Raw genomic sequence first — 230,686 nt, 5'->3', positions numbered from 1 at the left:
GGCGGCACCGCCACGACGGCCGGCGACGCGGGCGAGGCGTCCGCACCGGACGCGGCCTGGCCCTTCGCCTCCGCGGAGGACGAGGAGGCAGCCGCCGAGGCCGCGGCGGACCCGCCCATCGTCCCCTCCGGCACCGACTGGCAGCGGAGCGCGGCGGCGGACACGGACAGGTCCGCCGGCTCCGGGTCCGCGTGGCCCGCCGCCGGGACCGACGGGTCCGGCGGCGCCGACGAGGCGCCGGAGGCCGGCGCCGTCTGGCCGCCCGTGCCCGGCACCGCGCCCGCCGCGGAGCAGGGCGGCGACGCGTCCGCGGCCGGCGCATCCGCGTTCCCCGCGCCGCAGTTCGCGCCGCCCCCGCGCCCGGACGCCGACGACGCGGGTACGCCCGCCCCGTACCGGGACGACGCCACCCGGACGCTGACCCCGCTCGTCGCCCACGCGCCGCCCGACGCGGCGCAGGACGGCCGGGACGAGAGCGACGGGGACGACGAGGTGCCGGACGACCCGGACAAGGGCGACGTGGTGAGCGGCGCGACCATGCGCTTCTCGCCCGCCTCGCTGCGGGCGCAGGCCGCGGAGATCGAGGACCGCAGGCCCGCGGACGACGAGCCGAACGACGCCGTGCCCGCCGCCGCCGAGGTGCAGGACCGGGTGCCGGCCGACGCCGCGCCCGCGCGCGCCAACGAGCCGCAGGACGCGCCGCCACAGGCGAACCCGTACGCGACGGACCGCGCGCCCGCCGGCGCGAACCCGTGGGCCCCCGCGCCCACCCCCGACGAGTCCGCCTCGCCCACGGCGCTGCCGCCGCTCCCCCCGCAGTTCCCCGCCGCCGAGCCGCAGCGGCCCCCGGCGGCGGACCTGCCGTCCGGCCCGCCGCCCGCCGCGGGCGCGCCCTGGCAGTCGCCCGCCGCGCAGCCCGCACCGGAGCAGTCCGCGCCGCGGCCCCCCGCGGCTCCCCCGGCGGCGCCCTCCGCCCCGCCGGCCGCCCCTCCGCCCCAGCAGCCGTACCCGGGCCAGCCCGCTCCGGGCGCCGTTCCGCCCGGCGCCCCGGCACCCGGCGCCGCGCCGGAGTCGGCCGGTGCCCCCGCCGCGCCCGCCGCCCCCGCGCCGTCCGCACCGCCGGCCGGCGCCCCCGGCGCGCACTCCGCGCCCGGCAGCCGGCTCCCGGTACCGCAGACCCCGCCCGCTCCGTCCGCCGGCGCCGAGGCACCCCGCTCCGGGCCCGCCGCGGAGCCGCCGCCCGGCTGGACCGTGGCGTCGCCGTCCGGTGTGCCCGTACCCCCGGCCGGCCAGCATCCCGACTCCCGCGCCCCGCAGGGCGGTTACGGCTGGCCCCAGCAGCCCGGCGCACAGCAGGGCCGGCCGGGTCAGCCGGGTCAGCCCGGACAGCAGGGGCAGCAGGCCCAGCAGGGGCAACTCGCCAGCCAGTCCGGACATCAGCCGGGCCAGCAGCCCGGCCAGCCCGGCGGCTACCCGGGCCTGCCCGCCCAGCCCCCGCAGCAGGCCCAGCCGGGCCACCCCGGCCAGCAGCCCGGACACCCGGGCCAGCACCCCGGCCAGCCCGGTCAGCCCGCCCCGCAGCAGCCCGGCCTCCCGCCCGCCGGCGGCGCCCAGCCCGGCGCCCCCGGCCAGGGCGCCCTGTCCCCGGCCACCTCCCCGGCGCCGCCCGCCCAGCCCGGCGGCGACCCGCGGTCCGGTGGCTGGCCGGAGGTCACGCCCGAGCAGCGCCGCCAGCCGGTGCACAACGCACCGCTCGGCTACACCGCCGCCGTCGAGCTGTCCTCCGAGCAACTGCTGCACGACAAGCACAAGCCGCAGCGCAAGTCGGAACGCGGCGGCCTGTCCCGGTTCAAGCTCGGCGGCAAGGCGGCCGAGGAGGAGCGGCAGCGCAAGATCGCCCTCGTCCGCACGCCGGTGCTGTCCTGCTACCGCATCGCGGTCATCTCCCTCAAGGGCGGTGTCGGCAAGACCACGACCACCACCGCGCTCGGCGCGACCCTCGCCGCCGAGCGGCAGGACAAGGTCATCGCGATCGACGCCAACCCGGACGCCGGCACGCTGGGCCGCCGGGTGCGCCGCGAGACCGGCGCGACGATCCGCGACCTGGTCACCGCGATCCCGTACCTGAACAGCTACATGGACATCCGCCGGTTCACCTCGCAGGCGCCGTCCGGCCTGGAGATCCTGGCCAACGACGTCGACCCGGCGGTCTCCACGACGTTCAACGACGAGGACTACCGCCGCGTCATCGACGTGCTCGGCAAGCAGTATCCGGTGATCCTCACCGACTCGGGCACCGGCCTGCTCTACAGCGCCATGCGCGGCGTGCTGGACCTGGCCGACCAGTTGATCGTCGTGGCCACGCCGTCCGTGGACGGCGCGTCCAGCGCCAGCACCACGCTGGACTGGCTGCACGCGCACGGCTACGCCGACCTGGTGTCGCGGAGCATCACGGTCATCTCCGGCGTCCGCGAGACCGCCAAGATGATCAAGATCGACGACATCGTCAACCACTTCAAGCAGCGCACCCGCGCGGTGCAGGTGATCCCGTTCGACGAGCACCTGTCGGCCGGCGCCGAGCTGGACCTGTCGATGATGCGGCCGAAGACCAAGGAGGCGTACTTCCAGCTCGCCGCGCTCGTCGCCGAGGACTTCACCCGCGCCCAGCAGGCGCAGGGCCTGTGGACCGGCGAGGGCGGCCAGCAGCCGCCGCACGCGATGCCGCCGCTGCCCGGCCAGTCCGGCGGCGCGGGCGGTGCCGGCGGCTACGGAACGGGCGGGGGGTACCCGGGCGGAGGCGGCTATCCGGGTGGCGCGCCCGGCACCGGCCCGTCGCAGGCGCAGTCCGGCCCGAGCCCGTACGGGTGACACCGCCGGCGACCCCGGCGGCCCGTCGCCCCGGGGTCCCACCGGCGGACCGGCCGGACCGGCCAGCGGAAACGCGCGCGCGACCGCCGGCCGCGCCGGCGGTCCCGGCCGGGGCGCCGTCCCGCCTGCCGCCATTGGGTTGAACCAATGAGGCCCGCAGCCTTTTTGAAGGCGCGGGCCTCATTCGCGTTTCAGCCGGGTATCGCCCTCGTACAGGCCGGTCACGGTCGTTGACATGTTTAGACCAACCTCGCTAGACAGACCCGACCCCAGGCCGGTCAGCCGGCATCCCGCCCCCCTTCAGACCGCGAGGTGTCATGCAGCCCACCGACGACAACGCCTTGACGCCCGGCCCACTCCCTCGACCGACCTCCGCCGGCCGCCGCGGCCGGCGGCTGCGCCGCGCGCTCTGCGCGGGCGCCGCGGCCCTCGCGCTGATCGGGGCCGCCGCCGTCGGCCCCGTGGGCCCGGCCGCGGCGAAGTCCGCCCAGGACGACGGCGGCGACGACGGCGACAACGGCGACAAGCAAGTACTGACCGCGGCCGTCGCGCAGAGCGTCGACTCGCTCAGCCCGTTCCTCGCGGTCACCCTCGTGGCCACGAGCCTGAACCGGCTGATGTACGACTCCCTCGTCAACTACGACGTCAAGACGCAGGAGCCCATCCCGGGGCTGGCCGAGAAGTGGGAGCCCTCGAACGCCGGCAAGACGTGGACGTACACCCTCCGCGAGGGCGTGAAGTGGTCCGACGGCAAGCCGCTGACCGCCGAGGACGCCCGCTGGACGTTCCACACGATGATGACGGACGACGCCGCGGGCGCCGCCAACGGCTCGTACGTCGCCAACTTCGCGAAGGTCTCGGCGCCCGACGCCCGCACGCTCGTCGTGGAGCTGAAGGAGCCGCAGGCCACGATGAACTCGATGGACCTGCCGATCGTGCCCAAGCACGTCTGGCAGGACGTCGACGACCTCGGGAAGTTCAACAACGACGGCGACTTCCCGGTCGTCGGCAGCGGCCCGTACGTGCTCACCGGCTTCAAGACCGACTCGCACGTGACCTTCGAGCCGAACGCGCACTTCTGGCGGGGCAAGCCGAAGTTCGACGAGCTGACGTTCAAGTACTACAAGGAGACCGACGCCGCCGTGGCCGCCCTGCGCAAGGGCGAGGTGTCCTTCGTGCCGGACCTGACGCCGGCGCACGCCGCGTCGCTGAAGGGCCAGCCCGACATCAAGGTCAACGACGGCCAGGGCCGGCGCTTCTGGGCCATCGCCACCAACCCCGGGGCGCGGGACGTCCAGGGCCGCAAGTTCGGCGACGGCCATCCGGCGCTGCTCGACCCGCGGGTGCGCGAGGCGCTCTTCCTCGCGGTGGACCGGGAGGCGATCGTGGACAAGGTCCTCCAGGGGCACGGCGTCGAGGGCGAGGGCTACATCCCGCCGCGCTTCGCCGACTACCACTGGAAGCCGTCGGCCGAGCAGAAGAGGGGCTACGACCCGAAGAAGGCGGCGCAACTGCTGGACCAAGCGGGCTACAAGCTCAAGGACGGCAAGCGCGTCGGCGAGGACGGCAAGCCGCTGGACTTCCGGATGCTGTGCCATTCCACCGACCCCAAGGACAAGGCGGCGGGCAAGTTCCTGGAGGAGTGGTGGGGCGAGCTGGGCATCGGCCTGGACCTCCAGTGCCTGGACAACGTCGGCGACCCGTGGGTGGCCGGTGAGTACGACCTCGCCTTCGACGGCTGGTCGGTCAACCCCGACCCGGACTTCGTCCTCGCCATCCACACCTGCGCCGCGCTGCCGGAGTCGGAGGACGTCGTGGGGCAGACGGACAACTTCATCTGCAACAAGGACTTCGACCGGCTCTACGCCGAGCAGTTGGCCGCGTACGACGACCCGGCCAAGCGCGCCGGGATAGTCCGTGAGATGCAGTCGGTGCTCTACGACACCGGGTACATGAACGTGCTGGCGTACCCGAACTCCGTGGAGGCGTACCGCACCGACCACATCGCGTCGATCACCGCCATGCCCGCGGGCGACGGCAACATCTGGGGCCAGGACGGCTCCTGGAGCTGGGCCACCGCGGTCCCGGCCGCGGAGGCGTCCGACGACGGCGGCTCGGCGATGGGCGTGGTGCTCGGCGGCGGTGCGGCGGTCGTCGTCGCGGTCGCGGCCGGCGTCGCCTTCGCGCTGCGCCGCCGGGCCACGTCGGCGGACCGCGAGTAGCCCGTACGCACCCTCGCCCCCGGGGTGTCCGGCGCCGCGGCGCCGGACACCCCGCCCGACCGACCCCGTCACCCGCCCGAGACGCACTCCGCACGCGCCTCACGCACCACCCCTGAAGCACCACGCACCCGGACGGCACCCCAGCAAAGCGAGGGCCATGTCTACGGCTGAAGCACCCGTCACCCCCGTCGCCGTGAAAACGGCGCCCGACGTCCGCGGCTCAGCGGGCAGTTCCCGCCGCGCCTACCTCGGTTACGTGGCGGGCAAGCTCGCCGGCGCCGCGGTCTCCCTCTTCGCCATCCTCGTCACCAGCTTCTTCCTCTTCCGGATCGTCCCCGGCGACCCGGTCAAGACGATGACGCACGGCCGCAAGGTCGACGCCGAGCAACTCGCCGCGCTGCGCCGGCAGTACGGGCTCGACCTGCCGCTGTGGGAGCAGTTCACGCATTACGTCGGCGACGCGCTGACCGGCAACCTCGGCGACTCGTACCAGTTCAACAAGCCGGTGCTGGACCTCATCTGGGAGCGGGTGCCGGCCACCCTGCTGCTCACCGGCACGGCCGTGGTGCTCTACAGCGCCCTCGGGCTGTGGCTGGGCACGCGCGCGGCCTGGCGGCACGGCGGCCTGGGCGACAAGGTCAACACCGGCGTCGCGCTCACCCTGTGGTCGGTGCCGCACTTCTGGCTCGGGATGCTCCTCATCATCGTCTTCTCCGTCGGCATCGGCCCCATCCCCGGGCTGTTCCCCACCGGCGGCATGGAGTCGGGCGGCGAGGAGGGCATCGCGTACGTCGTGGACGTGGTCCACCACATGTTCCTGCCGGTGCTCACCCTCGTGGCGGCGTGCTACGCGCAGACGCTGCTGGTCATGCGCTCCTCGCTGCTGGACGAGATGGGCAGCGACTACCTGACGGCCGCCCGCGCCAAGGGGCTGCGCGACGACCTCGTGCGCCGCCGGCACGCCGTGCCGAACGCGATGCTGCCGACGATCACGCTCGTCTTCGTCAACCTCGGCTTCATCGCGGCCGGCTCCATCCTGGTCGAGACGGTCTTCTCCTGGCCGGGCCTGGGCGGGCTGTTCTACCAGGCGCTGAGCGTCCCCGACCTGCCGCTGATCCAGGGCCTGTTCATCGTCTACGCGGGCTCGATGATCGTGATGAGCGTGGTCGCCGACCTGATCTATCCGCTGTTCGATCCCCGGGTGGGCCGATGAGCACAGAAGCACTGGGCAAGGAGCCGGGCGCCGGCTCCCCGGGCACGGATTCCCCGGGCACGGACTCCCCGGGTACGGACCCCGCCGGGCCGCCCGCCGCCAAACCCGCCGCCACCGACCCGCGGGCGCTGGCCCGCGCCCGCCGGCGCCGCTCGGCGGCCCGCTTCTGGCGCGCGTACCGCGGGCAGCGGGCGGGGCTCGTGGGCCTCGTCTCGCTCGCCGTCATCGCGTTCGTGGCCCTGGCCGCGCCGCTCCTGGTCGGCTCCGACGCCGACAGCGTCACCGACGCGCCGGGCACGGCGCTGGAGGACCCGAGCACGGAGTTCCCGCTGGGCACCGACCAGTTCGGCCGCTCGGTGCTCGACCTGCTGGTGTACGGGGCCCGCATCTCGCTCACCGTCGGGCTGCTGGCCGCCGCGCTGACCGTCGGCATCGGCACCTTCGTCGGCATGATCGCCGGCCACTACGGCGGCTGGCTGTCCGGCGTGCTCATGCGCGTCACGGACTTCTTCCTCGTCATGCCGACGCTGGTGCTGGCGATCGTGCTGGCCACGGTGATGTCCCGGTCGGTCACCACGGTCATCATCGCCATCGGCGTGGCCGCCTGGCCCAAGACCGCGCGCCTGGTACGGGCGCAGACGCTGGCCATCGAGGCCCGCCCGTACGTCGAACGCGCCCGTGCGCTCGGCGGCGGGCACACGCACATCATGCTCCGGCACGTGCTGCCGAACGTGATGCCGCTGGTCCTCGCCCAGACCACGCTGGTCATCTCCGAGGCCATCCTCACCGAGGCCACGCTCGCGTTCCTGGGCCTCGGCGACCCGCAGGTCATCTCCTGGGGCGGCATGCTCCAGGACGCCCGCGAAGCGGGCGCGATCAGCTCCGGGCACTGGTCGTTCCTGGTGCCGCCGGGCATCGCCATCGCGCTGGTCGCGCTCTGCTTCACGCTGTCCGGGCGGGCGCTGGAGTCCGTACTCAACCCGAAGCTGGGGGTGGCGAAGTGACGCTCCTCGACGTGCGGGACCTGCACGTGACGTACGGTACGGGCGCCGCCGCCGTCCCCGCGGTGCGGGGCGTGGACCTCACCGTGGCCGCCGGGCAGAAGCTCGGCCTCGCCGGGGAGTCGGGCTGCGGCAAGTCGACCCTGGCGCTGGCGCTGCTGCGGCTGCTGCCGCGCTCGGCGCGGCTCAGCGGCGAGATCCTGCTCGACGGCGAGGACGTGCTCACCATGTCGTGGGGGCGGCTGCGCGCGGTGCGCTGGGCGGGGGCGTCGATCGTCTTCCAGGGCGCGATGCACTCGCTCAACGCCGTCCACCGCATCCGCGACCAGATCGCCGAGCCGATCCTGCTGCACCGGCTGGAGACCTCGCAGGCCGCGGCCAGGCGACGGGCGGACGGGCTGCTGGAGCAGGTCGGGCTGCCGGCCGCGCGCGGCGGCGCGTACCCGCACGAGCTGTCCGGCGGCCAGCGGCAGCGGGTGATGATCGCGATGGCGCTGGCGTGCGACCCGCGGCTGATCGTCGCCGACGAGCCGACGACGGCGCTGGACGTGATGATCCAGGCGCAGATCCTGCGGCTCATCGAGCGGCTCGTCGCCGACCAGGGCATCAGCCTGCTGATGATCAGCCACGACCTGGCGGTGCTCTCCGACACCTGCGACCGGCTGGCCGTCATGTACGCGGGCCGGATCATCGAGGAGGGCCCGGCGCAGCGGGTGTTCACGGCGGCGGAGCACCCGTACAGCGGCGCGCTGGCGGCGGCGTTCCCGACCGTCGGCCGCACCGCGGACCGCCGCGCCCCGCAGGGCCTGCCCGGCGACCCGCCGGACCCGGCCCGCCTGCCGCCGGGCTGCGCGTTCCACCCGCGCTGCCCGGTGGCGCTGGAGACCTGCGCGGCGGACGACCCGCGGCTGCGGGAGTCGGGCCCGGGACGGCGGGCGGCGTGCGTACACGTGGGCAGCGTCAAGGAGGCACGGTGAGCGGGGAGTCGGCGGAGAAGGACGTACGGGCGGGCGGGCCGGTGAACGTTCGCAAGGACACCGCGGACGCGGGCGCCGCGCAGGGCGCGGCGGACACGGACGTACGGAGGGACGCGGGCGTCCGTACGGACACCGCGTCGGCGCCCGTACGCGGCCCGGACGGCGCCGGCGCCGGGGAGCCGCTGCTCGCCGCCGACGGACTCCGCGTCGTCTTCCCCGGCCGGCACGGCGCGCCCGCCGCACGGGCGGTCGACGGCGTCAACCTGTCCATCGGCCCCGGCGAGATCGTCGCGCTCGTCGGCGAGTCCGGCTGCGGCAAGACCACCCTGGCCCGCGCGCTCCTCGGCCTGGTCCGCCCCACCGCCGGCGCGGTCTCGTTCCGCGGCTCCCCGCTGGGGTACGGCAGCCGGGCGCTCAAGGCGTACCGCCGGCGGGTGCAGCTCGTGCTCCAGGACCCCAGCGGGTCGCTGAACCCGCGGCACACCGTCTACGACGCGGTCGCCGAGGGCCTGCGCATCCACGGCCACCGCGGCGACGAGCGCGCCGTCGTGGCCTCCGCGCTCGCGCGCGCCGGGCTGCGCCCGCCGGAGCGGTTCTTCCTGCGCTACCCGCACGAGCTGTCCGGCGGGCAGCGGCAGCGCGTCGTCATCGCGGGCGCGCTGGTGCTCGACCCGGAGCTGATCGTCGCCGACGAGCCGGTGGCCTCGCTCGACGCCTCGGTGCGCGGCGAGATTCTGGCGCTGCTGCTGCGGCTGCGCGACCAACTGGGCCTGTCCGCGCTGGTCGTCACGCACGACCTGGGGCTGGCGTGGAACATCGCGGACCGGGTGGCGGTGATGTACCTGGGCCGGATCGTGGAGGCGGGGCCGGTGGAGGAGGTGCTGACCGCGCCGCGGCACCCGTACACGAAGGCCCTGCTGTCGGTGCTGCCGGAGTCGGGGACGGAGCCGGTGGTGCTGGCGGGCGAGCCGCCGGACCCGGCGCGGATCCCGGGCGGCTGCCGGTTCCACGCCCGCTGCCAGTCGCTCGCCTCCGGCGCGGCGGCGTCGGCGGGTGTCGCCGACGCCTGCCGCGGCACGGACCTCCCGGTCCTGGACGGCACCGCCCCGGGGGTGGCCTGCCACCTGGCGGAAATCCAGGCGGCGACCCCGGCGACGTAGCACCCCCGAGGGGCGTCGGCGGCGCCGGGAGGCGAGGGGCCGGATTCAGTCGCAGCCGACGCCGTCGCCGTCCCGGTCGAGGTCGTGCGGGTCGCTGTCGCCCACCCACACGGGGCCCGGAAGATCCGGGCAGTCGACGTCGGGGCCGGGCGGCGGGCCGTCCGGGTAGCCGGAGGTGTTGCCGCCGTCCCCGGCGGGGTCCGAGTTCGGGTCGAAGCCGGAGTCGGCGCCGCTGTCCGGGGGCGGATCGGCGGTGACGGTCTCGGTCTCGGTCACTTCGACCTCGACGGTCCTGGTCTTGGTGACGGTCGGCGCGGGCTCCGGCGGCGCGGTGACGGTCTCGGTGGATTCAGCGGTGGCCGTGACCGTCGGCGCCGCACCCGCGGCGTCCGATCCGCCGGCGCCGTTGCCGACCGCGGCCCCGACACCGAAGACGGCGAGGACGCCGGCCGCGACGACGGCCGTCCGGATCCCGCGGTCCCGCGTCGCCGGGCCCGGGGGCGGGGCGGCTGGGTAGGGGCCGTCAGGCTGGTTCGCATATGGTGAATTGCTCATGATCCCCCCTGCAAACATGTACAGGCGGGGACAGTAGCGGCGTTCTACGCGCGTCGGGCAGGGGCCGGACGGCCCCTTGCCCTCACCGGCCGGTGGTCAGTTCGCGGCAGGTGTCGACGTCGCGGCGCATCTGGGACTTCAGGTCCTCGACCGTGTCGAAGCGCTCCTGGCCGCGGACGAAGGCGAGGAAGTCGACGGCCACGTGCAGCCCGTACAGGTCGAGGTCGTCGCGGTCGAGCGCGTACGCCTCGACCGTCCGCTCCGTGCCGTCGAACTGCGGGTTCGTGCCCACCGAGATCGCCGCCGGCATCCGCTCGCCCGCGGCGTCCAGCCAGCCCGCGTAGACCCCGTCCGCGGCGATCGCGGTGTGCGGCAGGGTCTCCAGGTTGGCGGTCGGGAAGCCCAGCTCCCGGCCGCGCTGCGCGCCCCGTACGACGACGCCCTCGACCCGGTGCGGCCGGCCCAGGACCTCCGCGGCCCCCGCGACGTCGCCCTCGGCGATCAGCCGGCGGGCGAGCGTGGAGGAGAACGGCTCGCCGTCGCCCGCGGCGCCGCTGACCTGGAGGTCGACGATGTCCACCGTGTAGTCGTACGTCTCGCCGAGCGAGGCGAGGAACGCGACGTCCCCGGCGGCCCTGTGGCCGAAGCGGAAGTTCGGCCCCTCCACGACCACCTGCGCGTGCAGCTTGTCGACCAGCACCTTGACCACGAAGTCCGCCGGCGACAGCTTCGAGAACTCCGCGGTGAACGGCAGGATCAGCAGCGCGTCCACGCCGAGGTCCGCCATCAGCTCCGCCCGCCGGTGGTGGGCGGCCAGCAGCGGGGGGTGGCTGCCGGGCCGGATGACCTCCATGGGGTGCGGGTCGAAGGTCACGACGACGGACTGCACGCCCAGCTCCCGGGCCCGCTCCACCGTCCGGCCGATGATGAGCTGGTGGCCGCGGTGCACGCCGTCGAACGAGCCGATGGTGACGACGCTGCGCCCCCACCCCTCGGGGATGTCCTCCAAGCCACGCCAGCGCTGCACTGTGCCCGCTCCTCGGTCCGCGTTGTCCGTGCCTGCCCGGTGCAGGGTTGTGGAACACAAGACTGCCATGCTCGCGGCCCGGTGCAGGACCCGGGCGGCGCTCCGGCCCGGCGGGACGGCCGGTTTCGCGCCGCGGCGCGCGCTCGGGTACGGCCCGGTGCGTACCGGCTCCGCGGTCCGCGGAACGCGCGCGCCCGCCTGCTCAGGACGCGCGCCGCGGGTGCGACGTGCCCACGGCGAGCTGCGCGCTCGGCCCCAGCAGCACCGCCCAGCCGTCCGGGTCCGCCGCCAGCCACCCGCGCAGTTGCTCCCCGAACGCGGGCAGCTCGCCGGCCAGCGCCACCAGCCGCCGGTCGAACACGGCCGCCCCCTCGGGCGTACGGGACAGCAGCGTCCCGATGTGCTGGACGAGGTCCCGCGTGCGGCACTCCGCGCGCCGGGCCGCGGTGCGGCCGACCGCGGCGAGCAGGGCGTCGAGCACGGCGGGTTCGCGCTCGCGGTCCAGCAGTACGGACAGCAACTCGCGGCGCAGCGCGCGGGAGGTGCGGGTGCCCGGCTCGGCGACGACGGCGGCCAGCGCGCGGCGTACCACCGGCGAGTGGGCGGTGAGCAGTTCCACGGCGAGCGGGAAGAGTACGGCGCGGTCGCCCTGCCCGTGCTCCAGCCGCCGGTCGACGAAGTCGGCGGCGGCCACGGCGCCTTCGGGGTGGTGGTCGACGTACTCGCGGACGAGGTCCGCGGCGCCGCGCGCCACCGCGGGGGCCGAGGCGCGTGCCCGGGCGAGGGTGCGCAGCACGTCGGCGGCGCCGCTGCCGGGGCGGTGGAGGCGGTCCCGGAAGGCGTCGAGTACGGGGCCCGGGTGGGTGGCGAGGGCGGGGGCGAGGTCGGCGGGGGCGAGGTGCGGGTCGTCGGCGTCGAGGAGCGACAGGGCGCGGTGGAGGTGTGCGGCGCGGCTGTCGGGGTCGCGGAGGAGGACGGCGAGGGCGGGGCCGTGGAGGGTGTCGTCGTCGGGCCGGGCGAGCAGGGCCTCGGCGGCGTGGCGGAGCAGCGCGCGGTCGGCGGCGCCGCGGGCGTGCCGGGCGGTCGCGGGCGCGTACGTGGCGGCGGCGGCCCGCCGCTCCGCGCGGGGGTCGCGCGCCCAGCGGTCCACGGCGCGGCACAGCGCGGACGGCTCGTCCTCGGCGAGCGCGGCGAGGAGTTCGCCGGCACGCGGGTGGGCGGCGGCGACGAGGGCGTCGGTGAGGTCGTCGACGGCGCGGGTGCGGTGGGTGTACAGGAGCGCCTGGGCGGCGTCGGCGACGGTGGCGCCCTCGGCGGGCAGCTCGCGTGCGTCGTCGAACCAGCCGACGAGCAGCGGCTGCACGGTGTCCGGGTCGGCGTGGAGCAGTTCCCCCGCGGCGGTCAGGTACGCGGACGGGCGGCCGGTGTCGGCGGGCACGAGGACGCGCAGCAGGTCGAGGCGGTCGGCGAGCGGGAGGGGGAGCCGGGTGCAGAACGAGGGGCCGAAGGGGGCGAGCACGTCGGGGAGTTGTGCGGTGCCGCCGAAGCGGGCGGCGTGGCCGGTGACGCGGGCGGCGAGGCGCCGGAGCACCTGCCGGTACGGGCGGGCGTCGGGCACCCGCAGCAGGGTCTCGGCCAGCAGGTGGGCGCCCCACCAGCCGCCGTCTGCGGGCGCTGCGGCCCCGTCCGCGCCGGGCGCGCGGCGTGGCTCGGGGAACGAGGAGCGGCGGGTGGCCGCGGCGTCGGCGGCGGCCAGCAGGTCCGTCAGCCGGTGGCCCAGCTCCGTACGCCCGTGGCGGCGCTCCAGCAGGAGCAGCGCCTCGACGCACGCCCCGATCCGGTGCGGCGGCACCGGCAGCGCGCGGCGCCCGGCGCCGCCGTCGGCGGAGGACGGCAGGTCGCCGGGGCGCCAGCGGTCGGAGGTCCGGTGGACGAGTACGGCGAGGGCGGCGTCGACGTCGAGGTGCGCACCCTGGAGCCAGTCGGCGAACGCCTCGTGCGCGAAGCGGTAGCCGGCGCCCGCGGGCACCAGCAGCCCTTCGGCGAGCACCGCGGAGGCCCACCCGGTGAGGCCGGCGAGGGGGTCCGGCACCCGCCAGGGGAACAGCTCCTCGAAGGCGGCCCGCTCCAACTCCCCCTGCCCGGGCCCCAGGCACCGCCGCGCCGCCTCGTGCGCCTGCCCGGCCACGTACGCCGCGAGCCGCCCGACGGCGGCCCCCCGCGGCCCGCCGGGGCCCGCCCCTTGTGCGAGCCGCCGGGCGATGCGCAGGCAGACGAGCGCGAGATACCCCTCGAACACCTCCCACCGCCGCGGCCCGCAGCCCTCGCCGGCCGCGGCCCTTGGGCCCGCACCCGGCGCCTTCGCCCCGGCCGGCGCGGGATCCCGTACGGCGGCGCCCCCCACCGAGGCCGGGGAGCCCTTACCGACGCCCCACGTCTCCACCCCGACCGCGCCCGGCACCGGCACCGGCACCGGCACCGGCACCGGCACCGCGGAGTCCAAGCCACCGCCCCCGCCCGACAGCTCCGCGCCGGACGGCCCGGGACCCCGTACCGCGGCACCGCCCACGCCACCCGCAGAACCCGGTCCGGCGCCCCGCGTCTCCATCCCGACCCCGCCCGGCACCGGCACCACCGCATGCGAGCCTCCGCCCCCGCCCGGCGGCTCCACCCCGGCCCGTAGCGAATCCTGCGCCCGCCCGGCCCCGCCCGGCGCACACGCGCCCTCCCCCGCCCCGCCGGCCCGCGGCAGTGCCGCGCGGACCTCCGCCAGCAGGCGGAGCGTGAGCGGGTGGCGGGCGTCGGCGGGGTGGAGTGCGGTGGCGGGGATGCCGTAGCGGGTACGGGCCGCTTCCGCCTCCGCCGGGGTGAAGTCGCCCAGCGGCACGCACGGCGGCAGCGTGCCCGGCCCCGACCGCCCCGCGTGCAGCGTCCCCGCCGGGAACAGCGCGCCGGCCCGCTCCCAGTACTCCGGCCGGCACGCCAGCACCAGCCGTACGCCGTGCGCGCCCAGCCACCGCGCCGTGTGCGCCGTCCAGTCCCCCAGCGCGTGCGCCAGCACCGGCGGCATCTCCTCCGGGGCGTCGAGCACGACGAGCAACGGCCGCCCGGCGACGTGCGCTTGCGCGGCCACCGCCTCCGGGGTGGCCGTCGCCGGGTCGCCCGCGCAGCCCGCGCCGCCCGCGGCGGCGGCCACCACCCGGGCGGCGTCGCCGAGCGCCCGGGCCACGGCGTCGCGTACGCCGGCGTCCGCGACCTTCAGGTCCGCGCCCCGCAGGCACACCGACGGCGCGGCGTCCGGGCCGGCCGCGCGACGGGCGGCGAGGCGGGCGAGTTCGGTGGACCGTCCGGTGCCGGGGTCGCCGACGAGCGCGAGGACGTGCGCGGTGCCGCCGAGGAACCGCCCGAACTCCGCCGCCACCGCCGGCCGTTCGACGGGCTCCGCCCACACCCCGCCCCGCACTCCCGCCGGACCCCGGGGAGCCGGGCCACCCCCGCACCCCGCGGCCCCGCCCACGGCAGCGGCAGCGGCACGGCCGCCGGCTCCCGCCCCGCCAACCGCGGCAGCCCCCACCTCCGCGACTCCCCCCGCGCACCCGCCGGCCCCGGCCGCCGCCGCACCCTCCGCAACCGCGACTCCCCCGGCCCCGAACCCACCGAGCCCCGCCGCCCCCAGCTCCAGCGCCCCCGCCAGGTTCAGGTCCCGCCCGTACGCCGCCACCTGCGCCCCGCCCCGGTCCAGCGCCGCCGACAGCGTCCCCGCCGCGTCGTCCGCCGCCCCGCGCAACGGCACCGCGTGGGACACCCCGCCGCGGTCCGCGTGCAGCGCGGTGCCGACCACCGCGACCACCGCCCCGCTCGCCGCGTCCAGCACCGGCGCGCCGCTCGCCTCACCGCCCGCGAGCAGCGACTCGTGCGGGGCCAGGGCGAGTTGCAGCACGCCCTCGACGAGGTGGTAGCGGTCGGTCGCCGTGTACGTGGCCGTGGCCGCGGCCACCACCCGCCCCGGCACCCGCGCCCGCGGCAGCGCGACGGCCACCTCCGTGCCGTCGTCGGGCACCGCGGCGGCGAGCGGGAACGGCCGGGCGCCGGCCAGCCCCCGGGCCCGTACGACCGCGAGGTCCGCGCCCGGCAGCGACGTGACGTCCGCGGACTCGATCAGCCACGTGTGCGTGCCGCCGGGGGCGTGCAGCACCAGCCGGGCGAGGCCGTCGACGGCCTCGTGGCTGGTGAGCACGGTGCCCGCGGCGTCCACGAGAAATCCGGTGCCCCGCGGCCGGCCGGCGAGGTCGCGGATGCGCACGACGGTGCCGGGAGCGCGCGGCGGCGGCGATGAATGCGGCAACGACCAGCCTCCCCGGGTGGGCCCCAGGGCATGGCTTGCCACCGGCTGATCACGGGAAACGAGGAATGGCACGATGCGCCCCCCGGGGCACCCGTTCGGCGCAATAGCGACGCAGGGCGGCCGGGGCCGGGGCCGGGGCAGCCGCGGACGGCCGTCACGTACCCCCGGGTGCGGCAACTCCCGCTAGACGAACACCGCCAGCGCCTTCGCGCGCCCCTCGGCCGGCTCCACCAGCGCCAGGAAGCGCCCGTCCGGCCCGAACACCGCGTTCGGCCCCTCCGCCAGCTCCGCCGGCACCGCCACCCGCACCCCGTGCGACAGCAGCCGCGCCTGCTCGGCGTCCACATCCCAGCGCGGGAAGGCCGCCGCCGCGGCGTCGCCGATCGGCAGCACGTCGAGCCGCTCCTCCAACTGCACCAGCGTCCGCGCGCCGTCCAGCCCGTACGGGCCGACGCGGGTGCGGCGCAGCGCGGTGAGGTGGCCGCCGACGCCGAGGCCGGCGCCGAGGTCGCGGGCCAGGGCGCGGATGTACGTGCCCGAGGAGCACTCCACCGTCACGTCCAGGTCCGTCACGCACGTGCCGTCCGCGGCCGTCGCCGCCCGCACGTCGTGCAGCACGAACGTGCTGACGGTCACCGGCCGGGCCGGCAGCTCCACGGCCTCGCCGTCGAGCACCCGCTTGTACGACCGCTTGCCGTCCACCTTGATGGCGCTGACCGCGGACGGCACCTGCATGATGTCGCCGGTCAGCCCGGCGATGCCGGCGTCGACCGCGCCGGGCGGCAGGTCACCGGCGTCGGCGGCGGCCGTGACGTCGCCCTCGGCGTCGTCGGTGACCGTCGTCTGGCCGAGCCGGATCGTGGCCCGGTACTCCTTGTCGGTGAGCGCGAGATGGCCGAGCAGCCGGGTCGCCTTCTCCACGCCGACGACGAGCACGCCCGTCGCCATCGGGTCCAGCGTCCCGGCGTGGCCCACGCGCCGGGTACGGGCCAGCCGGCGCAGCCGGCCGACCACGTCGTGCGAGGTCAGCCCGGCCGGCTTGTCGACGATGACAAGGCCGTCCGGGCCGGTCGACTTCCCGCTCATGCCCCCGCCGGGCCCCCGTCCGCGTCGCCGCGCGCCGCGCCGGAGTCCGCCGAGGCGTCGCCGGGGCCCGACTCGCCGTCGCCGGTGCCCGGTTCGCCGTCGTCGTCCGCGTCGTCCTCGTCCCGCTCCCGCCGGTACGGGTCCGCCCCGGCCGCGTACTCCGCGCCCGCGGCGACGCTGCGCACCTGCTCGTCCTGGAGCCGGGCGCGCTCCAGGACGTCGTCGATGTTCTTGGCGTTGTCGGGCAGCGCGTCCGGCACGAACGCGAGCGTGGGCGTGAACTTCACCCCGGCCGCGGCGCCGACCGCCGAGCGCAGCACGCCCTTGGCGCTCTCCAGCCCCTTCGCCGCCTGCTCCCGCTCCTCGTCGTCGCCGTACACCGTGTAGAAGACGGTCGCCTCCCGCAGGTCGCCGGTGACGCGCGTGTCGGTGATGGTCACCCGGGAGCCGAGCCGCGGGTCCTTGATGCCCCGCTGGAGCTTCTCGGCCACGACCTCACGGATGAGGTCCGCCAAGCGCTTCGCCCGTGCGTTGTCGGCCACTGGTCCGTCTCCTTGCCCACTTGTTCTACTCGTCGTCTTCGTGGTGGATCCGCCGGCGTACGGCCAGCAGTTCCACCTCCGGCCGGGCGGCGAGCATCCGCTCGCACCGGTCCAGCACATCGGTGAGGTGTCCGGTGTCCCCGGAGACCGTCGCCAGACCGATCACGGTCCGGCGGTGCAGATCCTGGTGTCCGACCTCCGCGGCGGTCACCGCGTACTTGCGGATCAGCTCCGCGACGATCGGGCGGACGACGGAGCGCTTCTCCTTCAGCGACCGTACGTCGCCGAGGAGGAAGTCGCAGGAAAGCGTCCCTACGTACACGTGTGTCCGGATCACCCGCCGGTACGGGATATACGGGATGGAGGGGCGGCGGGGGGCGGCCCTTCGTGAAGGGCCGCCCCCTGCCGACGGTGCTGCGGATCAGCCGCGCGGCTTCTCGCGCATCTCGTACGTCGCGATGACGTCGTCCACCTTGATGTCGTTGTAGTTTCCGAGGTTGATACCGCCCTCGAAGCCTTCACGGATCTCGGTGACGTCGTCCTTGAAGCGACGCAGGCCCTCGATGTTGAGGTTCTCCGCGACCACCTTGCCGTCGCGGATGACCCGGGCCTTGGTGTTGCGCTTGACCTCGCCGGAGCGGATGAGCACACCGGCGATGTTGCCCAGCTTGGAGGAGCGGAAGACCTCGCGGATCTCGGCGGTGCCGAGCTCCACCTCCTCGTACTCCGGCTTGAGCATGCCCTTCAGCGCGGCCTCGATCTCCTCGATGACCTGGTAGATCACCGAGTAGTACCGGACGTCGACGCCCTCGCGCTCGGCCATCTGCGTCGCCCGGCCCTCGGCGCGGACGTTGAAGCCGATGACGATCGCGTCCGAGCCCGTGGCCAGGTCGATGTCGGTCTCGGTGACCGCACCCACGCCGCGGTGCAGCACGCGCAGGTCGACCTCTTCACCGACGTCGAGCTGCATGAGCGAGGACTCCAGCGCCTCGACGGAACCCGCCGCGTCGCCCTTGATGATGAGGTTGAGCTGCTGCACCTCGCCGGCCTTGAGCACCTTGTCCAGGTCCTCCAGCGACACCCGGCGGGTGCGCTTGGCGAAGGCGGCGTTGCGCTCGCGCGCGGCGCGCTTCTCGGCGATCTGGCGGGCCGTACGGTCCTCCTCGACCACCAGGAAGTTGTCCCCGGCGCCGGGGACGCTGGTCAGACCGAGCACCTGGGCGGGGGTCGAAGGACCGACCTCGTCCAGGGGGTTGCCCAGGTCGTCGAGCATGGCGCGCACGCGGCCGTAGGCGTCGCCCACGACCATCGTGTCGCCGACGCGCAGCGTGCCGCGCTGGACCAGCACGGTCGCCAGGGCGCCGCGACCGCGGTCGAGGTGGGCCTCGATCGCGATGCCCTCGGCGTCCTGCCTCGGGTTCGCGCGCAGGTCCAGACTGGCGTCCGCGGTGAGGACGACGGCCTCCAGCAGGTTCTCGATGTGCAGGCCCTGCTTGGCGGAGATGTCGACGAACATCGTCTCGCCGCCGAACTCCTCGGCCACCAGCCCGTACTCGGTGAGCTGGCCGCGCACCTTCGTCGGGTCCGAACCCTCGACGTCGATCTTGTTGACCGCGACGACGATCGGCACGTCGGCCGCCTTGGCGTGGTTCAGCGCCTCGACCGTCTGCGGCATCACGCCGTCGTTGGCCGCGACCACGAGGATCGCGATGTCGGTCGCCTTCGCACCGCGGGCACGCATGGCGGTGAACGCCTCGTGGCCCGGGGTGTCGATGAAGGTGATCCGGCGCTCCTCGCCGTTGACGTCGGTCGCCACCTGGTACGCGCCGATGTGCTGGGTGATACCGCCGGCCTCGCCCTCCAGGACGTTGGTCTTGCGGATCGCGTCCAGCAGGCGCGTCTTGCCGTGGTCGACGTGACCCATGACGGTGACCACCGGGGGCCGCGCCACGAGCGCTTCCTCGCCGCCCTCGTCCTCGCCGAACTCGATGTCGAAGGACTCGAGCAGCTCGCGGTCCTCCTCCTCCGGGCTGACGACCTGGACGGTGTAGTTCATCTCCTCGCCCAGGAGGTGCAGCGTCTCGTCGGAGACGGACTGCGTCGCGGTGACCATCTCGCCCAGGTTGAACATCACCTGGACCAGGGACGCCGGGTTGGCGTTGATCTTCTCCGCGAAGTCGGTGAGCGACGCGCCGCGGGAGAGACGGACCGTCTCGCCCTTGCCGCGCGGAAGCATCACGCCGCCGATGGACGGCGCCTGCATCTGCTCGTACTCCTGGCGGCGCTGCCGCTTCGACTTGCGACCGCGGCGCGCGGGACCGCCGGGGCGGCCGAAGGCGCCCTGCGTGCCGCCGCGGCCACCGGGACCGCCGGGACGACCGCCGAAGCCGGGACGGCCACCGCCGCCACCGCCGCCGGGACGGCCGGCGAAGCCGCCGCCACCGCCGCCGCCACCGGGACGACCGCCGAAGCCGCCGCCACCGCCGGGACGACCGCCGCCGCCACCGCCGCCGCCCGGACGACCGCCGGGACCGCCGCCGCCGGGACGGCCACCGCCGCCACCGCCGGGACGACCGCCGGCCGGGGCGCCGGGGCGCCCGCCGGGGGCGGGCCGCTGCGGCATCATGCCGGGGTTCGGGCGCGGGCCGCCGGGACGGGCGCCGCCGCCCTGGCCGCCCTGCGGCCGGGGCATGCCGCCCGGGGTGGGCCGGGAGCCGCCCGGCGCCTGCGGGCGCGGGCCGCCGCCGCTCTGGGCGCCCTGGCCGCCGCCGGGGCGGGGGGCCTGCGGGCGCGGGGCCTGCGGCCGGGCCATGCCGGTGGAGCCACTGGACGTGAAGGGGTTGTTACCCGGGCGCGGGCCCGCCGGCCGGCCGCCGGGGCGCGGGCCGGGCGCGCCGGGGCGCGCACCGCCGGGACGGCCACCGCCGCCGCCGGTCTGGCCACCGCTCTGACCGCCACCCTGACCACCGCTCTGACCGCCGCCGCCACCCCGTGCGGGGGCGGGCGGACGCGGACCCGGCTTCACGCCGGGCTTCGGGGCACCGCCGCGGTCGGCGGCGGGGGGCGCGGTGAACTCCGGCGCCTCGGGCGCCGGGGCCGACGCCTTCTGCGCCGGCGGGGTCGGGCCCGGAGCCGGACGCGGCGCCGGGGTGGGGGCGGGCCTGCCTGCGTCGGCACCGGGGCGCGGCGCGGGCTTGCGCTCCGCGGCCTGCTCGGGCTGGACGGGGGCGGGCTTCGCCGCGGGTGCGCCGGGCACGCCGGGCTTGACGGCGGCCTGCTTCTTCGGCGCTGCGGGCTTGCCGGCGGGCTTGGCCGCAGCCGAACCGTTGCCGGACTGGAATGCGTCAGTCAGTTTGCGTACGACCGGCGCCTCGATGGTCGAGGACGCCGAGCGGACGAATTCGCCAAGTTCTTGGAGCTTGGCCATGACGACCTTGCTCTCGACTCCGAACTCCTTGGCGAGTTCGTATACCCGGACCTTAGCCACTTCGCTCCTTCTGGTCCGGGGGTGTCCGCCGGACCGTCGCTACTTCTGCATGGGCGTACTCATCGCGTACTCATCGAGTGCTCATCGCAATCTCGACCCACTTCCGACTCGCGAGGTACCTGGCTGCGCGGGGTTCCGCGCTGCGCTCGTGTTCTTCGTGCTCATGTCTGCCTCCACGGCCTGCTCCACGAACCTGTCCACGTCCGCGGTGCCGAGCGGGCCCCGGGCCCGCAGGGCCCGGACGAACGCCCGGCGGCGGACCGCCAGGTCGAGGCATGCCTTGACGGGGTGCAGATACGCGCCCCGGCCGGGCAGCGTACCGCGGGGATCGGGGACGCACGCGCCCCCGGCCTCCACCACACGCAGCAGATCGCCTTTGGTCGCACGCACCCGGCACCCCACGCAGGTGCGCTCGGGGCAGCCCCGGGCGCGCGTCCGGCCAGACACGCTCAAGTCTACCTCCACGGCCGACGGGCACCCGCTTCGGGGTGGCAATCGAACGGCTGTTTTTGCCCAGGGCAACGCGCAGCCCACGGCGGCCACGACCATACGTGATCTACGACCGGCGGGGCGACCGGGTTTTCGCCCGGCTCAGTCCGCCGGCTGCTCGGTGTCCGGGCGGATGTCGATGCGCCAGCCGGTCAGCCGCGCCGCCAGCCGCGCGTTCTGGCCTTCCTTGCCGATCGCCAGCGAGAGCTGGTAGTCCGGCACCGTCACCCGCGCCGAGCGGGCCGCCAGGTCCACGATGTCGACCTTGGTCACCCGCGCCGGGGAGAGCGCGTTGGCGACGAGGTCGCCCGGCTCGTCGGACCAGTCGACGATGTCGATCTTCTCGCCGCCCAGCTCGGCCATCACGTTGCGCACCCGTCCGCCCATCGGGCCGATGCAGGCGCCCTTCGCGTTCAGTCCGGAGCGCGTGGAGCGCACGGCGATCTTCGTGCGGTGCCCGGCCTCGCGGGCGATGGCCGCGATCTCCACCGAGCCGTCGGCGATCTCCGGGACCTCCAGCGCGAAGAGCTTCCTCACGAGGTTCGGATGTGTGCGCGACAGGGTCACGGACGGGCCGCGTACGCCCTTGGTCACCCGCACCACGTACGTACGCAGCCGGGTGCCGTGCTTGTACTCCTCGCCCGGCACCTGCTCCTGCACCGGCAGGATGGCCTCCAGCCGGCCGATGTCGACCAGCACGTTGTTCGGGTCCTTGCCCTGCTGGACGACGCCGGTGACGATGTCGCCCTCGCGGCCCGCGTACTCGCCGAAGGTGATCTCCTCCTCGGCGTCCCGCAGCCGCTGGAGGATGACCTGCTTCGCGGTGGTGGCGGCGATACGGCCGAAACCCGACGGGGTGTCGTCGAACTCCCGGGCCTCGCCGCCCTCCGGCACGTCGTCCGGGTCCTCCTTGGCCCACACCGTGACGTGCCCGGTCTCCCGGTCCAGCTCCACGCGGGCCTGCTGGCGGCTGCCCTCGGTGCGGTGGTACGCGATGAGAAGGGCCGACTCGATGGCCTCGACCAGCAGGTCGAAGGAGATCTCCTTCTCCCGCACCAAGCCGCGCAGGGCGCTCATGTCGATGTCCACGGCTACGAGCCCTCCTCGTCCTTCGTCACCTTGCGGTTGAACTCGATCTCGACCCGGGCCGCGGCGATCTCGCCGAAGTCCAGCCGCCGGGAGGTGGGTTTGCGGCCCTTCACCCCCGGCACCTCAAGGTCCACCCCCGCGTCGTCCGCCGCGGTGATCCGTCCCACGACCTCGCCGCCCTCCCGTAGCTGCACCTTGATCAAACGGTCCGCTGCACGACGGTAGTGGCGCGGCAGGGTCAGCGGGCGGTCGGCACCCGGAGACGTGACTTCCAGCACGTACGGGCGGTCGCCCATGGCGTCGGTCGCGTCCAGCTCCGCCGCGACGCGCCGGCTCAACTCCGCGCAGGTGTCGAGCCCGACGCCGCCGTCGGCATCGACCACGACCCGCAGGACACGCCGCTTGCCCGCCGGGGTGAGCGCGATCTCCTCCAGATCGAGGTCGCGTTCCTTGACGAGCGGCTCCAGCAGATCCCGCAGCCTCTCGTTCTGGGTGGTGCTCATCCGGGTGACTCCTCGGCCGCGTGTGCTGTTGTGTGACGTCACGTGTCCGGTCAAAGCGTATCCGCTCCACGACCCGTGCGTTGCCCACCGGTACGCTCGGCTCGTGCGGATCAAGGGACTCCCGGCGAGAAGGACCGTGCTGGCCGGTGCCGCCGTGCTGGCGGCGACAGGCACCACCGCAGGCTGTTCCGGAGACGGCGGCGGCGACGGGGACTCCGACCCCGCGCGCAGCGAACGGCTCCGGCGCCGGGCCGCGGACGAGTCACGCCTCCTGCTGGGCCGCTACGACGCGACGACCGCGGCGCACCCCGGCCTGGCCACGACGCTCGACCCGCTGCGCGCCGAGGTGGCGCGGCACGTGGCCGCCCTGGCCCGCGGCCTGCCCGCGGACGCCCGCGCCGCGTCCCCGGCCACCGGGGCGGACGGCCCGGGCGACCGCGCCGACGCCGCTCCCCCGCCGCCGAAGCAGCAGCGCGGCGGGCAGCCGGTGCCCGCGGACCCGGCCAAGGCGGTCGCGGAGCTGGCCGCCGCCGAGAAGCACACCGCCGACGCCCACACCACCGCCCTGGCCACCGCCCCGGGGGAGTTCGCCGGCCTGCTGGCCTCGGTCGCCGCGGCGGGCGCGGCCCACGTCTACCTCCTCGGGGCCACGGCGTGAGCGCTACGGGCCACCGCCCCCGGCGCCGCGCCGGCCACCGGCCGGCGGCCCGCACCCGTCCCGCAGCCCAGGAGGCACCGTGAGCGAACCGTCCGACGAGGCCCGCGCCGCGGCGCAGCGCGCGCTGGCCGCCGAGCACGCCGCCGTCTACGGCTACGGCGTCGTCGGCGCCCGTGCCCGCGGCGGCCGTGCCGCGGAGGCGCGCGCCGGGTACGACGCCCACCGCGCCCGCCGCGACGCCCTCAGCCGCGTCGTCCGCGACCTCGGCGACCCGCCGCAGCCCGCCGCCGCCGCGTACGCGCTGCCGTTCGCGGTGCCGGACGAGGCCGCCGCCGTGCGGCTGGCGACCGAACTGGAGGACCGGATCGCGGGCAGCTACGCCGACCTCGTGCGGGCCGCCGACGGCGATCTGCGCCGCGACGCGGCGGCCGCGCTGCGCGAGGCGGCGGTCCGGGCGGCGCGCTGGCGCGGGGGGAGCGTAGCCTTCCCTGGGCTGGCCGAACGCACGCCCGACACCGCACCCGCGGGCCGGCAGGACGGCGCCGGCCGCCAGGACTGACCCGCCCGCCCCGGCCCGAACCGGCCATCGCGGCCCGACCCAGCCACCCCGACCCCAGCCACCCCGACCCGGCAAGAGGACACCGCCCGTATGGCAACTGCACCGCAGTACCGGCTGGAGCCGCCGGAGCGCCTGCTGCGCCATGTCCGGGCCCACGGCGATCCGGGCCACGACTGGCTCGCGGGGCTGTCCGCGCTGGTGGACGGCCTGCTGCGGCGCTGGTCGCTGACCGCGGAGCGGGTGCACGCGCCAGGCGGCCGGACCAGCGTCCTCGTCCTCGTACGGCAGGAGGACGGCACTCCGGCCGCGCTCAAGGTCGCGTACGAGCCGGAGCGCATCGCGGCCGAACAGCGCGCGCTGGAGCACTGGAACGGCGTCGGCGCCGTGCGGCTGCTGCGCGCCGACACGGCTTCGGGGGCACTGCTGCTCGAACGGCTCCAGGCGGACGTCAGCCTCCGCTCGCTGGCGGAGGCCAAGGCCCAACTGGAGGCGGCGGCGACGCTCCAGCGGCTGTGGACCGCGCCGCCCGCCGGCCACGCGCTGCCGACGGTCGAGGACCACACCGGGCGGCTCGCGGAGCGGCTGCGCGAGCTGCGCGCCGAGCCGTACGCGGAGCTGGTCGACGCGGCGCTGGAGCGCCGCGAGGCGCTGCTCGGCGACCGGGCGGCGGCCGGGCCCGACGTGCTGCTGCACGGCGACTACCACCAGGGGCACGTACTGTCCGCCGAGCGGATGCCGTGGCTCGCGGTGGGGCCGCGCCCGCTGGTGGGCGAGCGGGCGTACGACCTTGCCTGGCCGGCCCGGGACCGCGTCGACACGCTCGTGGCCGCGCCGGGTGCGGCGGCGGCGACGCGGCGGCGGCTGACGAAGCTGGCGGACTCCCTGGAGGTGGACCGCGACCGGCTGCGGGACTGGACGCTCTTCCGCTGCGTCGCGACCGGCGTGACGGCCCTGGCAGGCGGCGACCGCAACGGCGGCGAACTCCATCTGGAGTACGCGGGCTGGCTCTGAGCGCGCACCGCGGCGCCCGCCGCCGACCGCCGTCCGCGGGCGGCCCGTTGGCGTCCACGGCCCCGCCGGTGCGACGGCCTAGGATGCCCGCATGGATCTGGCTCCGCCCTCGCGCGTACGGTCCCAGTGGGCACTGGTCGCCGGGGCGGTCGTGGTCGCCGCCGGGGTGCTGGCCGGGAGCATCGCGTACGTGATGGGCGACGACGACGCCGGCGACGCGCAGGAGGGGGTGCGGGCGTACGTGGCCGCCTGGGCGCGCGGCGCCCACGAAAAGGCCGCGAGCCACACCGACCGGCCCCGGGCCGCCGCCGACCTGCTGGACTCCGTACACCGCGGGCTGGACCCGCGGGACGTGCTCGTGTCCCTGGAGGACGCCGAGAAGGGCGAGGACGGCACCTACACCGTGCCGTTCTCCGTGCGCCTGCGGCTGCCCGGCTTCGGCACCTGGGAGTACGAGACCCGCGCGGTGGCCCTGCCCCCGGACCCGGACGGCGGCAACGGCGACGGCGACGGCGACGGCGCTGGGGGCGGGGACAGCGGCAAGGGCGGGGACTCTGCGGCGGAGAGCGGGCGCGACGACGGCTGGCGGGTGCGCTGGGAGCCCCGGCTCGTCCACCCCGCGCTGCGCCCGCACCAGACCCTCGTCACCACCACGCAGCGCGCCGGGCGCGCCCCGATACTCGCCGCCGACGGCTCCGAACTGGCCGGCGACGCCAAGGTGTGGGCCGTCTCCGTCTGGCCCGCGAAGCTGTCCGACCCCGACCGCGCGTACGCCGCCCTCGCCGACCCCGCGCTCGGCGCGGACCTCGACATCCGGGCGCTGAAGAAGCGCGTCGCCGCCGCGGAGCCCGACGAGTCCGTGCCGGTGGTGACCCTGCGCGACGAGGTCTACCGGCAGCACCGCGACCGGCTGCTGGCCGTCCCGGGGCTCCAGTTCGTCGACTCCGTGCAGCCCGTCGCGCATCTGGCCCGCTCCCTGGTCGGGGCCGTCTCACCGGACACCGGCAGGGGCGCCTCCGCGCTCCAGGCGCGCTACGACAAGCGGCTGTTCGCGGCGCCCGGCGGCGAGGTCGTGATCGCCGACCGGGCCACGGGCGCGCCGGTGCGCACCCTGGCGCGCAAGAAGCCGGGCGCGGGCAAGCCGGTGCGCACGACGATCGACCCCGGCGTGCAGCGCGCCGCGGAGGAGGCGCTCGGCGGGCTCGGCAAGAGCGCGTCGATCGTCGCGATCGACCCCCGTACGGGCCGGGTGCTGGCCGTCGCCGACAGCCCGGACTCCGGCGAGAGCCGCGCGCTGACCGGCCGCTTCCCGCCCGGCTCCACGTTCAAGACGGTCACCGCCGCCGCGCTCCTCGACGGCGGCCTGGCCGCCCGGGACCGCGTGGCCTGCCCGGCGGCGGCGAACGTGGCGGGGCAGCGCTTCGAGAACCAGGGCGAGTTCGACCTGCCGCCCGGCACCACCTTCGCCGAGGCGTTCGCGCAGTCCTGCAACACCGCCTTCGTCGGCCTGCGCGACGAACTGGACGAGCGGACCCTGACGGACACGGCCCGCGCCTTCGGCATCGGCGGCACCTGGCAGGTCGGCACGACCACCTTCGACGGCAGCGTGCCGGCCGCCGACGGCGACAACGACAAGGCGGCGGCGATGATCGGGCAGGGCCGGGTGGAGGCGAGCCCGCTGGTGATGGCGTCGGTGGCGGCGACGGTCAAGGACGGCCGGTTCCGGCAGCCGGTGCTGGTGCCGGACGCGGTGGACAAGCCGTACCGGGCGCCGGAGACGCTCGACAGGCACACCTACGAGCAGTTGCGCTCGCTGATGCGCGGCGTGGTCACCGACGGCTCGGGCTCGGCGCTCGCCGGTCTCCCGGGCCTGCCGCACGCCAAGACGGGCACCGCCGAGTTCGGCACGGAGAGCCCGCCGCGCACCCACGCCTGGATGATCGGCTACCTGGAGGGCGCCGACCTCGCCTTCAGCGTGCTCGTCGAGGACGGGGGCTCCGGCGGCAAGGATGCGGGTCCGGTCGCCGCCGACTTCCTGCGCGCCGCGGGCTAGCCCACCGCCGCCGTCAGCCGCGCCAGCGCCTCGTCCACCGGCAGTTCCTCGCGCTCCCCGCTGCGGCGGTCCTTCAGCTCCACCACGCCGTCGCCCGCGCGGCGCCCCGCGACCAGGATCTGCGGCACCCCGATCAGCTCGGCGTCGGTGAACTTCACGCCCGGCGACACCGAGGCCCGGTCGTCCACCAGCACCCGCACGCCCGCCGCGCCCAGCTTCTCCGCCAGCTCCAGGGCCAGCTCCGTCTGCTTGGCCTTGCCCGCCGCGACGATGTGCACGTCCGCCGGGGCCACCTCGCGCGGCCAGCACAGGCCCAGCTCGTCGTGCGTCTGCTCGGCGAGCGCGGCGACGGCCCGGGAGACCCCGATCCCGTACGAACCCATGGTCACCCGGACCGGCTTGCCGTTCTGGCCGAGGACGTCCAGCTCGAAGGCGTCGGCGTACTTGCGGCCGAGCTGGAAGATGTGGCCGATCTCGATGGCCCGGTCCAGCTCGATGCCGGTGCCGCAGCGCGGGCAGGGGTCGCCGGGCTCGACGACGACCACGTCCAGGTACCGGTCGACCTCGAAGTCGCGGCCGCAGACCACGTTGCGCGCGTGCGAGTCGGGCTTGTTGGAGCCGGTCACCCACGAGGTGCCGGGGGCGACGCGGGGGTCCGCCAGGTAGCGGAACGCCTTGCCGGCCATGCCCTGCGGGCCGACGTACCCGCGCACGAGGTCGGGGCGGCCGGCGAAGTCCTCGGCGGTGACGACCTCGACCTCGGCCGGTGCCAGTTGCTCGGCGAGCTTGCCGAGGTCCACCTCGCGGTCGCCGGGCACGCCGACGGCGGTGATCTCGCCGTCGATCTTCACCAGCAGGTTCTTCAGCGTCGCGGAGGCGGGGACGCCCAGGTGCGCGGCGAGGGTCTCGATCGTCGGGGTGCCGGGGGTGTCCAGCTCCTCGACCGGCGGGTGCCCGTCGAGCGGGGCGGGCGCCACCGTCGTCGTCAGCGCCTCGGTGTTCGCCGCGAAGCCGCAGGAGGGGCACTGCACGTAGGTGTCCTCGCCCGCCGCGGCCGGCGCGAGGAACTCCTCGCTGGCCGAGCCGCCCATGGCGCCGGAGACGGCGGAGACGATGCGGTAGTCGAAGCCGAGCCGGTCGAAGATCCGCTGGTACGCCTCGCGGTGCAGCCCGTAGGAGGCGGCGAGGCCGTCGTCGGAGGTGTCGAAGGAGTACGAGTCCTTCATGTGGAACTCGCGGCCGCGCAGCACGCCCGAGCGCGGCCGGGCCTCGTCCCGGTACTTGATCTGGATCTGGTAGAGGATCACGGGCATGTCCTTGTAGGACGAGCACTGGTCCTTGACCACCTGGGCGAACAGCTCCTCGTGCGTGGGACCGAGCACGTAGTCGACGCCCTTGCGGTCCCGGAGCGCGAACAGCAGGTCGCCGTACTCCTCGGCGCGGCCCGTCACCTCGTACAACTCGCGGGGCAGCAGGGCGGGGAGCAGCACCTCCTGGCCGCCGATCCCGTCCATCTCCTCGCGGACGACCCGCGCCACGTTCTCCAGGACCCGCTTGCCGAGCGGCAGCCACGTCCACACCCCGGCGGACGAGCGGCGGACGTAGCCCGCGCGGACGAGCAGCTTGTGGCTCGCGGTCTCGGCGTCGGCGGGGTCGTCGCGCAGCGTCTTGAGCATCATCCGGGACATGCGCTGAACGTGGCTGTGCTGGCTCATGCCCCGGACTCTAGCGCCGGACGCGCGCCCGCCGGAAATTCGTCCGCCGAAGCTGTGGACAACTCGCCGGTTGTGGACAACTCAGCGCAGCAGCGGCAGCTCGGCACCCATCACCACGTACGGGCTGGGGGCGCCGGGGAAGACCACGCGGCCGGCCAGGTCGCGGTAGCCGAGCTGCCGGTACAGGTGGCGCGCAGGGCTCTCCGCGTCGATCGCGGAGAGCAGGCTCCTGGGCTCCGCGGCGGTGTCGGTGATCCGGGTGATCAGCTCGCGGCCGATGCCGCGCTGCTGGAAGGCGGGGTGCACGTGCAGTTCGGTGATGACGAAGGTGTCGTCGAGCCAGCGGTCCTCGCCGACGGCGCGCAGGTACGGCTGGACGACCGTGGACCACCAGTAGACGCGGTTGTTCGGCATGCCGTAGACGAAGCCGGCGAGCCGGCCGGTGGCGGTGGTGGCGCCGAGCGCGCGGGCACCGGAGTTGGTGAGGTGCCGCAACACGACATGGCGGCGGACGGCGATCTCGTCGTCGGTGAGCCCGAAGGCGACGGCCTGTACGGCAAGCGCGTCGTCCACGCGGGCGGCGAGGTCGAGAGGGCCGACGACGACGTCATCCATGGCTGCGCACCCTACCGTGCGCTCGCGGGCCGTCCGCCCACCCCCGGGGCAATGCCCTCCGGGCGGGGCCGGAACGGCGCGCGCACGACGCCCGTACGGGCCCCGCGCCCTCCGCGGACCGGCCCGCGAACCGCCGCGCGCCTCAGAACAGCACGCTCATGAAGGCCCCGACCTCGCGGAAGCCCACCCTGCGGTACGCCGCCCGGGCGACGGTGTTGAAGTCGTTCACGTACAGGCTGACCACCGGCGCCACCTCGCGCAGCGCGTACTGGAGGACGGCCGCCAGGCCCGTCTCCGACAGCCCCCGCCCGCGGTGCTCGGGGGCCACCCACACGCCCTGGACCTGGCACGCGTGCGACGTCGCCGCGCCGATCTCCGCCTTGAAGACGACCTCGCCGTTCTCCACCCGCGCGAAGGACCGCCCGCCGCCGACCAGTTCGGCGACCCGCGCCTGGTACAGCAGCCCGCCGTCCCCGGCGAGCGGCGAGATGCCGACCTCCTCGGTGAACATCGCCACGCACGCGGGCATGATCAGGTCCATCTCGTCCTTGCGGATCCGGCGGACCAGCGGGTCGGGCGCCACGTCGGCGGGCACCGAGCTGGTGATCATCAGCGGCTGCCGGGCGCGCACCTCGCGCGCGGGGCCCCAGGCGGGCTCCAGCAGGGACCACAGCTCGGCGGTGGCCCCGGCGGGGCCGACGATGGAGGAGCAGCGCCGCCCGGCGCGCCGGGCGCGCTCGGCGAAGCCGCGTACGGCCTCGGGGGTGGCGCAGACGGGCACGAGGTTGGCACCGGCGTAGCAGAGGGACTCCAGCCGCCCGTCCGCGTACCAGCCCCACAGCTCACCGCCGAGCCGCCAGGGGTCGAGCCCTGCCACGGCGACACGGGAGGCGACGAACGCGTTGGCGACCGGTTCGCGGTCGAGCACGGCGCGAGCGGCGTCGAGTTCCGCGGGTTCGAGCAGCCGTGTGGTGGTGGTCGTCAACACAGCGGCACTGTACCCGTGCGCGCGTCCGCCCGCTTCCTGTGGGTACGCGCCGTGCCCGGCGGTCAGCCGACGGTGACCTCCGGCTCGCCGGCGGCGCGGCCGTCCGCCTCCATCCGCTCGGCGATCTTCATCGCCTCCTCGATCAGCGTCTCGACGATCTTCGACTCGGGGACGGTCTTGATGACCTCTCCCTTGACGAAGATCTGGCCCTTGCCGTTGCCGGAGGCGACCCCGAGGTCGGCCTCGCGGGCCTCGCCCGGGCCGTTGACGACGCAGCCCATGACGGCGACGCGCAGCGGCACCTCCATGCCGTCCAGGCCGGCGGTGACCTCGTCGGCCAGCTTGTAGACGTCGACCTGGGCCCGGCCGCAGGAGGGGCAGGAGACGATCTCCAGCCGGCGCTCGCGCAGGCCGAGGGACTCCAGGATCTGGATGCCGACCTTGACCTCCTCCACCGGCGGCGCGGAGAGGGAGACGCGGATGGTGTCGCCGATGCCCTCGCCGAGCAGCGCGCCGAAGGCGACGGCGGACTTGATGGTGCCCTGGAAGGCGGGCCCGGCCTCGGTGACGCCGAGGTGCAGCGGGTAGTCGCAGCGGGCGGCGAGCTGCCGGTAGGCGTTGACCATGACGACCGGGTCGTTGTGCTTCACCGAGATCTTGATGTCCGTGAAGCCGTGCTCCTCGAAGAGCGAGCACTCCCACAGCGCGGACTCGACCAGCGCCTCCGGGGTGGCCTTGCCGTACTTCGCGAGCAGCCGCCGGTCGAGCGAGCCGGCGTTGACCCCGATACGGATCGGGGTGCCGGCGGCGGAGGCGGCCCGGGCGATCTGCTTGACCTGGTCGTCGAACTTCTTGATGTTGCCGGGGTTCACCCGGACCGCGGCGCAGCCGGCGTCGATCGCGGCGTAGACGTACTTCGGCTGGAAGTGGATGTCGGCGATGACGGGGATCTGCGACTTCTTGGCGATCACGGGAAGCGCGTCGGCGTCGTCCTGCGTGGGGCAGGCCACCCGGACGATCTGGCAGCCGGAGGCGGTCAGCTCGGCGATCTGCTGGAGGGTGGCGCCGATGTCGGAGGTGCGGGTGGTGGTCATCGACTGGACGGAGACCGGCGCCTCGCCGCCGACGGCGACGGACCCGACCTGAAGCGTGCGACTCGCCCTGCGCTCGGCCATCTTCAGCGGAACGGACGGCATTCCCAGCGAAACGGCAGTCATCTGGCGGCAACCCCTGTTGTACGGACCATGGCCCCCGGCGGAAGAGGGCCCGGCTACCGAGATTACGGCACCTGGACGCCGCCCCGCGGCCGGTGCCGGGGTGGTCACCGGAAGTGTCGGTAAACCGGCACCGTACGTTTACCGCGCGGTGCGCCGGATCGCCGCCGGCGGCCCCGGCGCGCGGCCGTGGGCGGCGGGGCGGGCGGCGGGCGGGCGCGTACGCCGTGGCCCGCGCCCCGCTCCGCCGCCTCGCTCAGCCCGTGAGCTTCACCGGGTTCACCACGTCCGCGACGAGCACCAGCAGCGTGAAGCAGATGAACACCCCGGCGACCACGTACGCCACCGGCATCAGCTTCGCCACGTCGAACGGCCCCGGGTCGGGCCGCCGGAAGACCCGCGCGAACGCGCGCCGCACCGACTCCCACAGCGCCCCCGCGATGTGCCCGCCGTCCAGCGGCAGCAGCGGCAGCATGTTGAACAGGAACAGCGACAGGTTGAAGCCCGCCACCAGCAGCAGCATCGACGCCACCCGCTGCTCCGGCGGGATGTCGAGGTTCAGCACCTCGCCGCCCACCCGGGCCGCGCCGACGACGCCGACCGGCGAGTCCTCCTTGCGCTCCTCGCCCTGGAACGCCGCGTCCCACAGGTCGGGGATCTTCGTCGGCAGCGCGATGAGCGCGTCGAAGCCGTTGACCACCATGTCGCCCATGCGGTCCACGGACTGGCCGAAGTCCTGCCGGACCACGCCGCTGGCGGGCGTGAAGCCGAGGAAGCCGGCCTTGACGTACTCGCCGTCGACGTAGCCGCCGTCGCCGTCGCTCTTGCTCACCGTGTTCTCGGTGAGCGTGGGGTGCAGGTCGACGCGCTTGCCGTCGCGCTCGACGGTGACGGTGGCCGGGCCGATGGTGTCGCGGATGCTGGTCTGGAGCGTCTCCCAGTCGTCGATCGGGCGGCCGTTGAACGCCACGATCTCGTCGCCGCGCTTCAGCCCCGCCGCCTTCGCCGGCGCGGCGGGGTCGCCCTGCTCGCACTTGCGGTCCGGGTTCTGGGCGACCGCCTCGGCCTTGATCACGCAGTCGGAGACCGAGCCGACGGTGGTGGTCTGGGTGGCGATGCCGAACGTCATCATCACGCCGACGAACACCACGACGGCCAGCACCAGGTTCATGAACGGCCCGGCGAACATCACGATGACCCGCTTCCACGGGGCCCGCGTGTAGAACAGCCGGTTCTCGTCGCCGGGCTTCAGCTCCTCGTACGCCGCCGCCCGCGCGTCCTCGATCATGCCGCGGAACGGCGAGGTGGAGCGCTGCTGCACCCGCCCGTCCTCGCCGGGCGGGAACATCCCGATCATGCGGATGTAGCCGCCGAGCGGGATCCACTTGATGCCGTACTCCGTCTCGCCCTTCTTGCGGGACCACATCGTCGGGCCGAAGCCGACCATGTACTGCGGGACGCGGATGCCGAACATCTTGGCCGTGCTGAGGTGACCCAGTTCGTGCCAGGCGATGGAGACGAGGAGCCCGAGGGCGAAGACGACGATGCCGAGAATCGTCATGAGTGTCGTCATGGGCGCACCTTCGTCATCAGTTGTCGATCGTCAGTTGTCGTGCTGGTCGGCCGGCAGCCCGGCCAGCTCCCTGGCCCGGGCGCGCGCCCAGGTCTCGGCTTCGAGGACGTCCGCGACCGTCAGCCGGGTTCCCGGATCGTCCGTGCCGTGTTCCGCGACGACCTGGCTGACCGTGTCCATGATGCCAAGGAACGGGAGCTTGCCGGTGAGGAAGGCGTCGACACACTCCTCGTTCGCCGCGTTGAAGACCGCCGGGGCGGTGCCGCCGAGGGCGCCGACGTGGCAGGCGAGCGGCACGGACGGGAACGCCTTCTCGTCGAGCGGGAAGAACTCCCAGGTGGAGGCGGTGGTCCAGTCGAAGGCGGGGGCGGCGTCCGGCACCCGGTCCGGCCAGCCGAGCGCCAGCGCGATCGGCATCCGCATGTCGGGCGGGCTGGCCTGGGCGAGGGCGGAGCCGTCGGTGAACTCGACCATGGAGTGCACGTAGGACTGCGGGTGGACGACGACCTCGATGCGGTCGAAGGGCACGTCGTAGAGCAGGTGCGCCTCGATGACCTCCAGGCCCTTGTTGACCAGGGTGGAGGAGTTGATGGTGACGACCGGGCCCATGTCCCACGTGGGGTGGGCGAGCGCCTGCTCGGGGGTGACGTCCTTCAGCTCCTCGCGCGTCCTGCCGCGGAACGGGCCGCCGGAGGCGGTGACGAGCAGCTTGCGCACCTCGCCGCGGGTGCCGCCGAGCAGGGCCTGGTAGAGGGCGGAGTGCTCGGAGTCCACGGGGACGATCTGCCCGTGCCGGGCCACGTCCTTGACCAGGGGGCCGCCGACGATCAGGGATTCCTTGTTGGCCAGCGCCAGCATCCGGCCGGCCTTGAGGGCGGCGAGGGTGGGCGCGAGGCCGATGGAGCCGGTGATGCCGTTGAGCACGGTGTGGCAGTCGTCGGCGGCGACCTCGGTGGCGGCGTCCGGACCCGCCAGCACCTCGGGCAGCGGTTCGCCGGCCCCGTACCGGGCGGCGAGGGCCTCGCGCAGCTCGCCGGCCTTGTCGGCGCGGGCGACGGCGACGCGGCGTACCCGCAGCGTGTGCGCCTGCTCGGCCAGCAGGTCCACCCGGCCGCCCGCCGCGGACAGGGCGGTGACCCGGAACCGGTCGGGGTTGCGCCGCACGATGTCGATGGCCTGGGTGCCGATGGAGCCGGTCGAGCCGAGGATGACGATCTCGCGCGGGCCGTCGTCGGCGGTCGCGGGGCGCAGGTGCGGATCGGCGAGTGGAGCAGCAGAGGTCTCGGTCATCGACCCATTGTGACCGTTCAGACTTGGCGCGGAGCAGATGCCCTCTCGATGCCGTCGGCGGTCTGCTCGCCGGTCGGTTCGCCGTCCGCCGCCGGGGAGTCGGCGGGGGCGGACTTGCGGCGCGGGCGGCTGCTGATGACGGCGTACGCGGCGAGCACGACGCAGGCGGGGACGATGACGGTCTCGGGCACGTGGACCAGGGAGAGGCCGGTGGCCAGCAGGATGATCGCCAGCACCCAGCGCAGCACGGCGCCGGGGGCGCGGGTGGAGAGCACGGCGCCGACGAGCACGCCGGGGATGGCGCCGAGAAGCAGCACGGCGGCGAGCCCGAGGCTGGCGTCGCCGACGATGAAGTGCCCGGCCGCGGCGGCGGCGACGATCGGGATGGCCTGGACGAGGTCGGTGCCGACGAGGTGGTTGGCCTTGAGCCGGGGGTGCACGAGCATCAGCATGACGATGATCAGCGAGCCCGACCCGACCGACGTCATGCCGACGACGAGGCCGCCGACGAGCCCGATGAGCAGCGTGGGCCCGGGTCGTACGGGCACGTGGGCGTCCTCGGTCTCCTCGCCGTCCCGGGCGGCGCGCCGCCGGTCCAGCCACATCCGGGCGAGCATGCCGGTGACGGCGAGCAGCAGGGCCGCGCCGATGACGATCTTCACCCGGCTCTGGAGGTCCTCGCCCTCGCCGAGGAACTGGAGCAGGAAGGCGCCGCAGAACGCGGCCGGCACCCCGGTGGGCAGCAGCCAGCGCACCACGTCCCAGCGGACGGTGCCCGCCTTCTGGTGCACGGCGGCGCCGAACGGCTTCATGAAGACCGAGGTCGCCAGGTCGCTGCCGATGGCCTGGGTCGGGTTGACGCCGAAGACCGTCACCATGATGGGGGTCATGAGGGCGCCGCCGCCCATGCCCGTGAGACCGACCATGCAGCCGACGAGGGCTCCGGCCACGACCATCGACCACGAAAAGTCCATAGACATCGATACTAGGGATTTCCTATCGGGATGCTAGGGATGACCTTCGCTCAGTTTCACCCGCGGAGGGTGAGGTGCGCCACTCGACAGCCCCGCCTTGACAGGCAACCATCTGGTTGCCAATCTGAGGGGCAGAGGTGGTGACCATGGACGACGTCTTCAGGGCGCTCGCCGACGGCAGCCGCAGAGAGCTGCTGGACCGCCTCAACGAGCGGAACGGCCGCACCCTGCGGGAGCTGTGCGCGGGCCTGGAGATGAGCAGGCAGGCGGTGAGCAAGCACCTGGCGGTGCTGGAGGCCGCCGGTCTGGTCACCACCGTCCGGCACGGCCGGGAGAAGCTGCACTACCTCAACCCCGTGCCGATCCACGAGCTGGCCGACCGCTGGATCGGCCGGTACGAGCGCGGGCGCCTGACCGCCCTGTCCGCGCTCAGGCAAGCGTTGGAAGGAAATTCCTTGAACAAGCCCGCGTTCGTCTACACGATCTACATCGACACCACGGCCGAGAAGCTCTACGAGGCCCTGACGACGCCCGAGTTCCTCAGGCAGTACCACGGCGGCTGGGCGCCCCGCTCCGACTGGCAGGCCGGCTCCACCGTCTACTGGCCGGTCGAGGAGAACGGCGAGCCGCAGGACCTGGGCCAGCGCGTCCTGGTGGCCGAGCCCGGCAAGCGGCTCGTGTACACCTGGCACACGCTCCAGCCGATGCACCAGGAGATGCTGGGCATGTCCGACGAGGAGTTCGCGACCGCACGGCAGGAGCGCTCGCAGGTCGCCTTCGACATCGAGCCGGCGGAGATGCCGAAGCTGGGCGTGAAGCTGACGATCACGCACGACGGCTTCGACAGCCCGGAGAGCATGATGCTGGAGAGCGTCAGCGGAGGCTGGGTCATGCTCGCCTCGCAGCTCAAGTCCCTCCTGGAGCGGCAGCCGGCCTGACCGCCGCGCGGACGGCCGCACCGGCCCGGGGTGCGGCGCGGCCGTCCTGCGGTGGGCTAGCGGATGGGCCGGTGCAGGTTCGGCTTCTTCGTCGGACCCGGCTCGGCCTCCGCGATCCACGGGCCGTCGCCGGACGGGTCGACGATGCCCTCCTCCAGCCAGGTGTACGCGTCGTCCAGCACCCGCCTGACCACCGTGCGGTCCAGGTCGTCGGTGTTCGTCCAGAGCCGGCCGAAAAGCTCCTCGACCCGGATGCGGGCCTGCCGGCAGAAGGCGTCGGCCAGCTCGTACGCCTCCTTGCCGTGCCCGCCCCGGCCGGCGGCGGTGCGCAGCATCTCGGCCCGTACGCACGCGGCGCTCATCGCGAACAGCTCCGCGCCGATGTCCACCACCCGGCCGAGGAAGCCCTGCTTGGTCTCCATCCGCCCCTGCCAGCGCGACATCCCGTAGAACGTGGAGCGCGCCAGCCGGCGGGCGTTGCGCTCGACGAAGCGCAGGTGGGTGGAGAGGTCGCGGTGCCCGGGCGGGTGGAACTCGCCGTACGTCCGCGGCACCTGGCCCTTGCCCGCGACCAGCTTCGGCAGCCAGCGGGCGTAGAAGCCGCCGGCCCGCGCGCCGGCGCGCGCCTTCTCGGAGAGGTTCTTCTGCGGGTCGATGAGGTCACCGGCGACCTTGAGGTGGGCGTCCACCGCCTCGCGGGCGATGAGCAGGTGCATGATCTCGGTCGAGCCCTCGAAGATCCGGTTGATGCGCAGGTCCCGGACGATCTGCTCGGCCGGGATCGCCTTCTCGCCGCGGGCGGCGAGCGACTCGGCGGTCTCGTAGCCGCGCCCGCCGCGGATCTGGATCAGCTCGTCGGCGATGAGGCTGGCCATCTCCGAGCCGTAGAGCTTGGCGAGCGCCGCCTCGATGCGGATGTCGTTGCGGTCCTCGTCGGCCATCTGCGACGACAGGTCGAGCACGGCCTCCAGGGCGAAGGTCGTCGCCGCGATGAAGGAGATCTTCGAGCCGACGGCCTCGTGCTCGGCGACCGGCCGGCCCCACTGCTCGCGGGCGGCGCCCCAGCCGCGGGCGATCTTCAGGCACCACTTGCCCGCCCCCACGCACAGCGCGGGCAGCGAGAGCCGCCCGGTGTTGAGCGTGGTCAGCGCGATCTTCAGGCCCGCGCCCTCGGGGCCGATGCGGTTGGCGGCGGGGACGCGCACCTGGTGGAAGCGGGTGACGCCGTTCTCGATGCCGCGCAGGCCCATGAACCGGTTGCGGTTCTCCACGGTGACGCCCTCGGCGTCCGCCTCGACGACGAACGCCGTGATGCCGCCGCGGCGCCCCTCGGACTTCGGCACCCGCGCCATCACCACGAGCAGGTCGGCGACGACGCCGTTGGTGGTCCAGAGCTTGACGCCGTCGAGCAGGTAGTCGGCGTCGGGTCCGTCGCCGTCGGGGACGGCGGTGGTCGCCAGCCGGGCCGGGTCGGAGCCGACGTCGGGCTCGGTGAGCAGGAAGGCGGAGATGTCCGTACGGGCGCACCGCGGCAGGAACTCCTCCTTCTGCTCCTCGGTGCCGAAGATCTTCAGCGGCTGAGGCACGCCGATCGACTGGTGCGCCGAGAGCAGCGCGCCGATCGCGGGACTCGCGGTGCCCACGAGGGCGAGGGACTTGTTGTAGTAGACCTGCGTGAGGCCGAGACCGCCGTACTTCCGGTCGATCTTCATGCCGAAGGCGCCGATCTCCTTCAGCCCGCGCACGGTCTCGTCCGGGATCTGCGCGTCGCGCTCGATCCCGGCCCCGTCGATGTGCGTGTCGCAGAACTCGCGCAGCCGGGCGAGGAACTCCTCGCCGCGCTGCACGTCCGCGGCGGCGGGCTCGGGGTGGGGGTGGATGAGGTCGAGCCGGAAGCGGCCGAGGAACAGCTCCTTGGCGAAGCTGGGTTTGCGCCAGTCCTGCTCGCGTGCGGCCTCGGCGACCTCCCTGGCTTCCTTCTCGGAGACGGACGGCCGTGTGGATGGTGCGGTCATGAGGAACTCACCTCGCCGCTGAGTAGGGGTTACCAGCCGGTGCTACTTGTGCGTATGTACCCGATTCGGCCGGGCCGCACCACCCCGCGCGCGGCATTCGGGTGCACCGCCCCCCGTCCGCGCCCCCGTGCCGCCGCCTGCACGCGCCCTTCAGCGCCCTTCAGCGCCCTTCCACGCGCTCTCCGACGCGCCTGCCTCCCCGCACACCCGCCCAAGGATAGGCCGCTCCTACGACAAGATCATCCGGGCGCGGCCGGGCCCACCCTGCCGCCGCGTAGCGACGCACCCGCCGAGTGCTACGCGCCGGACAACGCACCCCACCCCGCCGACCGCCTACGGTGGGCAGCAGAGGTACGCAACTCTCCGGAGGGATCTGCCGTGACTTCCACACAAGCGTTCTGGCTCGCCGGCCGGCAGGCGACCGGCGAGGACACCCTAGACGTCACCTCGCCCTGGGACGGCCGCAAGGTCGGCACGGTGAGCATTCCCACCGACGCCCAGATCGAGGAGGCCGTCGCCGCCGCGCACGCGGTGAAGGAGGAGCTGGCCGCCACCCCCGCGCACGTCCGGGCCGCGGCGCTCGACCATGTGACCAAGCAGATCTCCGCGCGCGCCGAGGAGATCGCCCGGCTGATCTCGGCCGAGAACGGCAAGCCGCTGAAGTGGGCCCGCGGCGAGGTCGGCCGCGCCGTGTCCACGTTCCGCTTCGCCACCGAGGAGGCCCGCAGGTGGGGCAGCGGCGACGGGCAGCGCCTCGACACCGACCCGGGCGGCACCGGTCGGCTGGCCTTCACCCGCCGCTTCCCGTACGGGCCGGTCCTCGGCATCGCGCCGTTCAACTTCCCGCTGAACCTGTGCGCCCACAAGGTCGCCCCGGCCCTCGCCGTCGGTGCCCCGATCATCCTCAAGCCCGCCCCCGCCACGCCGCTGTCCGCCCTGCTGCTGGGCGAGCTGCTGGCGGAGACCGACCTGCCGGCCGGGAGCTGGAGTGTGCTGCCGGTGCCGAACGACCGGATGCCCGACCTCACCGAGGACGACCGGCTGCCGATCATCTCGTTCACCGGCTCCGACAAGGTCGGCTACGCGATCCTGGAGGCCGTCCCCGGCAAGCGCGTCACGCTGGAGCTGGGAGGAAACGGCGCCGCCGTCGTCCTGGCCGACTACTCCTCCGAGGCCGACCTCGACCACGCCGCGCAGCGGATCGGCGCGTTCGCCAACTACCAGGCGGGCCAGTCGTGCATCTCCGTCCAGCGGGTGATCGCCGACGCCTCGGTGTACGACCGGCTGCTGCCCAAGGTCGTCGCGGCCGTCGAGGCGCAGGTGACCGGCGATCCGTCGGACGACGCCACCGACGTCGGCCCGATGGTCAGCGAGGACGCGGCCAAGCGGCTGGAGTCGTGGGTCGACGAGGCCGTGGGCGCCGGCGCCCGGCTGCTGACGGGCGGCAAGCGCGACGGCGCGTCGTACGCGCCGACGGTGCTGACGGACGTGCCGGGCGGCGTGAAGATCTCCCGCGAGGAGGCGTTCGGCCCGGTGGTGACGCTTCAGCGGGCGGACGGCGAGGAGGCCGCGTTTGCCGCGGTCAACGACTCGAAGTACGGCCTCCAGGCGGGTGTGTTCACCCACGACGTGCAGAGCGCCTTCCGGGCGCAGCGCAAGCTGGAGGTCGGCGGCGTGATCGTCGGCGACGTCCCGTCGTACCGCGCGGACCAGATGCCGTACGGGGGCGTGAAGCGCTCCGGCGTGGGCCGCGAGGGCGTGAAGTACGCGATGGAGGACTACACGTACGAGAAGGTCATGGTCTTCACGGGCCTCGACGCTCTCTGACGGCACGCGCGCGCCGACGACCTGCCGAGTACCCCCGGGACGCCCCCGGGGGTACTCGCGTTTCCCGCGTGCCTCGCGTTTCGGCCAACCCGGAATAACTACGAATTAACCAATGACAGGCTCCTGACAATGCGGAGCCCGGCCCTCTAGGGTGCTCGGCGACCCGCCAACTCCCAGGCACCCAGGGGGATTCACCACATGCGACGCATACGCGCCTGGCGGCCCGCGGGGGTCGCCGCCGTCCTGCTCTCGCTCACCGCGACGCTCGTCTCCGGCGCCACCGCCGCCGGCTCCGCCGACGCCGCCGTCGCGAAGCCCGTCGTCAACGGCCCCGTCTTCAACGACCCGCTCGGCTCCACCGCCCAGCGCGCCGCCGTCTTCACCCAGCTCATCGCGCTCATCGACGCCACCCCCGCCGGCCAGACCATCCGCGCCTCGGTGTTCGAGCTGGAGGACGCGGCGGTCGCCGACGCCCTCATAGCCGCCCAGCGGCGCGGCGTCGCCGTCAAGCTGATCGTGGACGACAACACCCGCGACAAGGGCAGCGCCGCCTGGACCTCGCTGCGCGGCGCGCTCGGCACGGACGACACGAAGACGTCGTGGATCGTCGTCTGCGACGACCGGTTCGAGGACGCGGGCCAGGACAACGTCCAGCGCGGCTGCCTCCCGACGCCGCCGCCGGGTCCCGCCTACAACCACAACAAGTTCTTCGTCTTCACCAGGGTCGGCCCCTTCGACGACGGGACCAGCTACGACAAGGTCGTCTTCCAGTCGTCCTCCAACCTCAACGACTGGTACAAGAACGAGTCGTACAACGACGCGGTGACCTTCACCGACGCCACCGTCCACGACGGCTACGCGAAGTTCCACGAGGACCAGCGCCGCCTGCGCCACTCCGCGGCGGGCGACAACACGTACTACTGGTCCACGCCCACCGGCTCCGCCTACCGCGCGTTCTTCTTCCCGCGCGGCGACTCCAACTACGGCAACCCGAACAGCGACACCGTCGTCGGCGCCCTGGACGAGGTGGCGTGCGCGTACACGGGCACGGACGGCAAGCGGCACCAGACCGACATCCGCGTCGCCATGTTCCAGTTCCTCGGCTCCCGCAAGCAGGTGGCCCAGAAGCTGGCGCAGAAGCGGGCGCAGGGCTGCTGGGTCGACGTCGTCTACAGCGAGGGGGACTCGACGGTCGAGGGCATCCTCGACGGGGCGGGCATCCAGCGCCAGTACTGCAACTTCCCCAACGGCCCGGGCATCGACGTGCGTACGCACACGAAGTTCTGGCTGCTGGACGGCGACTACAACGGCAGCATCACGCCGCGCGTCTACACGGGCAGCCACAACTGGACCGGATCCGGGCTGCGTTCCGCGGACGAGGCGATGGTACGGATCACGAGCGCGGACTACCACGCGAAGTACCTGTCGTACTTCTACAAGATCCGCGACACCTGCAAGGCCCGTACGCCGTGAGCCGCCCGCGGCCGGGCCGGGGTGGTACGCACCCCGCCCGGCCGGCGGGAGCCGCGCCCCCGGGCCGCGCCCCGGCGGTGTCCCCGGCCGCGCCGCACCCCGCTACGCCTTGAGGGCCAGCCACAGTTCCATTCGTGTGTCCGGGTCGTCCAGGGACCGCCCGAGGATCTCCTCGACCCGCCGCATCCGGTAGCGCAGCGTGTGCCGGTGCACCCCGAGGTCGGCCGCCGCCGCGTCCCACTGCCCGTGCCGCGACAGCCACGCCCGCAGCGAGGCGACGAGATCGCCGCGCCCCCGCTCGTCGTGCTCCCGCAGCGCCCGCAGCGTGCCGTCCGCGAACGCCTGCACCGCGTCGTCGGCCAGCAGGTCCACCACCGACCCCGCCGTCACGTCCTCGTGCTCCACCAGCACCCGCCCGCGCCGCCGCGCCACCGACAGCGCCTGCTCGGCCTGCTTGTACGCCACCGTCACCACCGCCGGGCCCGCCGGCGCCGACACCCCGGCGACCAGCGGCAGCGTTCCCTGCCCCGTACCCGACCCGCGGGCCTGGCCCACCGCGCCCGGGTGCGCGGTCTCGACGCGCGCGGCGTGCTGCGCCGCGGCCTCCGCGACCGCGCCGCCGTCCGTCGCCAGCACGACCAGCCGCCCGGCGTCGGGCACCGCGAGGAACGTCTCGCCGGAGCCGGCCGCCGCGGCGTCGAGCGCGTCGGCCAGTTCCCCCAGCGCCTCCGGCAGCGGCTCCGGGTCCCCCTCCCCCACCGGCGCCACCGGCGAGGCGGCCTCGGCGACGAGGAGGCGTACGGGCGCGTCCAGCAGCCCCCCGTACAGCGGCCCGGCGACGGTCCGCGCGTGGTCGGGCTGCCCGGCGAGCAGCAGCCGCAGCACGGCGGTGCCGAGACGCTGCTCGGCGGCGGAGAAGGCGCTGGAGCGCTCGGTGACGAGGGTGAGGAGGGAGACGGCGGCGTGGACGGCGTAGCGCTCGGCCGGGGCGAGCTTGCCGCCGGTGCCCACGGCGAGCACGCCGCAGCAGCGGCGGCCGGAGCCGAGGGACTGAAGCTCGACGCGGTCCTCGGCGGGCTCGGCGGCGGGCTGCGCGGCGGGCTGCGCCGCGGTGCGGGCGGCGGTTTGGGCGGCGGTGCGGGCGGCGGGCTGCGCGGCGCGGCCGGCGGGTCCGGGGGCCGCGGTACGGGCGCTCCCGCCGCCGGCCCCGTTCGCCGCGGCACCGCCGGCGCCCGCGTCCTGGGACCCGGCCGCCGGCGCCTCCGGCCCGTCCGCCTCCCCGGTCCGTACGCCCGCCACCACCGCGCTCGCCGGCGCCGGCCGCCGCCGCAGCCGCGCCGCGTCGGCCTTCAGCGCCTCCGCCCGGTCCGCCGCCCCCTTTGGGGCCACCGCGAGCACCTCGCCCGCCGTGTCGTACAGCGCCGCCCAGCCGCGTACGTGCGCGGCGAGCCGGCTGACGACCGTCGCCTGGCCGTCCGCGCCCAGCGCCGCCCGCGTCAGGTCACGCTGCGCCTCGAAGCCGCGGGTCAGCGCCCGGTACTGGTCGGCGGCGATGGCCGCCGAGACCACCTTGGAGATGGCGATGAACGGCGTCGTCCGCGGCACCTCCAGCAGCGGCACCTGCGCCTCCCGGGCCGCGGTGAGCAGCGCCTCGGGCACGGTGTCGAAGTTCACGCCGACCCCGAAGCCCACCCCGACCACGCCGGCGTCCGCCAGCCGCCGCACGTAGCGGTGCATGGCGTCGGCGTCCTCGACGTCGAGCTTCAGGGCGGTGGTCAGGATCAGCTCGCCGCCTTCGAGGTACGGCACGGGGTCTATCAACTCGCTGGTCTGCGCCCAGCGCACGGTCACGCCCAGCTCGTCCGTGCCGTTGAGGACGGAGAGCTTGAGGGTGGGATGGCGGACGAGCGAGGCGAGCGTGGGCATGGCACCTTCTGGCTGCTTCAGCGGCCGGGGCCGCTGTGCTGTTCGTGACTGTCTGCGCGACCGCCTCGGCCGGGCCGGTTCGTACGCGACCGACCCTGACCGCCCCCGTCCGACCTCGATCGGCTGACTGCACATCCGAGGTCCGACGATCCACACCGCCCTCCGACGTCGCGGAGGTCTCCGACCGCTTTCAGACTGTCGCTCTCTGTCGTCCGTCGTGCCGGTGGTCCGGCGCTCCGGTGGTCGCGCGATTCCTTACGCCGCTCCGTATGAACGGCTCCGCCCATTGTGCCTCAGTGGTGCAAGTCGACGAGCACCGGAGGCGTCCGCTCGCCGTCCACGGTCGTCACGGAGAGGACCGCGTGCCCGGGCGGCAGCGTGTTCGCCAGCTCCGAGGCCGACCATCGCTCCCGCTCCACGGTGCGCACCGTCACCGAGCGGCTCATGGCTTTCGTACCCGTGAAGACCTGCCGTATCCACCGCAGCAGCCGCCGGATCGGCCCGCCCGAGACATCCGGGACGTGGGTGACGTCCTCGGCCTCGACCCACTCCGCGCCCCACGCCTCCGCGAAGTGCCGGCCGTCCCAGGTGCTGACGCCGGTCAGCGCCATCCGGCAGCCGACCGCCGCCAGCAGCGGCCCGCGCACCGGCTCCGCGACGTCGTCCAGCCCGCGCAGCCCCAGCACCACGCCCGCGTGCGCGGCGCGCAGCCGGCCGATGGCCCGTACCGACTCGGGGCTGGCGGTCCGCGCGGCGTCGTCGAGGACGAGGGCGGCGAAGAGGGAGCGGTCGGCGCGGGCCGGGGCGGCGGCGGTGAACTGGGCCAGGAGCAGCCGGGCCAGCACGCGGGACGCCTCGGCGTGCGTACGCTCCGGCAGCACGATCCGTACCCGCATGGGGTGCTCCAGCGCCCGCATGGAGAACTGCCGGCCCCGGCCGCGGGTGTCGAAGAACCGGGCGAAGGCGGGGCGGTCCAGCACGGCGAGCCGGCCGGCGAGGAGGGCACCGACGTCGCCCGGGCGGGCGAGCTGGCGCTCGCGGGCGTCCAGCTCACGCAGGGCGGCGGCGGCGCGGGCGGTGAGGTAGTGGTCGGCGGGGGCGCCGGGGGCAGGGCCGTCGGGGCCGCCTTCGGCGACGGCGGCACAGTCGCGCCGCAGCACGGCGAGGGCGGCGCGGTCGCCGTCGAGGAGGCCGCGCAGCTCGGCGACGCCGGGGAAGCGGTCGTACGCCGACTGGTAGGCGCCGATGAGCTGGCCGAGGGCGGTGACGGCCTCCCGGCCGTGCGGCCAGTCCGCCTCCTCGCCGCCGAGCAGGGCCTCGGCGAGCAGGGCGGCGGCCTCGTCGGGGTCGGCGGTGCCGCCGTACAGGTCGAGGTCGTGGGGGGAGGAGGGATCGGCGATGCGGATGACGACGTCGTACGCGTCGTCGTCGCCGAGCCGTGCGCCGACCGCCCCGACGGCGACGACGGCGGCCTTCCCGGCGAGCGCCTGGAGGCACAGCAGCTCCGCGACGGGGCCGGTGACGCGGTCGCTGACCACGTTGCCGGCGGGGCCGACGGCGAGTAATCCGGTGCCGAGGACGCCGGCCTCCAGGGCGATGCCGCCGCCGCGGTAGGCGTAGGGGTTCCGCTTGTCGTCGGGCGCGGCGCCGATGCGGACCTGGCCGGTGACGAGGTCGTGCAGGTACAGGCGTCGGGTGAGATCGCGCTTCCCGGAGGGGTGCGGGCAGGCGGCGGCGCCGTCGTAGCGCACGGAGTCGGCGAACGCCTTGAGCCGCTCGGGCCGGGCCCGTACGGACTCCCAGGCCCGGGCTATCCGCGCCAGGTCGACGTCGCTCATCGCGCCGCTCCGCGCGGCCCCACCCAGCGCCTCCGCCTCCCCCACCAACCCGGCAGCCCGCAACTCGGGCCACCCCACGGGATCGACGTCCTCGGCGTCCTCCTGGTCCGGGGCGGGCGTCGGGGAGGCGAGGACCGGCTCCAGGAAGCGGGTCCACACTTCGTGCCACCGTCCGACGCGGCCGAAAATGTACGCAAGCAGCAGGATGAACAGGCCGTAGTAGACGTAGCCCGCGACCACCATCGCGCCGGATCCCCGCCACGCGTCCAGGGTGATCCAGTCGAGGGGCCACAGCCAGATGCCGATGACCCCGTTCCAGCACAGCGACCACACGAGCAACCCACTGAGCAGCGCGAGCACGGCACCGCCGAGGAGCTGCCGGTCGGAGATCCGGTCCGCCCCGTCGGCCGGCCTGGGCACATGCTCGTACCGCCAGATCCCCGGCCCGGCCTCCGGCCGCGGCGCGCGCATCCACAGGACGAACGGATGCGCCCACGCCTCTGCCCCGCCGCTCGCCCCGGCTCCGGCGGCCGCTCCCGGCGCGCCTCTCCGGATCTGCGGCGGCACCGCGGGACCGATGGGCAGTTGCGGGGGCCGTACGGGTCGGCGGGGGCGATCCCCGTGCTCCGGTCCCGGCTTCCGCGGCCCCAGTCGGCCGTCCTCGCCCATGTTCTGCTCTTTCCTCCCGTGGGTCCCGACCCTGACCCCGGGTCCGGCCCTGACCTTGCGTCGCTGCGCCCAGCCCGCCGCCGACCGGCAACTGGGCGCCATCCCGCCCAACTTAGCGCGTGCCGCCCACCGACCCGGTGCCCGTCCGGGGCGGGCGTCAACCGCTTCCGCAGGCTCGCGGTTCCCCCGCCCCACGCGCCCCGCCCGCTCACCCCCGTACCGTCAAAGTCACACATCCGCCGTCCGCATCGTCCTGATGACATGAGAAACACCACCTCCGGGGGACCCCGCCCAGCGACCGCCCACGCCCGCTCCGCTCAAGGGGGGCGGTGAGCGTGCCGCACGACGACGATCTCGCCCGGGCCTTCGAGAACGAGCGCCCCCGCCTCCTGCGGGTCGCGTACAGCACCACCGGCTCGCTCGCCGAGGCCGAGGACTGCGTGCAGGAGTCCTGGCTGCGGCTGCGCCGGGTGCCCGATCCCGGCGCGATACGCGACCTGCGCGGCTGGCTCACCACCGTCGTCGGCCGGCTCGCGCTCGACGCGCTCGGCAGCGCCCGTTCCCGCCGCGAGCGGTACGTGGGCACCTGGCTGCCCGAGCCGCTGGTCGAGCCGGCCGGGGCGGCGGCCGTGGTACCCGACCCGGCCGAGCAGGTGACGCTCGACGAGTCGGTGAGCATGGCGCTGCTCGTCGTGCTGGACGAGCTGACGCCCGCGCAGCGCACCGCCTTCCTCCTCCACGACGTCTTCGGCCTGCCCTTCGACCAGGTCGCCGAGGTCGTCGGCCGCACCCCGGCCGCCGTGCGCCAACTCGCCTCCCGCGCCCGCCGGCACGTCGAGGCGAGCCGCCCGCACGCGCCCGCGCCGCGGGCGGAGCAGCGGCGGCTGGTGCACGCGTTCGCCGCCGCCTGCCGGGAGGGCGACCTGGAGGGGCTGGTGCGGCTGCTCGATCCGGAGGTGAGGTGGCGCGGGGACGGCGGCGGGCTGGTGGTGTCGCTGCCGGGCGTGGTGCGGGGCGCGGAGCAGGTGGCGCGGGGGCTGATCTCGTTCGGCCGCGGGCAGATGCCGCCGGGCGCCATGCGCGTGGTCACCGTCAACGGGGCCGCCGGGCTGCTGTTGTACGGGCCGGAGGGGGAGGTGTCGGTGGCGGCGTTCACGGTCGACGGGGGCCGGATCACGGCCATCGACGTGCAGCGCAACCCGGAGAAGCTGACGTCCGTCCGCTTCCCGGAGACGGACACGGACGCGGACACGGACGCGGAGACGGAGGCGTAGGGGGACACGGACGTCGGGGGCGGCGGCGCGGGCCGGGCGTCGTACGCCCGCGCCTCGACGGGTGCGCCCGTGCGCCGCCCAGCCCGCCCCCCTATTCCGCCGTACGTACCCGCCCCCACGTTTCCCCAGCTCACCCGCCCCCTGTCCAACGTGGACAAAGCGACACGGCACACCGCTCCCCCACGGAGCATGCCCCCACCCGGCGCCCGGCCCTAGCCTGCGAGGGAGAGCATCGTCGTCCGGACCCGGAGGAGATCCCCCATGACCAGCGCTTCCGCCACCGCAGGCGCCGCGCTCCCCCAGGAGCGGCGGCTTGTCACCCCCATCCCGGGGCCGAAGTCCCAGGAGCTGATGGCGCGCAAGAACGGCGCCGTGGCACAGGGCGTGGGCACCGTGATGCCCGTCTTCGCCGCCCGTGCCTCCGGCGGCGTCGTCGAGGACGTCGACGGCAACCGGCTCATCGACTTCGGCGCCGGCATCGCCGTCACGTCCGTCGGCAACAGCGCCGAGGCAGTCGTCCGCCGCGCGTCCGCGCAGTTGGCCGACTTCACGCACACCTGCATGATGGTCACCCCGTACGAGGGCTACGTGGAGGTCTGCGAGCAGCTCGCCGAGCTGACGCCCGGGGACCACGCCAAGAAGTCGGCGCTGTTCAACTCGGGCGCCGAGGCCGTGGAGAACGCCGTCAAGATCGCCCGTTCGTACACCGGCCGCCAGGCCATCGTGGTCTTCGACCACGGCTACCACGGGCGTACGAACCTCACCATGGCGCTCACCGCCAAGGACATGCCGTACAAGCACGGCTTCGGCCCCTTCGCGCCGGAGATCTACCGCGTGCCCGTCGCGTACCCCTACCGCTGGCTGACCGGCCCCGAGAACTGCGCCGAGGAGGCCGCGGCGCAGGCCGTCGACCTGATCAGCAAGCAGGTCGGGGCCGAGAACGTGGCGGCGATCGTCATCGAGCCCATCCTCGGCGAGGGCGGCTTCATCGTGCCGGCGCCGGGCTTCCTGCCGCGGATCGCGCAGTTCGCGAAGGACAACGGCATCGTCTTCGTCGCGGACGAGATCCAGTCCGGCTTCTGCCGTACGGGCGCTTGGTTCGCGTCCGAGGAGGAGGGCGTCGTACCCGACCTCATCACCACCGCCAAGGGCATCGCCGGCGGCCTGCCGCTGGCGGCGGTCACCGGCCGGGCGGAGATCATGGACGCGCCGCACGTCGGCGGCCTCGGCGGCACGTACGGCGGCAACCCGGTGGCGTGCGCCGCCGCGCTCGGCGCCATCGAGACGATGCGCGAGCTGGACCTGAACGCGAAGGCCCGGCGCATCGAGGAGATCATGAAGGGCCGGCTGACGGCGCTCAAGGAGAAGCACGACGCCATCGGCGACGTGCGCGGGCGCGGTGCGATGCTGGCCATCGAGCTGGTCAAGCCGGGGACGAAGGACCCGGACCCGCAGCTCACGGCGGCGGTGGCCAAGGCGTGCCACGCGGAGGGGCTGCTGCTGCTGACCACCGGGACGTACGGGAACGTGGTGCGTTTCCTGCCGCCGCTGGTGATCGGCGAGGATCTGCTCGCGGAGGGGCTGGACATCCTGGAAGGGGCGCTCTCGCGGAACGTGTGAGGCAGGCGGTACGGGCACGGCGTTCCCCGCGCCGGTCACCGGCGGGGGGAACGGAGTCGGCGCGAGGGCCCGCGCCTGCGCCCGCGCGGCGGCGGTGGTCCGTCGCGGCGCAGGCGCAGGCCGCCCTCGGCTGCGCCGTGCTGTACGGGCTGCTGGCCTGGCAGGTCGCGGTGGACGGGCCGGTGCGCGAGCTGGACGAGCGCACCGGCCCCGCGCTGTCGCGGCACGCCCCGCCGGGGGCGGAGCTGCTGGCCGACCTGGGCGGGGTGTGGGTGGCGCTGCCGGTGCTGGCGGCGGCGATGCTGTACGCGGTGTGGCGTACGCCGGTACGCGCCGGGGTCTCGGCGCCGCCCGGCGGGGCGGCACGTCCCGGGTCCGCGGCCGTCCCCGTACGCCGCGTCCCGGACGGCCGGCGCCGCGTGCGGAACCGCCTCCGCCGCGCCCCGGCCCGCCTCCCGGACCGTCTCCGGGACCGCCTCCCTGCCCGTCTCCTCGGCCGCCTGCCCGCCGCCGTCCGGGTCCCGCTGCTCGCCGGCGCCGCCGCGTTCGCCGTGCTGCCCGCCGTCGTCCTGCCGCTGAAGTCCGTGCAGGCCCGGCCGGGTCCCCGGGGCCCGCTCGCCGACGACTACGCCGGTTTCTTCCCCTCCGGCCACTCCACCACCGCCGCCGTCGCCTACGGCGCCGTCGTGCTGCTCCTGCTGCCGCTGCTCCGCTCCCGCGCCGCCCGACGGCTGCTGGTCGCCGCGGCGGGGCTGGTGGTGCTCGGGGTGGGGGCGGGGCTGGTGTGGCGGGAGTACCACTGGCCGCTGGACGTGGCGGCGGGGTGGTGTGTGGCCGGGGTGCTGCTCACGGGCTGCCGGTACGGAGCCGCCCGGCTCTCGTCGTACGCCACGGGCCGCGTCACCCCTCACCGGCCGGACCACCCGCCCCGTCCGCGCCGCCCGTAGCACCCGGCCCGCCCGGCGCACCCGCGTCGTCCGCGATGAGCGCCGCCGCCTCGTGCATCGCCATCTCCAGCACCACCGGATCCGTCAGCCGCCCGCTCCCGTCCGGCGGTACGAGCCACCGCACCCCGCCGGTCGAGCGCCCCGGGTAGGGCACCACGATCCACGTCCCGTGCCCCGCGCTGCGTACGCCCGTGCCGATCCACCGGGCGGCCGTCCCCGGCGGCACGAAGAACCCGAGCCGCGCGTCCGTCACGTCCGCGAGCACCGGACCGGTCCTGACCGTGATCCGGGCGACCACGTCGAGCGTGGACCGCCCCAGCTCCCCCGGCAGGATCAGCACGTCCCACAGGCGGCCGGCGGGCAGCAGCGACACCCCCAGCGGGTTGCGCTCCCACTCCCACCGGCATGCCTCGGGGTCGGGCGCCACCGAGACCAGCCACTCCACCGCGGATGTCGCCCCCGCATCAGTCATCACGCTCGTACCCTCGTCTCCCCTCGCGCCGGCCACTGGTAGACCGGCTGTCAGTTGGGGAGAGGGGGCGGACCCGCAGCTCTTATGCGGCTTTACGGTAAAGACCGGGTGGTGTGGATCACACCGGGCGGCCGGGGGGTACGCCCTGGCGCGCGGCGGGCGCGTCAGGCGGCCCGCTCGCCGGAGCGGCCGTCGAGGTCCGTCCACCAGTACGCGTACTCGTACGGGCCGCCCGGCGAGACCTCGAACTCGACCTCGTCCAGCCCCTCGTCCAGCACGAAGCGGTACGTACCGGTCGCGACGTGGTCCTCAGCGAGGGTGAACGGCAGCCCGTGGCCGCTCTCCTGCTCCAGATAGTCGGCGTCGGAGCCGATGGGGTAGGCGCTGACGTCGCTGTTCGCCAGGGTCGCCAGCTCGCCGGTGCCGTTCTCGACCCGGACCCGTACCTCCAGGAAGTCGCCCCGGATGCGCTCGGCCTCGACGGTCACCTCCAGTCCGTCGTCGAACCTGACGGTCTCGCCGGCCTCGACCGCGCTCTCCGTCTCGGGCGAGACCGGGGCGAAGAAGTCGACCGCGAGGACGACCAGCAGGATGCTCATGCCGACGCCCACGACGGCCGCGACGCCGCCCAGCCAGATCCCCCACAGCCCGGACGCCCTGTTGCGCGCCTCGCCGCGCCGCACGCGGCGGATCGTGACGATGCCGAAGCCGATGGCCAGGCCCCCGAGGATGACGGCCAGGGGGCTGAGGAGGAGCGTGAACGCCAGCACGGCGCCGATCACGCCGAGGATCAGCGCCGCGGTCCCGGAGCCGTTGCGCAGGCCGGGGGGCGGCACCCAGGCGTAGGGGGCGGGGAGGTAGGGCTTCGGGCCGTACGGGCCGGGCGCGGGCTCCGGGCGCAGCCAGCCGGGGGCGACGGGGACGGGCGGCCCGCCGTCGGGCGGGGTCAGCCGGGCAGCGACGTCGGTGCCGGCGGTCTCCCCGGTCTCCCGGGCCTCCCCGGTCTCCGGCAGGTCCCCCGGCTCCGGCAGGTCCCCGGTGCCGGAGGCCGGGCCACCGGCCGCCCCGGAGTCCTGGTCCACGGCCGCGCGGTCGCCAGCGCGCCCGTCCGCCGCCCCGTCCGGTTCCTCGTGGACCTCCGCTTGGAGCGCGCCTCGCCCCGCCGCGTCGTCCCGCCGGTCCGTGTCCATGGGCTCAACTGTACGAGCCGCCCGCGCCCCGTCGGACCTGCTCACCCCGCTCGGCCGCCCGCCCACGGCAGCGTCCCCGACCGGTCCTCCATGACCTGCACGCTCGGCCCCTCCCGGCGGTCCGCGGGCTTCTCCTCCTCGTCGTCCCCGGCGAAGACCACGCCCGTCAGCGCCAGCACGATGACCACCGCCGCGACCGCGAACGCCACGGCGCCCGTCGCGATGCCGATGACCGCGTTGCGCCCGGCGCCCGTCCCGTCATGCCGCGCGCGGCTGCGCGCCACCAGGCCGAGGACCAGCGCGACCGGGCCGAGGAGCACCGAGAGCACGATCCCGTAGACGGTGGGCAGGAGCGTGACGCCGACGATGCCGCACACCATGGCCTTCGTGCCCAGGCCGGCCGGTCCCTGCCGGGCTCCGGCCGCGGCCGGAGCCGGAGGACTGCTCGCCGCCATATCCGCTCCCCTCGCGTCCCCTCGCGCGGCAGGCACGCGCGTTCGCACATGCTACGGAGCCGGGGCGGACGCGTCAGTCCGTTGGCCTACGATAATGCGATGGCCGATCTCGACTCCTTCATCGCCGGTCTGCCCAAGGCCGAGCTTCACGTCCACCACGTCGGCTCCGCGTCTCCCCGCATCGTCGCCGAACTCGCCGCGCGGCACCCGGACTCCGCGGTGCCCGCGGACGCCGCCGCGCTCGCCGACTTCTTCACCTTCCGCGACTTCGCCCACTTCATCGAGATCTACCTCTCCGTCGTGGACCTCGTCCGCGACCCCGAAGACGTGCGCCTGCTGACGTACGAGATCGCCCGCGACATGGCCCGGCAGAACATCCGCTACGCGGAGCTGACCGTCACGCCGTACAGCTCCACCAGCCGCGGCATCCCCGACCGCGGCTTCCTCGACGCCCTGGAGGACGCCCGGCGCGGCGCCGAGGCCGAGCTGGGCGTCGTGCTGCGCTGGTGCTTCGACATCCCCGGCGAGGCGGGGCTCGCGGCGGCCGAGGAGACCGCGCGGATAGCCGTCGACATCGGCTGCGACGGCCTCGTGGCCTTCGGCCTCGGCGGGCCCGAGATCGGGGTGCCGCGCGGGCAGTTCAAGCCGTACTTCGAGCGCGCCGTCGCGGCCGGGCTGCGCAGCGTCCCGCACGCCGGCGAGACGACCGGGCCGCAGACAGTCTGGGACGCGGTCACCGAGCTGCGCGCCGAGCGCATCGGGCACGGCACGAGCGCGGCGCAGGACCCGAGGCTGCTGGCGCACCTGGCGGAGGCGGGCATCCCGCTGGAGGTCTGCCCCACGTCCAACGTCGCGACGAAGGCGGTCGCCTCGCTGGAGGAGCACCCGCTGCGGCAGATCACCGACGCGGGCGTGCTGGTGGCGCTGGGCAGCGACGACCCGCCGATGTTCGGTACGGACCTCAACACCGAGTACGGGGTGGCCGCCCGCCTCCTCGCGCTCGACGAGGCGGGCGTCGCGGCGCTGGCGAAGAACTCCGTGGCGGCGTCGTTCATGGAGCCGGCCGCGAAGTCGGCGCTGACGGCGGAGATCGACGCGTACCTGGCCGCCTGGCCGTCGGCGGCCTCGTGACGGGCGCCGCACCCGCCGTGCTGGCCGTCGCCCACCGCGGCGATCCGTACGTCGTCCGCGAAAACACGATCGGCTCGCTGCGCTCGGCGGTGGCGGCGGGCGCGGACGCGGTGGAGTTCGACGTCCGGCTCACCTCGGACGGCGTGCCGGTGCTGCTGCACGACCGCACGCTCCAGCGGCTGTGGGGGCTGGAAGCGACCCTGGCGGGGCTGTCGTACGCCGAGGTCGAGGAGCGCTCCGAGGGCGGCATCCCGACGCTGCGCGAGGCGCTGAAGGTGATGGGGGACAGCCCGGGCGTCCGCTCGTTCATCGACCTGCCCGACCCGGCGGCGGCGGAACCCACGATCGCGGAGGTGCTGGACAGCAACGCGGCGTCCCGCACGTACTACTGCGGCGGCACGGCGGCCCTGCTCACCATCCGCGCCGCGCACCCCGAGGCCGAGATAGCGCTGACCTGCTCCTCCCCCGTCCCGTACCGCACGGGCCTGCTCCGGCGCCTGCGCCCCCAGTGGCTCAACTACCGCTTCAGCCTCCTCGACGAGGCCACGGTCCGCGAGGACCACGAGGCGGGCTACCGGGTGTCGTGCTGGACGGTCGACTGGCCCCGCAACTGGCGCCGTCTGACGGCCATGGGCGTCGACGCCATCACCAGCAACCGGATCACGGGCCTCCGCCGCCACCTGGATTCCCGAGGAACCGCTGGCTGAAAACAGTGCGTCCTCCCCTTGAAGCTCATGAGGGGAGAACGGGGTGGGGAGTCGGCCGACGGACTGGCATGTGCTGGATCTGGACGAGGATCCGACGCCGGGGGATCCGGAGCGGGTCAGGCAGCTCGCGCGGGAGTTGCACGACTTCGCGGACGACGTGGCGGACGCGCTGCGGCAGATCAAGGGCATGGCCGGTGAGGATGCGCTGCTCCGCTGGGCGGGGAAGACGGCGAAGGCGTTCCAGGACGAGTTCGAAGAGGTCCCCAAGAACCTCAGGAAACTCCAGCGCTCCTACGACCTGGCGGGCGATGCCCTTGCCGCGTACTGGCCGAAGCTGGAGCGGGCGCAGTCCCTCGCCGACAAGGCCCTCGCCAAGGGGCGCGAAGCGCAGAGCGACCTGACCGCCGCCAACGGACGGCTGGATTCCGCCAGTTCCTGGGTCGAGCGGGCGACGGACAAGACCAAGGAGTACGACGAGAAGGAGGGCAAGGAGAAGCCCGACGAGTCCGAGGTGCGGGCCGCCACCCGCAACGCGACGGACGCCAAGTCCGCGCGGTCCTCCGCCCAGACCGCCGTCGACAACGCGCAGGGCGGGCTCGAAGCGGCGAAGAAGATGGCCGCCGACGCGAAGAAGATGCGCGAGGACGCCGCCTCCGAGGCCAAGGACAAGCTGGAGGACGCCTCCGACGCCGGGATCCAGAACCGCAAGTGGTGGGAGAAGGCGGTCGACTGGGTCAAGGACAACTGGGACACCATCGTCACCGTCTGCAAGGTCATCGTCGCCGTCCTCGGCATCGTCGTCCTCATCATCGGCGGCCCCCTCGCCTGGGTCGTCCTCGCCGCCGCCCTCGTCGTCCTCGCCGACACCCTCTACAAGTACGCCAACGGCGAAGCCTCCCTCTTCGACGTCGCCATGGCCGCCCTCGACTGCATCCCCGGCCTGAAGGGCCTGACGTCACTGGCCAAGCTGGGCAAGGGCCTCAAGAGCCTCAAGGGCGGCCTCGCCGGGCTGCGCAGCATGAAGAACGCCGTTCTGGGGCTGGCCAAACGCGGCCGCACGATGATCGACGACGCCGCGCAGGGCGCCACCACCCGGCTGAAGAACATCGTCTCGAAGTTCACCGACCCCGTGGACCTGGCCACCGGCCAGATGTACCTGCCCCTAAGCGACATCGAGCTGCCCGGTCTGCTGCCGCTGGCGTTCTCCCGCCGGCTGGGCTCGACCTACCGCACCGGCTGGTGGTTCGGCCCCACCTGGGCCTCCACCGTCGACCAGCGCCTGGAGACCGACGACCAGGGCGTGGTCTTCGTCACCGAAGACGGCCGCCTCCTCGCCTACCCCCACCCCGCCGGCACCGACACCGCTGTGCTCCCCGAACAGGGCCCGCGCTGGCCCCTGGTCCGCCTGGAGTCCGGCGGCTACGCGGTCACCGACCCCCTCACCGGCCACACCCGCACCTTCGCCCGGCCCGACGCCGAGGGCCTGGCCCCGATCGAGCGGATCGCCGACCGCAACGGCCACACCATCGACTTCGCCTACGACGAGGACGGCGCCCCCACCGACATCCGCCACTCGGGCGGCTACCACCTCAAGCTCACCAGCGACGACGGCCGCGTCACCGCGCTGTCCCTCGCCGGCGCCGCCGACGACGGCACCGACGTGGTCGTCAAGCGCTTCGGCTACGACGCCGCCGGCAACCTCACCGAGGACACCAACTCCTCCGGCCTGCCGCTGGTCTTCACCTACGACCACCGCCTCCGCGCGACCTCCTGGACCGACCGCAACGGCCACCGCTACGACTACACCTACGACGCGCAGGACCGCTGCACCGCCGAAGCCGGCGAAGCCGGCCACCTCGCGCTCACCCTCGACTACGACGGCACCGACCCCGCCTGGCCCGACGCCACCGTCACCACCCTCACCACCGCCGCGGGCGCCACCACCCGCTTCGTCGTCAACGACAACTGCCAGATCGTCGCCGAGATCGACGCCCTCGGCCACACCACCCGCGCCGCCTACGACGCCCACCACAACCTCACCGAAGAAACCGACGCGCTGGGCGGGCGGTTCGCGCACGAGTACGACGCCGAGGACAACCTGCGCACCCTCGTCCGCCCCGACGGCACCACCACGACCCTCGACTACGCCGCCCCCGGCCTGCCGACCCGTGTGACGGCGCCGGACGGAGCCACCTGGGTCCAGTCCTTCGACGAGGCCGGCAACCGCCTCTCCGTCGCCGACCCGTCGGGCGCCACGACCCGCTTCCACTACGACGCGCAGGGCCGCCTCCGGGCGGTCACCGACGCGCTGGACCACACGTTCCGGATCGAGAACAACGCGGCCGGCCTGCCCGTGGAGACGGTCGACCCGCTCGGCGGCACGACGCGCTACGAGTACGACGCCTTCGGCCGCGTCCGTACGGTGACCGACCCCCTCGGCCACGCCACCCGGGCGACATGGAACACGGAGGGCCTGCTCACCTCGTACACGCTGCCGGACGGCACGACCGAGTCCTGGACGTACGACGCCGAGGGCAACTGCGTCGGCCACACCGACGCCGGCGGCGCGGTCACCGCCTACGAGTACACGCACTTCGACCAGTTGAGCGCCTACACCACGCCCGACGGGGCGCGCTACGAGTTCGCCCACGACGCGAGCCTGCGGCTCACCGCCGTCACGGACCCGCTGGGACGCCGCTGGCAGTACGTGTACGACCTCGCGGGCCGCCTCGTCTCGGAGACCGACTTCGACGGCAGGACCACCGAGTACGTACGGGACGCGGCCGGGCGGGTCACGGCGTCCGTCACGCCGCTCGGGGAGCGCGTCGCCTACGAGTTCGACGCGCTGGGCAACGTCCTTGGCAAGGACGCGGCCGGTGCCCGGACGACGTACACATACGACGCGGCCGGGCGGCTGCTCTCCGCCGCCGGCCCGGACTCCGTCGTCACCTACGAGCGCAACGAGTCGGGCCTGGTCACGAAGGAGAGCGTGGACGGCCGCAGCCTGTCGTTCGGCTACGACGCGCTCGGCCGCCGGGTCCGCCGCGTCACCCCCTCCGGCGCGCTGACGTCGTACGGGTACGACGCCGCGGGCCGCCGCGAGGCGGTCACGGCGGCGGGGCACACGCTGCGCTTCGAGCGGGACGCGGGCGGCCGGGAACGCGCCTGTGTGCTGGACGGCTCGCTCAGCGTGGAGCAGCGGTGGGACCCGGTGGGCCGGCTGCACGCGCGCACGGTGTCCGCCGGGGAGCGCACGGTCCAGCAGCGCACGTACACCTACCGCGGTGACGGCAACCTCGTCGCCGTGCACGACCGGCTGGCCGGGGTGAGCCGGTTCGACGTCGACGCCGTCGGCCGGGTCACCGGTGTCGTCGCGGGCGACTGGCGGGAGTCGTACGGCTACGACGCCGTCGGCAACGTGACGCGGGCCGCCTGGCCCGACCACCACGCCGACGCGGCGGCCACCGGCGAGCGCACCTACGCGGGCACGCGCGTCCGGGGTGCGGGCGCCCTGCGCTACGAGCACGACGCCGCCGGCCGGCTGGTGGCCCGTACCCGCAAGCGGCTCTCCCACAAGCCGGACACCTGGCGCTTCACCTGGGACGCCGAGGACCGGCTCACGCAGGCGGCGACCCCGGACGGCACCGTGTGGCGCTACCGCTACGATCCGCTCGGCCGCCGGATCGCCAAGGAGCGCCTGTCGGGCGACGGGGAGGTCGCCGAGCGGATCGAGTTCACGTGGGACGGGGCGGTGCTCGTGGAGGAGACCGCGCGTACCGCCGGGCTGCCGCATCCGGTGACCCTGACCTGGGAGCACGACGGGTTCAGCCCGATCGCGCAGGCGGAGCGCATCACGGACGAGACCGACCAGCGGGAGGTCGACTCCCGGTTCTTCGCCATCGTCAGCGACCTGGTGGGCACGCCGCGGGAGCTGGTGGACGCGGACGGGCAGATCGCCTGGCGCGCCCGCAGCACCATCTGGGGCACCACCGCCTGGTCCGCCAAGAGCACGGCGTACACGCCGCTGCGGCTGCCCGGGCAGTACGCGGACCGGGAGACCGGGCTGCACTACAACCTGCACCGCTACTACGACCCCGCCCTCGCCCGCTACGCCACGCCGGACCCGCTCGGCCTGTCCCCCGCGCCCAACCCCGTCGCGTACGTGCACAACCCGCTGACGTGGTCGGACCCGCTGGGACTCTCTCCGTACAGCAGCCGCAAGCTGGGCCTGAGCGACTCGGCCCAGAACGCGATCCAGAAGCTGGAGAACATCAAGAAGGACCCCATCGGCAAGATCAACAGCATGCCGAACCACAACCACTACAGCGCGGCGCGCCGGGAGGCCGCCGGCGAGGTGGTGGCCGTGAAGCAGAACGGCGTGCCCTTCGACCACATCGCCGACCTGACGAACGCCAGGAACGGCCTGGAGAACGTACGCAAGGTGCTGGTGAAGGAGATGGACGTGCTGCCGGAGGGGCTGACGGAACGCGGCCTCGACGTGCTCATCAAGAAGCACGACGAGACGGTCTACCATCTCGACCGGCTGAACGGCTTCCTCGGCTCCATCGGCCACCGTTGAACGGCGCGCGACCCACCGGAGGAACATGGACGACGACCACGACGACGAGCGGATCGCCGCGGACCGGCGCCGCTGGGACACGCCGGAGGGGGCGGCCGCCGTGGCGCGCATCCTGGCGGCCCTGCGCGGCGGGGCCGACTGGCGGGGCGTCTCCGCCGAGTTCTCCGGGCTGGGCGACCGCAGGGACCTGCGGGGCATCCCGCTCGCCGGCGCGGACCTGAACGGGGCGGACCTGCGGGACGCCAACCTCGGCCACGCCGTGCTGCGCGAGGCCCGGCTGGAGGGGGCGGACCTGTCGGAGGCGCACCTCACGGGGGCCGACTTCGCCGGGGCGTCGCTGCGCGGGGCCGTGTTCGCCGAGGTGCACGCGGGCGCCACCACGTTCACCGGCTGCGACCTGTCGGAGGCCCGGATGGACGGGGTGCGGCTGATGCGGGCGGCGCTCGACGGGGCGAACCTGCGGGGGGCGTCGCTCCGGCGGGCCAACTTCGCCGGGGCGGACCTGCGGGGCGCGGACTTCGGCGGTGCGGATCTGGAGGGTGCGGTGCTGCTGAGCGCGAAGACGGAGGGCGCGACCTTCGAGGGCGCCAGGATGGCCGGCGTCCGCGGGGGTCGGCTGGCGCCGTAGAGCCGTAGAGCCGTGGAGACGGGGCCGGACCTCGGCGCTCCGCCGCCGGACCTGGGGAGAACCCGCGTCCGGCGGCGGCAGCGTAACGGCGGGTGCCGCGTGGCGGGGGCTCGACTCCCTCGCCACGCGGCTCTCTTCCGCTCCGTGCGCCGGCTGTCCAGGGCGGCGTACGGGCCTCAGCGACCGGCTTCCGCCGGCACCGGGGTCTCGTCCCGCGCGGGCGGGTCCTCCGCCTCGGACTCCGGCTCCGGCTCCGGCTCCGGTTGGGCGGTGCCGGCGGCGGGGACGCGGCGCAGGAGGGTGACGGACAGGACGGCCGCGGCCACCGCCAGGCCCGCCGCGATCGCCGCCGCGACGTTGAGCCCGCTCGCGAACGCCGCCTTCGCCGGCATCAGCATCGCGTCGCCCAGCGCCGCCGGCAGGTCCTCCGCGGCGCTCAGCGCGCCCGGCAGGGTGTCGCGGGCGGCGGCGTCCGCGCCGTCGGGTACGCCGGCGGGGACCGCGGCTGCCATGTCGCCGCGGTAGACCGCGGTGCCCACGCTGCCCAGCAGGGCGATGCCGAGGGCCACGCCGAGGTCGCTCGCGGTGCTGTTGACCGCGGACGCGGCGCCCGCCTTCTCCGGCGGGGCGGAGCCGATGACGAGGTTGGTGGCCAGGGCCATCACCGGCGCGATGCCCGGGTAGAGCAGGTAGAAGCCGGTGATCAGCATCGGCAGCCCGCCGACGCTGTCGACCTGGGTGAGGACCACGTACCCGGCCGCCGACAGCAGGCTGCCCGCCGCCACGACGTACCCCGGGCGCACCCTGCGGGCGATCACCGGCGACAGCATCGAGACGATCACCAGCAGCACCGCCGCGGGCAGGATCCACAGCCCGGCCTCCAGGGGCGTCAGTTCCTCGACGAGCTGGAGGTACTGGGTGAAGAGCAGGTACACGCCGCCGAGCGCGACCGCGCTGAGGAGGAAGACGGCGAGGGCGCCGCTGAAGGTGGGGTCGCCGAACAGCCGCATGTCGAGCAGGGGGTTGGCGAGCCGCAACTGCCGCCGTACGAACACGGTCGACAGCACGATGCCGAGCGCGAGGGCGACGATCGCGGTGGCGTTCACGCCGTGCGCGGCCATCTCCTTCACCCCGTAGACGACGGGCAGGACCGTGACCATCGACAGCGCCACGCTCGGCAGGTCGAGCCGCCCCGGCTGCGGGGCGCGGTACTCGGGCACCAGGAACGGCGCCGCGAGCAGCACCAGCGCCATCACCGGCGCGCCCGCCAGCAGGGCGGCGCCCCACCAGAAGTTCTCCAGCAGCAGCCCGCCGACCAGCGGGCCGACGGCCACGCCGACGGAGACGGACGCCGCCCACAGGCCGATGGCGGTGGCGCGCTGCTTGGCGTCCTGGAACATGTTGCTGATCAGCGACAGGGTCGACGGCATCACCGCCGCCGCGCCCACGCCCATCACGGCGCGCGCCGCGATCAGCGCCTCCGCGCCCGGCGCGAACGCGGCCGCCGCCGACGCCGCGCCGAAGGCGACGGCGCCGAAGAGCAGGATGCGGCGGCGGCCGATGCGGTCGCCGAGCGTGCCCATGGCGACGAGCAGGCCGGCCATCATGAAGCCGTAGATGTCGTTGATCCACAGCAGTTGGCCGCTGCTGGGTTCGAGGTCGGCGGCGATGTCGGGGGTGGCGAGGAACAGCACGGTCATCGTGACGAACAGCAGGATCGTCGGCGCGAGCAGCACCGCGAGACCGAGCCACTGCCTGGGGCCGGCGCGCAGCGCGGCGGGCTCCGGGGCGATTGCGGACATGATTCTTCCGTTTCGGTGGTTTGGGGACGGTCGGGATCAGAAGGGGTACGGGGTCTGGGCGCGGGCGGTGCGCAGGGCGCGGGCCCACCAGATGAGTTCGTCGAGCGCGTGGTCGGGGCAGTCGGTCTCCCGGACGGTCAGCGCGTGCGCCTCGGCGAGGTCGGCGCGCAGGGTGCGCAGCGCGCGCGGGGCTTCCTCGCCCGCCCGTACGTGCAGCGCCACCGGCCGGGCCTTGAACGCCTCCGCGCACCACACCAGCGCCCGCCGCAGCGGCCCGGCGGGGTGCGGCTGGGCGGCGGCCGGGGCCACGACGACGAACCCGTCGGCCGCGTCCAGCCACGGCCGCAGCTCCCGTACGGCGGGCGGCTCCGGCGCGTCGCAGGGCAGCACGCCGGGGCACGGCTCCGGCAGGCACGCCGCCGCGAGGTCGATCAGGTCCACCTCCAGGCAGGACCGCCGCCCCGCGAGCCCGGCGAGCCGCCGGGCCTCGGCGCCGGCCGCCCGGCCGGGCCCGAGGCCGCCGAGGACGGTCAGCCGCAGCGTGGCGTCCGTACTCATCCGGGGCCTCCTCCCGCTCGCCGTCGACGACGTGGACCACGGTCCGGCAGGGCCCTCCAGGTCTCCTTCGGATCCGCTTCAGGTCCGCTGCGGGTACGGGCCGCACGCGCGGCGCCAAGGGCTGTCTGCGCGCTGGGTTACCGTGAACGGATGCGCTTCGGGGTGCTCGGTCCGCTGGCGGTGTGGACGGCCGGCGGCCAGGCGGTCCGCGTACCGGAGGTGAAGGTCCGCAGCCTCCTCGCCGACCTGTTGATCCACGCCGGCCGCGCCGTGCCCGCCGACCGGCTCGTGGACGACCTGTGGGGCGACGCCCCGCCCGCGAACCCCGCAGGCGCCCTCCAGACCCGCGTCTCCCAACTGCGCCGCGCGCTTGAGGACGCCGAGCCCGGCGCCCGGGCGCTGGTCGTCTCCCGCCCGCCCGGCTATCTGCTGGACGTCGATCCCGAGGCCACCGACACCGGCCGCTTCGCGGCCCTGACCGCCGCCGCCCGCCGCGCCGACGGCCCCCGGGCGCGCGCCGCGCTGCTCGCGGACGCGCTGGCGCTGTGGCGGGGCGAGGTGCTGGCGGACTTCGCCGACGAGGAGTTCGCGCGCGCGGAGATCGCGCGGCTCGACGAACTGCGGCTGACGGCCCTCGAAGAGCAGGCCGAGGCCCGGCTCGAACTCGGCGAGCACGCGCTCCTCGCCGACGAGCTGGGCGACCTCGTCGCCCGCCACCCGCTGCGCGAGCGGCTGCGCGCCGCCCAGTTGCGCGCGCTGTACCGCGCGGGCCGGCAGAGCGAGGCGCTGGCGAGCTACGGCCGGCTGCGCGCGCAGCTCGCGGAGGAGCTGGGCCTGGACCCGGGCCGGGAGCTGGTCGCGCTGCATCAGTCGATCCTGGAGCAGGACCCGGCGCTCGGTGCACCGGAGCGGGAGCCGGCGGCGGTACGGGGCAACCTGCCGGCGCCGCACGGCGAGCTGATCGGCCGCGACGAGGCGGTCGCGGCGGTGCGGGCCCTGCTGGCGGCGGGCCGGCTGGTGACGCTGACCGGCCCCGGCGGGGTCGGCAAGACCCGGCTGGCGCTGGAGACGGCCCGGGGGCTGCCGGGATCGTTCCCGGACGGGGTGTGGCTGGTGGAGCTGTCGGCGCTGGCGCCGCCGCGGCCCGCGGCGGCGGCCGGGGACGCCGCCCCCGACGCCGACAAGGCGGCGGAGGTCGTGGCCGCCGCGCTGGGCGTACGGGACGAGACCGCCGGCGGCGGCCTGCTGACCGGCGCCGGCGGTGCGGCCCCGGCGGAGCGGCTGGCCGAGGCGCTGCGTACGAAGCGGGCGCTGCTGGTGCTCGACAACTGCGAGCACGTCGTGGACGCCGTCGCCGCGCTCTGCGCCCGGCTCCTCGCCGCGGCGCCCGGCGTGCACGTGCTGGCGACGGGGCAGGAGCCGCTGGGAGTCGGCGGCGAACGCCTGTGGCCGGTGGCCCCGTTGGACGTCCCGCCGGCGGAGGCGGCCACGCCACCGCCGAGCGCTCCCGCCGAGCAGGGCGCCGCCCCGGGAGGCACCGCCCCCACCGCACGCCCGCCCGCCGGCCCCGCCCCCGACGCGCACCCCGCACCCGGCCTCACCGCCCTCCGCGCCTCCGGCGCCGTCCGCCTCTTCGCCGAGCGGGCAGCGGCAGCCGCCCCCGGCTTCACCGTCGACGCGGCCAACGCCGCCGCCGTCGCGACCGTCTGCCGCCGCCTCGACGGCATCCCCCTCGCGCTGGAGCTGGCCGCCACCCGCGTCCGCGCCCTCGGGGTCCACGAGCTGGCCGCCCGCCTCGACGACCGGTTCCGGCTGCTGTCCGCGGGCCCGCGCGACGCGCCCGCCCGGCAGCGCACCCTGCGCGCGATGCTCGACTGGAGCTGGGAGCTGCTGACCGCCCCCGAGCAGGCCGTGCTCCGCCGCCTCGCCCTCCACGTGGACGGCTGCACGCTGCCCGCCGCCGAGGCGGTCTGCGCGGGCGACGGCATCGCCGGGGACGACGTGCTGGGCCTGCTCGCCCGCCTCGTCGACCGCTCCCTGGTCATGGCCGTCCCCGGCGACGGCGTCACCCCCGCGCGCTACCACCTGCTGGAGTCCGTCGCCGCCTACGGCCACGAACAGCTCTGCGAAGCCGGTGAGTTCGCCTCCGTACGCCGCCGCCACACCGCGTACTACGCGGCCCTCGCCGCCGAGGCCGAACCCCAGTTGCGCGGCCCCGCCCAGCGCCAGTGGCTGCTGCGCCTCGACGCCGAGTCCGCCAACATGCGCGCGGCGCTGGAGGACGCGGTACGCACCGGCGCCGCGGCGACGGCGCTGGCCCTGGCCTGCGACCTGGCGTGGTACTGGGTGCTGCGCGGCCGTCTCGGCGAGGGCCGCCGCTTCCTCACCACGGCGCTCACACCCGCACCGGGCACCACACCGCCCGCCGCCACCACACCGGCCCCCGCCACCGCGCCCCCCGACAGCGCGGCGCCCCCCACCGCGCCCTCCACCCCGGCCCGTACCGCCGCCCTCACCTGGCGCGCCGCGATGACCCTGCGCCTCGGTGAACCCCTCGCCCCCGACGCCCTGCCCGCCGTCCGCCCCGCGCCGCCCACCACCCTCCCCGAACTGGCCGCCGGCGCCCGCGCGGACGCCTTCCTCGGCCTCGCCCGGCTCGGCCTCGGCCCGCTGCCCGGCGGCGGCGACCCGCTGGCCCGCGCCGAGGAGGTCTTCCGCGCCCTCGGCGACCAGTGGGGCACCGCCGCGGTGTCCAGCACCGTCGCCCGCAACGCGGTGCTCCGCGGCGACCTGCCCGCGCTCGCGGAGTACGGCGAGCGCAGCATGGCGCTCTTCGCCGGACTCGGCGACCGCTGGGGCCAGTTGCACGCGACGTACGCGCTGGGCACGTACGCGGAGATCACCGGCGACTACGCGCAGGCCGCCCGGCTGCACCGCGAGGGCCTGCGGATGGCGGAGGACCTGGGGCTGTGGTCGGAGGTGTCGGACAAGCTGTCGATGCTGGGCCGGATCGCGCTGCTCACCGGTGATGTCGCGCAGGCCGACGAACTGCACGGCCGCGCCGCCCGGCTGGCCGCCGAGCAGGGGTACGTGGTGGGCGAGGAGTTCGCGGGCATCGGCCTGGCGATGGGCGCCCGCCGGCAGGGCCGGCTGGCGGAGGCGGAGGCGCATCTGCGGCGCTGGCTGGACTGGGACCGCAAGATCGAGTCGGACGTGGGCACGGCCCTGATCCTCGCCGAGCTGGGCTTCGTCGCGGAGCTGGCCGGCGACCCGGAGGCGGCGCGCGCCCACCACCGCGAGGGCCTGGCTTTCGCCCGCCCGACCGGCGACCCCCGCGCCGTAGCCCTGGCCCTGGAGGGCCTGGCCGGCGCGGAGTCCCTGGCCGGCAACGCCCCCTTGGCCGCCCGCCTGATCGCCAAGGCCACCGCCCTGCGCATCGCCGCGGGCGCCCCCCTCCCCGAAGCCGAGCGCACGGACACCGACCGCATCAGGACCCGTCTGGCCGCGGCCCTGGGCCGGGAGGAACTGGCGGTGGAGCTGGCGAAGGGCGAGGCGGCGGAGTGGGAGGACCTGGTGCGCAAGGAGGCGTGAGCGGCCGGGCCGCCGCGCGCCCGGGGGCGGTCGGGCGCGTACGAGGGCCGCGGGTCAGCCGTCCTCGCGGAGGGACCAGGGGGAGCCGTAGGCCGTCAGGAGGTCCAGGAACGGCCTCGGGGGCAGGGCTTCCGGGCCCACCACGCCGGTGGCCGTCCACTCGCCGGTGGCGAGGAGTTCCAGGGCGACCACCGGGTTGATGCCCGTCTGCCAGACGACGGCCTGGACGCCGTCGAGCGCCATCGTCTCCTCGTTGTCCGCCACGTGGTAGAGGTACACCTCCCGCGGCCGGCCGTCCTTCGTGCCGCTCACCCACGTCCCCGCGCACGTTCTGCCGCGCATCCGGTCGCCGAGGGTCGCCGGGTCGGGGAGGCACGCGGCGACCACGTCGCGGGGCGAGACCTTCGCGTCGCCGACCGCGACGGGGGCGATGCGGTCCAGGCCCAGCTTGTGCAGGGTCTTGAGGACGTCGATGAACTCCTCCCCCAGCCCGTACTTGAAGGTGACCCGCTTCGCGTCGATCCAGCGCGGCACGAGCAGCACCTCCTCGTGCTCGACGTTGACGCACTCCACCGGACCGATGCCGGCCGGGAAGTCGAAGACCTCCGGTTCGCTGAAGGGCTCGGTGGTGTGCCAGCCGCGGTCGGCGTCCCAGATCACGGGCGGGTTGAGGCACTCCTCGATGGTGGTCCAGATGGAGAACGAGGGCGCGAAGTCGTAGCCGTCCACGGTGAGGTTCGCGCCGTCGCGTACGCCGATCTCCTCGACGGTGTCGAAGAGTTCGTCGGCGGCGTAGCGGGCGAAGACGTCGGAGAGGCCGGGTTCGACGCCCATGCCGACGAGGGCGAGGCGGCCGGAGGTGGCCCAGCGGTCGGAGGCGGCGAACTGCTCGTCGCCGAGCTTGACGCCGCACTCCGCGTACGGGCGGACGGGGTGCGGGCGGGAGAGGGACATCGCCATGTCGACATAGGTGGCGGCCATCTCGTACGCGGCCTCGAAGAGGGGCATGACGAAGCGCGGGTCGGTGGCGTTCAGGAGCACGTCGCAGCGGTGCGCGCGCAGCAGCGCGGCGACCGCGGTACGGTCCGCCGCGTCCACCCGGGCGGCGGTGAACCGGGCGCCGGGCGGCCCCGGGTGGGTGGCCCGTACGAACGCGACCGCCGCTTCGGCGCGGCCGAGGTCGTAGTCGGCGACGACCATCGCCTCGAAGAAGTCGCGGCGCGCCGCGATGCGGGTGATCGCCGTGCCGACACCGCCCGCGCCCACCAGCAAGATGCGCATCTGCCCACTCCCTGTTCTCGTCAACTGTCGAAGCCCATGCCCATCCGGTCCAGCGCCCTGAGCCACATGTTCCGCCGGCCGCCGCCCGCGTCCGCCCGCGCCAGCGACCACCGCGTCAGCCCGATGCCCGCCCACGCCAGCGGCTCCGGCGGGAACGGCAGCGGCTTGCTGCGCACCATCCGCAGCTCCGTGCGCTCCGTGCGCTCGCCCGCGAGCAGGTCGAGCATCACCTCGGCGCCGAAGCGGCTGGCGCCGACGCCGAGGCCGGTGTAGCCGGCGGCGTACGCGACGCGGTCGGCGTGGGCCGTGCCGAAGAAGGCGGAGAAGCGGGAGCAGGTGTCGATGGCGCCGCCCCAGCGGTGGGTGAAGCGGACGTCGGCGAGCTGCGGGAAGCAGCGGTGGAAGTGGCCGGCGAGCTTGAGATGGGTCTCGGGGCGCTGGTCGTACTCGGCGCGCACCGCGCCGCCGAAGTGGTGCACGGCGTCGTAGCCGCCCCACAGGATGCGGTGGTCGGCGGTGATGCGGAAGTAGTGGAACTGGTTGGCGCTGTCGGCGAGTCCCTGGCGGTGGTGCCAGCGCACGGCGTCGCGCTGGGCGGCGGTCAGCGGCTCGGTCATCAGCGCGTAGTCGTAGACGGGGGTGAGGTAGGGGCGTACGCGGCGGACGAGGCTGGGGAAGGCGTTGGTGCCGAGGGCGACGTGCGGCGCGCGCACCCGCCCGTACGGGGTGCGCACCTCCATCGCGCCGCCGCGCCCGCCCCGGGCGGCCCCGGCGCCCGCGCCCCGGAACGCCCCGCCCCCGCCGCCTCCTCCGCCGGCGGGGGCGAGGGCGAGGCCCGGGGTGTGTTCGTAGATCCGTACGCCCGCCGCCAGGCAGGCCCGTTTCAGCCCCCAGGCGAGCCGCGCCGGGTGGACCATGGCGACGCCGTCGCGGTCCCACAGCCCGCCGAGGAACGTCGGCGAGTCGACCTCGGCGCGTACCGCGTCCCGGTCCATCAGCAGCAGCCCCGCGCCCAGGCCGCGGCGCGTCGCCTCCTCGGCGAACTCGCTCAGCTCGTCGAGCTGGTACGGCTCGGTGGCCACGGTGATCTCGCCGGTGCGCCGGAAGTCGCAGTCGATGCCGTACCGTTCGACCGCGGCGCCGATCGCGTCCAGGTTCCCGGCGCCGAGGCGCTCCAGCTTGGCGATCTCCTCGGGCCAGCGCTCCAGTCCGTTGCCGAGGCCGTGGGTGAGGGAGGCGGCGCAGAAGCCGCCGTTGCGGCCGGAGGCGGCCCAGCCGCACTCGGCGGCCTCGATGAGGACGACGTCGCGGCCGGGGCCGCGCTCCTTGGCGAGCAGCGCCGTCCACAGCCCGCTGTAGCCGCCGCCGACGACGAGCAGGTCGGCCTCCTCGGCGCCGGTGAGCGCGGGCAGCGCCGCGGGCCGGTCGGGGTCGTCGAGCCAGTACGGGCGCGGGGCTGCCGACGCCAGGGAACGCGCGGGGTCGGTCATGCCCGGGACCTCCGCCGCGACCCGGCGAGCTGCCCGGCCAGCACCAGCGCCAGCGCGGCGATGAACATCGCCGTGCCGATGACGTTCACCTGCACCGGGATCCCGCGCTGCGACGCGCCCCAGACGTACATCGGGAACGTGACCGTGGAGGGCCCGGCGTTGAACTGGGTGATGATGAAGTCGTCCAGCGAGATCGCGAAGCTCAGCATCGCCCCGGCCGCGATCCCGGGCGCGGCCAGCGGCAGCGTGACCCGCAGGAACGTCTGGAGCGGGCCCGCGTACAGGTCCCTGGCCGCCTCCTCCAGCTTCGGGTCCATGCTCGCCACCCGCGCCTTGACCGCGACGACGACGAAGCTGAGGCAGAACATGATGTGCGCGATGAGGATCGTCGTGACGCCGAACTCGACGCGCATGTTGAGGAAGAGGGTGCCCAGCGAGGCGGCCATGACGACCTCGGGCATCGCCATCGGCAGGAAGATCAGCGAGTTGCCGGCGGCCCGGCCGCGGAAGCGGTGGCGGGCGAGCGCGAAGGCGGCGAGGGTGCCGATGGCGGTGGCGGCGACGGTGGCGACGAGCGCGATCCGCAGGCTGAGGCCGACGGAGTCGCACATGCCGGCGACACCGCAGGGGTCGGTCCAGGCGTCGGTGGAGAAGGACTGCCAGGAGTAGTTGTAGCGGCCGGCGGGGTCGTTGAAGGAGAAGACCAGCACGACGACGTTGGGCAGCAGCAGGTAGACCAGCGCGAGGGTGCCGGCGATGACGACGAGGTGGCGGCGGATCCAGCGCATCACACCAGCTCCTCGGTGCCGGCCCGGCGCATGTACACCGTCACCATGATCAGGATCGCGGCCATCAGCAGGAACGACATCGCCGCCGCGGTCGGGTAGTCGAGCACGTTGAGGAACTGCTTCTGGATGGCGTTGCCGACCATCTGCTCCTTCGGCGAGCCGAGGAGCTGGGCGTTGATGTAGTCGCCGGAGGCGGGGATGAACGTCAGCAGCGTGCCGGCGACGACGCCGGGCATCGACAGCGGGAAGGTGACCCGGCGGAAGACGGTCAGCGGGCGGGCGTAGAGGTCCCGCGCGGCCTCGTGCAGGCCCGGGTCGACGCGCTCCAGCGAGGTGTACAGCGGCAGGATCATGAACGGCAGGAAGTTGTAGGTGAGCCCGCAGACGACCGCCAGCGGGGTGGCGAGGAGCCGGTCGTCGGTGGTCAGGCCCAGGGTCGCGGTGACGTCGAGGACGTGCAGGGTGTCCAGGGCACCGACGAGGGGGCCGTTGTCGGACAGGATCGTCTTCCACGCGAGCGTACGGATGAGGAAGCTGGTGAAGAACGGGGCGATGACCAGGACGAGGAGCACGCCCCGCCAGCGCCCGGCGCGGAAGGCGATCATGTACGCGAGCGGGTAGCCGATGGCGAGGCACAGGATCGTGGCCGCGGCGGCGTAGCCGAAGGAGCGGGCGAAGTGCTCGGCGTACTGGTCGAGCGCGTCGGTGTAGTTGGCCCACCGCCAGGTGACCTCGAAGCCCTCCTCGAAGGAGCCGGACTGCACGGAGGTCGACGCCTGGTAGACCAGCGGTGCGGCGAAGAAGACCAGCAGCCACAGCGCGGCGGGCAGCAGCAGCCAGTACGGGGTGAGTCTGCGCCGCCCGCGGCGCGGGGGCGGCGGCTCGGGCTGCTTCCCCGGAGCCTCCGGCGGGACGGCGAGCGCGGTCACAGCGCGTCCTCCCCCGTACCCGCGTCGATATCCTGGTCGCCGTCCAGGCCGAAGGTGTGCGCCGGGTTCCAGTGCAGGACGACCTCGGCGCCCGGTACGAGCCGGGGGTCGCGCTCGACGTTCTGCACGAACACCGACAGCTCGGGGCAGACGGGGCTGGCGACGACGTACTGGGTGGCGGCGCCGGTGAAGGAGGCGTCGACGACGGTGCCGGGTATCCGGTTGCGCCCGTCGGCGACGGAGCCGTCCGCGGCGGCGTCGCGGTGGGCGAGGGAGATCTTCTCCGGCCGCATCCCGGCGAGCACCCGCGTGCCGGCGGCGGTGGAGCGGGCCCGGCAGCGGGCCGCGGGCAGCGCCAGCCTGACGTCGCCGGCGGCGGACAGCAGCAGGTCCGCGCCGGCGGTGTCGGCTATCTCGGTCTCTATCAGGTTGGACTGGCCGAGGAAGTTGGCGACGAAGGAGCTGGCGGGGTCCTCGTACAGCTCGACGGGCGTGCCGAGCTGCTCGACCCGGCCGGCGTTCATCACGGCGATGGTGTCGGCCATGGTCATCGCCTCCTCCTGGTCGTGCGTGACGTGCACGAACGTGATGCCGACCTCCGTCTGGATCCGCTTCAGCTCCAGTTGCATCTGCCGGCGCAGCTTGAGGTCGAGGGCGCCCAGCGGCTCGTCGAGCAGCAGCACCTCGGGCCGGTTGACGACCGCGCGGGCGAGCGCGACGCGCTGCTGCTGGCCGCCGGAGAGCTGGTGCGGCCTGCGGCGCGCGAGGTGGCCCAGCTCGACCAGCTCCAGCGTCCGCTGGACGTCCTTGGTCACGGACCGGATGCCGCGGCGGCGCAGCCCGAAGGCGACGTTGTCGTGGACGTCGAGGTGGGGGAAGAGGGCGTAGCTCTGGAAGACGGTGTTGACCTTGCGCCGGTGCGGCGGCAGGGCGGTCACGTCGTCGTCGCCGAGGCGTACGGTGCCGGAGGTGGGCTGCTCCAGGCCGGCGATCATCCGCAGCGTGGTGGTCTTGCCGCAGCCCGAGGCGCCCAGGAGGGCGAAGAACGAGCCCCGCGGGACGGTGAGGTCCAGCGGGTGTACGGCGGTGACGTCGCCGAACTTCTTGCTGATCCCGGTGAGCGTGACGCCCGCCCCGTGTTCCGCCACCGCGCTCACGCCCCGATCACCTTGGACCACTTGTCCTGGTAGGCGGTCTCCTTGTCGTCGTTCATCGACATGAAGACCTGGCCTTTGTCGATCATCTGCCGGTCGGGGAAGATCAGCGGGTAGTCGGCGAGCGAGGCGTCGATCTTCCTCATCTCGGCGCGGGCGCCGACGACGGGGCAGATGTAGTTGACCCAGGCGGCCAGTTCGGCGGCGACGTCGGGCCGGTAGTAGAAGTCGATCAGTTTCTCGGCGTTGGTCTTGTGCCGGGCCCTGGCCGGGACGAGCAGGTCGTCGGTGGCGTAGAGATAGCCCTTGGCGGGGATCACGAACTCGATGTCGTCGGTGTCGAGCTGGAGCTGCACGATGTCCCCGGCCCACGCCAGGCACGCGGCGATGTCGCCCTTGACCAGTTCCTCGGTGTAGTCGTTGCCGGTGAAGCGGCGGAGCTGGTCGTCGTCCACGGCCCGCTGGACCCGGGCGAGGGCGGCGTCGAAGTCGTCGTCGGTGAACTTCGTCGGCGACTTGCCCATGTCGATGAGCGTCATGCCGATGGTGTCCTGCATCTCGGTGAGCAGCGACACCTTGCCCTTGAGCGAGTCGTCCTCCATCAACTGGGCGACGGAGGAGACCTCGCGGCCCCCGGTGGCCTTCTTGTTGTACGCCACGACCGTGGCCAGCCCCGCCCACGGCATCGTGAACTGCCGTCCGGGGTCGTGCGCGGCGTTGCGGAAGCGCGGTTCCAGGTTGACGTTGGCGTGCGGCAGGTTGCGCGGGTCCAGGCGCTGCGCCCAGCCGTTCCGGATGAGCCGGCCGGCCATGAAGTCCGACAGGCACACGAGGTCGCGGCCGGTGTCCTGGCCGGCGGCGAGCTGCGGTTTGATGCGGCCGAAGAACTCGACGTTGTCGTTGACGTCCTCGGTGTACTTCACGCGGATGCCGCTGCGCTCCTGGAAGCGCTCCAGCGTGGGGCGTATGTTCTCGTTCTCGTCGTCGACGTCGATGTACAGCGGCCAGTTGGAGAAGGCGAGTTCCTTCTCCTTCTTCGAGTAGTCCCGGGCCGCGGCGGCTTCGCCGTCCTCGCCGCCGGTGTCGGCGGCCGGGATGCCGCACGCGCCGAGCGCCGGCAGCGCCGCGGCCCCGGCAAGACCGGCGCCCGCGGCGAGCAGCCGGCGCCGGGACATGGCGGCCCGGCCGCTGGTCAGGCTGCGTTCCCAGGCCCTCGCGACGGGTTCGGGAAGTGAGGCGAACGGATCCATGGGGGTCGGCCTTCCTCGGGGACGGGCCAGTGGGCTGCGGGCGCGTGGTGCGTGGTGCACGGGGCGGGCCGCGCGAGCGGTGCGCGGCGGGCGGTACGCGGGCGCCGGGCGGCTCAGGGGGTGAACACGGTGCGGTGCCACTCCTTGCGCGCGGTGCCGGTGATGTCCTGCATCACATGCTTGACCTGGGTGTATTCCTCGAAGGAGTACACGGACATGTCCTTGCCGAAGCCGGAGGACTTGTAGCCGCCGTGCGGCATCTCGCTGATGATCGGGATGTGGTCGTTGAGCCACACGCAGCCGGCCTGGATCTCCCGGGCGGCGCGCGCGGTGCGGTAGGCGTCGCGGCTCCAGGCGGAGGCGGCGAGGCCGTAGGGGGTGTCGTTGGCCAGGGCGATGCCCTCGTCGTCGGTGTCGAAGGGCAGCACGGCGAGCACGGGCCCGAAGACCTCGCTCTGCACGATCTCGCTGTCCTGCGCGGCGCCGGTGACCAGGGTGGGTTCGTAGTACGCGCCCTTCAGGTCCGGCGCCCGGCCGCCGGTGACGACGCGGGCGCCGGCGGCGCGGGCCCGGTCGACGAAGGCGGCGACGCGGTCGCGCTGGGCGTACGAGACGAGCGGGCCGAGGTCGGTCGCGGGGTCGAAGGGGTCGCCGAGCCGGACCCGGGCCATCAGGGCGGCGACGCCGTCGGTGAAGACGTCGTACAGCGGGCGCTGGACGTAGGCGCGGGTGGCGGCGGTGCAGTCCTGGCCGGTGTTGATGAGCGCGCCGGCCACGGCGCCGTGCACGGCGGCCTCGACGTCGGCGTCGTCGAAGACGACGAACGGGGCCTTGCCGCCCAGCTCCAGGTGCAGCCGCTTGACGCCGCCCGCCGCGCCGGCGGCGATCGCGGCGACGCGGCGGCCGACGGCGGTGGAGCCGGTGAACGAGGTCATCGCCACGTCCGGGTGCGCGACGAGGTGTTCGCCGGCGTCGGGCCCGGTGCCGCAGACGACGTTGACGACCCCCGCGGGGATGCCCGCGTCGGCGGCGGCCTCGGCGAACATCAGCGAGGTCAGCGGCGTCAGCTCGCTGGGCTTCAGCACGACGGCGTTACCGGCGGCGACGGCCGGCAGCACCTTCCAGGCGGCCATCTGGAGCGGGTAGTTCCAGGGGGCGATGGAGCCGACGACGCCGACGGGCTCGCGGCGGACGGAGGAGGTGTGATCGGCGCTGTACTCGGCGGCGGCCCGGCCCTCCGGCAGCCGGGCGGCACCGGCGAAGAACGCGGCGTTGTCGACGGTGCCCGGGACGTCGAACTCCGTGCTCAGCCGGATCGGCTTGCCGCACTGGAGCGACTCGGCGTACGCGAACTCCGCCGCCCGCTCCGCCAGCAGCCCCGCGAGCCGGTGCAGCGCGTCGGAGCGCTCGCCGGGGGTCGCGGCGCCCCAGCCGGGCTGCGCCGCCGCGGCGGCCGCGACCGCGGCGTCCACGTCGGCGGGACCGGCCGGTTCGTACCGCAGGACCTCCGCGCCGGTGGCCGGGTCGGTGACGGTCTGCGTGCGGCCGGACGTGCCGGGGACGAGGCGGCCGGCGACGAACTGCGCGCCGGGTGCGAAGCGTGCCGCCGCATCGAAGCGTGGGGCCATCGAACCACTCCGGATGTCGTTTCGGCCGGGGTTGATGGCTGATCATGACAGGAGGTGCTATATCCGGCAAGGGATTCCGTCGTCTTCATTTGAAGACGCGACGGAATCAGTCTTCAGAGGTGTCCCCGGGCTCCATCGTCCAGTCCAGGCACCGGCGCTGGAAGGCGGCCTCCTCGCCGAGCCGCACCAACTGCTCCATCCCGTACGCGCGCACCGGCCGCACCATCCGCACCGGCCGGTCCGCCGCACCGTCCGCCGCACCGGCCGCCGCCCGGCCGCCGCCCCGCTCCCGTACGGCGAGGACCCCCTGGCGCAACAGCGCGCGGAAGACCGCGGGCAGCACCTCCGCGGGCAGCCGCTCGTCGGCGCAGACCCGGGTCGCGTCCGTGAGGCGGAACCTTCCGGGAAAGACGCTGCACCGGGCCCACAGCAACTGCTCCGCGGGCGTGAGCAGCCGGTGCGTCCAGCGCAGCGAGGCCCGCAGCGAGCGCTGCCGGGCCGGCCAGCGCGGCTCCTCGACGGCCAGGTCGAGGCAGCCGGCGGGGCGGGAGATGCGCTCCAGCAGCCGGTCGGGGCAGTGCCGGCCGAGCTGGGAGGCGGCGATCCTGGCCGCGAGCGGCAGGCCCTCCAGCAGCGCGCAGGTGGCGCGCAGGGCTTCACGGTCGGCGTCGTCGTCGAGCATGGCGTGCGGCGCCAGGCTCTCCAGCAGCGCCACGGAGTCGTCGGGCGCCAGCGGCTCCAGCCGCAGGGTCGCGCCGCGCGGCCCCGGCCGCCGCCGCGGGGCGACGCCTCCGGCCGGGGGCGCGCCCGCGCCGCCCGCGCCGCCCGCGCCGCCGTTCAGCGGCACCCGGCTCGTGACCACCACCCGCAGCCCCGTCCGCTGCCGCAGCAGCGCCTCCAGACCGTCGACCACCGCCCCGGCGACGTGCTCGCAGGTGTCCACGAGCAGCACCGCCGCCCGCCGCCCGCCGTCCGGCAGCCGCCGCGCCGCCTCCGCCAGCCGCCGGTGCACCGCCGCCGGCTCGCGCACCGGCGCCATGTCGACGCGCAGCACCTCGGGCGCGGAACGCCCGCGGCCGAGGCGGCCGATCGCCTCGGCCGCGAGCGCGCTCTTGCCGACCCCGCCGGGGCCGGTCACGGTCACCAGCCGCGTATCACGTAAGAGTTCCCCGAGGCGTGCCGTGTCCGCCCGGCGCCCGATCAGCGTCATGTGGCCGTGCCCATCGTCCAGGCTGCGTCTTCGCGTCTTGTGCGTGTGTACGTGTGTGCGTGTGTGCACATGCGCGTCTTGCGTGCGTGCGGAGATCAGCCTGCACCGCGGGACGGCCGCGGACATCGGTAGCCCGTGCGGATCGGTATACGTATCCGCACGGGCCGGCCCCGCGGCGTACCTACGTACGTGCGCGGGGCCGGCGGCGGGAGCGGGGCTCAGAGAGCCGTCATCACGTGCTTGATCCGGGTGTAGTCGTCGAAGCCGTACGACGAGAGGTCCTTGCCGTAGCCGGACTTCTTGAAGCCGCCGTGCGGCATCTCGGCGACCAGCGGGATGTGGGTGTTGATCCACACGCAGCCGAAGTCCAGCGCCTTCGACAGCCGCATCGCGCGGCCGTGGTCCTTGGTCCACACCGAGGAGGCCAGCGCGTACTGCACGCCGTTGGCGAACGCGAGGGCCTGGTCCTCGTCGGCGAAGGACTGCACGGTGATGACGGGGCCGAAGACCTCGTTCTGGATGATCTCGTCGTCCTGCTTCAGCCCGGAGACGACGGTCGCGGCGTAGTAGTAGCCCTTGTCGCCGATCCGCCGGCCGCCGGCCTCGACGCGCGCGTGCGCCGGGAGCCGGTCGACGAAGCCGGCGACCCGCTCCAGTTGCGCGGCGTTGTTCAGCGGGCCGTAGAGCGCGTCCGCCTCGCCGGGACCCGTCTTGGTCTCGGCGGCGGCCTTGGCCAGGGCGGAGACGAACTCGTCGTGGACGGACTCGTGGACGAGCACGCGGGTGGCCGCGGTGCAGTCCTGGCCGGCGTTGAAGTAGCCCGCCACGGCGATGTCCTCGACGGCCTTGGGGATGTCGGCGTCGTCGAAGACGATGACCGGCGCCTTGCCGCCCAGCTCCAGGTGCACCCGCTTGACGTCCTTGGCGGCGCTGCCGGCGACCTCGGTGCCGGCCCGGACGGAGCCGGTGATGGAGGCCATCGCCGGGGTCGGGTGCTCGACCATCAGCCGGCCGGTGTCGCGGTCGCCGCAGACGACGTTGAAGACGCCCTTGGGCAGGATGCCGCCCATGATCTCGGCGAGCAGCACGGTCGCGGCGGGCGTGGTGTCGGAGGGCTTGAGGACCACCGTGTTGCCCGCGGCCAGCGCGGGTGCGAACTTCCAGATCGCCATCATCACGGGGTAGTTCCAGGGCGTGACCTGGGCGCAGACGCCGATCGGCTCACGGCGGACGTACGAGGTGAGGCCGTCCATGTACTCGCCGGCGGACTTGCCCTCCAGCATGCGGGCCGCGCCGGCGAAGAACCGGATCTGGTCCAGCATCATCGGCAGCTCTTCCTCGCGGGTGAGCTCCAGCGGCTTGCCGGTGTCCCGGCACTCGGTCTCCAGCAGCTCGTCCGCCCGGGACTCCAGGGCGTCGGCGATCTTCAGCAGCGCCAGTTGCCTGGCCCCGGGGGTGGCGTCCCGCCAGCCGGGGAACGCCGCCGCCGCGGCCTGCGCGGCGGCGTCGACGTCGGCGGCGCCGGACAGGGGCGCGGTCGCGTAGACCTCCTCGGTGGCCGGGTCGATCACGTCCATGGTCCGGCCGTCGGCGGCGTCCCGGAACTCCCCGTTGATGTAGTTGCGCAGACGGCGCGGTTCGCTGGTCACTGCGACCCTCCAGTGGTCGGTCCGCTGATGCGCCCCACCCTAACGGCGGGAGATTTGCCCGTCACGGGGCGCCTGTACAGGAAGACTTCCGTCGCCGCCCGCGGCCTCGCCGACGCGGCGACCTCCCCGTCCTCGTACGAGATTGACAGCTCAAGCATGACGGAACAAGCGAATCCCTCGCATATACGCGATTCAGCCACGGATTCAGTTTCCGCGCCCCTTGCGGCGGACTCGGGCGCTCGGGCACAGTGACAGCGTGGCCACACGTGACAAGAAGCAGGCGGGCTCGGCCCTGGACGAGGTCTCGCTGAAGATCGTCGAGCAGTTGCAGCAGGACGGCCGCCGGTCGTACGCCGCCATAGGCAAGGCCGTCGGCCTGTCCGAGGCGGCCGTGCGGCAGCGGGTGCAGAAGCTGCTGGAGCAGGGCGTCATGCAGATCGTCGCCGTCACCGACCCGCTGACGGTCGGCTTCATGAGACAGGCGATGATCGGCATCACCGTCGACGGAGACGTCGAGCCCGTCGCGGACGCGCTGGCCGGCCTGGACGAGGTCGACTACGTGGTGGTGACCGCCGGCTCCTTCGACCTGCTCGCCGAGGTCGTCTGCCACGACGACGCCCACCTGCTGGAGCTGATCACCAAACGGATCCGGGCCCTGCCCGGCGTCCGCGCCACCGAGAGCTTCGTGTACCTGAAGCTCCGCAAGCAGACCTACTCGTGGGGAACCTGATAACCGTGAGCAAGGACAGCACCGCCGCATCCGGCACCACCCCCTCGGCCAGTCCCTCGGCCAGCCCGTCGGCCACCTCGAAGGCCGCGTACGACCACCTGTGGATGCACTTCACCCGGATGTCGTCGTACGAGAACGCCCCCGTGCCCACCATCGTCCGCGGCGAGGGCGCGTACGTCTACGACGAGAGCGGCAAGCGCTACCTCGACGGCCTCGCCGGCCTGTTCGTGGTGCAGGCCGGCCACGGCCGCACCGAGCTGGCCGAGGCCGCCGCCAAGCAGGCCGCGGAGCTGGCGTACTTCCCGATCTGGTCCTACGCCCACCCCAAGGCCGTCGAACTCGCCGAGCGGCTCGCCGCCGGCGCGCCCGGCGACCTGAACAAGGTGTTCTTCTCCACCGGCGGCGGCGAGGCGGTCGAGACCGCCTGGAAGCTGGCCAAGCAGTACTTCAAGCTCACCGGCCGCCCCGGCAAGTACAAGGTGATCTCCCGCGCCGTCGCCTACCACGGCACCCCGCAGGGCGCCCTGTCCATCACCGGCCTGCCCGGGCTCAAGGCCCCCTTCGAGCCGCTGGTCCCCGGCGCGCGCAAGGTCGCGAACACCAACATCTACCGCGCGCCCGTCCACGGTGACGACCCGCAGGCGTTCGGCCGCTGGGCCGCCGACCAGATCGAGCAGCAGATCCTCTTCGAGGGCCCCGAGACGGTCGCCGCGGTGTTCCTGGAGCCGGTGCAGAACGCCGGCGGCTGCTTCCCGCCGCCGCCCGGGTACTTCGAGCGGGTGCGGGAGATCTGCGACACGTACGACGTGCTGCTCGTCTCCGACGAGGTCATCTGCGCCTTCGGCCGGCTCGGCCACATGTTCGGCTGCGAGAAGTTCGGCTACGTGCCCGACCTCATCACCTGCGCCAAGGGCATGACCTCCGGCTACTCGCCGCTCGCCGCCTGCCTCGTCTCCGACCGTGTCGCCGAGCCCTTCTACACCGGCGGCAACACCTTCCCGCACGGCTACACCTTCGGCGGCCACCCGGTCTCCTGCGCCGTCGCGCTCGCGAACCTCGACATCTTCGAGCGCGAGGACCTCTACGGGCACGTACGAGGGCACGAGGAGGCGTTCCACGCCACCCTGCGCCGCCTGCTCGACCTGCCGATCGTCGGCGACGTGCGCGGCAGCGGCTACTTCTACGGCATCGAGCTGGTCAAGGACAAGGCCACCAAGGAGACCTTCACGGCCGAGGAGACCGAGCGGGTGCTCTACGGCTTCCTGTCCAAGGCCCTTTTCGACAACGGCCTGTACTGCCGCGCCGACGACCGCGGCGACCCGGTGGTGCAGCTCGCCCCGCCGCTCGTCGCCGACCAGGCGGTCTTCGACGAGGCGGAGCAGATCCTGCGCGGCGTCCTCACGGACGCCTGGGCGCTGCTCTGACCCCTGCCGCCGCCGCCCTCCCGGCGTACGCGCCGGGCGGTCCGCCCGTACGAGCGGACCGCCCGGCGCGCCGCCCGCCGCCTGGCCTGCGGTCCCGCCGCCCCTTCCTAGGGTGCGAGTGACCGGATCCCCTCCGTCCTCGTTCCACCACCGTGGGGACGTACGGGGACCCAGGGAAAGAGGTGTGCGATGACCGCGGCGACCACTCGGACCGCCCCGCCCGACAACGACGTGCTGTGGGCCCGCTCCCTGCACTACGACCACGGTGGCACCCCCGCGCTTGCCGGGGTCTCCCTCGGTGTTGCGCAGGGCGAGATCCTCGCCGTCACCGGGCCGCGCGGCAGCGGCAAGACGACGCTGCTGAAGTGCCTGTCGGGGCAACTGCTGCCGCAGCAGGGCGAGGTGTGGTTCAACAGCGGCCCCGTGCACACCCTCTCCCCCGGGGCCCGCGAGCGGCTGCGCCGGGACCGCTTCGGCTGGATCGGCACCCGCCCCGAGCTGGTGCCCGAGCTGACCGCCTGGGAGAACGCCGCGCTGCCGCTGCTGCTGGCCGGCGAGACGCACCGTGCGGCGCGGCGCACGGCGGTGGAGTGGCTGGAGCGCCTGGACGCCGGGGACATCGCGCGGCGCCGGCCCGGGGCGCTGCCGCAGGAGCAGCGACAGCGCGTCGCCATCGCCCGGGCGCTGGTCGCCGGGCCCGACGTGGTCTTCGCCGACGAGCCGACCGCGCCGCTGCGGCGGGCGGAGGGGGTGCAGGCGCTGCGTACGCTCGTCGCGGCGGCCCGCTCGCACGGCATCAGCGTCGTGCTCACGGGGCCGGAGGACGACGCCGCCGTCACGGGGGCGGCGGACCGGACGCTCCGGCTGGTCGACGGCCGCGGGACGGACGGCGCCCGGGCGGGCGCGGGGGCGCGGGGGTACGGGGACGGGGCCGGCGAGGCGGGCATGGACGCGGGGGCGACGGAGAACTCGGAGGACTCGTGCTCAGTCTCCGCCTAGCCCGCGGCTCCCACCCGCTGGTCCTGCTGCGCCGGCTGCTCGTCGCGTGCGCCTCGGCCGGCGTCGGCTTCCTGCTGCTCACCGCGCTGGGCCACGCCTCGCCCGAGCAACTGCTGTGGTGCGCGGCGCCGCTGGCGGCCACCGTCCACTTCGCGGTCGCCGTGGCCCGTACCGACCCGCACGCCAAGCCGTCGCAGGGGCTGTCCTCGGCGGGCTTCGGGCCGGCGGCGGCGCCGGTGGTCGCCGCGGTGAGCACGGCGGTGTCGTGCCTGCTGGGCAGCGCGCTGGCGCTGCTGTTCTTCCTGCACCTGCGCGGCGACCTGTCGGGGCTGCCGTTCGACGGCGCCGCCGCCGCGCTGCTCGGCGCCGGCGGCCCCTTTCCCGTCGTCGGCGCGCTCACGCTGCTGGCCTGCGTGCCGGCGCTGGCCGCGGCGGCGAGCGCGGCGAGCCTGCGCCCGCGGCGTACGGCGGCCCGGCCGCGGGCCCGGCGCGAGGCGGACGGGAGCGGCGCCGCGGCGGACGCACCGCGGCAGGCCGCCGCCGAGGATCCGCAGGTCCCCGCCGACCTGCCGTGGGGCACCGCGCTGGCGACGACGGGCCTGGCCCTCGGCGCGTACGCGGGCGGCTTCGCGGGCGCCGGCGACGGCGCGGCGCTGAAGCTGCCGCTTCCCGGCGGCTCCGGCGACGCGGCCCCCGCGGTGGTCGCGAGCTGGGTGCTGGTCGCCGCCGGCCTGATCCTCGCCGGCCCCGGCATCGTGCACCTGTGCGGCCGGCTGCTGTGCGCCCTGCGCCCCGGCGCGCTGCGGCTGCTGGCCGGGCGGGTGCTCCAGCAGGAGGCCCGGCGCGTGGGCCGGCCGCTGGGCGCGCTGTGCGCGGTGGCGACGGGCGGGGTGCTGTGCACGCTGGTCTGGCCGGACGGCGACGACGCCCGGTCGCTGGGCCCGTTGACGGTGCTGGGTGCGGGGCTGGTGGTGGGCTGCGCGCTGGCGACGGTGTGGATGGCGGCGCTGGAGTCCAAGCGCGCCCGCTCCCACACGACGACCGCCCTCCTGCGCCTGGGCGCCTCCCCCCGCCTCCTGCGCCGCGCGGCGCTGCTGCGCACGACGGCCCTGCTGGCGGTCTTCGCCCCGCTGGCCGTCGCCCTGGGCGAGTTGGCCTCGCTGCCGCTGCGCTAGAGGATCGATCCCGGCAGAGCCGCACGGGGTCCGTCGTCGTACGGTCTCCTCCGCACCCCGCGCCCGAGGAAGGCCCGGCGACAGGGGACTTGGGCGCTTCCGCGGCTCGGTGACCCCGAAGATCCCCCCTGTCCGTGACGACCGCGGGCGCCCCAGGTCCCCCCGGCCGCCCGGCCGGCACCGGCACGCGCTGATCCGGCTCGCGGCAGGTGCCCTTCACCCGTTCGCCCCGCTCCGGTGGCGCCCGAGCACGCCCTCGGGCCTACTGACATATACCAGGGGCATAGTCCCTGCCGCCGTGTTTTCCAGCCGTTGCACACATCTCGGGGTCACACATTCACCTTCGGTATGCCTTTGGCATATTCACACCCTAGAGAGGCACGTGCATGGACGAGCGTCCGGACCCCGAGAACGTCGAGCAGTCCGCAAAGGGGGCCGAGCCCCCTTCCCGCCCCGAGGACACGCCAAGTACCCCCGGTGGGACGGAGGATCCCGGTCCGCAGCAGCCGTCGGCGGACCACCGGCCCGGCGTTCTCGTCCCGCCGCCGGGAGTCACCGCCGACACGCCGCTGGACATCGCGCCCGCGGGCCGGACGATCGAGTACCCGCAGTTGGACCCGGAGGACCTGCCCGCTTCCGCGCCGCTGCCCGCGATGGTGCCCGACCCCTTCGACCCCTCGACGACGATCGAACTCGCCGCCGCGGCACCCCCCAACTTCAACCTGGTGGACGGCACGGTCGCCATCGCCACCGACCCGCAGATGCCCTTCATCCTCTTCAAGGGCCAGAATCCGAACACCTGGTTCTACGCGCCGCGCTGGGGCCGGATAGCCAAGAACCCGGACGGGGAACCGGCCTTCCTGGTGACGAAGAAGGTCAGGAACAACCCCGACGGCAGCAAGACCACCCTGGGCGGCATCCTCAGCTTCATGGTCGAGCTGGTCGTGGAGCTGCCCGGCGAGGGCCAGCGCCAGCAGTGGACCAACCTGATCAAGACGCTCTACAACATCAACCCCACGGAAGGCGCCTTCAACTTCCAGCCGCTGCGCCTCAGCCCGGGGAAGATGGACGTCTTCGGCCTGGACATGTACGCCAAGCCGGGGCAGCAGCTCAAGGGGGTGGAGGTCGGCTCCTCGTCCTCGATCGGCTTCGCCGTCGAGTTGACGCCGGACGGTGCCGACCACTTCGCGGCGATGCTCGGGGCCACTCCCGCGCCGTACCCGCCGCAGGTGTCGATCATGTTCACCTACCGCTACCAGTACCTGATCCCGCAGTGCCAGATCAAGGCCAGCGGGTACAAGAAGAAGGCGTACGACTACTTCTCGTGGAACGCCAAGGCACGGGCCAGCTACTTCGGCCTGGTCAACGGCTCCTTCGACTACCAGTCGGTACGCGCCGACCTCCGCCAGCAGCACGCGCTCGACGTCAGCGTCATCGGCCAGCCGCCCACCGGCGTCGATCTGAACAGGCTGCTCGACGCCATCTTCGACCAGTACGTGAAGCTGGAGGTGGGCCAGTGGATCCAGCCCGACCCCAAGCCCGTCGAGGCGTCGGCGCCCGGCGGCTTCTTCGGCGGCGTCTCGGTGGCCATGAAGAGCGTCTCCCTCTCGGACACCGCGCAGTTCGACCAGACGCTCACCTTCACGGGCATCGGCGAGAACATCCACCAGGTGTCCTTCAACTTCGAGCAGCAGTTGGGGGCGTTCGACCCGCGCAAGCACCTGTTCGTCGAAGAGGACGACATCAAGCTCCCGTTCAAGGTGCTGCTCTCCAACAGCTCGATGGTCAAGCGGATGGTGCCCTCCGCCAGCTACACGACGCCGACCGGGCCGAGGATGGTGCACTGCCCCGCCGTCAGCGGCGACGAGGGCGGCGAGACCGACGGCATCATCCAGTACACGCCGCCCTACGCGCCCACCTCGGCGCAGCTCGAAGTGCTGGTCGACTTCAAGGAACCGCACGTCGGCTACAAGTACAAGGAGACCCTGCCGATCTCCGACACCGGCGCCGGCTTCGCCTTCTACCCCGAGGTGTGGGTCCAGCGCACCCAGATGATCTTCTGGGACGCCGCCTACGTCGCCGACCCGAACTCCAAGGCGCTGTTCAAGTGGGAGTGGACACCGCCGGCCCGCCCGAACGAACCGCTGCGCCCCAAGGTGACCGGGTACACCCTGGTGTCCGTCGACGCCGGCGGCAACCCCGGCAACCTGCCGACGTACGAACTCCTCTTCCCGTTCCACCCCGACGACTGGATCGGTGAGAGCACGCCGAAGATCCAGTACAGGATCCAGGGGCTGACCGGCGACTGGCGGGGCAAGAACGCCTCCGGCTCGATCTCGCTCTTCGAGTCGTCCATGGCCGTGGGATTCGACGGTACGCAGGCCCTGGGGGAGCCGGCCATCCCGGCCGCGCTGCTGGAGGCGACCCTCCGCGACCCCGCCTACCGCGAGCGGCTCACGGCCACCTACGGGACGCCGCCGCCCGCCACCGGGCCCACTCCGGCCCAGAGCGGCGGGACGGGGGCCGCGCCGGGCACCGGCTTCATGGCACCGAGCCGGCCGGGCCAGCCCGGGCAGCTTCCCCAGCCCGGACAGTCCTCCGCGGACGCGGCGCCCCGGGCCCCGTACCCACTCGGCTTCACGCCCGACGTACGCAACGGCGAACTCAGCCTGTGGGGCCGCGAACTGAAGGCGCAGGCCGCCTACGCCCGTAGCACGACGCAGGCCGCGGGGGCGGCGACCGCCGCACCCGGCGAGTTCGACTTCCGCAACATCAACGGGCGCAACTACATATCCCCCGTCAAGGCCCAGGGCAACTGCGGGAGCTGCGTCGCCTTCGGGACGGCCGCCGCCGTCGAGGGCGCGCTCAAGCGGTACCACCCGGACTGGAACCCGGACTTCTCCGAGGCCCACCTGTTCTTCTGCCACGCACGCACCGAAGGCCGCACGTGCGGCAACTACGGCGAGTCGAACGCCGGCTGGTGGCCGGATCACGCGCTCACGTGGTGGCGCGACGTCGGTGTGGCGGACGAGGGCTGCTTCCCCTACGTGGGCCCGGCGACGTCGTCACACCCCACACCCGGCTGCACCGCATGCTGGGACGCGGCCGGCCGCCTCACACGGATCGACAACTTCTACGTCGTCCAGGGCGCGGAGCAGCGGAAGGACTGGCTTGCGGTGAAGCAGTACTCCCCCCTGATCACGGGATTCACCGTGTACCAGGACTTCTTCGACTTCTTCGCGGCCAACACCCAGCCCTCGGCCGTCTACCGGGTCAGCGGTTCCCCGGGTACGAACTGGGGCGGCCACTGCGTCTGCGTGATCGGCTACAGCGACTACGACCAGGCGTGGATCTGCAAGAACAGTTGGGGACCCCACTGGGGAGCCTCCGGGTTCTTCAAGATCGGCTACGGCCAGGCCGGCATCGACTACCAGATGTTCGGCGTCGGGGTCCACTGAGCCCGTACCCCCTCCATCTCGCAAGGGACGAAGACGTGCCCGAAGTTCTGGTCGACCACACGGACGAGGGAAAGACGATCACCCTCCGCGTCGGTGACGTGCTCGTCGTCACGCTGCCGGTCAACATGCTCACCGGTCTGCACTGGGAGGTCGCGTCGTACGACCGGGAAGGTCTCGGCCCTCCCGAGGTGGACGTGCAGCCGCCGGAGTCCGGCGGGGCCATGGGGGCGGGCGGCACCGTGGCCGTCTTCCGGTTCCCGGTCGGGACCCGGGCCCCCGCGTCGTCGAGGCTCGTCCTCGAACTGCGCGGGGGCCACGGCCGGGGCCCGGCGGAACAGACGTACGCGATCACGCTGAACATCAAGGGCTGACCATCAAGGAGTGAGGAACGTGGCGATCACCGCCTCCTCGGGAACCGGCGTCGTTCGGGGCAACCACAGGTTCGACCTGGAGGCGGGGGTCGAAGCCACCGGCATGGGACGTGCCGACGTGTGGTGGCGTCAGCCGCCGGACGGCCGCCGCGAACTCGTGCCGCTCCTCGGCGCCCGCCTGTGCCCGCTGGGCACGGTGCCGTACGAGCCGCTCGGCTACCAGGACCTCGCGACGCTCACCTACACCGGCGAGGGCGTCCCCGGAGACCCCCAGGGCCAAAACAGGCTGGTGACGGGGAGCGTCGTCGCGGTCAGGACCCGCTCCGGGCAGCTCGTGAAGGCGCAGGTCCAGTCCTACGGCCGGGACCTCGGCCTGCGCTGGCAGGGCTGCCCCGCGCCGACGCAGTACAGGACGCTCAAGGTGGTCGTCGGCAGCGCACCCGAGTGGCTCGTCTCGCGCTACGTGGTGGACTGCGTCTACGAGAGCCCCGACGCGTCGATGCACCCGTGCGGCACGGGCGAGTTCGGCGCCGGCGGCGGTGTCGTGGAGGACCGGATCTCGGACGCGTGGGGCGGTTTCCCCGCCACCGCGCGCGTCACCGTTTCCGTCGACTTCCAGCCCGGTACGGGACTTCACGGCGCCGTCACACGACTCGAACCCGAGGTGGGCCCCGCCGGGGTGTCGCTCCTCTACGAGCCCGAACAGGAGATCAAGAAGGTCCGGCTCGTCTTCGATCTCACTCCGCGGGCCAGGCCCCAGGACTACCTGCTGCTCCGCTGGCTCTACCGCTCGGGCAGTTCCGCCGGTGCCGGGAGTCAGCGCACCCTGTCCGCCTCGGACCTCCAGGACAACGTCGCGCAGCACGAGGTGGCGTTTCCGCCGGACGGGTCATCGACGGCCGCCGTCGACCTGACCATCGACGGCGTGTACCAGGGGGCGGAACTCGTCCAGTTCAAGCAGCGCGTCTCGCTGCCCGCCTCGGCGCTCGCCTTCCGGTTCAGGAAGCAGGGCGGCGGGCCCCGGTACCGCCTGGAATCCTTCTGATCGGAACGTCACGCATGCCTGTCGAGCCATTCGCGATACTGCGCCCGGGACTTCGCCGGCACCCCCGCGGGCCACGGCCAGTCCAGCGCCTCGCCGCGGCGGAAGGCGAAGGTGGCGGGCGTCTCCCCGACGTTCAGCAGGTCGCAGACCGCCGGCGCGAACTCGCGCCCGACGCGGCAGAATTCCACTTTCCCCTCGTACGTTCCGGCCAGCAGCCGGTAGCGCTCCCGCAGCCGCCGGCAGGACCAGCAGCCCGGGGAGTCCGCGAACCAGATGCTCAACCGGTCCATCTGGACGGTTCCGTAGAACGTTTCCACGTCCGACACGTCGTAAAGGCCCGCGGCCCGCTGCGCTGTCGTGCTCATGCTTCCATCCTCGCGGCAACCCGCCGGACACGCATGTCCAGCCGCCCGACACACAAGGAGCACCCGTGAACCCCTGTGACGACTACGCGGCGGTCCAGACGCCCGCCGGCACCGCCTGGCTGCCCGTCTGCTCGGGCACGGACACCACCTGTGAACTGCGCAGGGGGCACAAGAACCCGGGGGTCCTCGCCTTGCAGGTGAGCCTCAACCAGTGCTATGGCCAGGATCTGGCGGAGGACGGCGACTTCGGCCCGGCGACGGAGGCCGCGCTCCGGCGCGTCCAGGCGCGGGTGGGCACCACCGCCGACGGCCTCTACGGCCCGTACACCCGGGACGCGATGCTGCACTCCGGCACCTGGGGAGACGAGAGGATCCGCTACGACGGCCCCGGCGGGTCGTGACCCCTCGCCCGGCCCCCTCCCCCGCGCGGGGGACTCCCCCGTCCCCCGCCGGAGCGCGTGCCGTTCGCTCGCCCGCGTGACGACCCCGGGGGTGCGCGCTGCCTAGCCTCCCGGCATGACGACGTACGGAGACATCCCCGGCCGGCGGGTGCGCGCCGCCCTCGTGGGGCTGCTGGTGCTGGCGGCGCTGCCCGCGTGCGGCGCGGACCGCGACCGCGACCGTGACCGGGACCGGGACGCGCGGGCCGGCGGCGGCTCCCCCGGGGTGAGCGCGCGGGGCAGCGCCGCCGGCGCCGCCGGCGCCGATGACACCGCCGACCCGGCCGCCCGCGCCGTGGCGAAGTACCTCGACGAGGTCTGGCCCGACGACGCCCCCGGCACCGTCGTCGCCGCCCGCGGTGGCGACCGGGTGGTCTGCTCCGGCCGCGGCCCCGCCGACCCCGGGACCGGCGCGCGCGCCCGCTGCGACACCGTGTACGACATCGCCTCGATGACCAAGCAGTTCACCGCCGCCGCCGTCGTGAAGCTCCAGACGGAGGGCAGGCTGCGGGTCACCGACCCCCTCTCCCGGTACGTCGGCGGCGTACCCGCCGACAAGCGGGGCATCACCCTGCACCACCTGCTCACCCACACCTCCGGCCTGCCCGACTCCCTCGGCGACGACTACGACCCCCTCTCCCGCGCCGGGCTGGTCTCCGGCGCCCTCGCCGCCCCGCTGAACTCGCCGCCCGGCGAGCGCTACGCGTACTCCAACACCGGCTACAGCCTGCTCGCCGCCGTCGTGGAGAAGGCGTCCGGCACCGGCTACGAGTCGTACCTCGCCGACCACCTCTTCGCCCCCGCCGGCATGACCGGCACCGGCTACGTCCTGCCCGACTGGGACCCCGCCCGCATCGCCGTCGAGTACGACCGCAGGGGCCGCCCGCAGGGCACCCCGCTGGACCACCCCTGGGCCGACGACGGCCCGTACTGGAACCTCCGCGGCAACGGCGGCATGCTCTCCACCGCCCGCGACATGCTCCGCTGGCACCGCGCCCTGCTCGACGACCGCGTCCTCGGCGAGCAGGCCAGGAAGCTGCTGTTCAAGCGGTACGTCCCCGAAGACGGCGGCGCCGCGTCCTTCTACGGCTACGGCTGGAGCCTGCTCGACCTCGACGGCGCCCCCCTCGCCACCCACGACGGCGGCAACGACTGGTCCGCCGGCCGCGTCGCGCGCTTCCTGGACGACGGGACGCTGGTGTTCTGGATCAGCAACGCCGCCGTGCGCGCCGGCCGGTGGGACGTCCCCGCCGTGGACCGGGAGCTGACGACCGGAATCGCCGAACGGGTGCGCGCCCGCCCGTAGGGTGGGCGCATGCCGCACTCGCCGTTCGAGATCGAGTCCCTCGCCGAGTTCGACGCCGCCGTCGCCTCCGGCTCCATCAGCGGGTTCCGCGTGCAGTCCGTCGATCTGACGGACCGCACGCGGCTGCTGCTCACCGCCGACGTGCACGGCGCGGTGTTCCTCGGCTGCCCGATGGCCGCGGAGGCGGCGCGGCGCGTGCAGCGGGACGGGGCGCTGGTCTTCCCCGTCGTGCCGGACCTGCCCTTCGATCCGTACCGGGGCGCGCTGTACACCGCGGACGAGCTGTTCGCGGGCCTGGCGCGGGGGTACGAGCAGACGCCGGACGCCCGCTCGTACGACTGGTTCCGGCGCACCCGCGCCGAGCACGACATATTCGCCGCCGTGATACGGGGCATGCACGACGAGTCGATGTCCAACGCGCTGGACGAGCGGCTGCGCGCCGGCCGTCCCGTCGTCGGCGTCATGGGCGGGCACGCGCTGGAGCGCGGCGGCGAGGCGTACGCGGGCGCGGCCCGGCTGGGCCGGGCGCTGGTGCGCGCCGGGTTCGACGTGGCCACCGGCGGCGGCCCCGGCGCGATGGAGGCGGCCAACCTGGGCGCGTACGCGGCGGAGTTCGACGACGCGATGCTGGACGAGGCGGTGCGGATGCTGGGCAAGGCCCCGTCGTTCACCCCCTCGGTGGCGCAGTGGGCCGAGGCGGCGTTCGCGGTACGGGAGCGGTGGCCGGGCGGCGGCGACTCGATCGGCATCCCCACCTGGTTCTACGGGCACGAGCCGCCGAACGCCTTCGCGGGGCACATCGCGAAGTACTTCACGAACGCGCTGCGCGAGGACGGGCTGCTGGCCCGCAGCACCGCGGGCGTGGTGTTCCTGCCGGGCGCGGCGGGCACGGTGCAGGAGATCTTCGACGCGGCGACGCCCAACTACTACGAGTCGCGCGGCGAGCCGCGGCCGATGGTGCTGGTGGGCCGCGAGCACTGGTCGGCGCGGCTGCCGGCGTGGCAGTTGCTGTCGGCGCTGGCGGCGGGCCGGTCGATGGCGCCGCGGATCGCGCTGGTCGACGCGGTGGACGAGGCGCCGGAGGCGCTGCTGCGGCTCACCGCCGGGGGCTAGCGGCCGGCGTCCGCGGCGCGTTCGGCCTCCGGGTCGGGCGGCAGCGTCACGGTCACGGTGAGCCCGCCGCCGGCGCGGGGGCGGGCCGCCGCGTCGCCGCCGTGGGCGCGCGCCACGGCCCGTACGATCGACAGCCCGAGCCCGGCCCCGCCGCCGCTCACCAGCCGGTCGCCGCCGAGGCGGCAGAACGGCTCGAAGAGGGCGGGAATCTCGTACGGGGGCACCGCCGGCCCGCTGTTGGCGACCTCCAGCTCCGCCCGTCCGCCGGGCCCCGCGGCGCAGGTGACGCGGACGTGCCCGCCGGGGCCGGAGTTGTGGCGGACGCCGTTCTCGACCAGGTTGTGCACCAGCCGCTCCAGCAGCAGCGCGTCCCCGGCGGTCCACGCCTCCGCGGTCGTCGCCGCGACCTCGATCCCGGCCTCCGCCGCCTCGGGCGCGGCCTGGGCGACGACGTGCGTGACGATGTCGGCGAGGTCGACGGGGTGGCGTTCGGTGATCTCGTTCTCGGAGGTGGCGAGGAGCAGCAGCCCGCTGATCAGCCGTTCGTGCCGGGAGTTGATCCGCAGCAGGTCCTCCCCCAGGCGCGTGACGTCCGCGGAGGCGGTGGGCCGGTGCATGGCGGTCTCGACCAGGGCGCGGCCGATGGTCAGCGGGGTGCGCAGCTCGTGGGAGGCGTTGGCGACGAAGCGGCGCTGGCCGTCGAAGGAGCGGTCGAGCCGTTCGACCATGGTGTCGAAGGTGTCGGCGAGTTCCCTGACCTCGTCGTCGGGGCCGGCGAGCGCGATGCGCTCGTGCAGCCCGCGGCCGGCGGCGGGGGCGTCGGCGATGCGGCGGGCGGTGTCGGTGACGCGGTGCAGCGGGGCGAGGACCCGGCCGGCGACGAGCCAGCCGGAGCCGGCCGCGGCGGCACCGACGACGAGGAGGGCGATGCCGCCCTGGGCGAGCAGGGAGGTGCCGGCGGCGTCGCGCAGGGCCTCCTCCCGGCTGTCGGTGAACCGCTGGTGGCTGGGCCCGGTGTCGCCGTCGGGGCCGGGACCGGGGCCGGGGTCCGGGGCGCCGTCGGCCGGTGCGCCGGAGGGGGCCGCGGACGGCTCGGCGGTGCTGCTGTTGAGCGTGCCGCCGCCGCTGAGGCGGGCGTTGAACAGCACGTAGGTGAGTCCGAGGAGCACCGCCCCGGCGGCCAGGAACATGGCCCCGTAGACGAGCGTGAGCCGGGCGCGCAGGGTGAAGCGCCGCCGCGGCCGGGGCGCGCCGCGCGTACGGACGCGGGTGAGCCTGCGGGTGCGGGTGCGGGTGCCGGTCATGGGATGCGGTATCCGACGCCGGTGACGGTCTCGACGACCGGCGGCTCGCCGAGCTTGCGCCGCAGCTTGAGCACGGCGAGGCGGACCGCGCCGGTGAAGGGGTCGGCGTGCTCGTCCCACGCCTTCTCCAGCAGGTGTTCCGCGGAGACCGGGGCGCCTTCGGCGCGCAGCAGTTCGGCGAGGACGGCGAACTCCTTGCGGGACAGCGGCACATAGCGGCCGTCGCGTACGACCTCGTGCCGGGCCGGGTCCAGGGCGATCCCGGCGCGGCGCAGCACGGGCGGCGCGGCGGGCCGGGCGCGGCGGCCGAGCGCCTGCACCCGGGCGGCGAGTTCGGCGAAGGCGAACGGCTTGGTGAGGTAGTCGTCGGCGCCGAGGCCGAGGCCGGCGACGCGGTCGGCGACGTCGGCGGCGGCGGTGAGCATCAGCACACGCGCGGCGGCACCGGAGCCGGCGAGCCGGCGGCAGACGTCGTCGCCGTGCACGGCGGGCAGGTCGCGGTCCAGGACGACGACGTCGTAGTCGTTGACGGCGGCGCGCTCCAGCGCGGCGGCACCGTCGTGGGCGATGTCGACGGCGTGCGCCTCGGCGCGCAGCCACTCGCCGACCGCGGCGGCGAGCACCGGCTCGTCCTCGGCGACCAGCACCCTCATCGGCGGCTCCCTCCGGCCGGGTTCGCAGCCCCATGGTGGCGAACGGCGCGTTTCCTCGCCGTGAGGAGCCGCTGAGCGCCGCCGGCGCGAGGGGGCGTACGGCAGCCGGGCCCGTACGGCGGAAACGGCGGGGAAACGCGCCACCGCGTTGCATCGGCCCCGGCGGCGCCGGCACCCGGCCGGCGCCGCCCCCGAGGAAACGGAGACGACGGTGCGACGACGTACGCGCAGCGCGCTCGCGGCCCTGCCGCTGGTGCTCGCCCTGGCCCTGACCGGCTGCGGCTCCGACGACGGCGGCGGCGGCGAGGTCGCGTCGGCGGGCGGCGACGAGAAGCCCGGCGGCGGCCAGGAGCCGGTCTCGAAGGATCCGGACGAGCAGATGCTCCAGTTCTCGCGGTGCCTGCGCGAGAACGGCATCGACGTCCCGGACCCGGAGCCCGGCCAGGGCGTGGACCTGAACATGGACGGCGTCGGCGAGGCGAAGGCGAAGCGCGCCATGGAGGCGTGCCGGCGGTACGACCCGGCGACCACCGCGAAGAACGACCCGATCAGCAAGGAGCTGGAGGAGAAGCTGCGCGCGTACTCCCGCTGCATGCGGAGCAACGGCGTGGCGGACTTCCCGGATCCGGTGCCGGGCGGCGGGCTCCAGATGGACGGCGCCATCGAGAAGGACCCGGACTACGACGGTGCGGCGCGGGCGTGCAGGAAGCTGATGCCGGCGGGCGAGGGCAAGCCCTCCACGAACGAGGAGGGGGGCGAGTGAACTCGCGGGCGGCCACCCCGGACGAGACGGCGCCCCCGGCCGGCGGCCCGCCCGCCGACGGGGCCCCCGGCCCGTCGCGCCGCGGCCGGCACCGCCGCAGGCGGCGGCGGATCGCGGCCGGGGCGGTGTTCCTCGCGGCGACCGGCGGCGCCGCGGCGGCCGGCCTCGGCCTCGGCGGCTCCGGCGAACCGGCCGGCGCGGCGGACGGCGAACTGCCGCCGGCCACCGCGGAGGTGACCCGCGACACGCTGGTCGACACCCGCAGCGCCGACGCGGAGCTGGGCCGCGGCCCGGCCACCGGCGCCGCCGCCCGCACCGGCGGCACGCTGACTGAGCTGCCCCGCTCGGGGGCGCGGGTGGCCCGCGGCGAGGCGCTGTACGAGGTGGACGACGAGCCGGTGACCCTGCTGTACGGGGACCTGCCCGCGTACCGCGCGCTGGCGCCCGGCGCCCAGGGCACCGACGTGGCGCAACTGGAGCGCAACCTGAGCGCGCTCGGCCTCTCCGGTTTCACCGCCGACGACGAGTACTCCAACGCCACGGCCGCCGCGGTGCGCGACTGGCAGCACGACCTGGGCGTCGAGGCGACGGGCCGGGTGGAGCCGGGGCAGGTGGTGGTCGCGCCGGGCGCGGTCGTCGTGGAGAGCGTGCAGGCCGAGCACGGGGACCTCCTCGCGCCGGGCGCCGACGTCCTCACGTACACCGGCACCGCCATGGCCGTCACCGCGGAACTGGACGTCGAGGACCGGCGCCTGGCGCGGCGGGGCGCGAAGGTCGGCGTGGAGCTGCCGGACGGGCGGACGGTGCGCGGCACCGTCGCGGAGGTGTCGGTGGCGATGCGGCCGGCCGAGGGCGAGGAGGAGGCGCAGACGGTCGTGGAGGTCGTCGTGCGGCTGACGGGCGCGGAGGCGAGGAAGGCGGCGTCCGCGTACGACGAGGCGGGCGTGCACGTCGACTTCACCGCCGGGCGCCGCGAGAACGTGCTGACGGTGCCGGTCGCGGCGCTGCTGGCACTGGCGGAGGGCGGCTTCGGCGTGGAGGTGGTCGGGGGCGGCACGACGCGGTACGTACCGGTGGAGACGGGCCTGTTCGCGAACGGCCGCGTCGAGATCAGCGGCAGCGGCATCACGGCGGGCACGAAGGTGGGCATGCCGCGGTGATCGAGCTGACGAACGTGACCAGGACCTACGCGGGCGGCGTCACCGCGCTCGCCGGGGTCTCGCTGCGCGTGGCGGCGGGCGAACTCGTCGCCGTCACCGGCCCGTCGGGGTCGGGGAAGTCGACGATGCTGCACGTCCTGGGCACCCTGGACCGGCCCACGTCGGGCGGGGTGCGGATCGCCGGGTACGACGTGGGCGCGCTGTCCGACGCCGGCCTGTCCGCGCTGCGCGCGCACCGGATCGGCTTCGTCTTCCAGCAGTTCCACCTCGCGGGCGGCACGACGGCCCTCGACAACGTCGCCGACGGCCTCCTCTACACCGGGCTTCGCCCGGCCGAGCGCCGGCGCCGCGCGGAGCGGGTGCTGCACCGGGTGGGCCTGGGCCACCGCATGGAGCACCGGCCGCACGAGCTGTCGGGCGGCGAGCGGCAGCGCGTCGCGGTGGCCCGCGCGGTGGCGGGCGACCCGCCGCTGCTGCTGGCGGACGAGCCGACGGGCGCGCTGGACACGGCTTCCGGCGCGGGGGTGGTGGAGCTGCTGCGGGAGCTGAACGCGGCGGGCACGACGGTGGTGGTGATCACGCACGAACGGGAGCTGGCGGCGGCGCTGCCGCGGCAGGTACGGCTGCGGGACGGCCGGCTGGAGACGGAACGGGACGGGGCGGTGGCGACATGAGGCCGGCAGCAGCGGACGACCTGCACCCCTCCCGGCTGTGGCCGGGGGACGTGGTGCGCGGCGGGGCGGTGGGGTTGCGTACCCGGCCGCTGCGGGCGGTGCTGTCGGCCCTGGGGATCGCGATCGGGATCGCGGCGATGGTGGCGGTGGTGGGGATCTCGTCGAGTTCGCGGGCGGATCTGGACCGTACGCTCGCCTCCCTGGGCACCAACCTGCTCACGGTCTCGCCGGGCCGGACGATGAGCGGCGGTCAGGCGAAGCTGCCGGCGCGGGCGGAGGACATGGTGGCCAGGATCGGTCCGGTGACGTCGGTGTCGGCGACCGGCCGGGTCCCGGACGCGCATGTCTACCGCACGGACCGGATCCCGGAGGCGGAGACGGGCGGGCTGGCCGCGTACGCGGTACGCACCGACCTGCGCGCCACGACGGGCGCCCGGCTGCGCGACGGCACGTGGCTGAACGCGGCGACGGCGCGGCACCCGGCGGTGGTGCTGGGCGCGACGGCGGCGGAGCGGCTGGGCATCGGCCGGGCGGCACCCGAGGTGCGGGTGCTGGTGGGCGGCGAGTGGTTCACGGTGGTCGGGATCCTCCAGCCGGCGCCGCTGGCACCGGAGTTGGACCTCGGGGCGCTGGTGGGCTGGCCGGCGGCGAAGGACCGGCTGGGCTTCGACGGCCACGCGACGACGGTCTACACGCGGTCGGCGGACGCGGACGTGGAGGAGGTCCAGTCGGTGCTGGGCGCGACCGCGAACCCGGCGGCGCCGAACGAGGTGGAGGTCTCGCGCCCGTCGGACGCGCTGGCGGCGAAGCGGGCCGCGGGCGAGGCGTTCACGCGGCTGCTGCTGGGGGTGGGCGCGGTGGCGCTGCTGGTGGGCGGCGTGGGGGTGGCGAACACCATGGTCATCTCGGTGCTGGAACGCCGCGCGGAGATCGGCCTGCGCCGCGCCCTGGGCGCCACCCGCGGCCACATCCGCACGCAGTTCCTGGCGGAGTCGCTGCTGCTGTCGGCGCTGGGCGGCGCGGCGGGCGCGCTGCTGGGAGCGGCGGTGACGGCGTCGTACGCGGCCTCACAGGGCTGGCCGCCGGTGATCCCGGCGTGGACCCTGGCGGGCGGCCTGGCGGCCACCCTGACGATAGGCGCCCTGGCCGGCCTCTACCCAGCCCTCCACGCCAGCCGCCTCCCCCCGGCAACGGCCCTGGCAACGCCGTAGCAGCCGGGGCCGGACCCCCCGCAGCCCACCCGGCTCCCGGGCCGCAGCCCACCGGGGGCCCGGGGCGGCAGCCCCCGCGGGTCGAGTCACAGCCCGCGGGGCCCGGAGGCAGAGCCGGCCCGCACTGCCCGCGCGGGGGCCGGGGCGCAGCCCCGCGGGGGCCTCGGGGGCGGAGCCCCCGGGTTTCGGGAAGGGGCGGGGTCGGGGAACACCCCCCGCCCCGACACCGGCCAGGGCCCCGCACCAACGCCCACGCCCACGCCCGCACCCGCACCCGCGCATCCGCACCCGCACCCATCCCTCAACCTCCCAGCACCACCACCTCCGACGCCGCGAACTCCACCCCCACCCTGTCCCCCACCTCCGGCGCCCCCCGCAGCGCCACCGACGACTCCAGCCCCGGCCCCCGCTCCGGCCGCAGCGCCAGCAGCACGTGCTCCCCCCGGAACGTCCGCCCCACCACCTCGCAGCCCAGCCCCGACCCCGCCGGGAGCACCCGCACCCCCGCAGGCCGTACCAGCAGCGACCGCTCCCCCGGCGCCGAGGCGGCGGGCACCCCCACCTTCCCCCACGGCGTGTCCGCCACCGCCCCGTGCACCGTGCCCCGCACCACGTTGGCGAACCCCAGGAACCGCGCCACGAACTCGTCCGCGGGCCGCTCCCACACCTCCACCGGCGTGCCGCTCTGCGCGATGCGCCCCTCCCGCATCACCACCACCCGGTCCGCCAGCGCGAACGCCTCCCCCTGGTCGTGCGTGACCGCCAGCACCGTCGTCCCCAGCCGCCCGAAGAGCTGGCGCAGCTCCACCACCAGCCGCTCCCGCAGCGAGCGGTCCAACTGCCCCAGCGGCTCGTCCAGCATCAGCAGCTGCGGCGACGGCGCCAGCGCCCGCGCCAGCGCCACCCGCTGCTGCTCCCCGCCGGACAGCGCGCCCACGGCGCGTCCCTCCGCCCCGGGCAGGCCGACGAGCGCGAGGAGTTCGGCGACCCGCTCGCGGGCCGCCGCCCGCGAGGCCCCGTGCATGCGCAGCCCGAAGGCCACGTTCCCGCCGACGTCGCGGTGCGGGAACAACTGCTGGTCCTGGAACATCAGCCCGACCCCCCGCCGGTGCGCCGGCACCCCCGCGAGGTCCCGCCCGGCGAGCAGCACGCGCCCGCCGGCGACGGGCTGGAGCCCGGCCACGGCCCGAAGCAGCGTGGACTTGCCGCTGCCGCTGGGCCCGAGGACGCTGACGATCTCGTGGTCCGCGACGTCGAGGCCGACCCCGGCGACCGCGGTGCGGTCGCCGTAGCGCACGGTGAGGTCGTCGAGTACGAGCATCAGAACTCTCCCGCCTGGTTCTTGCGGACACGTTCGAGGAGCAGCAGCGCCGCCGCGCACACGGCCATGAGGATGGTGCTCAGCGCCATCGCCTGCCCGTAGTTGGTCTCGCCGGCGCGGCCGAGGAGGCGGGCGACGGCGACGGGCAGTGTGGGCCGGTCGGGTCCGGCGATGAAGACGGTCGCGCCGAACTCGCCGAGGGAGACGGCGAAGGCGAACCCGGCGGCGACGAGCACGGCCCGCCACACCAGCGGCAGGTCGACCTCCCGCCAGGCCCGCAGCGGGGACGCGCCGAGGACGGCGGCGGCTTCCCGCAGCCGGTCGTCGACGGCGCGGAGCACGGGCAGCATGGTCCGTACGACGAAGGGAACGCCGACCAGCGCCTGCGCGAGCGGCACGAGGATCCAGGAGGAGCGGAGGTCGAGCGGCGGGGTGTCGAGGGCGATGAGGAAGCCGAAGCCGACGGTGACGGCGGAGGTGCCCAGCGGCAGCATCAGCAGCGCGTCGAAGCCGCGGACGAGGGGCCCGGCGCGGCGGGTGACCGCGGCGGCGGCGAGGCCGCCGACGACGACGGCGATGACGGTGGCGACGGCGGCGTAGGCGAGGGAGTTGCCGACGGCTTCCAGCGGCGGGACGGCGAAGGTGCCGTCGCTCTCCTGGAGCGCGCGGTAGAAGCCGAGGCCGTGGCCGCCGGGGGTGGCGAAGGAGCGTTCGACGAGGACGGCGAGCGGGACGAGGAGCAGCACGGCGACGACGGTGAGGACGGCGCCGAGCAGGGCGCGTTCGGCGGCGCCGCGGGGGCGGCGGGCGGTGGTCTCGGGGGCGACGAGGCTGAGCGCGGTCTCCCGGCGGCGTACGGTCCAGGCGTGCACGGCCAGGACGGCGGCGACGGCGGCGAGTTGGAGGAGGGTGAGGACGGCGGCGGTGGGCAGGTCGAGGAAGTCCGCGGTCTGGCGGTAGATCTCCACTTCGAGGGTGGCGTAGTAGGGGCCGCCGAGGATCTGGATGATCCCGAAGGACGTGAAGGTGAAGAGGAAGACCATGAGGGCCGCGGCGGCGACGGCGGGCCCGAGCGCGGGCAGGGTGACGTGCCGCCAGGCGGCGAGGCGGCCGGCGCCCAGGACGCGGGCGGCTTCTTCCTGGCGGGGGTCGAGCTGGGCCCACAGGCCGCCGACGGTCCGTACGACGACGGCGAAGTTGAAGAAGACGTGGGCGAGGAGGATGGCCCAGACGGTGGTGTCCAGGCGTACGCCCCACCAGCCGTCGAGGACGCCGCCGCGGCCGAGGAGGGCGAGGAACGCGGAGCCGACGACGACGGTGGGCATCACGAACGGCACGGTGACCAGGGCGCGCAGGAGTTGCTTGCCGGGGAAGTCGAAGCGGGCGAAGACGTACGCGGCGGGCAGCGCGAGGACGAGGGTGAGCCCGGTGGAGGCGGCGGCCTGCCAGAGCGTGAACCAGACGACGCCGAGGATGTCGGGGTCGCCGATGACGTCGGGGATGCGGCCGAGCTGCCAGCGGCCGTCCTCGCGCAGCCCGCGGGCGACGATGGCGCCGACGGGGTAGGCGAAGAAGACCGCGAAGAACGCGGCGGGGACGGCCATGAGCGCGAGCCGCCCGGCGGCCCCGCGCAGCCGGCGGCGGCCCGCGGCCGGCGGGGGCGCGGACGGGCCGGGGCCGGCGGCGCGGGTTACTTCACGACCAGCGAGGTCCACGTCTTGATCCACTGCTCCCGGTTGTCGTCGATGTCCGCAGGGTCGAGGGTGTGCGGGTCGTCGATCTCCTCGCCGTAGCGGGTGAACACCTCGGGCAGTTCGGTGTTCTCGCGCGCCGGGTGGACGAACATCTTCAGCGGCATGTCCTGCTGGAACCGCTCGCCGATGAGGAAGTCGAGGAGCGCCTTGCCGCCTTCGGGGTTGCCGGCGTTCGCGAGCAGCCCGGCGAACTCGATCTGGCGGAAGCAGGTGCCGGTGGACACGCCGGTGGTGGCTTCCGCCGGCTTGGACTCCATGTCGAGGACGGGCGGGCTGGAGGCGTACGAGACGACGAGCGGCTTGTCGCCCTTGCCGGCGCCGGAGAAGCGCTCGTAGTACGCCTGCTCCCAGCCGTCGACGACCTCGACGCCGTTGTCGCGCAGGTCGCTCCAGTAGTCCTCCCAGCCCTCGGCGCCGTACTCGTCGGCGGTGGCGAGGAGGAAGGCCAGGCCCGGGGAGGAGGTGGCGGCGTTCTCGGTGACGAGGAGGTCCTTGTAGCGGGGGTCGGCGAGGTCGTCGAAGGTCTGCGGCGGGTCGAGGTTCTTCTCCTCGAACCAGGCGCGGTCGTAGTTGACGCACACGTCGCCGTAGTCGACGGGGGTGACGCGGTGCTCACCGGCGTCGAGCTGGAGTTCCTCGGGGATGCGGTCCAGCCCCTTCGCCTCGTACGGGGTGAAGATCCCGTTGTCGAGGCCGCGGGAGAGCAGGGTGTTGTCGATGCCGAAGAAGACGTCGCCCTGGGGGTTGTCCTTGGACAGGACCGCCTGGTTGACGGCGGAGCCGGCGTCCTTGCCCTTGAGGATGTCGACCTTGTATCCCGACTGTTTCTCGAACGCCTTGAGGACGTCGTCGGAGACGGCGAAGGAGTCGTGGGTGACGAGGGTGACGCTCTTGTCGCCCGAGCCGGACCCGGATCCGTCGCCGGAGTCAGAGCCGCAGGCGGCCAGCCCCAGGGCGAGGGACGCGGCCAGGGCGGTGGTGACGATGCGCTTCATCGGGCTGCTTTCGTGGCGTGCGGGCAGCCCGGGCAGCAGCAGAGTGTCGACCGAACTTCCTACCCAGAATGACCTGGGCGAGGTTCGAGGGTCTGCGGCCTGGACGGTGCCGCACTCTCAGCGCTGCGAGCGCTCCCCTGTCGGTATGTACACGTGAACGGTATCAGGCGGGTGCCTCGGCCGCGGAGGCCGCGAGCTGCCCGCAGGCCCCCTCGATCTCCTGGCCGCGGGTGTCGCGCACGGTCACGGGCACGCCGTGGGCCTCCAGCGCGGCGACGAACGCCCGCTCGTCCTCGGGCCGGGAGGCGGTCCACTTGGAGCCGGGGGTGGGGTTGAGCGGGATGAGGTTGACGTGGGCGCGGCGGCCCTTGAGGAGGCGGCCGAGGAGGTCGGCGCGCCACGCCTGGTCGTTGATGTCCTTGATCAGCGCGTACTCGATGGAGACGCGGCGGCCGGAGCGTGCGGAGTACTCCCAGGCGGCGTCGAGGACCTCGCGGACCTTCCAGCGGGTGTTGACGGGCACGAGGGTGTCGCGCAGCTCGTCGTCGGGCGCGTGCAGGGAGACCGCGAGGCGGCACTTCAGGCCCTCGTCGGCGAGGCGGTGCATGGCGGGCACGAGGCCGACGGTGGAGACGGTGATCCCGCGCTGGGAGAGGCCGAGGCCGTCGGGCTCGGGGTCGGTGAGGCGGCGTATGGCGGCCAGCACGCGGTTGTAGTTCGCCAGCGGCTCGCCCATGCCCATGAAGACGATGTTGGACAGCCGCGCGGGTCCCCCGGGCACCTCGCCGTCGCGCAGGGCGCGCATGCCGTCGACGATCTGGTGGACGATCTCGGCGGTGGACAGGTTGCGGGTGAGCCCCGCCTGGCCGGTGGCGCAGAACGGGCAGTTCATCCCGCAGCCGGCCTGGGAGGAGATGCACATGGTGACGCGGTCGGGGTAGCGCATGAGCACCGACTCGACCAGCGTGCCGTCGAAGAGCCGCCACAGGGTCTTGCGGGTGGTGTCGCCGTCGCAGCTCAGATGTCGTACGACGGTCATCAGCTCGGGCAGCAGCCCTTCGGCGAGCTTCGCCCGGGCCCCGGCCGGCACGTCGGTCCAGCCGTCCGGATCGGTGACGTAGCGCGCGAAGTAGTGCCGCGAAAGCTGCGCGGCACGAAACGGCTTCTCCCCCAGCTCCACCACGGCCTCGCGGCGCTCGGCGGGCGTGAGGTCGGCAAGGTGCCGCGGCGGCTTCTTGGCGGCACGGGGGGCGGCGAAGGTGAGCTCTCCTGGCTTGGGCATAGCGCTACCAGTGTCGCAGACGAAAACCGGTGTCCTGCCCCGGCGGGGGTGGGGGCCACATCAACGTGATGGGGTTGGCAACCATCCCCGCGGGACCATCCCCGCGGGCGCGGGGAGCGCAAGTTCGGCGTACGCATGCACGGCATGACGCAGGGACCATCCCCGCGGGTGCGGGGAGCACCGCGCGGCGCTCGGTGACATGCAGCAGAACCGGGGACCATCCCCGCGGGTGCGGGGAGCACACGACGGCCAGCAGAGGGTCTTCCGGGTCCGAGGGACCATCCCCGCGGGTGCGGGGAGCACTCTCTTTGACCTGCATCCTTTCCGGCGCAGGCAGCCCGTTTCCATAACTTTCGCCGGATCGGGCATTTCCGTCAATTCCGCGCCAGCGTCGCAGACGGATTCGCCTGCGCCTGCGTCACCCCCAGATGCCCTGGTTCGCCCGCATCAGCCCGATGGTGGGCGACCCGTGGTCGTCGCCCAGCGGCGCGACGCCCCATTCGTGTTCGGCGGGCGCGATCCTGTCGGTGCCCTCCCAGTCCAGCAGCGGCGCCGTACCCGCACCCCCGGGCGCACCGTCGGTGTCGCCCGCCGCCGCCGTGGCGGTGGCCGCCGCCATGCCTCCGGTCGCCAGCAGCGCCACCGCCGCCGCCCGTGCCGTCATGTGCCTGATCCTCATGGAACTCCCCCTACGTTCGCGGACATCCGTCACCACCGTGGCCCGCCCACGCGGGGCGGCTCCAGGTGTTTCGGCTCTCCCCGAAACCGAACGAGGGGGAAGGTCAGCCCGTGCCGACGAAGATCACCATCAGCAGCCAGACCACCGGCGCCGTGGGCAGCAGCGAGTCCAGCCGGTCCATGATCCCCCCGTGGCCGGGGAGCAGCGTGCCCATGTCCTTGATGCCGAGGTCCCGTTTGATCATCGACTCGGCGAGGTCGCCGAGCGTGGCGCTGGCGGCTGCCGCGGCGCCCAGCAGGAGGCCCTGCCACCAGCGGCCGTCGTCGACGAGGAGTTCCATGCACACCGCGCCCGCCGCCATCGCGAAGGCCAGCGCGCCGCCCAGGCCCTCGCGGGTCTTGCCGGGGCTGATGCGCGGGGCGAGTTTGTGGCGGCCGAACTTGTAGCCCACGGCGTACGCGCCGGTGTCGCTGATGACCGTGAGGATCAGGAACGTCAGCACCCGCTGCGGCCCGTCGTCGTCCGCGGAGAGCATCAGCGCGACGAAGGCGGCGAGGAAGGGCACGTAGAACGCGGCGAAGACGCCGGCGGTGACGTCGCGGAGGTAGTCCTCCGCGGGGCCCTTCAGCCGCCAGACGGGGACGGCGAGGGCGGTCAGCGCGAGTGCCGCCCCGGCGCCTTCGGCGCCGCGCGCGTATCCGGCGACGATCATCGCGACGCCGCCGAGCACCAGCGGCACCAGCGGTGTGCGGATGCCGCGGCACTCCGTCAGCCGCGACGTCAGCTCCCACAGTCCGACCGCGACGGCGGCGACGATGACGCCGAGGAAGAGCACTTTCACGACGAACAGCGTGGCCAGCACGATGGCGCCGAGGCCGAGCCCGACGCCTATGGCGGCGCCGAGGTCCCGGCCGCCGCGGCGCCGTCTGGGGGCGGGCGGCGGCGCGGAGGGGGCGTCGCCCGGGACGCCTGGTCCCCCGGAGGGACCTGGGGAGGGTTCGTCGGCAGGGGCGTCCCCGGACACGATGGGCATGCGCGGAGTCTGCGCCCTTTCACCCCCGCCGTACACGGGACCCGCCGGGGCCCCCCTGGAGGAGTCGTTCATCAGACCTCGAGCAGCTCTGCTTCCTTGTGCTTGAGCAGCTCGTCGACCTGGGCCACGTACTTGTGGGTGGTGTCGTCGAGCTCCTTCTCGCCGCGGCGGCCCTCGTCCTCGCCGATGTCGCCGTCCTTGATGGCCTTGTCGATGGCCTCCTTGGCCTTGCGGCGTACGGAGCGGATGGCGATCCGCGCGTCCTCGCCCTTGGCCTTGGCGACCTTGATGAACTCCTTGCGGCGCTCCTCGGTGAGCTGCGGGAAGACCACCCGGATGATGTTGCCGTCGTTGGACGGGTTGACGCCGAGGTCGGAGTCCCGGATCGCCTGCTCGATGTTGCGCAGGGCGGTCTTGTCGAACGGTGTCACCACCGCCATCCGCGGCTCCGGCACCGAGAACGACGCCAGTTGGTTGATGGGTGTCTGGGCACCGTAGTAATCCGCCGTGATCTTGTTGAACATCGCCGGATGCGCCCGCCCGGTGCGGATCGCGGCGAAGTCGTCCTTGGCGACCACGACGGCCTTCTCCATCTTCTCCTCGGCTTCGAGGAGGGTCTCTTCGATCACCACTGGCTCCTGGTCTCTTCCGTGAGCGGATCGGGAGTATGCGACCCGTCCGCCCGTACCATGCCTGCACGGTGTCCGACCGGCAGGCCGTTGTCCATCCCTCAGACCCGGCTGCCGTGCGCGCTCACGAGCGTACCGATCTTCTCACCCCGTACCGCCCGGGCGATGTTGCCCTCCTTCAGCAGTTCGAAGACGAGGATCGGCAGTTCGTTGTCGCGGCACAGGGTGACGGCCGTGGCATCGGCGACCTTGAGGTCACGGGTGATGACCTCCCCGTATTCGAGCGCGTCGAACTTCACCGCGTCGGGGTTCTTCTTGGGGTCGGCGTCGTAGACCCCGTCGACGCCGTTCTTGCCCATGAGCAGGGCCTCGGCGTGGATCTCCAGGGCGCGCTGCGCGGCGGTGGTGTCCGTCGAGAAGTAGGGCATGCCCATGCCGGCGCCGAAGATGACGACGCGGCCCTTCTGCATGTGCCGGATGGCGCGCAGCGGGATGTACGGCTCGGCGACCTGGCCCATGGTGATCGCCGTCTGCACCCGGGAGTCGATGCCCTCCTTCTCCAGGAAGTCCTGGAGGGCGAGGCAGTTCATGACCGTGCCGAGCATGCCCATGTAGTCGGAGCGGGCCCGGTCCATGCCGCGCTGCTGTAGTTCGGCGCCGCGGAAGAAGTTGCCGCCGCCGATCACCACCGCGATCTCGTACCCGTCGCGGACGACGGCGGCGACCTCGCGGGCGATGGCGTGCACGACGTCCGGGTCGACGCCGAGATCCCCGCCTCCGGAGAACGCCTCGCCGGACAGCTTCAGCAGGAAGCGTGCGCTGTCCCGTTTCGTTTGGTGGCCGTGGTCCGCCTTCTCCTGGTGGCCGTGGTCCGCGTCGGCGTCCTCGTTCATGAAGTCTCCTCGTGCGCATGCGAAGGAGGCCATCGCCGTGGGGTTCTCATGGACCCGTTCCCGGCAATGGCCTCCTCGTCACTTCCGCGGCCCGGCGGCGGTTGCCCGCACCGGCCGCATAGAACTCAACCCGACCCTAGCGGGGCCGGCGGCCGTTCGCCGCACACCGTGCGCACCGTTCGCCGTGGCGACGCGCGCCGCGGCGCGCGTCGTACGGCGGCGTGTGCCGTCCGGTCGCGCTTGCGCGCGCCGGGCGGCACCGTGCACGCCGGTGGCGCCGGTGCTCAGGCGCCGACGCGGATGCGCGCGAAGCGGGTCACCTGTACTCCCGCCTCGCCGAGCACCTTCTGCACCGACTTCTTGTTGTCCTTGGCGAACGGCTGGTCCAGCAGCACGTTCTCCTTGAAGAAGCCGTTCACGCGGCCCTCGACGATCTTGGGCAGCGCGGCCTCCGGCTTGCCTTCCTCGCGGGAAGTGGCCTCGGCGACACGGCGCTCGTCCTCCACCGTGTCGGCCGGGACGTCCTCGCGGGAGAGCCAGCGCGGCGCGAAGGCGGCGATGTGCTGTGCCACCTCCTTGGCCGTCTGCGGGTCGGCCTTGTCCAGCTCGACGAGCACACCGACCTGCGGCGGCAGGTCCGGCGAGGTGCGGTGCATGTACGTGCCGACGTAGGCGCCTTCGAACCGCGCGAAGCGGTCGAGGACGATCTTCTCGCCGAGGGAGGCGTTGGCCTCGTCCACGTACGTCTGGACGGTCTTGCCGTCGAGGTCGGAGGCGAGCAGCGCCTCCAGGTCGGCGGGCTTGGTGGCCGCGACGTGCTCCGCGAGCGCGTTGGCGACGGCGAGGAACTTGTCGCCCTTGGCGACGAAGTCGGTCTCGCACTTCAGCTCCAGCAGGACACCGGAGGTGTTGTCGTCGGCGATCAGGGAGACGACCGCGCCGTTCTCGGCGGAACGGCCCTCACGCTTGGCTACGCCCTTCTGGCCCTTGACGCGGAGCAGCTCCACGGCCTTGTCGACGTCGCCCTCGGCCTCTTCCAGCGCCTTCTTGCAGTCCATCATGCCGGCGCCGGTGAGCTCCCGGAGCTTCTTGACGTCGGCGGCGGTGAAGTTCGCCATGATTCGGTGGTTTTCTCTTCTCGACGGTGACTGGGATAGGGCGGGTCAGACCTGCGGGGAGTCGCCGGAGGGCTGCGCGCCTTCGGTGGACTCGGCGGCCTCGGGCGCCGACGCGGCGTCAGTGACCTCGGCAGTCTCAGCAGTCTCGGCAGCCTCGGTCGCCTCCGGGGCCTGCTCGGCGGCCGTGGCGGCGGGCGCGGGGGTCTCGTCGGCCTGCTCGGCGTCGGCGACCTTGGCGGTCTCGGCGGAGGTCTGCACCTCGGCCTCGGCCGCCGCCTCGTCCGTCTTCTCGACCGGGGCGTCCTTCGCGGCCTTGGCGTCCTTCTCGCCGCCGAGCAGGTCGCGCTCCCACTCGGCGAGCGGCTCGGCGTCGGTCTTGACGGCCTTCTCGTCACCGGCTGCGGCACCGGAGCGGGCGATCAGGCCCTCGGCGACGGCATCGGCGATGACGCGGGTCAGCAGCGTGACGGAGCGGATCGCGTCGTCGTTGCCCGGGATCTTGTAGTCGACCTCGTCGGGGTCGCAGTTGGTGTCGAGGATCGCGACGACCGGGATGCGCAGCTTGCGCGCCTCGCCGACGGCGATGTGCTCCTTCTTCGTGTCCACGATCCAGACGGCGCTCGGCACCTTCTGCATGTCGCGGATGCCGCCGAGGGTCTTCTCCAGCTTGGTCTTCTCGCGGGAGAGGACGAGCAGTTCCTTCTTGGTGAGGCCGGAGGCCGCCACGTCGTCGAAGTCGATGGCCTCCAGCTCCTTGAGGCGCTGGAGCCGCTTGTGGACCGTGGAGAAGTTGGTGAGCATGCCGCCCAGCCAGCGCTGGTTCACATACGGCATGCCGACCCGGGTGGCCTGCTCGGCGATGGCTTCCTGGGCCTGCTTCTTCGTGCCCACGAACATGATGGTGCCGCCGTGCGCGACGGTCTCCTTCACGAACTCGTAGGCGCGGTCGATGTACGACAGCGACTGAAGGAGGTCGATGATGTAGATGCCGTTGCGCTCGGTGAAGATGAAGCGCTTCATCTTCGGGTTCCAACGGCGGGTCTGGTGCCCGAAGTGGACGCCGCTTTCCAGCAGCTCCCTCATCGTGACGACGGCCATGGCCGTACTCCTCGTGGTCTCGGTTGTGCGCGACGACCGGCCGGTCACCGCTCCTGACGCCCCTGCGCGTCGCGCCTCCGGCGAGGAGCCGGGGGACCGAGTGACGCGGCCACCTTCAGACAGGTGGCGGGGCGTGCGAAGTCGACCCGGAGAGCCGGGTCGCCACGAGAAGTGTAATGGACGGCGTCACCCGCCTGCGCCACGGAGCCCGCCGCGGGGCCGTCGCCCGGGTGCGGAGCGCAAGTTGTCCACAACCGGCCGGTAATCCACAGAATCCGTCCATGATCCCCAAGCACCCCTGCCCCCGGCCAAGCTTGTCCCCATGAACGGACGACGCGACCGCCGCGCGGCCGGCGGGCAGACCGGGGCGGCTGCCACCACGGGACGACCGGCGGACGCGCCGGGACGGCTGCCACGCCGGCTGCTCTCCGCAGGGCTCGCCGCGTGGCTCTGCGCCGGACTCGCCGCGGCCCTGCCGGCGGGCACCTGGCCGACGCCCCCGTTCACGACGACCAGCACCAACGAGGAGGCGGGTGGGGAGGGGGCGGGGGCGGGGCGGGGGGAACGGGAGACACCGGCGTCGGGAGAGGCGGCGCACGGCGGGGTCGCCGGAGTCGGTGAGGTGGCGTGGCCGGTGGACGGGGGTGCGCGGGGGCGGCCGGTGGTGGAGCGGGGTTTCGAGCCGCCGCGTTCGCCGTACGGGCCGGGGCACCGCGGGGTCGATCTGCGCGCCGGGCCGGGGCAGCCGGTGCGGGCCGCGGCGGCGGGGCGGGTGTCGTTCGCGGGCCGGGTGGCGGGGCGCGGGGTGCTGGCCATCGACCATCCGGGCACGGGCCGCCCGCCCCTGCGTACGACGTACGAGCCGGTGGTGCCCGCGGTGCGCAGGGGGGCGAGGGTCGAGGCCGGTCAGGTCGTGGGGCGGCTACAGGGCGGCGGGTACCACTGCGCGGCGGGATGCCTCCACTGGGGGCTGCGCCGCGGCTCGTCCTATCTCGACCCGCTGTCCCTGCTGCCGCCCGGGCTGCTCACGGCGGGGCATGCCCGGCTGCTGCCGGTGTTCGGCCTCCCGCCTCCGGCCGACGGGGACTGACGGCGCCGGGGGCAGGGGCACGGGCGCGCCGGGGGCCGGGCGGGCCCGGGCTGGGCGGTCGCGACCGCGGTCAGCGTGCGGCGCCGTGGAGGGCCACGGCGACGGCGGTGTCGGCGACGGTCCCGGGGTCGTCGGCGCCGAGTTCGGTGCGGCGGACGGCGGCGTCGACGACACCCTGGAGCAGGGTGGCGGCGAGGCGGGGCTCGTCGTGGCCGAGGGTCGCCAGGGCCTCGACGACCATGGTGATCAGCCCGCCGTGCGCGGCGCGGATCTTCTCCCGGGCGCCGGCGTCGAGTTCGCCGGCGGAGATCGCGACGACGGCCCGGTGGCGGCGGTCGCCGACCAGCGCGAGCTGGGTGCGTACGTACGCCTCGACCTTCGCCTCGGGGGTGTCGGCGCGCTCCATGGCGGCTTCGACCTCGGCGGCCCAGCGCGGGAAGTCGACGGCGCACAGCTCCTCGACCACGGCGGCCCGGCTGCGGAAGTACTCGTACACCGACGAGCGCGCGAGGCCGGTGCGCTCGGCGAGCGCGGCGAAGGTCAGCGCTTCTGTGCCGCCTTCGCCGAGGAGTTCGCGCGCGGCGTCGAGCAGCGCGCCGTGCTGCATGGTCCGGTGCTCGGCCACGGAGGCCGCTCGAATCTTCGGCACGGTCCAACTTTAGACCGCGGGAGCCGTTCAGCCGCTGGAGTCGGCCAGCTTCGCGCGCAACTGAAGGACGGACTTGGTGTGGATCTGGCTCACCCTGCTCTCGGTGACGCCGAGCACCTGGCCGATCTCGGCGAGCGTGAGGCCCTCGTAGTAGTAGAGGGTGACCACGGTCTTCTCCCGGTCGGGCAGGGTGTTGACGGCCCGGGCGAGCAGCCGCCGCAGCTCGCGGTCCTCGGCGACCTCGACGGGGTTGTCGGCGGCGGTGTCCTCCAGGGTGTCCATGAGGCTGAGGCGGTCGCCGTTGTCGGAGCTGACGTGGAGCAGTTCTTCGAGGGCGACGACGTTGGCGAGGGAAAGCTGGCTGAAAACCCCGTGCAGTTCCTCCAACTGGATTCCCATCTCTGCGGCCACCTCGGCTTCGGTGGGGGTGCGGCGGAGGGCGGCTTCGAGAGTGGCGTAGGCGCGTTCGACGGCCCGGGCCTTCTGCCGTACGGAGCGGGGGATCCAGTCCAGCGCCCGCAGTTCGTCGATCATGGCGCCGCGGATGCGGGTGATGGCGTACGTCTCGAACTTGATGGCGCGTTCGGGGTCGAACTTCTCGATGGCGTCGATGAGTCCGAAGACCCCGGAGGAGACGAAGTCGGCCTGTTCGACGTTGGACGGCAGGCCGACGCTGACGCGCCCGGCGACGTACTTCACCAGGGGGGAGTAGTGCAGGATGAGCTGCTCGCGCAGCCGGCCGTCACGCGTCTCCTTGTACGACCGCCACAGCTCGTCCACCGAGGAGGGTGCTGTGCGTGAGGTGGCGCGGTCGGACCCGGAGATGTGCTGGGGCATGCGTCGTCGCCTTGAACCGTTCTGGTGGGGGACTGGGTTCGGGTGGGCTGAGGGGAGCGGGTGTGGGGTGGGGAGGGAGCGGGGAGGGTGGAGCGGTGGGGAGTGAGGGAACGTTCCGCGAGCGTAGCGTGACCGTACGGTCGCATTCTGCGACTGACGGCTCTTCATGAGTACGCAGATGCGTTCCGCGCACCGCACCTGCGGGTTATCGGGAGGTCACAGCGGGGGGACGGGCGCTGCGGCACCGAGTGGGGGTCGGTTTGCATCTCCCCCACCCTTTCACCCGAACGTCCCAGGTCAAGGAACGGCTCGTCACCTTTTGGGGTGCTCAGTGGAGCGCCGGGCCAGGCGCCAGCCGGTGCCGTCGCGGGCGACGAAGCCGAGGGATTGCAGCTCATGAAGCCTGCCCAAGGCTTCGTCGCGCTCCGTGCCCGCTTCCTGTGCGATCTGTTCGGGCCGGGCCGTACCCCTTCCGGGGACGGCTTCGAGCACGCGTGCGGTGGCGACCGGGAGCAGATCGCGTGGTACGACGGGGCCGCGGCGGGCCGGGGCGAGGTCGGCTCCGATGCGGCCGACCAGTTCGACGACCTCGGCGGCCTCCGTGACCAGCTCCGCCTCGCCGCGCAGCAGTTCGTGTACTCCTGAGGAGAGTCCCGAGGTCACCGGGCCGGGGACGCCCATCGTGGGGCGGCCGAGGCGCTGTGCCCAGCGGGCGGTGACGAGGGAGCCGCTGCGGCGCTCGGCTTCGACGACGACGGTGCCGCGGGTGAGCGCGGCCATGACGCGGTTGCGCAGGAGGAACCGCGACCGGGTGGGGTGGTCGCCGGGGGCGAGTTCGGCGACGATCAGCCCCTGCTCGGCGACGCGGCCGAGGAGTTCGGCGTGACCGGGCGGGTAGACCCGGTCGACGCCGCAGGCCAGCACGCCGACGGTGGCTCCGGTGGCGGCGAGCGCGCCGCGGTGTGCGGCGGCGTCGATGCCGTAGGCGGCGCCGGAGACGACGGCCCACCCGGCGTGGGCGAGGCCGTCGGCGAGGGTCCCCGCGACGTGTGCGCCGTATTCGGTGCAGGCGCGGGCGCCGACGAGGGCGACGGACTTCAGCGCCCACAGCCGCAGGTCGGCGCGGCCGCGGACCCACAGGCCGATGGGCCGGGCGGCGGCGAGGTCGTCGAGTTGCCGGGGCCACTCGGTGTCGCCGGGGCAGACGAACCGCGCCCCCACGGCCTCCGCGGCGGCGAGATCCTGCCCGGCGGTGGGTCCGCCGAGCCGGCGCCGGTACCGGGCGAGCCGGGATTCGGCCTCCGGCGAGGGCGGCGGGGCGTCGCCGGTCACCCAGCGCAGCAGTGTGACGGCCCCGTGCGTACGCAGCCACCGCCCGGCGATCTCGTCCCCGGGCTCGACGAGCCGGGTCAGCGCCACCCGCGCCAGGCGCTCGGCGTCATGGTCCCCGGCAGGTGCGGGCGGAGGCGCCTCGGCTGCGGGCGCCCTCCCCGGTCCGGTACGCGCCCCGGGCTGGTCGCCGCCGTCACCGCCCGGCCCCGGCCACGCCGCCGGGCCCCGCACCGTGCCCGGCGCCGGACCGGCGACCGGGCCGCACGGCCCGGCCGGCGGCGGGCTCGGGCCCCCGGGCGGCGGGTCGGCGTCGGCCGATGGCGGGCCCGGGTCGGGTGGGAGCGGGCCCTCGTCGCCCGCCGCCGGGCTCCTCGCTGCGCCCGTCGCGTGGGGGCCAGGGCCGGCCGCGGACGACGCCCACGGCGCGACCGGCGTCCCGACCGGCGTCCCGTCCGCCGGCCCCGTCAGCGGAGTGCTCGGCAGGCCGCTGCGCGGCTTCCATGCGTCTTTCCGGGTCGTGTTCATTCCACGGGCTCCATAGCTGCAAGGGTCCTGGCGCCTCGGGGGACGCCCGTGCGGAGTTCCAGGGCCGCCGCCACGTCCTCCGGCCCCGGTCGGTCGTGTCCCGCGAGGTCGGCGATGCTCCAGGCGACGCGGAGGACGCGGTCGAGGCCGCGGGCGGTGAGCAGGCCCCGCTCCAGGTCGCGTTCGACCGGGGCGAGGACGCCGGGGGCGGGGTGCCAGCGGCGGCGCAGCTCGTGGCCGGGGACTTCGCCGTTGGTGCGCCAGGCGGTGCCGGCGTAGCGGGCGGCGGCGCGGGCGCGGGCGGCCTGCACCCGGGCGGCGGCGTCGGCGGTGGACTCGGCGCGCTCCCCGGCGGCCGACAGCTCCGCGCGGCTGACGGCGTCCACGGCGACCCGGAGGTCGACGCGGTCGAGGAGGGGGCCGGTGAGCCGGCCCTGGTAGCGCCGGATGGCCATGGGCGGGCACTCGCAGCCGCCTCCCTGCCTGGCGAAGCGGCCGCAGGGGCAGGGGTTGGCGGCGAGGACCATGAGGAAGCGGGCGGGGAACTGGACGACGCCCGCGCTTCGGGCCACGACGACGTGTCCGGATTCCAGCGGCTGCCGGAGGGCGTCGAGGATCCGCCCGCTGAACTCGGGCGCTTCGTCCAGAAAGAGCACTCCTCGGTGTGCCAGGGAGACCGCTCCGGGCTTGGGCAGGGCGTTGCCGCCGCCGATGAGGGCGGGCAGCGTCGCGGAGTGGTGCGGGGCGGCGTAGGGGGCTTGGCCGACGAGCGGCTGGCCGGGGGGCAGGGTGCCGGCCACGGAGTGGATCGCGGTCACTTCGAGCGCCTCGGTCTCCGTCAGGGGCGGCAGCAGCCCGGGCAGCCGTTCGGCGAGCATCGTCTTGCCTGCTCCGGGCGGGCCTTTCAGGTAGAGGTGGTGGCCGCCCGCGGCGGCGACTTCGAGGGCGAAGCGGGCCGTGTGCTGTCCGGCGACGTCGGCGAGGTCGGGCCGGTACGCGCCGGGGCCGATGGCCGCCGGGGTGCACCAGCCGGCTCCGGGCACGGCGAGGCGGGCCGAGGGGACCGTGGGTGTGGTCTCGGGGTCTGCGGGTTCGTCGGGGGGCGGCTCGTCGTTGAGGATGGCGATGAGCTGGCGCAGGCTGCGCACGCCGAGGACGGAGACGTCGGGGACGAGGGCGGCCTCGCCGGCGGCGGCTTCGGGCACGACGACCTGGCGGCAGCCGGCGTCCGCCGCGGCGAGCACGGCGGGCAGCACGCCGGGCACGGGCCGGACGCGGCCGTCGAGGCTCAGCTCGCCGACCATGACGAGCCCGGCGAGGGCGTCGGGCGCGATGCGGCCGGCGGCGCCGAGGGTCGCGCAGGCGATGCCTAAATCGAATCCGCTGCCGGATTTGGGTACGGCGGCGGGGCTGAGGCCGACGGTGAGTTTCTTCTGCGGCCAGTCGACGCCGGAGTTGACGACGGCGGCGCGCACGCGGTCGCGGCTTTCGGTCAGGCTCTTGTCGGGGAGCCCGACCAGCGTGAACGTGGCGACGCCGGGCTCCAGGTCGGCCTGGACCTCGACGACGACGCCTTCGACGCCGACGAGGGCGACCGAGCAGGTACGGGCGAAGGCCATCAGGCGGCCCCCCGTACGTGCTCGACGCGGGGGGCGCCGCGCTCCGGCAGCACCACGCCGACGACGTCGATCCGCACGCCGCCCGGCGGGGCGCCGCCGTGCCGCAGGGCCCAGACCTCGGCGAGCCGGCGCAGCCGCTCGGCCTTGGCCGGCGGGACGCCGGCCATCGGGTGCTCCCAGCCGCCTTCGCGTCTGGTCTTGACCTCGCAGACGACGAGGGCTTCGCCGTCGAGCGCGACGATGTCGATCTCGCCGTCGCGGCATCTCCAGTTCCGCGCCAGGACGGTCATTCCCGCCTGGGCGAGCCGCCGCTCCGCGACCCGTTCCCCGTACCGTCCGAGCGCCTGCCGTTGCTTCGGCATCCGGCACCACCTCCCGCGTCCGACTGTGTCGTGCCGCGGAAGGCGGTGTGGATCTTGGTGGATAACCGACGGGTTGTGGACAACTCCCTCACCCATGAGGGTGAGGGTCGGGAGGGGGACTCAGCCCAGGTCGTCGGAGGGCAGTTCCAGGTCGGACTTGCTCAGCTCCTCGATGTTCACGTCCTTGAACGTGAGCACCCGCACCTGCTTCACGAAGCGGGCCGGCCGGTACATGTCCCAGACCCAGGCGTCCGCCATGGACACCTCGAAGAACACCTCGCCCTGGACCGAGTGGACCTGCATCTCGTAGTCGTTGGTGAGGTAGAAACGCCGCTCGGTCTCGATCACGTATTTGAACAGACCGACGACGTCGCGGTACTCCCGGTAGAGCTTCAGCTCCATCTCGGTCTCGTACTTCTCGAGGTCCTCGGCGCTCATGGCACGTTCCCCTTCCGCCTGTGCGTGACCCCATTGTGCGTCGCCCGGGCGCGACGGGCCCGGGCATAGCCGGAAACCGGCCCGTAGGCGGCCCCGCCCAGGATCAGCGCCGCCCCGGCGACGACCGCGAGCAGCAGCGTCCGCAGCGGCCCGGGCTCGGAGATCCCCCCGGGCAGCGCCGCGAAGCCGTCCGGGCGCTCCAGCATGCCCGCGCTGCCCAGCGGCCACGCCGTCGCGTCGACCCGGCCCGTGACGGCGTCGCGGGGTATGGCGCCGCCGCCGGATTCGGCCAGGTGGTTGCGGGAGTCGACGGAGTCGCCGCGGTGGTCGCCGAGCAGGAAGATCTTTCCCTCCGGCACGGTGGTGGCGGGGAAGTCTTCCTGCACAGCCCGCTCACTGTCCGTGACGTACGGCTCCGCCACCGATGTGCCGTCGACCGTCAGCCGCCCCTGCCCGTCGCAGCAGCCGACCGTGTCCCCGCCGACCGCGACGACCCGCTTGACCATGGGCAGGTCGCCCCACGCCGCGTCCTCGAAGACCACGACGTCACCGCGGCGCACCTCGTCGCCCGAGATCCGCTCGGCGAGCACCCGGTCGCCGGAGGCGACGGTGGGCGCCATGGAGGGCGTCGGCACGGTGTACGGCTCGTACGCCACCGCCCCCCAGGCGAAGCCGCCGAGGAACAGCACGCACCCGACCGCCACGGCCAGGCCCGACAGCACGTTCCCCCTGCGACCGGCTCCGCTGCTCATGGCCGCACACTACCCAGAGGTACGGCGGGCAGTCAGCCCGCTCGGTGAACCACCTTGCCCAGCGACTCCCGCTCCGGCGGCGGACAGCGCTGTGGCCCGTGAAGCAGCAGGTCAGAAAGTTCGCGTACGTCCCGGAGGCCGCCGGCCGCCGACGATCACGTCACCCGGACGGCCCCCACGCCCCGCGCACCCGACGCCCGGCCGCCCGAACAGCACAGCCACACAGCCACACAGGCGCACAGCCGCCCGGCGACGACCGACCGCGCGGCCGGCCCCCGCCTCAGTCGTTCAGGTCCGCCCGGCGGATCAGCCGGCGCCGCCGCCACAGCACCAGCGGCGCCGCCCCCAGCAGCCCCAGCGCGGCCGGCGCCGCGCCCGCGGCGGCGTTCAGCCCGCTCTGGTCGAAGGTGTCCGGCACCGGCAGCGTGCCCCAGCGGTCGATCGGCCAGGCCCGCGCGATGGCCCGCCCGACGACCAGGTCCTCGTCCACGAAGCCCTTGTCCGGCGACTTCTCGTGGTAGCGGGAGTCGAGCGAGTCCTGCCGGTGGTCGCCCATCACCCACAGCTTGCCCTCCGGCACCTTCACCGGCCCGAAGTCGTTGTCCTCGCAGGGGGTGTCGCCGGGGAAGATGTACGAAGTCTCGTCCAGCGCCTTGCCGTTGACCTTCACCGGGCCGACGCCCTTGCACTCCACGGTGTCCCCGCCGACCGCGATGACGCGCTTGATGAGGTCCTGCTCCTCCGCCGAGGGCATCAGGCCGATGAAGCTCAGGCCCTTCTGGATGCCTTCGAGTACGGGCCCGGAGTCCGACGGCGGCGCCTCGTTCAGCCAGCCGCCCGGGTCGTGGAAGACGACGACCTCGCCGCGCTCCGGCTCGGCGCCGAACCACGGCGTGAGCTTGTCCACCAGCACGCGGTCGCCGACCTGAAGGGTGTCCTGCATGGAGTTGGAGGGGATGGAGAACGCCTGGACCAGGAAGGTCTTGATGATCAGCGCGAGCACCAGCGCGACCAGGATGAGGATCGGCAGCTCTTTCCAGAAGGAGCGCTGCTTCTTCTCGCCGGCGCCGGCCGTGCCGGGGCCGTCCTCACTCCCGCTGCCGTCGGCCCCGTCCGTGCCGCCCCCGCCGCCGTCGCTCATCGCTCCCGCTTCCGTCGCCGCAGGGCCGCCGGGAGCGCCGGTCGCCGCGTCCGCCGGGACGTCGGGCTTGGCGAGGGAGGGTCGGTGGGTGTCGTCCCGGGTGGTGTCCGCGGGACCGTCGGCCGCCTGCTCCGGAGGGCTGCCAGGAGGGCCGTCGGCCGGCTGCTGCGCCCGCCCCTGACCGGGCCGGTCCTCGGGACCTTCGTGACCGGACCGGGCGCTGACTGCCACGTCCCCCACATCCACTCCTCACCTTGCCGCCGCCTGCCCCGGGTCAGGTGCAGGCCCACCACTCCCATAACGAGCGAGAGTTCCGCAGGAGTCGGGAGGGGCTCCATTCGGCCCACTTCTTTGGAAGACACCTTATTCGCCCGCGCGTCCGACTCCGGAACCGAGGCATAGGTGTCCGGTGAGTCGAATTTGTCCCAGTGGCCGAGCGGCCACGCGATGGCCATGGCCCGGCCGACGACGTCCTCTTCCGCGATCGTGCCGTGGTACGGACCGTCCAGGTGGTACCGCGAGTCGGCGGAGTTGGAGCGGTGGTCGCCCAGGACGAAGATCCGGCCGTCCGGCACGGTGACGTCGAAGGTCCGCTGCGAGGGCTTGTCGCCGGGGTGCAGGTACGGCTCCACCAGCGCGGTGCCGTTGACCGTGACCCGCCCGGAGTCGTCGCAGCAGACCACCCGGTCCCCGCCGACCGCCACCGCCCGCTTGATGAGGTCCTGTTCGTGCTCCGAGGGCAGCAGCCCGATGAACGTCAGCACGCTCTTGGCCTGCGCGACGCCCACCGGGTCGTCGAGCCGGTCCTCCTCGCGGTTGCTGAGCCAGCCGCCCGGGTCCTTGAAGACGACGATGTCGCCGCGCTCCGGCTTCGCGCCGAACCAGGGCGTGAGCTTGTCCACGACGACCCGGTCGCCGATGCGGATCGTCTGCTCCATCGATCCGGAGGGGATGACGAACGCCTGGAGCAGGAAGGTCTTGACGCCCAGCGCTATCAGCATGGCCGCGCCGATGATGAGCGGGATCTCCCTTATCCGCGAGCGGGTTCTGCGCCGCCGCGCCCGCTTGGCCGCCTTGCGGCGCTCCGCCCGCCCGCCGGTCCGCGGCGCCGGCTCACCGTCCCGCCTGCGCCCGTCTGCGGGTTCGTGGGGGTCGTCCTCGCCGCCCCCGCCGTCGGGTTCGTACGAACCGTCGCCGCCCCGCCCGTAGGGGTCCCCGCCGCGCCTGTACGGATCCTCGCCGCGCCCGTGCGGGTCCTCGTCCCCGTACCCGCGGCGCCGTCCGTACGGGTCCCCGCCGCGCCCGTACGGGTCCTCGCCGCCGTACCCGCCACGCCGTGCGTACGGATCCCCGCCCCCGTACCCGCCACCGCCGCCGGCGCCGCCCGCACCACCGCCGCCGTACGGATCACGGGGCCCGTGCCCGCCGCCCGCGCCACGCCGGTCCTCGTGACCGCCGTCCCCGTGACGCGCGTGGCTACCCCCCATATTCCGGCCGCCCCAGCGAGCCGATGCGGTCCGGCGGCCACCCCCGCCAGTCCGCCCTGCCGATCACCTTGTCCACCGAGATCGTGCCGCCGCCCGGCGACCCGAGGTGGTCGCGGGAGTCGCGGGAGTCGCTGCGGTGGTCGCCCATGACCCACAGCCGGCCCGGCGGCACGATGACGTCGAACTCGACCAGCGACGGGGCGTCGCCGGGGTACAGGTACTCCCGCTCGTCGAGCGGCTTTCCGTTCACCGTCACCCTCCCCCGTGCATCGCAGCAGGTCACCCGGTCCTCACCGACGCCGATCACGCGCTTGACGTAGTCGGTGCCCTCGGGCTCCGCGAGACCGGTGGCCGCCCCGGCCTTGCGCAGCAGACCCGGCACCGGTCCCCCGCCGCCCGCGGCGGTGAAGGTCCCGGAGCCGTCGAAGACGACAACGTCCCCGCGCTCGGGTTCGTCCCCGAACGCGTAAGCGAGCTTGTTGACCAATACCCGGTCACCGGGCTGGAGAACCGGCTCCATGGAACTGCTCGGCACCAGGAAGGGCTGCACGACGAAGGCGCTCACGAGCAGCCCGAGCACCGTGCAGCCGGCCGCGACCACGGCGGCCCAGCGGAGCTGGCGCACAAAAGAGGAGCGCGATGTCCCCTCCTGCCCGGACTCCGGGGAGGAGGAGTCGTCGCGCTCCTCGGGCCGCAGCTCAGTGTCCATCGCAGGGAAGCCTAATATGGCGGTTCGCCCGCGTGGACCTGGTGCGTCAGCTCTCGCGCTTCTCCTTGATCTTCGCGGCCTTGCCGCGGAGGTCGCGCAGGTAGTACAGCTTGGCGCGGCGGACCTGGCCGCGGGTCACCAGCTCGATCTTCTCGACGACCGGGGTGTGCACGGGGAAGGTACGCTCGACGCCGACGCCGAAGCTGACCTTGCGGACCGTGAAGGACTCGCGGACCCCGGCGCCCTGCCGGCGGATGACGACACCCTTGAACTGCTGGACACGGGAGCGGTTGCCCTCGATGACGCGCACGTGCACGTTGACCGTGTCGCCGGGCCTGAAGGGCGGGATGTCGTCGCGCAGGGAGGCCGCGTCGACGCTTTCGAGAAGGTTCATGACCGTCTGCTTTCTTCGCCGATGCCACAGGTCATCGACAAGAGTCCGAAGTGGGACAGAGGATGCTGAAGCGTCGTACGGGCGTCGTGTCCCCCTGTGGCAGGGGCGCCGCGTCGGACGTCAGGCAGCAGCGGCCTATTCTTCCACGTCGTCGCCCGTACGCCAAAATCGTCCGTCGGGCCCCTCGGCCCAGCCGAGTTCGGCGAGGAGCGCCCTGTCGTGCTTGTCGTACGTCCCGGGGGCGGCCCGTTCGATCAGGTCGGGGCGGACCTCGGCGGTGCGGCGGAGCGCCTGGTCGCGGCGCCAGCGGGCGACGCGGCCGTGGTCGCCGCTGAGCAGGACGTCGGGGACGGTCCGGCCGCGCCAGTCGGGGGGCTTGGTGTAGACGGGGCCTTCGAGGAGGTCGGCCATGGCGCCGGGGGCGAAGGAGTCGTCCTGGTGGGAGGCGGCGTTGCCGAGGACGCCGGGCAGCAGGCGTACGACGGCTTCGGCGATGACGAGGACGGGGGCCTCGCCGCCGGCGAGGACGTAGTCGCCGATGGACACCTCGTGCAGCCGGTAGCGGCCGGCGTACTCCTCGATCAGGCGGCGGTCGATGCCCTCGTAGCGCGCCGGGGCGAAGACCAGCCAGGGTTCGGCGGCCAGCTCCACGGCCAGCTCCTGGGTGAAGGGCCGGCCGCTGGGGGTGGGGACGACGAGCACGGGGTCGCCGGGCCCGGAGCCGGCGACGGAGTCCAGGGCCGCGCCCCACGGCTCGGGTTTCATGACCATGCCGGGGCCACCGCCGTAGGGGGTGTCGTCCACGGTGTTGTGCCGGTCGAACGCCCACTCCCGCAGGTCGTGGACGCGCACGTCGAGCCGACCGCGCTCGATGGCCTTGCCGAGGAGCGAGAGCCGCAGCGGCTCCAGGTAGGCGGGGAAGATCGAGACGACGTCGATCCTCACGCGGGGCCCTCTCCCCCGCGGGCGCCGTCCGGCCCGTCGTCCGGCCCGCCGTCCGCGCCGCCGCCGGGCTCGTTGCCGCCGGGCTCGTCCAGCAGACCGGGCGGCGGCTCGACCACGACGCGCTGCGCGTCGAGGTCGATCTCGGGCACGATCTCGGTGACGAACGGGATCAGCGCCTCGCCGCCGTCCGGGCGGGCGACGACCAGCAGGTCCTGGTACGGCAGGTGCGCCACCTCCGCGATCCGCCCCACGGGGGTGCCGTCGCGCAGCACGACGTCGAGGTCGGCGAGCTGGTGGTCGTAGAACTCCTCGGGGTCCTCCGGCGTCGCCTCGGGGTCCACGTCGGCGACGAGGAGGGTGTTGCGCAGGGCCTCGGCGGCGGAGCGGTCGGCGACGCCCTCGAAGCGCAGCAGCAGCCGTCCGCTGTGCACCCTGCCGGTGGCGATGGTCAGCGGCCCGGCGGAGGACGGGTCGGTGGTCAGGACGGCACCGGGGGCGAGGCGCCGCTCGGGCTCGTCGGTGCGTACCTCGACGGTGACCTCGCCCTTGATCCCGTGGGCGCGGCCGATCCGCGCGACTACCAGTTGCACGGGTGCCTTCCTCTTCGTACGTCGTCGGCCGCCGCTTCGTACGCGGTCGGCCGCCGCCCGGGTACGCCCCGGGCCCCCGCCCGCCGCGGGCTCACCGGGCGTGCGGGACGGCCGGCCGGCCGCGTACGGCGACGGGCCGGGGCGCCTGCCGGCCTCCCCGGCCCGTGCCGGTGACGACTGCTCCGTCCGTCCGCGCGCGGCGGTTCAGCGGACCTGGTCCACGTCGACGAGGTCGACGCGGATGCCGCGGCCGCCCAGCGCGCCGACGACGGTGCGCAGGGAGCGGGCGGTGCGGCCGTTGCGGCCGATGACCTTGCCGAGGTCCTCGGGGTGCACCCGGACCTCCAGCACCCGACCGCGGCGCAGGTTGCGCTCGCTGACCTCGACCTCGTCGGGGTTGTCGACGATGCCCTTCACCAGGTGCTCAAGGGCTTCTTCGAGCATCGTCAGGCCCCGGCGGCCTCGGCCGGGGCCTCGGCGGGCTCGGCGTCGGCCTTCTTCTCGGCCTTGTCGGACTTCTCGGCCTTCTCAGCCTTGTCAGCCTTGTCAGCCTTGTCAGACTTCTCGGCCTTGTCGCTCTTCTCGGCCTTCTCGCCCTTGTCGGCCTTCTTCGCCTTCGGGGTCACCGCGTCGCCCTTGGGCTCGTCGGCGGCGTCCTTGGCGGCGGCCTCGAAGAGGGCCCGCTTGTCGGCCTTCGGCTCGGGGACCTTCATCGGCTCGGGCGCCGGCAGGCCCTTGAACTTCTGCCAGTCGCCGGTGACCTTGAGGATGGCGAGCACCGGCTCGGTCGGCTGCGCGCCGACACCCAGCCAGTACTGCGCCCGCTCCGAGTCGACCTCGATGCGGGAGGGGTTCTGGACCGGGTGGTACAGCCCGATCTCCTCGATGGCCCGGCCGTCACGGCGGGTACGCGAGTCGGCGACGACGATGCGGTAGTGCGGCGACCGGATCTTGCCCAGGCGCTTCAGCTTGATCTTGACTGCCACGGGAGTGGTGTCTCCTGGAGTTGACGTGGTTGGGCCCACCTAGGTGCTGCGTGGGGTTGCAGTGCCCTGGCGCCCGATGGACGCGCCAGCCGGAGGCGAGAGGGGTCCTGTGCGGCTGTCGAGTTCAGCTCACCATTGTGCCACACCGTCCCGACGCCCCCGCCCGCACCGTCGCACGCCTCGTACCGCCCGCCGGTGCCCGCGAGGGCGTACCGGTCGGGCGGCTGCGCGACGTACCCGTATGGGGCGGCCCACTCCGCTTCAGGCGGCCGCCTCCGCGATCCGGCCGGCGGTCCGGCGGTCGGCCGGCGCCCGGACGGGATCGGGGGGTCAGGAATCGGCGTCGCCGGGCCGTCAGGCCGCGGCGGCGGTCTCCGGGATGCGGAACGGCTTGCCGCAGCCGCCGCAGACGATCGGGGCCTGGGCCAGGACCGACGGCACGACGCGGACGTTCCGTCCGCAGTCGCACACGGCCTTCACCCGCACACCGCCGCCCGACGACCCGTGCCGGGCCGCGGGACCGCGGAAGCTGCGCGGGCTGTCGGCGGCGGTGGCCGCGTCATGAGCCCGCAGCGCCTTGCGCAGGCGCTCGCCGGCCGCGCGATAGCGCTTCTTGGCGGCCGGGGTGAGGGTGACCAGGGAGAATCCGCTGCTGGGGTGGGGCTCGTCGGGGTGGTCGAGGCCCAGCTCCTCGGCGATCGCAAGGAAACGTCTGTTGTGGTAACGGCCGGCCCGGGAGGTGTCCCTGACCCCTCGGGCCGCGGCAATGCCGTGTACGGCTTCGTGCAGGAGTCGCTCGAAGGACAGCTCCGCCCCGCAGGCGGACGAGGACTCCCCGATCAGTGATTCCGGCGCGGCGAGGTCCGGCAACTCCGGGTGGTGCCGCTGAATCTCGGCCCACGCGGCTGCCAGCTCCGCGGCAAGTACAAGTGGTGTCGTGCTCACGTCGGGACTAACGAGCGGGATGCCTCCGGTGTTCCGATTCCCGGCATCCCAAATAATTTGCATCTACCCGTCAGTTCGCGATGATGCGGTCGGGATGGGGGCGCCTGTGTTGATCTGTGGAGGTCTGCCGCTTAAATGATCAGGTCACAACAAAGCCGTACGTGACCGCTTGTGCGCCGTCATGCGGCCTTCGCACCCTGCGTCCCGGCCACGCCCGCCGGCGGCCCCGGGCCCCGGCGATCAGTACGCCCGGGCGACGACGGCGAGCGTACCGGGCTCGTCGTCCGACCCCGGCACCGACCCGTCCGCCGCGATCAGGCAGCGCACCGACACGGCCTGCTCCGCCAGCTTCGCCTCGCCCTCGGGGCCGAGGTCCGCCCACGGGATACGGGCCCAGCCGCCGGCCACCGCCGCCTCGGCCGCGTCCGCGACCGTACGCACGTCCGTCGTCCGTTCCTCACGCATTCGACGTGACTGGCGCAACATCCGTTCCTGATCGTCTTCGAGAATCCGCGGCAGCAGCCCCGCCTCCTCGTTGAGCAGGGCGTCGAGGGCCACCGGCTCCTTGGTGCCGGGCACCCGCCGCACGAGCGTCGCCGTGCCGGCGGCCAGGTCGCGCGGGCCGATCTCGACCCGTACCGGCACGCCCTTCAGCTCCCAGTCCACGGCCCGCCGCCCGAAGGGGACGTCGACGCGGTCGTCGACCCGGACCCGTACGCCGGCGGCGGCCAGCCGGTCGCCGGCCTCACGCACCTTGGCCAGCACCGCCTCGTCGTCCTTCACGGCCAGCACCACGGCCTGCACGGGCGCGAGCCGCGGCGGGACGCGCAGCCCGTCGTCGTCGCCGTGGACCATGATCATGCCGCCGACCATGCGGGTCGTGGAGCCCCAGGAGGTCTGCCACACGTGCTCGCGGGTGCCGTCCGCGGCGAGGTAGCGGGTGCCGAACGCCTTCGCGAAGTTCTGGCCCAGCTCGTGGCTGGTGCCCATCTGGAGCGCTTTGCCATCGCGCATCATCGCTTCGAGGGTGAGGGTGTTGATCGCGCCGGCGAACCGCTCGGCCGCGGTCTTGCGGCCCGGGAGCACGTCGATCGCCAGCACGCCCGCCATGAAGTCGGCGTAGACGTCGCGCTGGATACGGGCCGCGTAGTCCCGCGCCTCCTCGTACGTGGCGTGGGCGGTGTGCCCCTCCTGCCACAGGAACTCCGTGGTCCGCAGGAACATCCGCGGCCGCAGCTCCCAGCGCACCACGTTGGCCCACTGGTTGATCAGCAGCGGCAGGTCGCGGTAGCTCTGCACCCACTTGGCGAAGTAGTCGTTGACGATCGTCTCGGAGGTGGGCCGGACCACGACCGGCTCCTCCAGCTCCTTGCCGCCGGCGTGGGTGACGACGGCCAGTTCGGGCGCGAAGCCCTCGACGTGCTCGGCCTCCCTGGCCAGGTAGGACTGCGGGATGAAGAGCGGGAAGTAGGCGTTCTCGGCGCCCGCCGCCTTGATCCGGTCGTCCATCTCAAGCTGCGTACGCTCCCACAGCCCGTACCCGTACGGTCGGATGACCATCGTGCCGCGCACCGGACCGTTGTCGGCCAGCCCGGCCTTGGTGATGAGGTCCTGGTACCAGCGCGGGAAGTCGTCCGCCTGGGGTGTGAGTACGGGTGCCTTTGCCATGGCGGAGATCGTAGAGGCCGGCCGCGGGCCGCCGGTACTCGTTTACGAGGACGCCGGCGGCCCGCCGGCCGCTGCGCTCACAGCAGCTTCTTGAACTCCTCCGGCAGCTCGAAGTCCTGCGGGGGCTGGTCCGCGCCGCCGCCGAACGGGCTGCCCGCGGCGGCCCGGCGATCGGCCGCGGCCTGCTCGTCGGCCTTGCGCTTCATCGGATTGCCGCTGCGCTGGCGCCCCTTGGCCTTCTTCTGCTGCTTGCCCTTGCGCTTGCCGCCGGCCGCGCCCGGCATCCCCGGCATCCCCGGCATGCCGCCGCCCTGGGCCATCCGCGACATCATCTTGCGCGCCTCGAAGAACCGCTCCACCAGGTTCTTCACCGCGCTGACCTCGACGCCCGAGCCGCGCGCGATACGGGCCCGGCGCGAGCCGTTGATGATCAACGGGTCGTGCCGCTCCCCCGGCGTCATCGACTTGATGATCGCGGCGGTACGGTCCACGTCCCGCTCGTCGAGGTTGTTGATCTGCTCCTTCATCTGGCCCATGCCGGGCATCATGCCGAGCAGCTTGGAGATGGAGCCCATCTTGCGGACCTGCTCCATCTGCGCCAGGAAGTCGTCGAGCGTGAACTCCTTGGGCCCCTTCGCCAGCTTGGCCGCCAGCTTCTCGGCCTCCTGCTGGCTGAAGGTCTGCTCCGCCTTCTCGATCAGCGACAGCATGTCGCCCATGCCGAGGATGCGGGACGCCATGCGGTCCGGGTGGAACGCGTCGAAGTCGTCCAGCTTCTCGCCGTTGGAGGCGAACATGATCTGCTTGCCGGTGACCTGCGCGATCGACAGCGCGGCGCCGCCGCGGGCGTCGCCGTCGAGCTTGGAGAGCACGACGCCGTCGAAGCCGACGCCGTCGCGGAACGCCTCCGCGGTGCTGACGGCGTCCTGGCCGATCATCGCGTCGACGACGAAGAGGATCTCGTCCGGGCCGACCGCGTCGCGGATGTCGGCGGCCTGCTGCATCATCTCGGCGTCGACGCCGAGGCGGCCCGCGGTGTCGACGACCACGACGTCGTACTGCTTGTCGCGGGCGTGGGCGATGGAGTCCTTCGCGACCCGGACCGGGTCGCCGACGCCGTTGCCCGGCTCGGGGGCGAAGACGGCGACGGATGCGCGCTCGCCGACGACCTGCAACTGGTTGACGGCGTTGGGGCGCTGGAGGTCGGCGGCGACGAGCAGGGGCGTGTGGCCCTGGCCGGCCAGCCACTTGCCGAGCTTGCCCGCGAGGGTCGTCTTGCCCGCGCCCTGGAGGCCCGCGAGCATGATCACGGTCGGCGGGTTCTTGGCGAACCGCAGCCGGCGGGTCTCGCCGCCGAGGATGCCGACCAGCTCCTCGTTGACGATCTTGATGACCTGCTGGGCGGGATTGAGCGCCTGGGAGACCTCCGCACCGGCCGCGCGTTCCTTGACCTGCTTGATGAAGGCCCGTACGACGGGCAGCGCGACATCCGCCTCCAGCAGGGCGACGCGGATCTCCCGCGCGGTGGCGTCGATGTCCGCCTCGGACAGCCGGCCTTTCCCGCGGAGGGTCTTGAAGGTCGCTGCTAGGCGGTCGGAGAGCGTATCGAACACGGCGTTCGCGATTCCTTGGCTCGGGTGGTGAGGCGGTGTGTCGGCTCTCCAGGGTATCCGCCCGGCGGCGCGCGCGGACCGGCGGTGCGCGGCGGAGCGGATCAGACCAGCGCGGCCTGGAGGGTCCCGGCCAGTTCGTCGGCTTCGCGGTCGGTGAGCGGGCGGCCGGCGGCGTCGGTGACGTAGAAGGCGTCGACGGCGTTGGCGCCGAGGGTGCTGACGTACGCGCCGCGCACCCGCACGCCGGCCGCCTCCAGCGCGCGGCCGATGCGGTGCAGCAGGCCGGGGGCGTCCTGGGCGCGTACCTCGATGACGGTGGCGTGCTGCGAGCTGCCGGGTACGACGGTCACGCGGGGCGGCGGGGCGGGCGTGCCGCGGCGGCGGGGGCGGTACGCCTTTTCCCGCTCGGCGAGGCGGGCGGGGACGTCGAGGGTGCCGTCGAGGACGCGCAGGAGGTCGGCGCGGAGGCGGTCGGCGGCGGGGAGGGAGCCGAACTCGGCGGCCACGCGCCAGTTGAGGAGGAGGACGTGGGGGGCGGCGTCGGCGTCCGCGTCGGAGGCAGCGTCGGCGTCGGCGGGCCGCGGCTCCGCCTCGCGCGGCGGCTGCGGGCCGTCGGCCACACCCGGGGGCAGCCGCAGGGGGCGCAGCCCGGCGGTGCGTACGGTCAGCCGGTGCAGCGCCAGTACGCCCGCGAGCGCCGCCAGGACGCCCGGCCGGTCCGGGACGGCGACCAGCAGCTCCACGCCCAGCGGCTGCGTGCCGCTCTGCTCGATGCCACCGGTGCCCTCGTCCGGCTCCGCCGCCGGCGGCTCCTCGGCCCTGGCGAGCAGCGTCAGCGCCGGTGCGCGCGTACGCCACGCCTCGACCGCCAGCCGCTCCTCCACCGCGCCCGGTGCCCGCTCGGCCCGCTCCCCCGCCGGTGCCGCGGCCGGATCGCCGGCCAGCGCGGCGTCGACCCGCGCGGCGAGGTCGGTGACCAGCGAGGCGCGCCAGGCGCTCCACGCCGCCGGTCCGGTGGCCAGCGCGTCGGCCTCGGTGAGCGCGTGCAGCAGCTCCAGCGTGCCGCGTCCGCCGACGGCGTCGGCCACGAGCCGTACGGTCGCGGGGTCGTCGAGGTCGCGGCGGGTGGCGGTCTCCACGAGCAGCAGGTGGTGGCGGACGAGGGTGGCGAGGACGTCGGCGTCGGCGGCGGGGAAGCCGATGCGCCGGGCCATGTCGCGGGCGATGGTCTCGCCGGTGATGCTGTGCCCGCCCGGGCCGTCCGGCCAGCCCTTGCCGATGTCGTGCAGTAGCGCGGCGACCAGCAGCAGGTCCGGCCGGCCGACGCGGCGGGTGAGCCGCGCGGCCCGTACGGCGGTCTCGACGAGGTGGCGGTCGACGGTCCAGCGGTGCACGGCGTTGCGCTGGGGGCGGCAGCGCACGCGCTCCCAGTCGGGCAGCAGCCGCGTGATGAACCCCTCCGCCTCCAGGCTCTCCCACACCGGCACCGTGGCCTCGCCGGCGCCCAGCAGGGTGACCAGTTGCTCGCGCGCCTCGTCCGGCCATGGTACGGGCAGCGGCGGCGCCTGCGCGGCCAGCAGCCGTACCGCGTGCAGCGACAGCGGCAGCCCCGCCTGCGCGGCGGCGGCAGCGGCGCGCAACGGCAGCACGGGGTCGCGGGCGGGCCGGGCGGTACGGGCGAGGACGACCTCGCCGTCCTGCTCGACGACGCCGTCGGCGAGGGGGGAGCGCTCCGCGGGGCCGCGCTGGGCGGTGCGGGGCGTGGAGCCGATGAGGCTGCGCAGGCGGGCGGTGCCGCGCCGGCCGCCGCGGGCGCGCAGGACGCGGTCGACCTCGCGCCAGGTGACGTCGGTGGCGTACGCGATGGTGCGCGCGGCCTCGTAGACCTCGCGCAGCAGGGTGTCGGCGTCGAGCAGGCCGAGGGCGGCGGCGACCTGGTCCTGCTCCTGGAGCGCGAGGCGGTCGGTGGCGCGGCCGGTGGTCAGGTGCAGCACGTCGCGGGTGTTAAGCAGCCGGGCGCGGGCGCCGTCCAGGCCCTCGCGGGGCGCGTCGGCGAGCCAGGAGGCGGCGACGGCGCGCAGGGTGGTGGCGTCGCGCAGGCCGCCGCGGGCCTCCTTGAGGTCCGGCTCCAGCAGGAACTGGAGCTCGCCGTGCCGCTCGGCGCGCTCCCGGCCCAGCTCGCGCAGCTCGGGGAGCCGGCCGGCGGCGCGGTTGCGCCAGTCGGCGAAGACGGCGGTGCGCAGCCCGGAGGTGAGGGCGGCGTCGCCGGCGACGTGGCGGACGTCGAGCAGGCCGAGAGTGACCTTGAGGTCGTCGGCGGCGGTCTTGAGCGCCTCGGCGGGGGTGCGTACGGAGTGGTCGAGGGCCAGGCCCATGTCCCAGACGGGGTACCAGAGCCGGTCGGCGACGGCGGCGAGCGCGCCGGGGCCGAGGGACCCGTCGTGCAGGAGGAGCAGGTCGAGGTCGCTGCGGGGGGACAGCTCCCCGCGCCCGTAGCCGCCGACGGCGACGAGGGAGATTCCGCGGGTGCTGCCGGTGCGGGGCGCGCCGGGGTCGCGGGAGCCGCGGTCGCCGGCGCCGCCCGAGCCGTCGGGCCCGTCGGCGTCGGCGGGCTCGGGCGCGTTGCCGGCGCCCTGCCCCGGGCCGCCGGTGCCGCCCGTCGCCCCGTGGAGGAGCCCGGCGAGCCAGCGGTCGGTGGCCCGGGCCAGCGCGGTCCGCCGGGCCGCGCCGCCCTCGGCGCCGAGCAGCCGCACGCGGGCCGCCGCGTACGCCTCCTCGCCCCCCGCCGCGGCAGCCCCCGCCGCCGCGTCGGCCTCGCCGGCCTCCGCCGCGAAGTTCGCCGCGTCGCCCGCCGGTCGGCCGCCGTCCGCGCCGGGCGGCGGTACGCCCCCGGCTTCGGTCCCCCCGGCGGGCCGCGTGCTCGTCCGCACCCCGCTCGTGCCCTCGTCCGGTTCCCCGCCCCCGTGTGCGGGCTCGCGCCCGTCTCCGGTCTCCGTCACCCACGTACTCCCGCCAGTTGGTCCGCCCACGGCCGGCCCGCCTCCTTGCGGGCCGGTCGCGGGCGGTGGTCGCCGACCGCGAGGTCAGAGCGCGTCGGGGCCGCGCTCGCCTGTTCGTACCCGTACCGCCGTGTCCACCGGTACGCTCCACACCTTGCCGTCGCCGATCTTGCCGGTCCGCGCGGCCTTCACCACGACCTCGACCAACTGCTCGGCGTCGTCGTCCTCCACCAGCACCTCGATGCGCACCTTCGGTACGAGGTCCACGGTGTACTCCGCGCCCCGGTAGACCTCGGTGTGGCCGCGCTGCCTGCCGTAGCCGCTGGCCTCCGTGACCGTCAGCCCCTGCACTCCGAAGGCCTGGAGGGCCTCCTTCACCTCGTCCAGCCGGTGCGGCTTGATCACTGCCGTGATGAGCTTCACGCGTCCACCTTCTTCTCCGCGGCCGTGGCCGCCCTGTCCGTGCCCGACGCCTGACCGCCCACGGACGCCGTCGCCGGCGCGGGGGCGACCGACGCCGCCGAGCCGACGCCGCTGTAGTCGTACGCGCTCTCCGCGTGCTGCGACCGGTCGACGCCCGCGAGCTCCTCGTCCTCGCCGACCCGGAAGCCCACCAGCTTGTCGATGCCCTTGGCAATCAGCCAGGTGACGACGAACGTGTACACGAGCACCACGCCCGCGCCCGCCGCCTGCCGGCCGAGCTGCTCCAGCCCGCCGCCGTAGAAGAGGCCGATGTCGTCGATGGCGAAGAAGCCGATGGCCAGCGTGCCGACGATCCCGCCGACCAGGTGGACGCCGACGACATCGAGCGAGTCGTCGTAGCCGAGCTTGTACTTCAGGCCCACGGCCCAGGCGCAGACGACGCCGGCGATGATGCCCACGGCCAGCGCGCCCATGGCGTTGACGGACGCGCCGGAGGGGGTGATCGCCACCAGGCCGGCGATGGCGCCGGACGCGGCGCCGAGCATGGTCACGGAGCCGTGGCGCACCTTCTCGTAGATCAGCCAGCCGACGACGGCGGCGCCGGTGGCGACCTGGGTGTTGAGGAGCATCGTGGCGGCGACGCCGTCGGCGGCCAGCTCGGACCCGGCGTTGAAGCCGAACCAGCCGAACCACAGCAGCGCCGCGCCCAGCAGCACGAAGGGCAGGTTGTGCGGCCGCATCGGGTCCTTCTTGAAGCCGATGCGCTTTCCTACGACCAGGACGGCGGCCAGCGCCGCGATGCCGGCGTTGATGTGCACCGCGGTGCCGCCCGCGAAGTCGATGGCCTTGATGTCGCCGTTGAGGCCGATGAAGCCCTCGGGGCCCCAGACCCAGTGCGCGACGGGGAAGTAGACCACCGTGACCCACAGGGCGATGAACAGGGCCCAGGCGGTGAACTTCACCCGGTCCGCGAGAGCGCCGCTGATGAGGGCCGGGGTGATGATGGCGAACATCAGTTGGAAGGCGGCGAACGCCAGCACCGGGATGCCCTCGTCACCGCCCGTCAGGGTGTCGGGCGTGATCCCGGCCATGCCCACGTGGTCGAGGTCGCCGAGGATGCCCCCGCCGATGTCGTCGCCGAAGGTGAGGCTGTAGCCGTAGAGCACCCACAGGATGCTGACGATCCCGAGCGAGATAAAGCTCATCATCAGCATGTTCAGGGTGCTTTTGACCCGGACCATGCCCCCGTAGAAGAAGGCAAGACCGGGCGTCATCAACATGACCAGCGCCGCGCTGATCAGGACGAATGCGGTATCGGCGCCATTCAACGTCGCGTCTCCTCCTCGTACGGCCCGTGCGGGCTGAAGTGGTGTGGGCCGGAATGCGCAAGAGGCTGGCGCAGCGGGGTTTCGGCCACCGCCCCACGGTGTTTCGGGGGCGTGACGAAGGCCACGGAGGTGTTACGGGGCGGTGAACTTGCCACGGGCGCACGAGGGCGCGGTTACTCTCGGCCGCACCACGGGGGGCGGCCCGTCCGGGGGACGGGCCGGGTGCCGGGGAAGCCGCGGGCGGGTCAGCCGGCGGCTTCCACGGTCTCCGGGAGTTCGCGGGCGAGCCGGTCGGCCAGGTCGGCGACCTCGCCCACGGCGCCGTAGCGGCGCACGGCGGTGTCGACGGTCTTGCGCAGCCGGGTGCTGACCCGCTCGGAGCGCACCTGGCGGGCGACGGTGAGGGCCTCGCCGGCGCACAGCGCGCACTGCTCCGGCTCCTCCTCCAGCAGGTGAACGGTGGCCAGGCCGACCAGGTTCAGCGCGTACGAGCGGCGGCGCTCGGCGTCCGCGGCGAACAGCTCGACGGCGCGCACCATGACCGGCCGGGCGAGGGCGGCGTAGGTGGGGCTGCGGCCGGCGACGTAGGCGAGGTCGCGGTAGGAGTGGGCGTTCTCGCTGTTCAGTTCGGCCTCGGAGAAGAACCGGATCCAGTCGGGCTCGGGGCGGCCGGGGTCGATCTCGGTGAAGCAGTCCTGGGCCATGCGCACGGCCCGGTGGCAGCGGTCCGGGCGGCCGAGGTTGGCGTACGCGCGCGCCTCCATCGCATACAGCATCGACTGCGTACGGGCCGTCGCGCTGTCGCGGCTGCCGTACTGGGCGAGGTGGATCAGCTCCAGGGCGTCGTCGGCGCGGCCGAGGTGGATCATCTGGCGGGCCATGCTGGACAGGACGTACGCGCCGAGAGGGCGGTCGCCGGCCTCCTTGGCGGCGTGCAGGGCCAGCACGAAGTACTTCTGGGCGGTGGGCTGGAGGCCCACGTCGTAGCTCATCCAGCCGCCGAGCTGGGCGAGTTCCGCGGTGATGCGGAACAGTCGGCGGACGACCGCGGGCGGGTGCGGCTCCCTGAGCAGGTCGGTGGTCTCGTGGAGCTGCCCGACGACGGCCTTGCGGCGCAGTCCGCCGCCGCACTGGGCGTCCCACTGGCGGAACTTGGCGGTGGTGGTCTCCAGCAGCTCCAGCTCGGGTCCGGAGAGGGCGCGGGAGAAGGGCGGAGCGCCGCCGGGCGCGGTGGCGGAGGCGGCGGCCGGGGCCGGTAACGGGGCCGCGGCGCCGCCGGAGGCGGGCGGCTGTGCCAGCCAGCGCTGCATGGGCTCGACGAGGACCGGGCCCGCGGCGACGTTCAGGGAGGGGCCGAGGAAGCCGCGGCGGGCGAGCATGAGGTCGCTGCGCGAGAACTCGTTGATCTGCTCGACGGTTTCGTCGGCGTTCCACGGCAGGTCGATGCCGGAGACGGCGGGGCGGGGGCGGGCCGCGTGCAGTCCGAGCTGGTCGACGCCGACGACGCAGCCGAAGCGCTCGGAGAACAGGTCGGCGAGGATCCGGGGGATCGGCTCGCGCGGCTGCTCGCCGTCGAGCCAGCGGCGGACGCGGGAGGTGTCGGTGCTGATGTGGTGCGCGCCGAGCCGGCGGGCCCGGCGGTTGACCTGCCGGGCCAGCTCGCCCTTGGACCAGCCGCTGCGCAGGAACCAGGAAGTCAGCTCCTCGTTGGGGCTCTTGCCCGCGCCGGTGGCACCGGTCCGGCTGCCGCCCGTGCCGTCCAACTCCAACGCCCCCATCCCGCCTCGGCCGTCGTGGTGCCCCGGATTATCCCCGGAACCGGCGCCCCCGAAGCCCGGTGGGAATTCCTGCCTTTGGCATATCCACATGTCGCATGCCGCCACCGCTTGCACCGAAAGTAATCCTACGATCACCGTTTCGCGACCGCGATCCGGGAAACGCCACCATTCGCCACCCCTACGAGTGAACACCGCGCCGGAGACACGCGGTTGACTTGACGAGGGACGACACCGTAACGGGCGGGGTGGCGTCCGGCGGGGCGTGCGCCGCGAACCACGCTACCCCCTGGCGCGCCATCACACCCCGGATACACCTCCCCGACAACACAGTGTTACCAGCAGACTGCTGTGAGTGAGGCAGGTGCAGTAACCAAGCGCACCGGCGAGCAGTTGGAGGGGGCATGGGTTTCACGATCGGCGGCATCCGCGGCCGACGCGACATCGGGTCCGTCCGGCGTGCCCGTACGTCCGCCGGACTCGCGGTGACGGCGGTGGCCGAGTACACCGGGCTGTGGGGCTGGGACGTGCTGCCCGGCGCGCCCCTCGTGCGCGCTCCCGGCGGCGGGCGGATCTGCTCCTGCGCGCAGGGCGCCGCCTGCCCCGCCCCCGGCGAGCATCCGCTGCCGGACGCGCGCCCCGTCCCCGCCGGCACCCCGCTGGACGAGGTGACGGACGCCTGGGCGCGTACGCCGGGGGCCGCGGTGCTGCTGCCGGTGGGCCGGTCGTTCGACGCGCTGGAGGTCAGCGTCGTCGCCGGGCGGCGGGCGCTGCCCCGGCTGGAGCGCATGGGGCTGCCGCTCGGCCCGGTCTGCGCCGCCCCGGACGGGCGCGCGCACTTCTTCGTAGCCCCCGGCGCGGCCGCCGAGATGCCCCGGCTGCTGTACCGCATGGGCTGGGACGGCGCCCGGCTCGATCTGCGCTGCCTCGGCCGCGGGGACCAGTTGCTCGCCCCGCCCTGCGATCTGCGCGGCCTCGGCCCGGTGCGCTGGCTGCGCCCGCCGACGCTGGACACGGCGGGCGGCCCGCCGCCGGCGCGGCTGCTGCTGGGCACGCTGGCGTACGCGCAGAGCACCTGGCTCCGCTCGGGCTGACCCCGGCGCCGGCCTGCCGCCATCGACCCGCCCGGCCGGCTCCGTAGCAGACCAGGCCGGTCCGGTCAGTCGCCGATCAGCGCGTCCACGAACGCCTCGGGCTCGAACGGCGCCAGGTCGTCCGCGCCCTCGCCCAGGCCCACCAGCTTCACCGGCACGCCCAGCTCCCGCTGCACCGCGATCACGATGCCCCCCTTGGCCGTGCCGTCCAGCTTGGTCAGCACCAGCCCGGTGATGTCCACGACCTCCGCGAAGACCCGCGCCTGCACCAGCCCGTTCTGCCCGGTGGTGGCGTCCAGCACGAGCAGCACCTCGCCGACCGGCCCGTGCTTCTCCACCACCCGCTTGACCTTGCCCAGCTCGTCCATGAGCCCGGTCTTGGTGTGCAGCCGCCCGGCGGTGTCGATGAGCGCCACGTCGGCGCCCTCGTCGATGGCCTCCTTCACCGCGTCGTACGCGACGGACGCCGGATCGCCGCCCTCCGGCCCGCGTACGGTACGGGCGCCGACCCGCTCGCCCCACGTCTGGAGCTGGTCCGCGGCGGCGGCCCGGAAGGTGTCCGCGGCGCCCAGCACCACGGTCTTGCCGTCGGCCACCAGCACCCGGGCGAGCTTGCCGGTGGTCGTGGTCTTGCCGGTGCCGTTCACGCCGACGACCAGCACGACGCCCGGCACCGCCCCGCCCTCGGGGCCGACGGACTCGGCGGTGTCCAGCGTCCGGTCGGCCTCCGTGCCGACGAGCGCCAGCAGCTCCTCGCGCAGCAGCGTGCGCAGTTCCTCGGGCGTGCGCGTACCGAGGACCCGGACGCGCTCGCGCAGCCGCTCCACCAGCTCCTGCGTCGGCTGCACGCCCACGTCGGCGGTGAGCAGCGTGTCCTCGATCTCCTCCCAGGTGTCCTCGTCGAGGTGTTCGCGGGAGAGCAGGCCGAGCAGGCCCTTGCCGAGGGAGTTCTGCGAGCGGGCCAGCCGGGCGCGCAGCCGTACGAGCCGGCCCGCCGCCGGGGCGGGGACCTCCAGCTCCGGCGCCGGGGGCGCCGGCGGCTCGGCGACGGTGGTGCCGGCGGCGGCCTCGCCGGGCAGGCCCACCTCCTCGATGGTCCTGCGCTGCTCGTCGCCGGGCTCCCCCGCCTCCTCGCCGACCTGCGGCTCTGCGGGGGTCCTGGGGCCGGGCGACGGCGGCGGCGCGGCGGGCGGCTTCCGGCGGCGGGAGCCGACGACCAGGCCGCCGGCGGCGAGGACGGCGACGACGGCAATGGCGATGACGATGAGGATGATGTCCATAACGCCCACCAGTATCGCCCTCCCGCGCACCGTTCGCGGCACCCCGCCCGCTTCCGGTCCGCCGCGGGCCGGCAGCGGGCCCGGCGGTGGCGGTGGGGCCGGCGGGTCCCCGGGGGTCAGTTGAGGCGCTGGCTGATCACCTTGGAGACGCCGTCGCCCTGCATCGAGACGCCGTAGAGGACGTCGGCGACCTCCATGGTGCGCTTCTGGTGCGTGATCACGATGAGCTGCGAGGTGTGCTGGAGCTCCTGCATCAGCCGCACCAGGCGCTGGAGGTTGGTGTCGTCGAGCGCGGCCTCGACCTCGTCCATCACGTAGAACGGGCTCGGCCGGGCCATGAAGATCGCCACCAGCATCGCCACCGCCGTCAGCGACCGCTCGCCGCCGGACAGCAGCGACAGCCGCTTGACCTTCTTGCCCGGCGGGCGCGCCTCCACCTCCACGCCGGTGTTCAGCATGTCGTCCGGGTCGGTGAGGATCAGCCGGCCCTCGCCGCCGGGGAAGAGGCGGGAGAAGACGCCCTCGAACTCGCGGGCGGTGTCGTGGAAGGCGTCGGTGAAGACCTGCTCGACGCGCTCGTCGACCTCTTTGACCACCTGGAGCAGGTCGGCGCGGGTGCGCTTGAGGTCGTCGAGCTGCTCGGTGAGGAACTTGTGCCGCTCCTCCAGCGCCGCGAACTCCTCCAGCGCCAGCGGGTTGACCTTGCCGAGCTTGGTGTACGCGCGCTCCGCGGACTTCAGCCGCTTCTCCTGCTCGCCGCGTACGTACGGCCGCGGCCGGTTGCGCGGGTGCCCGGGGTCGTCCGGCAGCTCCTCGCCCTCCGCCGGCAGCGACGGCGGCACGAGCTGGTCGGGACCGTACTCCGCCACCAGGTCGGCCGGTTCGACGCCCAGCTCCTCCAGCGCCCGGCCCTCCAACTGCTCGATGCGCATCCGCTTCTCGGCGCCCAGCACCTCGCCGCGGTGGACGGAGTCCGTGAGCTTGTCCAGCTCGTCGGCCAGCTCGCGGGAGAGCCGGCGCTGCCGGCCGAGTTCCTGCTCGCGCTCGGCGCGGGCCCGCTCGGCGGCGGCGCGCTCCTGATCGGCGCGGGCGAGGGAGACCTCGACGTGCGCGAGGAGCTGCCGGGCGCCGGCGGCGACCGCCGTGGCGACGGCCGCCTCGTGCCGCAGCCGGGCGCGGCGGCGCTCGGCGCGGGTGCGCGCCTCGCGCTCGGCGCGGGCGGCGCGGTCGAGTCCGTCGGCTCGGCCGGCGAGGCCCTTGACCCGCTCCTCGTGCGTACGGACCTGGAGCCTTGCCTCCATCTCGGTCTGCCGGGCGTTGGCGCCGTCGGCGGCGAGCCGGTCGCGTACGGAGGTGTCGGAGCCGTCGTCCCCGTCCTCGGCGGCGCCGGCCTCCTCCTCCGCGGTCTCCAACTGCGCCGCCAGCTCCTCCGCCTCGGCGCCGGCGCGGGCCAGGGCCTCTTCGGCGCGGGCCGCCGCGGCGGCGCTGCGCTCGGCCTCGCCGGCGGCGGCGCGGGCCTGCCCGGCGAGCCGGCCCAGCTCGCCGGCGACGCGGGACTTCTCCCGGTCCGCGGTGCTGCGCCGCCCGCCCAGTTCCTCGACGAGCGCGGCGCACTCGGCGCGGCGGGCGACGGCCGCCTCCTGCCGCAGGGCCAGGTGCGTGCAGCGCGTGTCCAGCTCGGTCAGCTCCGCCGCCGCCTCGTCGACGGACGCCTGCACCTCCAGCAGGCTGGGCGCGCCGGCGGAGCCGCCGTGGGCGAAGTGGGCGCCGAAGAGGTCGCCTTCCGCGGTGACGGCGGTCAGCTCGGGCCGGGCGGAGACGAGGTCCTCGGCGTCCTCCAGCGTGGCGACGTACACGGTACGGGCCAGCAGCCGGCGCACGGCGGGCAGCAACTGGTCGGGGCCGGCGACCAGGGCGGCGAGGTGCCGGGCGCCGGGCGGCAGCTCGCCCTCGGGGGCCGGCTCGTACGGGGCGTCCCCGAGGAGCAGCGCGGCGCGGCCGGCGTCGTGCTTGCGCAGCAGCCGCAGCGCGTCGGCCGCGGCGGCGGGGCCGGAGACGGCGAGGGCGTCGGCGGCGGCGCCGAGCGCGGCGGCGACGGCGACCTCGTACCCGGGGGCGACGGTGAGCAGTTCGGCGGCGGGGCCGAGCACGCCGGTCAGCTTGTCGCGGGCCTGGAGCAGGGTGCCGGTGCCGTCCTTGCGGCGCAGGCCGAGGGCGAGCGCGTCGCGGCGGGCGGTGGTGGCGGCGCGGGCGCGTTCGGCCTCGGCGGCTTCGTCGCGGGCGGCGGTCAGCTCGTCCTCGGCGGCCTTCAGGGCGCTCTTCGCCGCGTCCTGCTCGGCGGCCAGCTCGCTGTCGCCCTCGTCCAGCCCGTCGACCTCGGCCTTCAGCGTCTCGTACGCCTCCTGCGCGACGGCGGCGCGCTCCTCGGCCTCGTCGCGGGCGGTGGCGAGCCGGCCGATCTCGGCCTGCGCGGAGGCGGCGCGGCCGCGGGCGGCGGTGACCTTGCCGCTGAGCCGGGCGAGCCGTTCGCGGCGGTCGGCGACGGCGCGGGCGGCGTCCTTCAGCCGCCGCTCCTCGGCGGCGAGTTCGCGCTCCAGCTCCGCGCGGTGGGCGACGGTGTCCTCCAGCGCCCGTTCCGCGGCCTCCAGGGCGGCTTCGAGTTCCGCCTCCTGCTCGCGGATGCGCTGCGCCTCGCGCTCCAGGTCCTCCGGGTCACGTCCGCGGCGCTCGTCCTCGGGCGCGGCGGTGGCGTGCTTGGCGCGGGCGTCGGCGAGGCTGACGGTGCCGCGGACCCGCTCGGCGAGCTGGCCGAGTTCGTGCCAGGCGCCCTGGGCCTCGGTGAGCCGGGGGGTGAGGGCGCGTACCTGCTCCTCCAGGGCGGCTTCGCGGGTGCGGGCGGCGGTCAGCTCGGCCTCGGTGGCCTCTTTGCGTTCCTTCAGCGCGGCTTCGTCGGCGATCTCGGCGGACAGCGCCGCGCGCAGGGTGACGAGGTCGTCGGCGAGCAGCCGCAGCCGGGCGTCGCGCAGGTCGGCCTGGATGACGGCGGCGCGGCGGGCGACGGCGGCCTGCCGGCCCAGGGGCTTGAGCTGGCGGCGCAGCTCGTCGCTGAGGTCCTGGACGCGGGCGAGGTTGGCCTGCATTGCGTCCAGTTTGCGCAGCGCCTTCTCCTTGCGCTTGCGGTGCTTGAGGACGCCGGCGGCCTCCTCGATGAAGGCTCGGCGGCCGGAGGGGTCGGCGTGCAGGACGGAGTCGAGCCGGCCCTGGCCGACGATGACGTGCATCTCGCGGCCGATGCCGGAGTCGGACAGCAGTTCCTGGATGTCCAGGAGGCGGCAGGTGTCGCCGTTGAGCTGGTATTCGCTGCCGCCGCTGCGGAACATCGTCCGGGTGATGGTCACTTCGGAGTAGTCGATGGGCAGCGCGCCGTCGGAGTTGTCGATCGTCAGCGAGACCTCGGCGCGGCCGAGCGGCGGCCGGCCGGTGGTCCCGGCGAAGATCACGTCCTCCATCTTGCCGCCCCGCAGGGACTTCGCCCCCTGCTCCCCCATCACCCAGGACAGCGCGTCCACCACGTTGGACTTTCCGGAGCCGTTCGGGCCGACGACGCAGGTGATACCCGGCCCGAAGCGGAGGGTGGTGGCGGAGGCGAAGGATTTGAACCCCCGGAGCGTGAGGCCCTTCAAGTGCACTGGCGAGCTCTCCTCCGGCGACGAAACATGTGGCGGAGACTCTATCGCGCAAGCCGGTTTCGCTGGGTAACCGCCGGGGCACATCAATTACGGAGCATCACCCCCGGGGTGCCGGCTCCGGGGGCGGGTTCCCCCGTGGGGGATCCGTTGACCGGTGAGAAACGACGAAGGGACGCCGTTAAGCGTCCCTTGACAGTTATCTCAAGCGGTTGACGTGCAGACCTGACGGTTTTTCACGATTGTCAGGTGAGCGCAGGCTCCGCGTGGGATACGTCGAGCAGTGACTCGCTGTTGTGAGCAGCGGCGGCGGCGAGCATGTCGTTCTCGGCCTGGACGCGGACAAGCTCCGACTCCAGATCCTGGACACGCTGCTGCAACCGTCGCATCTCGGCGAGGAGTCGCGGGTCTGTGCCGCCGACGTAACCGAGAAGCGCCTTTGCCATGATTGAAGGTCCTCCACACTGAGTGACCGACCGAGCGGTGTGGGTCGTGAGGGATTCGCACCCGCGTGTCTGCCCATGGCACATACAGCTAGGGTGCGCGGGGTTTCAAGCGTCTCACCAAATAGTTTGACGGTCAACACGATCACACCCGTATCGGGCGCGGCCCGTGCAATTTCAGGCCGCGGGGGGTGGCGGGACCCGTCTGGTGTGAGAGCTTTGCACGCGCGGAAGCCGTTGGCAACCCGCTGGTCACGACTGTCGGACCAGCCCTTATGGCGGAGCGTGCTCAGCGGATGGCAAATGAGTGATATCCGCCGCGCGGCTCGTCCCAGATCTCCGTCACACCTGAGACACGGCCCGGCGTGTCGTCGGAGCGCAGCCACTCCAGCAACTCCTGGCACTGCTGTCGCGGACCCTCGGCGACGATCTGGACCCGGCCGTCCGCGAGGTTGGCGGCGAAGCCGCTGAGGCCGCCGATCTCCAGCGCGCGGGCGCGGGTGAACCAGCGGAATCCGACCCCCTGGACCGCGCCGCGCACCCACGCCGTCATGCGGACGTCTGTACTCGTGTGACGCATGTGACGCACGTTATCCGGACGATCGCGCCGCGGGCATCTGCGGTGCGGGGGTCATGGCGTACAGTCTCCCGACAGAAATATCACTCGTGTGTGCGAGTGGAGCGTGTGCAGTAGTAGTTGTCGTCGGACGTGAAGGGTCAGCCGGATGGGCCGCCACAGACGCTCGGAGCCGCAGCCCCCGATAGCCCGCCGCCGGGACACGCCCGGCACGTACGACCGGTACGAGACATACGACTCGTACGACACGTACGGCCCGTACGAGTCGTACGGCTCGTACGGCGACCGCGAGGCGCACGGCGCCGGCCGGTCGCGGGGGCAGCACCGCAGGCAGAGCCCGGCCAGGGCCGGGATGCTCGGTACGTCGGCGGCGCTGGCCGTCGGCGCGGTGGCGATGGCCTCCGGGGTCCTCGGCAGCGGCTTCGACCTCGACCGCGGCGGCGGCCCGGCCGGCCACGTGGAGGCGGGCGACCCGCCGTCGCCCAGCACGCAGGGCTTCTCTGACCTGCCGACGCGGGAGGCGTCGCCGTCCGCGAGCGACGGCTCGGACCGCCCGGAGAGCGGGACGCCCGAGGCGAAGAAGGCCGGCGGCAAGGACGGCAAGGAGTCGAAGAGCGCCTCGCCGTCGGCCTCCGCCCCCGAGCGCGAGAAGCCGGAGTCCGCGGACCCGTCGTCGAAGTCCCCGAGCCCGTCCCGTACGGCGTCCAAGGCGCCGTCCCCGACGAAGACGCAGACCTCCGAGCCCACCCGCTCCTCGAAGCCCACCGCCACCACCGACGCGACCACCGCCGCGGAGGCGGAGGTGCTGCGACTGGTCAACCAGGAGCGTGCGCAGGCGGGCTGCCGTCCGCTGACGAACGACCCGGAGCTGGCGAAGCTGGCCGGCGACTACAGCCAGGACATGGCCGAGCGCGGCTTCTTCGACCACACCGACCCCGACGGCAACGACCCGTGGGAGCGCGCGCAGGACTACGGCATATCCGACCTCGGCGGCGAGAACATAGCCCGCGGCCAGGCCGACGCGCGGTCGGTGATGGACGCCTGGATGAACAGCGAAGGCCACCGCGCCAACATCCTGAACTGCGACTTCCGCACCCTGGGCGTCGGCGCGCACTTCGCCGATGGCGGCCCCTGGTGGACGCAGAACTTCGGCTTCTGAGCCGCCGCCGGCGCGGCCGGCGCCGGTGTCAGGGGCGCGGGGGACGCTGGCAGCGCGGGCAGAAGTAGCTGGAGCGGTTCATCCACGGGCGGCGGCGGATCGGGGTGCCGCAGCGGCGGCAGGGTTCGTCCTCGCGGCCGTACGCGTCCAGCGAGCGGGAGAAGTAGCCGGACTCGCCGTTGACGTTCACGTAGAGGCTGTCGAAGCTCGTGCCGCCGACGTCGAGCGCGGCGCTGAGCACCGCGCGGACGTGCCCGAGGAGTTCGGCGGTACGGGGGCGGGTGAAGCCGGCGGTGGGGCGCTCGTAGTGGATACGGGCGCGCCACAGGGCCTCGTCCGCGTAGATGTTGCCGACCCCGCTGATCAGCGACTGGTTCAGCAGCGCCCGCTTGATGGTGGTCCGGCTGCCGCGCAGCGCCGCGTGGAACGCCGCGTCGTCGAACGCCGGGTCCAGCGGGTCCCGGGCGATGTGCGCGATGACGTCGGGCAGCCCCCCGGGCGCGTCCGGGTGCAGCGAGAGGCCGCCGAACGTGCGCTGGTCGACGAAGCGCAGCTCCGTGGCCGTCTCGTCGGCGAAGCGGACCCGGATCCGCAGGTGCTTCTCGTCGGGCGCCGCCTCGGGCTGCACGAGCAACTGGCCGCTCATGCCCAGGTGCGCGAGCACCGACTCGGGGCCGTCGGCCAGCGGCAGCCACAGGTACTTGCCGCGGCGCCGCGGCTCCCCCAGCGGGTGCCCCGTCAGCCGGGCGGCGAAGTCGGCGGCGCCCGCCGGGTGCCGGCGTACGGCCCGGGGGTGCAGCACCTCGACGGACGCGACCGTCCGTCCCGCGACCCACTTCGCCAGGCCGCGGCGCACCACCTCGACCTCCGGCAGCTCCGGCATCGCGGCGCTACCGGTCGGCGGCCTGCGGCGCCCCGGCGGGGCCCGCGGCGGCGTCCCCGTCCGTACCGCCCGTCGCGGACGGCGCCGGCGGCGCCGCGGACGCGGAGGTGGCCGGCGCGGACGTACCGGCGGAGGCGGACGTACCGGCCGACGCGGACTCCGGCGCCGGGACGGCGGAGCCGTTGCTCCCCGCGGCGCCCTTGCCCGCCTCGCCGCCCGCCGCCGCGCTGATCGCGCGCCACGCGGTGTCCGCCGCCTGCTGCTCCGCTTCCTTCTTGCTGCGGCCGGTGCCGGTGCCGTACGTGACACCACCGACGCGGGCGGCAGCCGTGAAGGTCTTCTCGTGGTCCGGGCCGGTCTCGCTGACCAGGTACTCCGGCACGCCCAGTCCCCTGGCGGCCGTCAGCTCCTGGAGCGACGTCTTCCAGTCCAGCCCTGCCCCGAGGTTCGAGGACTTCTCGATCAGCGGGTCGAAGAGCCGGTGCACCAGCTCCGACGCCGCCTCCAGTCCCTTGTCCAGGTAGACCGCGCCGATGACGGCCTCCAGCGTGTCCGCGAGGATCGACGCCTTGTCCCGGCCGCCCGTGCCCTCCTCGCCCCGGCCGAGCCGGATGAAGGCCCCCAGCTCCAGCCCGCGGCTGACCTCGGCGAGCGCCCGCGAGTTGACCACCGCGGCCCGCAGCTTGGCCAACTGGCCCTCGGGCAGGTCGGGGTGGCCCCGGAACAGCGTGTCGGTGACCACCAGGCCGAGCACCGAGTCCCCGAGGAACTCAAGCCGCTCGTTGGTGGGCAGACCGCCGTTCTCGTACGCGAACGAGCGGTGGGTCAGGGCGCGCACCAGAAGGGCGGGCTCGAGTTCGTACCCGAGCCGCCCTTCCAGGATCTTGGGGGACGAGGCTGTGTCGGCCGGCGCCTTCCGCGGCGTAGTGGCATCTGACATGAGCCTTCTCCCCGTCGCTCAGACCTCGAGGACCTGGCGGCGGTTGTACGTGCCGCAGTTCGGGCATGCGATGTGCTGCTGCTTCGGCTCGTGGCAGCGCTCGCATGCCACCAGGTGCGGGACCGCAGCCTTCCACTGCGACCGGCGGTGGCGCGTGTTGCTGCGCGACATCTTCCGCTTCGGAACGGCCACGGCTACTTCTCCTGCTTCTCGCCGGCGCCGTCGACAGCGCCGCTCGGGTCGTCTTTCTCGCCGTCCGAGACGGTCTCGGCGAGTCCCTGCAACGCCGCCCACCGGGCGTCGACGACGTCGTGCCGGTGGTCCGGGTCGTCCGCGAGCCGCGCCCCGCAGTCGGGGCACAGGCCCGGGCAGTCCTCCCGGCACACCGGCTGCAACGGCAGTGCGAGCACCACCGCGTCGCGCAGCTCGGGTTCGAGGTCGAACATGTCGTCCTCGAGGTACAGCGTCCCCTCCTCCGCGTCCGCCTCCTCGGCGTCCGCTCCGAAGCCGCCGCCGCGGGCCACGCGGCCCCTGGCGTCGGTCTCCGGGTAGGAGTACATCTCCTGGAAGTCCACTCGAAGCTCCTGCCCGAGCGGCTCCAGACACCTTACGCACTCGCCCGTCACCCGCGCCTCGGCGGTGCCCGTGACGAGCACGCCCTCCATCACCGACTCGAGCCGAAGCTCCAGCTCGACGGGGTCGCCCTCGGGCACGCCCACCACCTCGTTGCCGAGGTCCTTGGGCGCCGGCACGGTGCGGGACAGCCGCTTGAGCGTACCGGGACGACGGCCCAGGTCCCGTGTGTCGAACACGAGAGGGGCTCGGTGGTCCGGATGGGCTTTCAGGGCTTTCCTGCTTTCGTGCACCCTGCGCATGACGGGCAGGGACGGGCGCGGCGCGATACGGCGAGGGTCCAGAATACTTGAGACCCCGCCCAGGACCCAATCCGGGCGTCCTTCGGCGGCCGGGCCCCGGCCGGTGCCCCGCGGCGGCTCAGCGCCCGCGGTCGTCGTACTGCCGGAGCTGCGACATGTCGATCATGCTGGTGTCGAAGAGGCTCGTCTCGTCCAGCGCGGCGGGTGCCGGGGTGTAGCCGCCCTGCTGCGGCAGGTGCGCCTCGCTCTGGCCGTACGGCATCTGCTGGCCGTGCTCCGGGTACGCACCGGCCCCGGTCTGCTCCGGCTGCCCGGCCTGCTGCGGCCAGCCGTAGCCGGGGTCGGGCTGCTCGTAGCCCTGCTGGTAGGTCTGGCCGTAGTCCTGCGGGTAGTCCGGCTGCTCCGGCTGCGGGTAGCCGGACTGGGCGTAGCCCTGGGCGGCGCCGCCGTCGTAGTACGCCGCGGCGGCGGGCTGGGGGGCGGCGTGCGGGGGCTGCTGCGCGGGCGGCGGCGGGACCGCGGGGCCGGGGGCGCCGGGGTGGTGCGCCGGTCCGGGCTGCGGGGGGTCGGCGAGTTCGGCCAGCTCCGCGAGGTAGCTCTCGTCGGTGCCGGAGTGGCCCAGGCCCCGCTGCCCGAAGGTCTCGCCGAGCTGGTCCGTGGGCCGGGCGCCCTGGAGCTTCTGCCGGCCGCGGCCGACCGCCTCCAGGGTCTTGGTCAGCACGGACTGGAACGCCTGGAACTGCGCGTCGACGTAGTCGTCCGCGCGCCTGCGCTGCTCCTGCGGGTCGGCGCTGCGCTCCGGTGCCTCGCCCGCGGGGTCCTGGCCGTCGACGGCGAAGCCCTGCGGGTCGTCGTAGCCGGGGGCGCGGCCCAGCAGCTTGTCCCGGCCGCGGTCGACCGAGCCGATGGTCTTGGTGAGGACGACCTCGAAGTTGGCGAGCTTGCTGTCGACGTAGTCGTCGGCCTCGGCGCTGATCTGCTCGGCCTCCTGGCGGGCCTCGCCGAGGATCCGGTCGGCCTCCGCCTGGGCGCGCCGGGCGACCTCGGTGTCGGAGATCAGCGCGCTGCGCCGGTTCTGCGCCTCGTCGAGGATCTGCTCGGCCTCGCGGCGTGCCTCCTCGACGAGTTGCTCGCGCCCGCCGAGCAACTGCTGCGCCTGGGCGAGCGACCCGGGCAGGGCCTCGCGCACCTCGTTCAGCATGCCGAGCAGATCGGCGCGGTTGACCACGCACGACGCCGACATGGGCATGGACCGCGCGCCCTGGAGGGCCTCCGCGATCTCGTCGAGCTTCCTCTGCACGTCCATGGACGAAGACTCTACGGCGCCCGGCTAGGAGTTGGTGAGGCGTTCGTCAAGTGCCCGGTTGACAACCGGGGGCACGAGATGCGATACGTCGCCGCCCCAGGTGGCGACCTCCTTGACCAGGCTGGAGGAGAGGAAGCTGTAGGTCGGGTTGGTGGGGACGAAGAGCGTCTCCACACCCGAGAGGCCGATGTTCATCTGGGCCATCTGGAGTTCGTAGTCGAAGTCGCTGACGGCGCGCAGCCCTTTGACGATGGCGGGGATGTCGCGCTCCTTGCAGTAGTCCACGAGGAGGCCGTGGAAGCTCTCGACCTCCACGTTGCCGTACTCCGCCGTGCACTGGCGGATGAGGTCCATCCGCTCCTCGACGGTGAACAGCCCTTTCTTCGACTTGTTGATCATCACGGCGACGTGCACGACGTCGTAGAGCTTGGAGGCCCGGGCGATGATGTCGAGATGTCCGTTGGTGATGGGGTCGAAGGACCCCGGACAGACGGCGCGGCGCAACGGAGGTTCCTCGCTCTCGGTTCCGGTCGGGAGGGTCATGAGGGTTTCGGTGACGGTCCAGAGTCGGGGACGGGGACGGGACGGGCGGTCAGGGGGCGGGTGAGGCGGCGCGACCGTACCAGAGCGTCCCTTCGCCGTAGCGCCTGGCCCGCAGCCCTTCGAAGCCGTCGGGCCAGGGGAATTCGCCGCCTCGCGTGCTGCGCTCCACGGTGGCGAGCGCGCCCGGGGACAGCCAGTCGTGGGCACGGAGTGTGACGAGTATCTCGCCCACCGCGGCGTCGCTCAGCTCGTACGGCGGGTCGAGGAAGACCGCGTCGTACGGGTCCGGGGGCGGCGGCCCGGCGACGACCTGCTCCGCGCGGGCGGCGCGCACCTCGGCGCCGGGCAGGCCGAGGGCGCGGACGTTCTGCCGGATGACGCGGGCGGCGCGGGCGTCGGCCTCGACGAGCAGCGCGTGCCCGGCGCCGCGGGACAGCGCCTCCAGGCCGACGGCGCCGGAGCCGCCGTACAGGTCGAGGACGCGCAGGCCGTCGAGGGGGCCGAGCAGGGTCTGCCAGGTGGAGAAGAGACCCTCGCGGGCGCGGTCGGACGTGGGCCGGGTGCGGGTGCCGGGCGGCACGGCCAGGCGCCGCCCGCCGGCGGTTCCGGCGATCACGCGGGTCATGGCTGCTGGGTGTCCTTGTCCTCACGGGCGCGGTCCATCCCACGATATGCCTCCGGGGTGACAGCCGCGGTGCCGGCCGGTGGCGAGCGGGCGGGCGGCGGGGCGGTCACGGCCCTTGCCGCGGCCCTGCCCCGGCGCGTGCCGCGAGCCGTGCCTCGGGCCTGTACCGCCGCCCCTGCCGCGGGCCCCGTCTCAGCCCTTGTCGAGGAACTGCTCCCGCTCCTCGTCCAGCAGGCTCGCCAGCGCGCCGCGCAGCTCCGGGTACGCGGCCAGCTCCGGGTCCTGCGCCACGATCTCCGCGGCGGCGTCCCGGGCCTCGGCGATGACGTCCTCGTCGTCGATGACCGCGAGCATCTTCAGGCTGGAGCGGGCCCCGGACTGCGCCTGCCCGAGCACGTCGCCCTCGCGGCGCTGCTCCAGGTCGATACGGGAGAGCCGGAAGCCGTCCTGCGTGGCGGCGACCGCGTCCAGCCGGGTCCTCGCCGGCGTGCCCTCCGGCATCTCGCTGACCAGCAGACAGAGCCCGGCGGCCGACCCGCGGCCGACCCGGCCGCGCAACTGGTGCAACTGGGAGACGCCGAAGCGGTCGGCGTCCATGATGACCATGACGGTGGCGTTGGGGACGTTGACGCCGACCTCGATGACGGTCGTGGCGACCAGCACGTCCACCTCGCCGGCGGCGAACCGGCGCATCACGGCGTCCTTGGCGTCCGGCTGCATCCGCCCGTGCAGCACCTCGACCTTCAGCCCGGCCAGCGGCGCCCCGGGGGCGGCGGAGAGCTGCGCGGCGACGTCCAGCACCGCCAGCGGGGGCCGCTTCTCCGCCTCGTCCTCCGGCGAGGGCGCCGCCTTCGCGCCCTTCGCGCCCTTGCCGCCCTTCGCGCCCTTCGCGTCCTTGCCGCCCTTGGTCTCCGCCTCCTCGGCGGAGTCGCCGATGCGCGGGCAGACCACGTACGCCTGGTGGCCGCCCTCGGCCTCCTCGCGCACCCGCTCCCAGGCGCGGGAGAGGAAGTGCGGCTTGTCGGCCGCCGGCACGACGTGGCTGGCGATCGGCGAACGCCCGGCCGGAAGCTGGTCGAGCACGGAGGTCTCCAGGTCGCCGAAGACCGTCATCGCGACCGTGCGCGGGATGGGGGTGGCGGTCATGACCAGCAGGTGCGGGGTGCGCTTGTCGTCCCCGCGGTTGCCCTTCGCGCGCAGCGCGTCCCGCTGCTCGACGCCGAAGCGGTGCTGTTCGTCGACGACGACCAGGCCCAGGTCGTGGAACTGCACCTTGTCCTCGATCAGCGCGTGCGTCCCGACGACGATCCCGGCCTCGCCGGTGGCCAGGTCGAGCAGTGCCCCGCGGCGCGCCGCCGCGCCGGAGGAGCCGGTGAGCAGCACGACCTTCGTACCGTGCTCGGCGCCGCCCAGGAGGCCCGCCTCCGCCAGCTCGCCCATCATCTCGGTGATCGACCGGTGGTGCTGCTGCGCCAGCACCTCGGTCGGCGCGAGCATCGCCGCCTGCCCGCCGGCGTCCACCACGGCGAGCATCGCGCGCAGCGCCACGAGCGTCTTGCCGGAGCCCACCTCGCCCTGGAGCAGCCGGTGCATGGGGTGGTCGGTGGCCAGGTCGGCGAAGATGTCGGCGGAGACCCGCTGCTGCCCCTCGGTGAGGGTGAACGGCAGCCGGGCGTCGAAGTCCGCGAGCAGCCCCTCGGCAGGTGCCACGCGCGGCACGGCGGGCAACTGCCCGTCGGCGTGCCGCCGCCGGGCCAGGGCGACCTGGAGGACGAACGCCTCGTCCCACTTCAGCCGCTCCCGCGCCGCCCACAGGTCGGCCTTGGTCCTCGGCCGGTGCACCTTCAGCAGTGCCTCGCGCAGCGGTACGAGCCCGCGCTCGGCCCGCAGCGCTTCGGGCAGCGGGTCGGCGACGCCCTCCCAGGCCGTGGCCTCCAGGCCGTCGAGCACGGTGTCGACGGCCTGCTGGAGCTGCCAGGAGGCGAGCTGCCGGCACGCGGGGTAGAGCGGGAGGAGCTTGCCGGCCCACTCGTCGGCCTCGGCGTCGCCGCCCGCGGGGGACAGCGGCTTGTAGTCGGGGTGGGCGAGCTGCCGCTTGCGGTTGAAGACGGTGACCTTGCCGGCGAAGAGGGCGCGGCGGCCGGGCAGCAGTTCCTTCTGCGGGTGGTATGCGCCGCGTCCGAAGAAGACGAGCGTCAGCCGGCCGCTGCCGTCGGTGATGACCACTTCGAGGCGGCGCCCCCGGCCCGTACCGAGCATGGCGGCCTTCTCCACCTGCGCGACGACCGTGACGTGCTCGTCGACCTCCAGGTCGGCCAGCCGTGTCAGCTCGCCGCGCTCGGCGTACCGCCGGGGGTAGTGGTGCAGCAGGTCTGCGACGGTGTGCAGATCCAGGTGCTCCGCCATGGCCTTGGCGGTCCGGTCGCCGACGGTCGTCTTCAGGGGCTCTTCCAGCACGGACACGCGGTCCATTGCACACCATCGGGCCGACAGAGCGTGGAAACCCCTGGTAACCGGAGCCCGCCCGGTCCTACGATGTGCGCCTCGCACTCCCCTTTCGCGACCACCGACGCCGATCGGGATCGCCCGACCCGCGCCGCCACCTCCACCCCCCGCCGGCGCTCCCGTGATGACACCTGAGAACGCTGCGCACGCCTCGTCCCACACCTTCCAGGTCGACCTGCGCGGCCTGGTGGACCTGCTCTCCCACCACCTCTACTCCAGTCCGCGGGTCTATCTGCGCGAGCTGCTCCAGAACGCCGTCGACGCGGTCACCGCGCGCCGCGCGGCCGATCCGGGCGCGCCGGACCGCATCCGGCTGTACGCGGAGCCGGCCGCCGGCGACGCGGCCGGGGACCGGGGCGGTACGGACGGCGGGCTGCGCGTCGAGGACAGCGGCGTGGGGCTCACCGAGGCCGAGGTGCACGAGCTGCTGGCCACCATCGGCCGCAGCTCCAAGCGGGCCGGGGGGCTTGAGTCGGCGCGGGCGGAGTTCCTGGGCCAGTTCGGCATCGGGCTGCTGGCCTGCTTCCTGGTCGCCGAGCGGATCCGGGTGGTCAGCAGGTCGGCCCGCGAGCCGGCGGCGCCGCCGGTGGAGTGGACGGCCGCCGACGACGGTTCGTACACGGTACGGACCCTCCCCCCGGCCGAGCATCCCGAGCCCGGCACCACCGTGCACCTGACGCCGCGGCCCGGCTGCGCCGAGTGGTTCGGGCCGGCGCGCGTCGCCGACCTCGCCCGCGACTTCGGCTCGCTCCTGCCGTACGACGTGCGCGTCGACGGGACGCCGGTCACCGCGCTGCCCGCCGTCTGGGACCGCCCGTACCCGAGCCCGGCCGCGCGCCGGGTGGCGCTCGCGGGCCACTGCCGGGACGTCTTCGGCTTCACGCCGCTGGACGCCGTCGAGCTGGACGTGCCGCTCGCGGGCGTGCGCGGGGTCGCGTACGTGCTGCCGTCCGCCGTCAGCCCCGCCCAGCGCGCCGGGCACCGCGTGCATCTGAAGGGCATGCTGCTCACCGCGCGCGCCGAAGGGCTGCTGCCCGACTGGGCGTTCTTCGTCCGCTGCGTCGTCGACACCGACAGCCTGCGCCCGACCGCCTCGCGGGAGGCGCTGTACGAGGACGAGACGCTCGTCGCCGTCCGCGAGGCGCTCGGCGGCGCCGTACGCGACTGGCTGACCTCGCTGGCCACCGGCGACCCGGACCGGCTGGCGCAGTTCCTCTCCGTGCACCACCTGGGCGTGAAGTCCCTCGCCCGGCACGACGAGGAGATGCTGCGCACGATGCTGCCGTGGCTGCCGTTCGAGACCACCGACGGGCAGTTGTCGCTGGCGGAGTTCGCGCAGCGGCACCCGGTGGTGCACTTCACCCGCAGCGTGGAGGAGTTCCGGCAGGTCGCGCCGATCGCCTCCGCACAGGGCATCGGCGTCGTCAACGGCGGCTACACCTACGACGCGGAGCTGATCGAGCTGCTGCCTCGGGTACGGCCCGGGACCGCGGTCGCCGAGCTGGACCCGGACACCGTCACCGCGCATCTGGACGGCGTCGACCCGGCCGAGGAGCTGGCCCTGTCCGGCTTCCTCGGCGTCGCCCGCGCCCGCCTCGACCCCCTCGCCTGCGACGTCGTGCTACGGGCCTTCCACCCGCTGACGGTGCCCGCCCTCCATCTCGACGACCGCGCCGCCCGGCACGAACGGGCCCGCGCGGACGAGGAGGAGCAGGCCGACGAGCTGTGGGCGGACATCCTGGGCAGCCTGCGCGGCGGTGCGCCGCGCGCCCGGCTCGTCCTGAACCACCGCAGCCCGCTGGTGCGCCGGGTCAGCGCGCTGGGCACCCCCGAGCTGGTGGGCAGCGCGGTCGAGGCGCTGTACGGGCAGGCGCTGCTGATGGCGCAGCGCCCGCTGCGGCCGGCCGACTCGGCGCTGCTGAACCGGGCGTTCGCCGGGCTGCTGGAGTGGGCGACGCACCCGCCGGGGGCGACGCACCCGCCGGGGGCTGCGGACCCGCCGGGGGCTGCGGATCCACCGGGCGCGGCGGATCCCGCCGGCGGCGACCGCGGCGCCGGCGAGGAGGACGGCCGGTGAGCGCCGGCACCCCCTCCCCCGCGTCCGCCGGGCCGCCCGCCGACCTGATCGCCTTCCGCCAGGCGATGCAGGACAACGCGCAGGAGCCCGAGGGTCCCGGCCGCAACGCTGGCGCGGAGCGGCTGCTCGCCGAGGCGGAGCAGACGGGCCGGGCGGCGTTCGTCGTGGAGGGCCTGATCCACCTCCTCCAGACGTACAACTTCAGCTCCGAGCAGGACAAGATGTTCGTCCCCTTCGCGCGGCTGCTGCGCATGTGGGACGAGCGCCCCGGGGATTTCGACGAGGAGGACACCCACCGCCTGTTCTGGATGTTCAAGTGGGTCTCCTCCGGGATGACCGACCAGCCGCACATCCCGCTGGCGGCGATGGAGAAGTGGCTCGCCGAGATGGAGCGCCGATACCGCCTGGCGGGCCACAGCGAACGCGCCGTGCGGCAGGCGGAGTATTACATCGCCGAGCACGTCGGCGATGACGCGCGCGCCGCCCGCGCGTACGCCGCCTGGCGCGCCGCGGAGCGCGACACGACGAGCGACTGCCGCGCCTGCGAACTGCGCGGCCAGGGAAGCTGGGAGGCCGGCCACGGCGACGACGCCGCGGCCCTGGAGCTGTGGCGGCCGGTGCTCGACGGCGTGCACACCTGCGCGCACGAGCCGCACGCCACGCTCGCGGAGTCGCTGCTGCCGCTGCTGCGGCTGGGCCGCGTGGACGAGGCGCGGGCCAACCACCTGCGCGGGCACCGGATGGTGCGGCGGATGGAGAGCATGCGGTTCGCGTTCGCGCGGCACGTGGAGTTCTGCGCGCTGACGGGCAACGAGGCGCGGGGACTTGAGCTGCTGGCGGAGCGGCCGGCGTATCTGGCGGACCGGGGCGAGCCCTCCAGCCTGATGGCGTACCTGGCGGTGACGACGCTGCTGACGCGGCGGCTGGCGGCGCTGGGGCTCGGCGCGGAGCGGGTGGTGGGCCCGCCGGGTGCCGGGAGTGCGGACCGGGAGTGGACGGTCGCGGAGCTGGGGGCGTACGCGGAGCGGGAGGCGCTGGAGCTGGCGGGCCGCTTCGACGCGCGCAACGGCACGGCGGCGGTGTCGGACGGCGTACGCGAGCGGATGGGCCGGGCGCCGCTGGCGCAGCGGCTCCCGCTGGGGCTGCGCGTCGGCCGGCCGGCGCGGCGGGGCGGCGGCGCGGCCGGCGTCGGTCCCGCGGCCGGTCCGGCGGCGGGGGCGGCGGCCGGTTCGCCGGCGGGACGGCCCGGGGTGGCCGAGCTGCTCGACACGGCCCGGGAGCGGACCCGGGCCCGCCATCCCGGCGCGGTACGGGCCTGGGCGGACGCCGCGCGCGCGGCGGCGGAGGCGGGCACCGAACTGCACGTACGCGACCGCGCGGAGGCCGCCGCGCACCGCGCCATGGACCCGGACACCGCGACCGGCGAGGCCGCGGCCCTGTTCCGGACGGCGGCCGAGCTGTTCGAGGCCGCGGACGACCCTGGCCAGGCGGCCACCTCGCGCGCCCGCGCGGCGTTCGCCCTCGCGCTCGACGGCCGTACGGAAGAGGCCCTGGCGGCGGTCGCGGAGCCCTGCGACCGCGCGCTGGCGCTGCACGCCGGGGGCCGCGCCACCGCCGCCCAGACGGCGGCGGCGCTGCTCTGCCGGGCCCGGGTCCTCAGCATGCACGGCGACGACGCGGCGGCCCCGGCCGACGCGGGCCCCCGTACCGCCGCCGAGGCGCTGACCGCGGTGCTGGCCTTCGCCGCGCCGTACGCGGACGATCCGCGCGTCGCGGGCCGGATCGCCGAGGCGCACGAACTCCGGGCCGAACTCGCCGCCCGCAGCGGCGAGATGGAGCGGGCCGCCGCGCTGTACGGGCAGGCCGCCGACGGCTACGACGCCGCCGGCGTGGCGTGGTACGGGGTGCAGGCCCGGGCCGCGCTGGCCGGCGTCGCCTCCCGGCTCGGCGACCGCGAGACCGCGGAGCACGCCGTACGCGGCGCCCTGGAGCACAGCGCCGCGTACGCCCGCCCCGCCGGGCAGGCGAGCCTGCACCTCCAGCTCGCCGACATCCTCTGCAACACCGGCCGCGACGCGGAAGGCGCCGAGCACCTGCTCGAAGCCGCCCTCTGGGCCGACGAGGCCGGCGACTCCGGCGGCATGGGCGCCTGGGCCCGCCACCACCTCGGCGGCGCCCTGCTCCGCCTCGGCCGGTCCGCGGAAGCGGCGGCGGTGCTGGAGGACACCCTCGCGGACCTGACCGCGGAGCGGCACGGCGAGGGGCCCGTCGTGCAGACCCGCTGGTGGCTGGGCGACGCCATGGGGCGCCTCGGGGAGCACACGCAGGCGGCGGAGCAGTACGTGCTGGCCGCGGAGATCGCCGCGGGCTGGGACGACGGCGGCGCCCGCGACCACGCCGTGCTGGCGACGCTGGCCGCGCAGTCGCTGAGCGCGGCGGACCTCGACGCCCAGGCCGACCGCGCCTACGAGCGCGCGGGCGCGCTGTGGCGGGAGCTGGGCGACGTCCCGGCGCTGATCCGCACGCTCAGGGCCCGCGCCTGGCTGGCGATACGGCCGGGCCTGGCGGGACCGGCGGCGGGGCGGGCGCTGATGGCGGAGGCGGAACGGGAGCTGACGGCGGCCCTGGCGGGTACGGACGGCGCTCAGCCGGGCCCGGCCGCGGACGCGGCGGCACCGGCCGCGGCGGACGATCCGCTACGGGACGGGGGCACCGCCGGCGCGACGGCCGCGGCGCCGCCCGCGGACGGCGGGACCCCGGCCCACGGCGGTGCCCGCGAGGTGCTGGGCGCCGAACTCGCCGCCACCCACCGGCAGACCGGCGACCTGATCGCCGCCTCCTGCGACGGCACCCCGCACGACCCCGACGAGGCCGCCGCCGGCACCGCCCGCGCCGCGTACGAGGAGGGGCTGGCCTACGTCGTACGCGCCGTGGCCGGCTTCGCCGAGCTGGGCCCCGACTTCCTCGACGAGCAGACCGGCGCCCAACTCCTCGCCGCCTGGCTGGAGGCCGACCTCGGCCGCCCCGAGGCGGCGGCGCAGCGCGCCCGCGCGGTGCTGGCGGCGTACGGGGACGGCGACGCGGACAGCGAGACCGCGGAGTCCCGCCACGGCGAGGCCCAGGCACTCCTGGACTACGTCACCCGCTGACCGCCCCGGCGCGCCCGCCCGGCCACCCCCAACCCTCCGGCCGGGCGCCCGGGCCGCGCGCTACTCCACCCCGATCAGCAGCGGCGCCGACTGGCTGCCGCCCTCGTAGACCACCGTGTCCACCGCCAGGTGCCCGCCCCGTACGTGCGCCTCCAGCCGGGCGCCGAAGCCCGGCGGCAGGTCGGGGCCCAGCACCAGCGTCACCAACTCGCCGCCGCCCGCCAGCATCCGGTCGAGCACCGCCTCCGCGGTCTCCGCCAGGTCGCCGCCGACCACCGCCACGTCGCCCTCCACCACCCCGAGCACGTCGCCCGGGCGGCAGATGCCCGCCGTCGTCCACGCCTCCTGCTCCGCGACCGCCAGCTCCGCGTGCCGGGTGGCGCCGGCCGCGGCCGTCATCGAGACGACGTCCTCGTCGAACCGCCGCCCCGGGTCGTGCACCGCCAGCGCCGCCAGCCCCTGCACCGCCGCGCGTGTGGGGACGAGGGCCGCGCGCACGCCGGAGGCCCGCGCCTCCGCCACGGCCACGGCGGCGGTGTGCCGCAACTCCGCGTCGTTCGGCAGCAGGACGACCTCGTGCGCGCCCGTGCGCCGCATCGCCTCCGCCAACTCCCCGCTCGCGGGCGGCTCTCCCTCGCGTACGGTCACCACTCCCGCACCCGCCCGGGTGCACAGTGCCGCCAGCCCGTCGCCGGGCACGACGGCGACGACCGCCCGGCCCGCGCGCTCGCCGCCGCCGTCGGCCCCGCGCGGGGGCGCGTCGGCGGCGGCGCCGGCCGGGAGGTGGGTGATCTGGATGCGGTACGGGCGCCCCGCCTCGACGCCCGCCTCGACGGCGGCGCCGGCGTCGTCGACGTGCACGTGCACCCGCCACAGCCCGTCGCCGCCGCCGACGACGAGGGAGTCGCCGAGTCCGTCGAGCCGGGGCCGGAGCCTGGCGACGGCGGCGTCGTCGGCCTCCAGCAGGTAGATCACCTCGTACGCGGGCCCGCCCCCGCCCGCCTCCGGCGCCGCGCAGGCGCCGTCGTCGTGGCGGGCGGGCGTCCTGCGGCTCCCCGGGCCGCGGCCCGCCGGTCCTTCGGGGCCCAGCTCCGTGGGGCGGGCGGCGCCGCTCAGGGCGTCGGCGAGCGTACCCAGCACCGCCACCAGACCCAGGCCGCCGGCGTCCACGACGCCCGCCCGGCGCAGTACGTCCAACTGCCCGGTCGTCGCGGCCAGCGCCTCCCGGGCGCCGTCGTACGCGGCCCGCGCCACCCGCGCCGCGCCGCTCGCGCCGGTCCCTTCGGCCGCCGCGGCGGCGGCGTCGGCGACCGTCAGCATCGTGCCCTCGACCGGGTGCTCGACCGCCGCCCGCGCCGCGTCCGCGCCCCGCCGCAACGCGACGGCCAGCAGCGCACCGTCCCCGGCGTCGGAAGCAGCACCGGCACCCGAACCGGCACCCGGACCGGCCGCCGCCACCGCGCCCGTCAGCCCGCGCAGCAACTCCGCCAGGATCGTCCCCGAGTTGCCCCGCGCCCCGATCAGCGCGCCGTGCGCCATCCCCCGCAGCACGTCCGCCACCGCCGGCCCCGCGCCGCCGCCGCCCGCGCCCTCCGCCGTGAACGCCCCGTAGACCGCGTCCACCGCCTGCGCCGCCGACTCCACCGTCAGATACAGGTTCGTCCCGGTGTCGCCGTCGGCGACCGGGAAGACGTTGACGGCGTCGATCTCCTCCCGGCCGCGGCCCAGCGCCTCCAGGGCCAGGACGCACCAGGCCCGCACGGACTCGGCGTCGAGCACCTGCACAACCCCCTCGGAACGGACGACGGCAAGGCCGGGTACGGTGTAGCGGCAGCGTAGCCGCTGGACCGGCGATTTCCTCCGCCGGGAAGCGCCGTAGTATGCTGCTCGGGTTGCCCGGTCCTGTACCGGGCCTTCCTTCCCCGGCACGGCCGACCTGCTCCTTCAGGGAGAAGGGCGTGCTGCCGGGATCCGTCCGTACGTGCATCAGAAGCTTGGAGTGACCCGTGGCTGCCAACTGCGACGTCTGTGGCAAGGGGCCGGGCTTCGGCAACAGCATCTCCCACTCGCACCGCCGCACCCGCCGCCGCTGGAACCCCAACATCCAGCGGGTGCGCGCCGTGGTCGGAGGGACGCCGAAGCGCCTCAACGCCTGCACCTCGTGCATCAAGGCGGGCAAGGTCTCGCGCTGACCCAGCGCAGCCGCCCACGCACAGCGAGCCGGTCCACCGCAGGTGGGTCGGCTCTCTTGCGTTTCCGGCGGCCGGTCAGGCCCGGCCCGGCTCCGGCCGCCACCGCCACCCGTGGTCGACCGGCCCCGTCCCCCGACCCAGCGGGAACCCGCCGGCGATCGCCCCGGTGACGTACTCCTTCGCCGCCGCCACCGCCTCCGGTACCCGCCGTCCCCGCGCCAGATACGCGGCGACGGCGCTCGCCAGCGTGCAGCCCGTGCCGTGGGTGTGCCGCACGGGGAGCCGGGGCGCGCGCAGCCAGTGCTCCTCGGCGCCGTCCGTCAGCAGGTCCACGGCGTCAACGGCATCCGCAGCCCCCGCGGCATGCACGCCACCCGCGGCATGCACGCCACCCGGGGCATCCGCGGCGTGACCGCCGCCGTCCGCCGGCAGATGGCCCCCCTTGACCAGCACCCACCGCGGCCCGTACGCCAGCAGCGCCGCCGCCGCCCGCGGCATGTCCGCCTCGGCGGCCACCCGGATCCCCGTCAGCCACGCCACCTCGTGCAGGTTCGGGGTCACCACGGTCGCCGCCGGCAGCAGCCGCGTCCGTACCGCGTCCAGCGCCTCGGCCGCCAGCAGCCGGTCGCCGTGGGAGGAGACGCCCACCGGGTCGACCACGACCGGCGCGGCCGTCTCCGCCAGCAGCTCCGCGACCGCGGCCACCGTCCCGGCGCCGGCGAGCATGCCGGTCTTCACGGCCTGGACCCCGATGTCGTCGACGACGCTGCGGAACTGGCCGCGCACCGCCGCCACCGGAAGCTCCCAACTGCCCTGCACCCCGCGGGAGTTCTGCGCGGTCACCGCGGTGACCACGCTCATGCCGTGCACGCCGAGCGCGAGCATCGTCTTCAGGTCGGCCTGGATGCCCGCGCCGCCACCGGAGTCGGAGCCGGCGACGGTCAGCACCCGCGGCGGCGCGGCCCTCTCGGCCGCGAAGCCCCCGGGCTCACCCACCGAAGTGGTCCCAGCCCGCCGCGCCCCGCCACGGCTCGCCGTCCACGGTCACCTGCGCCGCGGCCGACGGCGCCTGCACCTCGCCCACGACCCGCCACCGCGCCGGCAGCTTCACCTGCGGCGGGAACGTCGCCACGATCGCGTGGTCCTCGCCGCCCGTCAGCACCCACTGGAGCGGGTCCACGCCCACCGCCTTGCCGATGTCCGCCATCTGCCCGGGCACGTCGAGGGCCGCGGTGCGGATGTCGATACGCACCTTCCCCGCCGCCGCGACGTGCCCGAGGTCGGCCAGCAGCCCGTCGCTGACGTCGGTCATCGACGTGGCGCCGAGGCCCGCGGCCGCCGGGCCCGCCTGGTACGGCGGTTCGGGGCGGCGGTGGGCCTCGACGAAGGCGCGGGGCGAGCGGAAGCCGCGGGCCAGGACGGCGTGGCCGGCCGCGGACCAGCCGAGCCAGCCCGTCACCGCCACCACGTCGCCGGGGCGGGCGCCGGCGCGGGTGACCGGCTCGTGGCCCTGCATGTCGCCGAGGGCGGTGATCGCGAGGGTGATGGCGTCGCCCCGTACGACATCGCCGCCGACGACGGCGGCGCCGGCGACCTGGCACTCGTCGCGCAGCCCGTCCATCAGCTCGGCGGGCCAGGTGACGAGGAGGTCGGCGGGGACGACGAGGCCGAGGAGGAGGGCGGTGGGGACGGCGCCCATGGCGGCGATGTCGGCGAGGTTCTGGGCGGCGGACTTGCGGCCCACGTCGTACGCCGTCGACCAGTCGCGGCGGAAGTGCCGGCCCTCGATCAGCACGTCGGTGCTGGCCACGACCCGGCGGTCGGGGGCGCTGATCACCGCGGCGTCGTCGCCGGGCCCGATCCGTACCGCAGGCGTCGTGGTCAGCCGGGAGGTCAGCTCCCGGATGAGCCCGAACTCACCCAGCTCCCCCACGGTGCCCTGCCCCTGCCCGTGGCCCCTCATCGGATCGCTCCTTCCGTCAACCCGACGCCCGCCGTCTCGCCCGTCATGGCCGGTCCCGACCCTCCCGCGGCGGGCTGACTACGCGATACGGTTGCGTCTCTCCCCCCATGATCCTCGAAGCCGCCCCTGGAGGTTCCGTGGTACAGGCTTACATCCTGATCCAGACGGAGGTCGGCAAGGCGTCGTCCGTCGCCGAAGTCATCGCGAAGATCCCCGGAGTGATCCAGGCCGAGGACGTCACCGGGCCGTACGACGTGATCGTGCGCGCCCAGGCCGACACCGTCGATGAACTCGGCCGTCTCGTGGTCGCCCGAGTCCAGCAGGTTTCGGGCATCACCCGCACCCTGACCTGCCCGGTCGTTCATCTCTGAGCCCCCCGTATGCTCGGCCGGTGACCATGCCGAGCACACCGTCCGGGCCCGACCGCACCACCCGGCGCCCCGGCGCCGCGCACCGCAGCGCACGGACCGACGGCCCCACCCTGCACTTCCGCCCCACCCGGCCATTCCGCTCCGCTCTCCGCCTGCCCGCCGCGCTCCTGCTGCTCGCCGCCCCGCTCGCCTGTTCCGGGGGCGACGGCGGCGCGCCGCAGGTGGCCGTGCCGACCCCGCAGGGGAAGGCCGTGGACCACTGCCGCAAGCTCGCCGACCGGCTGCCCGGCACCGTCGACGGCCAGGAGCGCCGCGAGACCGATCCGGTCTCGGAGCTGACCGCCGGATGGGGTGACCCGGCCGTCGAGCTGCGCTGCGGCGTGCCCAGGCCGGAGGTGCTCACGCCCGGGAGTGAACACTACAACCCCACCGCGGACGCGGTGAGCGTGAACGGCGTCGACTGGCTGTACGAGGACCTCGACGACGGCGCCCGCTTCACCACCACGCAGCGCGGGGCGTTCGTGGAGGTCACCGTGCCCGGCTCGTACGCGCCCGAGGTGAACGCGCTGACGGACCTGGCGGAGGCGGTCGACACGTCCGTCCCGGGCACGCTCTGACGCCCGGCGGCCCGGCAGGGGCGCGTACGGGCCGCTAGCGCAGACCCGTCGAGCGGCGCAGCGCCGCCTGGATGAGCAGGTCGACCAGCTCGGGGTAGCTCACGCCGCTCTCCTGCCACATCCGCGGGTACATCGAGATGGGCGTGAAGCCGGGCATCGTGTTGATCTCGTTGATCACGAACGGGCCGTCGTCGGTGCGGAAGAAGTCCGCCCGTACGAGCCCTTCGCAGGAGCACGCCTCGAACGCCGCGACCGCGAGCCGCTGCACCTCGGCGGTCTCCTCCGCGCTCAGCGGCGCCGGCACGATCCCGTCGGCGGAGTCGATGTACTTGGCCTCGAAGTCGTAGAAGTCGTGGCTGGTCGTCGGCGGGATCTCGGCGGGCACGCTGGCCCGCGGCCCGTCCTCGAACTCCAGCACGCCGCACTCGATCTCGCGCCCGCTGACCGCCGCCTCCACGATGATCTTCGGGTCGTGTCGGCGCGCCTCGGCGATCGCGTCCTCCAGCGCGCCGAGTTCGGCGACCTTCGTGATGCCGATGGACGAACCCGCCCGCGCGGGCTTCACGAACACCGGCCAGCCGTGGTCGGCGGCGAAGTCCACGATCTTCTTGCGGGCCGCCGCGCCCTCCTGCCCGGGGGCGCCCGCGGTCCACTCGCGCGGCCGGACCACGGTGTACGGGCCGACCGGCAGCCCGTAGGAGGTGAAGACCCGCTTCATGTACTCCTTGTCCATGCCGACCGCGGAGGCCAGCACCCCGGAGCCCACGTACGGCACGCCGGACAGGTCGAGCATGCCCTGGAGCGTGCCGTCCTCGCCGTACGGGCCGTGCAGCATCGGGAAGACGACGTCGACCTCGCCGAGCGCCTTGGGCACCTGCCCGGGCTCGGCGTAGACGACCTCGCGGCTGGCCGGGTCGGCGGAGAGGACGACGGCGCCGTCCTCCGCCTCCTCGTCGACCAGTTCCTCCACGCGCGGCACCTGGCGGTCGGCGATGGCCATCCGCGCGGGGTCGTCCGCGGTGAGCGCCCAGCGGCCGTCGGCGGTGATGCCGATGGGCAGCACCTCGTACTTGTCCCGGTCGATGGCGCCCATCACGGCGCCCGCGGTGACCACGGAGATGCCGTGCTCGGAGCTGCGCCCGCCGAAAACGACGGCGACGCGCGGCTTGCGGCCCTGGCTTTCGTAGGAGTGCTCGCTGCTCATCGCTCGCACATTACCCGCTGCGCCGGGGAACGTCAGTGTCCCTCCGCCTTGGCGCTGCGCGACATCAGTTCCTTCAGCGCCACGAGCGGCGGCTTCCCGTCGTGCACGATGCTCACCACGGTCTCGGTGATCGGCATGTCGACGGCGTGCCGGCGGGCCAGATCGAGCACCGACTCACAGGACTTGACGCCCTCGGCGGTCTGCTTGGTGGCGGCGATGGTCTCGGCGAGCGTCATGCCGCGGCCGAGGTTGGTGCCGAAGGTGTGGTTGCGCGACAGCGGCGAGGAGCAGGTGGCCACCAGGTCGCCCATGCCGGCCAGGCCCGCGAAGGTGCGCGGGTCGGCGCCGAGCACGCTGCCGAGGCGGGCGGTCTCGGCGAGGCCGCGGGTGATGAGCGACGCCTTGGCGTTGTCGCCGAGGCCCATGCCGTCGGCGATGCCGACCGCCAGCCCGATGACGTTCTTGACGGCGCCGCCGAGTTCGCAGCCGACGACGTCGGTGTTGGTGTACGGGCGGAAGTACGGGGTGTGGCAGGCGGTCTGGAGCCGGCGGGCCACCGCCTCGTCCGCGCAGGCGACCACGGCGGCGGCGGGCTGCCGGGCGGCGATCTCGCGGGCGAGGTTGGGGCCGGTGAGCACGGCGACCCGGCCGCGGACGCCGGCCGCGCCGGCGCCCTCCTTGGCGACGACCTCCTCGATGACCTCGCTCATGCGCCTGGTGGTGCCCAGCTCGACGCCCTTCATCAGGCTGACGAGCACGGTGCCCGCGTCGAGCAGCGGGGCCCAGCGCTCCAGGTTGCCGCGGAGCGTCTGCGCCGGCACGGCGAGGACGGTGAACTCCGCGTCCCGGGCGGCCTCGGCAGGGTCGGCGGTCGCGGTGACGGCGTCGGGGAGGCGTACGCCCGGGAGGTAGTCGGGGTTCTCGTGGGTGGCGTTGAGGGTGTCGACGAGCGCGGCCCTGCGGCCCCACATCGTCACCCGGCAGCCGGCGTCGGCCAGCACCATCGAGAAGGCCGTGCCCCACGACCCGGTGCCGAAGACGGCGCAGCGCGTCACGAGTTCTCCTTACGTTTCGCGGAGCGGCGGCGCTGTTCGGCGCGTACGGACTTCGGGTCGAAGCGCTCGGCGGGCGCCTGCTCGCCGCGCAGCTCCTCCAGCAGGCGGGTGACGGCGTCCATGATGACCTCGGTGACCTCCGCGAGCACCTGCGGGGTCGGCTCCCGGTCGTAGAACTCCGACAGGTCGACCGGCGGCCCGGCGAGCAGGTGGAAGGTCTTGCGGGGCAGGAGCCGGGGCTTGCCGTACGGCGGCAGTACCTCGTTGGCGCCCCAGTGGGCGACGGGAACGACGGGCGCCCTGGTGACGAGCGCGACGCGGGCGACGCCGGTCTTGCCCCTCATCGGCCACAGCTCCGGGTCGCGGGTGAGCGTCCCCTCGGGATAGAACGCGACGCACTCGCCGTCCCCGACGGCTTTGACCGCGGCCCGGAATGCTTTGGAGGCGTCGGTCGACTCGCGGTAGACGGGAATCTGCCCGGTGCCGCGCATCACCGTGCCGACGACGCCCTTCTTGAACAGTCCGTCCTTCGCCAGGAACCGCGGCACACGGCCGGTGTTGTACTGGAAGTGGGCATAGAAGAACGGGTCGAGATACGAGTTGTGGTTGACGGCGGTGAGGAATCCGCCGTCGGCCGGTATGTGCTCCGCGCCACGCCAGTCCCGCTTGACGAGCAGCCGCAGCGGCGGCTTGCAGATGGCCGCGACCAGCCGGTACCAGAAGCCGATCCTCCGCCGTGACACGGTCCTTTTCACCTTCCCGGATTTCCCTCGGTGCGCGTTTCGTGGCCGAAACAGTCTCGCCCCGGGTCTCACGTCTGTCGAGAACACCGTACGCCCATGTGACCGGCCCGCCCCGCCGGACGGAGCGCGGGCAGGCGACAATGAGCGTAACGACGATGACGAAACGTATGGCACCTGCGCAGACGGAACTCCCCGGCCGGCCGGACCGGCGGCTCTGGCATGTCGTGGTGCCGCTGAAGCCCTTGGCGCTGGCGAAGTCCCGGCTGGGCCCGGCAGCGGGCGAACCGGGACGGGGCCGGCTGGCGCTGGCGTTCGCGCTCGACACGGTGGGCGCGGTGCTCGACTGCACGGCGGTGCGCTCCGTCACCGTCGTCACGGACGACGCCGAGGCCGCGGAGCGGCTGGCGGCGGCGGGGGCGCGGGTCGTACCGGACGCCCCGCGGGCCGGCCTGAACGCGGCGCTGGCGCACGGGGAGCAGCGGGTCCGGGCGGCGGAGCCCGGCGCCGCCGTCGCGGCGCTGAACGCCGATCTGCCGGCGCTGCGCCCGGCGGAGCTGGCCCGGGTGCTCGACGCGGCGGGCGGCGGGCGGGCGTTCCTGGCCGACGCCCCGGGGGTGGGCACGACGCTGCTCGCGGCGCCCGCGGGGGTGGCGCTGGCGCCGGGGTTCGGCGTCGCGTCGCGGGCACGGCACCTGGCGTCGGGGGCGCGGGAGATCGGGCTGCGCGGGGTGGACTCGGTGCGCCAGGACGTCGATACGGGCGCGGACCTGCGGGCGGCGGTGGCGCTGGGGGTGGGGCGGCACACGGCGGCGGCGCTGGCCCGGCTGGCGGCGTACGGCAAAGAGGTCCGCGACCGGGAGGTCCGCGACCGGGAGCTCCGCGAGCGGGACGGCGAGCCGGCCCGGTCCGCGCGGCGCGCCCCGGGGCGCGGGCGGCGGGCGACGGCATGTGCGGCTGAGGAGTGTGCGGCCGGGCGCCGGCCGGTAACCTGCCGCGCATGCAGGCCACAGCGTTCACGTACGACCCGCAGACCGGCAGCGGCAGCGTGCTCCTCGACGACGGCACGCCGCTGCCCTTCGACGGCGCGGCGTTCGCCGCGGGCGGTCTGCGGCTGCTCAGGCCGGGGCAGCGGGTCCGGATCGAGACCGAGGGCGACGGCGAGGCGCGCAGGATCGTGCTGGTGACGCTCCAGACCTTCTGAGCCCGCGGGCCGGGGCCCCGGCCGCGTCCCCTACGGCGGTGCGGGGCCGGGTCCGGACATGCCGCGGGCCGGTCTCCCCGAGGGGAGCCGGCCCCGCTTGCGGACCCTGCGCCGGGTCCGTCATCGCTTCCTGGCAGTGGTCTTCTTGGCCGTGGTCCGCCGGCCGGCGGCCTTGCGGGCCGGCGCCTTCTTGGCGGTGGCCTTCTTCGCCGGGGCCTTCTTGGCCGACTTCTTGGCCGCCGTCTTCTTGGCGGTCGCCTTCTTCGCGGAGGACTTCTTGGCGGTCGTCTTCTTCGCCGAGGACTTCTTGGCGGTGGTGGTCCGCTTCGCGGGGGCCTTCTTGGCCGTGGTCTTCTTGGCGGTCGCCTTCTTCGCCGTGGCGGCCTTCTTGGCGGCGCTCTTGGTGGCCTTCTTGGCGGCGGCCTTGGCGGTGGTCTTGGTGCCGCCGGACAGGCTGCCCTTCGGGGCCTTCTTCACGGCCGTGTCGTTCTTCGGCAGCCGCTTGGTGCCGGAGACGAGGTCCTTGAAGCCCTGCCCGGCGCGGAACCGCGGCACGGAGGTCTTCTTGACCCGGACGCGCTCGCCGGTCTGCGGGTTGCGGGCGTAGCGCGCGGGGCGCTCCACCTTCTCGAAAGAGCCGAAGCCCGTGACCGATACGCGCTCGCCGGAGACGACCGCACGAATGATCGCGTCGAGGACGGCGTCCACGGCGTCGCTGGCCTGCTGCCGGCCACCCATCTTGTCGGTAATAGCTTCAACGAGCTGTGCCTTGTTCACGTCTTCCCCTTCGGAGGCATTGATTGCCGGAACGAAATGTTCAAGCTTTTTCGCACGTTAGGCAGATATATACCGCAAATCAAAGGCAAAACGTCTCTCATCACCCTTGTGTCGCAACGGACTCCCGCTACGAGCGGTCGTCCAGCTCCCGCCGCAGGCGCTCCAGCCGCCTTGCGGCTCCGGCGAGATCGTGCTTCGCGGCACCCGTGATGACGAGCAGGCGCCTTGTCAGCTCTGCCCGTTCGGCGTCCGTCGCGGCCACCTCCCGCACCTTGCGGTGGGCCTCCTTCAGCCCGGCGGCGACGGCCTCGTAGAGCGCGAGTTGGCCGTCGGGATCCATGCGCCGATTGTGTCATCTGCGGTGAGTTGTCGCCCGGCGGCATGCCAACGCACCGACACACAAAGCCCCGCGCCCGCCACCTGTCGGCGGCGGGCGCGGGGCGTGCGCTGGGGCGGAAACCGCCGGTCAGCCCTGTACGGTCTGCGGTTTGAAGGCCGGGCGGGCGGCCTCGAAAGCGGCGATGTCGGCTTCGTACCGAAGGGTGATGCTGATGTCGTCGAGACCGTTCAGCAGCCGCCAGCGGGCGTTCTCGTCCAGCTCGAACGGCGCGGCGAACGCGGGCGCGCCGGGCGTACCGCCGGCGCGCACCTCCAGGGCCCGCAGGTCGACGGTCACCTCGGTCCGCGGGTCGGCCTCGACCAGCTCCCACAGCCGGTCGACGTCCGCCTGCGGCAGCACCACGGTCAGCAGCCCGTTCTTGAGCGAGTTGCCGCGGAAGATGTCGGCGAAGCGGGACGAGACGACCGTCTTGAAGCCGTAGTTCTGGAGCGCCCACACGGCGTGCTCGCGGGACGAGCCGGTGCCGAAGTCCGGGCCGGCCAGCAGGACGGTGGCGCCCCGGTACGCCGCACTGTTCAGCACGAACTCCGGGTCCTTGCGCCACGCCTCGAAGAGGCCGTCCTCGAAGCCGTCCCGGGTGACCTTCTTCAGCCAGTGGGCCGGGATGATCTGGTCGGTGTCGACGTTGCTGCGGCGCAGCGGCACGGCGCGCCCGGTGTGGGTGGTGAAGGCTTCCATGGTTCAGACCTCCGCGGTGATCAGGTCGGCCGGGGAGGACAGCCGGCCGGCCACGGCGGTGGCCGCGGCGACCTGCGGGGAGACCAGGTGCGTCCGGCCGCCCTTGCCCTGCCTGCCCTCGAAGTTGCGGTTGGAGGTGGACGCCGAGCGCTCGCCGGGGGCGAGCTGGTCGGGGTTCATGCCCAGGCACATCGAGCAGCCGGCGTGCCGCCATTCGGCGCCCGCGGCCGTGAACACCTTGTCGAGCCCTTCCTCGACGGCCTGGAGCGCGACCCGTACGGAGCCGGGCACGACCAGCATCCGTACGCCGTCGGCGACGTGCCGCCCGCTGACCACCTCGGCGGCGGAGCGCAGGTCCTCGATCCGGCCGTTGGTGCAGGAGCCGACGAACACCGTGTCGACCGCGATCTCGCGCAGCGGCTGCCCCGCGGTCAGGCCCATGTACTCCAGCGCCTTCTCCGCCGCGTGCCGCTCGCTGGCGTCGGTGTACGACGCCGGGTCGGGCACCTGCGCCGACAGCGGCGCGCCCTGCCCGGGGTTGGTGCCCCAGGTGACGAACGGGGCCAGCTCGGCGGCCTCGATGACGACCTCGTGGTCGAAGACCGCGTCGTCGTCGGTGCGCAGCGTCCGCCAGTACTCGACGGCCTCGTCCCAGCCGGAGCCCTCCGGGGCGTGCGCGCGGCCCTTCAGGTACGCGAACGTGGTCTCGTCCGGCGCCACCATCCCGGCGCGCGCGCCGGCCTCGATGGACATGTTGCAGATCGTCATCCGCGCCTCCATCGAGAGCTTCTCGACGGCCTCGCCGCGGTACTCGATCACGTAGCCCTGCCCGCCGCCGGTGCCGATGCGGGCGATGATCGCGAGGATCAGGTCCTTGGCGGTGACGCCCTCGGGCAGCTCGCCGTTGACGGTCACGGCCATGGTCCGAAACGGGGCCATCGGCAGCGTCTGCGTGGCGAGCACGTGCTCGACCTGGCTGGTGCCGATGCCGAACGCCAGCGCGCCGAACGCACCGTGCGTGGAGGTGTGGCTGTCGCCGCAGACCACGGTGGTGCCCGGCTGGGTGAGCCCGAGCTGCGGGCCGACGACGTGCACGACGCCCTGCTCGACGTCGCCGAGGGGGTGCAGCCGTACGCCGAAGTCGGCGCAGTTCTTGCGCAGGGTCTCCAGTTGCGTACGGGAGACCGGGTCGGCGATGGGCTTGTCGATGTCGAGGGTGGGGGTGTTGTGGTCCTCGGTGGCGATGGTGAGGTCGGTCCTGCGCACCGGCCGGCCGGCCTTGCGCAGGCCGTCGAACGCCTGCGGGCTGGTCACCTCGTGCAGCAGGTGCAGATCGATGAAGAGAAGGTCGGGCTCGCCCTCCGCGCGCCTGACGACGTGGTCGTCCCAGACCTTCTCCGCGAGTGTCCTTCCCATCGCATTCCCATCGTCGTTGATTGCGAACTGCGTGTGCGCATGTCCGTGCCGGTGCACGCCGGCACCGCCCGCTCCCCTCGCGCCGGACGGGGGCCGGTGTGTCCAGGGTGACGGGTTCACCGGGAATTTGAACTTGCGTTTCACAGTGTGAGACGCGAGTATCGTTGCATGGACAACTCTAGCGGCGTCGGCGTACTCGACAAGGCGGCTGTGGTACTGAGCGCGCTGGAGTCCGGTCCGGCCACCCTCGCCGGGCTGGTCTCCGCGACCGGTCTCGCCCGCCCCACGGCCCACCGCCTCGCGGTGGCCCTGGAACACCACCGCATGGTGGCGCGGGACATGCAGGGCCGGTTCATCCTCGGCCCCCGGCTCGGCGAGCTGGCGGCGGCGGCCGGCGAGGACCGGCTGCTGGCCGCGGCGGGCCCGGTGCTCACGCATCTGCGGGACATCACCGGCGAGAGCGCGCAGCTCTACCGCCGCCAGGGCGACATGCGCATCTGCGTCGCCGCGGCCGAGCGCCTCTCCGGGCTGCGCGACACCGTCCCGGTGGGCTCCACGCTGCCCATGAAGGCCGGCTCTGCGGCGCAGGTGCTGCTCGCCTGGGAGGAGCCCGAGCGGCTGCACCGGGGGCTCCAGGGCGCCCGGTTCACGGCCACGGCGCTGTCGGGCGTACGGCGCCGGGCGTGGGCCCAGTCCGTCGGGGAGCGGGAGCCCGGCGTCGCGTCCGTCTCCGCGCCCGTACGCGGCCCGTCGAACCGCGTGGTGGCCGCAGTCTCGGTGTCCGGACCGATCGAGCGGCTGACCCGGCACCCGGGGCGGATGCACGCCCAGGCGGTCGTGGACGCCGCCGCGCGGCTCACCGACGCGCTGCGCAGGACGGGATGACGGACGGCGCAGCGGCGCACGAGCAAGGGCCTCCCGCAGTGCGGGAGGCCCTTCGACGTTCCGTCTGGTACCCCCGACCGGATTCGAACCGGCGCTACCGCCTTGAGAGGGCGGCGTGCTAGGCCGCTACACAACGGGGGCCTTGGACGATCCCCTCCTCGCGATGGAGAGGACCTGTACCCCCGACCGGATTCGAACCGGCGCTACTGCCTTGAGAGGGCAGCGTGCTAGGCCGCTACACAACGGGGGCGAGCACATCTGCAACTGCGTTGCGCTGGGGTACCAGGACTCGAACCTAGACTAACGGAACCAGAATCCGTCGTGCTGCCAATTACACCATACCCCACCAAAACACAACCCCCGTCGCGGGGGCTCTGTTCCGGTGGCCGCCGTTCCCGGCGACGGACAGAACATTACCCGATCGCGGACCGCACTCCAAAACGGGTTAGCGGAGCCGGGCCATCAGGGCATGCTCGACCAGCGTGATCAGCGTGGACTTGGACTCGGAGCGGTGGCGGGCGTCGGTGGTCAGGATCGGCGTCTCGGGCCCGATCTGAAGCGCCTCACGCACCTCGTCCGGCGAGTACGGCTGATGACCGTCGAACCCGTTCAACGCGATCACGAACGGCAACCCCGAGTTCTCGAAATAATCCACCGCAGGGAAACAATCCGCCAACCGCCGCGTATCCACCAACACCACCGCACCGATCGCACCACGCACCAGATCGTCCCACATGAACCAAAAACGATCCTGACCAGGCGTCCCAAACAGATACAGGATCAAATCCTGATCCAACGTGATACGACCAAAATCCATCGCCACCGTCGTCGTGGTCTTCCCCGACACCTGCGACAGATCATCGATCCCCGCAGACGCCGACGTCATCACCGCCTCGGTACGCAGAGGATTGATCTCCGACACCGAACCGACGAACGTGGTCTTCCCCACCCCGAAACCACCCGCCACCACGATCTTCGCCGACGTGGTCGCACGAGCCGGAGAAGAACCGGCCACACCACTAGAGCTTGCGAAGTCCACTGAGCACCCTTTCGAGCAAAGTCACATCTGGCTGACCCCCCGCGGTGTCGCCGCCGCCCGGCTGGTGGATCGTGACCAGGCCGGCTTCCGCGAGGTCGGCCACGAGGATGCGCGCGACGCCCAGCGGGAGGGTCAGCAACGCGGAGACCTCCGCGACCGACTTGAGTTCATAGCACAGTCGGCAGATGCGCTGGTGCTCGGGGAGCTGGGAAGTGAGCCGGGAGGGGTCGGCAGTGGTCTGCACCAATGCCTCGATGGCGAGCTGGTAGCGCGGCCGGGTCCGGCCGCCGGTCACGGCGTACGGGCGCACCAGCCGCGACTGCGGGCTCCTGCCCCCGCGGGCGCCGCGGGCGGAGACCCCCGGCTGGGGCTGCGGCGCAGGCGCGGGGCGGCCCCGGTGCTGCGCCGGGCCGCCGCCGTACGGAGACGGGGACGGCTGCTGCGGCTGCTGCGGCTGGGGGTGCTGCTGCGGCTGCCCGGGGGGCGGCGGCACGCCGGGGGCGGCGTACGGTACGCCCGGTACGCCGGGGCGCGGGGGCATCCCGTGCTGCGGCGGCATGCCCGGCCGGTCGGACTGCGGGCCGTAGCCGTATCGCCAGTCCTCACCGCCGTGAGGTACCTCTTGGTGCGCTGCCACTGCGTTCCCCTTCCCCGACGGCGTGCCGGAGCATCACTGCACTCGACGCACCTTAGCCCGGAGGGCGTGCAACGTGCATCGGTTGTCGGCTAGTTCAGCAGGCTGCCTTGCAGCTCCGCGCGCAGGTCGGGGGTGAGCACGGCGCCCGCCCGGTCGACCAGCAGTGCCATCTCGTAACCCACCAGGCCGATGTCGCACTCCGGGTGTGCCAGCACGGCGAGGGCCGAGCCGTCGGAGATCGACATGATGAAGAGGAAGCCGCGCTCCATCTCCACCACCGTCTGGTTGACGTACCCGCCTTCGAAGATCCGCGAGGCACCGGCCGTCAGCGACGTCAGACCGGACGCCACCGCCGCGAGCTGGTCGGCACGGTCGCGCGGGAAACCGTCGGACATCGCGAGGAGGAGTCCGTCGGCGGAGACCACCACCGTGTGGGACACCCCCGGGGTGTTGTCCACGAAGTTGGTGATCAACCAGTTCAGGTTCTGCGCCGCCTGGCTCATCGGGCTCACCTAACGCTCCTGATCGTATGTGCCGGGGCCCACGCCCGGTCCGTCATTCTGCTGCGGCCCCCGCTCGCGGCCCTGCTGGACGCCGCGGCGCAGATTGCTCAGCCTGCCGCGTACGTCCTCCGGGGCCCGGGAGACCTGTGGGCCTCCCAGCGGAGCCTGCTCCGCGGTGCCCTCCACCAGGTTCTGGCGGGGCACCCGCCGGGGAAGGCCCGCGGGGGTGACCCCGCCCGCCTTCGGTTCGCGCACCTGCTCGGCGCGCTCCCAGCGTTCGTCGTTCGCCGACCTCCACTCGTCGTCGGCCGGGGCCGGTTCCGGTTCGCCGAAGCCGAAGCCCCCGCGACCGGTTCCGAGCTGTGCCGTAGATTCCGCTTCCGGTACTGCCGGGCTGTCGTACGCGCCCTGCCCCGTCCAGTGGTTCGACGAGGCGTTGGGCTCGGCATGGCCGTACGTATCGTACGCGGGCTCCGGCGAGATACCCCCGGACGTGAAGGCATCGGTACCCGCCGCCTCCGCTTCGGGATCGCGGAAGCTCGGGGGACGGTCCTGCGCCGCCGCTTCCAGCGCGGCCCTGCGCTCCTCGCGCAGCAGCGAGCGCTGGATGGGGTCGAAGACCCCCTCCTGCCCGCCGAGCGCGGGCATCGGCGGGCGCGGCGGCTCGACCTGCGGATACGGGGAGTCGTCGAAGCCCAGCTCCGCCGCGCTGCGCGGCCGGCCGCCGGCGAAGCCGTTGCCGCCGCCCTGGAAGGACGGGCGGTCGGCGACGATGCGGGAGACGGTGAACTCGTCCTGCTGGTCGGGCGTCTCGGTGGCGCCGCCGAAGGCGATCGCCTCGGGCAGCATCACCAGCGAGGTGGTGCCCGACTGCTCGCCGGACGGGCGCAACTGCACGCGGACCCCGTGCCGGTCGGCGAGCCGGCCGACCACGAACAGGCCCATGCGCTGCGAGATCGCGACGTCCACGGTGGGCGGGTTGGCGAGCCGGTGGTTGATGTCCGCGAAGTCCTCGGCGGTCAGGCCGATGCCCTTGTCGTGGATCTCGACCATCACCCTGCGGTCCGGCAGCCGGGTGGCGGTGACCCGGACCTTGGTGTGCGGCGAGGAGAAGGTGGTGGCGTTCTCCAGCAGCTCGGCGAGCAGGTGCACGAGGTCGGTGACGGCGCTGCCGTGGATCTCGCTGTCGGGCACGCCCTCCAGCTCGATGCGCTCGTACGACTCGACCTCCGAGGTCGCCGCGCGTAGCACGTCGACGAGCGGGATGGCCTCGTCCATGTGCCGGCCGGTGTCCTCGCCCGCGAGCACCAGCAGGTTCTCGCCGTTGCGGCGCATGCGGGTGGCGAGGTGGTCCATGTGGAACAGGTTCTCCAACTGCTCCGGGTCCGCCTCGTGGTCCTCCAGGCCAGAGATCAGTTCGAGCTGGCGCTCGATGAGGCCCTGGTTGCGCCGGGAGAGGTTGGTGAAGATCGCGTTCAGGTTGCCCCGCAGCAGCGCCTGCTCGGCGGCCAGCCGGACCGCCTCGCGGTGCACCTGGTCGAAGGCGCGGGCGACCTCGCCGATCTCGTCCCTGCTGTGCAGCGGGATCGGCTGGACGCGGGTGTCCACCCGGCCGGGGTCGGTCCGGGAGAGCTGGTCGACCAGCATCGGCAGCCGCTGCTCGGCGATGCCGAACGCGGAGTTGCGCAGCAGCCGCATGCTGCGGCCCATGGAGCGGGCCATCATCGCGGCGATCACGAAGCCGATGAGCAGCGCGCCGACGGCGATGGCGGCGCCGACGACGGTGTCGCGTTTGGCGGACTCGACGATCTCGTGGGCGTCGGCCACCGCGCGGTCGGCGAACTCGATCTCGACGGTGCGGTACGCGGCGATGGGCACGCTCGATGCCGCGTACCAGGTCTGCGGGGTGATGCCCTGCTCGGCGAGGTCCGCCGGCGTGACGCCCTCGCCGATGCCGGCGACCCCGGCGAGCATCTCCGCGGGCTCCGGCGGCGCGGCGAACTCGCCGCCGCCGTCCTCGGCCTCCCGCTGCGCCTCGGCGAGCCGCTGCTTGGCCTCTTCCTCCTGGTCGGCCAGCGCGTCCTTGAGCATGCGGTTGTCGGCGGCGGTGCTGCCGGTCCTGAACTCGTCGAGCGCGATGGGCTCCAGATAGGCGAAGGAGGCCAGCGCGGTCTTCTCCTCGACCAGCACCTCCGCCTTCTCGGGCGGGCTGACGAGCAGCTCGGTGCCGATGGAGCGGACCAGCGAGGCGGAGGACTTGGCCAGCGAGATCGCGTACATCGCGCGGCCGTAGGTGGTGATGTTGCTCGTGCCCAGGCCCACCTCGTTGGCGAAGGTCATCAGCGGGCGGTACATCTGCGCGTACCCGAGGTGGGTGTCGGTGCCGGGGGCCTGGGGCGTGAACGCCGCCTGGCGCATCTGCTCCAGGTTCTTCTCCTGGTCCCGGAAGGCATCGAGCCGGCGCTTCAGGCCGGGCTTGTCCGGCATGTCCTCGACCTGCCGGTCGAACTCGGCCGCGGCGGCGTCGGTGGCCTCGCGCGCCTCGGTCACCCGGCCCGCCTCGCGGTCGCCGTGGAGCAGCGGCTGTACGGAGACGTCGCGCTCGGCCATGAGACGCTCGGCGTAGTCCCCTGCGGCCTTGGCCACCTTGGCGGTGTTCTCCGCGTCCTGGGCCTCCTGCCAGGTGTCGACGGAGTTGTTCACCTGGAAGCCCGCGAAGACGATGGCCACGAGGACCGGGATCAGCAGGATCGCGTTGAGCCGGGTGGCCACCCGCCAGTTGCGGGGGGAGAACCGGCTCCCGCTCGGCGGTGGCGGGGCCGGCTGTGCCCCGGCAGGGGGCGGCACCGCCGCGTGCGACGGCGGGCTGAAGTTGCCCCGCGTCTCCTGCGCCGGGCCCTTGCTGCTGCGCCTCACCGGACCAACAACCTCTCGGCCTACTCTCGGGTCAGTTCCTCGAATTCCAGCACGCCGGGCGAAACATTCCAAACGCCTGGCAACGACTTCGTACGATCACGCAGGCACCGTCAAACAGGGCGAAAGCGGCGTCAACCGACAAAGCGCAACGACTGCATCAGCGGAACGGAGTCGGCCGCCTGCGTCCTGTGCAACGCATCCCCTCAATCTGCTTCCAAACGTTATCAACGCCTCAGGGGCGGGTTGCACCGTACGGTGCGACCCGCCCCTGGCGAAGTCTCCGGCCCGCGACGTCCCTCCGGGCCGGCCGGTGCGCTCAGCGCAGCCGTGCCATCAGCGCGTGCTCGACGAGGGTGATCAGGGTCGACTTGGACTCGGAGCGGTGGCGGGCGTCGGTGGTCAGGATCGGCGTCTCGGGCCCGATCTGAAGCGCCTCACGCACCTCGTCCGGCGAGTACGGCTGATGACCGTCGAACCCGTTCAACGCGATCACGAACGGCAACCCCGAGTTCTCGAAATAATCCACCGCAGGGAAACAATCCGCCAACCGCCGCGTATCCACCAACACCACCGCACCGATCGCACCACGCACCAGATCGTCCCACATGAACCAAAAACGATCCTGACCAGGCGTCCCAAACAGATACAGGATCAAATCCTGATCCAACGTGATACGACCAAAATCCATCGCCACCGTCGTCGTGGTCTTCCCCGACACCTGCGACAGATCATCGATCCCCGCAGACGCCGACGTCATCACCGCCTCGGTACGCAGAGGATTGATCTCCGACACCGAACCGACGAACGTGGTCTTCCCCACCCCGAAACCACCCGCCACCACGATCTTCGCCGACGTGGTCGCACGAGCCGGAGAAGAACCGGCCACACCACTAGAGCTTGCGAAGTCCACTGAGCACCCTTTCGAGCAAAGTCACATCGGGGGTTCCGTCGGCATCAGCGCCGCCGCCGGGCTGGTGAATGGCCACGAGACCGGCCTCGGCCAGGTCCGCGACCAGAATGCGCGCGACGCCCAGCGGCAGGGTCAGCAGCGCGGAGACCTCGGCAACGGATTTCACCTCGCGGCACAGGTGGCAGATCCGCTGGTGCTCCGGAAGCAGCCCCTGAAGCCGCATCGGGTCGGCCGACGTGCTCACCAGGGCCTCGATAGCAAGCTGATAACGGGGCCGGGTCCGGCCGCCGGTCATGGCATAGGGCCGGACCAGCGGCTGATCTCCCTCACCTTCGTAGGGCTGATGCTGAGCACCACCGTACGAGTCGGGTGAGGCGGGTGGCGGGGTCATGGATCCTCCGGGCGGGAACATGGCCGATGGGGAAGGTCGGTAAGTCGGACGGCCGGCGGCCGACCGTGGTTCAGTGGAGCAGGCTGCCCTGTAGTTCCGCGCGCAGATCGGGGGTGAGCACCGCGCCCGCCCGGTCGACCAGCAGCGCCATCTCGTAACCAACCAGGCCGATGTCGCACTCCGGGTGCGCCAGCACGGCGAGCGAGGAACCGTCGGAGACCGACATGATGAAGAGGAAGCCGCGCTCCATCTCCACCACCGTCTGGTTCACGCTGCCGCCTTCGAAAATGCGCGAGGCACCGGCCGTCAGCGACGTCAGACCGGACGCCACCGCCGCGAGCTGATCGGCACGGTCCCGCGGGAAACCGTCGGACATCGCCAGAAGCAGTCCGTCGGCGGAGACCACCACCGTGTGCGACACCCCCGGGGTGTTGTCCACGAAGTTGGTGATCAACCAGTTCAGATTCTGCGCCGCCTGGCTCAATGGACTCAACTAACGCTCCTGCTGATAGGTGGGACCAAAGCCGTTGCCGCCGAGGGTCTCCCCGGTGCCGCCTGCCTGGCGGCCCCGCTGGATTCCCCGGCGCAGGCTCGTCAGCCTGCCGCGCACGTCGTCGGGCGCACGCGAGACCTGGGTTCCGCTGGCGTTCGCGGACTGCTGCGCGGTGCCCGCGACGAGGTTGGCGCGCGGCACCCGCCGCGGCAGCCCCGACGTGGTGACGCCGCCCGCCTGCGGCGTGCGCAACTGCTCCGCGCGCCGCCAGCGGTCGTCGTTGGGCGAGGGCCGCCACGCCGGTGCGGGCGTGGCCGTGGCCGGCTGCGGCGCGGGAGCCGAGGGCTGGGCCCCGGTGTCCTGGTCCGGCTGCGCGGCGGACGGTGCGGCGGCCTGGGCCTCCGGTGCGCCCTGCGCGGTGGTCGGGGCCACGGGCGTCTGCCCCTGACCGCGGGTCCCGCGGAACCAGTTCGACTCCATCGACTCGAAGATCGGCGTGGTCTCGTCGCCGCCGGTGGGCAGGGGGCCGCCATCCAGCAGGCTGTCGCCCAGGGGCGATTCGGCCTGCGGCTGCGGCACCGCCGCCGGGTACTCGCCGGTGTCGTGCGGGCCCCGGCGCTGCCCGGGGACCGCGTACTCGCCGGTGTCCTGGGGGCCCGGGCGCTGCCCGGGCATCGCGTACTCGCCGGTGTCACCGGGACCGGGACGCTGCCCCGGTACGGCGTACTCGCCGGTGTCACCGGGACCGGGACGCTGCCCCGGTACGGCGTACTCGCCGGTGTCCCCGGGGCCCGGGCGCTGCCCCGGCATCGCGTACTCGCCGGTGTCCCCCGGGCCGGGCCTGGCCACGGGGTGCGCGCCCGTGTCGTACGACCCGGGTCCCGACGGCGGCAACGGGTGCGCGCCGGTGTCGTGCGGGGCGGCGCCGGGGCGGGCCACGGGGTGCGCGCCGGTGTCCTGCGGGCCGCCGTAGGAGGCCGCGTCGCCGGGTACGGGGGACTGCGGGGAGCGCGGCGGCGGCACGGAGCCGAACGCCGGGATCCCCGGGGCCCCGCCGCCGGGCGGCGGTCCCGACACGTCGGGGCGGGCGAACCGGGCGGTGTCGGCGTCGTCGTGCTGCCGCGGTCCGTCGTGCTGGTCGCGGCCGGAGTCGCGCAGCCCGGCGCCGGTGTGCTGGGCGTCGGCCGGCTCGCGGGAGCCGGAGTCGGCGCCCGGCCGGGCGGGCAGCCCGGCGCGGGTGGGCGGGCCGCCGGGCCCGGCGCCCGAATTGGAGTTCGCACCCGGTGCGGCGCCGAAGGCCGACCCGCCGGGGAAGGCGGACCCCGCACCGCGGCCGGAGCCCGGCGAGCGGCCGAACGCGGAACCGGCGCCGGCGGGTTCGCGCCCGGGCAGCCCGGGCCGCTGACCGGGACCGCCGGGACCACCAGGACCGCCGGAGCCGCCGGGACCGCCGGAGCCGCCGGCGTCGCGGCTGGGCAGCGCGGGCCGGCCGGAGCCGGCGCCCGCCCCCACCTGGCCGCGCTGCTGCGCGGCACCGAGCCTGCTCATCGCGCCCGCGCGGCCCGCGGCACCGCCGCGCGCCGGGGCGCCCTTGCCGGGGCCGCCCGGGCCGGTCGTGCCCGCGCCGGGCGCGCCCGCGCCGGCGCCGGCCGGCTGCTTGCCGCCCGCGCCGCCGCCGTTCTGCGTGACGTCGACGGGGAGCATGACCAGCGCGGTGGTGCCGCCGGAGTCGGAGGGGCGGAGCTGGATGCGGATGCCGTGGCGCAGGGACAGCCGGCCGACCACGAACAGGCCCATGCGGCGGGAGACGGAGACGTCGACCGTGGGCGGGTTGGCCAGCCGCTCGTTGATCGCCGCGAGGTCCTCGGGCGACAGGCCGATACCGGTGTCGTGGATCTCCACCAGCACCCGGCCGTCGGGCAGCGCGTGGCCGGTGACCTTGACCTTGGTCTGCGGCGAGGAGAACGACGTGGCGTTCTCCAGCAGCTCGGCCAGCAGGTGGACGAGGTCGTTGACGACGCGGCCGGCGACCTGGGTGGCCGGCACGGCGGACAGTTCGATGCGCTCGTACTGCTCCACCTCGGAGGCGGCGGCGCGCAGCACGTCGACCAGCGGGACCGGGCGGGTCCAGCGGCGGCCCGGCTCCTCGCCCGCGAGGACGAGGAGGTTCTCGCCGTTGCGGCGCATGCGGGTCGCCAGGTGGTCGAGCTTGAAGAGGTTCTCGAGCTGGTCCGGGTCGGCCTCGCGGGACTCCAGTTCGGATATGAGTGAGAGCTGACGCTGGATGAGTCCCTGGCTCCGGCGCGAGAGGTTGGTGAACATCGCGTTCACGTTGCCCCGCAGCAGCGCCTGTTCGGCGGCCAGCCGGACCGCCTCGCGGTGCACGTCGTCGAACGCGGACGCCACCTTGCCGATCTCGTCCCGGCTGTTGATGCCGACGGTCTCGACGGAGGTGTCGACGTCCTGCGGGTCGGCGTCGGAGAGCTGCCTGACCAGCTCGGGCAGCCGCTTCTGGGCGACGGTCTGCGCGGTGTCCTGGAGCCGGCGCAGCGAGCGGACCATGGAACGGGCGACGACGAAGGCGCCGGCGAGCGAGATGAGCAGGACGAGGAGGATCAGGACGCCGTTGAGGATCGCTTCCTGCTGGGCCTCGGACCGCAGATCGCGCGCAGTCTGCTCCATCTCCTGGAGCAGGTGCTGCTCGATCTTCTTCATCTCTTCGATCTTGACGCTGTCCAGCTCGTACCAGTGCCGGTAGCTCATGTCGGCGTTCTTGATGCTGTCCGGGTTGTTCACCAGGTTCTTGGCGAACGTGTCGGCCTGCTGCACGGAGGCGTTGCCGCCGTCCAGCGAGCGCATCAGATCCGTCAGACCGATCCGGCCGGAGTAGAGGTGGGCGAAGAGCTTGAGCGAGGAGCTTTCCGCCTCCTGGGCGGAGGCGGCCTCCAGCCGGTCGGCCTCGGCGAAGTCGTCGCGCGGCTCCTCGGCGAGGGCGGCGCTGATGATCGCCTGCTGGACGGAGGCGTACTCCTTGGCGGAGGAGAAGGTGGCCAGCGCCCGGGTCTTGGCGATCATGTCCGGGTTGCTGGTGGCCAGGGCCATGTCCTGGGAGAGCGAGACCAGGGAGTCGACCAGTTCGCCGTACGCCTTGACCGTCTGGGCGGCGCCGCCGGTGTCGTCCGAGTACGCGGTCTTGCGGATGCTGTTGATCCGGTTGAGCTTCTCGATGACGCTCGTCAGCGAGTTGTTGACCCCGGCGAGGTCTTCGTCGTCGGTGGTGTCGATCTCGTCCGCGGACCGGGTGAAGGCGATCAGGGCCTTGTCGGTCTCGTCCCGGGCGTCGGTGATGTCCGGGTGCTTCGGGTTGCCGTCGACGATGAGGCCGGCCGACTTGTCGCGCTCCTGCTGGAGCATGTCGGCGAGTTCGGTGGCCTCTTCGGTCATGTCCGTCAGCAGCTTCATGTTCTCGAGCTGCTGGAGGTTCTGCCAGGAGTCCTCGATGCGGAAAGCTCCCAGCGTGGTCGCGGCGACCACGGGGAGCGCAAGGAGCGAGACAAGTCTGGTGCTGATGCGCCAGTTGCGCAGCAGGATCCGGGAGCCCGGGCCCTTCGAGCCCTTGGGCTGCTGCATGCTGGCGAAGTCGCCGGCCTCGGGCGCGGGTATTCGGGCGCTGCCGCGGTCGGCTTTCCGGTCCGGCGAGGAGCTCGCGCTCTGGCCGTACCGAAGAGAGGCTGCGCGATCGGTCTTCCCGCGCACCTCAGGCTCGCCCGGAACGCTGCCGTCAGTCTTCAATCGTCCCTGCACTAGCGTCGCAACCTCTAGGACCGGCTCCGGCGCATGCGCCGGAGCGTTGTCTGGTCGTGCGGGAGCTTAGGCCCCCGCCCGCCGTGAACCAACCGGCGCAAGCTCCCCGCACAGCCCCTCGCGTGGCGCCCCGTTGCGCCTCTGCGTCGACTGCACTCCAGCGACGGTCCGTGGAATTCCAGCACAGTGCCGGGATCTCCAACAAGGCCCGGGGGTAACAGGTCGACCGCAACTACTCACCGTGGCAGTCACATTACACGTGGTGGAAGCAGGGGGTGGGGATAACGGACATTTTCCTACGAGGTGCATGGCCCGGGGCTGTGTCCCGGGTCGAGCCCATCGGTTGGGAAATGTCGCCCCTGTCGAGAGATGCGCTGTTTTGGCCGTTCGCCGGAGTCGACGATATTTGGCATTCGTCACCGAGGGGGTGAGGAAAGTCACAATGCCGTACGGGATGGGTCCCGGCGGCACGGGGAATAGCGATGCCTACCCTTGCCTTGACACAACGGCCCGTTCCGTAAAGCGCACTCTCGTCGGCCCGACAGCGGGCCCCGGCACGTAAAGGCACGAGTAACCGTCATGATCCTCCGCACCATAGCCAACCCGCGGCGCACCACCCTCGCCCACCTCGACGACGCCGGGGACCTGCTGGTTCCCGAGCCGCCCGAGGCGCTCGCCGCCCGGATCGCCGCCGCCGCCCCGGCCGCGCAGCCGCCGGAGCGCACCGCGAACCCGCGCCGCACCGTGCTGGAGGAGATCCCCGCCGGGGCCTGACCCGCGCGGCGCGACGCACCGTGGCGGGGCGATAACCTGGGCCCCGTGCGTATCGCCAGGTTCTCCGTCGACGGCAGCGTCGCGTTCGGTGTGGTCGAAGGCTCCGACGGCTTCGACGGCGCCGGCGTCCCCCGGGGCGAGGTCACCCTCGACGTGATCAAGGGTCATCCCTTCGCCGAGTTCGAGCGGTCGGGCCGCAGGCTCCCGCTGGACAAGGTGCGGCTGCTGCCCCCCGTGCTCCCCAACAAGGTCGTCGCGATCGGCCGCAACTACGCCGAGCACGCCGCGGAGCTGGGCAACGAGGTACCTGAAGTGCCGGTCACCTTCTTCAAGCCGTCCACCTCGGTGATCGGCCCCGGCGACCCCATCGCGTACCCGTCCTTCTCCGACGACGTGCAGTACGAGGCGGAGCTGGCCGTCGTCATCGGCCGGCTCTGCCGCGAAGTGCCGCTGGAGCGGGCCCAGGACGTGATCCTCGGCTACACCTGCGCGAACGACGTGACCGCGCGCGACGTCCAGCGGCGCGAGAAGCAGTGGGCCCGGGCCAAGGGCTTCGACACCTCCTGCCCGCTCGGCCCGTGGGTCGAGACGGAGCTGGACCCGGCCCGGATCGCCGAGGGCATCGCCATCCAGTGCACGGTCAACGGCGAACAGCGCCAGCTCGGCCGGACGACGGACATGGTGCGCTCGATCCCCGAGCTGATCGTGCACATCACCGAGGCGATGACGCTGCTGCCCGGTGACGTCGTGCTCACCGGGACCCCCGCGGGCGTCGGCCCGCTGCACGACGGCGACGAGGTCGCCGTCACCATCGAAGGCATCGGCACTCTCGCCAACAAGGTGATCAAGCGTGGCTAGCGCAGCCCCCCCGGCCCCCGTACGGGTCCGCTTCTGTCCCTCCCCCACCGGCAACCCCCATGTGGGCCTGGTGCGCACCGCCCTGTTCAACTGGGCGTACGCCCGGCACACCGGTGGGTCGCTGGTCTTCCGGATCGAGGACACCGACGCGGCCCGCGACTCCGAGGAGTCGTACGAGCAACTGCTCGACTCCTTCCGCTGGCTCGGCGTCGACTGGGACGAGGGCCCCGAGGCCGGCGGCCCGCACGCGCCGTACCGGCAGTCGCAGCGCATGGACATCTACGCCGACGTGGCCCGCCGGCTCCAGGACGCCGGGCACGCCTACCGCTGCTACTGCACCGCGGCGGAGCTGGAGGAGCGCCGCGAGGCGGCGCGCGCGGCCGGGCGGCCCTCCGGGTACGACGGGCACTGCCGCGCGCTGACCGCCGCGCAGGTGGCCGCGTACGAGGCGGAGGGCCGGGCCTCGATCGTCCGCTTCCGGATGCCGGACGAGACGATCACCTTCACCGACCTGGTGCGCGGCGAGCTGACGTTCGCACCCGAGAACGTCACGGACTACGGCATCGTGCGCGCCAACGGCGCCCCGCTCTACACCCTGGTCAACCCGGTCGACGACGCGCTGATGGAGATCACGCACGTGCTGCGCGGCGAGGACCTGCTGTCCTCCACGCCGCGGCAGATCGCGCTCTACCGCGCGCTGATCGAGCTGGGCGACGCCAAGCGGGTGCCGGAGTTCGGCCACCTGCCGTACGTCATGGGCGAGGGCAACAAGAAGCTGTCCAAGCGCGACCCGCAGTCCTCGCTCAACCTCTACCGCGAGCGCGGCTTCCTGCCCGAGGGGCTGATCAACTACCTCTCGCTGCTGGGCTGGTCGCTCTCCGCCGACCGGGACGTCTTCACCCGCGAGGAACTGGTCGCGGCCTTCGACATCGCCGACGTGGTGCCCAACCCGGCCCGCTTCGACCTGAAGAAGGCCGAGGCCGTCAACGCGGACCACATCCGCATGCTCGACGTGAAGGACTTCGCCGCGCGCTGCGCGCCCTGGCTGCGGGCGCCGTACGCGCCGTGGCCGGCGGAGTCCTTCGACGCGGACGCCTTCGCGGCGCTGGCGCCGCTGGCGCAGACGCGGCTGACGGTGCTCTCCGACATCACGGCGAACGTCGACTTCCTCTTCCTCGACGAGCCGGTGACCGACGAGAAGTCATGGGACAAAGCCATGAAACCGGGGCAGCCGGGCGCGGCCGACCTGCTGCGGACGGCGCGCGCGAAGCTGGTGGCGGCCGAGTGGTCGGCGGAGGCGCTGAAGGAGGCGGTGCTCGCCGCGGGCGAGGAGCACGGCCTGAAGCTGGGCAAGGCGCAGGCGCCGGTGCGGGTCGCGGTGACGGGGCGGACGGTGGGGCTGCCGCTGTTCGAGTCGCTGGAGGTGCTGGGCCGCGAGCGCACGCTGGCGCGGGTGGACGCGGCCCTGGGGCGCCTGGAGGCGGCCGCGCAGGGCTGAGCGGCGGGTCGCGGGCCGCCCGGCAGGAGGCCGCCCGGTGCGTACCGTACGACGCGCGAAGGCCCCGCCGGTGGCGGGGCCTTCGTCGTGCGTGGTGCGGCTCGGGCGTCAGCGCTGCCAACTGTGCGGGGCGCGGAAGCCGTGCTGGCGCTCCAGCCGGCGCCAGCGGGCCGCGGAGTCGCCGTGCCCGCCGTGGCGGGCGTGGGTCGGCCGCGGGGCGGCGGCGCGGGCGAGCAGCACCGCGGTGAGCGCGGCCAGCTCTTCCTCGCTGGCTTCGCCCTTCTCGACCCGGACGAGGTTCTCGGTGTGCGGCGTGGTCACGTGTGTGCTCCTGGGCTGTTCTGCGCGGTCGGCTGCGGGCTGCGGGCTGCGGGGAGGCGGCGGGGTCACTGCGGCGGGTTGCCGTGCTTGCGCGCCGGCAGGTCCGCGTGCTTCGTCCGCAGCATGGTCAGGGACCGGATGAGGATCTGGCGGGTGTCCACGGGGTCGATGACGTCGTCCACGAGCCCGCGTTCGGCCGCGTAGTACGGGTGCATCAGCTCGGCCTTGTACTGCTTGACCATCTCGGTGCGCTTGGCCTCGGGGTCCTCCGCGGCGGCGATGTCGCGACGGAAGATCACGTTGGCGGCGCCCTCGGCGCCCATGACGGCGATCTCGTTGGTCGGCCAGGCGTAGGTGAGGTCGGCGCCGATGGACTGGCTGTCCATGACGATGTACGCGCCGCCGTACGCCTTCCTGAGCACGATCGAGATCCGCGGCACGGTGGCGTTGCAGTAGGCGTAGAGCAGCTTCGCACCGTGCCGGATGATGCCGCCGTGCTCCTGGTCGACGCCCGGCAGGAAGCCGGGGACGTCGAGCAGGGTGACGATCGGGATGTTGAACGCATCGCACATCTGGACGAAGCGGGCACCCTTCTCGCTCGCCTCGATGTCCAGGACGCCCGCCAGCGACTGCGGCTGGTTGGCGACGATGCCGACCACCTGGCCGTCGAGCCGGGTGAGCGCGCAGATCAGGTTGGTGGCCCAGCGCTCGTGCACTTCGAGGTACTCGCCGTCGTCGACGATCTCCTCGATCACCTTGTGCATGTCGTACGGCCTGTTGCCGTCGGCCGGCACCAGGTCCAGCAGCGGGTCGCCGCCGCGGTCGGCCGGGTCCTCGGCGGTGACGGCCGGCGGGTTCTCCCGGTTGTTCTGCGGCAGCATCGACAGCAGGTAGCGCACCTCCTCCAGGCACGTCACCTCGTCGTCGTACGCGAAGTGGCACACGCCCGAGGTCTCCGCGTGCACGTCCGCGCCGCCCAGCCCGTTCTGGCTGATCTCCTCGCCGGTCACCGCCTTGACCACGTCCGGTCCCGTGATGAACATCTGCGAGGTCTCGCGGACCATGAAGACGAAGTCGGTGAGCGCCGGGCTGTACGCGGCGCCGCCGGCGCAGGGGCCGAGCATGACCGAGATCTGCGGGATGACGCCGGAGGCGCGGGTGTTGCGCTGGAAGATGCCGCCGTAGCCGGCGAGCGCCGAGACGCCCTCCTGGATCCGGGCGCCCGCACCGTCGTTCAGCGACACCAGCGGCGCACCGGCCGCGATCGCCTTGTCCATGATCTTGTGGATCTTGTTCGCGTGCGCCTCGCCCAGCGCGCCGCCGAAGATCCGGAAGTCGTGGGCGTAGACGAAGACCGTCCGCCCGTGCACCGTCCCCCACCCGGTGATCACACCGTCCGTGTAGGGCTTCTTGGCCTCCAGGCCGAAGCCCGTGGCGCGGTGCCGGCGCAGCGGCTCCACCTCGTTGAACGACCCCTCGTCCAGCAGCAGGTCGATCCGCTCCCGGGCAGTGAGCTTCCCCTTGGCCTTCTGCGCGGCGGTCGCCCGCTCGCTGGGCCCCGCGTGGGCCTGCTCGCGAATGCGGCGCAGCTCGGCCGCCCGCCCCCGGGCCTCGTTCTCGACGGCGCCTGCCGTCGCCGCCGCGTCGGAGGGGGCGTAGTCCACTGTGGTCATAGAAAGACGGTACGGGTACGAGGGCATCGAACCTTATGTCATTTCCCTACAACGTCGGCCGGGAAATCATGAGCACCCGGCACTATGTGCAGGTGACGGGGCCAGACACCGGCCAACGACACGTCGATGCGGGCTGTAGGGCTCCAACAACGCAGTTGGACAGATCGGTGGAGCACGAGAAGGTTCCGTAGTAGACCTTCTTGTTAACCTGGACCCATGACCACCACGCCCGCATCCCGCGCGCCCGCCCGTACGGTACTGGATCTGACCGGAACGCTGGTCCACACCGCGCATGTACTCAACACCCGCCTGGCCGCCGCGCTGAGCGAGGTCGGCCTGCTCCAGCGCGAGCAGTGCGTGCTCGTGCACGCGCTGGAGGCCGAGCGGACCCAGGGCCAGCTCGCCGAGCTGGCGCGGATGGACAAGACGACGATGGTCGTGACCGTGGACGGCCTGGAGAAGGCCGGGTACGCCGAGCGGCGGCCGTCGAGCACGGACCGACGGGCCCGCATCATCCACGTCACCGAGGCCGGCGCGGAGATCGCGGCGCGCGGCCAGGAGGTCGTCGACCGGGTGCACCGGGACGTCCTCGACGCCCTGCCGGCGGCCCAGCGGGAGATCTTCGTCGGCGCCCTGGAGAACCTGACGGAGGGCGCACTGGCCGAGCCCGTCCACTCCGACCAGCCCGTTCGCCGGGCGCGGCAGGCCCGGCGGTAGCCGGCAAGAAGGTCCGTAGAAGAAAACTGAATACGAGATAGTCTCGTACGAAACTATCTGCTACGGTCTCTCCTGTTGCCCCAAAGCCCAGGAGAGGCCGCATGAACGCCACCGACCCACGCTCCGACCGGTCCCGCTGGTTCGCCCTCGCGATCCTCTGCACCGGCGCGCTGATGATCATCCTCGACGGGAGCATCGTCACCGTCGCGCTCCCCGCCATCCAGCAGGACCTGGGGTTCTCCCCCGCCGACCTGACCTGGACGGTCAACGCCTACATGATCGCCTTCGGCGGGCTGCTCCTCCTCGCCGGCCGGCTCGGCGACCTGCTCGGCCGCAAGCGGGTGTTCGTCGCCGGCGTCCTGCTCTTCACCGCCGCCTCGCTGCTGTGCGGTCTGGCCACCGAGCCGTGGCTGCTGATCGCCGCCCGCTTCGTGCAGGGCGTCGGCGGCGCGCTGGCCTCGGCCGTCGGGCTCGGCATGATCGTCACACTCTTCACCGACCCGAAGGAGCGGGCGAAGGCCATCGGCGCCTTCGCGTTCACCGGCGCGACCGGCGCCTCGCTGGGCCAGGTGCTCGGCGGCGTGCTCACCGACGCGCTGAGCTGGCACTGGATCTTCTTCATCAACCTGCCCATCGGGCTGGCCACCGCCGTGCTCGCGCTCCGCGTGCTGCCCGGCGACCGCGGCATCGGCCTGGCCGCGGGCGCCGATGTCGCCGGCGCGCTGCTGGTCACCTCCGGGCTGATGCTCGGCGTCTACACCATCGTCGAGACCGAGAGCCACGGCTGGACCTCGGGCCGCACCCTCGGCTCCGCCGCGCTGGCCGCCGCCCTGCTGGCCGGCTTCGTGCTCCGCCAGGCCAGGGCCGCCGCGCCGCTGCTGCCGCTGCGCGTCTTCCGCTCGCGCACCGTGTCCGGCGCCAACGCCGTCCAACTGCTCGTGATCTCGGGAATGTTCGCCTTCCAGATCGTCGTCGCGCTCTACATGCAGCAGGTGCTGGGCTACGGGGCCGCCGAGACCGGCTTCGCGATGCTGCCGGCCGCGGTCACCATCGGCGTCACCTCGCTGCTCGTCTCCGCCCGGCTGGTGGCCCGGTTCGGCGAGCGGTCGGTGCTGCTGGCCGGCCTCGTACTCCTCGCGCTCGCCCTGGCGCTGCTCGTCCGGATCCCGCGGGATCCGGCCGAGGTGAGCTACGTGACCCACCTGCTGCCGACGATGCTGCTGATCAGCGGCGGCGGGCTGGTGCTGCCGGCGATGACCGCGCTGGGCATGTCCGGGGCGCGCGCGGACGACGCCGGGGTGGTCTCCGGGCTGTTCAACACCGGGCAGCAGATCGGCGGCGCGCTGGGCGTCGCGGTGCTGACGACGCTGGCGGCGGGGCGTACGGAGGCGCTGGCCGCGGCCGGGGACGGGCCGGACGCGGCGCTGACGGGCGGCTTCCGGCTGGCGTTCGGCATCGGGGCGGCGCTGGTCGCCGCGGCGGCGGTGCTGACCCTGGCGGTGCTGCGGCCGCGTACGCCCCGCGGACCGCAGAAGCCGGGCGGGAGCGCGGCGTCGGGCGGCGGGGCGACGGGCGCCGGGGCGGAAGGCGCCGGGGCGGAGAGCGGCGGTGCGGAGGGCGCCGGTGTGGTTCCCGGCGCCCCCGGGGTGCCCGGCGCTACTCCTCCGGAACCACTCCGGCGCGCAGCAGGCCGTAGGCGTACGCGTCGTCCAGCGCCTGCCACGACGCCGCGATGACGTTGTCCGCGACGCCGACGGTGTCCCACTCGCCCCGGCCGTCGCCGGTGGTGATGAGCACGCGGGTCGTCGACTCGGTGCCGTGGGTCCCCTCCAGGATCCGCACCTTGTAGTCGATCAGCTCGAAGTCGGCGAGCTGGGGGTAGATGCGCTCCAGCGCCACCCGCAGGGCCCGGTCCAGGGCATGGACCGGGCCTTTGCCCTCGGCCGTGACGACGGTCCGCTCGCCCTTGGCCCACAGCTTGACCGTGGCCTCGTTGGCGTGGGTGCCGTCCGGCCGGTCCTCGACGATGGCCCGCCAGGACTCGGTACGGAAGTAGCGCCGGCTCCGGCCGGACTCGCGCAGTTGCAGCTCCTCGCGGAGCAGCAGCTCGAAGGAGGCGTCGGCGGCCTCGTACGTCAGCCCGCGGTGCTCGTTCTCCTTGACCCGCTCCACCACGCGGCTCAGCAGCTCGCGGTCGTCGCCGAGGTCGAGGCCGAGGTCCTTGCCCTTCAGCTCGATGGACGCCCGGCCGGCCATGTCGGAGACCAGCATCCGCAGCCGGTTGCCGACCAGATCGGGGTCGATGTGCTGGTAGAGGTCGGGGTCGACCTTGATGGCGGAGGCGTGCAGGCCGGCCTTGTGGGCGAAGGCCGAGACGCCCACGTACGGCTGGTGGGTGGCCGGCGCGATGTTGACGACCTCGGCGACGGCGTGCGAGATCCTGGTCATCTCCGCCAGCTTGCCCGCGGGCAGCACCCGCATGTCGTACTTCAGCTCCAGCGCGGCCACCACCGGGAACAGGTTGGCGTTGCCGACGCGCTCGCCGTAGCCGTTGGCGGTGCACTGCACGTGCGTGGCGCCGCCGTCGACGGCGGCCAGGGTGTTGGCCACGGCGCAGCCGGAGTCGTCCTGGGCGTGCATGCCGAGCCGCGCGCCGGTGGCGGCCAGCACCTCGGCGACGGTCTCGCGCACCTGGCCGGGGAGCATGCCGCCGTTGGTGTCGCAGAGCACGACGACGTCGGCGCCGGCCTCGTGCGCCGCGGCGACGACCTGCTTGGCGTACGCGGCGTTGGCGCGGTGGCCGTCGAAGAAGTGCTCGCAGTCGACGAAGACCCGGCGGCCGTGCTCGCGCAGGAACGCCACCGTGTCCCGGACCATCGCGAGGTTCTCCGCGAGCGTGGTGCGCAGCGCCAGCTCCACGTGCCGGTCGTGCGCCTTGGCGACCAGGGTGACGACGGGCGCCTTGGACTCCAGCAGCGCCAGCACCTGCGGGTCGTCCTCGACCCGTACGCCCGCCTTGCGGGTGGAGCCGAAGGCGACGAGCTGTGCGTACCGGAAGTCGATCTCGTCGCGGGCGCGGCGGAAGAACTCCGTGTCCCGGGGCACCGCGCCGGGCCAGCCGCCCTCGATGAAGCCCACGCCGAAGTCGTCGAGGTGCCGGGCGATGGCCAGCTTGTCCGCGACGGTGAGGCTGATGCCCTCGCGCTGCGCGCCGTCGCGCAGCGTGGTGTCGAAGACGTGGAAACCATCATCGGAGGGTCCGGGGCTTCCCGGAGTGTCGGGGGCTTCCGGCTCTGTGCTCATCGAAGTGCTCCTGTCGGGATGGTGTGCTCTCCGGCCCCGGAAAAGCAAAAGACCCCTCGCGGGTCGCGAGAGGTCTGCGCGCGGGTCTGGGACGCGGTGAGCCAGCACCGCATGCGGATCGCGGTACGGGTCAGCGCGGACCGGCGCGCCTGTTGCCAATAATCATGACGGCAGACGAGGTCACGTCGGGCAGTCTGGCACACACCCCGCCCGACCTGGAGTCCCGTCTCACGATACGGGCAGAGTGCCCACGTTTCGTACGGCGAGGTCAGGGCGCGATGCGGTCTTGTGTCAATGACATGCGCGTGCCAATTTGGTCCCCGGCCAGTCGGTACGGCACCTCCCACGCACCCCCACATGATTCACACCAAAGGAGAACCCACCGCATGAGACCCCAGATGTCCGCGCGTCTGGGCGGCACCCTTGCCGCCCTTCTCCTCCTCGGCACCGCCGCCGCCGGCTCCACGGCCGCCGCGGCACCCCCGCCGGCCGACCGCCCCGACCAGGGGGTACAGGCCGACGCGGCGACGCTGGCGCTCAGCGCCGACGTCGCGCGCACCCTCGGCGCCGACAGCGCCGGCACGTACCTGGACGCCGACACCGGCGAGCTGGTCGTGACGGTCACCGACAAGGCCGCCGCCGCCGAGGCCCGCGCCGCCGGCGCCCGCGCCGAGCTGGTCGAGCACAGCGCCGCGGAACTCCGCTCCGCGATGGGCGCCTTCGAGGAGCGGGCGAAGATCACCGGCACCTCGTGGGGTGTCGATCCGGCCACGAACCAGATAGCCGTGCAGGCCGACTCCACGGTCTCCGCCGCCGAGTACGCGAAGCTGAAGAGCGTCGCGAAGAGCCTCGACGGCACGGCCCGGGTGGAGCGCATACCCGGGACGTTCCGCAAGGAGGTCCTGGGCGGCGACGCCATCTACGGCGGCGGCTACCGCTGCTCCGCGGCGTTCAACGTGACCAAGAACAACGCCCGCTACTTCGTCACCGCGGGCCACTGCACCAACGCCGGCGCCTCCTGGTCGGCCACCAGCGGCGGCGCGGCCGTCGGCACCCGCGAGGGCACCAGCTTCCCGACCAACGACTACGGCATCGTCCGCTACACCGACGGCTCCTCCCCCGCGGGCACCGTGAACCTCTACAACGGCAGCACCCGGGACATCACCAGCGCCGCCAACGCCGTCGTCGGCCAGGCCATCCAGAAGAGCGGCTCCACCACCCAGGTCACCAGCGGCAGCGTGACCGCGGTGAACGTGACCGTCAACTACAGCGAAGGCCCCGTCTACAACATGGTCCGCACCACCGCCTGCTCCGCCGGCGGCGACAGCGGCGGCGCCCACTTCTCGGGCAACGTCGCGTACGGCATCCACTCCGGCAGCGCGGGCTGCACCGGCACCAACGGCTCCGCCATCCACCAGCCGGTCACCGAGGCGCTGAGCGCCTACGGCGTGACCGTCTACTGACGCACCCGCGACACCACGGCACGCAAGGGGCCGCCGCCGGATCCAGGCGGCGGCCCCTGACGCGGTACGGAGCCACCGGCCCCGTACCGCGTCGTCGGCCCGGCCCCTGCGTCAGGCGGGCCCGTGCGTCAGCCGGCCCGTGCGTCAGCCCAGCTCGTGCATCCAGCCGTGCGGGTCCGGGGCCTGCCCGGTCTGCACGTCGACCAGCGCCTTGCGCAGCCGCGCCGTGATCGGCCCCATCGACCCGTCGGCGACCGTCCACTCCGCCGTGCTGGACTTCGCGTGCCCCACCGGCGTGATGACCGCCGCCGTGCCGCAGGCGAAGGTCTCCGTGATCGTGCCGTCCGCGCAGCCGGCCTGCCACTCCTCCTTGGAGATGCGCACCTCGCCGGTGCGGTAGCCGAGGTCGGCGGCGATGGTCAGCAGCGAGTCGCGGGTGATGCCGGGCAGCAGCGTGCCGGTCAGCTCGGGCGTGACCACCTCCGCGGCCCCTTCCTGCCCGCCGGGCCCGCCCTCCCGCACGAAGTACAGGTTCATCCCGCCCATCTCCTCGATCCAGCGGCGCTCCACCGCGTCCAGCCACACCACCTGGTCGCAGCCCTGCTGCACGGCCTGGAGGGTGGCCGCCATGGCGCCCGCGTAGTTGCCCGCGCACTTGGCCTCGCCGGTGCCGCCGGGCGCGGCGCGCACGTACTCCTCGGTGAGCCACACCGACACCGGCTTGATGCCGCCGTGGAAGTACGCGCCCGCGGGCGAGGCCAGCACCATGAACAGGTACTCGTGCGCCGGCGAGTTCACGCCGAGGCCGACCTCGGTGGCGAACATGAACGGGCGCAGGTACAGCGACTCCTCGCCGGTGCCCGGCACCCACGCCTTGTCCTGGCGCACCAGCACGTCGATGGCCTCCACGAAGGTTTCGACGGGCAGTTCGGGCATGGCCAGCCGGCGGGCGGAGAGCTGGAAGCGGCGCGCGTTGGCGTCCGGCCGGAAGGTGCGGACGCTGCCGTCGGGCTGCCGGTACGCCTTCAGCCCCTCGAAGATGGACTGCCCGTAGTGCAGCGCCATCGTCGCCGGGTCGAGGGTGAGCGGCGCGTACGGCTGGAGCTGCGCGTCGTGCCAGCCGCGGCCCTCGGTCCACTTGATCGTGACCATGTGGTCGGTGAAGTGCTTGCCGAAGCCGGGGTTGGTGAGGATCGTCTCGCGCTCCGCGTCGGACAGCGGGTGTGCGGACGGCTTGAGCTCGATCGTGGTCATCAGATTCGTGTCCTTCACCGTTCGGTGTGTGGCGGACCGCGTCCCGTACCGGCGCCCTTGCACCCGAAGGTACTAGGACGTCCGAGCATTACCCCGTGCCGCGGCCCCGCAGTCGATTATGACGTGGGTGTGGGCAGCGGCAAGTGTGGCGGTGGTATGCGGCCCGAAGGGTCATCGTCGCACTGACGCCGACCGGAGGGTCGGCGTCAGTCGGCCGTACGGAGAAACCTGACCGGCCGGGCCGGCCGCGCGAGCGTGTGTGTGGTCCCGGCGGTCAGCCGGATACTCGGGCGGCGAGCGCGTCGCCGATCTCGTCCGTGGTGCGCGCCGTGGCGCCCCGCGCGGCCAGGTCGGCCTCGACGGCCTCCTCGACGCGGGTGGCCTGCGCGGCGTAGCCGAGGTGGCGCAGGAGCAGGGCGACCGACAGGACGGTGGCCGTCGGGTCGGCCTTGCCGGTGCCGGCGATGTCCGGCGCGGAGCCGTGGACCGGCTCGAACATCGACGGGAAGGCGCCGGCCGGGTTGATGTTCCCGGAGGCGGCGAGGCCGATGCCGCCGCTGATGGCGGCGGCGAGGTCGGTGAGGATGTCGCCGAAGAGGTTGTCGGTGACGATCACGTCGAACCGCTCGGGCTGGGTGGTGAGGAAGATCGTCGCGGCGTCGACGTGCAGGTAGTCCGTGGTGACGTCGGGGTATTCGGCGCCGACGCTGTCGAAGGTGTTCTTCCACAGGTGGCCGGCGTAGACGAGCACGTTGTTCTTGTGCACGAGCGTCAGCTTCTTGCGCGGGCGGGCCTGGGCGCGCTCGTACGCGTCCCGGACCACGCGCTCCACGCCGTACGCGGTGTTGACGCTGACCTCGGTGGCCACCTCGGCCGGGGTGCCGGTGCGCAGGCTGCCGCCGTTGCCCGTGTAGGGGCCCTCGGTGCCCTCGCGGACGACGACGAAGTCGATGTCCGGACGGCCGGCCAGCGGGGTCTCGGTGCCGGGGAAGAGCTTCGACGGGCGCAGGTTCACGTAGTGGTCGAAGGCGAAGCGCAGCTTCAGCAGCAGCCCGCGCTCCAGCACGCCGGACGGCACCGAGGGGTCGCCGATGGCGCCGAGCAGGATCGCGTCGTAGTCCTTGAGGGCCGCCAGCTCCGCGTCCGGCAGGGTCTCGCCGGTGGCGTGCCAGCGGCGGGCGCCCAGGTCGTAGCTCTCGGTCTCCAGCTTCACGTCCTGCGGCAGGACGGCGGAGAGCACTTTCAGGCCCTGGGCCACGACCTCGGGGCCGATGCCGTCGCCGGGAATGGACGCGAGACGAATGCTGCGAGACATGAAGGGGAGCCTACGCGCTACGTCTTGCGGGATGACACCGCCGTCCGGGATGTGGACTACCGGAGGCGTTCACCACGCCGACGGCCGCGGTTCTCCGATGGGCCGGCCGCGACGGGGAAGGCTCGGACGTATGGACACACCCGGCTTCGGCATCCCGCCACGCCTCGCCCGCGGCATGAGCATGGCAGAACAGCACGAGTACCTGCGCCGCCGGCTCTCCCGGCGGCGCGTCGTCACCGGCGCCGGCGGGCTGGCCGGCGGGCTGCTGCTCGCCGGGTGCAGCAACGGCGACGGCGGGCCGGGGCGTACCGGCGGGTCCGGGCGTACGGACGACTCCTCGGCGCACTCCGTCAGCCCCGCGCCCTCCGGCCCGCCGGCGGCGTTCGGCCGGCATCTGGCCTTCGGCGCCGACCCGTGCACGCAGATGCGCGTCGGCTGGCAGCTCCCGCTGCCGGTGCGCCGGCCGTACGTGCGCTTCGGCAGGGACCGCGGCGACCTCGGCGAGCGCGTCGCGGCCGAGATCCGGCCGCTGAAGACCCCCGAGCTGAACGGCCTGCCGGCGGTGGAGCAGCACTACGTGCACGCCGCGCTCGACGGCCTGGCGCCCGGCACGGCGTACGTCTACGGCCTCGGCCACGACGAGTTCGACCCCGCCGCCTCGCCGGGAGCCGGCGAGCACCTCGCCGGGTTCCGCACCGCGCCCGCCCGGCCGGAGCGCTTCGTCTTCACCGCCTTCGGCGACCAGGGCACCGGCCGCGCCGCCCGCGCGATCACCCGGCGCATCGGCGCCCTGCCCGGCGGCCCCCCGGCGTTCCACCTGCACGCCGGCGACATCTGCTACGCCGAGGACTCCGGGCAGGGCATGGAGACCGACAGCTACGACGCCCGGGTGTGGGACGACTTCCTGCGGCAGATCGACCCGGTGTCCTCCCGGGTCCCGTGGATGCCGGCGATGGGCAACCACGACATGGAGGCGTGGTACTCCCCCGACGGCTACGACGGCCAGCGCGCCCGCTGGACGCTGCCGGGCAACGGCGCGGGTCCGCGCGAGGCGCCGGGCTCGTACTCCTTCGTCTACGGCAACGTCGCCGTCGTGGCGCTGGACGCCAACGACGTGTCGTACGAGATCCCGGCCAACCTCGGCTTCACCGACGGCGCCCAGGTGCGCTGGCTGGACCGGCGGCTGAAGGCGCTGCGCACGGCGGCCGACGTCGACTTCGTCGTGGTCTTCTTCCACCACTGCGCGTACTCCACCAGCACGCACGCCTCGGACGGCGGGGTACGGGAGCACTTCACGCCGCTGTTCGACAAGCACCGCGTGGACCTGGTGATCAACGGCCACAACCACGTCTACGAGCGCACCGACGCGCTGCGCGCAGGCGCCCTGACCCGGCCGCTGCCGGTCGGCGGCTCGGTGGACACCGAGCGTCACGGCGCGGTCTACGTGACCGCGGGCGGCGGCGGGCGCAAGCTTTACGGCTTCAGCGCCCCGGACACCTACGAGGGCCGGCGCCGCGACCGGGACGTGGTGGAGACGTTCAGTTGGACGCGGTCGGGCGAGAAGGCGCTGGAGGGCGTCGAGTGGTCGCGGGTGCGCTACACCGGTTACTCGTTCCTCGCGGTGGAGTCCCTGCCGGGCGCCTCGCCCGCGCTGAACGTCGCCGCGTACGCCGAGGACGGCACGCGGATCGACCGCTTCGAGCTGGTACGGGGCCGCTGAGCGGCCGCCGTGCGCGGGCCGGGGTCCGGATCCGGTGGTGGTGGCGAGCCGGTGGAGAGGTGATGGCGCGGCGGGCCCGGTGCGGGCCCGCGGCTCAGTGGCCGGTCGCGCCGCCGTTGTCGCGGCGGTCGAACGCCCGCTGGAGCGCGGCGGCGGCGTTCTTCCGGGCGTCCGCGGAGTCCCGGGTCTGCCGGGTACGGGCGGAGAGGCGAGCGCGGCGGACCGTGGTGGTGGCAGCCATGGGGGCAGCTCCTCTGGGCGCTGGAGATACGTGGGGACGCCGCTGGGGCGGGAGCGGCGCCGCAGGGGTGACCTGCGTAGGGGCGCCATGCCTCGACCACCGTCGCTGTTCCGCGAGCGTTCGGCTCCTACAAAAGTAGGACGTCAAAGCGTTCTTGTCTCGCCAAATACTCGGGCTTCCTACTATCTGAGACGGCACCCCCGCCGACCTGCGGTGATCGCTACGGCTCCAGGGTGGCGAGGAGCGCCGCGAGCTGGGCGGGCGACGTGATGCGGCGCACACCCGCGGGGGGTTTCACAAGCTCCTGCGCCGGTGCGCGCACGCCTCCACCGGCACCGGCACCGGCACCGGCACCGGCACCGGCACCGGCACCCGCACCCGCACCCGTGCCCGCGCCGCCGCGGTCCAGCCAGATCCCCGTCAGCCCCGCCGCGTCCGCGCCCGCCGCGTCGGTGTCCGGCCGGTCGCCGACGTAGGCGACGCGCTCCGGCGGCAGCCCGAGGGCGTCGCAGGCGGCGTGGAAGGCGGCGGGGGCGGGCTTGGCGACGCCGAGTTCCTCGGAGCACACCAGCGCCTCGAAGCGGTCGTGCATGCCGATGGCGCGGAGCTTCTCCTCCTGGTGCGGGGCGCTGTTGTTGGACAGCAGGCCGTGCCGCCGGCGCGGGACGAGCCCGTCGAGCGCCGGTACGACGTCGGGGAAGGCCCGCCAGTGCCGCCGGTACGCGGCCAGGTAGCCGGCCATCCAGACGTCGGCCTCGGCGTCGGTCAGCGGCCGGCCGGCGAGCACCCGGGCCCGCTCGCGGCGCTGGGCCACGAAGGTGAACTCACCGGCGAGGTAGCGGTCCACGTACTCCTCGGAGACCGCGTGCCAGTGCGCGGTGGCGGCCTCCGGGGAGGGGTAGCGGCCCAGCAGCCCGCGCGCGGTCAGGTACTCCAGCGCGGCGCGCCGCTCGGCGCCGGAGTGGTCGAAGATCGTGTCGTCGATGTCCCAGAGCACGGCGAGTATCCGCATGTCACGACGGTAACCCGGGGGCGCACGGGGCCGCCCCCGGTCGACGGGGGAGGCGACCGGGGGCGGCGTTCGGGGGGACCGCGTGCGGTCCCGCGGGCGTCAGCCCATGTGGGGGTAGCGGTAGTCGGTCGGGGCGTCCATCGTCTCCTTGATGGCGCGCGGCGAGGACCAGCGCAGCAGGTTGAACTTCGAGCCCGCCTTGTCGTTGGTGCCCGAGGCGCGGGCGCCGCCGAAGGGCTGCTGGCCGACGATCGAGCCGGTGGGCCGGTCGTTGACGTAGAAGTTGCCGGCCGCGAAGCGCAGCCTGCGCGTCGCGTCGGCGATGACCGCCCGGTCCTGCGCGAGGACGGCCCCGGTCAGGGCGTACTTGGCGACGGACTCCATCTGGTCGAGCATCGCGTCGTAGCCGTCGTCCTCGTACACATGCACCGCGATGATCGGGCCGAAGTACTCCTCGGTGAAGACCTCGTTCTCGGGGTCGGAGCAGACGACGACGGTCGGGCGGACGAAGTAGCCGACGGTGTCGTCGTACGTGCCGCCCGCGACGATCTCGCACGACGGGTCGGCCTCGGCGCGGTCGATGGCGGCCTTGTTCTTGGCGAACGCCCGGTCGTCGATGACGGCGCCGACGAAGTTCGCCAGGTCGGTGACGTCGCCCATGGCCAGGCCCTCGGTCTCGGTGACCAGCGCGTCCCTCAGGCCCCCGTCCCACAGCGAGCGCGGGACGTACGCGCGGGAGGCGGCCGAGCACTTCTGGCCCTGGTACTCGAAGGCGCCGCGGGTGATCGCGGTCTTCAGCTTCGCCGGGTCCGCGCTCGGGTGGGCGACGATGAAGTCCTTGCCGCCGGTCTCGCCGACGATCCGCGGGTACGCCTTGTAGCCGGGCAGGTTCCTGCCGACCTCGCCCCACAGGTGCTGGAACGTGCGGGTGGAGCCGGTGAAGTGGATGCCGGCCAGGTCCGGGTGCGGCAGCGCGGCCTCGGAGACCTCCTTGCCGTCGCCGGTGACGAGGTTGATGACGCCGGGCGGCATCCCGGCCTCCTCCAGCAGCCGCATGAGCAGCACGGCGGAGTGCGTCTGGGTCGGCGACGGCTTCCAGACCACGACGTTGCCCATGAGGGCGGGCGCGGTCGGCAGGTTGCCGGCGATCGCGGTGAAGTTGAAGGGCGTGATCGCGTAGACGAAGCCCTCCAGCGGGCGGTGGTCGAGCCGGTTCCACACGCCGTGCGGCTGGACCGGCGGCTGCTCGTCCATGATCTGGCGGGCGAAGTGGACGTTGAAGCGCCAGAAGTCGACCAGCTCGCAGGGCGCGTCGATCTCCGCCTGCTGCGCGGTCTTGGACTGGCCGAGCATGGTGGAGGCGGCGATCGTCTCGCGCCACGGGCCGGCGAGCAGGTCGGCGGCCTTGAGCAGGATCGCGGCGCGGTCGTCGAAGGAGAGCGCGCGCCAGCCGGGGGCGGCGGCCAGGGCGGCGTCGATGGCGTCCTGCGCGTCGGCGCGGGTGGCGGTGCCGTAGGTGCCGAGGACCGCCTTGTGGTTGTGCGGCTGCACGACGTCGACGCGCGCGCCGCCGCCCATGCGGCGGACGCCGCCGATGGTCATCGGCAGCTCCATGGGGCTCTCGGCCAGTTCCTTGAGCTTCGCCTCCAGCCGCGCGCGCTCCGGTGTGCCGGGGGCGTAGGTGTGCACCGGCTCGTTGTACGGGGCGGGGACCTGGGTCACAGCGTCCATGGTTGCCGTTCTCCTTCGAGGTGCGGAGTCATTCGGGGGGTCGCGGAGGGCTCGCGGGGGTCGTCAGCGGCGGCCGGCCAGGGCGCGCAGGAAGAAGGCGGTGTTCGCCGGGCGCTCGGCGAGCCTGCGCATGAAGTAGCCGTACCAGTCGGTGCCGTAGGGGGTGTAGACGCGCATGCGGTGGCCTTCGGCCACCAGCCGGTGCTGCTCCTGGGGGCGGATGCCGTAGAGCATCTGGAACTCGTACTCGCCGGCCTTGCGGCCGTGGCGGCGGGCCAGCTCCCGGGTGATCGCGATCATCCGGGGGTCGTGGGTGCCGATCATGGGGTAGCCGCGCCCGGCCATGAGGACCTTCAGGCAGCGGACGTACGCGCGGTCCACCGCCAGCCTGTCCTGGAAGGCGACGACGGCCGGCTCCTTGTACGCGCCCTTCACCAGCCGCACCCGGGAGCCCTCGCCGGCGAGGTCGCGGCAGTCCTCCTCGGTGCGGAAGAGGTACGACTGGAGCACGGCGCCGGTCTGCGGGAAGCGCTCGCGCAGGGTGCGCAGGACGGCCAGGGTGGAGTCGACGGTGCTGTGGTCCTCCATGTCGAGGGTGACCGTGGTGCCGGCCGCGGCGGCGGCTTCGACCACCGGGGTGACGTGGGCGAGGGCGAGGTCGTGGCCGCCGGGCAGCGCCTGGCCGAAGGCGGAGAGCTTCACGGACATCTCGGCGCGGGTGCCGAGACCCTCCTCGGCCAGCGCCTCGGTCAGCCGGAGGTACGCGTCCCGGGCGCGCAGCGCCTCGCGCGGGTCGGTGACGTCCTCGCCGAGGTGGTCGAGGGTGACCTCCAGGCCGCGGGCGGTCAGGTCGCGGACGGCGGCGACGGCGTCGGCGAGCTCCTCGCCGGCGACGAAGCGCGTGACCACCTGGCGGCTGACCGGCGCGGCCGAGACGGCACGACGGATTCCGTCGCTGCGCGCGGCGGCGAGAAGCACGGGACCCAGCACTGGGCACCTCCACGGTCGGGGCGCAGGTAACACCTCCGTGAAATCTAAGGACCGCTTCGATCCTGGGCCATCGACACCTGTCACGCATCCGAGACCCCGCCCTCATACAGATGTATGAGACGCTGCGGTCATGCGCGGCGACTACCAGCAGTTGGTGGACGAGGTCTCGGCGGCGCTCGGCGCCCCCGCCACCCTGGAGGACCGGGACTTCGGGCTGATCGCCTTCGGCGTCCACGACACCGGCGACGGCTCGTCGGGCGGCGTCTCCTCGCTCATGGACCCGGTGCGGACGAAGTCCATCCTGCACCGGCGCTCCACGGCGGCGGTGCGGGCGTGGTTCGAGGCGTACGGGATCGCCCGCGCGACCGGGCCGATGCGGATCCCGCCGGACCCCTCCGCGGGGGTGCTCACCGGGCGGATCTGCCTGCCGGCGCGGCACGACGGGGTGGTGCAGGGGTACGTCTGGCTGCTCGACGACGGGCACCTGGCGGACGTCGAGCTGGGCGGGCCGGGGCGCGCGCCGGACCCGCGGATCGCGCAGGCGATGCGGACCACGGCGCGGATCGGGGCGCTGCTGGCGGCGGAGACCCGGGCGGGCGCGGCGGCGGGGGCGCTGCTGCACGACGTGCTGGCGGGGCCCGCGGCGGGGCGGGACGCGGCGCTGGCGGGGCTACGGGACGCGCTGCCGGGCGACGCGGCGGGGCCCGTGTCGGCGGTGGCGGTGCTGCCCTGGCCGCCGGCCGACCCGGCGGCGCCGGGCCCGGGGCTGCCCCGGACGGCGGCGACGGCGGTGGTGCGGGTACGGGCGGCGGGGCACCCCGGGGCGGCGGGCTCGGACGTACGGCGGCCCGGCGGGGGCGGCGGTACGGGGGCGGGTGCGGGTCTGCGGGCCGGCCCGGGAGCCGGGGCCGGCGCGGAGGCGGAGTCCGGCGGGGAGGGCCTGCGGGTGCTGGCGGCGCTGGTGCTGCTGCCCTCCCCGGGCGGGGTCGAACCGGCGGTGGCGGCGGCGGAGCGGCTGCTGCACGCCGCGGCCGGCGGCGCGCCGGGCGGCGCCCGCGGCGGCGGGGCGGGCGGGGCCCGTACGGGAAGGGGTGACGGCGAGGCCGCCGCCGGGACGGGCGCGGACGTCGTCGCCGGCGTCGGCGACGGGCGGGCCGGGCTCGCCGGGCTGCCCGGCACCTGGCGCGAGGCGCTGGCCGCCGCCCGGGCGGCGCGGGCCGCACCGCGCCTGGGCCCGGTGGCGCGGTGGCCGGACATCGGCCCGTACCGGCTGCTCACCGATCTGCCCGGCGGCGTCGACCCGGTGCTCGGCCGGCTGCTGGAGCCGGCGCACGCCGAACTGGCCCGCACCGCCGAGGTCTACCTCGACCACGCGGGCCAGGCCGCCCGTACCGCCGCCGCGCTGGGCATCCACCGCCAGACGCTGTACTACCGGCTGTCCCGGGTCGAGGAGCTGACCGGCCTCGACCTCACCGCCGGCGAGGACCGCCTGCTGCTGCACATGGCCCTGAAGTCCGCCCGCCTCTGACCGCGGACCCGGCCCGCCCCGGGAGCAGGGCGGGCCGGGAGTTCCGGGGTACGGGCCTCAGCCCAGGTGGGCCGCGGGGGCGGGGGCGGCGTCACCCTCCTTGGAGCGGTCCGGGCGCGGGGTGTTCATCACCACCGCGATCACCACCGCCGCGGCGAGCATGATGGCCGACGCCACCGCGTACGCCGAGGTGAAGCCCTCGACCAGGCCCGCCTTGACGACCTCCGGCACCGGCCCGCCCGCGGCCCGCCGCTCCTCCAGCGCGCCCGCGTCCGGCACGCGCTCGGCGAGGTAGTCGGCGGTGGTGCTGGTGGCCACGGTGTTGAGCAGCGCGGTGCCGATCGAACCGCTGATCTGCTGCGAGGTGTTGACCGTCGCCGAGGCGACCCCGGCCTCCTCCTCGCGGACGCCGTGGGTGGCGTAGTTGATCGCCGGGGCCATCACCATGCCCATCCCGAAGCCCATGATCAGCTCGGCCGGCAGCACCCCGGCCGCGTACGAGGTGTCCACCTCCAGCGTCGCCAGCCAGCCGGTGCCGGCCGCCGCGAACAGCAGCCCGGGGACGATCAGCGCCCGCGGCGGCACCCGGGGCAGCAGCCGGGTGGCGAGCCCGCCGGCGCCGGCCAGCACGCCGGCGGTCAGCGGCAGGAACGCCACCCCGGTCTTCAGCGCCGAGTAACCCATGACGATCTGCATGTGGTACGTGAGGAAGAGGAACATGGCGAACATCCCCACGGTGGCCAGCGCGATGCTCAGGAACGCGCTCCCCCGGGCCCGGCTGAGCACCACCCGCAGCGGCAGCAGCGGCGCCGCGGCGGTCCGCTCGTGCAGCACGAAGCCGGTGAGCAGCGCCACGCCGAGGAAGAGCAGGCCGAGCACGAGCGCCGAGTCCCAGCCCTCGGACTCCGCCTCGCTGCACCCGTAGACGACGGCGACCAGGCCGGTCACCGCGAGCAGCGCGCCGGGGACGTCGATCTTCGGCCGCACCTCGGGGCGGGTGTCGGCGGGCAGCACCCACCAGCCGGCGGCGGCCAGCACCGCGATGGGCACGTTGACGTACAGGCACCAGCGCCAGTCCAGGTACTCGGTCAGCGCCCCGCCGGTGACCAGGCCGATGGCGCCGCCGCCGGCCGCGATCGCGCCGAAGATGCCGAAGGCGCGGGCGCGTTCGCGCTGCTCGGTGAAGCTCGTGGTGAGCAGCGAGAGCGCGGCCGGCGCGAGCAGCGCGGCGAACGCCCCCTGCGCGGCCCGCGCGCCCAGCAGCGCGCCGAAGCCGGGCGCCGCACCGCCGACCGCGGAGGCGGCGGCGAAGCCGATCAGCCCGGCCAGGAAGGCCCGGCGGCGGCCGGTGTAGTCGGCGATCCGGCCGCCGAGGAGCAGCAGGCCGCCGAAGGCCAGGGTGTACGCGGTGATGACCCACTGCCGGTCGCCGTCGGAGATCCCCAGGTCCGCCTGGGCGGACGGCAGGGCGATGTTCACGATCGTGACGTCCAGGACGATCATGAGCTGCGCCAGCCCGATGAAGGCGAGTGCGATCCAGCGCCGCGGGTTGGCCGCCGCAGCGGGCTGCGTCCTTGTAGTGTCCATGCCACTACCTTTCTCGTGCGTGCTTGCGGGTTCGGGTGGCTGTGGGTCCGGGTGGCCGCGGCTGCGGGGGCCGCGGGCGGTAAGGGCGGTACGGGCGCTAGGGGTTCCCGCCGACGATGCGGTCCGTGGCGTGGACGAAGTGCGCGACGGTGACGGCCGGGCCGGGCAGCGCGGTGCCGCGGGCGCGGGCGGCCTCGGGGCGCAGCCCGTCGAGGTACAGCTCCAGATGGCGGTGGGCCAGCGCCTCGTCCTCCGGCACCATGCCGCCCGGCAGCAGCAGAGTCAGCCGCATGACCATGAACGGCACGTCGCCGAAGACGATGTCGTCGCGGACCTGGCCGGCCTGCTGGGCCCGTACGATCAGCTCCTGCACCGGCCGCATCGTCCGCGCGCGCAGCTCCGCCAGCTCCTCGTCGATACGGATCCGGCCGGAGAGCGCCGGCAGCACCGCCCCGATGCGCAGCCTGAGCGCCGCGTGGGCGAACCGGCGCAGCGCCTCGAACGGCTCCTCCCCGCCGGCCAGCGCCTCCTCGGCCGCGCCGCGCAGCTCGGTGAGCGTGGCGCCGGCGACGCCGCGGATCAGCGCCTCGCGGCTGGCGAAGTTGCGGTAGAGCGTGGCGATGCCGACGCCGGCCCGGCGGGCGACCTCCTCCAGCGGGGCGTCGGGGCCCTCGCCCACGAAGACCGCGCCGGCCGCCTTCAGGATCAGCTCGCGGTTCCGTCGGGCGTCCGCGCGCATCGGGGTCCGCATGGCCACTCCTCAACCGAAGGGAAATTCTCCACTTACCCGAACCGTAGGAGGGAACCGGAGAGATTTCATCCGTCTGAGCCGAAGTGATAGAGGGTCGCGCGAAGATCCTCCGCATCGCGCGGCGCACCCCTTCCCCGGGCATGTTTTCCGGGCATGCGAACGGGCCCGGGCCGGCGGCATCGCTGCCGCCCGCCCGGGCCCGGTGCCCGGGGTCTCCCCCGGTTCGCCTACTCGGTGAGGTTCACCGCGCGCGCCGAGGCCGCGCCGATCTCACCGGCGATCTCCTGCACGACGGCCGGCGGGATCGTGTCGTCCACCGTCAGCGCGACCAGCGCCTCGCCGCCCGCCTTGGCCCGCGAGACCTGCATCCCGGCGATGTTGATGCCCGCCTCGCCCAGGATCCGGCCCATGGTGCCGACGACGCCGGGGCGGTCGCCGTAGCTGAAGAACGCCATGTGGTCGGCCAGCGACAGGTCCACGTCGTGCTCGCCGACCGCGACGATCTTCTGCTGGTGCTTCGGCCCGGACAGCGTGCCGGAGACCGACACCTCCTCGCCGCTCGCCAGGGTGCCGCGCACCGTCACCACGTTGCGGTGGGCGTTCGACTCGGAGCTGGTGGTCAGCCGCACCTCGACGCCGCGCTCCTGCGCGAACAGCGGCGCGTTCACGTAGCTCACGGTCTCGGCGACGATGTCCTCGAAGACGCCCTTGAGCGCGGACAGCTCCAGCACCTTCACGTCGTGCTGCGTGATCTCGCCGCACACCTCCACGTCGAGGCGGACCGCGACCTCGCCGGCCAGCGCCGTGAAGATCCGGCCCAGCTTCTCCGCCAGCGGCAGGCCGGGGCGTACGTCCTCGGCGATGACGCCGCCCTGGACGTTGACCGCGTCCGGCACCAGCTCGCCGGCCAGCGCGAGCCGCACCGAGCGGGCCACCGAGATGCCCGCCTTCTCCTGCGCCTCACCGGTGGAGGCGCCCAGGTGCGGGGTGGCGACGACGCTGTCGAACTGGAACAGCGGCGAGTCCGTACAGGGCTCGGTGGCGTAGACGTCGAGGCCCGCGCCGGCGACCCGGCCCTCCTTCAGCGCGGCGGTCAGCGCCTCCTCGTCGACGATGCCGCCGCGGGCGGCGTTGACGATCCGGACGGACGGCTTGACCTTGTTCAGCGCCTCGTCGCCGATCAGACCCAGGGTCTCGGGGGTCTTCGGCAGGTGGACGGTGATGAAGTCGGAGGTCTCCAGCAGCTCGTCCAGCGAGACGAGCTTCACGCCCATCTGCGCGGCGCGCGCGGCCTGCACGTACGGGTCGTACGCCACCACGCTCATGCCGAACGCGGCCATGCGCTGCGCGACGAGCACGCCGATGCGGCCGAGGCCGACGACGCCGAGCACCTTCTCGTTCAGCTCGACGCCGGTGTACTTCGAGCGCTTCCACTCGCCGGCCTTCAGCGCGGCGTTGGCCTGCGGGATGTTGCGCGCGCTGGCGATGATCAGGCCGCAGGCCAGCTCGGCGGCGGTGACGATGTTGGAGGTCGGCGCGTTGACGACCATCACGCCGGCCTTGGTGGCGGCGGGTACGTCGACGTTGTCCAGGCCGACGCCCGCGCGGGCGACGACCTTCAGCCGGCGCGCGGCGGCGACGGCCTCGGCGTCGACCTTGGTGGCGCTGCGGATCAGGATCGCGTCCACGTCGGCGATGGCCGCGAGCAGCTCGGCCCGGTCGGCGCCGTTGCAGTGGCGGATGTCGAAGTCGGGACCGAGGGCGTCGACGGTGGCCGGCGAGAGCTCCTCGGCGATCAGTACGGCCGGCTTCCCGGGGGCGGTGGCGCCGGATGCTGGGGCAGTGCTCACGTGGTCCTCACTGGATTCCTGTACGGGACGGCCGTCCCGACGGCCGCAGGTGGAGGGTGCAGCGCCGGTCCGCCGGACAGACGCGTGCTGCCGCGTTTGAAGGACACACGACACTGTGAGCCTGACGCGCGATGTAGGAAGAGTGTAGTGGCGCCGGGCGGTGGCCGGGCGCCGCTGCGCCCCGCCACCGCCCGATCGAGCGACCGCGTCCGCTCAGTCCTTGTCGTCCACCCAGCTCATGAGCTTCCGCAGCTCCTTGCCGGTGGTTTCGACGAGGTGGTCGCCGTCCTGCTTCTTGTACTCGTTGTAGCGCGGCAGGCCGTTGTGGTACTCGGCCATCCAGTCCTTGGCGAACGAGCCGTCCTGGATCTCGCCGAGGATCTTCTTCATCTCGGCCTTGGTGTTGTCGTTGATGATCCGCGGGCCGGAGACGTAGTCGCCCCACTCGGCGGTCTCGGAGACCGACCAGCGCATCTTCTCCAGGCCGCCCTCGTACATGAGGTCCACGATGAGCTTCAGCTCGTGCAGGCACTCGAAGTACGCGATCTCCGGCTGGTAGCCCGCCTCGACCAGGGTCTCGAAGCCGGCCTTGACCAGCGCCGAGGTGCCGCCGCAGAGCACGGCCTGCTCGCCGAAGAGGTCGGTCTCGGTCTCCTCGGTGAAGGTGGTCTTGATGACGCCGGCGCGGGTGCCGCCGATGGCCTTCGCGTACGACAGGGCCAGCGCGAACGCGCCGCCGGTGGAGTCCTGCTCGACGGCCGCGATACACGGCACGCCGCGGCCCTCCTCGAACTGGCGGCGGACCAGGTGGCCCGGGCCCTTCGGGGCGACCATGCAGACGTCGACGTGGGCCGGCGGCTTGACGAAGCCGTAGCGGATGTTGAGGCCGTGGCCGAAGAACAGCGCGTCGCCGTCCTTGAGGTTCTCCTTCACGGACTCCTCGTAGACCCGGCCCTGGACCGGGTCCGGCACCAGCATCATGATCACGTCGGCCTCGGCGGCGGCCTCCGCGGGGGTGACCACGCGCAGGCCCTGCTCCTCGGCCTTCGCCCGGGACTTGGAGCCCTCGTGCAGGCCGACGCGGACGTCCACGCCGGAGTCGCGCAGCGACAGCGCGTGGGCGTGGCCCTGGCTGCCGTAACCGAGGACCGCGACCTTGCGGCCCTGGATGATGGACAGGTCGGCGTCGTCGTCGTAGAACAGCTCGGCCACGTTCTGAGTCTCCTTGGGTTTTCGGGTTGTCCCTCACCGTACGCGGGTGCGGCGGGGCTGGTTCGGGGGTCCGGGAGGTCTGCCCCGGACGTGTCATCCGCGCGAGGTGCCGCGGGGGCACGTAACGGGGCGCACCCCGCGGCCGCGTCCCCGCGGGCGGCCTACGCGCTGCGGTCGAGGGCGCGCAGCGAGCGGTCCGTGATGGACCGCGCGCCGCGGCCGATGGCGATGGTGCCGGACTGGACCAGCTCCTTGATGCCGTACGGCTCCAGCATCTTCAGCATCGCCTCCAGCTTCTCGCCGCTGCCGGTGGCCTCGATGGTGACCGCCTCCGGGGAGACGTCCACGGTCTTGGCGCGGAAGAGCTGGACGATCTCGACGACCTGCGAGCGGGTCTCGTTGTCGGCCCGCACCTTCACCAGGACGAGTTCACGCTGCACCGCGGCGCCCGGCTCCAGTTCGACGATCTTCAGCACGTTGACGAGCTTGTTGAGCTGCTTGGTGACCTGCTCCAGCGGCTGGTCCTCGACGTTCACCACGATCGTCATCCGGGAGATGTCCGGGTGCTCGGTGGTGCCGACGGCGAGCGAGTCGATGTTGAAGCCGCGGCGGAAGAACATCGCGGAGATCCTGGCCAGGATGCCCGGCTTGTTCTCCACCAGGACCGAGAGCGTGTGCTTGGACATGTCTTCGTCTCTCTCTTCGCTTCCGGCCTCAGTCGTCCGCGCCGTCGCCGAAGTCCGGGCGGACGTCGCGCGCGGCCAGGATCTCGTCGTTGGAGGTGCCGGCCGCGACCATCGGCCAGACCATCGCGTCCTGGTGGACGATGAAGTCCACGACGACGGGGCGGTCGTTGATGGCGTTGGCCTTCTCGATGACGGCGTCGAGCTGCTCGGGGTCGTCGCAGCGGATGCCGACGCAGCCCATGGCCTCGGCGAGCTTGACGAAGTCCGGGCAGCGGGTGCCGGCGGCCTGGCGGGCCTGCACCTGGGCGCCGTCGGCGCCCTCACCGCCGCCGTTGCCGCTGCCGTGGGGGCCGGAGTCCAGCACGGTGTTGGAGTAGCGCTGGTTGTAGAACAGGGTCTGCCACTGGCGGACCATGCCCAGCGCGCCGTTGTTGATGATCGCGACCTTGATCGGGATGCCGTTCAGCGCGCAGGTGACCAGCTCCTGGTTGGTCATCTGGAAGCAGCCGTCGCCGTCGATGGCCCAGACCGCGGCGTCGGGCGCACCGGCCTTGGCGCCCATGGCGGCCGGGACGGCGTAGCCCATGGTCCCGGCGCCGCCGGAGTTGAGCCAGGTACGGGGCTTGTCGTAGTCGATGTAGTGCGCGGCCCACATCTGGTGCTGGCCGACGCCCGCGGCGTAGACCGTGTTCTCCGGGGCCAGCTCGCCGATGCGCTGGATCACCTGCTGCGGCGACAGCGTGCCGTCGGAGGGCAGGTCGTAGCCGAGGGGGTACGTCTCGCGCCAGCGGTTCAGGTGCTGCCACCACTCCGCGTACCGGGCCGTGCCGGTCGCGGGGGTGCCGCCCGGCTCCGTCGCGACCTGCTCCTGCTCGCTCTGCACCGCCACGATCAGGTCGGCGATGACCTCGCGGGCGTCGCCGACGATCGGCACGTCCGCCTCGCGGTTCTTGCCGATCTCCGCGGGGTCGATGTCGGCGTGCACGATCTTGGCGTACGGAGCGAACGTGTCCAGCTTGCCGGTCACCCGGTCGTCGAACCGGGCGCCGAGCGCCACGATCAGGTCGGACTTCTGGAGCGAGGTGACGGCGGCCACCGTGCCGTGCATGCCCGGCATGCCCAGGTGCTGCGGGTGGGTGTCGGGGAAGGCGCCGAGGCCCATCAGGGTGGTGACGACCGGGGCGCCGGTCAGCTCCGCGAGCACCTTCAGCTCGGCGGTCGCGCGGGCCTTGAGCACGCCGCCGCCGACGTAGAGCACCGGGCGCCGGGCGGCGCCGACGAGCCGGGCGGCCTCCCGGATCTGCTTGGCGTGCGGCTTGGTCACCGGGCGGTAGCCGGGCAGCTCGTGCCGCGGCGGCCAGGAGAAGACCGTACGGGCCTGGAGGGTGTCCTTGGCGATGTCGACCAGCACCGGGCCTGGGCGGCCGGTGGCGGCGATGTGGAACGCCTCGGAGATCACCCGCGGGATGTCCGCGGGGTCGGTGACCAGGAAGTTGTGCTTCGTGATCGGCATGGTGATGCCGCAGATGTCCGCTTCCTGGAAGGCGTCCGTGCCGATCGACTTGGACGCCACCTGACCGGTGATCGCCACCAGCGGGACGGAGTCCATGTGCGCGTCGGCGATGGGCGTGACCAGGTTGGTCGCGCCCGGCCCCGAGGTCGCCATGCAGACGCCCACCTTGCCGGTGACCTGCGCGTACCCGGTGGCGGCATGCCCTGCGCCCTGCTCGTGGCGGACCAGTACGTGCCGGACCCTCGTGGAGTCCATCAGCGGGTCGTACGCGGGGAGGATCGCCCCGCCCGGGATGCCGAAGACCGTGTCCGCACCCACGGCCTCCAGGGCGAGGATGAGGGACTGCGCGCCCGTCACGGTCTTGTCTGCCGGTGTGTGCCCCGGAACGCGGGACTGTCCCCCGCTGCGGGCCCGCGGCGGCTGCGGGTGGGGCTCACTCCGCGGGGGAGCCTGCTCGGTCATCGGCTTCTCTTCTCGTCTTCGAGTGGTGCGAGGGTTTCGGGGGGTGGAGCAGCGGGTTCGAGCAACAAAAAACCCCTCGTGCCAGATGGCAAGCGAGGGGAGCGCGTCGGCGCGGTCCGGGAGTCGGGGTCCGCTTCAGCCGACGCGCTGTCCAAGTACGAGAATTCGGGTGCGCATGGACCTGACCTTGCCCCCGGCGCGCCGGGGGTGTCAAGTTCGTGGGACCCGGGTCTCACTATGTGAGCGCAATGGCCGATGCGTCCTCTTCCGGCAGCGCGAACGCTCCCAGGGCCAGTGCGTCCCGTACCCGCTCCTCGTCCAGTGGTTCGCAGTAGGCCATGCCCTGCGCGTGCCGGCAGCCCAGCGTACGCAGCACCTCGGCCTGCTCGGGCAGATCGACCCCCTCGGCCGTCGAGTCCATGCCCAGCTCGCCGGCGATGCCGATCATCCCGGCCGCGATGGCGCGCAGCCGGGGTGACTCGGCCAGGCCGTCGACCAGGCCCCGGTCCAGCTTGAGCACGTCCACCGGCAGCCGGCGCAGCGCGGCGATGGCCGCGTGCCCGCTGCCGAAGCCGTCGAGCGCGATGCGCACGCCGAGGCGGCGCAGCGCCACCAGGCGCCGCTCCAGCTCGTCCATGCCGGCCCTGGTGTCGCTGTCGGCGACCTCGATGGTCAGCGCGCCGGGCGGCAGCCCGTGCCGCATCAGCAGGGCCTCCACCGACTGCGGGGACATGCTCCGGTCGGTGAGCCGGGCTGCCGACATCCGTACGGTCACGGGGATGCCGATGCCCGCCTCGTACCGCTCGGCGGCCTGCTCGACCGTCGCCTCCAGCAGCCAGCGCGCCAGCTCGGCGCTACGGGCCCGGTCCTGCGCGCTCCCGCCCCGGCCGTTGTCCGGCGTGCCCTGCATGAACTCGGCGGGCGTGTGCACGATGCCCTGCGCCGAACGCCAGCGCGGCTGCGCCGACAGCGCCGCAAGGCGCCCGCTCGACAGCTCCACCACCGGCTGGTGCACGAGCATGAACTGCCCGTCGTCCAGCGCGGAGCGCAGCCGGTTCGCCAGCTCTATGCGGCGTACCACTTCGGCCTGCATCTGCGGCGCGTACAGCTCGACGCGCGCCTTGCCGGCCTGCTTGGCCCGGTACATCGCCAGGTCCGCGTTGCGCATCAGCTCCGCCGGTGTGCTGCCGGGCTCGGCGAAGGCCACGCCGATGCTGGCCGCGACCCGCACCTCGACGCCGCCCGCGGTGTACGGCTCGGAGAGCCGCACCCGCAGCCGGTCGGCGACCTCGCGGGTGCGCCGCTCGCGCCCGGTGCCGTCCGACCGGCTCTCGCCGGCCGCGCCGCCGACGAGCAGCACGGCGAACTCGTCGCCGCCGAGCCGGGCGGCCGAGTCCCCGGAGCGGATGGACTCCTGGAGCCGGCGGCCGGCCTGGATCAGCAGCTCGTCGCCGGCGGCGTGGCCGACGGTGTCGTTGACCGCCTTGAAGCCGTCGAGGTCGATGAAGAGCACGGCCGCGTTGGCGTCGCCGGCCCGCCGGCCGCCGAGCGCGTGGCCGACGCGCTCGGTGAACAGCGCCCGGTTCGGCAGGTCGGTGAGCGAGTCGTGGGAGGCGCTGTGCTGCAACTGCGCCTGGAGCCGGACGCGCTCGGTGACGTCCCGGGAGTTGAAGATCAGGCCGTTGTGGTGCCGGTTGACCGTCGACTCGACGTTCAGCCAGCCGTCCTCGCCGTACCCGCCCTCGTCGCCGGAGCGGGTGCCTCCGCGGCGGCCCCGGCCGGCCCGGAAGCGGCACTCGATGCGGATCGACCGCGCCCCGCCCGGCGGCGCCGACAGGAACCGGCGCACCTCGTGCAGCACCCGCCCCAGGTCGTCGGGGTGGATGAGCCCGGCCAGCTCGCAGCCGACCAGCTCCTCCGGGTCCGTGCCGTAGACGCCGAGGGCCGCTGGGCTGACGTAGCGCAGCACGCCGGACGGCGCCGCGATCATGATGACGTCGCTCGAACCCTGCACCAGCGAGCGGAAGTGGTTCTCCTTCTGGGCGAGTTCCTGGGTGAGGCTGATGTTGTCCAGCAGCATGATCGCCTGGCGTACGACGAGGGCCAGCACGACCGTGCACGCGGTCATCAGCACCACGCGGTCCACGCTGCGGCCGTCCAGCACGTTGTACAGGATCCCCAGCGTGCACACGCCCGCCGCGAGATACGGCGCGAGCGCGCCGATGTGCCCGGCAATGGGGCGGGCGCGCTCCTCCTGGCCGCGCTCCTCCGCCTCCTCGGCCCTGCCGACCCAGGGGGCGTACGCGAGCAGGATGGAGCCGGCGAACCAGCCGGCGTCCAGCAACTGCCCGGAGCGGTACTGCTCCTGGAGCAGCGGTGAGGTGAACAGCGCGTCGCACAGCACCGTGAGCACCAGCGCACCGATCGCGGTGTTGATCGCGGAGCGGCCCGCGGCGGTGCGCCGGAAGTGCAGCGCCAGCACCATGCTCACCAGCACGATGTCCAGCAGCGGGTACGCCAGCGAGAGCGCGACCCGCGGCACCGACTCGTCGTCCCCGGCGGCGTGCGCCAGGGCGAGCGTCCAGGAGATGGTGAGCAGGGAGCCGCCGATGAGCCAGGTGTCCAGGCCCAGGCAGATCCAGCCCGCCCTGCTGACCGGCCGCCGGGCGAGCACCAGCAGGCCGATGACCGCCGGCGGCGCGAAGAGCAGGAAGAAGAAGTCCGCCACGGACGCCTCGGGCAGCGGTCGCCGGAGCACGACCTCGTACCAGCCCCAGATGCCGTTGCCGATGCCGGCCATGGCGGAGGAGATGCCGAACATGAGCCAGGCCGGCCGGAAGCGGCCCTGGCGGATACGCGCGTAGTAAAGACACGAGAAGGCGGCCGCGAACGCCGCCGCGCTCAGCCCGAAGTCCCCCATGATCAGGGCGAATCGGGAAGAGCCCCAGCCCAGAGCAGCACCGGTGGCATACCCCGCGCAGAGGAACGCGAGGACCAGTTGGGGTACGAACCCCGCGGGCAACGGCGGTCTGGGCACCACCGCCCCGATCGACGCGGTCACCGCGCCCCCCGGCTGCCGGGAGCCGGTCGCGTCCTCGATCCCGCCGCGACGCCGGCTCTCAGGGCCGGGAGGCGCGCGGGACTGCCACGCTGCCCGCGTGCCGCAGAGGATTTCCACTTGCCGTGCATGTGCCCATCGCCCCCCTCGATATCGGTGGCGCGACCGGCGCCGGGCCGGCCACGTTGACGTCGGGAGCAATCCCCGCTGCGGACGATACACCAGGATCGTCACGCAGGGACATACTTCCTCTACGGAGCGTAACTAAAACCGAGAGTTGCGTCTCAACTACGTAGAGTGTTCGTGAGGTTGTCCGTCAGGCAACGGCGACCACGTGCTCCACCGGTTCACCGTCGGCGAACCGCCGCAACTGGGCGCGCAGCAGCCTCTCGGCACGCGGCCGGAACGCGGACGTGGGCCCGCCGGTGTGCGGGCTGACGAGGACCCCGGGGGCGTGCCACAGCGGGTGGCCCGGCGGCAGCGGCTCGGGGTCCGTCACGTCGAGCGCGGCCCGCAGCCGGCCCGGCCGCACCTCGTCCAGCAGGGCTTTCGTGTCCACGACGGCGCCGCGGGCGACGTTCACCAGCAGCGCGCCGTCCTTCATCCGGGCCAGGAACCCGGCATCGACGAGACCGCGGGTGTCGTCGGTCAGCGGGGTCGTCACGATCACCACGTCGGCGGCGGGCAGCAACTCCCGTACGTCGGCGAGGGCGTGGACGGGACCGCGCGGTGTGGTGCGAGGGGAGCGCGCGATGCGCAGAACCCGCTCGCACTCGAAACCGGCGAGCCGGTCTTCCACGGCGCTCCCGATCGCGCCGTAGCCGAGGATCAGCACGGTCTTGTCGGCGAGCGACGGGTGGAAGCCGCCGCGCCACTCCTCCGCGTCCTGGCGGCGTACGAATTCCGGGATGCCGCGCAGCGACGCGAGGGTGAGCGCGAGCGCCAGCTCGGCGGTCGACGCCTCGTGCACCCCGCGGGCGTTGCACAGCCGGGCGCCCGGCGGCAGGGCGGCGAGCACGGGCAGGTAGCCGTCGACGCCGGCGGTGAGGGTCTGGAGCACCTTGAGCGCACGCATCCGCGGCACCGGGTCGTTCGTGATCCGCCGCATGTACGGGGCGACGAAGAAGACGCAGTCAGCCGGGTCGGCGGGGAACTCCGGCTCGGCGTCCCAGTGGACGTAGTCGAGTTCCGTGGGCAGTCCGGCGATCTCGTCCGGCGGAATCGGCAGCCACACCTGTCCATCGCTCATGCCCACGAGGCTAGGTGATCAGCGCGGGGACGAGGGGTCCGAGGGGCGGGTGGGCCGGCCCCGGCCCGTGGGACCGGTGTCGGCGGCAGGGTTTAGTGTGCCTTGCGTGGAGCGCAGGACGATCGGAGCGGCGGCCCTGGGCGTGGGCGCGGTCGGCCTCGGCTGCATGCCGATGAGCTGGGCGTACAGCACCTCGCGGCAGCAGGGCGAGGAGTCCGCGCGCGCCCTGTGCGCTGCGCTCGACGCCGGCGTGAGCCTGCTCGACACCGCCGACATGTACGGGCCGTTCACCAACGAGCTGCTGGTCGGCCGGGTGCTCAGGCAGCGGCGCGGGGAGGCGTTCGTCTCCACCAAGGTCGGCCTGCTCGTCGGCGAGCAGCACGTCGTCGCCAACGGCCGCCCCTCGTACGTCAGACGCGCCTGCGACGCCTCGCTGCGCCGGCTCCAGACCGACGTCATCGACCTCTACCAACTGCACCGCGAGGACCCCGAGGTGCCCGTCGAGGAGACCTGGGGCGCGATGGCGGAGCTGGTGGCGGCGGGAAAGGTGCGCTCGCTGGGGTTCTGCGCGGTCGGCGCCCGGGCGGACCGCCGGGCCGGCGGCGGGATCTACGGCGCGACGATCGGCCGGCTGGGCCGGGTGCAGCAGGTGTTCCCGGTCAGCAGCGTGCAGGCGGAGCTGTCGGTGTGGTCGCCGGAGGCGCTGGCGAGCCTGCTGCCGTGGTGCGAGGAGCGGCAGGTCGGGTTCCTCGCGGCGATGCCGCTGGGGCACGGGTTCCTCACCGGCACGCTCACGCCCGGGCAGGGCTTCGAGCCGGACGACATACGGGCCAGGCACCCGCGGTTCACCGCCGAGATGATGGCGGCGAACCAGCCGGTGGTCGCCGGGCTGCGGCGGGTCGCCGAGCGGCACGGCGCGACGACGGCGCAGGTGGCGCTGGCGTGGGTGCTGGCGCAGGGGGCGCACGTGGTGCCGGTGCCGGGAGCGAAGCGGGCGCGGTGGGCGGTGGAGAACGCCCGGGCGGCGGGGCTGCGGCTGGAGCCGGCGGACCTGGCGGAGATCGCGGCGCTGCCGGCGGCGCAGGGGTCGTGGGAGTAGGGACGGTTAGCAGGGGCGTGGGGGCAGTCGCGGGGGCGGGGGCGCGGGCGGGGCGGCCGGTGCGTACCGGAGCGGGCGGGTGCGCTCGTACGGGCGCGCGGCCCTCGCCCGTACGGGCGGGAACGCCCCACGGGCGCGCGGTGTACGTACGGTTGTGATGTGCTGGGTACGTTCCGGCCGCCGCCCGCAAGGAGAACCGTCCCGTGAGAGCCCGCGCCGTCGTCGCCCGGCTGGCAGCCGCCGCCGCACTCGTGCTCGCCGCCGGCTGCTCGTCGGGAGACGACGACTCGGGCAGCCCGTCCGAGGAGTCCTCTTCCTCCGCCGCCGCGCCCGCCGGCAGCGGCGGCTCCGCAGGCGAGGGCTCCCCGCCGCCGGACAAGGGCTCCGCGAAGGTCGTCGGCACCGTCGCCGAGGGACTGAAGACGCCGTGGGGCCTGGCCGAGCTGCCCGGCGGCGACCTGCTGGTCTCCTCCCGCGACAGCGGCACCGTCTACCACGTCGCCGCGGAGGGCGGGAAGGTCACCGAGGCCGGCCAGGTGCCCGGCGTGCAGCGCGAGCCGGGCAACGAGGGCGGGCTGCTGGGCCTCGCGCTCGGCGCCGACGAGATGGTCTACGCCTACCTCACCTCCGACAGCGACAACCGCATCGTGCGGATGACGTACGACGCGGACGGGCCCGAGGGCAACCGGCTGGGCGCACCGGACACCGTCTTCCGCGGCATCCCCAAGGGCGGCCGGCACAACGGCGGGCGGATCGCGTTCGGCCCGGACAAGATGCTCTACGTCGGCACCGGCGAGGCCGGCGACCCGGCGCTGGCGCAGGACGAGGAGTCGCTGGGCGGCAAGATCCTGCGGATGACGCCCGACGGTGAACCGGCGCGCGGCAACCCCGACGCGGGGTCGGTGGTGTACTCGTACGGCCACCGCAACGTGCAGGGGCTGGCCTGGGACGACGACAAGCGGCTGTGGGCGGCGGAGTTCGGCGACCAGCAGTGGGACGAGCTGAACCTGATCGAGCCCGGCAGGAACTACGGCTGGCCGGAGGCGGAGGGCAAGGAGAACCGCGAGGGCCTGGTCGACCCCGTCGTGCAGTGGGCCACCCCGGACGCCTCGCCGAGCGGCATCGCGTACGCGGACGGGTCGATCTGGATGGCGTCGCTGCGCGGCGAGCGGCTGTGGCGGATCCCGCTGGACGGGACGAAGGCGTCGGCGGACCCCCAGGCGTTCCTGGACGGCGAGTACGGGCGGCTGCGCACGGTGCAGCGGGCCTCCGACGGCGAGCTGCTGCTGATCAACAACGAGACGGACCTGCGCGGCTCCCCGGAGAGGGGCGACGACCGCATCCTGCGGCTGGAGGTCGGCTAAGGCATCGGCCGGGGCGTACGCCCGCGCGCCCGGCGGCGGCCCGCTCTCACCCGCCGTCGAACAGCCGCAGCCGGTGCGCCACCGCCGCCGCCTCCCCGCGCACCGCCACCCCCAGCTTCGCCAGAATGTTGGACACATGCACACTCGCCGTCTTGGGCGAGATGAACAGCTCCTCGGCGATCTGCCGGTTGCTCCGCCCCGCCGCCACCAGCCGGAGCACGTCCGCCTCGCGGGCCGTCAGCCCCAGCGCCTCCGCCGGGTCCGCCGGCTCCGCCGGGGCGGCGTCCGGGGTCAGGGCGATCCGGGCGCGGGCCGCCAGCGCCTCGGCGTCGCGGGCGAGGCCCGCCGCGCCGAGGGCCGTCGCCGTTTCGTACGCGCGTCGCAGCGCCTGCGCCGCGCCGTCCCGCGCGGCGGTCGTGGCCGTCCCCGTGCCGGGGCCGGCGCTTGCGAGCGCCGACTCCGCCCGGCGGTAACGGGTCAGCGCCTGCTGGTACGGCCACCCGAGGTCCGCCCACGCCGCCTCGGCCTCCGCCCAGCGGGCCGTCGCGTCGCGGCCCTCCGCGGCGAGCAGCTCCGCCTCGGTCATCAGCGCCTGCGCCTCCCACGGCGGCGCGAACCGCGGCAGGTTGCGCATCGCCTCGCGGATCCGGGTCAGCGCCGCGGGCCGCCCCGCCTCCGCCGCGGGCAGGCCGCGCAGCCGGGCCTCGGCGGCGGCCGTGGCGTACAGCAGCGGCCAGGCGTAGCGCTGCATGCCCAGCCGCAGCCCGTCGCCGACCGCCTGCCCGAACGCGGCGCGCACCTCCTCGACCCGCCCGTCGGCGGCGGCCAGCCGGATCGTCATCTCGGCCCGCGGCAGCTCGTACTGCGGCTGCCGGTCGTTGCCGAACTCCTCCCGGGCCGCGGTCAGTTCGGCGCGCGCGCCGGCGTGGTCCCCGCGCAGCAGCGCCAGCAGCGCCCGGTCCATCAGCGCGCTGCCGCGCAACTGCGTGCTGCGCGCGGTGCGCAACTGCGCGGCGACGGCCTCCTCGGCGTCGGCCCAGCGGCCCAGCGACAGCAGAGCGCCTGCCCGGTTGCCGTGGCTGAGGGAGAGGAAGACCGCGAGGCCCGAGTCGGTGAGCGCCTCGATCGCCTCCTCCGCCGCGGCCACCGACTCCCGGGACCTGCCGACGCCTTCGAGGGCCGAGGGCATGTTGGCGTACGCCCGGGCGGCGGCCACCGTCAGGCCGCCGGCCAGCGCCCGTTCCCGTACCGCGTGGAACTCCGCGATGCCGCCCTCGACGTCACCGGAGTCGACCATCATCCAGGCCCGCGGGATGCGTACGGTCAGCTCGGTCTCCTCGGCGCCGACCAGGCGGGCCAACTGCACGGCGCGCTCCGCGGCCTCGATGGCGTCGGCGCCCGGAGTGTGCATCGCCTGCCAGTTGGCGACCTCGGCGTGGACCAGCGCGTGCACCGGCGACGGCGGCAGACCGCGGACCAGCTCCTGGGCCCGTTCCAGGTCCTCGCGGCCGTCGCCGCGGCCGAGGCCCTGGAGGCAGCGGGCGCGCTCGACGCGGAACCACGCGGCGCGCAGCGGTGAGCGGGTGCCGAGCAGCCGCAGCGCGCGGTCGCCGAGCGTGATCGCCCGGCCGAACGCGGAGGCGAGCCGGGCCGCGAACACCGTCTCGGCCAGCAGGTCGGCGAACTCGGGCCGGTCGGCGCGCGGGTAGACGCCGCCGGAGTCCGGCACGGTACGGGCCTCGGGCGGCGCCTCGTCCCACAGCGCCACGGCCCGCTCCAGCAGCCCGAGCTGGTCGGCGAAGGCGTGCCGGGCGCGGGCGTCCGCGGCGGCGGCGAGCACGGCGGGCAGGGCGCGGGCGGGGTCGCCGGCCAGGTACCAGTAGCCGGCCAGCCGGGAGGGGCGCTCCTCGGCCCGTACGAGCCCGGGGTCGGCCTCCAGCGCCTCGGCGAAGCGGCGGCTGAGGCGGGTGCGCTCGCCGGGCAGCAGGTCGTCGGAGACGGCCTCGCGCATGAGCGCGTGCCGGAAGCGGTACGCGTCCACCCGTTCGTCGGCGGGGAGCAGCACGCCGGCGCCGATGGCGGTGCGCAGCGCGTCGAACAGCTCGTCCTCGCCGAGCCCGGAGACGGCGGCGAGCAGCGCGGCATCGACGCGGTCGCCGCCGACCGCGGCCAGCGCGACGATCCGGCGGGCGGGGTCGGGCAGCGCCTCGGCCCGTACGAGCAGCAGGTCGCGCAGCGACTCGCCGATCCCGGCGACCGGCCGGCCGCCGAACGCGGCGTCCGGACCGCCCCCACCGGCCGCCCCGATGCCCGCGGCCAGTTCCTCCACGAAGAACGCGTTGCCGTCCGAGCGCCCGTAGACCTCCGCGACCAGGTCCTCCGTCGGCTCGCCGCCGCGCAGCCCGGCGAGCTGGCTGCGCACCTCCGCGCGGCTGAACCGGGCCAGCTCGAAGCGGTGCACGCCGCGCAGCCGGTCCAGCTCGGCGAGGGCGGGGCGCAGCGGGTGGCGGCGGTGCAGGTCGTCGGAGCGGTAGGTGGCGACGCACAGCAGCCGGGCGGCCTGTACGGAGCGCAGCAGGTAGCCGAGGAGTTCGCGGGTGGAGTTGTCGGCCCAGTGCAGGTCCTCGACGACCAGCACGAGCACCTGTTCGCCGGCCAGCTTCTCCAGCATCCGGGCGGCCAGCTCGTACAGCCGCGCCCGCCCGGCCTCGCCCTGCGCGGCGGCCGGGAGGTCGGGGATCGGCCCCAGCTCGGGCAGCAGCCGGGCCAGCTCGCCCTGCTGCCCGGCGACGGCCTCGTCCAGCCGGTCGCCGAGGCGGCGGCGCAGGGCGCGCAGCGCGGTGGAGAACGGCGCGAAGGGCAGGCCGTCGGCGCCGGACTCGATGCAGTTGCCGACGGCGGTCACCGCGCCGGCCTTCTCGGCGCGGGCCAGGAACTCCTCGACCAGCCGGGACTTGCCGACGCCCGCCTCGCCGCCGACGAGGACGGCGCACGGCTCGCCGGCGGCCGCCCGGTCGTACGCCTCCGTCAGCGCGCCAAGCTCGGCGGCGCGGCCGACGAAGACCCCGCCGGACCGTAGGCCGGCGTCCGCGCCGGCCGGCTCCGGGGGCTCCAGGGACTCCACGCGACCGAGCATCGCACGTCACACGGCCGGGCGCGGCGCCGGACGGGAAGTCGGGCGGGGAGCCGGGAGGGGGCCTCGGGGACCGGCCGGCGGGCGGGTGCGGGGCGGGCGTAAGGGGCCGTGGGAGGGGGCCTTAGGCCGCGCGGCCCGGCTGAGGCGGGCATCTAAGGCACCGCGTACGCGGAGATGAGGAAGTCGCCCGATGTGCCGCACCCCCCTGGGAGACGAGTCTTGAGGCACAGGGAGAACACGGCAGCCAGGCCGACTCACAGGGGAGCGAAGATGTACGACTACGAGATCCACCGGGCCCGTTCCGCCGAGCTGCGCCGCAGCGCCGACGAGTACCGGAGGGCGCGCAGCGCCGTCGCCGGCCGCCGGGCGCGCCGGGGCCGGGACGCCGACGCGGGCGGTGCCGCCGCCCGCCGCGGGAGCTGGGTGAAGGCGGCCTGAGGATGGCCGCCCCGCCGGCACCTGTCGCCGGGGCCGAGGCGCATGACATCCTCGGCGGCGTGAAAGCCGTCCGCCTCAGCCCCGTACTCGCAGGCCGCACGGAAGAACTGACGACTCTCGACGCCGCGCTCGCCCGCGCCTCCGCGGGCGAGCCGCAGGCGTTGGTGGTGGCGGGCGGGGCCGGCGTCGGCAAGACGCGGCTGGTGGAGGAGTTCCTGACCGCCGCGCGCGCCGCGGGCGCGGTCACCGCGGCCGGCGGCTGCGTCGAGCTGGGCGCCGACGGGCTGCCGTTCGCCCCGTTCACCACCGCCCTGCGGGCCCTCCAGCGCGAGCTGGGCGACGACGCCATCTCCGCGGCCGTCGCCGGCCGCGAGGAGGAGCTGTCCCGGCTGCTGCCGGACGCCTCGTACGCGCCCCCGGACGGCGCCCCGCCGCACGAGCGCGACGGCCGCACCCGCCTGTTCGAGCTGACCGCGCAGAGCCTGGAGCGGCTGGCCGCCGACCGCACCGTCGTGCTCGCCCTGGAGGACCTGCACTGGTCCGACCGCTCCACCCGCGAGCTGCTCTCCTACCTCTTCCGCACCCTCCAGGCCACCCGGCTCGTGCTGCTGGCGACGTACCGCTCCGACGACGTCCACCGCCGCCACCCCCTGCGCCCCTTCCTCGCCGAGCTGGACCGGCTGCGCTCCGTACGCCGCATCGAGCTGGCGCCGCTCAGCCGCGACGAGGTCGCCGCCCAGCTCACCGGCATCCACGGCACCGTGCCCGCGCCCTCCCACGCCGACGACATCTTCCGGCGCAGCGAGGGCAACCCGTTCTTCGTCGAGGAGCTGTCGGCCAACCCCGATTGCAGCCTCAGCGAGTCGCTGCGCGACCTGCTGCTCGTACGTGTCGAGCGGCTGCCCGAGCCCGCGCAGCGGGTGGTGCGGGTCGCCGCCGAGGCCGGCAGCCACGCGGAGCACGCGCTGCTGGCCGCGGTCACCGGCGAGGGCGAGGACGCGCTGCTGGAGTCGCTGCGCGCGGCCGTCGCCGACAACGTGCTCGTACCCGACGAGGACGGCGAGTCGTACCGCTTCCGGCACGCCCTGCTGCGCGAGGCGGTCCGCGACGACCTGCTGCCCGGCGAGCGCTCCCGGCTCAACCGCCGCTACGCCGAGGTGCTCCAGGCCGACCCCACGCTCGTCCGGGCCGAGCAGCGGCTCACCCGCATCGCCCGGCACTGGCACCACGGCCGCGACAGCGCGCGGGCGCTGCCCGCGGTGCTGGCGGCGGCGGTGGAGTCCCGCTGCCGGCACGCGTTCGCCGAGCAGTACGAGCTGCTGAAGCGGGCGATGGAGCTGTGGGACGACGTCCCCGACGAGGTACGCGCCCGGCTGCGGCCCGCCGACGGGATCGAGGACTACGAGCCGTGCGCGCCGGACACCCCGCTCACCGAGCTGGACCTGCTCGCCGAGACCGTCGTCGCCGCCCGGCTCGCGGACGAGCGGGACCGGGCGCTGGCGCTGACCCGGCGCGCGCTGGAGGCCATCGACGAGCGGGCCGAGCCGCTGCGCGCGGCGTGGTTCTGGGTGCAGCGGCACTGGCTGGTGGAGCAACTGGCGCGCGGCGACGGCCGCACCGAACTGGACCATGCGCTGCGGCTGGTACGCGACCTGCCGCCGTCGCGGGTGCCGGCGCTGGCGCTGACGGCCGCCGCGAGCTGGGAGATGCTGCACCGGCCCGGCCGGCCGGAGGGGCTGGCCGCCGCCGAGCTGGCGGTACGGACCGCCGCCGCGGCCGGCCAGGAGAACCTGGAGCTGAACGCCCGGGTGATGCTGGGCATCCACCTGGAGGACTCCGGCCGGGAAGACGTCGGCCTGGACATCCTGCGCGAGGCCCGCGACCGGGCCCGGCGCGGCGGCGACTACACGGCGGCGGCGCGGGCGGAGCTGAACCTGTCCGCGGCGCTGGAGAACCTGGGCCGCTCCCGGGAGGCGGCGGAGGTCGCGGCGGACGCGGCGCGGGCGGCGGCGAGCCGCGGGCGGCGCGACCAGGTGGCGTTCTCGCTCGGCAACCAGATGGACTCGCTGGTGGCGATGGGCCGCTGGGAAGAGGCGGAGCGCGTCGCCGACCGGGCGGAGCGGGACGCGGTCGTCGCCCTGACGTACGGCAACCTGGCGCAGGCCCGCGCCCGGCTGGCGCTGTTCCGCGGCGACGTGCCCCGGGCGGAGGCGCTGCTCGCCGCCGCGCGGGACCGGCTCGGGCCGCAGCAGACGCAGCCGCAGATGGCGATCCCGCTGAGCACGCTGACGGCGGCGGTCGCGGCGGCGCGCGGCGACCTGACGGGCGCCCGCGAGGAGGCCGCCCGCGCCATCGACGCGGGGCTGGCGCCGGGCGTACACCGGTACGCCTGGCTGCTGTTGCTCGTCGCGGCGGAGGCCGAGGGCGACGGGCGGCGGGTGCCGGCGTTCGCGCGGGGCAGCGCGGCGGCGCTGGCACGGGTCCGGGACGCGGCGGCCGGGCTGTCCCGCTCGGCGCCGGTGTGGGCGGCGCACGCGCTCTTCCTCGACGCGCAGTCGGCCCGTGCCGCCGGCGACGCCGATCCGCTGCCGTGGGCCGCCGCGGCGGCGGCGTTCGAGCCGCTGGACCGGCCGTACGAACTGGCCCGGGTCCGGCACCGCTGGGCGGAGGCGCTGCTCACCGCCGGCGGCGACCGGGAGCGCGCGGCGAGCCTGCTCGCCGACGCCCACGCGGCGGCGTCCGCCCTCGGCGCCACCCCCCTGCGCACCGCGGTCACCGCGCTCGCCTCCCGCGCCCGTCTCTCCCTGGGCGGCCCGGACCCGGCCCCGGCGGACCCGGTGCGGGCGCTGGGGCTGACATCGCGGGAGCAGGAGGTGCTGAAGCTCGTGACGGACGGGCGGAGCAACCGGCAGATCGCCGAGGAGCTGTTCATCTCGCCGAAGACGGCGAGCGTGCACGTCTCCAACCTGATGGCCAAGCTGGGGGTCTCGGGCCGCGGCGAGGCGGCGGCAACGGCGCACCGGCTGCGCCTCTTCGAGGACGCCTAGGCCGGCTCACCGGCTCACCGGCTGTCGGAGGTGCCGGAGGTGCCGGAGGCGCGGGGGCTGCCGGGGGCGGGCGGTGGCGGCTCGGCGCGTACGGACGTCACGCGCGGTGCGTACGGCAGCGACCGCCCGGTGCGGACGAGCGTCCGCAGCATGCCGGCACCGGCCACCACGGCGGCCAGATGCAGCACCGCGGCGACGGCGGGGGCCTCCGGCAGAGTGACCTCGGCCGGGCGGGCAAGCGCGACGACGAGGGTGACGGGGAGCTTCCAGCCGCTCCAGGCGAACAGCGAGCCGGAGCCGAGCCAGCCGACCGCCAGCGGGAGCCACCGGGGCAGCCCGGCGGGCCGGGCCCGGGCGACGGCCAGGACGGCGGCGGCGCCGGCCAGCGCCCACCCGGCGCCCAGGCCGGTCAGCAGGTGCCAGTCGGCCTCCCGCTGGTCCGGGCGGTCGAGTCCGTACGTACCGCCGGCCGCCCAGTACAGCCAGACGAGGCCGACCGCGGCGGCGACCGCGGCCGGCCAGGACGGCGCCGCCCCGGTCCCCTCCCCCACCCGCCCGGCGAACGCCTCCGGCCACCGCCGCCGCAGGTAGGCGGGGAGCGCGACGGCCAGGCCGAGGCCCATGCCCACGAAGCCCGTCTGCACCAGGGCGCCCGTCCAGCCGGGCATGGCGCCGTCCCCGCCGTCGCCGGGCGGGTCCGCCTCCCCGGTGGGCAGCAGCGTGGTGAGCACGGCGTACGGCAGGATCGAGACCAGGAACCCCGCACCCGTCCAGGCGCAGAACAGCACCGGCCGGCCGGGGATCCGCATCCCCCACGGCCGCACCAGCGCAAGCGCCAGCGCGATACCGATCCCCGCCATGCCCACGGTCACGGCGTTGAGGAGCACCCAGCCGGACCGGCTGTAGCCCTCGGGGACCAGCTCCAGCCGCAGCAGCGAGCCGGCCGCCCACGACACCTTGATCACCAGGTACGGCAGCAGGGCCAGGGCGGCCGCGTAGGCCGCCCACCGTCCGGCCCGGTCCCAGCGTTCCATCCGAATCCCCCAGCATCCCGGCGGCCTTCAGCTTCGGCCGCCGCGCCGCCCGGAGACGTCAACCCGGGGAACCAAGTGCCTCCCCCGCCCGGCGGGTACGGGCTCCTCCGCCGGGCGGGCACGACGCCCGACGTAAGGCACCTCAGACCCCGGCGGCTGCGGATCGCCACCGCCTTAGGCGTGTACGGGCGGGTAGGGCCCCCGGGTAAGGCGGCGGGCGCGCGGAGATGCGGAAGTCTCCCGATGTGGCGGACCCCCCTGGGCGGCGAAGCTGGACTCACACCGCAAGGGACCAGCCGAAACCACGGGGAGAACGACATGTTCGCGTACCAGATGCACGAGACCCGCTCCGCCGACCTGCGCCGCGAGGCAGCCGAGTACCGGCTGGCCCGCGAGGCCGCCACCGCCCGCCGGGAGCGGCGCCGCGAGGCCCGCCGGGCCCGCGTGGCCGCCCGCTGGGTGAAGGCCGCGTGAGGTGACGGCCCGAACGAACGCCGGCCCCCGGGCCGGCACCGGAGAGCGCCCACCCGCACCGTGCGGGTCGGGCGCTCTCGTCGTCCGTGCCCCTGTCGCGCCGCCCGGCCGGGAACCGCGTCCCCGCCGGGCCGCCCTCGATTCGTAGCCCTGTGCGATGCTCTCAACTGTGACGATCTCGTGCGTGAGCCCCGTTCTCGTCGGCCGGAGCGACGAGCTGCGCTCGCTTGCCACCGCGCTGGAGCGGGCCGGCGCCGGCGTGCCGCAGGCCGTGCTGGTCGGCGGCGAGGCCGGGGTGGGCAAGACCCGGCTGCTGGAGGAGTTCGCCGCCCGCGCCGAGCGGGCCGGCGCCGTGGTGGCCGTCGGCGGCTGTCTGGAACTGGGCGCCGAGGGGCTGCCGTTCGCGCCGTTCGCCACCGCGCTGCGCGCGCTGCACCGCGCGCTCGGCGACGAACTGGTGCACGCCGCCCGCGGCGGCGAGGCCGAGCTGGCCCGGCTGCTGCCCGAGCTGGCCGGGTCCGGCCGCGGCGGCGAGCCCGCGGACCGGCACGACGCCGGCGCCAAGGCCCGGCTCTTCGAGCACGCCGCCCGGCTGCTGGAGCGGCTGGCCGCCGAGCGGACGGTGGTGCTGGCGCTGGAGGACCTGCACTGGTCCGACCGCTCCACCCGCGAGCTGCTCGGCTATCTGATCCGCTCCCTCCAGGGCGCCCGCGTCATGCTGCTGGGCACGTACCGCTCCGACGACATCCACCGCCGCCACCCGCTGCGGCCCTTCCTCGCCGAGCTGGAGCGGCTGCGCACGGTGCAGCGGGTGGAGCTGGCGCGCTTCACGCGGCAGGAGGTCATCGGCCAGATCACCGCGATCCAGGGCGCCGGGCCGCTGCCCCACCTGGTCGACACGATCTTCCAGCGCTCGGACGGCAACCCGTTCTTCGTCGAGGAGCTGACCGCCCTGCTGGACTGCGGCGGCTCGCCGGACGCGCTGTCGGAGTCGCTGCGCGACCTGCTGCTCGTCCGGGTCGAGACCCTGCCGGAGGCGACGCAGCGGGTGCTGCGGACCGCCGCGGAGGCCGGTTCGACCGTGGAGTTCCGGCTGCTGCTCGCCGTGTCGGGGCTGGGCGAGGAGGAGCTGATCGAGGCGCTGCGGCCCGCGGTCGACGCCGGCATCCTGCTGCCCGCCGCGGAGGGCCCGGGCGCCGACAGCTACCGCTTCCGGCACGCGCTCCTGCGCGAGGCCACCGGCGACGACCTGCTGCCCGGCGAGCGCTCCCGGCTGCACAGGCGGTACGCCGAGGCGCTGGCGGCCGACCCCGCGCTGGTCCGCCCGGAGGAGCACGCCGCCCGGCTGGCCAGCCACTGGTACCACGCCCGCGACGCCGCCCGGGCGCTGCCCGCCACCCTCAAGGCGGCCGACGAGGCGGGCATGCGGCACGCGTTCGCCGAGCAACTGGCGATGCTGCGGCGGGCCGTCGAGCTGTGGGACGAGGTGCCGGAGGAGCAGTTGCGCCACCTGCCGGCCGCGCGCTACGCCGAGTCGTACCCGCTCTGCCGCTGCGCCGAGGAACCCCACCTGCACTTCCTCGACCTGCTCGCCGAGGCCGCCGTCGCCGCCCGGCTGGACGACGCGCACGAGCAGGCGCGCACGCTGGGCCGCCGGGCGCTGGAGCTGCTGGACGAAAAGACGGAGCCGGAGCGCGCGGCGTGGTTCTGGCTGGAGCGGCAGTGGCAGGTCGTCAACAGCGGCGGCGGCGACGGCTGGGCGGAGCTGGGCAAGGCGCAGGAGCTGGTGGCGGACCGGCCGCCGTCGTCCGTCAAGGCGGACGTGCTGGCGACGGCCGCGCTGTGGAAGATGCTGCACAGCCCGGACCCGGCGAGCATCCCGCTGGCGGAGAGCGCGGTGGAGCAGGCCCGGCTGGTCGGTGCCACGGAGGTCGAGCTGCACGCGCGGATCACGCTGGCCACGCTGCGTACGCACGCCGCCGACGTCGACCGCGGGATCGCCGAGCTGTACGAGCTGCGCGAGGCCGCCAACCGCTGCGGCGCCCCGACCGTCGTCGGCCGGGCGCACAACAACCTGGCGTCCGTACTGGAGATGACCGGCCGCTCCCGCGAGGCCATCGAGGCGGCGCGGGCGGGTCTCGCGGCGGCCCGCGAGCAGGGCCTGCGCGACTCGATCGCCTTCATCGGGTGCAACATGGTCGACGCGATGATCTCCGTCGGCGAGTGGGACGCCGCCGAGCGGGACCTGGCCCGGCTGCGGTCGTACGGGGCCCAGGCCCGTACCCGCGCGTTCGCGGCGCTGGCCGCCGCCTGGCTGGCGCTCTTCCGGGGCGAACTGGACCGGGCCGATGAACTGCTCACGGGGGCGCGCGCGGAGGCCGGCGCGAGCGTCGCGGAGCCGCAGAGCGGCTTCCGGGTGGTGCAGATCGAGGCGCGGATCATGATGGAGCGCGGGCGGTACGACGAGGCGCGCGCGGTGCTCACCGAAGGGCTGGCGAAGCTGCCGGAGCTGGGACACGAGTCCTATCTATGGCAGCTTCTGGTCTCCGCGGCGGCGGCCGAGGGCGACGTGCACGGGCTGCCGGGGACGGTGGCGGGCCGCGACGAGCTGCTGGACCGGCTGGAGCGCGCGGCGGGGCAGTTGGACACGCCGACGCCGGTGTGGGCGGCGTGGCGGCGGTACTTCACCGCGGAGCTGGGCCGGGCGCGGGGCCGCTCGGAGGTGGCGCTCTGGGAGTCGGCGGCGTCGGCGCTGGAGGCGCTGGAGCGGCCGTACGAGCTGGGCTGGGTGCGGTTCCGGTGGGCGGAGGCGCTGCTCGCGGGCGGTACGGGTGCGGCCGTACGGGAGCGGGCGGCGCGGCTGCTCGCGCAGGCGCACGCGACGGCGGACACGCTGGGCGCGGCGCCGCTGCGCGACGGCGTCGAGCAGTTGGCGGCGCGCGCCCGGATCCCGCTCACGGGTCCCGCCGACGCCGCCGCGGCGGCGGAGCCGGCGGACCCGGCGGAGGCGCTGGGGCTGACGGCCCGGGAGACGGACGTGCTGCGGCGGGTGGCGGCGGGGCGGAGCAACCGGCAGATCGCCGAGGAGTTGTTCATCTCGCCGAAGACGGCGAGCGTGCACGTCTCCAACCTGATGGCCAAGCTCGGGGTCTCCAACCGGGGCGAGGCGGCGGCGGTGGCGCACCGGCTGCGCCTCTTCGAAAGCGCCTGACCCCGGGCCGCACCCGCCGGGGCCGGGCGCCGGTGCCAGCCGAAGTCGTCGGGGACGATGCGGAGTTTCTGCGCGATGCGGGCAAGTGCCTTCCGGTCGGCCGTGTCGAGCGAGTCGCGATCTCTGGCCGGGCCACGCCCGGATGCGGTCCGGGGACGCCGGTCATCCGGCGGGCGCCACCCCGCCGGCCCCGCGCTCCCGGCGGCGGGCCAGGTACGTCCAGGCGGCGAGGAACGGCAGGCCGCCGAGCGCGAGCAGGCCGAAGGTGCCCTCCCCGGACACCTCGAAGACCGCGCCCTCGCCGAGGAAGAGCTGCGCGGCGCACTGGTAGGCGACGTGGAAGCCGATGCCGGCCCAGATGTCGCCGGTCACGGTCCGGAAGACGCCCAGGAGCATCCCGAAGGTGAGGAAGAGGGCGAGCCGGAAGGGCGAGCCGGCCACCCCGACGAGGAGACCGAAGAGCGTGAAGAGCACGGCCTGGACGACGACCGCCCGTCCGGCGGGCAGCGCGGTGAGCAGGTTGCGCTGGACGTAGCCGCGGAACACCAGCTCCTCGGGCAGCGCCTCGTACAGGAAGACGAGGACCACCAGCATCGCCGCCACCCCGGCCACCTCGGCGACGGGCTCCGTGCGCGTGACCTCCACCCGGCCGGTGCCCAGGCACAGCGCGAAGCCCGCGGTGGCGGGCAGCAGCCAGCAGACGGCGCCGAGGAGGAAGCGGCGCGCGGCGGTACGGGACAGGGGCAGCCCGAGTCCGTGCCAGGGGCGGCGGTCCAGCAGCCGGCGGGCGAGGACGACCGCGGGCACGACGAGCACCGCGGTGAGGACGGCGCGGGCGACGTGGGTGGGGCGGTCGTAGTCGTGGCCGAGGGGCGTGCCGTAGAAGACGAACAGCCAGAGCAGCACGGCGGCGGCGAAGACGGCGAGCACGCGCGCCCACGTCCCGAGCAGGGCGGGCGGCTCCTCCGCGGCGTCGTGCGCGGGTCTGTCTCCGGGGTCGGACGGCTGCGCCGGCATGGTCGTGGGCCTCTCTGCGGACGACCGCGCCGGTACGACGCGGGACGCCATCCTGCACCGCCCGCGGGCCCCGGTCACCGTACGGGCCCGGCAATCCCGCCCACCGCGCGTGACCCGAACCCGGAAAACCACGGCGGGCCGCGACCGCGGCCCATCGCGCGGGCACGCGGGGGCGGCCCTACTCGTCCTCGAACAGCCGCAGCCGGTGCGCCACCGCCGCCGCCTCGCCCCGGTTGGAGACCCCGAGCTTGGCCATCAGGTTGGAGACGTGCACGCTCGCCGTCTTCGGCGCGATGAACAGCTCTTCGGCTATCTCGCGGTTGCTCCGCCCCGCCGCCACCCGCCGCAGCACGTCCGTCTCCCGGGCCGTCAGGCCCAGCGACTCCACCGGGTCCGCCGGCGGGCGGGACGCCGGGCCGAGGGGGACGCGGGCGCGGCCGGCGAGGTGTTCCACGGCCTCGCGCAGCGGGGCCGCGCCGAGGCGGACCGCCGTCGCGTGGGCCTCGGCCAGCAGCGGCGCCGCGGCGGCGCGGGCCGCCCCCGAGGCGCCCGCGGCGCCGACGAGCAGTGCCTCGGCCCTGCGGTACGCGATGTGCGCCAGCGTGTGCGGGTGGCCCAGCGGCTCGTACGCCGCCGCGGCCGCGGCCCACGCGCCGGGGTCGACGGTGCCGCGGGCGCGGGTGAGTTCGGCGGCGAAGAGGCGGGACAGCGGCGTCCACAGCGGGCCGGTGGCCGGCAGGTCCGCCGCCGCGTCCGCCAGTCGCGCCACGACCGCCGCGCGCCGCTCCTCCGGCGCGCCCGGCGCCCCGGCGACGTCCGCCGTCAGCCGTGCGCCCGTGGAGAGAAGCTGCCAGACGTACGTCTCCTGGCCGGACATCGGCAGCAGCGCGAGGTGCCGCTCCAGCACGTCGAGCGCCTCCTGCTCCCGGCCGAGCGTCCGCAGCGCGCTCATCTCCACGGCGGCGAACGGCAGTTCGTACTGCGGCTCGCCGTCGTTGCGCCCCCGGTAGCGGCGGGCCGCGGCGATCAGCTCCGGCACGATCCCGAACTCCCCGCGCAGCAGCGCGAGCTGGGCCCGGCGCAGCGCCACCGAGGCGCCGGTGCGGGAGCCGACCGCGAACCGCATCCACTCCTGGCGCACCTGCTCGGCCCGGTCCCACTCGCCCAGCGAGGTCAGCGACTCCACGACGTTGAGCGCGGCGAAGGCGGCGGCGTCGTACAGCCCGCGGCCGTGCATGTCCTTCATGCCGGCGAGGCCGGCCTCGACCGCCTCCGCGGACCGGCCGACCTTCTCCAGCGCGTCGCAGAGGTTGATGTGCGCGCGGCCCAGCTCGCGGAACGCCCCCCGCTGCGCGGCCAGCTCGCGTATCTCGTACAGCTCGGCGATCCAGGCGTCGGAGTCGCCCTTTGCCGAGCGCAGCGTGCACAGCGTGATCCGGGCGCCCAGCTCGACGTCGCCGGCGCCGGCCTGCCGGGCCAGCTCCACCGCCCGCTCGGCGAGCGCCAGCGTGTCCATGCCGGAGGCGTGCAGCAGCTCCCACATCGCCACGTGCGCCAGGATGTCGGCATGGGTGGCGGACGCCGGCAGGTCGTGCACCAGCTCGTGCGCCCGGGTCAGCTCCGCGCGGCCGTCGCCGCGGCCGGCGAGCGCGGTGAGCTTGGAGCGCTCCAGCCAGAACCAGGCGGCGCGCAGCGGGTCCTGCGCCTCGTCCACGACCTTGAGCGCCTTCTTCACGAACTTCAGCGCCGGCTCCCACTGCCCGTCGAGCCGGCCCGCGAAGGCGGCGTGCGCCAGCAGGTCGATCAGGTGCAGCTCGATCTCCTCCGGGCGGCCCCCGCAGCCGCACGCCGGATACGACTCCATCCCGCCCTGCGCCGGCAGCCCGCGGCGCCCCTCCGGCGGCACCTCGTCCCACAGCTCCAACGCCCGCTCCAGCAGCTTGAGCTGCTCGGCGTAGGCGTGCCGGGTGCGGGTCTCGACCACGGCGTGGAGCACGGCGGGCAGGGCCTTGGCGGGCTCGCGCGCGTAGTACCAGTAGCTCGCCAGCCGGGTCGCCCGCTCCTCCGCCGCGACGAGGCCCGGGGCGGCCTCCAGGGCCTCCGCGTACCGCCGGCTGAGCCGGGTGCGCTCGCCGGGCAGCAGGTCGTCGAGGACGGCCTCGCGCAGCAGCGCGTGCCGGAAGCGGTACGCGTCGACGCTGACCTCCTCGTCGGGCACCAGCACGTTCGCCCCCACGGCGGCGCGCAGGCCCTCGATCAGCTCGTCCTCGGCGAGACCGGAGACGACGGCGAGCAGGGCGTGCGGGACGCGCGCGTTCCGTGCGGCGAGGCGCACCACGCGCTGGGCGCCCTCGGGCAGCGCCTCGACCCGTACGAGCAGCAGGTCGCGCAGGGAGTCGCTGAGCCGTCCCGCGTCGTCGCTGAGGGCCAGCTCCTCGACGAAGAAGGGGATGCCCTCGCTGCGCGCGTACACCTCGGCGGTCAGCTCGCGCTCGGGCTCGGCCACGCCGCGGATGCCGGCGAGCTGGCTGCGCACCTCGTCCTCGCTGAGCCGGGCCAGCTCCAGGCGCTGCACGGACCGCAGCCGGTCCAGCTCGGCAAGGAAGGGGCGCAACGGATGGCGGCGGTGGACGTCGTCCGAGCGGTACGTCATGAGGACCACCAGCCGGGAGCCCTGGACCGACCGGACGAGATAGCCGAGCAGTTCGCGGGTGGAGCGGTCCGCCCAGTGCAGGTCCTCCAGGGCCAGCACCACGGTGCGGCCCGCGGCCAGCCGCTCCAGCAGGCCCACGGTCAGCTCGAAGAGGCGGGCGCGGCTGTCCTGGCCGTGCGGCTCCTCGGTGACCGGGCCCAGGTCGGGCAGCAGCCGGGCGAGCGTCGGCTCCTGGCCGGCGGCCAGCTCGGCCAGCTCGGCGCCCAGCTTGCGGTGCAGCATGCGCAGCGCGGTGGCGAACGGCGCGAACGGCAGCCCGTCGGCGCCCAGCTCCAGACAGCCGCCGACGGCGGTGACCGCGCCGGCGCCCTGGGCGGCCTCCAGGAACTCGTCCAGCAGCCGGCTTTTGCCCACGCCTGCCTCGCCGCCCACGAGCAGCACCTGCGGCTCGCCGAGGGCGGCGCGGGCGAGGGCGGCGTCAAGGGTCTTCAACTCGTCATGACGGCCTGCGAACACCGGGCTGATGGATCGGCTCTGCACGCTTTCGAGCATCGCACGCTGCACTGACAGGGAGGAATCGGTTTTCTCACTGTCCGGGCACGGTGGGCAGCTCGGTGAAGACGTCGAAGCGCATGACGGCCGCGATCACCAGCCCGAGCGCGCCGAGCACCAGACCGGCGACGGCCACGGCCCGTACCCACACCACGGGCCGCAGGGAGTTGTCACCGAACGCCGGGCGGACGAGCACCGCGCCGGAGACGATCAGGGCGACGACCGCCGTCAGGCCGTTGAACAGGGCGATGGTGTGCCAGGGGGTGCCGTACGCGGCGGAGATCTGCTCGGCGGCGGTGCCGTTCGCGGATTCGAGCTGGCCGGTCAGCTCCCGGCGGGCGGACACCAGGTCGGCCAGCCAGGTGCCGGTCAGCGAGGCGAAGCCCAGGGCGGCGCCGACGACGGCCGCGGCACCGGCGGCCACGCCGGAGGGGGTGCGGGCGGCCGGGGGCAGCTCGCCGGCCTCGTCGTCGTCCGGGTCGTGGTGGCCGCCGTCGCCCTCGGCGGGGGCGCCGTCGGTGCCGGTGCCGGCGGTGCCGGCGGTGTCGTCGTACGCGGCCTCGTCGGCGGCGTCGGTGGCCTCCGCCGTATCGGCGGCATCCGCGGCCCCGTCGGTGTCGGCCGCGTCAGCGGCGTGGGGGGTCTTCGAAAGTGCACTCATGCCGGGCACCGTAGGGGGCCTGTCTGAGAGGAGTATTAACGGACGGCCGTCTCCCGCGGCAGCCCGATGTGCTCGGCCGCGGCCGGCTCCCCGGACCCCTCGACGCCGATGCGCGGCAGCCGCCGGTCCAGCCAGCCCGGCAGCCACCAGTTGGCCCGCCCCAGCAGGTGCATCAGCGCCGGCACCAGCAGCGTCCGCAGCACGAAGGCGTCCAGCGCCACCGCGGCGGCCAGCGCCACCCCGAACATCGCGATGATCCGGTCCCCGCCCAGCGCGAACGCGGAGAAGACCGCGATCATGATGAGCGCCGCGCAGTTGATCACCCGGCCGGTCTCGGCGAGCCCGACCCGCACCGCCCGCCGGTTGTCGCGGGTGGCCCGCCACTCCTCGTACATCCGGCTGACCAGGAAGACCTGGTAGTCCATCGAGAGCCCGAAGAGCACGGAGATCATGATCACCGGCAGGAACGGCTCGATCGGCCCGGTGGCACCGAGCCCCAGCAGCCCGCTCCCCCAGCCCCACTGGAAGACCGCGACCACCACCCCGAAGGACGACGCCACGGCCAGCACGTTCATCAGCGCGGCCTTCAGCGGTACGCCGACGCTGCGGAACGCCACCAGCAGCAGCAGGCAGCCCAGCGCGATCACGACCCCGCCGAAGAGCGGCAGCTTGCCGACGATCACCTCGGCGAAGTCGTCCTGGCCCGCCGTGATCCCGCCCACGTGCACCTGCACCGACGTGCCGTCGACGGCCTCCGGCAGCACGTCCGAGCGCAGCCGGTCCACCAGGTCCGACGTCGCCTCGTCCTGCGGCGCGGCCTCGGGGGTGACGGTGATCATCCCGGTGCCGCCGCCCTGCCCGTGCACGGCGGCGGTGGCGTCGGCGACGCCCGGCGTGCCGCGCAGCGTCTCGGGCAGCGAGTCGAAGGCCACCCGGTCGCCGGCGCCGTCGAGGTGCGCGACGAGCGTGAGCGGGCCGTTGCTGCCGGGGCCGAAGCTGTCGGCCATCATGTCGTACGCCTGCCTGGTGGTGGCGCCCGCGGGATGGTTGCCCTGGTCGGAGCTGCCCAGGTGGAGCGCGGTGACGGGCAGCGCGAGAACGCCCATCAGCACCAGCGCGAGCGCGCCCAGCAGCCGCGGCCGGCGCTGGACGAAGGCCGCCCAGCGGGCGGCGAGACCGCGCGGCACCTCGGGCCGCGGGCCGTGCTCGACGAGCGCGCGCCGCTCGCGGCGGCTGAGCGCCTTCATGCCGATGACGCCGAGCAGCGCCGGCAGCAGCGTGAGGGAGGCGGCGACGGTGAGCACGACGGTCAGCGAGGCGGCGACGGCGACGCCGTTGAGGAAGTCCAGCCGCAGCACGAGCATGCCGAGCAGCGCGATGCACACGGTGACGCCGGCGAAGACCACCGCCCGCCCGGCCGTGGCCACGGCGCGCTGCGCGGCCTCGCCGACGGGCAGCCCCTCGCGCAGGCCGCGGCGGTGTCTGGTGACGATGAACAGGGCGTAGTCGATGCCGACGCCGAGGCCGATGAGGATGCCGAGCATCGGCGCGAAGTCGGCGACGGCCATGGCGTGGCCGAGGAGGGACACGCACCAGTACGCCGTGCCGACGCCGACCAGCGCGGTCGCGATCGGCAGCGCCATCGCGGCGAGCGAGCCGAACGCGACGAAGAGCACGACGGCCGCCACGACCACCCCGACGGCCTCGCCGTAGTGCACGGTCGGCGCCTGGAGGAGCCCGGCCCCGGGGCCGCCGACGGCGACCTCCAGACCGCCGCCGGCCGCCGTCCCGGCGGTGTCGACGACCTTGCTGACGTCGCCCGGCGCCACGTCGGCCACGGCGGCGTCGTAGGTGACGGTGGCGTACGCCGTACGCCCGTCGGCGCTGACCGCGCCGCCCTCGCCGAGGCCCGTGCCCGTCGCACCGGCGTCGTCCGCGGCGTACGAGCCGTGCGGCCCCGCCACGTCCGCGACCCCCGGCAGCCCGGCGATCTCCACCAGCGCCGCGTCCACCCGCTTCTCGGTCTGCGCGTTGCGCACCCCGTCGTCGTCGTGCCAGACGACGGTGTCCGCGACGCCGTCGAGACCGGGGAACGCCTCGGCCATGAGCACCTGGGCCCGCCCGGACTCGGTGCCGGGGACCTCGTAGTCGTTCGAGTACGCCGGCCCCAGCACGGACGCCGCGACGGCGGCGCCGGCGAAGGCGGCCAGCCAGAGCAGCACGACGACCAGGCGACGACGTAGGCACCACCGGGCGAGTCCGGACACGGGCGGCTCCCTGCGCTATTCGCGATCTTTCAGGGAGTGCCGCCCTCAAAGACTCCTGCACCTGCGCTGCCACTGTTACAGGTGCGGGAGATCGTTTGTCCGAAGAGTGGCTTTTTTCACACGATCAGTCTGCTACGCCCAGCTTCTCCATGATCAGCTCACGGGCCCGGCCCGCGTCCGCCTGGCCGCGGGTGGCCTTCATGACCGCGCCGACCAGCGCACCGGCCGCCTGCACCTTGCCGCCGCGGATCTTGTCCGCGATGCCCGGGTTGGCGGCGATGGCCTCGTCCACGGCGGCGCCGAGGGCGCCCTCGTCCTTGACGATGGCCAGACCGCGGCTGTCCACGACCTCGTCCGGGGTGCCCTCGCCGTCGAGGACGCCGGTGATGACCTGGCGGGCCAGCTTGTCGTTGAGCTTGCCCTCCGCGACCAGCGCCGCCACCCGCGCGACCTGCTCGGGCGTGATCGCCAGCGCGGCCAGCTCGACGCCGTCCTCGTTGGCCCGCCGCGCCAGCTCGCCCATCCACCACTTGCGCGCCGCCCCGGCGTCCGCGCCCGCGTCGATGGTCGCGACGATCGCGCCGATGGCGCCGGCGTTGAGGATGGACTGCATGTCGTGCGCGGAGGCGCCCCACTCCTCGCGCAGCCGGTTGCGGCGCAGCCGCGGCAGCTCCGGCAGCCCGGCGCGCAGCTTCTCCACCCACTCGCGGGCGGGCGCGACGGGGACGAGGTCGGGCTCGGGGAAGTAGCGGTAGTCCTCCGCCTCCTCCTTCGTCCGGCCCGAGGTGGTGGTGCCGGTGTCCTCGTGGAAGTGGCGGGTCTCCTGGACGATCTTCCCGCCGCCGTCGAGGACGCCGGCGTGCCGGACGACCTCGGAGCGCACCGCGCGCTCCACGCTGCGCAGTGAGTTGACGTTCTTCGTCTCGCTGCGGGTGCCGAAGACGGTGGCGCCGGCCGGCATCAGCGACAGGTTCACGTCGCAGCGCATCTGCCCCTGCTCCATGCGGGCCTCGGAGACGCCGAGCGCCTTGATCAGCTCGCGCAGCTCCGCCACGTACGCCTTCGCGACGTCGGGCGCCTTGGCGCCGGCGCCGGTGATCGGCTTGGTGACGATCTCGATCAGCGGGATACCGGCCCGGTTGTAGTCCAGCAGCGAGTGCGAGGCGCCGTGGATCCGGCCGGTGGCGCCGCCGACGTGCGTGGACTTGCCGGTGTCCTCCTCCATGTGGGCGCGCTCGATCTCGACCCGGAAGACCTCGCCGTCGACGTCGACGTCGAGGTAGCCGTCGTACGCGATGGGCTCGTCGTACTGCGAGGTCTGGAAGTTCTTCGGCATGTCCGGATAGAAGTAGTTCTTCCGGGCGAAGCGGCACCAGTCGGCGATCTCGCAGTTCAGCGCCAGGCCGATCTTGACCGCGGACTCCACGCCCGTCGCGTTGACCACCGGCAGCGCACCGGGCAGGCCGAGGCAGACGGGGCAGGTCTGGGTGTTGGGCCCGGCGCCCAGCGCGGTGGCGCAGCCGCAGAACATCTTGGTCTCGGTACCCAGCTCGACGTGGACCTCCAGGCCCAGCACCGGCTCGTACGTCGCGAGGGCGTCCTCGTACGTGACAGTCACAGCTCTCTTCCAGCCTCTCGACCCCGGCGCGGCCCGCTCAGCCGGCGAGGATGTCGTCGTCGTTCCTCCGGCGCAGCTCACGCAGCAGCAGGGCGATGCCGGTGGCCATGGAGGCGGCGGACACGGCGGCGTCGAGCTGGCGCAGCCGGTCGTCCTCGAAGCGCGCCTGCTTCATCTGC

181 protein-coding genes, 3 tRNA genes, 3 pseudogenes and 1 riboswitch (2 of these 188 running past the window's edge) are annotated in these 230,686 nt (G+C 74.2%); of the genes and pseudogenes, 60 read left to right on the top strand and 127 right to left on the bottom strand.

Going from position 1 to position 230,686, the window contains the following annotated elements:
* The 6 genes from QBL21_RS09290 to QBL21_RS09265 all read left to right on the top strand — a co-directional run.
* Window positions 1-2,868, top strand: the 3' portion of a protein-coding gene (locus QBL21_RS09290; RefSeq protein WP_407561550.1) for an SCO5717 family growth-regulating ATPase. It extends 1,185 nt beyond the left edge of the window; only the last 2,868 of its 4,053 coding nucleotides appear in the window; the start codon falls outside the window, past its left edge; its stop codon occupies window positions 2,866-2,868.
* Between the two features lie 317 nt (window positions 2,869-3,185).
* Complete coding sequence (locus QBL21_RS09285) at window positions 3,186-5,090, top strand: ABC transporter substrate-binding protein (RefSeq protein WP_407561548.1); 1,905 nt, start codon at window positions 3,186-3,188, stop codon at window positions 5,088-5,090.
* Between the two features lie 157 nt (window positions 5,091-5,247).
* Complete coding sequence (locus QBL21_RS09280; RefSeq protein WP_407561546.1) at window positions 5,248-6,303, top strand: ABC transporter permease; 1,056 nt, start codon at window positions 5,248-5,250, stop codon at window positions 6,301-6,303.
* Entirely contained in the window at window positions 6,300-7,307 is a 1,008-nt protein-coding gene (locus tag QBL21_RS09275; protein ID WP_407561545.1) for an ABC transporter permease, read from the top strand. The genes QBL21_RS09280 and QBL21_RS09275 overlap by 4 nt, the downstream gene beginning before the upstream one ends.
* Window positions 7,304-8,281 (top strand): ABC transporter ATP-binding protein, encoded by a 978-nt coding sequence (locus tag QBL21_RS09270; RefSeq protein ID WP_407561544.1) that lies wholly within the window; start codon window positions 7,304-7,306, stop codon window positions 8,279-8,281. Before QBL21_RS09275 ends, QBL21_RS09270 begins: the two co-directional genes overlap by 4 nt.
* Window positions 8,278-9,441: an ABC transporter ATP-binding protein gene (locus QBL21_RS09265; protein WP_407561543.1), complete on the top strand. Its 1,164-nt coding sequence runs from the start codon at window positions 8,278-8,280 to the stop codon at window positions 9,439-9,441. Before QBL21_RS09270 ends, QBL21_RS09265 begins: the two co-directional genes overlap by 4 nt.
* Before the next feature lie 45 nt (window positions 9,442-9,486).
* Here the strand turns inward: QBL21_RS09265 and QBL21_RS09260 are convergent, their stop codons facing one another.
* The 10 genes from QBL21_RS09260 to rimP form a co-directional block, all read right to left on the bottom strand.
* Window positions 9,487-9,996, bottom strand: coding sequence for a hypothetical protein (locus tag QBL21_RS09260; protein WP_407561542.1), 510 nt, complete (start codon window positions 9,994-9,996; stop codon window positions 9,487-9,489).
* An 82-nt stretch (window positions 9,997-10,078) separates the two neighbouring features.
* Window positions 10,079-11,023, bottom strand: coding sequence for a bifunctional riboflavin kinase/FAD synthetase (locus tag QBL21_RS09255; protein ID WP_407561541.1), 945 nt, complete (start codon window positions 11,021-11,023; stop codon window positions 10,079-10,081).
* Window positions 11,024-11,225: 202 nt separating this feature from the next.
* Window positions 11,226-15,368: a serine protease gene (locus QBL21_RS09250; RefSeq protein WP_407561540.1), complete on the bottom strand. Its 4,143-nt coding sequence runs from the start codon at window positions 15,366-15,368 to the stop codon at window positions 11,226-11,228.
* A gap of 183 nt (window positions 15,369-15,551) precedes the next feature.
* Window positions 15,552-16,454, bottom strand: a complete 903-nt coding sequence (gene truB / locus QBL21_RS09245; protein ID WP_407561539.1) for a tRNA pseudouridine(55) synthase TruB — start codon at window positions 16,452-16,454, stop codon at window positions 15,552-15,554.
* Window positions 16,451-16,996, bottom strand: coding sequence for a 30S ribosome-binding factor RbfA (gene rbfA / locus QBL21_RS09240; protein ID WP_407561538.1), 546 nt, complete (start codon window positions 16,994-16,996; stop codon window positions 16,451-16,453). Before rbfA ends, truB begins: the two co-directional genes overlap by 4 nt.
* Before the next feature lie 25 nt (window positions 16,997-17,021).
* On the bottom strand, window positions 17,022-17,318 hold the full coding sequence (locus QBL21_RS09235; protein ID WP_407561537.1) for a DUF503 domain-containing protein: 297 nt from the start codon (window positions 17,316-17,318) through the stop codon (window positions 17,022-17,024).
* 99 nt (window positions 17,319-17,417) lie between these two features.
* Window positions 17,418-20,483, bottom strand: coding sequence for a translation initiation factor IF-2 (gene infB / locus QBL21_RS09230; protein ID WP_407561536.1), 3,066 nt, complete (start codon window positions 20,481-20,483; stop codon window positions 17,418-17,420).
* An 81-nt stretch (window positions 20,484-20,564) separates the two neighbouring features.
* Window positions 20,565-20,930 (bottom strand): YlxR family protein, encoded by a 366-nt coding sequence (locus QBL21_RS09225; RefSeq protein WP_407566360.1) that lies wholly within the window; start codon window positions 20,928-20,930, stop codon window positions 20,565-20,567.
* A 144-nt stretch (window positions 20,931-21,074) separates the two neighbouring features.
* Window positions 21,075-22,061, bottom strand: a complete 987-nt coding sequence (gene nusA, locus QBL21_RS09220) for a transcription termination factor NusA (protein ID WP_407561535.1) — start codon at window positions 22,059-22,061, stop codon at window positions 21,075-21,077.
* 2 nt (window positions 22,062-22,063) lie between these two features.
* Complete coding sequence (rimP, locus tag QBL21_RS09215) at window positions 22,064-22,564, bottom strand: ribosome maturation factor RimP (RefSeq protein WP_407561534.1); 501 nt, start codon at window positions 22,562-22,564, stop codon at window positions 22,064-22,066.
* 136 nt (window positions 22,565-22,700) lie between these two features.
* Here rimP and QBL21_RS09210 point away from each other — a divergent pair, with 136 nt between their 5' ends.
* From QBL21_RS09210 to QBL21_RS09195, 4 genes are all read left to right on the top strand, one after another.
* Window positions 22,701-23,222, top strand: coding sequence for a hypothetical protein (locus QBL21_RS09210; RefSeq protein WP_407566359.1), 522 nt, complete (start codon window positions 22,701-22,703; stop codon window positions 23,220-23,222).
* Window positions 23,223-23,301: 79 nt separating this feature from the next.
* Window positions 23,302-23,781: a DUF4439 domain-containing protein gene (locus QBL21_RS09205; RefSeq protein ID WP_407561533.1), complete on the top strand. Its 480-nt coding sequence runs from the start codon at window positions 23,302-23,304 to the stop codon at window positions 23,779-23,781.
* Window positions 23,782-23,871: 90 nt separating this feature from the next.
* Complete coding sequence (locus QBL21_RS09200) at window positions 23,872-24,792, top strand: aminoglycoside phosphotransferase family protein (protein ID WP_407561532.1); 921 nt, start codon at window positions 23,872-23,874, stop codon at window positions 24,790-24,792.
* Between the two features lie 91 nt (window positions 24,793-24,883).
* On the top strand, window positions 24,884-26,845 hold the full coding sequence (locus tag QBL21_RS09195) for a penicillin-binding transpeptidase domain-containing protein (RefSeq protein ID WP_407561531.1): 1,962 nt from the start codon (window positions 24,884-24,886) through the stop codon (window positions 26,843-26,845).
* On the opposite strand, the gene QBL21_RS09190 is transcribed toward QBL21_RS09195, so the two are convergent.
* The 7 genes from QBL21_RS09190 to QBL21_RS09160 form a co-directional block, all read right to left on the bottom strand.
* A complete protein-coding gene (locus QBL21_RS09190; RefSeq protein WP_407561530.1) occupies window positions 26,842-28,560 on the bottom strand; it encodes a proline--tRNA ligase in 1,719 nt (572 codons plus the stop codon). The two genes, QBL21_RS09195 and QBL21_RS09190, sit on opposite strands and share 4 nt — an antisense overlap.
* A gap of 81 nt (window positions 28,561-28,641) precedes the next feature.
* The gene (locus tag QBL21_RS09185; protein ID WP_407561529.1) at window positions 28,642-29,175 is read right to left on the bottom strand and encodes a GNAT family N-acetyltransferase; all 534 of its coding nucleotides are present in this window, start codon (window positions 29,173-29,175) and stop codon (window positions 28,642-28,644) included.
* A gap of 142 nt (window positions 29,176-29,317) precedes the next feature.
* Window positions 29,318-30,163: a GNAT family N-acetyltransferase gene (locus QBL21_RS09180; protein ID WP_407561528.1), complete on the bottom strand. Its 846-nt coding sequence runs from the start codon at window positions 30,161-30,163 to the stop codon at window positions 29,318-29,320.
* Window positions 30,164-30,225: 62 nt separating this feature from the next.
* Window positions 30,226-31,380: a flavodoxin-dependent (E)-4-hydroxy-3-methylbut-2-enyl-diphosphate synthase gene (ispG, locus tag QBL21_RS09175; RefSeq protein WP_407561527.1), complete on the bottom strand. Its 1,155-nt coding sequence runs from the start codon at window positions 31,378-31,380 to the stop codon at window positions 30,226-30,228.
* 253 nt (window positions 31,381-31,633) lie between these two features.
* Window positions 31,634-32,950: a M50 family metallopeptidase gene (locus QBL21_RS09170; RefSeq protein ID WP_407561526.1), complete on the bottom strand. Its 1,317-nt coding sequence runs from the start codon at window positions 32,948-32,950 to the stop codon at window positions 31,634-31,636.
* 30 nt (window positions 32,951-32,980) lie between these two features.
* Entirely contained in the window at window positions 32,981-34,240 is a 1,260-nt protein-coding gene (gene dxr / locus QBL21_RS09165) for a 1-deoxy-D-xylulose-5-phosphate reductoisomerase (protein ID WP_407561525.1), read from the bottom strand.
* Between the two features lie 17 nt (window positions 34,241-34,257).
* Window positions 34,258-35,214, bottom strand: a complete 957-nt coding sequence (locus tag QBL21_RS09160; RefSeq protein WP_407561524.1) for a sulfite exporter TauE/SafE family protein — start codon at window positions 35,212-35,214, stop codon at window positions 34,258-34,260.
* Between the two features lie 146 nt (window positions 35,215-35,360).
* On the opposite strand from QBL21_RS09160, the gene QBL21_RS09155 reads away from it, so the two are divergent.
* Window positions 35,361-36,152: an ArsR/SmtB family transcription factor gene (locus tag QBL21_RS09155; RefSeq protein WP_407561523.1), complete on the top strand. Its 792-nt coding sequence runs from the start codon at window positions 35,361-35,363 to the stop codon at window positions 36,150-36,152.
* Between the two features lie 56 nt (window positions 36,153-36,208).
* Here the strand turns inward: QBL21_RS09155 and QBL21_RS09150 are convergent, their stop codons facing one another.
* The gene (locus tag QBL21_RS09150; protein ID WP_407561522.1) at window positions 36,209-38,167 is read right to left on the bottom strand and encodes an acyl-CoA dehydrogenase family protein; all 1,959 of its coding nucleotides are present in this window, start codon (window positions 38,165-38,167) and stop codon (window positions 36,209-36,211) included.
* A gap of 378 nt (window positions 38,168-38,545) precedes the next feature.
* Between QBL21_RS09150 and QBL21_RS09145 the strand changes: the two genes are divergently transcribed.
* Entirely contained in the window at window positions 38,546-39,994 is a 1,449-nt protein-coding gene (locus QBL21_RS09145) for an aldehyde dehydrogenase family protein (protein WP_407561521.1), read from the top strand.
* Window positions 39,995-40,192: 198 nt separating this feature from the next.
* A complete protein-coding gene (locus QBL21_RS09140; protein ID WP_407561519.1) occupies window positions 40,193-41,467 on the top strand; it encodes a phospholipase D-like domain-containing protein in 1,275 nt (424 codons plus the stop codon).
* Window positions 41,468-41,569: 102 nt separating this feature from the next.
* Here QBL21_RS09140 and QBL21_RS09135 read toward each other — a convergent pair whose 3' ends face one another.
* Together QBL21_RS09135 and QBL21_RS09130 are read right to left on the bottom strand one after the other, a co-directional pair.
* Complete coding sequence (locus QBL21_RS09135; protein ID WP_407561518.1) at window positions 41,570-43,393, bottom strand: PucR family transcriptional regulator; 1,824 nt, start codon at window positions 43,391-43,393, stop codon at window positions 41,570-41,572.
* A gap of 293 nt (window positions 43,394-43,686) precedes the next feature.
* On the bottom strand, window positions 43,687-45,900 hold the full coding sequence (locus QBL21_RS09130; protein ID WP_407561517.1) for a hypothetical protein: 2,214 nt from the start codon (window positions 45,898-45,900) through the stop codon (window positions 43,687-43,689).
* A gap of 335 nt (window positions 45,901-46,235) precedes the next feature.
* Here QBL21_RS09130 and sigJ point away from each other — a divergent pair, with 335 nt between their 5' ends.
* The 3 genes from sigJ to QBL21_RS09115 all read left to right on the top strand — a co-directional run bounded on the left by sigJ (window position 46,236) and on the right by QBL21_RS09115 (window position 49,741).
* Complete coding sequence (sigJ, locus tag QBL21_RS09125; RefSeq protein WP_407566358.1) at window positions 46,236-47,174, top strand: RNA polymerase sigma factor SigJ; 939 nt, start codon at window positions 46,236-46,238, stop codon at window positions 47,172-47,174.
* Between the two features lie 261 nt (window positions 47,175-47,435).
* Window positions 47,436-48,794, top strand: coding sequence for a 4-aminobutyrate--2-oxoglutarate transaminase (gene gabT / locus QBL21_RS09120; RefSeq protein WP_407561516.1), 1,359 nt, complete (start codon window positions 47,436-47,438; stop codon window positions 48,792-48,794).
* A gap of 137 nt (window positions 48,795-48,931) precedes the next feature.
* Window positions 48,932-49,741, top strand: coding sequence for a phosphatase PAP2 family protein (locus QBL21_RS09115; RefSeq protein ID WP_407561515.1), 810 nt, complete (start codon window positions 48,932-48,934; stop codon window positions 49,739-49,741).
* On the opposite strand, the gene QBL21_RS09110 is transcribed toward QBL21_RS09115, so the two are convergent.
* The 3 genes from QBL21_RS09110 to QBL21_RS09100 form a co-directional block, all read right to left on the bottom strand.
* Window positions 49,695-50,213, bottom strand: coding sequence for a hypothetical protein (locus QBL21_RS09110; RefSeq protein WP_407561514.1), 519 nt, complete (start codon window positions 50,211-50,213; stop codon window positions 49,695-49,697). The genes QBL21_RS09115 and QBL21_RS09110 overlap by 47 nt on opposite strands.
* A 164-nt stretch (window positions 50,214-50,377) precedes the next feature.
* Window positions 50,378-51,403, bottom strand: a complete 1,026-nt coding sequence (locus tag QBL21_RS09105) for a DUF4190 domain-containing protein (RefSeq protein ID WP_407561513.1) — start codon at window positions 51,401-51,403, stop codon at window positions 50,378-50,380.
* A gap of 41 nt (window positions 51,404-51,444) precedes the next feature.
* On the bottom strand, window positions 51,445-51,858 hold the full coding sequence (locus QBL21_RS09100) for a DUF4190 domain-containing protein (protein ID WP_407561512.1): 414 nt from the start codon (window positions 51,856-51,858) through the stop codon (window positions 51,445-51,447).
* Between the two features lie 99 nt (window positions 51,859-51,957).
* Here QBL21_RS09100 and QBL21_RS09095 point away from each other — a divergent pair, with 99 nt between their 5' ends.
* The 4 genes from QBL21_RS09095 to QBL21_RS09080 are packed head-to-tail and all read left to right on the top strand — an operon-like array spanning window position 51,958 to window position 58,903.
* On the top strand, window positions 51,958-52,989 hold the full coding sequence (locus QBL21_RS09095) for an adenosine deaminase (RefSeq protein WP_407561511.1): 1,032 nt from the start codon (window positions 51,958-51,960) through the stop codon (window positions 52,987-52,989).
* Window positions 52,986-53,696, top strand: a complete 711-nt coding sequence (locus QBL21_RS09090) for a glycerophosphodiester phosphodiesterase (RefSeq protein WP_407561510.1) — start codon at window positions 52,986-52,988, stop codon at window positions 53,694-53,696. The genes QBL21_RS09095 and QBL21_RS09090 overlap by 4 nt, the downstream gene beginning before the upstream one ends.
* Before the next feature lie 43 nt (window positions 53,697-53,739).
* On the top strand, window positions 53,740-58,275 hold the full coding sequence (locus tag QBL21_RS09085; protein WP_407561509.1) for a polymorphic toxin type 28 domain-containing protein: 4,536 nt from the start codon (window positions 53,740-53,742) through the stop codon (window positions 58,273-58,275).
* Between the two features lie 25 nt (window positions 58,276-58,300).
* Window positions 58,301-58,903: a pentapeptide repeat-containing protein gene (locus QBL21_RS09080; protein WP_407561508.1), complete on the top strand. Its 603-nt coding sequence runs from the start codon at window positions 58,301-58,303 to the stop codon at window positions 58,901-58,903.
* 176 nt (window positions 58,904-59,079) lie between these two features.
* Here the strand turns inward: QBL21_RS09080 and QBL21_RS09075 are convergent, their stop codons facing one another.
* Complete coding sequence (locus QBL21_RS09075) at window positions 59,080-60,705, bottom strand: MFS transporter (RefSeq protein ID WP_407561507.1); 1,626 nt, start codon at window positions 60,703-60,705, stop codon at window positions 59,080-59,082.
* Window positions 60,706-60,741: 36 nt separating this feature from the next.
* Window positions 60,742-61,263 (bottom strand): NAD(P)H-dependent oxidoreductase, encoded by a 522-nt coding sequence (locus QBL21_RS09070; RefSeq protein ID WP_407561506.1) that lies wholly within the window; start codon window positions 61,261-61,263, stop codon window positions 60,742-60,744.
* Window positions 61,264-61,413: 150 nt separating this feature from the next.
* Between QBL21_RS09070 and QBL21_RS09065 the strand changes: the two genes are divergently transcribed.
* Window positions 61,414-64,854, top strand: coding sequence for a BTAD domain-containing putative transcriptional regulator (locus QBL21_RS09065; protein ID WP_407561505.1), 3,441 nt, complete (start codon window positions 61,414-61,416; stop codon window positions 64,852-64,854).
* 54 nt (window positions 64,855-64,908) lie between these two features.
* Here the strand turns inward: QBL21_RS09065 and QBL21_RS09060 are convergent, their stop codons facing one another.
* From QBL21_RS09060 to QBL21_RS09020, 9 genes are all read right to left on the bottom strand, one after another.
* The gene (locus tag QBL21_RS09060; protein ID WP_407561504.1) at window positions 64,909-66,135 is read right to left on the bottom strand and encodes a saccharopine dehydrogenase family protein; all 1,227 of its coding nucleotides are present in this window, start codon (window positions 66,133-66,135) and stop codon (window positions 64,909-64,911) included.
* Between the two features lie 20 nt (window positions 66,136-66,155).
* Window positions 66,156-67,625 (bottom strand): NAD(P)/FAD-dependent oxidoreductase, encoded by a 1,470-nt coding sequence (locus tag QBL21_RS09055; RefSeq protein ID WP_407561503.1) that lies wholly within the window; start codon window positions 67,623-67,625, stop codon window positions 66,156-66,158.
* The gene (locus QBL21_RS09050) at window positions 67,622-68,413 is read right to left on the bottom strand and encodes an ABC transporter permease (RefSeq protein ID WP_407561502.1); all 792 of its coding nucleotides are present in this window, start codon (window positions 68,411-68,413) and stop codon (window positions 67,622-67,624) included. The genes QBL21_RS09055 and QBL21_RS09050 overlap by 4 nt, the downstream gene beginning before the upstream one ends.
* Window positions 68,413-69,342 carry an ABC transporter permease gene (locus QBL21_RS09045; protein ID WP_407561501.1) on the bottom strand — a complete coding sequence of 310 codons (930 nt, stop codon included), beginning with the start codon at window positions 69,340-69,342 and terminating at the stop codon, window positions 68,413-68,415. The genes QBL21_RS09050 and QBL21_RS09045 overlap by 1 nt, the downstream gene beginning before the upstream one ends.
* Window positions 69,339-70,499, bottom strand: coding sequence for an ABC transporter ATP-binding protein (locus tag QBL21_RS09040; RefSeq protein ID WP_407561500.1), 1,161 nt, complete (start codon window positions 70,497-70,499; stop codon window positions 69,339-69,341). Before QBL21_RS09040 ends, QBL21_RS09045 begins: the two co-directional genes overlap by 4 nt.
* Entirely contained in the window at window positions 70,496-71,746 is a 1,251-nt protein-coding gene (locus QBL21_RS09035; protein ID WP_407561499.1) for a spermidine/putrescine ABC transporter substrate-binding protein, read from the bottom strand. The genes QBL21_RS09040 and QBL21_RS09035 overlap by 4 nt, the downstream gene beginning before the upstream one ends.
* 113 nt (window positions 71,747-71,859) lie before the next feature.
* Window positions 71,860-73,374 (bottom strand): gamma-aminobutyraldehyde dehydrogenase, encoded by a 1,515-nt coding sequence (locus QBL21_RS09030; protein ID WP_407561498.1) that lies wholly within the window; start codon window positions 73,372-73,374, stop codon window positions 71,860-71,862.
* Window positions 73,375-73,480: 106 nt separating this feature from the next.
* Window positions 73,481-74,518 (bottom strand): hypothetical protein, encoded by a 1,038-nt coding sequence (locus tag QBL21_RS09025; protein ID WP_407561497.1) that lies wholly within the window; start codon window positions 74,516-74,518, stop codon window positions 73,481-73,483.
* Between the two features lie 284 nt (window positions 74,519-74,802).
* The gene (locus QBL21_RS09020) at window positions 74,803-76,233 is read right to left on the bottom strand and encodes a gamma-aminobutyraldehyde dehydrogenase (protein WP_407561496.1); all 1,431 of its coding nucleotides are present in this window, start codon (window positions 76,231-76,233) and stop codon (window positions 74,803-74,805) included.
* A gap of 256 nt (window positions 76,234-76,489) precedes the next feature.
* Between QBL21_RS09020 and QBL21_RS09015 the strand changes: the two genes are divergently transcribed.
* From QBL21_RS09015 to QBL21_RS08985, 7 genes are all read left to right on the top strand, one after another.
* Window positions 76,490-76,963 (top strand): Lrp/AsnC family transcriptional regulator, encoded by a 474-nt coding sequence (locus tag QBL21_RS09015; RefSeq protein ID WP_407561495.1) that lies wholly within the window; start codon window positions 76,490-76,492, stop codon window positions 76,961-76,963.
* A gap of 5 nt (window positions 76,964-76,968) precedes the next feature.
* The gene (locus QBL21_RS09010; protein WP_407561494.1) at window positions 76,969-78,387 is read left to right on the top strand and encodes an aspartate aminotransferase family protein; all 1,419 of its coding nucleotides are present in this window, start codon (window positions 76,969-76,971) and stop codon (window positions 78,385-78,387) included.
* 189 nt (window positions 78,388-78,576) lie between these two features.
* A complete protein-coding gene (locus tag QBL21_RS09005) occupies window positions 78,577-79,386 on the top strand; it encodes an ABC transporter ATP-binding protein (RefSeq protein WP_407561493.1) in 810 nt (269 codons plus the stop codon).
* Window positions 79,368-80,561 carry a hypothetical protein gene (locus tag QBL21_RS09000; RefSeq protein WP_407561492.1) on the top strand — a complete coding sequence of 398 codons (1,194 nt, stop codon included), beginning with the start codon at window positions 79,368-79,370 and terminating at the stop codon, window positions 80,559-80,561. The genes QBL21_RS09005 and QBL21_RS09000 overlap by 19 nt, the downstream gene beginning before the upstream one ends.
* Before the next feature lie 386 nt (window positions 80,562-80,947).
* Window positions 80,948-84,019: a C1 family peptidase gene (locus tag QBL21_RS08995; RefSeq protein WP_407561491.1), complete on the top strand. Its 3,072-nt coding sequence runs from the start codon at window positions 80,948-80,950 to the stop codon at window positions 84,017-84,019.
* Window positions 84,020-84,054: 35 nt separating this feature from the next.
* Window positions 84,055-84,390 (top strand): protease inhibitor I42 family protein, encoded by a 336-nt coding sequence (locus tag QBL21_RS08990; protein WP_407561490.1) that lies wholly within the window; start codon window positions 84,055-84,057, stop codon window positions 84,388-84,390.
* 19 nt (window positions 84,391-84,409) lie between these two features.
* Entirely contained in the window at window positions 84,410-85,435 is a 1,026-nt protein-coding gene (locus tag QBL21_RS08985) for a hypothetical protein (protein ID WP_407561489.1), read from the top strand.
* An 8-nt stretch (window positions 85,436-85,443) separates the two neighbouring features.
* Here the strand turns inward: QBL21_RS08985 and QBL21_RS08980 are convergent, their stop codons facing one another.
* Window positions 85,444-85,800 (bottom strand): hypothetical protein, encoded by a 357-nt coding sequence (locus QBL21_RS08980; RefSeq protein ID WP_407561488.1) that lies wholly within the window; start codon window positions 85,798-85,800, stop codon window positions 85,444-85,446.
* A 65-nt stretch (window positions 85,801-85,865) separates the two neighbouring features.
* Here QBL21_RS08980 and QBL21_RS08975 point away from each other — a divergent pair, with 65 nt between their 5' ends.
* The 3 genes from QBL21_RS08975 (at window position 85,866) to QBL21_RS08965 (ending at window position 88,659) form a co-directional block, all read left to right on the top strand.
* Complete coding sequence (locus QBL21_RS08975) at window positions 85,866-86,201, top strand: peptidoglycan-binding protein (RefSeq protein ID WP_407561486.1); 336 nt, start codon at window positions 85,866-85,868, stop codon at window positions 86,199-86,201.
* A 115-nt stretch (window positions 86,202-86,316) separates the two neighbouring features.
* Window positions 86,317-87,546 (top strand): serine hydrolase domain-containing protein, encoded by a 1,230-nt coding sequence (locus QBL21_RS08970; RefSeq protein WP_407561484.1) that lies wholly within the window; start codon window positions 86,317-86,319, stop codon window positions 87,544-87,546.
* Window positions 87,547-87,555: 9 nt separating this feature from the next.
* The gene (locus tag QBL21_RS08965) at window positions 87,556-88,659 is read left to right on the top strand and encodes an LOG family protein (RefSeq protein ID WP_407561483.1); all 1,104 of its coding nucleotides are present in this window, start codon (window positions 87,556-87,558) and stop codon (window positions 88,657-88,659) included.
* Here QBL21_RS08965 and QBL21_RS08960 read toward each other — a convergent pair.
* Entirely contained in the window at window positions 88,656-89,963 is a 1,308-nt protein-coding gene (locus tag QBL21_RS08960; RefSeq protein ID WP_407561482.1) for a sensor histidine kinase, read from the bottom strand. The genes QBL21_RS08965 and QBL21_RS08960 overlap by 4 nt on opposite strands.
* On the bottom strand, window positions 89,960-90,616 hold the full coding sequence (locus QBL21_RS08955) for a response regulator transcription factor (RefSeq protein WP_407561481.1): 657 nt from the start codon (window positions 90,614-90,616) through the stop codon (window positions 89,960-89,962). Before QBL21_RS08955 ends, QBL21_RS08960 begins: the two co-directional genes overlap by 4 nt.
* Window positions 90,617-90,827: 211 nt before the next feature.
* Between QBL21_RS08955 and QBL21_RS08950 the strand changes: the two genes are divergently transcribed.
* From QBL21_RS08950 to QBL21_RS08935, 4 genes are read left to right on the top strand one after another with little or no spacing between them, the layout of a single operon-like run.
* Complete coding sequence (locus QBL21_RS08950; protein WP_407561479.1) at window positions 90,828-91,379, top strand: hypothetical protein; 552 nt, start codon at window positions 90,828-90,830, stop codon at window positions 91,377-91,379.
* Window positions 91,376-92,539 carry a peptidoglycan-binding protein gene (locus QBL21_RS08945; protein WP_407561478.1) on the top strand — a complete coding sequence of 388 codons (1,164 nt, stop codon included), beginning with the start codon at window positions 91,376-91,378 and terminating at the stop codon, window positions 92,537-92,539. The genes QBL21_RS08950 and QBL21_RS08945 overlap by 4 nt, the downstream gene beginning before the upstream one ends.
* Entirely contained in the window at window positions 92,536-93,213 is a 678-nt protein-coding gene (locus QBL21_RS08940; protein ID WP_407561477.1) for an ABC transporter ATP-binding protein, read from the top strand. The genes QBL21_RS08945 and QBL21_RS08940 overlap by 4 nt, the downstream gene beginning before the upstream one ends.
* Complete coding sequence (locus QBL21_RS08935) at window positions 93,210-94,424, top strand: ABC transporter permease (RefSeq protein ID WP_407561476.1); 1,215 nt, start codon at window positions 93,210-93,212, stop codon at window positions 94,422-94,424. The genes QBL21_RS08940 and QBL21_RS08935 overlap by 4 nt, the downstream gene beginning before the upstream one ends.
* A 301-nt stretch (window positions 94,425-94,725) precedes the next feature.
* Here the strand turns inward: QBL21_RS08935 and QBL21_RS08930 are convergent, their stop codons facing one another.
* From QBL21_RS08930 to rpsB, 10 genes are all read right to left on the bottom strand, one after another.
* Window positions 94,726-95,745: an ABC transporter ATP-binding protein gene (locus tag QBL21_RS08930; protein WP_407561475.1), complete on the bottom strand. Its 1,020-nt coding sequence runs from the start codon at window positions 95,743-95,745 to the stop codon at window positions 94,726-94,728.
* Window positions 95,745-97,349, bottom strand: a complete 1,605-nt coding sequence (locus QBL21_RS08925; protein WP_407566357.1) for an ABC transporter permease — start codon at window positions 97,347-97,349, stop codon at window positions 95,745-95,747. The genes QBL21_RS08930 and QBL21_RS08925 overlap by 1 nt, the downstream gene beginning before the upstream one ends.
* A gap of 86 nt (window positions 97,350-97,435) precedes the next feature.
* Window positions 97,436-98,494 carry a thiamine ABC transporter substrate binding subunit gene (locus QBL21_RS08920; protein ID WP_407561474.1) on the bottom strand — a complete coding sequence of 353 codons (1,059 nt, stop codon included), beginning with the start codon at window positions 98,492-98,494 and terminating at the stop codon, window positions 97,436-97,438.
* A gap of 38 nt (window positions 98,495-98,532) precedes the next feature.
* Window positions 98,533-98,643, bottom strand: a riboswitch (TPP riboswitch).
* A 14-nt stretch (window positions 98,644-98,657) separates the two neighbouring features.
* A complete protein-coding gene (gene rlmN, locus QBL21_RS08915) occupies window positions 98,658-99,776 on the bottom strand; it encodes a 23S rRNA (adenine(2503)-C(2))-methyltransferase RlmN (protein WP_407561473.1) in 1,119 nt (372 codons plus the stop codon).
* A gap of 418 nt (window positions 99,777-100,194) precedes the next feature.
* The gene (locus QBL21_RS08910) at window positions 100,195-100,455 is read right to left on the bottom strand and encodes a hypothetical protein (protein WP_407561472.1); all 261 of its coding nucleotides are present in this window, start codon (window positions 100,453-100,455) and stop codon (window positions 100,195-100,197) included.
* Between the two features lie 103 nt (window positions 100,456-100,558).
* A complete protein-coding gene (locus QBL21_RS08905; RefSeq protein ID WP_407561471.1) occupies window positions 100,559-101,488 on the bottom strand; it encodes a phosphatidate cytidylyltransferase in 930 nt (309 codons plus the stop codon).
* Window positions 101,489-101,559: 71 nt separating this feature from the next.
* Window positions 101,560-102,117, bottom strand: a complete 558-nt coding sequence (frr, locus tag QBL21_RS08900) for a ribosome recycling factor (RefSeq protein ID WP_407561470.1) — start codon at window positions 102,115-102,117, stop codon at window positions 101,560-101,562.
* Window positions 102,118-102,218: 101 nt separating this feature from the next.
* Window positions 102,219-103,010, bottom strand: a complete 792-nt coding sequence (gene pyrH, locus QBL21_RS08895) for a UMP kinase (protein WP_407561469.1) — start codon at window positions 103,008-103,010, stop codon at window positions 102,219-102,221.
* A 284-nt stretch (window positions 103,011-103,294) separates the two neighbouring features.
* Complete coding sequence (gene tsf, locus QBL21_RS08890; RefSeq protein WP_407561468.1) at window positions 103,295-104,128, bottom strand: translation elongation factor Ts; 834 nt, start codon at window positions 104,126-104,128, stop codon at window positions 103,295-103,297.
* 45 nt (window positions 104,129-104,173) lie between these two features.
* Window positions 104,174-105,226 carry a 30S ribosomal protein S2 gene (rpsB, locus tag QBL21_RS08885; protein ID WP_407561467.1) on the bottom strand — a complete coding sequence of 351 codons (1,053 nt, stop codon included), beginning with the start codon at window positions 105,224-105,226 and terminating at the stop codon, window positions 104,174-104,176.
* Window positions 105,227-105,548: 322 nt separating this feature from the next.
* Between rpsB and QBL21_RS08880 the strand changes: the two genes are divergently transcribed.
* Window positions 105,549-106,316: a murein hydrolase activator EnvC family protein gene (locus tag QBL21_RS08880; protein WP_407561466.1), complete on the top strand. Its 768-nt coding sequence runs from the start codon at window positions 105,549-105,551 to the stop codon at window positions 106,314-106,316.
* A 70-nt stretch (window positions 106,317-106,386) separates the two neighbouring features.
* Here QBL21_RS08880 and QBL21_RS08875 read toward each other — a convergent pair whose 3' ends face one another.
* From QBL21_RS08875 to QBL21_RS08770, 22 genes and pseudogenes are all read right to left on the bottom strand, one after another.
* On the bottom strand, window positions 106,387-106,941 hold the full coding sequence (locus QBL21_RS08875) for a TetR/AcrR family transcriptional regulator (RefSeq protein ID WP_407566356.1): 555 nt from the start codon (window positions 106,939-106,941) through the stop codon (window positions 106,387-106,389).
* A 51-nt stretch (window positions 106,942-106,992) separates the two neighbouring features.
* Window positions 106,993-107,802, bottom strand: a complete 810-nt coding sequence (gene whiG / locus QBL21_RS08870; RefSeq protein ID WP_407561465.1) for an RNA polymerase sigma factor WhiG — start codon at window positions 107,800-107,802, stop codon at window positions 106,993-106,995.
* Window positions 107,803-108,114: 312 nt separating this feature from the next.
* Complete coding sequence (dprA, locus tag QBL21_RS08865; protein ID WP_407566355.1) at window positions 108,115-109,230, bottom strand: DNA-processing protein DprA; 1,116 nt, start codon at window positions 109,228-109,230, stop codon at window positions 108,115-108,117.
* Window positions 109,231-109,655: 425 nt separating this feature from the next.
* Window positions 109,656-111,278: a YifB family Mg chelatase-like AAA ATPase gene (locus QBL21_RS08860; RefSeq protein WP_407561464.1), complete on the bottom strand. Its 1,623-nt coding sequence runs from the start codon at window positions 111,276-111,278 to the stop codon at window positions 109,656-109,658.
* A complete protein-coding gene (locus QBL21_RS08855) occupies window positions 111,278-111,640 on the bottom strand; it encodes a YraN family protein (RefSeq protein WP_407561463.1) in 363 nt (120 codons plus the stop codon). Before QBL21_RS08855 ends, QBL21_RS08860 begins: the two co-directional genes overlap by 1 nt.
* A 120-nt stretch (window positions 111,641-111,760) precedes the next feature.
* Complete coding sequence (locus QBL21_RS08850; RefSeq protein WP_018839619.1) at window positions 111,761-112,078, bottom strand: DUF2469 domain-containing protein; 318 nt, start codon at window positions 112,076-112,078, stop codon at window positions 111,761-111,763.
* Complete coding sequence (lepB, locus tag QBL21_RS08845; protein WP_407561462.1) at window positions 112,075-112,830, bottom strand: signal peptidase I; 756 nt, start codon at window positions 112,828-112,830, stop codon at window positions 112,075-112,077. The genes QBL21_RS08850 and lepB (QBL21_RS08845) overlap by 4 nt, the downstream gene beginning before the upstream one ends.
* Before the next feature lie 280 nt (window positions 112,831-113,110).
* A complete protein-coding gene (gene lepB, locus QBL21_RS08840; protein ID WP_407561461.1) occupies window positions 113,111-114,202 on the bottom strand; it encodes a signal peptidase I in 1,092 nt (363 codons plus the stop codon).
* Window positions 114,123-115,113 (bottom strand): annotated as a pseudogene (gene lepB, locus QBL21_RS08835) (signal peptidase I); the annotation flags it as partial. The gene lepB (QBL21_RS08840) and the pseudogene lepB (QBL21_RS08835), both read right to left, overlap by 80 nt.
* A gap of 334 nt (window positions 115,114-115,447) precedes the next feature.
* Window positions 115,448-116,167 (bottom strand): signal peptidase I, encoded by a 720-nt coding sequence (gene lepB, locus QBL21_RS08830; RefSeq protein WP_407561460.1) that lies wholly within the window; start codon window positions 116,165-116,167, stop codon window positions 115,448-115,450.
* Window positions 116,168-116,213: 46 nt separating this feature from the next.
* A complete protein-coding gene (gene rplS / locus QBL21_RS08825; protein ID WP_047018333.1) occupies window positions 116,214-116,561 on the bottom strand; it encodes a 50S ribosomal protein L19 in 348 nt (115 codons plus the stop codon).
* 135 nt (window positions 116,562-116,696) lie between these two features.
* Complete coding sequence (gene trmD, locus QBL21_RS08820; protein ID WP_407561459.1) at window positions 116,697-117,506, bottom strand: tRNA (guanosine(37)-N1)-methyltransferase TrmD; 810 nt, start codon at window positions 117,504-117,506, stop codon at window positions 116,697-116,699.
* On the bottom strand, window positions 117,503-118,096 hold the full coding sequence (rimM, locus tag QBL21_RS08815) for a ribosome maturation factor RimM (protein WP_407561457.1): 594 nt from the start codon (window positions 118,094-118,096) through the stop codon (window positions 117,503-117,505). Before rimM ends, trmD begins: the two co-directional genes overlap by 4 nt.
* Window positions 118,097-118,300: 204 nt before the next feature.
* On the bottom strand, window positions 118,301-118,540 hold the full coding sequence (locus QBL21_RS08810) for an RNA-binding protein (RefSeq protein WP_407561455.1): 240 nt from the start codon (window positions 118,538-118,540) through the stop codon (window positions 118,301-118,303).
* An 86-nt stretch (window positions 118,541-118,626) separates the two neighbouring features.
* Window positions 118,627-119,082, bottom strand: a pseudogene (gene rpsP / locus QBL21_RS08805) (30S ribosomal protein S16); the annotation flags it as partial.
* Window positions 119,083-119,436: 354 nt separating this feature from the next.
* Complete coding sequence (locus tag QBL21_RS08800) at window positions 119,437-120,027, bottom strand: hypothetical protein (RefSeq protein ID WP_407561454.1); 591 nt, start codon at window positions 120,025-120,027, stop codon at window positions 119,437-119,439.
* A gap of 240 nt (window positions 120,028-120,267) precedes the next feature.
* Complete coding sequence (gene proS, locus QBL21_RS08795) at window positions 120,268-121,695, bottom strand: proline--tRNA ligase (protein WP_407561453.1); 1,428 nt, start codon at window positions 121,693-121,695, stop codon at window positions 120,268-120,270.
* 77 nt (window positions 121,696-121,772) lie between these two features.
* On the bottom strand, window positions 121,773-123,308 hold the full coding sequence (ffh, locus tag QBL21_RS08790) for a signal recognition particle protein (protein WP_407561452.1): 1,536 nt from the start codon (window positions 123,306-123,308) through the stop codon (window positions 121,773-121,775).
* 101 nt (window positions 123,309-123,409) lie between these two features.
* Window positions 123,410-126,061 carry a [protein-PII] uridylyltransferase gene (locus QBL21_RS08785; protein ID WP_407566354.1) on the bottom strand — a complete coding sequence of 884 codons (2,652 nt, stop codon included), beginning with the start codon at window positions 126,059-126,061 and terminating at the stop codon, window positions 123,410-123,412.
* Window positions 126,062-126,391: 330 nt separating this feature from the next.
* Window positions 126,392-126,730, bottom strand: coding sequence for a P-II family nitrogen regulator (locus QBL21_RS08780; RefSeq protein ID WP_027771544.1), 339 nt, complete (start codon window positions 126,728-126,730; stop codon window positions 126,392-126,394).
* Window positions 126,727-128,058, bottom strand: a complete 1,332-nt coding sequence (locus QBL21_RS08775; RefSeq protein WP_407561451.1) for an ammonium transporter — start codon at window positions 128,056-128,058, stop codon at window positions 126,727-126,729. The genes QBL21_RS08780 and QBL21_RS08775 overlap by 4 nt, the downstream gene beginning before the upstream one ends.
* A 245-nt stretch (window positions 128,059-128,303) precedes the next feature.
* Window positions 128,304-129,836 (bottom strand): hypothetical protein, encoded by a 1,533-nt coding sequence (locus tag QBL21_RS08770; protein ID WP_407561450.1) that lies wholly within the window; start codon window positions 129,834-129,836, stop codon window positions 128,304-128,306.
* A gap of 401 nt (window positions 129,837-130,237) precedes the next feature.
* Between QBL21_RS08770 and QBL21_RS08765 the strand changes: the two genes are divergently transcribed.
* Window positions 130,238-130,927, top strand: coding sequence for a bifunctional DNA primase/polymerase (locus tag QBL21_RS08765; protein ID WP_407561449.1), 690 nt, complete (start codon window positions 130,238-130,240; stop codon window positions 130,925-130,927).
* Between the two features lie 65 nt (window positions 130,928-130,992).
* Here QBL21_RS08765 and ftsY read toward each other — a convergent pair whose 3' ends face one another.
* The 4 genes from ftsY to QBL21_RS08745 form a co-directional block, all read right to left on the bottom strand.
* Complete coding sequence (gene ftsY, locus QBL21_RS08760; RefSeq protein WP_407561448.1) at window positions 130,993-132,207, bottom strand: signal recognition particle-docking protein FtsY; 1,215 nt, start codon at window positions 132,205-132,207, stop codon at window positions 130,993-130,995.
* Between the two features lie 116 nt (window positions 132,208-132,323).
* Complete coding sequence (smc, locus tag QBL21_RS08755) at window positions 132,324-135,896, bottom strand: chromosome segregation protein SMC (RefSeq protein ID WP_407561447.1); 3,573 nt, start codon at window positions 135,894-135,896, stop codon at window positions 132,324-132,326.
* Between the two features lie 242 nt (window positions 135,897-136,138).
* Window positions 136,139-136,339, bottom strand: a complete 201-nt coding sequence (locus QBL21_RS08750; RefSeq protein WP_407561446.1) for a hypothetical protein — start codon at window positions 136,337-136,339, stop codon at window positions 136,139-136,141.
* Between the two features lie 286 nt (window positions 136,340-136,625).
* A complete protein-coding gene (locus tag QBL21_RS08745) occupies window positions 136,626-136,916 on the bottom strand; it encodes an acylphosphatase (protein ID WP_407561445.1) in 291 nt (96 codons plus the stop codon).
* Between the two features lie 145 nt (window positions 136,917-137,061).
* Here QBL21_RS08745 and QBL21_RS08740 point away from each other — a divergent pair, with 145 nt between their 5' ends.
* On the top strand, window positions 137,062-138,072 hold the full coding sequence (locus tag QBL21_RS08740; protein ID WP_407561444.1) for a CAP domain-containing protein: 1,011 nt from the start codon (window positions 137,062-137,064) through the stop codon (window positions 138,070-138,072).
* A 28-nt stretch (window positions 138,073-138,100) separates the two neighbouring features.
* Here the strand turns inward: QBL21_RS08740 and mutM are convergent, their stop codons facing one another.
* The 8 genes from mutM to recG form a co-directional block, all read right to left on the bottom strand.
* Window positions 138,101-138,955 carry a bifunctional DNA-formamidopyrimidine glycosylase/DNA-(apurinic or apyrimidinic site) lyase gene (gene mutM / locus QBL21_RS08735; protein ID WP_407561443.1) on the bottom strand — a complete coding sequence of 285 codons (855 nt, stop codon included), beginning with the start codon at window positions 138,953-138,955 and terminating at the stop codon, window positions 138,101-138,103.
* 7 nt (window positions 138,956-138,962) lie between these two features.
* Window positions 138,963-139,895, bottom strand: a complete 933-nt coding sequence (gene rnc / locus QBL21_RS08730; protein ID WP_407561441.1) for a ribonuclease III — start codon at window positions 139,893-139,895, stop codon at window positions 138,963-138,965.
* Window positions 139,896-139,913: 18 nt separating this feature from the next.
* A complete protein-coding gene (rpmF, locus tag QBL21_RS08725) occupies window positions 139,914-140,087 on the bottom strand; it encodes a 50S ribosomal protein L32 (protein ID WP_018844671.1) in 174 nt (57 codons plus the stop codon).
* A 2-nt stretch (window positions 140,088-140,089) separates the two neighbouring features.
* Entirely contained in the window at window positions 140,090-140,770 is a 681-nt protein-coding gene (locus QBL21_RS08720) for a YceD family protein (protein ID WP_407561438.1), read from the bottom strand.
* Window positions 140,771-140,888: 118 nt separating this feature from the next.
* Entirely contained in the window at window positions 140,889-142,076 is a 1,188-nt protein-coding gene (locus tag QBL21_RS08715) for an ATP synthase F0 subunit B (RefSeq protein WP_407561437.1), read from the bottom strand.
* A gap of 24 nt (window positions 142,077-142,100) precedes the next feature.
* Window positions 142,101-142,580, bottom strand: coding sequence for a pantetheine-phosphate adenylyltransferase (gene coaD, locus QBL21_RS08710; RefSeq protein ID WP_407566353.1), 480 nt, complete (start codon window positions 142,578-142,580; stop codon window positions 142,101-142,103).
* Between the two features lie 88 nt (window positions 142,581-142,668).
* The gene (rsmD, locus tag QBL21_RS08705; RefSeq protein ID WP_407561436.1) at window positions 142,669-143,244 is read right to left on the bottom strand and encodes a 16S rRNA (guanine(966)-N(2))-methyltransferase RsmD; all 576 of its coding nucleotides are present in this window, start codon (window positions 143,242-143,244) and stop codon (window positions 142,669-142,671) included.
* A gap of 192 nt (window positions 143,245-143,436) precedes the next feature.
* Window positions 143,437-145,716, bottom strand: a complete 2,280-nt coding sequence (gene recG / locus QBL21_RS08700; protein ID WP_407561435.1) for an ATP-dependent DNA helicase RecG — start codon at window positions 145,714-145,716, stop codon at window positions 143,437-143,439.
* Between the two features lie 157 nt (window positions 145,717-145,873).
* Here recG and QBL21_RS08695 point away from each other — a divergent pair, with 157 nt between their 5' ends.
* On the top strand, window positions 145,874-147,826 hold the full coding sequence (locus QBL21_RS08695; protein ID WP_407561433.1) for an HSP90 family protein: 1,953 nt from the start codon (window positions 145,874-145,876) through the stop codon (window positions 147,824-147,826).
* A complete protein-coding gene (locus tag QBL21_RS08690) occupies window positions 147,823-150,975 on the top strand; it encodes a tetratricopeptide repeat protein (RefSeq protein ID WP_407561432.1) in 3,153 nt (1,050 codons plus the stop codon). Before QBL21_RS08695 ends, QBL21_RS08690 begins: the two co-directional genes overlap by 4 nt.
* A 60-nt stretch (window positions 150,976-151,035) precedes the next feature.
* Here QBL21_RS08690 and QBL21_RS08685 read toward each other — a convergent pair whose 3' ends face one another.
* Window positions 151,036-152,760, bottom strand: coding sequence for a DAK2 domain-containing protein (locus QBL21_RS08685; protein ID WP_407561431.1), 1,725 nt, complete (start codon window positions 152,758-152,760; stop codon window positions 151,036-151,038).
* A gap of 221 nt (window positions 152,761-152,981) precedes the next feature.
* Here QBL21_RS08685 and rpmB point away from each other — a divergent pair, with 221 nt between their 5' ends.
* Window positions 152,982-153,167 carry a 50S ribosomal protein L28 gene (gene rpmB / locus QBL21_RS08680; RefSeq protein ID WP_180929172.1) on the top strand — a complete coding sequence of 62 codons (186 nt, stop codon included), beginning with the start codon at window positions 152,982-152,984 and terminating at the stop codon, window positions 153,165-153,167.
* A 75-nt stretch (window positions 153,168-153,242) separates the two neighbouring features.
* Here the strand turns inward: rpmB and thiD are convergent, their stop codons facing one another.
* The gene (gene thiD, locus QBL21_RS08675; protein ID WP_407561430.1) at window positions 153,243-154,163 is read right to left on the bottom strand and encodes a bifunctional hydroxymethylpyrimidine kinase/phosphomethylpyrimidine kinase; all 921 of its coding nucleotides are present in this window, start codon (window positions 154,161-154,163) and stop codon (window positions 153,243-153,245) included.
* Window positions 154,156-155,130 carry a thiamine-phosphate kinase gene (locus tag QBL21_RS08670; protein WP_407561429.1) on the bottom strand — a complete coding sequence of 325 codons (975 nt, stop codon included), beginning with the start codon at window positions 155,128-155,130 and terminating at the stop codon, window positions 154,156-154,158. The genes thiD and QBL21_RS08670 overlap by 8 nt, the downstream gene beginning before the upstream one ends.
* 137 nt (window positions 155,131-155,267) lie before the next feature.
* On the opposite strand from QBL21_RS08670, the gene QBL21_RS08665 reads away from it, so the two are divergent.
* Together QBL21_RS08665 and QBL21_RS08660 are read left to right on the top strand one after the other, a co-directional pair.
* On the top strand, window positions 155,268-155,501 hold the full coding sequence (locus tag QBL21_RS08665) for an Lrp/AsnC family transcriptional regulator (protein WP_407566352.1): 234 nt from the start codon (window positions 155,268-155,270) through the stop codon (window positions 155,499-155,501).
* Window positions 155,502-155,527: 26 nt separating this feature from the next.
* On the top strand, window positions 155,528-156,118 hold the full coding sequence (locus QBL21_RS08660) for a DUF3515 domain-containing protein (protein ID WP_407566351.1): 591 nt from the start codon (window positions 155,528-155,530) through the stop codon (window positions 156,116-156,118).
* 34 nt (window positions 156,119-156,152) lie between these two features.
* On the opposite strand, the gene QBL21_RS08655 is transcribed toward QBL21_RS08660, so the two are convergent.
* Genes QBL21_RS08655 through QBL21_RS08645 form a run of 3 tightly spaced genes read right to left on the bottom strand, consistent with a single transcriptional unit; the run spans window position 156,153 to window position 159,120 of the window.
* Window positions 156,153-157,322, bottom strand: coding sequence for a D-alanine--D-alanine ligase family protein (locus QBL21_RS08655; RefSeq protein ID WP_407561428.1), 1,170 nt, complete (start codon window positions 157,320-157,322; stop codon window positions 156,153-156,155).
* A gap of 32 nt (window positions 157,323-157,354) precedes the next feature.
* Window positions 157,355-158,377 (bottom strand): NAD(P)H-dependent glycerol-3-phosphate dehydrogenase, encoded by a 1,023-nt coding sequence (locus QBL21_RS08650; protein ID WP_407561427.1) that lies wholly within the window; start codon window positions 158,375-158,377, stop codon window positions 157,355-157,357.
* Entirely contained in the window at window positions 158,374-159,120 is a 747-nt protein-coding gene (locus QBL21_RS08645) for a lysophospholipid acyltransferase family protein (protein ID WP_407561426.1), read from the bottom strand. Before QBL21_RS08645 ends, QBL21_RS08650 begins: the two co-directional genes overlap by 4 nt.
* A 167-nt stretch (window positions 159,121-159,287) precedes the next feature.
* Between QBL21_RS08645 and cofC the strand changes: the two are divergent.
* A pseudogene (cofC, locus tag QBL21_RS08640) lies at window positions 159,288-159,941 on the top strand (2-phospho-L-lactate guanylyltransferase); the annotation flags it as partial.
* A gap of 176 nt (window positions 159,942-160,117) precedes the next feature.
* The gene (locus QBL21_RS08635; RefSeq protein WP_407561425.1) at window positions 160,118-160,321 is read left to right on the top strand and encodes a hypothetical protein; all 204 of its coding nucleotides are present in this window, start codon (window positions 160,118-160,120) and stop codon (window positions 160,319-160,321) included.
* A 120-nt stretch (window positions 160,322-160,441) separates the two neighbouring features.
* Here QBL21_RS08635 and QBL21_RS08630 read toward each other — a convergent pair whose 3' ends face one another.
* The 4 genes from QBL21_RS08630 to leuC form a co-directional block, all read right to left on the bottom strand.
* A complete protein-coding gene (locus QBL21_RS08630) occupies window positions 160,442-161,098 on the bottom strand; it encodes an HU family DNA-binding protein (protein ID WP_407561424.1) in 657 nt (218 codons plus the stop codon).
* A 127-nt stretch (window positions 161,099-161,225) separates the two neighbouring features.
* Entirely contained in the window at window positions 161,226-161,438 is a 213-nt protein-coding gene (locus QBL21_RS08625) for a hypothetical protein (protein ID WP_407561423.1), read from the bottom strand.
* Between the two features lie 126 nt (window positions 161,439-161,564).
* The gene (leuD, locus tag QBL21_RS08620; RefSeq protein WP_407561422.1) at window positions 161,565-162,176 is read right to left on the bottom strand and encodes a 3-isopropylmalate dehydratase small subunit; all 612 of its coding nucleotides are present in this window, start codon (window positions 162,174-162,176) and stop codon (window positions 161,565-161,567) included.
* A 3-nt stretch (window positions 162,177-162,179) separates the two neighbouring features.
* Window positions 162,180-163,592, bottom strand: coding sequence for a 3-isopropylmalate dehydratase large subunit (gene leuC, locus QBL21_RS08615; protein ID WP_407561421.1), 1,413 nt, complete (start codon window positions 163,590-163,592; stop codon window positions 162,180-162,182).
* 168 nt (window positions 163,593-163,760) lie between these two features.
* Here leuC and QBL21_RS08610 point away from each other — a divergent pair, with 168 nt between their 5' ends.
* Window positions 163,761-164,477: an IclR family transcriptional regulator gene (locus QBL21_RS08610; RefSeq protein WP_407561420.1), complete on the top strand. Its 717-nt coding sequence runs from the start codon at window positions 163,761-163,763 to the stop codon at window positions 164,475-164,477.
* A gap of 65 nt (window positions 164,478-164,542) precedes the next feature.
* Here QBL21_RS08610 and QBL21_RS08605 read toward each other — a convergent pair.
* From QBL21_RS08605 to QBL21_RS08555, 11 genes are all read right to left on the bottom strand, one after another.
* Window positions 164,543-164,618, bottom strand: a tRNA-Glu gene (locus QBL21_RS08605).
* 36 nt (window positions 164,619-164,654) lie between these two features.
* A tRNA-Glu gene (locus QBL21_RS08600) sits at window positions 164,655-164,727 on the bottom strand.
* A 24-nt stretch (window positions 164,728-164,751) separates the two neighbouring features.
* Window positions 164,752-164,823 (bottom strand) — tRNA-Gln (locus QBL21_RS08595).
* 99 nt (window positions 164,824-164,922) lie between these two features.
* Window positions 164,923-165,516 carry an ATP/GTP-binding protein gene (locus tag QBL21_RS08590; protein WP_181791039.1) on the bottom strand — a complete coding sequence of 198 codons (594 nt, stop codon included), beginning with the start codon at window positions 165,514-165,516 and terminating at the stop codon, window positions 164,923-164,925.
* Window positions 165,497-166,075, bottom strand: a complete 579-nt coding sequence (locus tag QBL21_RS08585; protein ID WP_407566350.1) for a DUF742 domain-containing protein — start codon at window positions 166,073-166,075, stop codon at window positions 165,497-165,499. The genes QBL21_RS08590 and QBL21_RS08585 overlap by 20 nt, the downstream gene beginning before the upstream one ends.
* A gap of 167 nt (window positions 166,076-166,242) precedes the next feature.
* Window positions 166,243-166,656 (bottom strand): roadblock/LC7 domain-containing protein, encoded by a 414-nt coding sequence (locus QBL21_RS08580; protein ID WP_078524293.1) that lies wholly within the window; start codon window positions 166,654-166,656, stop codon window positions 166,243-166,245.
* 9 nt (window positions 166,657-166,665) lie between these two features.
* On the bottom strand, window positions 166,666-169,428 hold the full coding sequence (locus tag QBL21_RS08575) for a nitrate- and nitrite sensing domain-containing protein (RefSeq protein WP_407566349.1): 2,763 nt from the start codon (window positions 169,426-169,428) through the stop codon (window positions 166,666-166,668).
* 460 nt (window positions 169,429-169,888) lie between these two features.
* On the bottom strand, window positions 169,889-170,482 hold the full coding sequence (locus QBL21_RS08570; protein WP_181791039.1) for an ATP/GTP-binding protein: 594 nt from the start codon (window positions 170,480-170,482) through the stop codon (window positions 169,889-169,891).
* The gene (locus QBL21_RS08565; protein WP_344296234.1) at window positions 170,463-170,873 is read right to left on the bottom strand and encodes a DUF742 domain-containing protein; all 411 of its coding nucleotides are present in this window, start codon (window positions 170,871-170,873) and stop codon (window positions 170,463-170,465) included. The genes QBL21_RS08570 and QBL21_RS08565 overlap by 20 nt, the downstream gene beginning before the upstream one ends.
* Before the next feature lie 70 nt (window positions 170,874-170,943).
* Window positions 170,944-171,366 carry a roadblock/LC7 domain-containing protein gene (locus QBL21_RS08560; protein ID WP_078524120.1) on the bottom strand — a complete coding sequence of 141 codons (423 nt, stop codon included), beginning with the start codon at window positions 171,364-171,366 and terminating at the stop codon, window positions 170,944-170,946.
* Complete coding sequence (locus tag QBL21_RS08555) at window positions 171,367-175,122, bottom strand: nitrate- and nitrite sensing domain-containing protein (RefSeq protein ID WP_407561419.1); 3,756 nt, start codon at window positions 175,120-175,122, stop codon at window positions 171,367-171,369.
* A 627-nt stretch (window positions 175,123-175,749) separates the two neighbouring features.
* On the opposite strand from QBL21_RS08555, the gene QBL21_RS08550 reads away from it, so the two are divergent.
* Genes QBL21_RS08550 through gltX form a run of 3 tightly spaced genes read left to right on the top strand, consistent with a single transcriptional unit; the run spans window position 175,750 to window position 178,300 of the window.
* On the top strand, window positions 175,750-175,944 hold the full coding sequence (locus QBL21_RS08550) for a hypothetical protein (protein ID WP_407561417.1): 195 nt from the start codon (window positions 175,750-175,752) through the stop codon (window positions 175,942-175,944).
* Between the two features lie 45 nt (window positions 175,945-175,989).
* Complete coding sequence (locus tag QBL21_RS08545) at window positions 175,990-176,802, top strand: fumarylacetoacetate hydrolase family protein (protein WP_407561416.1); 813 nt, start codon at window positions 175,990-175,992, stop codon at window positions 176,800-176,802.
* On the top strand, window positions 176,795-178,300 hold the full coding sequence (gene gltX / locus QBL21_RS08540; RefSeq protein WP_407561415.1) for a glutamate--tRNA ligase: 1,506 nt from the start codon (window positions 176,795-176,797) through the stop codon (window positions 178,298-178,300). Before QBL21_RS08545 ends, gltX begins: the two co-directional genes overlap by 8 nt.
* A 108-nt stretch (window positions 178,301-178,408) precedes the next feature.
* Here gltX and QBL21_RS08535 read toward each other — a convergent pair whose 3' ends face one another.
* Both QBL21_RS08535 and QBL21_RS08530 read right to left on the bottom strand, forming a co-directional pair.
* Window positions 178,409-178,621 (bottom strand): acyl-CoA carboxylase epsilon subunit, encoded by a 213-nt coding sequence (locus QBL21_RS08535; RefSeq protein ID WP_407561414.1) that lies wholly within the window; start codon window positions 178,619-178,621, stop codon window positions 178,409-178,411.
* Between the two features lie 65 nt (window positions 178,622-178,686).
* Entirely contained in the window at window positions 178,687-180,294 is a 1,608-nt protein-coding gene (locus QBL21_RS08530) for an acyl-CoA carboxylase subunit beta (protein ID WP_407561412.1), read from the bottom strand.
* A gap of 216 nt (window positions 180,295-180,510) precedes the next feature.
* Here QBL21_RS08530 and QBL21_RS08525 point away from each other — a divergent pair, with 216 nt between their 5' ends.
* Entirely contained in the window at window positions 180,511-181,011 is a 501-nt protein-coding gene (locus QBL21_RS08525; protein WP_407561411.1) for a MarR family winged helix-turn-helix transcriptional regulator, read from the top strand.
* A gap of 101 nt (window positions 181,012-181,112) precedes the next feature.
* Window positions 181,113-182,747, top strand: coding sequence for an MFS transporter (locus tag QBL21_RS08520; RefSeq protein WP_407561410.1), 1,635 nt, complete (start codon window positions 181,113-181,115; stop codon window positions 182,745-182,747).
* On the opposite strand, the gene cimA is transcribed toward QBL21_RS08520, so the two are convergent.
* The gene (gene cimA, locus QBL21_RS08515; protein ID WP_407561409.1) at window positions 182,668-184,314 is read right to left on the bottom strand and encodes a citramalate synthase; all 1,647 of its coding nucleotides are present in this window, start codon (window positions 184,312-184,314) and stop codon (window positions 182,668-182,670) included. The two genes, QBL21_RS08520 and cimA, sit on opposite strands and share 80 nt — an antisense overlap.
* Before the next feature lie 386 nt (window positions 184,315-184,700).
* Between cimA and QBL21_RS08510 the strand changes: the two genes are divergently transcribed.
* Window positions 184,701-185,777, top strand: coding sequence for a S1 family peptidase (locus QBL21_RS08510; RefSeq protein WP_407561408.1), 1,077 nt, complete (start codon window positions 184,701-184,703; stop codon window positions 185,775-185,777).
* A 144-nt stretch (window positions 185,778-185,921) separates the two neighbouring features.
* Here QBL21_RS08510 and QBL21_RS08505 read toward each other — a convergent pair whose 3' ends face one another.
* Complete coding sequence (locus QBL21_RS08505) at window positions 185,922-187,031, bottom strand: branched-chain amino acid aminotransferase (protein WP_407561407.1); 1,110 nt, start codon at window positions 187,029-187,031, stop codon at window positions 185,922-185,924.
* Window positions 187,032-187,305: 274 nt separating this feature from the next.
* Window positions 187,306-188,346 (bottom strand): 3-isopropylmalate dehydrogenase, encoded by a 1,041-nt coding sequence (locus tag QBL21_RS08500; RefSeq protein WP_407561406.1) that lies wholly within the window; start codon window positions 188,344-188,346, stop codon window positions 187,306-187,308.
* A 130-nt stretch (window positions 188,347-188,476) separates the two neighbouring features.
* On the opposite strand from QBL21_RS08500, the gene QBL21_RS08495 reads away from it, so the two are divergent.
* On the top strand, window positions 188,477-190,066 hold the full coding sequence (locus tag QBL21_RS08495) for a purple acid phosphatase family protein (protein WP_407561405.1): 1,590 nt from the start codon (window positions 188,477-188,479) through the stop codon (window positions 190,064-190,066).
* A gap of 94 nt (window positions 190,067-190,160) precedes the next feature.
* Here the strand turns inward: QBL21_RS08495 and QBL21_RS08490 are convergent, their stop codons facing one another.
* The 4 genes from QBL21_RS08490 to QBL21_RS08475 all read right to left on the bottom strand — a co-directional run bounded on the left by QBL21_RS08490 (window position 190,161) and on the right by QBL21_RS08475 (window position 194,040).
* Window positions 190,161-190,307 (bottom strand): hypothetical protein, encoded by a 147-nt coding sequence (locus QBL21_RS08490; protein WP_407561403.1) that lies wholly within the window; start codon window positions 190,305-190,307, stop codon window positions 190,161-190,163.
* A 220-nt stretch (window positions 190,308-190,527) separates the two neighbouring features.
* Entirely contained in the window at window positions 190,528-191,319 is a 792-nt protein-coding gene (locus QBL21_RS08485; RefSeq protein ID WP_407561402.1) for an HAD family hydrolase, read from the bottom strand.
* A gap of 99 nt (window positions 191,320-191,418) precedes the next feature.
* Window positions 191,419-193,050 (bottom strand): L-glutamate gamma-semialdehyde dehydrogenase, encoded by a 1,632-nt coding sequence (gene pruA, locus QBL21_RS08480; RefSeq protein ID WP_407561401.1) that lies wholly within the window; start codon window positions 193,048-193,050, stop codon window positions 191,419-191,421.
* Window positions 193,051-193,113: 63 nt separating this feature from the next.
* On the bottom strand, window positions 193,114-194,040 hold the full coding sequence (locus QBL21_RS08475) for a proline dehydrogenase family protein (protein ID WP_407561400.1): 927 nt from the start codon (window positions 194,038-194,040) through the stop codon (window positions 193,114-193,116).
* A gap of 130 nt (window positions 194,041-194,170) precedes the next feature.
* Between QBL21_RS08475 and QBL21_RS08470 the strand changes: the two genes are divergently transcribed.
* Window positions 194,171-195,568, top strand: a complete 1,398-nt coding sequence (locus QBL21_RS08470; RefSeq protein WP_407561399.1) for a PucR family transcriptional regulator — start codon at window positions 194,171-194,173, stop codon at window positions 195,566-195,568.
* Window positions 195,569-195,625: 57 nt separating this feature from the next.
* Here the strand turns inward: QBL21_RS08470 and QBL21_RS08465 are convergent, their stop codons facing one another.
* The 8 genes from QBL21_RS08465 to QBL21_RS08430 form a co-directional block, all read right to left on the bottom strand.
* Window positions 195,626-197,155: an MFS transporter gene (locus tag QBL21_RS08465; protein WP_407561398.1), complete on the bottom strand. Its 1,530-nt coding sequence runs from the start codon at window positions 197,153-197,155 to the stop codon at window positions 195,626-195,628.
* A 97-nt stretch (window positions 197,156-197,252) separates the two neighbouring features.
* Entirely contained in the window at window positions 197,253-197,906 is a 654-nt protein-coding gene (locus QBL21_RS08460; RefSeq protein WP_407561397.1) for a TetR/AcrR family transcriptional regulator, read from the bottom strand.
* A 227-nt stretch (window positions 197,907-198,133) separates the two neighbouring features.
* Complete coding sequence (gene serA, locus QBL21_RS08455) at window positions 198,134-199,756, bottom strand: phosphoglycerate dehydrogenase (RefSeq protein ID WP_407561395.1); 1,623 nt, start codon at window positions 199,754-199,756, stop codon at window positions 198,134-198,136.
* 213 nt (window positions 199,757-199,969) lie between these two features.
* Window positions 199,970-200,968 (bottom strand): ketol-acid reductoisomerase, encoded by a 999-nt coding sequence (gene ilvC / locus QBL21_RS08450; protein WP_407561394.1) that lies wholly within the window; start codon window positions 200,966-200,968, stop codon window positions 199,970-199,972.
* 161 nt (window positions 200,969-201,129) lie between these two features.
* Complete coding sequence (gene ilvN, locus QBL21_RS08445; protein WP_027772032.1) at window positions 201,130-201,654, bottom strand: acetolactate synthase small subunit; 525 nt, start codon at window positions 201,652-201,654, stop codon at window positions 201,130-201,132.
* 28 nt (window positions 201,655-201,682) lie between these two features.
* Window positions 201,683-203,629 carry an acetolactate synthase large subunit gene (locus QBL21_RS08440; protein ID WP_407561393.1) on the bottom strand — a complete coding sequence of 649 codons (1,947 nt, stop codon included), beginning with the start codon at window positions 203,627-203,629 and terminating at the stop codon, window positions 201,683-201,685.
* A gap of 235 nt (window positions 203,630-203,864) precedes the next feature.
* Window positions 203,865-206,690 carry a putative bifunctional diguanylate cyclase/phosphodiesterase gene (locus tag QBL21_RS08435; protein WP_407561392.1) on the bottom strand — a complete coding sequence of 942 codons (2,826 nt, stop codon included), beginning with the start codon at window positions 206,688-206,690 and terminating at the stop codon, window positions 203,865-203,867.
* Window positions 206,691-207,003: 313 nt separating this feature from the next.
* Window positions 207,004-207,921 (bottom strand): 2-hydroxyacid dehydrogenase, encoded by a 918-nt coding sequence (locus tag QBL21_RS08430; RefSeq protein ID WP_407566348.1) that lies wholly within the window; start codon window positions 207,919-207,921, stop codon window positions 207,004-207,006.
* A 121-nt stretch (window positions 207,922-208,042) separates the two neighbouring features.
* On the opposite strand from QBL21_RS08430, the gene QBL21_RS08425 reads away from it, so the two are divergent.
* Together QBL21_RS08425 and QBL21_RS08420 are read left to right on the top strand one after the other, a co-directional pair.
* Entirely contained in the window at window positions 208,043-209,035 is a 993-nt protein-coding gene (locus QBL21_RS08425) for an aldo/keto reductase (protein ID WP_407561391.1), read from the top strand.
* Window positions 209,036-209,238: 203 nt separating this feature from the next.
* A complete protein-coding gene (locus QBL21_RS08420; RefSeq protein WP_407561390.1) occupies window positions 209,239-210,399 on the top strand; it encodes a PQQ-dependent sugar dehydrogenase in 1,161 nt (386 codons plus the stop codon).
* Between the two features lie 46 nt (window positions 210,400-210,445).
* Here QBL21_RS08420 and QBL21_RS08415 read toward each other — a convergent pair whose 3' ends face one another.
* Window positions 210,446-213,535, bottom strand: coding sequence for an AAA family ATPase (locus QBL21_RS08415; protein WP_407561389.1), 3,090 nt, complete (start codon window positions 213,533-213,535; stop codon window positions 210,446-210,448).
* Between the two features lie 270 nt (window positions 213,536-213,805).
* On the opposite strand from QBL21_RS08415, the gene QBL21_RS08410 reads away from it, so the two are divergent.
* Window positions 213,806-213,973 carry a hypothetical protein gene (locus QBL21_RS08410; RefSeq protein ID WP_407561388.1) on the top strand — a complete coding sequence of 56 codons (168 nt, stop codon included), beginning with the start codon at window positions 213,806-213,808 and terminating at the stop codon, window positions 213,971-213,973.
* Window positions 213,974-213,975: 2 nt separating this feature from the next.
* Window positions 213,976-217,020: an ATP-binding protein gene (locus QBL21_RS08405; RefSeq protein ID WP_407561387.1), complete on the top strand. Its 3,045-nt coding sequence runs from the start codon at window positions 213,976-213,978 to the stop codon at window positions 217,018-217,020.
* A gap of 14 nt (window positions 217,021-217,034) precedes the next feature.
* On the opposite strand, the gene QBL21_RS08400 is transcribed toward QBL21_RS08405, so the two are convergent.
* On the bottom strand, window positions 217,035-218,054 hold the full coding sequence (locus QBL21_RS08400) for a hypothetical protein (protein ID WP_407561386.1): 1,020 nt from the start codon (window positions 218,052-218,054) through the stop codon (window positions 217,035-217,037).
* A 318-nt stretch (window positions 218,055-218,372) separates the two neighbouring features.
* Between QBL21_RS08400 and QBL21_RS08395 the strand changes: the two genes are divergently transcribed.
* Complete coding sequence (locus tag QBL21_RS08395) at window positions 218,373-218,528, top strand: hypothetical protein (RefSeq protein WP_407561385.1); 156 nt, start codon at window positions 218,373-218,375, stop codon at window positions 218,526-218,528.
* 157 nt (window positions 218,529-218,685) lie between these two features.
* Window positions 218,686-221,739 (top strand): helix-turn-helix transcriptional regulator, encoded by a 3,054-nt coding sequence (locus tag QBL21_RS08390; protein ID WP_407561384.1) that lies wholly within the window; start codon window positions 218,686-218,688, stop codon window positions 221,737-221,739.
* A 162-nt stretch (window positions 221,740-221,901) separates the two neighbouring features.
* On the opposite strand, the gene QBL21_RS08385 is transcribed toward QBL21_RS08390, so the two are convergent.
* The 6 genes from QBL21_RS08385 to QBL21_RS08360 form a co-directional block, all read right to left on the bottom strand.
* A complete protein-coding gene (locus QBL21_RS08385) occupies window positions 221,902-222,756 on the bottom strand; it encodes a CPBP family intramembrane glutamic endopeptidase (RefSeq protein WP_407561383.1) in 855 nt (284 codons plus the stop codon).
* Window positions 222,757-222,934: 178 nt separating this feature from the next.
* The gene (locus QBL21_RS08380; RefSeq protein WP_407561382.1) at window positions 222,935-225,961 is read right to left on the bottom strand and encodes a helix-turn-helix transcriptional regulator; all 3,027 of its coding nucleotides are present in this window, start codon (window positions 225,959-225,961) and stop codon (window positions 222,935-222,937) included.
* 34 nt (window positions 225,962-225,995) lie between these two features.
* Entirely contained in the window at window positions 225,996-226,622 is a 627-nt protein-coding gene (locus QBL21_RS08375; RefSeq protein WP_407561381.1) for a hypothetical protein, read from the bottom strand.
* 35 nt (window positions 226,623-226,657) lie between these two features.
* Window positions 226,658-228,889: an MMPL family transporter gene (locus QBL21_RS08370; RefSeq protein ID WP_407561380.1), complete on the bottom strand. Its 2,232-nt coding sequence runs from the start codon at window positions 228,887-228,889 to the stop codon at window positions 226,658-226,660.
* Between the two features lie 124 nt (window positions 228,890-229,013).
* Window positions 229,014-230,507, bottom strand: coding sequence for an Asp-tRNA(Asn)/Glu-tRNA(Gln) amidotransferase subunit GatB (gene gatB / locus QBL21_RS08365; protein WP_407561379.1), 1,494 nt, complete (start codon window positions 230,505-230,507; stop codon window positions 229,014-229,016).
* A gap of 37 nt (window positions 230,508-230,544) precedes the next feature.
* Window positions 230,545-230,686, bottom strand: partial view of a hypothetical protein gene (locus tag QBL21_RS08360; RefSeq protein WP_407561378.1) — the 3' portion only. 98 nt of this gene lie beyond the right edge of the window; the window shows 142 of its 240 coding nt (coding positions 99-240); the start codon falls outside the window, past its right edge — the gene reads right to left on this strand; its stop codon occupies window positions 230,545-230,547.

It is taken from the genome of Streptomyces sp. 184 (genome assembly GCF_045781775.1).
GTDB lineage: Bacteria > Actinomycetota > Actinomycetes > Streptomycetales > Streptomycetaceae > Streptomyces.
Note: the sequence above shows the minus strand (reverse complement) of the source record. Positions and strands in the feature narration are given on the sequence as shown.

Coding starts and splice junctions, on each gene's coding strand:
- QBL21_RS09285 (WP_407561548.1), top strand. CDS start 3,186: ATGCAGCCCACCGACGACAACGCCTTGACGCCCGGCCCACTCCCTCGA.
- QBL21_RS09280 (WP_407561546.1), top strand. CDS start 5,248: ATGTCTACGGCTGAAGCACCCGTCACCCCCGTCGCCGTGAAAACGGCG.
- QBL21_RS09275 (WP_407561545.1), top strand. CDS start 6,300: ATGAGCACAGAAGCACTGGGCAAGGAGCCGGGCGCCGGCTCCCCGGGC.
- QBL21_RS09260 (WP_407561542.1), bottom strand. CDS start 9,996: ATGAGCAATTCACCATATGCGAACCAGCCTGACGGCCCCTACCCAGCC.
- truB (WP_407561539.1), bottom strand. CDS start 16,454: ATGAGCGGGAAGTCGACCGGCCCGGACGGCCTTGTCATCGTCGACAAG.
- rimP (WP_407561534.1), bottom strand. CDS start 22,564: ATGAGCACCACCCAGAACGAGAGGCTGCGGGATCTGCTGGAGCCGCTC.
- QBL21_RS09200 (WP_407561532.1), top strand. CDS start 23,872: ATGGCAACTGCACCGCAGTACCGGCTGGAGCCGCCGGAGCGCCTGCTG.
- QBL21_RS09195 (WP_407561531.1), top strand. CDS start 24,884: ATGGATCTGGCTCCGCCCTCGCGCGTACGGTCCCAGTGGGCACTGGTC.
- QBL21_RS09190 (WP_407561530.1), bottom strand. CDS start 28,560: ATGAGCCAGCACAGCCACGTTCAGCGCATGTCCCGGATGATGCTCAAG.
- QBL21_RS09185 (WP_407561529.1), bottom strand. CDS start 29,175: ATGGATGACGTCGTCGTCGGCCCTCTCGACCTCGCCGCCCGCGTGGAC.
- ispG (WP_407561527.1), bottom strand. CDS start 31,380: ATGACTGCCGTTTCGCTGGGAATGCCGTCCGTTCCGCTGAAGATGGCC.
- QBL21_RS09170 (WP_407561526.1), bottom strand. CDS start 32,950: ATGACGACACTCATGACGATTCTCGGCATCGTCGTCTTCGCCCTCGGG.
- dxr (WP_407561525.1), bottom strand. CDS start 34,240: ATGACCGAGACCTCTGCTGCTCCACTCGCCGATCCGCACCTGCGCCCC.
- QBL21_RS09160 (WP_407561524.1), bottom strand. CDS start 35,214: ATGGACTTTTCGTGGTCGATGGTCGTGGCCGGAGCCCTCGTCGGCTGC.
- QBL21_RS09155 (WP_407561523.1), top strand. CDS start 35,361: ATGGACGACGTCTTCAGGGCGCTCGCCGACGGCAGCCGCAGAGAGCTG.
- QBL21_RS09150 (WP_407561522.1), bottom strand. CDS start 38,167: ATGACCGCACCATCCACACGGCCGTCCGTCTCCGAGAAGGAAGCCAGG.
- QBL21_RS09140 (WP_407561519.1), top strand. CDS start 40,193: ATGCGACGCATACGCGCCTGGCGGCCCGCGGGGGTCGCCGCCGTCCTG.
- QBL21_RS09135 (WP_407561518.1), bottom strand. CDS start 43,393: ATGCCCACGCTCGCCTCGCTCGTCCGCCATCCCACCCTCAAGCTCTCC.
- QBL21_RS09130 (WP_407561517.1), bottom strand. CDS start 45,900: ATGGGCGAGGACGGCCGACTGGGGCCGCGGAAGCCGGGACCGGAGCAC.
- gabT (WP_407561516.1), top strand. CDS start 47,436: ATGACCAGCGCTTCCGCCACCGCAGGCGCCGCGCTCCCCCAGGAGCGG.
- QBL21_RS09110 (WP_407561514.1), bottom strand. CDS start 50,213: ATGACTGATGCGGGGGCGACATCCGCGGTGGAGTGGCTGGTCTCGGTG.
- QBL21_RS09105 (WP_407561513.1), bottom strand. CDS start 51,403: ATGGACACGGACCGGCGGGACGACGCGGCGGGGCGAGGCGCGCTCCAA.
- QBL21_RS09100 (WP_407561512.1), bottom strand. CDS start 51,858: ATGGCGGCGAGCAGTCCTCCGGCTCCGGCCGCGGCCGGAGCCCGGCAG.
- QBL21_RS09095 (WP_407561511.1), top strand. CDS start 51,958: ATGGCCGATCTCGACTCCTTCATCGCCGGTCTGCCCAAGGCCGAGCTT.
- QBL21_RS09080 (WP_407561508.1), top strand. CDS start 58,301: ATGGACGACGACCACGACGACGAGCGGATCGCCGCGGACCGGCGCCGC.
- QBL21_RS09075 (WP_407561507.1), bottom strand. CDS start 60,705: ATGTCCGCAATCGCCCCGGAGCCCGCCGCGCTGCGCGCCGGCCCCAGG.
- QBL21_RS09070 (WP_407561506.1), bottom strand. CDS start 61,263: ATGAGTACGGACGCCACGCTGCGGCTGACCGTCCTCGGCGGCCTCGGG.
- QBL21_RS09065 (WP_407561505.1), top strand. CDS start 61,414: ATGCGCTTCGGGGTGCTCGGTCCGCTGGCGGTGTGGACGGCCGGCGGC.
- QBL21_RS09060 (WP_407561504.1), bottom strand. CDS start 66,135: ATGCGCATCTTGCTGGTGGGCGCGGGCGGTGTCGGCACGGCGATCACC.
- QBL21_RS09055 (WP_407561503.1), bottom strand. CDS start 67,625: ATGACCGACCCCGCGCGTTCCCTGGCGTCGGCAGCCCCGCGCCCGTAC.
- QBL21_RS09050 (WP_407561502.1), bottom strand. CDS start 68,413: ATGCGCTGGATCCGCCGCCACCTCGTCGTCATCGCCGGCACCCTCGCG.
- QBL21_RS09035 (WP_407561499.1), bottom strand. CDS start 71,746: ATGGATCCGTTCGCCTCACTTCCCGAACCCGTCGCGAGGGCCTGGGAA.
- QBL21_RS09030 (WP_407561498.1), bottom strand. CDS start 73,374: ATGGCCCCACGCTTCGATGCGGCGGCACGCTTCGCACCCGGCGCGCAG.
- QBL21_RS09005 (WP_407561493.1), top strand. CDS start 78,577: ATGACCGCGGCGACCACTCGGACCGCCCCGCCCGACAACGACGTGCTG.
- QBL21_RS08995 (WP_407561491.1), top strand. CDS start 80,948: ATGGACGAGCGTCCGGACCCCGAGAACGTCGAGCAGTCCGCAAAGGGG.
- QBL21_RS08980 (WP_407561488.1), bottom strand. CDS start 85,800: ATGAGCACGACAGCGCAGCGGGCCGCGGGCCTTTACGACGTGTCGGAC.
- QBL21_RS08970 (WP_407561484.1), top strand. CDS start 86,317: ATGACGACGTACGGAGACATCCCCGGCCGGCGGGTGCGCGCCGCCCTC.
- QBL21_RS08965 (WP_407561483.1), top strand. CDS start 87,556: ATGCCGCACTCGCCGTTCGAGATCGAGTCCCTCGCCGAGTTCGACGCC.
- QBL21_RS08960 (WP_407561482.1), bottom strand. CDS start 89,963: ATGACCGGCACCCGCACCCGCACCCGCAGGCTCACCCGCGTCCGTACG.
- QBL21_RS08955 (WP_407561481.1), bottom strand. CDS start 90,616: ATGAGGGTGCTGGTCGCCGAGGACGAGCCGGTGCTCGCCGCCGCGGTC.
- QBL21_RS08935 (WP_407561476.1), top strand. CDS start 93,210: ATGAGGCCGGCAGCAGCGGACGACCTGCACCCCTCCCGGCTGTGGCCG.
- QBL21_RS08930 (WP_407561475.1), bottom strand. CDS start 95,745: ATGCTCGTACTCGACGACCTCACCGTGCGCTACGGCGACCGCACCGCG.
- QBL21_RS08925 (WP_407566357.1), bottom strand. CDS start 97,349: ATGGCCGTCCCCGCCGCGTTCTTCGCGGTCTTCTTCGCCTACCCCGTC.
- QBL21_RS08920 (WP_407561474.1), bottom strand. CDS start 98,494: ATGAAGCGCATCGTCACCACCGCCCTGGCCGCGTCCCTCGCCCTGGGG.
- rlmN (WP_407561473.1), bottom strand. CDS start 99,776: ATGCCCAAGCCAGGAGAGCTCACCTTCGCCGCCCCCCGTGCCGCCAAG.
- QBL21_RS08910 (WP_407561472.1), bottom strand. CDS start 100,455: ATGAGGATCAGGCACATGACGGCACGGGCGGCGGCGGTGGCGCTGCTG.
- QBL21_RS08905 (WP_407561471.1), bottom strand. CDS start 101,488: ATGCCCATCGTGTCCGGGGACGCCCCTGCCGACGAACCCTCCCCAGGT.
- pyrH (WP_407561469.1), bottom strand. CDS start 103,010: ATGAACGAGGACGCCGACGCGGACCACGGCCACCAGGAGAAGGCGGAC.
- tsf (WP_407561468.1), bottom strand. CDS start 104,128: ATGGCGAACTTCACCGCCGCCGACGTCAAGAAGCTCCGGGAGCTCACC.
- rpsB (WP_407561467.1), bottom strand. CDS start 105,226: ATGGCCGTCGTCACGATGAGGGAGCTGCTGGAAAGCGGCGTCCACTTC.
- QBL21_RS08880 (WP_407561466.1), top strand. CDS start 105,549: ATGAACGGACGACGCGACCGCCGCGCGGCCGGCGGGCAGACCGGGGCG.
- whiG (WP_407561465.1), bottom strand. CDS start 107,802: ATGCCCCAGCACATCTCCGGGTCCGACCGCGCCACCTCACGCACAGCA.
- QBL21_RS08860 (WP_407561464.1), bottom strand. CDS start 111,278: ATGGCCTTCGCCCGTACCTGCTCGGTCGCCCTCGTCGGCGTCGAAGGC.
- QBL21_RS08855 (WP_407561463.1), bottom strand. CDS start 111,640: ATGCCGAAGCAACGGCAGGCGCTCGGACGGTACGGGGAACGGGTCGCG.
- QBL21_RS08850 (WP_018839619.1), bottom strand. CDS start 112,078: ATGAGCGCCGAGGACCTCGAGAAGTACGAGACCGAGATGGAGCTGAAG.
- lepB (WP_407561462.1), bottom strand. CDS start 112,830: ATGAGCAGCGGAGCCGGTCGCAGGGGGAACGTGCTGTCGGGCCTGGCC.
- lepB (WP_407561460.1), bottom strand. CDS start 116,167: ATGGACACTGAGCTGCGGCCCGAGGAGCGCGACGACTCCTCCTCCCCG.
- rplS (WP_047018333.1), bottom strand. CDS start 116,561: ATGAACCTTCTCGAAAGCGTCGACGCGGCCTCCCTGCGCGACGACATC.
- QBL21_RS08810 (WP_407561455.1), bottom strand. CDS start 118,540: ATGCTCGAAGAAGCCCTTGAGCACCTGGTGAAGGGCATCGTCGACAAC.
- proS (WP_407561453.1), bottom strand. CDS start 121,695: ATGGCAAAGGCACCCGTACTCACACCCCAGGCGGACGACTTCCCGCGC.
- QBL21_RS08770 (WP_407561450.1), bottom strand. CDS start 129,836: ATGGGGGCGTTGGAGTTGGACGGCACGGGCGGCAGCCGGACCGGTGCC.
- QBL21_RS08765 (WP_407561449.1), top strand. CDS start 130,238: ATGGGTTTCACGATCGGCGGCATCCGCGGCCGACGCGACATCGGGTCC.
- ftsY (WP_407561448.1), bottom strand. CDS start 132,207: ATGGACATCATCCTCATCGTCATCGCCATTGCCGTCGTCGCCGTCCTC.
- QBL21_RS08750 (WP_407561446.1), bottom strand. CDS start 136,339: ATGGCAAAGGCGCTTCTCGGTTACGTCGGCGGCACAGACCCGCGACTC.
- QBL21_RS08745 (WP_407561445.1), bottom strand. CDS start 136,916: ATGCGTCACACGAGTACAGACGTCCGCATGACGGCGTGGGTGCGCGGC.
- QBL21_RS08740 (WP_407561444.1), top strand. CDS start 137,062: ATGGGCCGCCACAGACGCTCGGAGCCGCAGCCCCCGATAGCCCGCCGC.
- mutM (WP_407561443.1), bottom strand. CDS start 138,955: ATGCCGGAGCTGCCGGAGGTCGAGGTGGTGCGCCGCGGCCTGGCGAAG.
- rnc (WP_407561441.1), bottom strand. CDS start 139,895: ATGTCAGATGCCACTACGCCGCGGAAGGCGCCGGCCGACACAGCCTCG.
- QBL21_RS08720 (WP_407561438.1), bottom strand. CDS start 140,770: ATGCGCAGGGTGCACGAAAGCAGGAAAGCCCTGAAAGCCCATCCGGAC.
- QBL21_RS08715 (WP_407561437.1), bottom strand. CDS start 142,076: ATGGACGTGCAGAGGAAGCTCGACGAGATCGCGGAGGCCCTCCAGGGC.
- rsmD (WP_407561436.1), bottom strand. CDS start 143,244: ATGACCCGCGTGATCGCCGGAACCGCCGGCGGGCGGCGCCTGGCCGTG.
- recG (WP_407561435.1), bottom strand. CDS start 145,716: ATGGACCGCGTGTCCGTGCTGGAAGAGCCCCTGAAGACGACCGTCGGC.
- QBL21_RS08695 (WP_407561433.1), top strand. CDS start 145,874: ATGACACCTGAGAACGCTGCGCACGCCTCGTCCCACACCTTCCAGGTC.
- QBL21_RS08670 (WP_407561429.1), bottom strand. CDS start 155,130: ATGAGGGGCCACGGGCAGGGGCAGGGCACCGTGGGGGAGCTGGGTGAG.
- QBL21_RS08660 (WP_407566351.1), top strand. CDS start 155,528: ATGCCGAGCACACCGTCCGGGCCCGACCGCACCACCCGGCGCCCCGGC.
- QBL21_RS08655 (WP_407561428.1), bottom strand. CDS start 157,322: ATGAGCAGCGAGCACTCCTACGAAAGCCAGGGCCGCAAGCCGCGCGTC.
- QBL21_RS08635 (WP_407561425.1), top strand. CDS start 160,118: ATGCAGGCCACAGCGTTCACGTACGACCCGCAGACCGGCAGCGGCAGC.
- QBL21_RS08625 (WP_407561423.1), bottom strand. CDS start 161,438: ATGGATCCCGACGGCCAACTCGCGCTCTACGAGGCCGTCGCCGCCGGG.
- leuD (WP_407561422.1), bottom strand. CDS start 162,176: ATGGAAGCCTTCACCACCCACACCGGGCGCGCCGTGCCGCTGCGCCGC.
- leuC (WP_407561421.1), bottom strand. CDS start 163,592: ATGGGAAGGACACTCGCGGAGAAGGTCTGGGACGACCACGTCGTCAGG.
- QBL21_RS08610 (WP_407561420.1), top strand. CDS start 163,761: ATGGACAACTCTAGCGGCGTCGGCGTACTCGACAAGGCGGCTGTGGTA.
- QBL21_RS08585 (WP_407566350.1), bottom strand. CDS start 166,075: ATGCCGCCGCAGCACGGGATGCCCCCGCGCCCCGGCGTACCGGGCGTA.
- QBL21_RS08580 (WP_078524293.1), bottom strand. CDS start 166,656: ATGAGCCAGGCGGCGCAGAACCTGAACTGGTTGATCACCAACTTCGTG.
- QBL21_RS08565 (WP_344296234.1), bottom strand. CDS start 170,873: ATGACCCCGCCACCCGCCTCACCCGACTCGTACGGTGGTGCTCAGCAT.
- QBL21_RS08550 (WP_407561417.1), top strand. CDS start 175,750: ATGATCCTCCGCACCATAGCCAACCCGCGGCGCACCACCCTCGCCCAC.
- QBL21_RS08530 (WP_407561412.1), bottom strand. CDS start 180,294: ATGACCACAGTGGACTACGCCCCCTCCGACGCGGCGGCGACGGCAGGC.
- QBL21_RS08525 (WP_407561411.1), top strand. CDS start 180,511: ATGACCACCACGCCCGCATCCCGCGCGCCCGCCCGTACGGTACTGGAT.
- QBL21_RS08520 (WP_407561410.1), top strand. CDS start 181,113: ATGAACGCCACCGACCCACGCTCCGACCGGTCCCGCTGGTTCGCCCTC.
- cimA (WP_407561409.1), bottom strand. CDS start 184,314: ATGAGCACAGAGCCGGAAGCCCCCGACACTCCGGGAAGCCCCGGACCC.
- QBL21_RS08510 (WP_407561408.1), top strand. CDS start 184,701: ATGAGACCCCAGATGTCCGCGCGTCTGGGCGGCACCCTTGCCGCCCTT.
- QBL21_RS08505 (WP_407561407.1), bottom strand. CDS start 187,031: ATGACCACGATCGAGCTCAAGCCGTCCGCACACCCGCTGTCCGACGCG.
- QBL21_RS08500 (WP_407561406.1), bottom strand. CDS start 188,346: ATGTCTCGCAGCATTCGTCTCGCGTCCATTCCCGGCGACGGCATCGGC.
- QBL21_RS08495 (WP_407561405.1), top strand. CDS start 188,477: ATGGACACACCCGGCTTCGGCATCCCGCCACGCCTCGCCCGCGGCATG.
- QBL21_RS08490 (WP_407561403.1), bottom strand. CDS start 190,307: ATGGCTGCCACCACCACGGTCCGCCGCGCTCGCCTCTCCGCCCGTACC.
- QBL21_RS08485 (WP_407561402.1), bottom strand. CDS start 191,319: ATGCGGATACTCGCCGTGCTCTGGGACATCGACGACACGATCTTCGAC.
- pruA (WP_407561401.1), bottom strand. CDS start 193,050: ATGGACGCTGTGACCCAGGTCCCCGCCCCGTACAACGAGCCGGTGCAC.
- QBL21_RS08470 (WP_407561399.1), top strand. CDS start 194,171: ATGCGCGGCGACTACCAGCAGTTGGTGGACGAGGTCTCGGCGGCGCTC.
- QBL21_RS08465 (WP_407561398.1), bottom strand. CDS start 197,155: ATGGACACTACAAGGACGCAGCCCGCTGCGGCGGCCAACCCGCGGCGC.
- QBL21_RS08460 (WP_407561397.1), bottom strand. CDS start 197,906: ATGCGGACCCCGATGCGCGCGGACGCCCGACGGAACCGCGAGCTGATC.
- ilvN (WP_027772032.1), bottom strand. CDS start 201,654: ATGTCCAAGCACACGCTCTCGGTCCTGGTGGAGAACAAGCCGGGCATC.
- QBL21_RS08440 (WP_407561393.1), bottom strand. CDS start 203,629: ATGACCGAGCAGGCTCCCCCGCGGAGTGAGCCCCACCCGCAGCCGCCG.
- QBL21_RS08415 (WP_407561389.1), bottom strand. CDS start 213,535: ATGCTCGGTCGCGTGGAGTCCCTGGAGCCCCCGGAGCCGGCCGGCGCG.
- QBL21_RS08410 (WP_407561388.1), top strand. CDS start 213,806: ATGTACGACTACGAGATCCACCGGGCCCGTTCCGCCGAGCTGCGCCGC.
- QBL21_RS08405 (WP_407561387.1), top strand. CDS start 213,976: ATGGCCGCCCCGCCGGCACCTGTCGCCGGGGCCGAGGCGCATGACATC.
- QBL21_RS08400 (WP_407561386.1), bottom strand. CDS start 218,054: ATGGAACGCTGGGACCGGGCCGGACGGTGGGCGGCCTACGCGGCCGCC.
- QBL21_RS08395 (WP_407561385.1), top strand. CDS start 218,373: ATGTTCGCGTACCAGATGCACGAGACCCGCTCCGCCGACCTGCGCCGC.
- QBL21_RS08390 (WP_407561384.1), top strand. CDS start 218,686: ATGCTCTCAACTGTGACGATCTCGTGCGTGAGCCCCGTTCTCGTCGGC.
- QBL21_RS08385 (WP_407561383.1), bottom strand. CDS start 222,756: ATGCCGGCGCAGCCGTCCGACCCCGGAGACAGACCCGCGCACGACGCC.
- QBL21_RS08380 (WP_407561382.1), bottom strand. CDS start 225,961: ATGCTCGAAAGCGTGCAGAGCCGATCCATCAGCCCGGTGTTCGCAGGC.
- QBL21_RS08375 (WP_407561381.1), bottom strand. CDS start 226,622: ATGAGTGCACTTTCGAAGACCCCCCACGCCGCTGACGCGGCCGACACC.